Annotated in this window: 152 protein-coding genes, 1 tRNA gene and 4 pseudogenes; 100 read left to right on the top strand and 57 right to left on the bottom strand. The window is 62.1% G+C overall.

Annotation, left to right across the window (positions count from 1 at the left end; genetic code table 11):
- Nucleotides 1–139, bottom strand: a pseudogene (locus Q8K09_RS20150) (IS110 family transposase); the annotation flags it as partial.
- A gap of 140 nt (nt 140–279) precedes the next feature.
- Between Q8K09_RS20150 and Q8K09_RS20145 the strand changes: the two are divergent.
- The 3 genes from Q8K09_RS20145 (at nt 280) to Q8K09_RS20135 (ending at nt 1,646) form a co-directional block, all read left to right on the top strand.
- Nucleotides 280–924 carry a hypothetical protein gene (locus tag Q8K09_RS20145; protein WP_305256777.1) on the top strand — a complete coding sequence of 215 codons (645 nt, stop codon included), beginning with the start codon at nt 280–282 and terminating at the stop codon, nt 922–924.
- A 162-nt stretch (nt 925–1,086) separates the two neighbouring features.
- Nucleotides 1,087–1,359, top strand: a complete 273-nt coding sequence (locus Q8K09_RS20140) for a CopG family ribbon-helix-helix protein (protein ID WP_305256776.1) — start codon at nt 1,087–1,089, stop codon at nt 1,357–1,359.
- Entirely contained in the window at nt 1,356–1,646 is a 291-nt protein-coding gene (locus Q8K09_RS20135) for a type II toxin-antitoxin system RelE/ParE family toxin (protein WP_305256775.1), read from the top strand. Before Q8K09_RS20140 ends, Q8K09_RS20135 begins: the two co-directional genes overlap by 4 nt.
- 363 nt (nt 1,647–2,009) lie before the next feature.
- On the opposite strand, the gene Q8K09_RS20130 is transcribed toward Q8K09_RS20135, so the two are convergent.
- The 3 genes from Q8K09_RS20130 to Q8K09_RS20120 form a co-directional block, all read right to left on the bottom strand.
- On the bottom strand, nt 2,010–2,372 hold the full coding sequence (locus Q8K09_RS20130; RefSeq protein WP_305256774.1) for a hypothetical protein: 363 nt from the start codon (nt 2,370–2,372) through the stop codon (nt 2,010–2,012).
- 659 nt (nt 2,373–3,031) lie between these two features.
- Nucleotides 3,032–3,919, bottom strand: coding sequence for an ABC transporter substrate-binding protein (locus Q8K09_RS20125; RefSeq protein WP_305256773.1), 888 nt, complete (start codon nt 3,917–3,919; stop codon nt 3,032–3,034).
- Between the two features lie 186 nt (nt 3,920–4,105).
- A complete protein-coding gene (locus tag Q8K09_RS20120) occupies nt 4,106–5,026 on the bottom strand; it encodes a LysR family transcriptional regulator (protein WP_305256772.1) in 921 nt (306 codons plus the stop codon).
- Nucleotides 5,027–5,123: 97 nt separating this feature from the next.
- On the opposite strand from Q8K09_RS20120, the gene Q8K09_RS20115 reads away from it, so the two are divergent.
- Nucleotides 5,124–6,911, top strand: a complete 1,788-nt coding sequence (locus tag Q8K09_RS20115; RefSeq protein WP_305256771.1) for an alkyl/aryl-sulfatase — start codon at nt 5,124–5,126, stop codon at nt 6,909–6,911.
- Nucleotides 6,912–7,287: 376 nt separating this feature from the next.
- On the opposite strand, the gene Q8K09_RS20110 is transcribed toward Q8K09_RS20115, so the two are convergent.
- Nucleotides 7,288–7,713 carry a 3-isopropylmalate dehydratase gene (locus tag Q8K09_RS20110; protein WP_305256770.1) on the bottom strand — a complete coding sequence of 142 codons (426 nt, stop codon included), beginning with the start codon at nt 7,711–7,713 and terminating at the stop codon, nt 7,288–7,290.
- 466 nt (nt 7,714–8,179) lie between these two features.
- Between Q8K09_RS20110 and Q8K09_RS20105 the strand changes: the two genes are divergently transcribed.
- Nucleotides 8,180–8,560, top strand: a complete 381-nt coding sequence (locus Q8K09_RS20105) for a rhodanese-like domain-containing protein (RefSeq protein ID WP_305256769.1) — start codon at nt 8,180–8,182, stop codon at nt 8,558–8,560.
- A 339-nt stretch (nt 8,561–8,899) separates the two neighbouring features.
- Nucleotides 8,900–10,039 (top strand): glutaredoxin family protein, encoded by a 1,140-nt coding sequence (locus tag Q8K09_RS20100; protein ID WP_305256768.1) that lies wholly within the window; start codon nt 8,900–8,902, stop codon nt 10,037–10,039.
- Between the two features lie 89 nt (nt 10,040–10,128).
- Here the strand turns inward: Q8K09_RS20100 and Q8K09_RS20095 are convergent, their stop codons facing one another.
- A complete protein-coding gene (locus Q8K09_RS20095) occupies nt 10,129–10,773 on the bottom strand; it encodes a cyclopropane-fatty-acyl-phospholipid synthase family protein (RefSeq protein ID WP_305256767.1) in 645 nt (214 codons plus the stop codon).
- 229 nt (nt 10,774–11,002) lie between these two features.
- Between Q8K09_RS20095 and Q8K09_RS20090 the strand changes: the two genes are divergently transcribed.
- Nucleotides 11,003–11,995: a cytochrome-c peroxidase gene (locus tag Q8K09_RS20090; protein WP_305256766.1), complete on the top strand. Its 993-nt coding sequence runs from the start codon at nt 11,003–11,005 to the stop codon at nt 11,993–11,995.
- A 397-nt stretch (nt 11,996–12,392) separates the two neighbouring features.
- On the opposite strand, the gene Q8K09_RS20085 is transcribed toward Q8K09_RS20090, so the two are convergent.
- Together Q8K09_RS20085 and Q8K09_RS20080 are read right to left on the bottom strand one after the other, a co-directional pair.
- Nucleotides 12,393–14,171, bottom strand: coding sequence for an acyl-CoA dehydrogenase C-terminal domain-containing protein (locus tag Q8K09_RS20085; RefSeq protein ID WP_305256765.1), 1,779 nt, complete (start codon nt 14,169–14,171; stop codon nt 12,393–12,395).
- A gap of 215 nt (nt 14,172–14,386) precedes the next feature.
- Complete coding sequence (locus Q8K09_RS20080) at nt 14,387–15,340, bottom strand: MerR family transcriptional regulator (RefSeq protein WP_305256764.1); 954 nt, start codon at nt 15,338–15,340, stop codon at nt 14,387–14,389.
- Between the two features lie 90 nt (nt 15,341–15,430).
- Between Q8K09_RS20080 and Q8K09_RS20075 the strand changes: the two genes are divergently transcribed.
- Nucleotides 15,431–15,853, top strand: coding sequence for a thiol-disulfide oxidoreductase DCC family protein (locus Q8K09_RS20075; protein WP_305256763.1), 423 nt, complete (start codon nt 15,431–15,433; stop codon nt 15,851–15,853).
- A 192-nt stretch (nt 15,854–16,045) separates the two neighbouring features.
- On the opposite strand, the gene Q8K09_RS20070 is transcribed toward Q8K09_RS20075, so the two are convergent.
- The gene (locus Q8K09_RS20070; protein ID WP_305256762.1) at nt 16,046–16,339 is read right to left on the bottom strand and encodes a DUF6482 family protein; all 294 of its coding nucleotides are present in this window, start codon (nt 16,337–16,339) and stop codon (nt 16,046–16,048) included.
- Nucleotides 16,340–16,605: 266 nt separating this feature from the next.
- Between Q8K09_RS20070 and folM the strand changes: the two genes are divergently transcribed.
- The 5 genes from folM (at nt 16,606) to Q8K09_RS20045 (ending at nt 19,072) form a co-directional block, all read left to right on the top strand.
- A complete protein-coding gene (gene folM, locus Q8K09_RS20065) occupies nt 16,606–17,316 on the top strand; it encodes a dihydromonapterin reductase (RefSeq protein WP_305256761.1) in 711 nt (236 codons plus the stop codon).
- Between the two features lie 23 nt (nt 17,317–17,339).
- Nucleotides 17,340–17,900 carry a GTP cyclohydrolase I FolE gene (gene folE, locus Q8K09_RS20060; RefSeq protein ID WP_305256760.1) on the top strand — a complete coding sequence of 187 codons (561 nt, stop codon included), beginning with the start codon at nt 17,340–17,342 and terminating at the stop codon, nt 17,898–17,900.
- 2 nt (nt 17,901–17,902) lie between these two features.
- Nucleotides 17,903–18,274, top strand: a complete 372-nt coding sequence (gene folX / locus Q8K09_RS20055; RefSeq protein ID WP_305256759.1) for a dihydroneopterin triphosphate 2'-epimerase — start codon at nt 17,903–17,905, stop codon at nt 18,272–18,274.
- Between the two features lie 154 nt (nt 18,275–18,428).
- The gene (locus Q8K09_RS20050) at nt 18,429–18,734 is read left to right on the top strand and encodes a DUF1244 domain-containing protein (RefSeq protein WP_305256758.1); all 306 of its coding nucleotides are present in this window, start codon (nt 18,429–18,431) and stop codon (nt 18,732–18,734) included.
- The gene (locus Q8K09_RS20045) at nt 18,731–19,072 is read left to right on the top strand and encodes a HopJ type III effector protein (RefSeq protein WP_305256757.1); all 342 of its coding nucleotides are present in this window, start codon (nt 18,731–18,733) and stop codon (nt 19,070–19,072) included. Before Q8K09_RS20050 ends, Q8K09_RS20045 begins: the two co-directional genes overlap by 4 nt.
- Nucleotides 19,073–19,231: 159 nt before the next feature.
- Here the strand turns inward: Q8K09_RS20045 and trxB are convergent, their stop codons facing one another.
- Entirely contained in the window at nt 19,232–20,176 is a 945-nt protein-coding gene (trxB, locus tag Q8K09_RS20040) for a thioredoxin-disulfide reductase (RefSeq protein WP_305256756.1), read from the bottom strand.
- A 265-nt stretch (nt 20,177–20,441) separates the two neighbouring features.
- On the opposite strand from trxB, the gene cysZ reads away from it, so the two are divergent.
- The gene (cysZ, locus tag Q8K09_RS20035; protein ID WP_305256755.1) at nt 20,442–21,194 is read left to right on the top strand and encodes a sulfate transporter CysZ; all 753 of its coding nucleotides are present in this window, start codon (nt 20,442–20,444) and stop codon (nt 21,192–21,194) included.
- Nucleotides 21,195–21,546: 352 nt separating this feature from the next.
- Here the strand turns inward: cysZ and Q8K09_RS20030 are convergent, their stop codons facing one another.
- On the bottom strand, nt 21,547–23,061 hold the full coding sequence (locus Q8K09_RS20030; RefSeq protein ID WP_305256754.1) for a BCCT family transporter: 1,515 nt from the start codon (nt 23,059–23,061) through the stop codon (nt 21,547–21,549).
- A 437-nt stretch (nt 23,062–23,498) separates the two neighbouring features.
- Here Q8K09_RS20030 and Q8K09_RS20025 point away from each other — a divergent pair, with 437 nt between their 5' ends.
- The 8 genes from Q8K09_RS20025 (at nt 23,499) to Q8K09_RS19990 (ending at nt 30,304) form a co-directional block, all read left to right on the top strand.
- Nucleotides 23,499–24,089 carry an amino acid synthesis family protein gene (locus Q8K09_RS20025; protein ID WP_305256753.1) on the top strand — a complete coding sequence of 197 codons (591 nt, stop codon included), beginning with the start codon at nt 23,499–23,501 and terminating at the stop codon, nt 24,087–24,089.
- A gap of 25 nt (nt 24,090–24,114) precedes the next feature.
- Nucleotides 24,115–24,948, top strand: a complete 834-nt coding sequence (locus Q8K09_RS20020; RefSeq protein ID WP_305256752.1) for an alpha/beta fold hydrolase — start codon at nt 24,115–24,117, stop codon at nt 24,946–24,948.
- The gene (locus tag Q8K09_RS20015; RefSeq protein WP_305256751.1) at nt 24,945–26,426 is read left to right on the top strand and encodes an aldehyde dehydrogenase; all 1,482 of its coding nucleotides are present in this window, start codon (nt 24,945–24,947) and stop codon (nt 26,424–26,426) included. Before Q8K09_RS20020 ends, Q8K09_RS20015 begins: the two co-directional genes overlap by 4 nt.
- Before the next feature lie 34 nt (nt 26,427–26,460).
- Entirely contained in the window at nt 26,461–26,946 is a 486-nt protein-coding gene (locus tag Q8K09_RS20010; protein WP_305256750.1) for a flavin reductase family protein, read from the top strand.
- 78 nt (nt 26,947–27,024) lie between these two features.
- Nucleotides 27,025–28,476 (top strand): NAD-dependent succinate-semialdehyde dehydrogenase, encoded by a 1,452-nt coding sequence (locus Q8K09_RS20005; RefSeq protein WP_305256749.1) that lies wholly within the window; start codon nt 27,025–27,027, stop codon nt 28,474–28,476.
- A 24-nt stretch (nt 28,477–28,500) separates the two neighbouring features.
- A complete protein-coding gene (locus Q8K09_RS20000; protein WP_305256748.1) occupies nt 28,501–28,890 on the top strand; it encodes a carboxymuconolactone decarboxylase family protein in 390 nt (129 codons plus the stop codon).
- A 93-nt stretch (nt 28,891–28,983) separates the two neighbouring features.
- Entirely contained in the window at nt 28,984–29,736 is a 753-nt protein-coding gene (locus tag Q8K09_RS19995) for a GntR family transcriptional regulator (RefSeq protein ID WP_305256747.1), read from the top strand.
- Nucleotides 29,737–29,740: 4 nt separating this feature from the next.
- The gene (locus Q8K09_RS19990; RefSeq protein WP_305256746.1) at nt 29,741–30,304 is read left to right on the top strand and encodes an NUDIX hydrolase; all 564 of its coding nucleotides are present in this window, start codon (nt 29,741–29,743) and stop codon (nt 30,302–30,304) included.
- 34 nt (nt 30,305–30,338) lie between these two features.
- Here Q8K09_RS19990 and Q8K09_RS19985 read toward each other — a convergent pair whose 3' ends face one another.
- On the bottom strand, nt 30,339–30,632 hold the full coding sequence (locus Q8K09_RS19985) for a DUF1330 domain-containing protein (protein WP_305256784.1): 294 nt from the start codon (nt 30,630–30,632) through the stop codon (nt 30,339–30,341).
- Nucleotides 30,633–30,725: 93 nt separating this feature from the next.
- Here Q8K09_RS19985 and ribBA point away from each other — a divergent pair, with 93 nt between their 5' ends.
- The 5 genes from ribBA to Q8K09_RS19960 all read left to right on the top strand — a co-directional run bounded on the left by ribBA (nt 30,726) and on the right by Q8K09_RS19960 (nt 36,120).
- A complete protein-coding gene (gene ribBA / locus Q8K09_RS19980; RefSeq protein ID WP_305256745.1) occupies nt 30,726–31,835 on the top strand; it encodes a bifunctional 3,4-dihydroxy-2-butanone-4-phosphate synthase/GTP cyclohydrolase II in 1,110 nt (369 codons plus the stop codon).
- 355 nt (nt 31,836–32,190) lie between these two features.
- Nucleotides 32,191–33,216, top strand: a complete 1,026-nt coding sequence (locus tag Q8K09_RS19975; protein ID WP_305256743.1) for an ABC transporter substrate-binding protein — start codon at nt 32,191–32,193, stop codon at nt 33,214–33,216.
- A gap of 64 nt (nt 33,217–33,280) precedes the next feature.
- Entirely contained in the window at nt 33,281–34,132 is an 852-nt protein-coding gene (locus Q8K09_RS19970) for an ABC transporter permease (RefSeq protein ID WP_305256783.1), read from the top strand.
- Nucleotides 34,133–34,138: 6 nt separating this feature from the next.
- Complete coding sequence (locus Q8K09_RS19965) at nt 34,139–34,948, top strand: ABC transporter permease (protein ID WP_305256742.1); 810 nt, start codon at nt 34,139–34,141, stop codon at nt 34,946–34,948.
- A 17-nt stretch (nt 34,949–34,965) separates the two neighbouring features.
- Complete coding sequence (locus Q8K09_RS19960) at nt 34,966–36,120, top strand: ABC transporter ATP-binding protein (RefSeq protein WP_305256740.1); 1,155 nt, start codon at nt 34,966–34,968, stop codon at nt 36,118–36,120.
- A gap of 314 nt (nt 36,121–36,434) precedes the next feature.
- On the opposite strand, the gene Q8K09_RS21405 is transcribed toward Q8K09_RS19960, so the two are convergent.
- Both Q8K09_RS21405 and Q8K09_RS21400 read right to left on the bottom strand, forming a co-directional pair.
- Complete coding sequence (locus Q8K09_RS21405; RefSeq protein WP_370869588.1) at nt 36,435–37,301, bottom strand: methyl-accepting chemotaxis protein; 867 nt, start codon at nt 37,299–37,301, stop codon at nt 36,435–36,437.
- Nucleotides 37,299–38,291, bottom strand: a pseudogene (locus tag Q8K09_RS21400) (methyl-accepting chemotaxis protein); the annotation flags it as partial. The pseudogene Q8K09_RS21400 and the gene Q8K09_RS21405, both read right to left, overlap by 3 nt.
- A 279-nt stretch (nt 38,292–38,570) precedes the next feature.
- Here Q8K09_RS21400 and Q8K09_RS19950 point away from each other — a divergent pair.
- The 3 genes from Q8K09_RS19950 to Q8K09_RS19940 all read left to right on the top strand — a co-directional run bounded on the left by Q8K09_RS19950 (nt 38,571) and on the right by Q8K09_RS19940 (nt 41,609).
- Nucleotides 38,571–39,587 carry an ABC transporter substrate-binding protein gene (locus Q8K09_RS19950; RefSeq protein ID WP_305256738.1) on the top strand — a complete coding sequence of 339 codons (1,017 nt, stop codon included), beginning with the start codon at nt 38,571–38,573 and terminating at the stop codon, nt 39,585–39,587.
- A 123-nt stretch (nt 39,588–39,710) separates the two neighbouring features.
- A complete protein-coding gene (locus Q8K09_RS19945) occupies nt 39,711–40,196 on the top strand; it encodes a flavin reductase family protein (RefSeq protein WP_305256737.1) in 486 nt (161 codons plus the stop codon).
- Nucleotides 40,197–40,565: 369 nt separating this feature from the next.
- Nucleotides 40,566–41,609, top strand: a complete 1,044-nt coding sequence (locus tag Q8K09_RS19940; protein WP_305256736.1) for an LLM class flavin-dependent oxidoreductase — start codon at nt 40,566–40,568, stop codon at nt 41,607–41,609.
- Between the two features lie 438 nt (nt 41,610–42,047).
- Here Q8K09_RS19940 and Q8K09_RS19935 read toward each other — a convergent pair whose 3' ends face one another.
- On the bottom strand, nt 42,048–42,680 hold the full coding sequence (locus Q8K09_RS19935; RefSeq protein WP_305256735.1) for a TetR family transcriptional regulator: 633 nt from the start codon (nt 42,678–42,680) through the stop codon (nt 42,048–42,050).
- Nucleotides 42,681–42,912: 232 nt separating this feature from the next.
- Between Q8K09_RS19935 and Q8K09_RS19930 the strand changes: the two genes are divergently transcribed.
- The 3 genes from Q8K09_RS19930 to adeC are packed head-to-tail and all read left to right on the top strand — an operon-like array spanning nt 42,913 to nt 48,659.
- On the top strand, nt 42,913–44,061 hold the full coding sequence (locus Q8K09_RS19930; RefSeq protein WP_305256734.1) for an efflux RND transporter periplasmic adaptor subunit: 1,149 nt from the start codon (nt 42,913–42,915) through the stop codon (nt 44,059–44,061).
- Between the two features lie 3 nt (nt 44,062–44,064).
- Nucleotides 44,065–47,214, top strand: a complete 3,150-nt coding sequence (locus Q8K09_RS19925; RefSeq protein WP_305256733.1) for an efflux RND transporter permease subunit — start codon at nt 44,065–44,067, stop codon at nt 47,212–47,214.
- The gene (gene adeC, locus Q8K09_RS19920) at nt 47,211–48,659 is read left to right on the top strand and encodes an AdeC/AdeK/OprM family multidrug efflux complex outer membrane factor (RefSeq protein ID WP_305256732.1); all 1,449 of its coding nucleotides are present in this window, start codon (nt 47,211–47,213) and stop codon (nt 48,657–48,659) included. The genes Q8K09_RS19925 and adeC overlap by 4 nt, the downstream gene beginning before the upstream one ends.
- Nucleotides 48,660–48,897: 238 nt before the next feature.
- Here adeC and Q8K09_RS19915 read toward each other — a convergent pair whose 3' ends face one another.
- The 3 genes from Q8K09_RS19915 to Q8K09_RS19905 are packed head-to-tail and all read right to left on the bottom strand — an operon-like array spanning nt 48,898 to nt 51,448.
- Nucleotides 48,898–49,680 (bottom strand): PAS domain-containing protein, encoded by a 783-nt coding sequence (locus Q8K09_RS19915; RefSeq protein ID WP_305256731.1) that lies wholly within the window; start codon nt 49,678–49,680, stop codon nt 48,898–48,900.
- Nucleotides 49,677–50,345: a response regulator gene (locus Q8K09_RS19910; protein WP_305256730.1), complete on the bottom strand. Its 669-nt coding sequence runs from the start codon at nt 50,343–50,345 to the stop codon at nt 49,677–49,679. Before Q8K09_RS19910 ends, Q8K09_RS19915 begins: the two co-directional genes overlap by 4 nt.
- Nucleotides 50,342–51,448 carry an ATP-binding protein gene (locus tag Q8K09_RS19905; RefSeq protein WP_305256729.1) on the bottom strand — a complete coding sequence of 369 codons (1,107 nt, stop codon included), beginning with the start codon at nt 51,446–51,448 and terminating at the stop codon, nt 50,342–50,344. The genes Q8K09_RS19910 and Q8K09_RS19905 overlap by 4 nt, the downstream gene beginning before the upstream one ends.
- 345 nt (nt 51,449–51,793) lie before the next feature.
- Here Q8K09_RS19905 and Q8K09_RS19900 point away from each other — a divergent pair, with 345 nt between their 5' ends.
- From Q8K09_RS19900 to Q8K09_RS19870, 7 genes and pseudogenes are all read left to right on the top strand, one after another.
- Complete coding sequence (locus tag Q8K09_RS19900; RefSeq protein ID WP_305256728.1) at nt 51,794–53,176, top strand: NAD(P)-binding domain-containing protein; 1,383 nt, start codon at nt 51,794–51,796, stop codon at nt 53,174–53,176.
- A gap of 164 nt (nt 53,177–53,340) precedes the next feature.
- On the top strand, nt 53,341–55,686 hold the full coding sequence (locus Q8K09_RS19895; RefSeq protein ID WP_305256727.1) for a DUF1989 domain-containing protein: 2,346 nt from the start codon (nt 53,341–53,343) through the stop codon (nt 55,684–55,686).
- 90 nt (nt 55,687–55,776) lie between these two features.
- Nucleotides 55,777–56,505, top strand: a pseudogene (locus tag Q8K09_RS19890) (PAS domain-containing protein); the annotation flags it as partial.
- Nucleotides 56,488–56,757, top strand: a pseudogene (locus Q8K09_RS19885) (methyl-accepting chemotaxis protein); the annotation flags it as partial. The pseudogenes Q8K09_RS19890 and Q8K09_RS19885, both read left to right, overlap by 18 nt.
- Before the next feature lie 254 nt (nt 56,758–57,011).
- Nucleotides 57,012–58,388: an ammonium transporter gene (locus tag Q8K09_RS19880; RefSeq protein ID WP_305256726.1), complete on the top strand. Its 1,377-nt coding sequence runs from the start codon at nt 57,012–57,014 to the stop codon at nt 58,386–58,388.
- Nucleotides 58,389–58,442: 54 nt separating this feature from the next.
- Nucleotides 58,443–58,616, top strand: a complete 174-nt coding sequence (locus tag Q8K09_RS19875; RefSeq protein ID WP_305256725.1) for a hypothetical protein — start codon at nt 58,443–58,445, stop codon at nt 58,614–58,616.
- A 47-nt stretch (nt 58,617–58,663) separates the two neighbouring features.
- Nucleotides 58,664–59,317, top strand: a complete 654-nt coding sequence (locus Q8K09_RS19870) for a B3/4 domain-containing protein (RefSeq protein WP_305256724.1) — start codon at nt 58,664–58,666, stop codon at nt 59,315–59,317.
- 91 nt (nt 59,318–59,408) lie between these two features.
- Here Q8K09_RS19870 and Q8K09_RS19865 read toward each other — a convergent pair whose 3' ends face one another.
- From Q8K09_RS19865 to glnT, 11 genes are all read right to left on the bottom strand, one after another.
- Nucleotides 59,409–59,756: a multidrug efflux SMR transporter gene (locus Q8K09_RS19865; RefSeq protein WP_305256723.1), complete on the bottom strand. Its 348-nt coding sequence runs from the start codon at nt 59,754–59,756 to the stop codon at nt 59,409–59,411.
- A gap of 246 nt (nt 59,757–60,002) precedes the next feature.
- Complete coding sequence (locus Q8K09_RS19860; RefSeq protein ID WP_305256722.1) at nt 60,003–61,136, bottom strand: aminomethyltransferase family protein; 1,134 nt, start codon at nt 61,134–61,136, stop codon at nt 60,003–60,005.
- A gap of 57 nt (nt 61,137–61,193) precedes the next feature.
- Nucleotides 61,194–62,219, bottom strand: a complete 1,026-nt coding sequence (locus Q8K09_RS19855) for a DUF3445 domain-containing protein (RefSeq protein WP_305256721.1) — start codon at nt 62,217–62,219, stop codon at nt 61,194–61,196.
- Nucleotides 62,220–62,228: 9 nt separating this feature from the next.
- Nucleotides 62,229–63,173 carry a PDR/VanB family oxidoreductase gene (locus Q8K09_RS19850; RefSeq protein WP_305256720.1) on the bottom strand — a complete coding sequence of 315 codons (945 nt, stop codon included), beginning with the start codon at nt 63,171–63,173 and terminating at the stop codon, nt 62,229–62,231.
- Complete coding sequence (locus tag Q8K09_RS19845) at nt 63,170–63,730, bottom strand: dimethylamine monooxygenase subunit DmmA family protein (protein WP_305256719.1); 561 nt, start codon at nt 63,728–63,730, stop codon at nt 63,170–63,172. Before Q8K09_RS19845 ends, Q8K09_RS19850 begins: the two co-directional genes overlap by 4 nt.
- Nucleotides 63,731–64,309: 579 nt before the next feature.
- Nucleotides 64,310–65,626 carry an ammonium transporter gene (locus Q8K09_RS19840; protein WP_305256782.1) on the bottom strand — a complete coding sequence of 439 codons (1,317 nt, stop codon included), beginning with the start codon at nt 65,624–65,626 and terminating at the stop codon, nt 64,310–64,312.
- 39 nt (nt 65,627–65,665) lie between these two features.
- Nucleotides 65,666–66,565, bottom strand: coding sequence for a bifunctional methylenetetrahydrofolate dehydrogenase/methenyltetrahydrofolate cyclohydrolase FolD (gene folD, locus Q8K09_RS19835; protein ID WP_305256718.1), 900 nt, complete (start codon nt 66,563–66,565; stop codon nt 65,666–65,668).
- 1 nt (nt 66,566) lies between these two features.
- A complete protein-coding gene (locus Q8K09_RS19830) occupies nt 66,567–67,895 on the bottom strand; it encodes an FMN-binding glutamate synthase family protein (RefSeq protein ID WP_305256717.1) in 1,329 nt (442 codons plus the stop codon).
- Between the two features lie 10 nt (nt 67,896–67,905).
- Complete coding sequence (locus tag Q8K09_RS19825) at nt 67,906–68,589, bottom strand: protein glxC (RefSeq protein ID WP_305256716.1); 684 nt, start codon at nt 68,587–68,589, stop codon at nt 67,906–67,908.
- 12 nt (nt 68,590–68,601) lie between these two features.
- On the bottom strand, nt 68,602–69,507 hold the full coding sequence (locus tag Q8K09_RS19820) for a glutamine amidotransferase family protein (RefSeq protein WP_305256715.1): 906 nt from the start codon (nt 69,505–69,507) through the stop codon (nt 68,602–68,604).
- A gap of 161 nt (nt 69,508–69,668) precedes the next feature.
- On the bottom strand, nt 69,669–71,003 hold the full coding sequence (glnT, locus tag Q8K09_RS19815; protein ID WP_305256713.1) for a type III glutamate--ammonia ligase: 1,335 nt from the start codon (nt 71,001–71,003) through the stop codon (nt 69,669–69,671).
- Between the two features lie 238 nt (nt 71,004–71,241).
- Here glnT and Q8K09_RS19810 point away from each other — a divergent pair, with 238 nt between their 5' ends.
- Entirely contained in the window at nt 71,242–71,841 is a 600-nt protein-coding gene (locus Q8K09_RS19810) for a cupin domain-containing protein (RefSeq protein WP_305256712.1), read from the top strand.
- 132 nt (nt 71,842–71,973) lie between these two features.
- Here Q8K09_RS19810 and Q8K09_RS19805 read toward each other — a convergent pair whose 3' ends face one another.
- Nucleotides 71,974–72,735 carry an IclR family transcriptional regulator gene (locus Q8K09_RS19805; protein WP_305256711.1) on the bottom strand — a complete coding sequence of 254 codons (762 nt, stop codon included), beginning with the start codon at nt 72,733–72,735 and terminating at the stop codon, nt 71,974–71,976.
- A gap of 126 nt (nt 72,736–72,861) precedes the next feature.
- Here Q8K09_RS19805 and Q8K09_RS19800 point away from each other — a divergent pair, with 126 nt between their 5' ends.
- The 11 genes from Q8K09_RS19800 to Q8K09_RS19750 all read left to right on the top strand — a co-directional run bounded on the left by Q8K09_RS19800 (nt 72,862) and on the right by Q8K09_RS19750 (nt 85,242).
- Nucleotides 72,862–74,154: an FAD-binding oxidoreductase gene (locus tag Q8K09_RS19800; RefSeq protein WP_305256709.1), complete on the top strand. Its 1,293-nt coding sequence runs from the start codon at nt 72,862–72,864 to the stop codon at nt 74,152–74,154.
- A gap of 478 nt (nt 74,155–74,632) precedes the next feature.
- Nucleotides 74,633–75,499 carry a formyltetrahydrofolate deformylase gene (gene purU / locus Q8K09_RS19795; RefSeq protein WP_305256708.1) on the top strand — a complete coding sequence of 289 codons (867 nt, stop codon included), beginning with the start codon at nt 74,633–74,635 and terminating at the stop codon, nt 75,497–75,499.
- Nucleotides 75,496–76,419, top strand: coding sequence for a bifunctional methylenetetrahydrofolate dehydrogenase/methenyltetrahydrofolate cyclohydrolase FolD (gene folD, locus Q8K09_RS19790; protein ID WP_305256707.1), 924 nt, complete (start codon nt 75,496–75,498; stop codon nt 76,417–76,419). Before purU ends, folD (Q8K09_RS19790) begins: the two co-directional genes overlap by 4 nt.
- Nucleotides 76,401–77,642, top strand: a complete 1,242-nt coding sequence (locus tag Q8K09_RS19785) for an FAD-dependent oxidoreductase (RefSeq protein WP_305256706.1) — start codon at nt 76,401–76,403, stop codon at nt 77,640–77,642. The genes folD (Q8K09_RS19790) and Q8K09_RS19785 overlap by 19 nt, the downstream gene beginning before the upstream one ends.
- Before the next feature lie 10 nt (nt 77,643–77,652).
- Nucleotides 77,653–77,961, top strand: coding sequence for a sarcosine oxidase subunit delta (locus Q8K09_RS19780; protein ID WP_305256705.1), 309 nt, complete (start codon nt 77,653–77,655; stop codon nt 77,959–77,961).
- Complete coding sequence (locus Q8K09_RS19775; protein ID WP_305256704.1) at nt 77,958–80,864, top strand: 2Fe-2S iron-sulfur cluster-binding protein; 2,907 nt, start codon at nt 77,958–77,960, stop codon at nt 80,862–80,864. The genes Q8K09_RS19780 and Q8K09_RS19775 overlap by 4 nt, the downstream gene beginning before the upstream one ends.
- A 2-nt stretch (nt 80,865–80,866) precedes the next feature.
- On the top strand, nt 80,867–81,547 hold the full coding sequence (locus Q8K09_RS19770; RefSeq protein WP_305256703.1) for a sarcosine oxidase subunit gamma: 681 nt from the start codon (nt 80,867–80,869) through the stop codon (nt 81,545–81,547).
- 73 nt (nt 81,548–81,620) lie between these two features.
- Nucleotides 81,621–82,391, top strand: coding sequence for an IclR family transcriptional regulator (locus tag Q8K09_RS19765; protein WP_305256702.1), 771 nt, complete (start codon nt 81,621–81,623; stop codon nt 82,389–82,391).
- Nucleotides 82,392–82,812: 421 nt separating this feature from the next.
- Nucleotides 82,813–83,607 carry an outer membrane protein OmpK gene (locus Q8K09_RS19760; RefSeq protein ID WP_305256701.1) on the top strand — a complete coding sequence of 265 codons (795 nt, stop codon included), beginning with the start codon at nt 82,813–82,815 and terminating at the stop codon, nt 83,605–83,607.
- 202 nt (nt 83,608–83,809) lie between these two features.
- The gene (locus tag Q8K09_RS19755) at nt 83,810–84,649 is read left to right on the top strand and encodes an EamA family transporter (protein ID WP_305256699.1); all 840 of its coding nucleotides are present in this window, start codon (nt 83,810–83,812) and stop codon (nt 84,647–84,649) included.
- A gap of 92 nt (nt 84,650–84,741) precedes the next feature.
- Nucleotides 84,742–85,242 carry an LEA type 2 family protein gene (locus Q8K09_RS19750; RefSeq protein WP_305256697.1) on the top strand — a complete coding sequence of 167 codons (501 nt, stop codon included), beginning with the start codon at nt 84,742–84,744 and terminating at the stop codon, nt 85,240–85,242.
- A 126-nt stretch (nt 85,243–85,368) separates the two neighbouring features.
- Here the strand turns inward: Q8K09_RS19750 and Q8K09_RS19745 are convergent, their stop codons facing one another.
- Complete coding sequence (locus Q8K09_RS19745) at nt 85,369–87,093, bottom strand: GspE/PulE family protein (RefSeq protein ID WP_305256696.1); 1,725 nt, start codon at nt 87,091–87,093, stop codon at nt 85,369–85,371.
- A 352-nt stretch (nt 87,094–87,445) separates the two neighbouring features.
- Between Q8K09_RS19745 and Q8K09_RS19740 the strand changes: the two genes are divergently transcribed.
- Together Q8K09_RS19740 and Q8K09_RS19735 are read left to right on the top strand one after the other, a co-directional pair.
- Nucleotides 87,446–87,790, top strand: a complete 345-nt coding sequence (locus tag Q8K09_RS19740; protein ID WP_305256695.1) for a zinc ribbon domain-containing protein YjdM — start codon at nt 87,446–87,448, stop codon at nt 87,788–87,790.
- A gap of 227 nt (nt 87,791–88,017) precedes the next feature.
- Nucleotides 88,018–88,743 carry an endonuclease I family protein gene (locus tag Q8K09_RS19735; RefSeq protein WP_305256694.1) on the top strand — a complete coding sequence of 242 codons (726 nt, stop codon included), beginning with the start codon at nt 88,018–88,020 and terminating at the stop codon, nt 88,741–88,743.
- A 22-nt stretch (nt 88,744–88,765) separates the two neighbouring features.
- On the opposite strand, the gene Q8K09_RS19730 is transcribed toward Q8K09_RS19735, so the two are convergent.
- Entirely contained in the window at nt 88,766–89,320 is a 555-nt protein-coding gene (locus tag Q8K09_RS19730; RefSeq protein ID WP_305256693.1) for a DJ-1 family glyoxalase III, read from the bottom strand.
- A gap of 263 nt (nt 89,321–89,583) precedes the next feature.
- On the opposite strand from Q8K09_RS19730, the gene Q8K09_RS19725 reads away from it, so the two are divergent.
- Together Q8K09_RS19725 and trmA are read left to right on the top strand one after the other, a co-directional pair.
- On the top strand, nt 89,584–90,876 hold the full coding sequence (locus Q8K09_RS19725; RefSeq protein ID WP_305256692.1) for an NCS2 family permease: 1,293 nt from the start codon (nt 89,584–89,586) through the stop codon (nt 90,874–90,876).
- A 142-nt stretch (nt 90,877–91,018) separates the two neighbouring features.
- Complete coding sequence (gene trmA / locus Q8K09_RS19720; protein ID WP_305256691.1) at nt 91,019–92,107, top strand: tRNA (uridine(54)-C5)-methyltransferase TrmA; 1,089 nt, start codon at nt 91,019–91,021, stop codon at nt 92,105–92,107.
- 26 nt (nt 92,108–92,133) lie between these two features.
- On the opposite strand, the gene Q8K09_RS19715 is transcribed toward trmA, so the two are convergent.
- A complete protein-coding gene (locus Q8K09_RS19715) occupies nt 92,134–92,520 on the bottom strand; it encodes a DUF4345 domain-containing protein (protein ID WP_305256690.1) in 387 nt (128 codons plus the stop codon).
- Nucleotides 92,521–92,653: 133 nt separating this feature from the next.
- Here Q8K09_RS19715 and Q8K09_RS19710 point away from each other — a divergent pair, with 133 nt between their 5' ends.
- Nucleotides 92,654–93,088 carry a DUF411 domain-containing protein gene (locus tag Q8K09_RS19710; protein ID WP_305256689.1) on the top strand — a complete coding sequence of 145 codons (435 nt, stop codon included), beginning with the start codon at nt 92,654–92,656 and terminating at the stop codon, nt 93,086–93,088.
- Nucleotides 93,089–93,271: 183 nt separating this feature from the next.
- On the opposite strand, the gene Q8K09_RS19705 is transcribed toward Q8K09_RS19710, so the two are convergent.
- A complete protein-coding gene (locus Q8K09_RS19705) occupies nt 93,272–94,159 on the bottom strand; it encodes a PA4780 family RIO1-like protein kinase (protein ID WP_305256688.1) in 888 nt (295 codons plus the stop codon).
- Nucleotides 94,160–94,504: 345 nt separating this feature from the next.
- Between Q8K09_RS19705 and ada the strand changes: the two genes are divergently transcribed.
- From ada to Q8K09_RS19675, 6 genes are all read left to right on the top strand, one after another.
- Entirely contained in the window at nt 94,505–95,620 is a 1,116-nt protein-coding gene (gene ada / locus Q8K09_RS19700; RefSeq protein WP_305256687.1) for a bifunctional DNA-binding transcriptional regulator/O6-methylguanine-DNA methyltransferase Ada, read from the top strand.
- A complete protein-coding gene (locus Q8K09_RS19695) occupies nt 95,617–95,922 on the top strand; it encodes a nucleotide pyrophosphohydrolase (RefSeq protein WP_305256686.1) in 306 nt (101 codons plus the stop codon). The genes ada and Q8K09_RS19695 overlap by 4 nt, the downstream gene beginning before the upstream one ends.
- Nucleotides 95,919–96,668 carry a methyltransferase domain-containing protein gene (locus tag Q8K09_RS19690; protein ID WP_305256685.1) on the top strand — a complete coding sequence of 250 codons (750 nt, stop codon included), beginning with the start codon at nt 95,919–95,921 and terminating at the stop codon, nt 96,666–96,668. Before Q8K09_RS19695 ends, Q8K09_RS19690 begins: the two co-directional genes overlap by 4 nt.
- Before the next feature lie 12 nt (nt 96,669–96,680).
- The gene (locus Q8K09_RS19685) at nt 96,681–97,277 is read left to right on the top strand and encodes a DUF4136 domain-containing protein (RefSeq protein WP_305256684.1); all 597 of its coding nucleotides are present in this window, start codon (nt 96,681–96,683) and stop codon (nt 97,275–97,277) included.
- 70 nt (nt 97,278–97,347) lie between these two features.
- Entirely contained in the window at nt 97,348–97,911 is a 564-nt protein-coding gene (locus tag Q8K09_RS19680; protein WP_305256683.1) for a DUF4136 domain-containing protein, read from the top strand.
- Between the two features lie 8 nt (nt 97,912–97,919).
- Nucleotides 97,920–98,408, top strand: coding sequence for a GNAT family N-acetyltransferase (locus tag Q8K09_RS19675; RefSeq protein ID WP_305256682.1), 489 nt, complete (start codon nt 97,920–97,922; stop codon nt 98,406–98,408).
- 7 nt (nt 98,409–98,415) lie between these two features.
- On the opposite strand, the gene Q8K09_RS19670 is transcribed toward Q8K09_RS19675, so the two are convergent.
- Nucleotides 98,416–99,315 (bottom strand): LysR family transcriptional regulator, encoded by a 900-nt coding sequence (locus Q8K09_RS19670; RefSeq protein ID WP_305256681.1) that lies wholly within the window; start codon nt 99,313–99,315, stop codon nt 98,416–98,418.
- 99 nt (nt 99,316–99,414) lie between these two features.
- Here Q8K09_RS19670 and Q8K09_RS19665 point away from each other — a divergent pair, with 99 nt between their 5' ends.
- Nucleotides 99,415–100,287, top strand: a complete 873-nt coding sequence (locus Q8K09_RS19665; RefSeq protein ID WP_305256680.1) for an MBL fold metallo-hydrolase — start codon at nt 99,415–99,417, stop codon at nt 100,285–100,287.
- Nucleotides 100,288–100,447: 160 nt separating this feature from the next.
- The gene (locus tag Q8K09_RS19660) at nt 100,448–100,897 is read left to right on the top strand and encodes a DMT family transporter (RefSeq protein ID WP_305256679.1); all 450 of its coding nucleotides are present in this window, start codon (nt 100,448–100,450) and stop codon (nt 100,895–100,897) included.
- A 74-nt stretch (nt 100,898–100,971) separates the two neighbouring features.
- Here Q8K09_RS19660 and Q8K09_RS19655 read toward each other — a convergent pair whose 3' ends face one another.
- Entirely contained in the window at nt 100,972–101,904 is a 933-nt protein-coding gene (locus Q8K09_RS19655; protein ID WP_305256678.1) for an SdiA-regulated domain-containing protein, read from the bottom strand.
- A 469-nt stretch (nt 101,905–102,373) separates the two neighbouring features.
- On the opposite strand from Q8K09_RS19655, the gene Q8K09_RS19650 reads away from it, so the two are divergent.
- The 3 genes from Q8K09_RS19650 (at nt 102,374) to Q8K09_RS19640 (ending at nt 105,962) form a co-directional block, all read left to right on the top strand.
- Nucleotides 102,374–103,876: a SulP family inorganic anion transporter gene (locus Q8K09_RS19650; RefSeq protein ID WP_305256677.1), complete on the top strand. Its 1,503-nt coding sequence runs from the start codon at nt 102,374–102,376 to the stop codon at nt 103,874–103,876.
- A 12-nt stretch (nt 103,877–103,888) separates the two neighbouring features.
- On the top strand, nt 103,889–104,740 hold the full coding sequence (locus Q8K09_RS19645; protein ID WP_305256676.1) for a universal stress protein: 852 nt from the start codon (nt 103,889–103,891) through the stop codon (nt 104,738–104,740).
- Between the two features lie 100 nt (nt 104,741–104,840).
- Nucleotides 104,841–105,962 (top strand): diguanylate cyclase, encoded by a 1,122-nt coding sequence (locus tag Q8K09_RS19640; RefSeq protein ID WP_305256674.1) that lies wholly within the window; start codon nt 104,841–104,843, stop codon nt 105,960–105,962.
- A gap of 21 nt (nt 105,963–105,983) precedes the next feature.
- On the opposite strand, the gene Q8K09_RS19635 is transcribed toward Q8K09_RS19640, so the two are convergent.
- The 3 genes from Q8K09_RS19635 to pbpC all read right to left on the bottom strand — a co-directional run bounded on the left by Q8K09_RS19635 (nt 105,984) and on the right by pbpC (nt 110,423).
- Nucleotides 105,984–106,133: a hypothetical protein gene (locus tag Q8K09_RS19635; protein ID WP_305256785.1), complete on the bottom strand. Its 150-nt coding sequence runs from the start codon at nt 106,131–106,133 to the stop codon at nt 105,984–105,986.
- A gap of 79 nt (nt 106,134–106,212) precedes the next feature.
- Entirely contained in the window at nt 106,213–108,033 is a 1,821-nt protein-coding gene (locus Q8K09_RS19630) for a diguanylate cyclase (protein ID WP_305256673.1), read from the bottom strand.
- Nucleotides 108,034–108,107: 74 nt separating this feature from the next.
- Nucleotides 108,108–110,423 carry a peptidoglycan glycosyltransferase PbpC gene (gene pbpC / locus Q8K09_RS19625; RefSeq protein ID WP_305256781.1) on the bottom strand — a complete coding sequence of 772 codons (2,316 nt, stop codon included), beginning with the start codon at nt 110,421–110,423 and terminating at the stop codon, nt 108,108–108,110.
- A gap of 209 nt (nt 110,424–110,632) precedes the next feature.
- On the opposite strand from pbpC, the gene Q8K09_RS19620 reads away from it, so the two are divergent.
- Nucleotides 110,633–110,926, top strand: a complete 294-nt coding sequence (locus tag Q8K09_RS19620; RefSeq protein WP_305256672.1) for a hypothetical protein — start codon at nt 110,633–110,635, stop codon at nt 110,924–110,926.
- Nucleotides 110,927–111,006: 80 nt separating this feature from the next.
- Here Q8K09_RS19620 and Q8K09_RS19615 read toward each other — a convergent pair whose 3' ends face one another.
- The 3 genes from Q8K09_RS19615 to Q8K09_RS19605 all read right to left on the bottom strand — a co-directional run bounded on the left by Q8K09_RS19615 (nt 111,007) and on the right by Q8K09_RS19605 (nt 117,170).
- Nucleotides 111,007–111,459 carry a transposase gene (locus tag Q8K09_RS19615; protein WP_370869585.1) on the bottom strand — a complete coding sequence of 151 codons (453 nt, stop codon included), beginning with the start codon at nt 111,457–111,459 and terminating at the stop codon, nt 111,007–111,009.
- Nucleotides 111,460–111,646: 187 nt separating this feature from the next.
- Nucleotides 111,647–116,551 carry an alpha-2-macroglobulin gene (locus Q8K09_RS19610; protein ID WP_305256670.1) on the bottom strand — a complete coding sequence of 1,635 codons (4,905 nt, stop codon included), beginning with the start codon at nt 116,549–116,551 and terminating at the stop codon, nt 111,647–111,649.
- A 154-nt stretch (nt 116,552–116,705) separates the two neighbouring features.
- Nucleotides 116,706–117,170: an aminoacyl-tRNA deacylase gene (locus tag Q8K09_RS19605; RefSeq protein ID WP_305256669.1), complete on the bottom strand. Its 465-nt coding sequence runs from the start codon at nt 117,168–117,170 to the stop codon at nt 116,706–116,708.
- A gap of 181 nt (nt 117,171–117,351) precedes the next feature.
- Between Q8K09_RS19605 and Q8K09_RS19600 the strand changes: the two genes are divergently transcribed.
- Nucleotides 117,352–118,713, top strand: coding sequence for an MATE family efflux transporter (locus Q8K09_RS19600; RefSeq protein WP_305256668.1), 1,362 nt, complete (start codon nt 117,352–117,354; stop codon nt 118,711–118,713).
- 144 nt (nt 118,714–118,857) lie between these two features.
- Here the strand turns inward: Q8K09_RS19600 and speA are convergent, their stop codons facing one another.
- The 4 genes from speA to Q8K09_RS19580 all read right to left on the bottom strand — a co-directional run bounded on the left by speA (nt 118,858) and on the right by Q8K09_RS19580 (nt 123,295).
- Complete coding sequence (gene speA / locus Q8K09_RS19595) at nt 118,858–120,771, bottom strand: arginine decarboxylase (protein ID WP_305256667.1); 1,914 nt, start codon at nt 120,769–120,771, stop codon at nt 118,858–118,860.
- Nucleotides 120,772–120,896: 125 nt separating this feature from the next.
- Nucleotides 120,897–121,268, bottom strand: a complete 372-nt coding sequence (locus Q8K09_RS19590) for a translation initiation factor Sui1 (protein ID WP_305256666.1) — start codon at nt 121,266–121,268, stop codon at nt 120,897–120,899.
- A 419-nt stretch (nt 121,269–121,687) separates the two neighbouring features.
- Complete coding sequence (locus Q8K09_RS19585; RefSeq protein ID WP_305256665.1) at nt 121,688–122,203, bottom strand: NUDIX hydrolase; 516 nt, start codon at nt 122,201–122,203, stop codon at nt 121,688–121,690.
- A gap of 24 nt (nt 122,204–122,227) precedes the next feature.
- Entirely contained in the window at nt 122,228–123,295 is a 1,068-nt protein-coding gene (locus Q8K09_RS19580; RefSeq protein WP_305256664.1) for a DUF2333 family protein, read from the bottom strand.
- Between the two features lie 267 nt (nt 123,296–123,562).
- On the opposite strand from Q8K09_RS19580, the gene Q8K09_RS19575 reads away from it, so the two are divergent.
- The 24 genes from Q8K09_RS19575 to ureC all read left to right on the top strand — a co-directional run bounded on the left by Q8K09_RS19575 (nt 123,563) and on the right by ureC (nt 152,935).
- A complete protein-coding gene (locus Q8K09_RS19575) occupies nt 123,563–125,194 on the top strand; it encodes a PleD family two-component system response regulator (protein WP_305256780.1) in 1,632 nt (543 codons plus the stop codon).
- Nucleotides 125,195–125,381: 187 nt separating this feature from the next.
- Complete coding sequence (locus Q8K09_RS19570) at nt 125,382–127,355, top strand: methyl-accepting chemotaxis protein (protein WP_305256663.1); 1,974 nt, start codon at nt 125,382–125,384, stop codon at nt 127,353–127,355.
- Between the two features lie 294 nt (nt 127,356–127,649).
- On the top strand, nt 127,650–129,428 hold the full coding sequence (locus tag Q8K09_RS19565; protein WP_370869587.1) for a protein-disulfide reductase DsbD: 1,779 nt from the start codon (nt 127,650–127,652) through the stop codon (nt 129,426–129,428).
- Nucleotides 129,429–129,549: 121 nt separating this feature from the next.
- Complete coding sequence (aroQ, locus tag Q8K09_RS19560) at nt 129,550–129,993, top strand: type II 3-dehydroquinate dehydratase (protein ID WP_079203286.1); 444 nt, start codon at nt 129,550–129,552, stop codon at nt 129,991–129,993.
- Nucleotides 129,994–130,015: 22 nt separating this feature from the next.
- Entirely contained in the window at nt 130,016–130,471 is a 456-nt protein-coding gene (accB, locus tag Q8K09_RS19555) for an acetyl-CoA carboxylase biotin carboxyl carrier protein (RefSeq protein WP_305256661.1), read from the top strand.
- 17 nt (nt 130,472–130,488) lie between these two features.
- On the top strand, nt 130,489–131,838 hold the full coding sequence (gene accC, locus Q8K09_RS19550) for an acetyl-CoA carboxylase biotin carboxylase subunit (RefSeq protein WP_305256660.1): 1,350 nt from the start codon (nt 130,489–130,491) through the stop codon (nt 131,836–131,838).
- Nucleotides 131,839–131,982: 144 nt separating this feature from the next.
- Nucleotides 131,983–132,861 carry a 50S ribosomal protein L11 methyltransferase gene (gene prmA, locus Q8K09_RS19545; protein WP_305256659.1) on the top strand — a complete coding sequence of 293 codons (879 nt, stop codon included), beginning with the start codon at nt 131,983–131,985 and terminating at the stop codon, nt 132,859–132,861.
- 79 nt (nt 132,862–132,940) lie between these two features.
- Nucleotides 132,941–134,242: a DUF3426 domain-containing protein gene (locus Q8K09_RS19540; protein ID WP_305256658.1), complete on the top strand. Its 1,302-nt coding sequence runs from the start codon at nt 132,941–132,943 to the stop codon at nt 134,240–134,242.
- Between the two features lie 180 nt (nt 134,243–134,422).
- Entirely contained in the window at nt 134,423–135,421 is a 999-nt protein-coding gene (gene dusB, locus Q8K09_RS19535; RefSeq protein ID WP_305256657.1) for a tRNA dihydrouridine synthase DusB, read from the top strand.
- Nucleotides 135,418–135,738: a DNA-binding transcriptional regulator Fis gene (gene fis / locus Q8K09_RS19530; RefSeq protein WP_305256656.1), complete on the top strand. Its 321-nt coding sequence runs from the start codon at nt 135,418–135,420 to the stop codon at nt 135,736–135,738. The genes dusB and fis overlap by 4 nt, the downstream gene beginning before the upstream one ends.
- A 74-nt stretch (nt 135,739–135,812) precedes the next feature.
- Nucleotides 135,813–137,420: a bifunctional phosphoribosylaminoimidazolecarboxamide formyltransferase/IMP cyclohydrolase gene (gene purH, locus Q8K09_RS19525; protein WP_305256655.1), complete on the top strand. Its 1,608-nt coding sequence runs from the start codon at nt 135,813–135,815 to the stop codon at nt 137,418–137,420.
- Nucleotides 137,421–137,672: 252 nt separating this feature from the next.
- Nucleotides 137,673–138,962: a phosphoribosylamine--glycine ligase gene (purD, locus tag Q8K09_RS19520; RefSeq protein WP_305256654.1), complete on the top strand. Its 1,290-nt coding sequence runs from the start codon at nt 137,673–137,675 to the stop codon at nt 138,960–138,962.
- A gap of 217 nt (nt 138,963–139,179) precedes the next feature.
- Nucleotides 139,180–141,984, top strand: a complete 2,805-nt coding sequence (locus Q8K09_RS19515; protein ID WP_370869583.1) for a response regulator — start codon at nt 139,180–139,182, stop codon at nt 141,982–141,984.
- A 203-nt stretch (nt 141,985–142,187) separates the two neighbouring features.
- Complete coding sequence (locus tag Q8K09_RS19510) at nt 142,188–142,784, top strand: MarC family protein (protein WP_305256652.1); 597 nt, start codon at nt 142,188–142,190, stop codon at nt 142,782–142,784.
- A 197-nt stretch (nt 142,785–142,981) separates the two neighbouring features.
- Nucleotides 142,982–144,250: an urea ABC transporter substrate-binding protein gene (urtA, locus tag Q8K09_RS19505; RefSeq protein WP_305256651.1), complete on the top strand. Its 1,269-nt coding sequence runs from the start codon at nt 142,982–142,984 to the stop codon at nt 144,248–144,250.
- 131 nt (nt 144,251–144,381) lie between these two features.
- Nucleotides 144,382–145,953, top strand: a complete 1,572-nt coding sequence (urtB, locus tag Q8K09_RS19500) for an urea ABC transporter permease subunit UrtB (RefSeq protein WP_305256650.1) — start codon at nt 144,382–144,384, stop codon at nt 145,951–145,953.
- Between the two features lie 148 nt (nt 145,954–146,101).
- Nucleotides 146,102–147,190 (top strand): urea ABC transporter permease subunit UrtC, encoded by a 1,089-nt coding sequence (gene urtC, locus Q8K09_RS19495; RefSeq protein ID WP_305256649.1) that lies wholly within the window; start codon nt 146,102–146,104, stop codon nt 147,188–147,190.
- Nucleotides 147,191–147,394: 204 nt separating this feature from the next.
- On the top strand, nt 147,395–148,246 hold the full coding sequence (gene urtD / locus Q8K09_RS19490; protein ID WP_305256648.1) for an urea ABC transporter ATP-binding protein UrtD: 852 nt from the start codon (nt 147,395–147,397) through the stop codon (nt 148,244–148,246).
- 115 nt (nt 148,247–148,361) lie between these two features.
- Nucleotides 148,362–149,060 carry an urea ABC transporter ATP-binding subunit UrtE gene (gene urtE, locus Q8K09_RS19485; protein WP_305256647.1) on the top strand — a complete coding sequence of 233 codons (699 nt, stop codon included), beginning with the start codon at nt 148,362–148,364 and terminating at the stop codon, nt 149,058–149,060.
- A 79-nt stretch (nt 149,061–149,139) separates the two neighbouring features.
- Nucleotides 149,140–149,979 carry an urease accessory protein UreD gene (locus tag Q8K09_RS19480; RefSeq protein ID WP_305256646.1) on the top strand — a complete coding sequence of 280 codons (840 nt, stop codon included), beginning with the start codon at nt 149,140–149,142 and terminating at the stop codon, nt 149,977–149,979.
- 3 nt (nt 149,980–149,982) lie between these two features.
- On the top strand, nt 149,983–150,285 hold the full coding sequence (ureA, locus tag Q8K09_RS19475; protein ID WP_305256645.1) for an urease subunit gamma: 303 nt from the start codon (nt 149,983–149,985) through the stop codon (nt 150,283–150,285).
- Between the two features lie 2 nt (nt 150,286–150,287).
- Entirely contained in the window at nt 150,288–150,782 is a 495-nt protein-coding gene (locus Q8K09_RS19470; protein ID WP_370869581.1) for an N-acetyltransferase family protein, read from the top strand.
- Nucleotides 150,783–150,789: 7 nt separating this feature from the next.
- The gene (locus Q8K09_RS19465; protein WP_305256644.1) at nt 150,790–151,095 is read left to right on the top strand and encodes an urease subunit beta; all 306 of its coding nucleotides are present in this window, start codon (nt 150,790–150,792) and stop codon (nt 151,093–151,095) included.
- A 139-nt stretch (nt 151,096–151,234) separates the two neighbouring features.
- Nucleotides 151,235–152,935, top strand: coding sequence for an urease subunit alpha (gene ureC / locus Q8K09_RS19460; RefSeq protein ID WP_305256643.1), 1,701 nt, complete (start codon nt 151,235–151,237; stop codon nt 152,933–152,935).
- Nucleotides 152,936–153,029: 94 nt separating this feature from the next.
- Here ureC and Q8K09_RS19455 read toward each other — a convergent pair whose 3' ends face one another.
- Both Q8K09_RS19455 and Q8K09_RS19450 read right to left on the bottom strand, forming a co-directional pair.
- Nucleotides 153,030–153,296 carry a DksA/TraR family C4-type zinc finger protein gene (locus tag Q8K09_RS19455; protein WP_305256642.1) on the bottom strand — a complete coding sequence of 89 codons (267 nt, stop codon included), beginning with the start codon at nt 153,294–153,296 and terminating at the stop codon, nt 153,030–153,032.
- A 76-nt stretch (nt 153,297–153,372) separates the two neighbouring features.
- Complete coding sequence (locus Q8K09_RS19450) at nt 153,373–154,236, bottom strand: oxaloacetate decarboxylase (RefSeq protein WP_305256778.1); 864 nt, start codon at nt 154,234–154,236, stop codon at nt 153,373–153,375.
- A gap of 313 nt (nt 154,237–154,549) precedes the next feature.
- Here Q8K09_RS19450 and Q8K09_RS19445 point away from each other — a divergent pair, with 313 nt between their 5' ends.
- The 4 genes from Q8K09_RS19445 to Q8K09_RS19430 all read left to right on the top strand — a co-directional run bounded on the left by Q8K09_RS19445 (nt 154,550) and on the right by Q8K09_RS19430 (nt 158,175).
- Nucleotides 154,550–155,263 (top strand): VC0807 family protein, encoded by a 714-nt coding sequence (locus Q8K09_RS19445; RefSeq protein WP_305256641.1) that lies wholly within the window; start codon nt 154,550–154,552, stop codon nt 155,261–155,263.
- A 34-nt stretch (nt 155,264–155,297) separates the two neighbouring features.
- Nucleotides 155,298–155,735, top strand: a complete 438-nt coding sequence (locus Q8K09_RS19440; protein WP_305256640.1) for a YqaA family protein — start codon at nt 155,298–155,300, stop codon at nt 155,733–155,735.
- 154 nt (nt 155,736–155,889) lie between these two features.
- On the top strand, nt 155,890–156,690 hold the full coding sequence (locus Q8K09_RS19435) for an undecaprenyl-diphosphate phosphatase (protein WP_305256639.1): 801 nt from the start codon (nt 155,890–155,892) through the stop codon (nt 156,688–156,690).
- 213 nt (nt 156,691–156,903) lie between these two features.
- On the top strand, nt 156,904–158,175 hold the full coding sequence (locus Q8K09_RS19430) for an Hsp70 family protein (protein WP_305256638.1): 1,272 nt from the start codon (nt 156,904–156,906) through the stop codon (nt 158,173–158,175).
- 448 nt (nt 158,176–158,623) lie between these two features.
- On the opposite strand, the gene Q8K09_RS19425 is transcribed toward Q8K09_RS19430, so the two are convergent.
- Nucleotides 158,624–160,960, bottom strand: coding sequence for a YgiQ family radical SAM protein (locus Q8K09_RS19425; RefSeq protein WP_305256637.1), 2,337 nt, complete (start codon nt 160,958–160,960; stop codon nt 158,624–158,626).
- Nucleotides 160,961–161,163: 203 nt separating this feature from the next.
- On the opposite strand from Q8K09_RS19425, the gene Q8K09_RS19420 reads away from it, so the two are divergent.
- Complete coding sequence (locus Q8K09_RS19420) at nt 161,164–163,071, top strand: diguanylate cyclase (RefSeq protein ID WP_305256636.1); 1,908 nt, start codon at nt 161,164–161,166, stop codon at nt 163,069–163,071.
- A gap of 176 nt (nt 163,072–163,247) precedes the next feature.
- Here the strand turns inward: Q8K09_RS19420 and alr are convergent, their stop codons facing one another.
- The 8 genes from alr to rnr all read right to left on the bottom strand — a co-directional run bounded on the left by alr (nt 163,248) and on the right by rnr (nt 171,711).
- Nucleotides 163,248–164,330 carry an alanine racemase gene (gene alr / locus Q8K09_RS19415; protein ID WP_305256635.1) on the bottom strand — a complete coding sequence of 361 codons (1,083 nt, stop codon included), beginning with the start codon at nt 164,328–164,330 and terminating at the stop codon, nt 163,248–163,250.
- A gap of 104 nt (nt 164,331–164,434) precedes the next feature.
- Nucleotides 164,435–165,829, bottom strand: coding sequence for a replicative DNA helicase (gene dnaB / locus Q8K09_RS19410; RefSeq protein ID WP_305256634.1), 1,395 nt, complete (start codon nt 165,827–165,829; stop codon nt 164,435–164,437).
- A gap of 145 nt (nt 165,830–165,974) precedes the next feature.
- On the bottom strand, nt 165,975–166,424 hold the full coding sequence (rplI, locus tag Q8K09_RS19405; RefSeq protein ID WP_305256633.1) for a 50S ribosomal protein L9: 450 nt from the start codon (nt 166,422–166,424) through the stop codon (nt 165,975–165,977).
- Nucleotides 166,425–166,445: 21 nt separating this feature from the next.
- Nucleotides 166,446–167,339 (bottom strand): hypothetical protein, encoded by an 894-nt coding sequence (locus Q8K09_RS19400; RefSeq protein ID WP_305256632.1) that lies wholly within the window; start codon nt 167,337–167,339, stop codon nt 166,446–166,448.
- Between the two features lie 36 nt (nt 167,340–167,375).
- Nucleotides 167,376–167,606 (bottom strand): 30S ribosomal protein S18, encoded by a 231-nt coding sequence (gene rpsR / locus Q8K09_RS19395; RefSeq protein WP_069519637.1) that lies wholly within the window; start codon nt 167,604–167,606, stop codon nt 167,376–167,378.
- A 28-nt stretch (nt 167,607–167,634) separates the two neighbouring features.
- A complete protein-coding gene (rpsF, locus tag Q8K09_RS19390) occupies nt 167,635–168,060 on the bottom strand; it encodes a 30S ribosomal protein S6 (protein ID WP_289635841.1) in 426 nt (141 codons plus the stop codon).
- Between the two features lie 355 nt (nt 168,061–168,415).
- Nucleotides 168,416–169,168 carry a 23S rRNA (guanosine(2251)-2'-O)-methyltransferase RlmB gene (gene rlmB, locus Q8K09_RS19385; RefSeq protein WP_305256630.1) on the bottom strand — a complete coding sequence of 251 codons (753 nt, stop codon included), beginning with the start codon at nt 169,166–169,168 and terminating at the stop codon, nt 168,416–168,418.
- The gene (gene rnr, locus Q8K09_RS19380; RefSeq protein ID WP_305256629.1) at nt 169,165–171,711 is read right to left on the bottom strand and encodes a ribonuclease R; all 2,547 of its coding nucleotides are present in this window, start codon (nt 171,709–171,711) and stop codon (nt 169,165–169,167) included. Before rnr ends, rlmB begins: the two co-directional genes overlap by 4 nt.
- Nucleotides 171,712–171,925: 214 nt before the next feature.
- On the opposite strand from rnr, the gene Q8K09_RS19375 reads away from it, so the two are divergent.
- Nucleotides 171,926–172,012 (top strand) — tRNA-Leu (locus tag Q8K09_RS19375).
- The last annotated feature ends 110 nt before the right edge of the window (nt 172,013–172,122 follow it).

Here is a 172,122-nt window from a genome sequence, read left to right as displayed (position 1 = left end):
CCACACGACCCCAGTAGTGGGCCGTACCACAGGCCTCCATCACCCACTCGACCGGCTCGGCCTGCTCCTGTATATATCGCCTAAACGCCTCTCGGTTCAGCCGCTTACGCTGCACCACCTGGCCGGAACGGACACTCTCGGTATAGAACGGTGGCGCGGGGAGAGTCCATTACAGCATTCAAATCGTCCGCTGCGCTCACTGGGACGGGCTAAAGCCCGCCCCTTAACCAAACGTTAGGTTGCAAATCGAAAACTTATGCAAATTATGGAAATAAGGCAATGTCATTAAAGGAAAATATGCTAAATGAGTATGAGCGCTCACCTATTGCAACGATTACGGGGGTCTCTTGTGCAGTATTAGCCGCCCTAGGTCTATTACTCGCCTGGAGCCAATATCAAGGTGTCGCCTCTCCAGCCATAATGACAAACAACGAGAGCGCGTCTACTCAAGATCAAATACATCTAGGTAACCTGCTCTTAATTATTTGCTATTTTGTAGCACTAACTATTAGCACAGCATTTTTTGTTCGTGCACTTGCGCGAAAGCATGATATTGCTGCATTCGCCACCTCAATCCCCATAGCAGCACTAACGAATTTCTCAACACTATTAATAATGTACTTGGCACCGCCCAAAGAATTATCTCAAGAATCTTTTTCGTCGGCGCATGATTTATTACTTTACGCCTCAGCAACTGTATACGTTGCTTTTTGTGGCCTCCCTATTCTTCGCGATATTGCAACACCCAGCAAAAAAGAATCCGATAGCGCTACCAAAGAAGCACCAGGCGGATTAGCAGCCTTATTTTTTTGCTTCATAATATTAGCTGTTTGGTGCGGCCTCGTTTTTTCAGGCCAGGAGCGACTAACAAGAACTCTTCTTCCTGAAGTAGCGCACTATGTCGAATCCAATCCATCAAAGTAGCCACCTAACAACTGGCTCAAATCGTTCGCTCCGCTCACTGGGACGGGCTAAAGCCCGCCCCTTAACCAAACGTTAGATGCATTGCCCCACCGCGCGTCGCGCCCGCTTGCCCCCACGAATACCATGTAATACATTGCATTCATCAGTATGGAGGGCACCTCGATGAGCGTCACAACCGTCCGGCTCCAACCAGAGCTCGAAGAAAATCTTGCCGCCATGGCCGAGAAGCTGCACAGAAGTAAAAGCTGGCTTATTAATCAAGCGCTTAGAGAGTTTTTTGAGCGCCAGGAGCTAGAGCAGACTCGCTGGCAGGAAACACTGCAAGCTATGGAGTCAGTGGCACAAGGTAGGGTCGTCTCCGGCGAAGCAGTAAATGCTTGGCTGCAAAGCTGGGGCACAGCCAATGAGCTATCGCCACCGAAGGCTGGTCAATGAGGCTGGCCTACTCAGAAAACGCTGTGTCAGACCTAATTCGACTGCGCCAATTCATAGCAGAGAAAGATCCTCTTGCTGCTGCACGCGTTGCAGCAGAGCTCATTTCTCGCATCGAGAATCTTTGTCTATTTCCAGAAATGGGCCGCACTGTTGAGCTTGCTCCAACCCCAAACATTATTCGCGATGCAGTTTTCGGAAAATACATAATCCGTTATTCAGCCCACACAGAAACAGTCGTAATCCTTCGTATATGGCACCACAACGAAGACCGTACACAAAGCATCTAACAACTGGTATTCGAACCGTTCACCTCGCTCACTGGGACGGGCTAACGCCCACCCCATAACCCTACGTTAGGCCTATGCCTAAATATTAGGGCTCAGACCACGGTTATGGCCTGGCAAATAAAGAGTAATGAACCGCAATTAATCGTGCTCTGCCCCCTAATAGCTTTTTATCTATTTATGCCCGCCATTGAGTCGCTCACAAAAGCGTCGGCTTAGAAAAAACGGTGACTATTTATTGATTCATTCAGCAACACCGTCTCTCCCAGCAAAAATACGCCAACCATACATCCACCCTCTTTTCCTTCGACAATAAAAAACCCGCCTATCAGCAGTGCTGAAGGCGGGTTTTTTAATGACGCGATTTTAGCTGATGGCTTGGCGCAGGTTGAGGGCATTCATGCCCTTCACGATGCGCACGATGGTCCACACCATCCAGGCGAGCAGGACGAACCAGCCGATGATGATTACGCTGCTTGCCCAGCCAATCACGCACCACAGCAGACCCCAGTAGAACGTACGGATCTGATAGGAGAAGTGGCTGCGCAGTACAGGATCCTGAATGCTGGAGTTGCCGTGCGCAAGGCACACACCAATCAGGGCGGTGATGCCGGTGAAGAATCCGGCAATGTACAAAATGTATACGATGAACGCCATGTTGCTTTGGCTTACGACTGGCGCGCCAGGTTCAGCGGCAGCTACTTCTGCAGGGTTCGGGTTGTTGTTCATCACGCTAATTCCTTTTATTTAATGGACTGCACATGGGTGCGTTCTTCTGCGTTTGGGCTATCGATATTAACGATTTCCAGCGCTTTATGATCATCTCCGCTGCGGGCAACGGTCTCACTTGGTTCGCCAGGCATAACCGCTGCAGGCTGAACATGGCGCCGGTGAGTGGATCGATTGCCAGCATGCCGAGCAACCCACCGACCACAATATCCCCACTACCACCCGTACGTAGAACACCGGTACGACAGTGTGGTCATGCTTCATATATGTGGTGGTATAGGTCTCGCCAGCCGAGTAGCCAGCCGCCGCGCGGAGGGTAACATTTGAAGCAGAATAAAGCGGGTAGATTCTGATCAGCTATTGCCTTGGGTACTTGCACAGACGGCGACGTGCTTATTCCTGGAACGGGGTATGTGGAGCCTACGGTTAATTTCTGCCGATGCGCTGAACCTGTGGGAGCGGACTTGTCCGCGAAGCGTTTGATGGGTCCCGTTAACTGTGGCGAGGCGATACGCCGGGGTGCGTCGCCTGAGGGATAACGCGACAGAGGCCGACGGATATGCAGCGGCTTGTTGAGCTGCGCTCAACCTGCGCGGCCCTCGCCAACCTGCTCATTGCTGCGACGGCTAACAGACACAACGCCTGGTTTTATCTATTTGTCAGGGAGCCTGCTCTTGCGCGTTGAACCACAGCTCCGGGCGGTACAAGGGTGTGGCTTCCGGCAGCAGCGGGTTGTGCAGGTGGATAACGTGACGCTGGGCCAACCGGGCGCGCTGCAGGCTAGCGCCGAAGTGCTGGTGGAACAGCTGGTCGAATGAGCCATCTGCCAGGGCCGCCTCCATGCCCTCGCGCACCGTTTGTGCCAGCTCTGGCCGCTGCGGCGAGAAGAAGAAATACAGCGCGGTGGGATAACGCAGCAGTAGATGTTCGTCAGCAACAAGCTGCTCACTGCGCGGGTGATCCAGTTCATCCCATATTTCCATTACCGAACGCGGCAAGTAATCAAAGCGCTGCGCCTTGAGCATTTGAAACAGACCCGGGTAACTGGAGGAAGCCTTGACCGGCAGGCCGTTGCTGCTGAGGATCAGCTGATCCGGCCAGTCATGGCCCTGGCCGGCGGTGAACTGGCGTAGATCGTCGAGGCTGCGCACATCCTTCAGCAGGGTCGCGCGGTTGCCGGGTAACAGGGCAATACGCCAGCCCAGCAGGCCTTTATCCAGAGGGATGCGTACCGGCAGCAAGCGCGCTTCACGTTCGCGGCTGGTCATGCTCCAGACCACGTCGAGGTTTCGGCCACGTTCCAGATCAGCCAGGGCACGCCCCTGCTCCATGCCATAGCTCGAAGGCTGCAAGCGCAGCGTGCTGCCCGCCTTGTCCAGGGCCAGTTGTAACTGCTCCAGCACATAGCGGGAACGCTGTGCATCGCCATCTGCCCAGACTGGGTAGCGCAGCACATCTGCGTCATTGGCCTGCAGCGATGGCTGCAGGCTGAGTAGCAACAGGCTGATCAGCCAGCGCCAGAGACTGAGTAAAGGCGTCCGATGCATTTCGATATGATCCTTACCGGTAACGATGACTTGCCGGGCTATCTGCAGCAAAGTATGGCAGCCAGGCGCGCCGCCGTTATGCTTTATAGATCACCGATTGCCGCACCGCCCTGACTGTCGGCATGGCGCCGCGTAGAGACTCTCCGCAGCCGCGTGTGTGGGCCAGGTCTGGGGGCTTTGCGCGGGTTATTTGCTGTCGTAGGGGCTGGCGATTGGCAGTCGGTCTACGCTGAGTATTTCTTCGCGCATGGCCTCTGCTGCCGGTGACAGGCTGTGCCCGGCACGGCTGATCAGGGCGTAAGCCGATTGTTCGGTGAGCGCATCGGCCTGCAATGGCAAGCGGGCCAGGCGGCCTGCCTGAATGTCTTCGGCCACCACATCCCAAGGCGCCACGCTGAGCACGTCGCTGTCGGCCACCAGGGCTTTGAGCACCATAAAGTTGTCGCATTGAATGCTCAGCGGTTGTTCACGGCTGCTCAGCGTCCGCAGGTTTTGCTCCACGGCTTGCGGCAACTGGGTACCTGCCAGAGGATAGTCGAGCAACTCATTCAGGCGCAGCGAGGTGCGTTGCAACAGCGGATGGCCGGGACGGCAAAACAGCACGCCGGCATGACGCTGCAAAGGTTCGATGCACAGGTGTGGATCGTCCAGCAGCTCGCGGCTGTCAGCCACAAACAACTCCAGATTGTCATCCAGCAGGCGTTCGCGTAATTCCAGCCAGTTGCCAATGTGCAGGTTGATACGCACCCGCGGGTAGCGCTGCGCCATACGCCCGACCGCCCGAGGCACCAGACGGGCGGCGGGATAAGGACCGGTTCCGAGGCGCAAATCGCCGGTTTGCAGGTTGCCCAACTGACTCACTGCATTTTTTAACGCACGGCTGCCCGCCAGCAGGCGCTGGGCATGTTCGAGCACCAGTTGACCGTGGGTGGTCAGGCTGATGCCTCGGCTGTGACGGTCAATCAGGCGGCAATCGAGGCTGGCTTCAAGCGCCTGAATGCTGCGGCTCAGGGCCGGCTGGCTGAGGTGAATGGCCTCGGCCGCACGGGCGAAGTGGCCATGCTCGGCCAGGGCGACAAAATGACGGAGTTGGCGTAGGTCGTTCATGCGCGTTATGCATCGCTTTTTGGTTTGGAATGCATTGGAATTATTGGCCTTGCTTGGCCAATCTTCCAGTACTGCCAATAACAATGAGCGCCGCCCTATGTTTTTACTCAATCGAACGGCCGCTGTGCTGCTGAGCCTGGCGCTGCCTATGGCCAGCCAGGCGGCGCTGCCCAATGAGCAGATTGCCCCGTCCATCCACCCGGAACTGGCGGAACACACCAAGCACTTCGCCCAGCAGGTCTATCAGGTGGCGGGCAATGTGTACTCCGCCGTGGGTTGGCAGTTGGGCAACGTGGCGATGATTGAGGCGCCGGAGGGGCTGATCATCATCGATACCGGCGAGTCGGTGAGCGAGTCGCGCAAGATCATGGCCGAGTTCCGCAAGATCACCGACAAACCAGTCAAGGCAGTGGTCTACACCCACTTTCACCCGGATCACATCAATGGCGTAAAGGCCTTTGTCACGGAAGAGCAGGTGCGCAGCGGTGAGGTGCAGATCATCGCCCACGACACCCTGCTGGCCAATGTGGTCGCGCAAGGCGCGTTGGTGGGGCCGATTTTGTCGGTGCGCTCCGGCTACAGCTTTGGCGCGGCGTTGCCGGCCAGTGACCTGGAGCAGATGAATGCCGGCATCGGGCCGTTGGCAGTTGTGGAAGCCTCGACCTTTATCGCACCGACCCTGACCTTCAAGGACTCACTCAACACACGCATTGCCGGGCTCGACCTGCAGTTTTTGCACGTGCCCAGCGAAGCGCCGGACGAAATTATTGTCTACCTGCCGGACAACCGTGTGCTGATCAGTGCCGAGGTGGAGCAGGGCCCCACGCTGCCGAATATCCACACCCTGCGCGGCACCAAATTCCGCGACCCGGTGGTGTGGGTCGAGAGCCTCGACAAACTGCGCGCCTACAAGGCCGAACACATGGTGCCGCTGCACGGCCGGCCGGTCAGTGGGGCGGAGAATGTCGAGCAGGTGCTGCGCATGACCCGCGATGGCATTGCCTATATCCACGACCAAACCGTGCGCTGGATGAACAAGGGCCTGACCCCGGACGAGTTGGTCGAGAAGGTCAAACTGCCGCCGCACCTGGCCGGTTACACCCCGTACCTGCGTGAGTACTACGGCACGGTAAAACACAGCGTGCGGCAGATTTACAACGGCTACCTGGGCTGGTTCCAGGGCGATCCGGTGGCGCTTGATCCGCTACCGCCCAAGGACAAGGCCGAGCGGTTGATCGAGCTGATGGGCGGGCGCGAAAAGCTCCTGCTGGCGGCTGGCAATGCTTACCTGAAAGGTGATTTCCAGTGGGCGGCGGAACTGGCCACCTACGCCATTCAAGTCGACAAAGAAGACACACTGGCACGTGACATCAAAGCCCGCAGCTTTCGCAAGCTCGGTTACGCCAGCATGAACGTCAACTGGCGCAACTGGTACCTGACCAGCGCCATGGAGCTGGAAGGCAAGCTGGACGGTAAAGATGTGCAAGAGATGGCTTTGCAGATGCGCAGCGCCTTTCTCTCGCCCGACATGTTGAAAACCTTTCCGCCACGTATCTTCCTGCAGAACTGGATCACCCGTGTGGACCCGGAAAAAGCCAACGATGTACAGCTGACCCTGGGCTTTGAGTTCCCCGATATCGGCGAGCAGTGGGGACTGGAAGTGCGTCGCGGTGTGGTGCAGTTGCACCAGGGTATTCCCGAGGGCACCACGCTGAAATTGACCCTCGACAAGACCTATCTGGACACCGTGATGAGCGGTGAAAACGGTCTGCTCAAAGGCGTGCTGCTGGGTGATGTAAAGGTCGATGGCAACCTGTTGGACATCAAGACCTTCCTAGGCTGCTTTGACTTCAGCGAAGCGCCGATAGCCCTGACCCTGCGTTAGAGGCCTGCCGAGCGTGAGCCGCTGGATGCGTAAACCGGCGGGGCGCCACTCGCCACGCACGATAAATCAGCGCTGGAGTGGCGCTTCATCCTTGCAAGCGTGTTGCTCGGGTGGCAGGCATTGCACACTGCAGCGTCCATACCCGAGGACGCTGCACAATCCAGTGACTGCGCTTTGCCAAAAGCCCGCCAGCGCTGCAATGCTGTTCACTTAAGCCACGTGAGCAGCATTTATTTGTAGCCCAATGAAATCCGCGGGAGTTGTAGCCCGGATGAAATCCGCGGGAAGTTGGTGCCCGACAAACCGCTCCCGGATTGCATCCGGGCTAGCGCGGGGAACCTGGCTAACGACAAGCGCCCGTGTGAGGTCGAGATCATTATGGGTGGGCAAGCCGGAGATCGAAGCCACTCTTGGCCTCGCTGACAATGCGCAGGTGCTGGCTGGTGCCCTCCTCTACCCGCACGGCCAGCTCGCGGCGCAGCCGGCCCTTGCTGCAGAGGGTGTCGTCGGCCTTATCAATGCCGATGCCGACGATCCGGTTACCTGGCGGCACATGGAGGCGCACCTCTTCACCCATACCGATGCGCGCCGCCACCCGGCGGTCGATCAGCACCGCGACGTAGCAGCCACCGCCGAGCATGCCCAGATCGCGATTGACCACGATTTCCCCACTGCCCTCTGTCGGCTGCTGATACGCCAGTTGCCGTTCGCTGGGCACCGTGGTGACTTTTTCCGGGGCGGCCTGAAAAGATGAACAGCCGACCAGCGCCAGCAAGGGCAACACTGCACAAATCAATCGCATGGGAATCCTTCACCGGGTGGATTAGTAAAATAGTCAGCAGCAGCGCAACACACTCGCTCACTGCGGCTGCCGCTTTCAAGTAAAGCATCTCTGCAGTGACATCGGGCCGTGGTTTCACCACCGTGCGAAACACCATCTACCCCGTGCCGGCTGGATGACGTGGGTACTGCAGCAAGCTGGGGCTAATCGCACCTGCGGTCGGCTGGCATGTGCAGACGCGGCGTGAACTTGACTGCAGCGCGCATGCGGTCTCTGGCCTCCGCCGAGACGCTGGGCCGAGTCAATCCTGGGACGTAAATTATTCAGCCATGCTTGTGCCGCTTATACCCCACAGGGTATAGGTGACACAGGTAAGCCGCACGCGGCTCGGATGCCCAGGTTGATTGTTAATGCACTCCTGGCTTGCGACGCACTGCGCTAACCAATGGTCTTATCCCTTCGCAATCCACCCTGCAGGAAATCAACAGTGAAAAGTGCCCACGACCTGGTTACCGAAGCCAAAACCCGCATCACTGAAATTGACCTCGACACCGCCGAAGCGGCCATTCGTGAGGCTGACGTATTGCTCGACGTGCGCGAAGCCGACGAATTTCACGCTGGGCATATCCCCGGCGCGATCAACATCTCCCGCGGCCTGCTGGAGTTCAAGCTCAGCAACACCCCGGAGCTGTCGGCTCGCGATTTGAAGATTGTGCTGTATTGCAAGACCAGCGGCCGTGCAGCACTCGCCGCCTGCGCCCTGCAAGAGATGGGTTACCTGCAGGTGCAGTCGATCGAAGGCGGCTTCGATGCCTGGAGCGCGGCAGGCAAGCCGGTGGTCACGCCGAGCCTGCCGACCTTCGAGTAACAAGGTGACATGAGTGCATGTGGGGGGACGGCCGCACCCGACTCGCGCTAAGGCTGCGCTTGCCACACTCCCTCGCGGCATGGCCCTGCTGGCCAGCAGCGCTGCTTGTTGCGTGTGCTGATTTGCGCCTGGCACCTTCAAGGTGGCGGCTCGCAGCGGGCCGGTCTTCTAATACTGACTGGACTGGACTGGACTGGACTGGACTGGACGCTAGGGTGCTGTTGAGCGCTGCCGTGTCCATACTGATGATGCAAACCCTGTTTGCAGCGCTGCAGAGGCGCACTTGCGTATCCGGGTAGTCCGCAGGGCATGGACATCGAGCACAGGTAACACAGAGCGATGAGCTATCTCGACCGACTGCAAGCACCCTGCAGGCACCTGCTGTTGCTGATCCTGCTCGGCCTGGCGCCACTGCCGACGATGGCCCGCGACGCCGCGCCGGCACAAGTGATCGAGGTGTTCGTGCGTGATGGCTGTCCGCATTGCAGCGCAGCCAAGCAGTACCTGACCGAGCTGCAGCGCGAGCGACCCCACCTGAACATAATCCTGCGCCCTGTCGACCGTGATCCAAAGGCGCGTGACGCCTTGCTGCGCCTTTCCCGGCAGAGCGGACACTGGCCGCCGGGAGTGCCGACGTTCGTGGTCGGCGATCAGCTGATGGTTGGTTTCGCCGATGCCGAGCACAGCGGCGCGCAGCTGCTGGCGCTGCTCGACAAGCAGGCGATCCAGGCCACAACGCTGGAAAGTGGACTGTTCGGCACGCTCAGCGTCGAGCGCATCGGTCTGCCACTGTTCACCCTCGCCCTGGGCTTGCTCGATGGCTTCAATCCTTGCGCCATGTGGGTCCTGCTGTTTTTGCTCTCGCTGCTGGTCCACCTGCGTGATCGCCGACGCATGGCGCTGATCGCCGGCACCTTCGTATTAGTCAGCGGGGCGGTGTACTACGCCTTCATGGCGGCCTGGTTGAACCTGTTCCTGCTGGTCGGGCTATCTCCCCTGCTGATCTGGGGCCTGAGTGCGCTTGCCATCGCCATTGGCATAATCAACCTGTGCGACGGCCTGCGCCCGAACGGCGATTTCAGCCTGTCGATCCCGGCAGCCGCCAAGCCAAACCTTTACGCACGGATGCGCGCCATCCTCCAGGCCGAAAGCCTGCTGCCGGCGCTGACTGGCGTGGCGGTGCTGGCCGTGCTGGTCAACTTCATCGAGCTGCTATGCACTGCCGGGCTGCCCGCGATCTATACCGCGGTACTCACCCAGCAGGGATTGGCGCCGCTGGCTCACTACGCCTACCTGGGCCTGTACATCCTCGGCTACATCGCCGATGACGCGCTGATGGTTGCCATCGCCGTAGCCGCGCTGAGCAGTCGCAAACTGTCGGCGTCGGCAGGACGCACCCTGAAGACACTGAGCGGCGCAGTGATGCTGATTCTCGGGCTGGTCATGCTGCTGCAACCGCAATGGCTGTTGCAGGGCTGAGCATCCAGGCAGGCAGGGTTAAACAGCACGGCGGTGATGAATAACCACGCCCAGGATGTGATCGGCTTATTGCTGCTGCCGGACGATGATCAGCGGCTGGGAGGAGCGGCGCTAGGAGCCTCCGGCTTGCGTGCCCGCAGGTCGATCAACGCCGACATCCCGCTATGGCCGCTGCCCTCCTCGATATGCGCGTCGTACTCTGCCAGATGCAGAATCTCCAGATCGGCGAAGGCTTCGCCAAGCAACTCGGTGCTGTATAGATTCGCCGGATTCTTCGGCCCGCCAGTGCCATAACCCAACTGCCTGAGGCCGTAGCCCTCGATCAACAGAACGCCACCAGGCTTTAGCGCCCGCTGCATATTGGCGAACATCTGCGCCCGCTGCTCGGGGCCGACAAACTGAATGAAGATCGCCACTATGGCGTCGAAGCGTTCCTCGCCCCAGTCCCAGGTCAGCAGATCGACGCACGCATGACTGACTGTCACACCACGCTCGGCGGCCAACTGCCTGGCTTTTTCCACTGCACGCGGCACCGCCTCGACCGCCAGCACATCGGCGCCCTGTTGAGCCAACCAGACACTGTTGCGCCCCTCGCCATCAGCCACGGACAGCACCTGCATGCCGGGAGCAAAGCAGGCCTTCTGACTGACCAGAAAAGCATTGGGCTCCTTCCCGAACAGGTAACCCTCGCTATTGTCGTATCGCTCGGTCCAGCGTTCGATCTGTGCATCCATGTGATGTCGTCCTCTCAAATATCGGCTGACCAGCACCTGGCTAAGGTCCGCGCCAGAACAAGGGCCAATATACCCCCTGCAGTATTAATGACGGAATAGAACAAACCTATTAAGCCACCTGAATGCTTAGCCGGAATGTTACGGCGCCCCTACTGATCCATGGCAACGATTCAAACCACGCATGCCTGGATAATCAAAAGATAATCAGGAAGATAATCAAGGACGCGCCATGAAAAAGCTGTTGATACTGACCGCTAGTTTGCTCTGTACCGGCAATGCTTGGGCGATGACGCCCAGCAACGAACCGATCCAGCCGATTTTGCCAGCCAAGATTACCGCCCCGGAAAAGGTAGAACTGGGCAAAAAACTGTTCTTCGACCCACGCCTGTCACGCTCGGGGTTTATCTCCTGCAACTCTTGCCACAACCTGAGCATGGGCGGCAGTGACAACCTGCAGACCTCGATCGGCCACAACTGGCAGCAGGGCCCAATCAACTCGCCGACCGTGCTCAACTCGAGCATGAACTTGGCCCAATTCTGGGACGGCCGCGCGGCTACTCTCAAGGAGCAAGCGGCTGGGCCGATCTCCAATCCTGGTGAAATGGCATTCACCCACAACCTGGCGGTTGACACCCTGCGCTCAATTCCGCAATACCGTGAAGCCTTCAAGCAGGTCTACAAGGTCGACAAGATCACCATCGATGAAGTCACCGACGCTATCGCTGAGTTTGAAAACTCACTGGTGACCCCAAACTCGCGCTTCGACCGCTGGCTGCTAGGTGATCAAGACGCCATCACGCAGACCGAACTGCAGGGTTACAAGCTGTTCAAGGACATCGGATGCACCGCCTGCCACAACGGCCCGGCCGTAGGCGGCAACTCGTTTCAGAAGATGGGCCTCGTCGAAGCGTACAAGACCGATAACCCGGCAGAAGGTGTAGCCGGGCTAACGGGCAAGGATGCGGACCGCTTCAAGTTCAAGGTGCCAACGCTGCGTAACGTCGAGTTGACGTATCCCTACTTTCACGACGGTGCCTACTGGAAGCTTGAAGAGTCGGTTGATGTAATGGCACGCCTGCAACTAGGACGTCAGCTCAGCGGCGAGGACATCGACAAGATCACAGCCTTTCTCAAGACCCTCACCGGCGAGCAACCGAGCTTCACTTTGCCGATTCTTCCGCCGTCGAACAACGACACCCCGCGGCCAAAACCCTTCGGCTGATATTTGCCACTGCCTTGATGCGGATAGCCTTTTAGGAGGCTATCCGCAGCAGATTTGCGCCGCAGGAAGGTTGACGTACGCATGGCCTTTAGAAAGGCTATGTACCAGTTGCATGTTTTGCGCTGACAGCACCTCAGGAGAGATGACCAGTAAAAAGGCAGACGCGTCTGTAGAAGCCAGCTTGCTGGCGATCCGGGCCAGCACGCCCATGCAACAGCATCGCCAGCAAGCTGGCTCCTACAGGGCATTGCTGCATGCAACACATAACGGGTACATAGCCATAAAAAAAACCCGCCATAAGGCGGGTCAAGTTTTGCAGGGGCTGGCCCCTGTTACGGGATAAAAAAATCCGATAGCGAAGGTGTCGCAGGAAATTTGCTATCGGATTGCGCAGTCGTTAGGCAGCAAATTCCTCGTCACTGAACGCCATCAGCGTTGCTTTGCCTGCCCTAACCTCAGCCAACAGGCTGTCGGTTTCGGTGAGAATGCGGGCCATGAAAAAATCCGCAGATTTCAACTTGGCACCATAAAACTGGGTTTCCGGGCTGCCTTGGTCCAGTTTGTCCTGCGCCACCACCGCCATGCGCGCCCACATCCAGGAAAGGCTGGTGAGTGCAAACAAGCGCAGGTACGGCGTTGCAGCAGCAGCCGCTTGTTCCGCGTCCTTCATGCCTTCACTGGCGACCCATTGGGTGGCCTGCTGCAGTTGTACAAGTGCGTTTCGAACAGCGCCTACGTGGGCTGAGTCGGCATTGGCCTTTAGCCAGCCGTCGACCAGGGCAAAATAACTGCGCACCGCGCGTCCGCCACCCAGGCCTAGCTTGCGGCCAACCAGATCAAGCGCCTGAATGCCGTTGGTGCCTTCGTAAATCATGGTGATCCGCGAGTCGCGAACCAGCTGTTCGATGCCCCAATCTTCGGTGTAACCGGAACCACCCAGCACCTGCAGGCCACTGTTGGCGCAATTGAAACCTTCATCGGTGAGGAAGGCTTTAACCACCGGCGTCAGCAGCTGGACCAGGTCATCGGCCTGCTGACAAACCTCGGCGTCTGGATGATCGTGAGCCACGTCTTGGTGCAGCCCGGTGAAGTAGGCCAGTGCCCGGCAACCCTCGATCATGACCTTCTGACGCAGCAAGTTACGCCTTACATCAGGGTGCACGGTGATCGGGTCGGCTGGCTTGTCGGCAGCTTTCGGACCGGACAGGGAACGGCTTTGCAGACGCTCACGGGCAAAGCTGAGGCTGATCTGGTACGCGCTTTGCGCAATCCCCAGGCCCTGCATACCGACCATCAGTCGAGCTGAGTTCATCATGGTGAACATGCAGCGCAAACCTTGGTTTGCCTCACCAATCAGCCAGCCCTGAGCGCCTTCGAAGTTCATCACGCAGGTCGAGGAACCCTTGATGCCCATCTTGTGTTCGAGGCCGCCACAAAAGACCGGATTACGGCTGCCGTCATTAAGAACCTTGGGCACCAGGAACAGCGAAATACCCTTAACGCTATCCGGTGCATCGGGCAACTTGGCCAGCACCAGGTGCAGGATGTTGTCGACCAGATCGTGTTCACCACCGGTGATCCAGATCTTGGTGCCGCTGATGGCGTAACTGCCATCAGCCTGGCCCACTGCCCGGGTACGAATCAACCCAAGGTCGGTGCCGCACTGCGGTTCGGTCAAGCACATGGTGCCGGTCCACTCGCCGCTGATCAGCTTGGGCAAATACTGCTCTTGCAGTTCGCGAGTACCGTGGGCGGTTAGCGCATTGATCGCACCGTGAGTCAGGCCCGGGTACATACCGAGCGACAGGTTGGCCGAACAGAGCATCTCTTCAACCATCATGTTCAGCACATGGGGCAGCCCTTGACCACCAAACTCCGGCGAGCAGGCCAATGCGGTCCAGCCGCCTTCAGCAAACTGCTTATAAGCAGCGCGAAATCCATCCGGCGCCTTGACCGTCTTGGTCAGCGGGTCGTACTCGCAGCCTTGCTTATCACCAGAGCTGTTGAGCGGAGCAAATACATTCTCCGCAACTTTTGCGGCTTCTTCCAAAATGGCGCCACCGAGATCGTTGCCGAACTCGCGCTGACTAGGCAGCGACTGCAAGGTGGCATAAGCATCGAGCACTTCATCAAAGACGAACTGCATATCGCGAAGAGGAGCACGGTAATTGGCCATGGTACTCAATCCTTGAACGTGGCAAGCCGCTAGAAGCTATACCAACAGAAATAATGTACAGCCTTTGTACAACCAAAAAACCATGAGCACAACATTTTTCTGTACAGGCTGTACAAGAAATTCCTTCCCGTTTACAAATTGCAGCCACGACAAAGCCCCAGCGCCGCACCCAGGGTGCGGCAGCCGCTACAGATAATGATCAGACGGAGGGGTTATCAGGTATCCAGATGCCCGGTGAGGAACTGCTGCAAACGGCGCTGCATCAGACGACCCTCGTTGCCCAGGCAGGCTATCGGTGAGCCGCTCAGGCTGTCCTCGGCGAGCTCGGCGCCATCGCCGGCCAGCACCAGCGGACAATCCAGCGCCAGCGCCAGGCGCGCCAGCATGCGCGGCAAGTCGTCACTGGGCGGCAAGTTGGTAAACAACACCAACGCCTGCGGCTGCATGCGCTCGCACACCAGGGCCAGCTCTTCCAGCGGCTGCCCCACGCCAAGCACACTGACCGAGACCTCAGAACTGCTCAGCAGCAGGCCAGTGACCAGCAGCTCCAGCTCACGGCAGTGACCCGGCAACGCCGCCAACAAGACCCGCTCTTCTACCTGGGTACGGAAGACCTGCAGACGCTGCAAGGTGCGCGCCCGCAGGAACGTATCGAAGAACAACCATTCGCTGGTCTGGCCAAACTCGTCCTGGCGCAGCAACAGCTCCTGCCAGAGCGGCATCAGAATGTCCTGGAACACCACTGGCAGCGGGTAGCTGGAAAAAATCTGACCATAAAGACGGTCGAGCCGGACATCGTCAAACACGCTGATCGCACGACGCACTTGAGCCTGCCATTCCGCCCACTCGCCGGAGGTGACTTCCTCGTAGACCGGCGTACTGGCCGACCGGGTCGAAATATTCTTCGCCAGGATCTTGCCAACCTTGCTGACCGACACCCCGCGCTCGATCCACGCCAGAATGCTGCGCACCGACTCGATGTCGGCCAGGGAATAGAGACGATGCCCGCTGTCGGTGCGCGTCGGCCGGATCAATCCGTAACGTCGCTCCCAGGCCCGCAAGGTCACCGGGTTGACCCCGGTCAACCGCGACACCTCGCGAATAGGAAATAGCTCCTCCTGCTTGAGGGCACTCGAATCGAGGGACAAGGCACCAACGAGATCGGACATGGGAGAGGCATCACCGCAAAAATGTTGCGGGCATTGTAACTCAGCTGACACCGGCCTACATTGTACAAGACTTATACAGAGAACTTGACCATGACCAACTCTCCACAATGGCCGCTGACCCTCTATTACGATGGCGACTGCCCACTGTGCGCCCGGGAGATCCAGCTACTGAACCGGCATGCCAATGCTGAGCGCTTGTTACTCGTCGATATCAGCAGCGAAGCCTTCCACGCAGACAGCGTCGGTATCGACAAACACACCCTGGCCAACAGGCTGCACGCCCACTTCGCCGACGGCCAGTGGGTGACCGGCCTTGACGCAACACTCTGGAGCTGGCGAGCGGCAGGGCTTGGGCGCTGGGCGACGCCCCTGACCTGGAAACCACTTCGTCCGCTCTTCGAGCTGGGTTACTGGCTGTTTTGCGTACTGCGCCCGCACCTGACCTGGCTACCGCACCCAGACGCAGGCAAGCGCTGCCAGAACGGGCAATGCGACATCGACCGAAAACCTTGAAGCCGCTGTCTCGAAGCACCTGTAAAGATGGCAAGCAACGTCGCGATACTTTGCCCAGGCTTTAGCGACCTGCAGCAGCGCTGCACTGCCTGAGTCCATAGACGCCGCGCTGTGGCGCCTGGCACAACGCCGAGCGTGGCGGCTCAACATGAGTGGCCGCACAACGAGCACACCGGCGAGCGCAAAGACTGCTTACAACGGCATCGGCATTCCTGGATCAGCGGCGTGCAGGCTGGGCCGGCCGATAATTTCGTCATGGGTTTGCCGCTCTAGCAGCAAGATCCGACGCACCCCACAACCGCGTAAGCGCACCTTGAGCGCCGACAATGAAGGCCAAAGTCGACCGCCCGCTGTGGGCAGCAAAGCCTGTGCGCGACCATCCGCGGCGATCACCTGCACGGCATAGCCACTGCAACGCAGGGCCAACACCTCGACTCGATCAACCTGCTGCAACAGCAGGGCGGCACGCAATTGCCACGGACTCATAACCACCTCAAATAACTGTACGAACAAAATAGACTTGTACAGTATAAAATCAACTTTTCCGAGCATCCATATCCGTTAAATCAGCCACGCAGCCCAGCAGAACAGGTTAAAAACCATTTTAACAGCAGTAACCATACAGCCTACATGGTTGTACAAAATCGATAGCTGGTATAACTTTAACCCTGGTTCAGTCGGCGAAGCGTCTTACTGGTCAGGTATCCGGGCGCAACGTCGCTGAACCCACTATTTCATCTGCTGAGACCATCATGAGCGCTAGCGCATCTCCCGTTCTGATCACAGGCGCCAGTCAACGCGTCGGTCTGTATTGTGCCGAGCGCCTGCTTGATGACGGTCATCAGCTGTTTATCACCTATCGCAACGAACGCGAAGGGATCAAGCGCCTGGTCAAGCGCGGAGCAGTGGCCATCCAGGCTGATTTCTCCGGCGAATCCGGAATTCTGGCTTTTATTGATGAGCTGAAAAGCCACACCGAAAGCCTGCGCGCCATCGTCCACAACGCATCCGAGTGGCTGGTCGAAACACCCGGCGCCGAAGCACCGGTGTTCCAACAGCTGTTCAACGTACACATGCTCGCGCCCTACCTGATCAACCTGCATTGCGCCGATATGCTTCGTCGTTCGGCGCCTGCCGACATCATCCATATCAGCGACGACGTGGTGCGTAAAGGTAGCGCCAGGCACCCGGCCTACTGCGCCAGCAAAGCAGGCCTGGACAGTCTCACGCTATCGTTTGCCGCAACATTCGCACCACAGATCAAGGTCAATGGCATTTCCCCCGCGCTGATCATGTTCAACGCAGAGGATGACGCGGCCTACCGAGCAAAAACCCTGGAGAAGTCAGCACTGGGCATCGAGCCCGGCCCCCAGGTGATCTACCAAAGCTTGCGCTACCTGCTGGACAACCCTTACGTCACCGGCACCACCCTTACCGTAAACGGCGGCCGCCATATCAAATGAGGCGCGCCTCGAGGACTGCATCAATGAACGAACAACTGCCTGCCTACTACCGCGAAATCCTCTTGGGCGTAGGTGAAAACCCCGAACGAGAAGGCCTGCTGGACACACCCAAGCGCGCAGCAAAAGCCATGCAGTACCTGTGCAATGGCTACCACAAGAGCCTGGAAGAAGTGGTCAACGGCGCGCTGTTCGCGTCAGACAATGACGAGATGGTTATCGTCAAGGACGTGGAGCTTTATTCGCTGTGCGAGCACCATCTGCTGCCTTTTATCGGCAAGGCACATGTGGCCTACATTCCTACCGGCAAAGTTCTGGGGCTGTCGAAAGTCGCGCGCATCGTTGATATGTATGCGCGGCGCCTGCAAATCCAGGAAAACCTGACCCGTCAGATTGCCGAAGCCATTCAACAGGTCACCAACGCCGCGGGCGTTGCCGTGGTGATCGAAGCCAAGCACATGTGCATGATGATGCGCGGCGTCGAGAAGCAGAACTCGGTCATGAGCACCTCGGTGATGCTTGGCGCCTTCCGCGAGTCTTACAACACCCGCCACGAGTTCCTGCAACTGATTGGACGGAGCAACTAGCCATGCCACGACTGGAGCCTGGAATGGCGCGCATTCGGGTCAAGGATCTGCGCCTGCGAACGTTCATTGGCATCAAGGAAGAGGAGATCAACAACAAGCAGGATGTGTTGATCAACCTGACGATCCTCTACCCGGCCAGCGAAGCGGTGCGCGACAACGATATCGATCACGCGCTGAATTACCGCACCATCACCAAGGCAATCATTCAGCACGTCGAAGGCAATCGCTTCGCGCTGCTGGAACGCCTGACCCAGGAAATCCTCGATCTGGTGATGCAGCAGACGGCCGTGCGCTACGCAGAGGTTGAGGTGGATAAACCGCACGCCCTGCGCTTTGCCGAGTCGGTATCAATCACCCTCGCAGGCCATCGCTGAACAGCGAATCAGCCTGCAAAGGCTCGCCCGCCCAAGGGCGAGTCATTGCCGCAAGGCGGTGAGGGTTTTATCATCCCTACCGCCTTAGCCACTCCATCTGCCGAGACGCACCTCGCGCCCGGCTGAGGCCCTGCCCGCCTCCGAGAACATCACCATGACTGATCAAGAACGCCTGGAACTAGAAGCCGCAGCTTTCCGCAGCCTGCTGCAACACCTGCGCAGCCGCACCGATGTGCAGAACATCGACATGATGAACCTGACCGGCTTTTGCAGAAACTGCTTGTCCAAATGGTACAAGGCCGCAGCCGATGATATCGGCGTAGCGCTTACCCCGGATCAAGCGCGCGAAGAGGTCTACGGCATGCCGTACAGCGAGTGGAAAGCCACGTATCAGCAAGAAGCCAGCGCCGAGCAGCAGGCCGCCTTCAACCAGGCCAGCGAGAAGGGCAAGAACGCATGAGCGCCCTGAACGATTTCCGCGCACGCCTGCACAGCGAAGCCTTCGCCTTTAGCGAAACCCTGGCTTTTATCGCCGCGCACTACGATTACCAGCCGTGCGCCTTCAGCAATGGTGATGTGACAAATCCCGCCGGACAGAATGAAGGCTCCTGCAAGACCCTCGGCCTGGCCCTGCTCGAAGGCCTCACCCTTGAAGAAACCCTGCGCTGCTTCGGCGAACACTACCGCAGCGTGCTGGCCACCCCGGACGGCAACGACCACGGCAACATCCGCGCACTGATGGCCACCGGCCTGGCTGGCGTGCGCTTCGAGCAGCAGCCACTCACGCGCAAGGCCTGAGCGCCTACTGCGGCCGCCTGCGGCTCCGACCAATCACCTCGAGCAATCGGTGACCCGCAGGGTGTCACTCGCCGCAGGCAGTGCACCAATGGTTAATCGGCACGGCACAACGCTGGCGGGTTGTCGCTGCGCTCCGATCGGAACGCCGCCCGACCGCGCCTACGCGTCGAGAAAACGCTCAACATCCAGAGCCGCCATGCAGCCCGCACCGGCCGAGGTAATCGCCTGGCGGTAGACATGGTCGGCGACGTCGCCTGCGGCAAACACGCCGGCAATGCTGGTGGCGGTGGCATTGCCATCACGGCCGCCGTTGACCACCAGGTAGCCGTCCTTCAAGGCCAACTGGCCGTCGAACAGCGCGGTGTTGGGCGTATGACCGATAGCGACGAACAAGCCATCGACCTTCAGTTCGTCGCTGCTGCCGTCGTTGTTCCTCAGGCGCACGCCGGTAACACCCATGGCATCACCCAGCACCTCGTCGACCTCGGCATTAAGCTTGAGCACGATCTTGCCTTCGGCGATCCGCGCCTGCAGTTTGTCCTGCAGGATCTTCTCGGCGCGGAAGGTCTCACGGCGGTGCACCAGGGTCACCTTGCTGGCGATATTGGCTAGGTACAGCGCCTCTTCCACCGCGGTGTTGCCGCCGCCAACCACCGCCACGTCACGGTTGCGGTAGAAGAAACCGTCGCAGGTGGCGCACGCTGAAACGCCCTTGCCCATGAACGCCTCCTCGCTCGGCAGGCCGAGGTAACGAGCGCTGGCACCCGTGGCGATGATCAACGCATCACAACTGTAGGTGGCGCTGTCGCCGACCAGGGTGAATGACTTGCCGGCCAGGTCCACCGCATTGATATGGTCGAAGACAATCTCGGTCTCGAAGCGCTCGGCGTGCTCCTGCATGCGCTGCATCAGCGCCGGACCGGTCAGGCCGTGTACGTCACCCGGCCAGTTGTCGACTTCAGTGGTGGTGGTCAACTGGCCGCCAGCCTGCATGCCGGTAATCAGCAGCGGCTTGAGGTTAGCCCGCGCCGCATAGACGGCGGCACTGTAACCGGCAGGGCCGGAACCCAAGATAATCACTCGGGCATGGCGTGTTGCAGACATAAAAGACTCCTGCCAGGCACTGAGCCGGGCGCATAAAAAGAGGGACTGGCCAAGCACTTCAACAGTGCCGCGGGCAGCCAGCCCAAAACTTGATCAATCGTTGAACTGCTGAGCAGGCTACGCACCTGCGGGCAACCGAGGAAATACCCTTTACCAATTCCACGCATAGCCAATGCCTATGACACGTTGAGCGACAGCAACAGTCTTTCCCCGGCCTAACAAAGCCGTTAAGGTCGGCGCGACTTTTACCTCGTGGAGAACCTTAATGCCTGCTCCTGTGCTGTCCGGCCCGCAATACCTCAGCGAAGGCCTGAAACTGGTGCTTAGCCCTGGTTTGCGGCTATTCGTGCTGTTGCCATTGGCGATCAACCTGATTCTCTTCGTTGCTCTGGTCGGCTTTGCAATGCAGCAGTTCGGCGGCTGGGTCGATGCGTTCATGCCAAGCCTGCCGAACTGGCTGAGCTTTCTCGAATACATCCTCTGGCCACTGTTCGTGGTGCTAGTGCTGCTGATGGTGTTCTTCACCTTCACCATGCTGGCCAACATCATCGCGGCACCGTTCAACGGCTTTCTCGCCGAGAAGGTCGAGGTGGTGGTGCGCGGCGAAGACACGTTCCCGCCGTTCAGCTGGGCCGAATTAGCGGCCATGGTGCCGCGCACCCTGGGCCGCGAAATGCGCAAGCTGGGGTACTTCCTGCCGCGGGCCATTGGCTTGCTGATCCTGACCTTCATCCCGGTGGTCAACCTGATCGCCGCGCCGTTGTGGCTGCTATTCGGCGTATGGATGATGGCCATCCAATACATCGACTACCCCGCCGACAACAACAAGATGAGCTGGCAGGACATGCTTGCCTGGCTGCGTGAGAAACGCTGGCAGTCCCTGGGTTTCGGCGGCATCACCTATGCGGTACTGCTGATCCCCTTCGTCAACATCCTGATGATGCCGGCAGCGGTGGCCGGCGCCACGCTGTTCTGGGTGCGCGAAGGTGGCGATCGAGCCGTCACCACGCCACATTAATCGTCCAGACGCTGGATCGCGGCAGTCGGTACTACCGCGCTCAATCCGTAGCCCCATGCCAGCGTCATAAACCAAATCGCAAGACCAAAAAAGCCCCGACATGTAGCCATGCTGTTCACTTAAGCGGCCATCTCTGGGCGCCTGTCGTAGCCATGCACCCACCCGTAGCCCGGATGCAATCCGGGAGCGATTATCAAGCGCCAGACTTCCCCCGGATTTCATCCGGGCTACAAAAAAATGCTGCTCACTTGGCTTAAGTGAACAGCATTGCGGCAAAGCGGGGCGATATGATCAGCAAGTACCTACCTGCGCCATCCAGGATGGGCCACCTGACGGTAGATCACATAACTACTCAGACCCCCTGGGGAGCGCGAGCGGAGAGTGTCGCGCCCTCTTCCTGATGCAGTGCCTTCACCAGGCTGTAGCACATCACCAGCAGTACCACGGAGAACGGCAGCGCCGCGGCGATAGTGGCCGCCTGCAACCCCTGCAGTCCGCCAGCCAACAGCAACACACCGGCTAGAGCGCCCAGACCCAGGCCCCAGATGATGCGGAAGCGTTGCGGCGGATTCTGGTTGCCCATGGACAAAATAGTGCAGATCACCAGCGTCGCCGAGTCGGCCGACGTGACGAACCAACTAACTATCATCAGGGTCGCCAAACCGGCCATGGTCATAGTCGCCCACGACACATTCAGGCCTTCGATGGTCTTGTACAGCACCATAGTCACATCGGTGTTGGCAACGGCACTGAGGTCGATGCTGCCGGCTAACTGCAGATAAATACCCGTACCGCCCATGATCACGATCCACAGAAACGCGCCCAACGTTGCGGCGAGCATGCCGCCCAGTACTACTTGGCGCACAGTGCGGCCGCGCGAGATGCGCGCGATGAACATGCCCACGAACGGCCCCCAAGACAACCACCAGCCCCAATAAAAGATGGTCCACCAGCCCTGCCACTGCCGCTCAGGATTGGAGTCGGTCCACATGCCCATCGGGATGAAATTGGCAATGTAGTCGCCCAGGCTGGAGGCATATAGACCTAGAAGGAACACGGTCGGTCCGGCCAGCAGGAGAAACAGAAAGAGGATGCTGCTCAGGCGGATATTCCACTCACTGAGCCAGAGAATGCCCTTGCGCACCCCGGAGACCGCCGACAGGGTGGCGATCACTGCAGTTGCGGAGATCAGGATTAACTGGTTGGTGGTGGATACCTCGATACCAAACATGTAATTCAACCCGGCATTCATCTGCGCTACGCCCAGCCCGAGGGTGGTTGCAGTACCGAACAGGGTGCTGAAGATCGCCAGCAAGTCGACCGCATGGCCAATCGGGCCGTAGATGCGCTCACCGATCAGCGGATACAACGCTGAACGAACGGTCAGCGGCAGATCGTGCCTGTAGGCGAAATAGGCCAGGATCAGGCCAACAATGATGTAGATGCACCAGCCGTGCAGCCCCCAGTGAAACAGCGTCACGCGCAAGGCGATCTGCGCTGCTTCCGGGGTATTGGCGGCGACCCCGGCCATGTCCATGAAGGGGTTGCCCTGCATGTGCATCAATGGCTCGGCGATGCTCCAGAACAGCAGACCAGTACCAACCGCTGCGCTGAACAGCATGGCGAACCAGGAGAAATTGCTGAATTCCGGACGCTCGTCGTCGCGCCCCAGGCGCAAATTGCCGAAGCGACTCAGACCGACCCAGAAAGTGAAGAACAGCACGATGCTGACCACTGCAACGTAATACCAGCCCAGGGAACTCTCGATCCACTGCTTGATGCCGGTATAGAGACTATTAGCCAGCTCACCATAGATCACCGTGAACAGCACAAAGACCAGCACCATTGCCAGGGATGAGATGGCCATCGTTGGGTTTACGCCTGCAAATAGGCGATGGGGGTCTTGCATAGGATGTTCGCTCACGAGCGCCCTCCTCCTTATTTTTGTATGGGACATAGCTGAGTGTTTGTCGCGAACGCCGGAAACCCCGCTCCTGCCTGTCACGTGTGGCACTGCAACGACAACGCTCGTAAGCAGCCAATCGAGACCTAAAGCCGCGCACAGAACTTTAGAAGTGAGCAGGAGTGCTCGCTTGTATTACGGTATACCATAAACCTAAAATCGAAAGCAAAACTTGCTCGCTTCTGCCCCCGGGGAAACTGACCCAGGCCAACAACCATTGGCTGCGGGCTGATCAGCGGCACTATCTGAACGCTTGACTTGCAACAATCGTATTATGGTATACCATGATACGAGACCAGCACGATGCGCTTCAAACCGCCTCATTTATCCAGGAGAACCTCATGAGTTTCGAAATTCGTAAAATCGTCAGCTACGCAGAAGAAACCTTTATCGAAGGTGGCAAAGCGACTGATAAACCCGTGACCATGGTGGGCCTTGCCGTTGTAATGAAGAACCCTTGGCTTGGCCGTGGTTTTATCGAAGACCTGAAGCCGGAAATCAAGGCCAATTGCTCCGAGCTGGGCGAGTTGATGGTCAAGCGCCTGCTCGACAGCATTGGCGGTGCCGAAAAAATCGAAGCCTATGGCAAAGCCGCCGTAGTCGGCGCCGACGGTGAGATCGAACACGCATCGGCGGTTATCCACACCCTGCGCTTCGGCAACCACTACCGCCAGGCGGTGGATGCCAAAAGCTACTTGAGCTTCACCAACAAGCGCGGCGGCCCTGGCACCTCGATCCAGATTCCTATGATGCACAAGGATGACGAAGGCCTGCGCTCGCATTACATCACCCTGGAAATGCAGATCGAAGACGCTCCGCGGGCTGACGAAATCATCGTGGTCCTGGGCGCTGCTAACGGTGGCCGCCTGCATCCGCGTATCGGCAATCGCTACATCGATCTGGAAGAACTGGCCGCCGAGCAAGCGCAGTAAACCTGGGTCAGTGCAGGAGCAAGCCATGATGCTATTCACCGCTGAACGCACCCCCGCCGGCACCAGTTATCTGGCGACCGGGCAGGGCCAGCCTGTGGTCCTGATTCACGGCGTCGGCCTGAACAAAGAAATGTGGGGCGGCCAGATCGTCGGCCTTGCACCGCACTACCGGGTCATCGCCTACGACATGCTCGGCCACGGCGCCAGTCAGCGCCCAGCGCCGGGTACTGACTTGCTCGGCTATGCCGAGCAGTTACGCGAGCTGCTCGACCACTTGCAACTGCCGCAAGCCACTATTATCGGCTTCTCGATGGGTGGCCTGGTGGCGCGGGCATTCGCTCTGCGCTACCCCCAGCGCCTGCAAGGTCTGGTCGTGCTGAACAGCGTGTTCAACCGCAATCCCGAACAAAGTGCCGGGGTGATCGAACGGACCCGCCAGGTTGCCCAGTACGGCCCTAATGCCAATGCCGACGCAGCCCTCTCACGCTGGTTCAGCCGTGAATACCAGGCTGCCAACCCCGCACAGATCGCCGCGCTGCGCCAGACCCTGGCCAGCAACGATCCGCAAGGCTACTTGACCACCTATGAGTTGTTCGCCACCCAGGACATGTATCTGGCGGATGAACTGGGTAGCGTCCACGCGCCAACCCTGATCGCTACCGGCGAGCTGGACCCGGGCTCTACGCCACAGATGGCCAGAGAACTGGCCGCGCGAATTCCCGGCGCGCAAGTTGCGGTGCTCGCGGAACAGCGCCATATGATGCCCGTGGAGTCGCCGCGTCTGGTCAATCAGGTGCTGCTCGACTTCCTCAAGCAGACCCAGACCTCACAGAACCCAACACAGGGGATCGTTGCATGACACTCACCCGTTTTCAGATGTGCATCGACGGCCAGTGGGTCGATGCCCGATCCGGCAAGACCTTCCAAAGCCTCAACCCGGCACTCGCAGAGCCGTGGGCGGAATTGCCCGATGCCGACGAAGCCGACGTGGAGCAGGCAGTACAAGCGGCGCAGCATGCGTTCGAAGGTCCGGCCTGGCGCAACCTGACGGCCACCGCACGAGGCAAGTTGCTGCGCCGCCTGGGCGACCTGATCGCAGAGAACAAGGAACAACTGGCGCAACTGGAGAGCCGCGACAATGGCAAGCTGATCCGCGAAACCCGCGGCCAGGTCAGCTACCTGCCGGAGTTCTTCTATTACACCGCCGGCCTGGCCGACAAACTCGAAGGCGGCACCCTGCCGCTGGATAAGACGGACCTGTTTGGCTACACCGTGCATGAGCCGCTGGGCGTCGTGGCGGCGATCATTCCCTGGAACAGCCCGCTGTACCTCACCGCAATCAAGCTGGCACCCGCCTTGGCTGCCGGCAACACTATTGTCATCAAGCCTTCCGAGCACGCCTCGGCAACCATCCTCGAACTGGCTCGCTTGGCTCTGGAAGCTGGCATCCCGCCGGGCGTGGTCAACGTGATCACCGGTTACGGCGCCAGCACCGGCGCCGCCCTGACCCGCCACCCGCTGGTGCGCAAGATCGCCTTCACCGGCGGCGCTGCCACCGCCCGCCACGTGGTGCGCAGCAGCGCCGAGAACTTCGCCAAGCTGTCGCTGGAGCTGGGTGGCAAATCGCCGAACATCATCTTCGCTGATGCCGATCTGGACAGCGCGATCAATGGCGCGATCGCCGGCATCTATGCCGCATCGGGTCAGAGTTGCGTCTCCGGCTCGCGCCTCCTGGTGCAAGACGAAATCTATGACGAATTCGTCGAGCGCCTGGTCGAACGAGCCAAGCGCATCCGCATCGGCAACCCGCAAGATGACAGCAGCGAGATGGGCCCCATGGCCACCGCCCAGCAACTGGCCGTGGTCGAAGGCCTGGTCGCCGACGCCCTGGCCGAAGGGGCGAAATTGCGCCTGGGCGGCAAGCGTCCGGAAATCGACGGTAACGGCTGGTACTACGAGCCAACCCTGTTCGAGTGCGACAGCAACTCGATGAAAATCATGCAGGAAGAAGTCTTCGGCCCGGTCGCCTCGGTAATCCGTTTCAAGGATGAAGCCGACGCCCTGGCCATGGCCAACGACTCGCAGTTCGGCCTCGCCGCCGGCATCTGGACCCGCGATCTCGGTCGCGCCCATCGTCTGGCTCGCGATGTACGCTCGGGCATTATCTGGGTCAACACCTACCGGGCCGTCTCGGCCATGGCGCCTATCGGCGGCTTCAAGAACAGTGGCTACGGGCGCGAGAGCGGCATCGACTCAGTCCTCGCCTACACCGAACAGAAAACCGTGTGGATCAATCTGTCCCAAACGCCGATGGCCGACCCCTTCGTAATGCGTTGAGACGCTCACTACGAGAATTTCAGAGGTAGCAAAGATGATCGAACCAGGCATTTACAAAGAAGTGATGGGGTCATTTCCCTCGGGAGTCACGGTAATCACCTGCCTTGACGAAGCGGGCGGCATCGTTGGCATCACCGCTAGCGCATTCAGTGCACTGTCGATTGACCCGGCGCTGGTGCTGTTCTGCCCCAATTACGCCTCGGACTCATACCCGCTGCTCTGCGCCAGCAAGAAGTTCGCTATCCACCTGCTGTCAGCCGATCAAACGGCCGAAGCCTACGCCTTTGCCGGTAAAGGCAAGGACAAGGCCAAGGGCATCGACTGGCACCTCAGCGAGCTCGGTAACCCGCTGCTGAGCAAGGCCGCGGCGATCATCGAGTGTGAACTGTGGCGCGAATATGACGGTGGTGATCACGCGATCATCGTCGGCGCAGTGAAGAACCTGATTCTTCCCGAAACCGAAATGACGCCGATGGTCTATCACCGTGGCAAGTTGGGCGCTCTGCCCACTCTTGCCTGAGCACCAGCGCCACACAATCCTTTTGGGCCGTCTGCCATATATTTTGGAGGCGGCCTTTTTTTCTTCCCCGGAGCCTATATGACCCCAGCAGCCGTGCAACTGTTCCGCCAACAGGCCTTCATCGACGGCCAATGGTGTGAAGCCCTGAACGCAACTACCCAGGAAATTTTCAACCCGGCCAATGGCGACAGTATTGGCCGGGTGCCCAATATGGGCGCAGCGGAAACCCAGCGCGCCATTGCCGCTGCGACCGCTGCCTGGCCAGCCTGGCGTGCACGCACCGCCAAGGAGCGCAGCAACATCCTCAAGCGCTGGCATGCACTGATGCTGGAAAACGCCGATGCCCTGGCCGAGATACTGACCCTGGAACAAGGCAAACCGCTGAGCGAAGCAAAGGGCGAAATCCTCTACGCCGCCAGCTTTATCGAGTGGTTCGCCGAGGAAGCCAAACGTATCTATGGCGATACAATTCCCAGCCACAAAAGCGACGCCCGCATTATCGTGAGCAAGGAGCCGATTGGCGTGGTCGCGGCCATCACGCCGTGGAATTTCCCTGCGGCGATGATCACCCGCAAAGCTGGCCCGGCCCTCGCTGCCGGCTGCCCGTGCATCGTCAAGCCGGCCCCGGAAACGCCTTTCTCCGCCCTGGCCATGGCCGTGCTGGCCGAACAGGCGGGCATCCCGGCGGGCATTTTCAACGTGGTCACCGGTGATGCCGTGGCCATCGGCGGCGCACTGACCGACAGCGCAGATGTGCGCAAGCTGTCGTTCACCGGCTCTACCGCAATCGGCAAGCTGCTCATGGCGCAGTGCGCCAAGACCCTGAAGAAGGTGTCCCTGGAACTCGGTGGCAACGCACCGTTCATCGTTTTCGACGACGCAGATCTCGAACGGGCGGTCGAGGGTGCGCTAATCGCCAAATACCGCAACGCGGGTCAGACCTGTGTGTGCGTGAATCGCTTTCTGGTCCAGGACGGCATCTATGAGGCCTTCGTCAGCCGCCTCGCCGAACGCGTCAGCACGTTCCAGGTCGGCGATGGCTTCGCCGCCGGCGTGACCCAGGGTCCGCTGATCAACGAGCGCGCCGTAGCCAAGGTTGAAGACCATGTGCAAGACGCTCTAAGCAAAGGCGCCCGCCTGCTCTGTGGCGGCGAGCGCCATGCGCTTGGTCACGGTTTCTTCCAGCCGACTGTGCTGGCCGATCTGACCTTGGAGATGAAGGTCGCTCGCGAGGAAACCTTTGGTCCGCTGGCCGCAGTCTTCCGCTTCAGCAGTGAAGCCGAGGCCGTGCATCTGGCAAACGACACTGAGTACGGCCTCGCCGCCTACTGTTACACCCGCGACCTGGGCCGCGCCTGGCGCATGAGCGAAGCACTGGAATATGGCATGGTCGGGATCAACGAAGGACTGATCTCCACCGAGGTCGCGCCATTCGGCGGGATCAAATCCTCCGGTCTAGGCCGCGAAGGCTCCAAGTACGGCATCGAGGACTACCTCGAAATCAAATACACCCTGATGGGCGGCCTCTAGTTCGGGCAACCCGAGGAGAGCATTATGAGCAACGACAAGTACACCAAGGGCCTGGCGATCCGCACTCAGGTACTGGGCGAGGCCTACGTCAACCAATCGATCGAGAATGCCGACGACTTCAACCGGCCCCTGCAGGAGTTGGTCACCGAGTATTGCTGGGGCCATGTCTGGGGACGGGAGGGTTTGTCGCTGGCAGAACGCAGCATGATAAACTTGGCGATGATTTCAGCACTCAACCGACCGCATGAACTCAAGCTGCATATTCGTGGAGCCTTGCGCAACGGCCTCAGCCGTGAGCAGATACGCGAAATACTGCTGCAGGTCGGTATTTACTGTGGTGTGCCAGCGGCCGTGGACAGTTTTCGTATCGCCCGTGAAGCCTTCGCGGAAGCCGATGCTGAAAACCAACCTTAACAGCGGGCTTTACCAAGCATCTGCAGCGCCTTCGGTCGAATGACCAGGGGGCTGCGGTGCTTTTTTCGGACAGCCCCAACCAGAGCGGACCCCATGAAACGCTTGCCTCTCGACGACAGCTTCAAGGTCAATCGCAACCCCATTACCCTGCGCGAAATCGTGCTGGATAAACTGCGCAGCGCAATCATGAATTTCCAGCTAATGCCTGGAGACCGCTTGGTAGAGCGCGACCTCTGCGATCGCCTGGGCGTTAGCCGCACTTCAGTACGCGAGGCCTTGCGCCACCTTGAGTCCGAGGGGCTGGTTGAGTTCGCCGATGCCAAGGGGCCTCGGGTCGCTATCATCACACTCGAAGACGCCCGCGATATCTACGAGCTGCGCTGCGTACTCGAAGGCCTGATCGTGCAACTGTTCACCCTGAATGCCAAAGCCAAGGATATTCGCGCTCTGGAGCGTGCTCTCGAGCAGAACCGCAAGGTGCTCGAAGAGGGCGAGTTACAACAGGTTCTCGACTCGGTCCAGGGCTTCTATGACGTGCTGCTGGAGGGTTCCGGCAACCATATCGCTGCCACCCAGCTGCGGCAGCTGCAGGCACGTATCAGTTACTTGCGCGCCACCTCGGTGTCTCAAGCCAACCGGCGCGGCGCCAGCAATAACGAGATGGAACGTATCGTCGAGGCGATCAAGAGCGGCGATCCACTTGTCGCCCACCAGGCGTCGGTCGACCATGTACGCGCTGCCGCCAAGGTGGCTCTGGACTACCTGAAATCCAAACAGGAAGTGGCTGGTAGCGTACGTGAGATAGCCACACCGATCGCCCTAAAAGAGCCGCGCATAGGACGCTGAGAACATGACAACCCCGCGCTTCTGCCCAAACTGCGGTGCTGACCGCCTGAGCCGCCAGCAACCGCCTGGTGACACTCACCAGCGCTTGGTCTGCGCGGGGTGCGGCTACATCCACTACGAAAACCCGAAGATTATCGCTGGCTGCATCATCGAGCAGGACGGCAAGTACCTGCTCTGCCAACGCGCCATCGCGCCGCGCCCAGGCACTTGGACGCTGCCGGCCGGCTTCATGGAACGTGGCGAAACCACCGAGCAAGCCGCACTGCGCGAAGTTTGGGAAGAAAGCGGCGTGCGTGCTGACATCGTCTCGCCCTACTCGATCTTCAGCGTGCCGAAAATCAGCGAGGTGTACATCATCTTCCGCGCCGTGGTGCTCGAAGTGACCGGAAACTTCGGCCCGGAATCCCTCGACTACCGCTTTTTCGCCCCCGAGGAGATTCCTTGGGAGAGCATCTACTACCCGGCTATCCGACAGATTCTCGAGCGCTACATCGAGGAACGCCAGGCGGGGATCTACGGTCTCTACATCGGTAACGACGACAGCGGCAAGGTCCACTTCATCCGCTGAACCCGCCATCCCTGGCGGGGCACGTCGACAACTCTCAGGGCACGCAGCCCTCGACAATGATCACCTCTGCCAGGGCCGCTCCCTGGCGGTGAGCGCAGGCGTCCTGATATTCAGCCGAACGGTAGCAGGCCAGCGCCTGCTCGTAGGAGGCGAACTCGATCACCACATTACGTGGTGGCGTAGGACGCCCTTCCAGCGCCTCGGCGCGTCCGCCCCGAGCCAGAAAAACCCCGCCATACTTGAGAAAAGCTGCTGGTGCCAAGCGGGTATATTCCGTGTACTGCTCGGGGTCGATTACCTCGACATGGGCAATCCAATACGCCTTCATCATCACCTCGGTTGCTCTAGAACATTTCGTAATATGGTATACCATTAAAAGGACCAAGCAACCGCCCCCATTGCAAACCGTGAGAGCACTGCCATGCCGTTCAATAGCATCGAAGAAATCATCGAAGACTTTCGCCAGGGCAAGATGGTTCTCCTGGTCGACGACGAAGACCGCGAGAACGAAGGCGACCTGCTGCTGGCAGCAGAGGCCTGCACGCCGGCCGCAATCAACTTCATGGCCCGCGAGGCGCGCGGCCTGATTTGCCTGACCCTGACCGATGCTCACTGCCAGCGCCTGGGCCTGGAGCAGATGGTGCCGAGCAACGGCAGCGCCTTCTCCACCGCCTTTACCATCTCCATCGAAGCCGCCACTGGCGTGACCACCGGCATCTCCGCCGCCGACCGCTCACGTACCGTGCTAGCTGCCGTCGCGGCGCACGCCAAGGCCGAGGACCTGGTGCAACCCGGGCATATTTTTCCTTTGCGCGCCCGCGATGGCGGCGTATTGAACCGCGCAGGCCACACAGAAGCCGGTTGCGACCTGGCTCGCCTGGCCGGCTTCAGCCCCGCCGCAGTGATAGTCGAGGTGATGAACGAAGACGGCAGCATGGCCCGACGCCCCGAGCTGGAGTCGTTCGCCAACCTGCACGGGATAAAGATCGGCACCATCGCCGACCTGATCCACTATCGCTTGAGTACCGAGCACACCGTCCGCCGCATCGGTGAGCGCGAACTGCCCACTGTGCATGGCGATTTTCGCCTGATTACCTACGAAGACCATATCGAAGGCGGTGTGCACATGGCCATGGTCATGGGCGAGATCAAGCGTGATGAACCCACCTTGGTGCGCGTGCACGTGATTGATCCGCTGCGTGACCTGGTCGGGGCTGAGTACACCGGGCCGAAGAACTGGACACTGTGGGCCGCATTACAGAAAGTCGCCGAGGAAGGTCGCGGCGTGGTGGTAGTGCTGGCCAACAACGAGTCATCACAGGCGCTACTGGAGCGGGTCCCGCAACTAACCCAGGCGCGCCAGCAGTTCAGCCGTTCGCAATCGCGTATTTATTCAGAAGTCGGCACTGGCGCGCAGATTCTTCAGGATATCGGCGTTGGCAAGCTGCGCCATCTTGGCGCCCCACTGAAATACGCGGGCCTCACGGGTTACGACCTGGAAGTCGTGGAGACGCTCGCCTTCACTGAATAACGTCTGTCACCTGGAGGGGCAACACCCCTCCAGCGCTCGCCCCCGCCGCAATACCTGCTCAGCTCCTCAGCGAGCCGCCATCTTGATCCTGCGCATCCTAAACTCTAGCCATCGACATAGGCAGCGAGCCCCACGCACCTATCGATCACGGCCATCGATCGATTGAGTCCGCTCGACAGCCCCAGCAGAGACTCAGTGCTTGCAGAAATCTTGGAATACCATAATATGATATTCCATAGGCCGGACATCTAACGCGATCGACCTAGTAACGAATGCAAATTTGGAGCCACACCAAACCAAGCTTTACTTTCATGCATAGCAGCTCGACTAAAACCAAAAAATCGAGGAATACAGCATGTTGCAGAAAAACCCCGTTACCGCCACCCTCGCCGCTCTGGCCCTGGTGGTAAGCGCAAGTAATGCAGTCGCAGCCGAAAGTCTGAACTTCGTCAGCTGGGGCGGTACCACCCAGGATGCGCAAAAGCAGGCATGGGCCGAGCCCTTCACCGAAACCAGTGGTATTCGCGTGGTACAGGACGGTCCGACCGACTATGGCAAGCTCAAGGCCATGGTTGAAAGCGGCAATGTGCAGTGGGATGTAGTGGACGTCGAAGCCGACTTCGCCCTGCGTGCCGCCAGCGAAGGCCTGTTGGAACCGCTCGATTTTGGCGTAATCAACCGCGATGAAATAGACCCCCGCTTTGTCTCCGATCATGGCGTCGGTTCTTTCTACTTCTCCTTTGTACTCGGCTACAACCAAGGCAAGGTCGGCGCTAATAGCCCCCAGGACTGGAGCGCACTGTTCGACACCGCGACCTACCCTGGCAAGCGTGCACTCTACAAATGGGCCAGCCCAGGCGTACTCGAACTGGCCCTGCTTGCCGACGGCGTAGCTGCAAACCAGCTCTACCCGCTGGATCTTGCGCGCGCCTTCAAGAAACTCGACACCATCAAGAAAGATATCATCTGGTGGGGCGGTGGCGCGCAGTCGCAACAGATGCTTGCCTCTGGTGAAGTCAGCCTCGGTCAGTTCTGGAACGGCCGCATTTATGCCCTGCAACAAGATGGCGTTCCGGTCGGCGTGAGCTGGAAACAGAACCTGGTTATGGCTGACTTCCTGGTCATACCCAAGGGCGCAAAAAACAAGGATGCGGCCATGAAGTTCTTGGCCAACGCCAGCAGCGCCAAGGGTCAGGCCACATTCGCCAACCTGACGGCCTATGCCCCGGTCAACATCAACAGCGTCGAGCAATTGAACGCCGATCTTGCGCCGAACCTGCCGACCGCCCACGTCAAGGACCAGGTCAACCTCGACTACGCCTACTGGGCCAAGAATGGCGAAGCCATCTCCGCACAGTGGAACGAGTGGCTGGTCAAATAACATGACTACCGCCCAGTCCAACCAATCCTCCCAAGTAGCCGGCGGTGCCTCGCGCACTGCCGGCATGGCGAACAGTTCGATGACGCAGCGCTGGCGGGGTTTTTCCAACCTGCTGCCGGCGCTGCTGTTCCTCGGTCTGTTCTTCCTCGCACCCCTGATCGGCTTGCTGCTTCGCGGTGTATTGGAGCCCAGCCTCGGACTGAGCAACTACGAACAATTGTTTGCCAACTCGGCCTACACCCGGGTGCTACTCAATACCTTCTCGGTAGCTGGCCTGGTCACCGTGATCAGCCTGCTACTGGGCTTTCCGCTGGCCTGGGCGATCACCCTGGTGCCGCGCGGCTGGGGCCGCTGGCTACTGAGTATCGTACTGCTATCGATGTGGACCAGCCTGCTGGCGCGCACCTACTCCTGGCTGGTACTGCTGCAAGCCTCTGGGGTGATCAATAAAACCCTGATGGCCCTGGGGCTTATCGACCAGCCGCTGGAGATGGTGCACAACCTCACCGGCGTGGTGATTGGCATGAGCTACATCATGATCCCGTTCATCGTTTTACCGCTGCAGGCCACCATGCAGGCCATCGACCCGATGGTGCTGCAGGCAGGCTCCATCTGCGGCGCCAGCCCGTGGAACAACTTCTTTAGGGTGTTCCTGCCACTGTGCCGACCCGGCTTGTTCTCTGGCGGGCTGATGGTCTTTGTCATGTCCCTCGGCTACTACGTGACCCCGGCCCTGCTCGGTGGCGCACAGAACATGATGCTGCCGGAGTTCATCATTCAGCAGGTGCAGTCCTTCCTCAACTGGGGTATCGCCAGCGCAGCGGCAGCGCTGCTGATCGCGATCACCCTGCTGTTGTTCTACGTCTACCTGAAGCTCCAGCCGGAATCGCCGGTCGGCACCAGCAATGCGAGGTAATCCGACATGTTGCTGACACCCAACGCCATGGGGCCGCGCCTGCGCATCGGCCTCTATTTCACCACTGCGCTGATCGCCCTGTTCCTGATGCTGCCGATCGTATTCATCGTGCTGCTGTCGTTCGGCTCTTCGCAGTGGCTGGTGTTCCCGCCACCGGGCTGGACGCTGAAATGGTACGAGCAGTTTTTTTCCAACCCGGAGTGGATGGCCTCGGTACTGACCAGTTTGAAGGTCGCCGTGATCACCACGATTTGCGCTGTCGCCTTGGGCCTGCCAACCGCCTTCGCCCTGGTGCGCGGGCGCTTTCCCGGACGCGAGCTGCTCTATGCCCTGTTCACTTTACCGATGATCGTGCCGTTGGTGATTATCGCCGTGGCGGTGTATGCGCTTTTTCTCAAGCTGGGCTATACCGGCACGCTGTTTTCCTTCGTGGTCAGCCACGTGATAGTAGCGCTACCGTTCACCATCATCTCAATCATCAACTCGCTGAAGCTGTTCGACCAGTCGATTGAGGATGCCGCGGTAATCTGTGGTGCTTCGCGCATGCAGGCGGTCTATCTCGTGACATTTCCAGCGATACGACCAGGCATGGTCGCCGGTGCGCTATTTGCGTTTTTGGTTTCCTGGGACGAGGTGGTACTCAGCGTGATGATGGCCAGCCCGACCCTGCAGACCCTGCCGGTAAAAATGTGGACCACCCTACGCCAGGACCTGACCCCGGTGATCGCAGTCGCCTCGACGCTGCTGATCGGGCTGTCCATCCTAATAATGGTGATCGCCGCTGCTCTGCGTCGGCGCAATGAAGTCAGCGCCTGAGCGCCGAGGAGAACGACATGAGTGCCGTGATCAAAGAGTCCGCCCCAGCCGATCAACAACCCCTGGTCAGCCTGCGTAACCTGAACAAGCACTACGGCGACTTCACCGCAGTGGACAACATTTCACTGGATATCAAGGAAGGTGAGTTTCTAACCTTCCTCGGTTCCAGCGGCTCCGGCAAAAGCACGACCCTGTCGATGCTGGCCGGGTTCGAAACGCCTAGCTCTGGAGAGATCCAGGTAGAAGGCAAATCACTGATCAACGTGCCGTCACACAAGCGTGGTATCGGCATGGTATTCCAGCGTTACTCGCTATTCCCTCATCTCTCGGTACGCGACAACATCGCCTTCCCGTTGAGTATCCGCAAGCTGCCGGCCGCCGAACGCGAGCGCAAGGTCGACGCCATGCTCAAGCTGGTGCAACTAGAGCAGTTCGCCCATCGCCGGCCGGCCCAGCTATCCGGCGGTCAGCAACAGCGTGTAGCGATTGCCCGCGCACTGGTCTACGAGCCGCGCATCCTGCTGATGGACGAACCGCTCGGCGCGCTGGACAAGAAGCTGCGCGAAGAACTGCAGGATGAACTGCGTCATCTGCACCGCCGCCTCGGCATCACCATCGTCTACGTGACCCACGACCAGGAAGAAGCCATGCGCCTGTCACAACGCATCGCTATTTTCAGTCATGGCAAGATCGTCGGCCTGGGCAGCGGTTACGACCTCTATCAAAACCCACCGAATGCCTTCGTCGCCTCCTTCCTCGGCAACTCGAACTTCCTGAAAACCCAGGTGACGGGCAATGCCTCGGTGCAATTCGAGCAGCAGTCTCTGGCAATCCGACCTAGCGCCACAGTGCAGAACGGCCAGGAAGTATTGCTGATGGTGCGCCCCGAGAAGGCGTTGGTGCTGGTTCAGGAGCAAGCCGAACAAACTCCGCTACCCGCCGGCTGGAACGAGATTTCGGCCCAGGTCAGCGAAGTGGTCTTCCTTGGCGAAAGCCTGACTTGCAGCGTAGTCACTCCAGGCGGCTGCAACCTGACCCTCAAAGCCCTGTCCAACGACCTGCAGCCGCTTCAGCCAGGCACCCGGGTGCTGGTCCGCTGGGCGGCGGCCGATGCCTGCGTCTACAGCGAGTGGAACGAAAGTGACCTGAGCAAGAGCGCCGGAAGCCACTGACAGCAGCCCCAACCTTGCCCCAGCTTCGCGAGAGGCTGGGGCTTTTTTATGGCTATGTCCCAATCATGTGCTGCATGAGGCCGGTCCCGAACGCTGCTCGGCAGGGAGCAATGTGCAGGGTGCGCCGTGCGCACCGGTATTTGCAGCCTGCGTCGGTACACAGCAATGCAGGTGCAAAATTGCTGGGGCGCGTGGCGCTCCCTACGGTATCAGCGCTCCCGATATTGTCTGCAAAGAGCCTTGCCTGAACCAAGGAACTCAATTGCGTGGCCGGCCACGAACAGTGAGCCGTAGCGCTGCGCAAGCGCTGAGGCTCAAGACAGCTGGAAGCGACTAACCCGTACCTGCAGCTCCTGCCCCAGTTGCACCAGTTCGGCGCTGGCCGAGGCGGTCACATCACCGGCCTGTGAACCGTCCTCTGCCAACTCACGCACCTTGATCACACTGTTCTGAATCTGCTCGGCCACCAGGCTCTGCTCCTCAGCGGCGGTGGCGATCTGCAGGTTCATAGACTGTATGCTGGAGACCGACGCAGTGATCTGATTAAGCGACTCGCCAGCCCGGCGGATCAAGGCCACGCTGCTATCGGTCAGATCGCGACTGATGAGCATGCGCGCGGCAGCCTGGCGGGACAGCGCCTGCAAACCGGTAATCCGCAGCTCCGTTTCGCTGGCCGAACGCTGGGTGCGCTGCGCAAGGCTGCGAACCTCATCAGCCACCACGGCGAAACCGCGCCCAGCCTCGCCCGCACGCGCCGCCTCGATCGCAGCATTTAATGCCAACAGGTTAGTCTGCTCGGACAACCCCTTGATCACATCCATCACGCTGCCGACCTTAAGGCACTCCTGCAGCAACTCATCCATGGCCGCCCCAGCCTGGCTCATCTCGCCGGTCAGGTTGTCCATGTGCGCCACTGCTTCGCAGGTCAAGGCATCGCCGCGACGTGCATCCTTATCCGCCTGCTGCGACATACGCGATGCCTCCTCCGCATGCTGTGCGACACCTAGGGCGCAGCTTGCCATCTGGGTGACGGCGGTAGCCACCTGGGTGATCTCCAGATTCTGTTGGTGGGAGCCTGATCGGCTCTGCCGGGTGACCTCCGCTAGCCCCTTGGCGGCCCCGTCCAACTGCCCCACACCGTCGCGAATATGCCCAACGAGCTCCCCCAACCCTTGAGTCATGTCGCTGATGCTGGTCTGCAATTGACCGAGCTCATCGCGCCGACTGACCTTCGGTGCATGGCTAAGGTCGCCGCAGGCAATGCGCTGGGCAAGTGCAAGCGTTTGCCGCAAAGGTAAAACGATCTGCCGCGTGATCGCCCAGGCAGCAACCAGGCCGCAGCCAAGCGCGAGCACACTGGAGATAACCAACAACCCGTAAGCCTGCCTCGACTCACTGTCACGCAGCGCCACCTGATGCTCACTGAGCGTTCGGCTTGACGCCTGGATCGAATCGTCGAGCGCGCTCATATCACGAGCCGCATCCAGGGTGGCTGCATTAGCCTCCCGGTAATGAGCAATGGCTTGCTGATAACTGAGCAACGCCTCCTCGGCCGCCCGCATCAGCGGCGCATCGCTGGCCGCTGCACTGTTTAGGCGCCGCTGCAACTCAGTCAGCGTTTCGGCGATGGCCTTCACCGCCTGCTGCTCCATCTCCAGGTTCCCCGATTGCAGATAACCGCGCAGGGCATAGCGGACTTCACCGATCTTGCGTGCCAGCTCAACTATTGCCTTGAACTGCCCCATACGCTGTCCGGAGTACAGTTCTGGACTGGTGTTCCCGGCGATACGCTCCTCGACCTTACCTATCGCCGCCAGTGCCATCTCGGCGCTCTCGCCTAGCCGGCTCGCGGCTTCGGCACGCCGGGCGAACGCCGCAACCTGACGTTCGAAGGCCTGGCCGTATGCCGCTGAATCTTCTATCTGGCCGTTCAGCGACAGTTCCGTCTGGGCGCTTGGGATGTCGTCGCCAAGTCGATGCTGATGCTCTTGCAAGGCCCTGAGAGCCTGCGCCACTTGTTCGCCGTCGTCCTCGCGGCCACTGTGCTGGTAAGACACCTGCGCTCCGCGCAGATTTGTTGATAGCGGCACCAAGCGATCCAGGGCATTCAGGCGGTCGCTGCGCTCGAGCAGCGCGCTGATGCTCCACCAGCCAGTCCCGGCAGTGACCATAGTCAACACCAAGACCAAGCTGAAACCGCCAGCGAGCTTAATAGTGGTACTGAGGTTCTCCAATCGTCCGAACATTTCTTTCCCCTAGAAAACGGAACTGCACTGCGGATCGATGCTCTGGTATCCAACATTCGCCTCAGGCCACTCGCGACCGAGAGACAACGCACAGATCCCCCCGTTAAATCATCCAAAATGAATATTATGGTATACCAATAAGCGGAATACCATGTCAGGTTACCTGCCCGCCACCCAAAGTGACCGCAAGAGGAAACAGCGCATATGGGCAGGAAATTATTGACGATGGTGCTAGGCGCAACGCTGCTGTCCGCAAACCTATCTGTTCAGGCAGAACAGGCACTCACGTTTGTTAGCTGGGGTGGCTCGACTCAGGCCGCGCAGGAGGACACCTGGATCGCTCCCTTTACCCAGGAAACGGGTATCCAGGTGCGGTCGACAGGCCCCACTGACTACAACGCATTCCGAGCGATGGTGCTGAGCGGTAACGTCACATGGGACGTGGTCGACGTCGAGGCAGACTTTGCCCTGCGCGCTGGCCGCGAAGGGTTGCTTGAACCGCTGGATCTTAAACAGATCGCACAACGCGACATCGATCCACGCTTCGTCACCGTTTATGGTGTTGGCTCTTTCTACTTTTCCTTCGTGCTCGGTTACAACACCGCGCAACTGGCCCATGTACCAGAGGGCTGGGCAGCCCTGTTCGATACAGAAAAATACCCCGGTAAACGCTCACTTTATAAGTGGCCAAGCCCCGGTGTACTGGAGATGGCCTTGCTGGCTGATGGGGTTGCACCTGAGAGTCTTTACCCACTGGATCTGGATCGGGCCTTCCGTAAACTCGACACCATCAAGCAACACATCCTCTGGTGGGGCAGCGGCGACGAGTCCCAGGCCTTGCTCTCGTCTGGACAGGCAAACCTGGGCATGTTCTGGAACGGCCGCGTGCATGCCTTGAAACAGGGGGGCGCGACAGTTGATATCACTTGGCGGCAGAACCTGGTGACCGGTGATTTTCTGGTGATCCCCCGTGGCTCAAAAAATGTCGAGGCCGCCAAACAGTTTCTCGGCTACGCCAGCAAGCCCAAAGCCCAAGCGGCTTTCGCAAGCCTCACCGGTTATGCACCGGTCAGCCTGAGCAGCGAAGCGCTGATTCCACCAGAACTGTCCGGGAACCTACCCAGCGCTCATAAGGACAGTCAGATCACGCTGAACGTCAAATACTGGAGCAAGAATAGCGAAGCCATCAGCCAGCGCTGGAACGCCTGGCAGGCGCAGTAACCAGCCTCTCATCCTGAAATTTGACTGCCGATGGCGAGCGCTCCGATAAGCTTGCATAACTCATATTATGGTATACCATAAGATCATAATAATGGCGTGTACGAATAAAAGAGGCTGCACGAAATGATCAATCAAGTCGTCTACAAGCAGGTCATGGGCTCCTTTCCCTCGGGAGTCACTGTCATCACCACCCTGAATGACGAGGGCGAGATGGTCGGCCTGACCGCCAGCGCCTTCAGCTCGCTGTCCATGGAGCCGGCCCTGGTTCTATTCTGCCCAAACTACAACTCAGACTCCTATCCGATCCTGATCGCTCGCAAGCAGTTCGCCATTCACGTGCTGACCGCCGACCAGAAACATGAAGCTTATGCATTCGCCAGCAAGGGTAAAGACAAGACGCAGGGCATCGAATGGCGCCTGAGCGAACTCGGCAACCCGCTGCTGAGTAATGCCACGGCGATCATCGAGTGCGAGCTCTGGCGCGAGTACGAAGGTGGCGACCACGCCATCATGGTAGGCGCCATCAAGAACCTGATTGTGCCGCAGCAGCAGGTCGCCCCCATGATCTACTGCCACGGCAAGATGGGCGCCCTGCACGCCTTCGCCTGACAAGCCATCGCATGCAACGTGTTGCAGCGGTAATGCCCTGCTGCCGCCGTGGTCCGGGCAGCACTGAGTAGCAGTGCAAGAATGTGCACCCGACGACTAGTAAGCCCAGCCCGAACCGAGCGATCAGCGCAGCAGTCGCCGCTCATTTGCGCGCAAGGGTAGCCGCGCCACTTGTCTGAACCCGACACGTCAGGCAGAAATATCTTGCAGCCATTTCGTATTATGGTATACCAGAATTTAATGATCCGTCTTGCCTTGCTTGCAGCATCACCCTGACACGAGCGGAATCAGCAAAACACAAGCGCAGTGCACGCTTGACCGCAACCGGCCGATCACGGGCCGAACAAAAACAGATTCGAGGAACTCTTCATGAAATTTTCGTTGTTCGTCCATATGGAGCGCTACGATGAGCAAGTCAGCCACCGCCAGCTCTTCGAGAACCTTACCGAATTGACGCTGATGGCCGAAGCCGGTGGCTTCAGCACCGTCTGGATTGGCGAGCACCACTCGATGGAATACACCATCTCGCCAAGTCCGATGCCCCTATTGGCTTATCTGGCAGCAAAAACCACGACCATCCGCCTCGGTGCCGGCACCATCATCGCGCCGTTCTGGCACCCCATCCGGGTTGCAGGTGAATGCGCCCTGCTCGACGTGATCAGTAACGGTCGCATGGAAGTCGGCTTGGCCCGTGGCGCCTATCAGTATGAATTCGACCGATTGGCAGGCGGCATGCCGGCTTCTTCCGGCGGCCAGCATCTGCGCGAGATGGTTCCTGTGGTCAAGGCACTGTGGCAGGGCGACTACGCCCACGATGGCGAGATCTGGAAGTTCCCCCTATCCACCTCCTCGCCTCGGCCGATCCAGACGCCTACCCCGCCAATCTGGATCGCCGCGCGTGATCCGGACTCGCACAACTTCGCGGTGAAGAACGGCTGCAACGTGATGGTCACCCCTTTGATGAAGGGCGACGAGGAAGTGGTCGACCTGAAGAACAAGTTCGAAGCCGCCCTGGCAAACAACCCAGAAGTGCCACGTCCGCAACTGATGGTGCTTCGCCACACCCACGTCTACAGCCCTGAAGACAGCGAAGGCTGGAAGGTTGGCGCCGCTGCCATCTCGCGCTTCTACCGCACCTTCGATGCCTGGTTCGGCAATAAGCAAAGCCCGGTCAACGGCATCCTGCCACCGAGCCCAGAAGAAAAATTCGAGGGTCGCCCAGAGTTCGAGCTGGAGAACATCCGCAAGAACACCATGATCGGCACCCCCGAAGAAGTCATCGCGCGCATCCGTTATTACCAGGAACTGGGCGTCGACGAATTCAGCTTCTGGGCCGACAACAGCCTGCCCCATGCCGAGAAGAAGAAGTCGCTGGAGCTGTTCATCAAGCACGTGGTGCCGGCGTTTATCTGAGTCAGTAGAGGCTGTGGAAATATCAACCGTAGCGGCAAGACAGACTCAGAAGGAGTCAGGCTTGAAGACGGCCGTGCACGCAAGATTTTTCACTGCCCCTAGGTTAGCGTTGCCAGATCGGGCGATCTGGCAACGCGCCCAATGAGATGGTCGACAACGCCATGATCACCGCCACGATGCAACTGGAAAGCCTGCACGGCCCTGTTACGGACATGCAGAATAGCGCCTGGCAAATAGTTTCCGGAGCGCCTCTCACGGAACAATCGTGGCTACAGGCTCAATAAAAGTAGCTCCCTGTAGTGGTATCCGCGCTTCAACGGCGCCAGAGCAAGGCTTGTCTCTTGTTCGTGTCTCGGCATGAGTCTTCTGCTGCCTGCGCAAGATCCGCTAGGCGAGTGACTAACCACACAACGCCCGCAACCCCGAGCCACGGCCTGCCTACCGGCGCAACGCCTGGCTTTCGCGCAGCATGTCCAGGGCGCTATCGACCAGCATTTCGGCATCGTGTTGCAGCGAGAAACTTTCCGGCACCAGCAGCCACTGACTGAGCAGGCCATCGATGTAGGCATGCAGGCAGATCGCTGCGCGCGCGGTATCCAGGGTTGCCGGGAGTTGCCCGCGGAGGATCGCATTGCGCAGTGACTGATCAATGCGCCCGTTGCATTCCAGGCTGTCGGTTCTGCGCTGCTGGCGCAAGTCGCTCATCTCGTCGGTGAGTTCGCAGCGGTGAAAGAGGATTTCAGTGATCCTGCGGGTTTTTGCATCCAGCGCAACCCGCTGCAACAGCGTGATCAGCAGCTGACGCATGCAGCCCAGCGGGTCGGCCCCATCGGGGTTTTCGCCAGCCGTGGCCAGTTCGTCCAGAGGCTCATGCAAACTCTTCAGCATGGCCTGCAGCAGGCCGGCCTTGTCCTTGAAATGCCAGTAGATCGCGCCGCGCGTCACGCCGGCAATACCGGCAATTTCGGCCAGCGTGGTGCGCGATATACCGCGCTCATAGAAGGCTTTCTCAGCCGCTTCGAGTATCTGGCAGCGCGTCTGCTGAGCCTCCTCTTTGGTACGACGAACCATGGCAGTAACCCTCAATCAGGATGGCTTCACGCAGGACTCTATTTTTAGGCGCGGCTTTCTTTGAGCCTTCGGCCGTTTTTTTACACGTTGTTGCTTCTACGTATTAAAAACCACTTACAAACATTCTCGAACGTAAGTATATTGATTAGCACGCTACTTATCCAAGCCCTAATCCAAATTTGTCACTGGCATTTTGCTCAAGCGTCTTGCCACGCTCCTGACCGAGGCTCACATGCGATTCACTGGACTTTTCCCCGCGCTGGTAACCGCCGCCGCCTTGACCGCACTGCTCAGCGGCTGCCAACAGGAAGAAGCGGCGCCTGCCGCAGAACTGCCCAAGGTTGGCGTGGTTACCCTGCAAACGCAGGCCTTCACCCTGACCTCAGAGCTGCCGGGGCGCACCACCGCGTACCGCATTGCTGAAGTGCGCCCACAGGTCAACGGCATCATCCTCAAGCGCCTGTTCGCCGAGGGCCGCGAGGTCAAAGCCGGGCAGCAGCTGTATCAGATCGATCCCTCGATCTATGAAGCGACCCTGAAAAGTGCGCAGGCCTCGCTGCAGTCGAGCAAATCCCTGGCGGACCGCTACAAATTGCTGGTCGATGAGCAGGCCGTCAGCCGTCAGGAGTTCGATGAGGCGCAAGCCAAACGCCTGCAAGCCGAAGCCGTTGTGCAAAGCGCGCAGATCAATCTGCGCTACACCAAGGTGCTGGCGCCGATCTCCGGGCGCATCGGTCGCTCGGCGATAACCGAAGGCGCGCTGGTCAGTAGTGGCCAGAGCAACGCCATGGCGGTCATCCAGCAGCTGGATCCGATCTATGTCGACGTCACCCAGTCATCGGTTGAAATGCTCAAGCTACGCCGGGAACTGGCCAGCGGGCAGCTGCAGAAAGCCAGCGAGAATGCCGCCAGGGTCAAGCTGATCCTGGAGGATGGCAGCGAATACGCGGAGTCTGGCCAGCTGGAGTTTGCCGAAGTATCGGTCGATGAAGGCACCGGCTCGGTGACGCTGCGCGCAGTGTTTCCTAACCCGAATCAGCATCTGCTACCGGGCATGTTCGTTCATGCCCAGTTGCAGGCCGGGGTCAACAGCGAGGCAATCCTCGCCCCGCAACAAGGCGTAACCCGCAATATGAAAGGCCAACCCACGGCCTTGGTAGTCAATCAGGACAACAAGGTAGAACTGCGTGAACTCAAGGCCGACCGCACCATCGGCGATCAGTGGCTGATCAATGACGGTTTGCACAGCGGCGACCGCCTGATCACCGAAGGCCTGCAGTTCATCAAGCCCGGCGACGAAGTCAGCGTCAGCGAGGCGAGCAATGTAAAGGTCGCTAACCCGTCCCCTGACACCGCAAACACTAGCGCCCAAGGGGAGTAAGGCATGTCGAAATTCTTTATTGATCGGCCCATCTTCGCCTGGGTGATTGCCCTGGTCATCATGTTGGTCGGTGCGCTGTCGCTGCTCAAGCTGCCCATCAACCAATACCCGAGCATCGCGCCGCCGGCCATTGCCATCGCCGTGAGCTACCCGGGCGCGTCGGCACAGACGGTGCAGGACACAGTGGTGCAGGTTATCGAGCAGCAGCTCAACGGCATCGACAACTTGCGTTATGTGACCTCGGAAAGTAATTCCGACGGCAGCATGGCCATCACCGCCACCTTCAACCAGGGCACCAACCCGGACACCGCCCAGGTACAGGTACAGAACAAACTCAACCTGGCCACCCCGCTACTGCCGCAAGAAGTTCAGCAGCAGGGCATCCGTGTGACCAAGGCGGTAAAGAACTTCCTGATGGTGATCGGCCTGGTCTCCCAGGACGGCAGCATGAACAAGGACGACCTGGCCAACTACATCGTCTCCAACATGCAGGACCCGATCTCGCGCACTGCAGGCGTCGGTGACTTCCAGGTGTTCGGCGCCCAGTACGCCATGCGCATCTGGCTCGATCCGGCCAAGCTGAACAACTTCCAGCTGACGCCGATGGACGTAAAGAGCGCCATTACCGCGCAGAACGTCCAGGTCTCCTCGGGTCAACTCGGCGGTTTGCCGGCTGTGCAAGGCCAGCAATTGAACGCCACCATCATCGGCAAGACCCGCCTGCAGAGCGCCGAGCAATTCAAAGCCATCCTGCTCAAGGTCAACCCGGACGGCTCGCAAGTACGCCTGAGTGATGTAGCCGAGGTCGCCCTGGGCGGCGAAAACTATGGTGTCAGCGCCCAGTTCAACGGCAAGCCGGCCTCTGGCCTGGCCGTCAAGTTGGCGACCGGTGCCAACGCCCTGGAAACCGCCAAGGCCCTGCGCGCCACGATTGCCGAACTAGAACCCTTCTTCCCGCCAGGCATGGAAGTGGTGTTCCCGTACGACACCACACCGGTGGTGACCGAGTCGATTTCCGGCGTGGTGTACACCCTGCTCGAAGCCGTTGCCCTGGTGTTTCTGGTGATGTACCTGTTTCTGCAGAACTTCCGCGCCACGGTGATCACCACCATGACGGTGCCGGTGGTGCTGCTCGGCACCTTCGGCGTGCTCGCCGCCTTCGGTTTCAGCATCAATACCCTGACCATGTTCGGCATGGTGCTGGCGATCGGCCTGCTGGTCGACGATGCCATCGTGGTGGTGGAGAACGTCGAACGAGTGATGGCTGAAGAGGGCCTGTCACCGAAAGAAGCCACGCGCAAATCCATGGGTCAGATCCAGGGTGCGCTGGTCGGCATCGGCCTGGTCTTGACCGCCGTGCTGCTGCCGATGGCGTTCTTCAGCGGTTCGACCGGGGTGATCTACCAGCAGTTCTCGATCACCATCGTCTCGGCCATGGTGCTGTCGGTGCTGGTCGCGCTGATATTCACCCCAGCGCTGTGCGCGACCATGCTCAAGCCGATTGCCAAAGGCGAGCATGCGCCCAAGCGCGGTTTCTTCGGCTGGTTCAACCGTAGCTTCGACAGCGGCGTGCAACGCTATGAGCGCGGCGTCGCAAGCATGCTGCGGCACAAACTGCCGTACCTGCTGGCCTACCTGCTGATCGTCATTGGTATGGTCGTGCTATTTACCCGCATCCCCACGACCTTCCTCCCGGAAGAAGATCAGGGCGTATTGTTCGCCCAGGTGCAAACGCCGGCTGGCTCTACCGCAGAACGCACCCAGGTGGTGGTCGACGAGATGCGCAGCCACCTGCTCAGCGCCGAGGCGGATGCAGTCAACTCGGTATTCACCGTCACCGGTTTCAACTTCGCCGGTCGCGGCCAGAGCTCGGGCATGGCCTTCATCATGCTCAAGCCCTGGGGCGAACGCACGGCGGAGAACAGCGTGTTCAACGTGGCGCAACGCGCGCAACAGCACTTCTTCAGTTTGCGTGACGCCATGGTGTTCGCCTTCGTGCCGCCGGCAGTCATGGAATTGGGCAACGCCAGCGGCTTCGACGTATTCCTTCAGGATCGCGCCGGGCTTGGCCACGACAAACTGATGGAAGCGCGCAACCAGTTCCTCGGTATGGCCGCGAAAAGCAAGGTGCTGGCGGGCGTACGCCCCAACGGGCTGAACGACGAACCGCAGTACCAACTGAGCATCGACGACGAACGCGCCAGCGCCCTCGGGGTGACCCTGGCAAACATCAACCAGACCCTGTCGATTGCCCTGGGTGGCAGCTACGTCAACGATTTCATCGACCGCGGCCGGGTGAAGAAGGTGTACCTGCAGGGCCAACCCAGCTCGCGAATGAGCCCGGAAGACTTGGACAAGTGGTACGTGCGCAACGACAGCGGCGAGATGGTGCCCTTCTCGGCCTTCGCCAGTGGCGAGTGGATCTACGGCGCGCCCAAGCTGACCCGTTACAACGGTGTCGCGGCCATGGAAATCCTCGGTACCCCAGCACCTGGCTACAGCTCCGGTGAGGCCATGGCGGAAGTCGAAGCGCTGGCGAAAAAACTGCCGGCAGGCATCGGTTTTTCCTGGACCGGGCTGTCCTACGAGGAGCGCCTGTCCGGCTCGCAAGCTCCGGCCCTGTATGCGATCTCGCTGCTGATGGTGTTCCTCTGCCTGGCGGCCCTGTATGAGAGCTGGTCGATCCCGATTGCGGTGATGCTGGTGGTGCCCCTGGGTATCATTGGCGCCCTGGCGGCCACCAGCATGCGCGGGCTGTCCAACGATGTGTACTTCCAGGTCGGCTTGCTGACGACCATTGGCCTGGCGTCGAAAAACGCCATTCTGATCGTCGAGTTCGCCAAGGAGCTGCACGAACAAGGGCGAAGTCTGAGCGAAGCGGCGATCGAAGCCTGTCGCATGCGCTTGCGCCCGATCATCATGACCTCGCTGGCCTTCGGCCTCGGCGTGGTGCCACTGGCCATCTCCACCGGCGCCGGCTCGGGCAGCCAGCACGCCATCGGTACCGGGGTACTCGGCGGCATGACCAGCGCGACCATCCTGGCGATTTTCTGGGTTCCCCTGTTCTTCGTCGTCGTCTCTTCTCTGTTCCATGGCAAGGAAAGCAAGGAAAGCAAAAAGAGCGAAACACTGGGCGAGGAGCCAGCACAATGACCAAGACCCTCGTGTCCATCGCAGTCGCCACCCTGGTGCTCAGTGGCTGCTCGCTGATCCCCGACTACCAGCAACCGCCTGCGCCGATGGCCAGCCAATGGCCGCAGGGCCAGGCCTACGCGCCAAACGAGGCGGCCGACATCGCCGCCGCCGAACAAGGCTGGCGCGAATACTTCCGCGACCCGGCTTTGCAGCAGCTGATCGAAACGGCGCTGCTGAATAACCGCGACCTGCGTGTTGCTGCCTTGAATATCGAGGCCTACCGCGCGCAATACCGCATCCAGCGCGCCGACCTGCTGCCAGCGCTTAGCGCGGATGGCAGCGGCAGCCGGCAACGCCTGCCCGCCGACGTAGCGCCAAGCGGTAGCGCCGGAATCAGCAGCCAGTATTCGGCAACACTCGGCGTCAGCGCCTATGAACTGGACCTGTTCGGTCGCGTACGCAGCCTCAGCCAGCAGGCCCTGGAAACCTACCTGTCCAGCGAAGAGGCGCGGCGCTCGACGCAGATCAGCCTGGTTGCCAGTGTCGCCAATGCCTACCTGACCTGGCAGGCCGATCAAGCCCTGCTGCAACTGACCCAGGACACTCTCAAGACCTTCGAGGAAAGCTACCGGTTGACCCTGCGCAGCAGCGAGATCGGCGTGGCGTCGGCGCTCGACCTGAGCCAGTCACGTACCTCGGTCGAAGCTGCCCGGGTCAAACTGGCGCAATACCAGCGCCTGGTCGCGCAAGATCGCAACGGCCTTGCCCTGCTCCTGGGCAGCGGCCTGCCGGCTGATCTGCCCGCCGGCCAACCGCTCGACGCCGAGCTGCTCAGCCAACTGCCGGCCGGGCTGCCATCCGACCTGCTGCAACGGCGTCCGGACATTCTCGAAGCCGAGCACCTGCTCAAGGCAGCCAATGCCAACATCGGCGCGGCGCGCGCGGCGTTCTTCCCGCGCATCAGCCTGACCGCCAATGCCGGCAGTCTCAGCCCGGACCTCTCCGGGCTATTGGGCAACGGCTCGGGCACCTGGTTGTTCCAGCCGCAGATCAGCCTGCCGATCTTCAATGCCGGCAGCCTGCGGGCCAGCCTGGATTACTCGAAGATCCAGAAAGAAATCAGCGTCGCCCGCTACGAGAAGAGCATCCAGACCGCCTTCCAGGAAGTGGCCGATGGCTTGGCTGCGCGCCAGACCTACCAGCAGCAACTCCAGGCCCAGCGTGATCTGGTCGAAGCCAACCAGGACTACTACCGCCTGGCCGAGCGCCGCTACCGCATCGGCATCGACAGCAACCTGACCTTCCTCGATGCCCAGCGCTCGTTGTTCAGCGCGCAACAGGCACTGATCACTGATCGCCTGGCGCAACTGGCCAGCGAAGTGAACCTGTACAAAGCGCTCGGCGGTGGCTGGGTGGAACGCACCGATCAGACCGCGCGGGTAGCAGTACCAGCGGAGGGTTGATGGGCAGCGGCTGATCGCTCCGGAATGGCTGGGCCGGGCGCTCTTATAAAATAATAAATAACTCATTGTTTTATAAGTAGAAATTAAATCAGGAAATGAGCCCTGTAGGAGCGGGCCATGCCCGCGAAATGCATCGCGGGCATGGCCCGCTCCTACAGGTACCTACCAGCTGATAGACGCAGTTACCTCAGTTTTCTGCGCGGCAGCGCGTCGTCGAAGACGGTGCGCCGCAGCCGCACTAGCCGGCTTCCAGCACCACACCCTCCAAACCCAGCACCTCGCCGGCATCCGAATAGATGCCGCAACCGCGTTCGAGCACCGGGCGCTCGCTGCCATCGGCGCACACCAGGCGGTAGCGCATGACAAAGGCGCAACGCTCGCCGAGGCCTTGCTGCACCTCATGCCAGACCCGTTCGCGATCCGCCGGATGGATCAGGCTATTGAACGTCAGGCGGTTGCTGTCGATCAGTTGCTGCGGGGCATAGCCGGTCAGTTGCAGGCAGCCGGCGCTGACGTACTCCATGCTCCAGTGCCGGTTATTACGACAGCGGTAGATCATCAGCGGCAAGCCATCGAGCAGGTTGCTCAGGCTGCGGTGACGGGCCTGCAGTGCCTGACGCTGTGGCATCTGCTCGCTGATGTCGCCCAGGCTGGCGACAAAGCCCGCGCCCTGTCGGCGCACGCGCACCTCGGCCCAGCACAACTCCCCCGAGCGGCGCAGATAGCGCAGCAACAGCACCTGGACACCGCTGCTGGCGTCTTGCAGCGCCTGCTGCCACAGCGGCTGATCCTCGATATGCAGGAATTGCGCATGACTGAGCTGCAGGCAGTCTGCCACGGCATAACCGCTCAACTCTTCCCAGCTGCGGTTGAGCCGGAGCATCCGCCCGTGGCGATCCAGGCGCACCAGGGCCAGCGGCAGTGCATCGATGCAGTCATCCCAGCTGGCGTCGGGCGACTGCGCCGGTTCGCGGGCGGTCAGCCAAGCCCAACTCTGCTGCCAGGCGTGTATCAATTTCATGGCCGCTCTCCGCTACCAGTGCCGGGCAAGCCGTGGCGATGCACCCAGGCCGCCAGTTCCAGGCGCGAGTGCAGGTTGAGCTTGCCCAGCAGATGCTTGACGTGGATTTTCACCGTGCCGTCGCTGATCCCCAGTTGCCGGGCAATCAGCTTGTTGTTCATGCCCTCGGCAATCAGTGCCAGGGTCTGCTGCTCGCGCTCGGTCAGCTCTACCGCCGGTGCCGCCGTCAGCGGTGCGGCATCGCGCGGGGCATTGGCCAACAGCACCAGCAGCGCGGGGTCCAGCGGCGCACGGCCACTGCGGCAGGCTTGCAGGGTGGCCAGCAGCGCCTCCGGTTCGCGGTCCTTGAGCAGGTAGCCGTCGGCACCGGCATGCAGCGCGGCCAGCAGATCATCGCGCGCGGCCGAGGCGGTCAGCACCAGCACTGGACACTCCGGCAGCTCGCGCTTGAGTGCGCCGAGGGTGGCCAGGCCGCCAAGACCGGGCATATGCCAGTCGAGCAGGACCATATCCGGCTGCAGCTCGCAGGCCAGTTGCAACCCCGCCTGGCCCTCACTGGCCATGCCGACCACGATAAAATCGCCGCTGGCGTTCAACAGTTCGGCCAGCCCACGGCGCAGCAACGGGTGATCGTCGACCAGCAACAAACGCCAGGCTCCGCTCATACGCGCCTCCAGCACAGCTGGATACAGGTGCCGTGCGGCTGTTGCGGCAGGATCTGCAACTGCGCACCGATGGCGGCGGCGCGCTCACGCATGATGCGCAGGCCGAAATGACCATCGCTGGGCAGATCGCCGGGCATGCCGACGCCATCGTCGCGCACCTGCACCTCGATCCCGCCAGCCGCTTGCGCCCGCAGGCTGATCAGCACCCGCCGCGCATGGGAGTGGCGCACCACATTGGCCAGGGCTTCGCGGATGATCTGCAGGATCTGCAATTCGGCTTCGCTGCCCAGCGCATCGTCGGCCAGACGGTTATCCAGGGCGAACACACAACTGCTGCGCCGGGCGAACTCCTCCACCGTGGCCTCCAGCGCCTGGCGCAGGGTGCAGCCGTCCATGGTCAGGCGCGCGGTGCTGATCAGCTCGCGCACCTGACGGTGCATGAGCTGCAGGGTCTGGCGCAGATCGACCAGCATGGCGTCGACCTGTTCAGGCGCCGCCGGCTGCGCCAATACCGCCTGCAGACGGCAGGCGCGAATCTGCAGATAAGCCAGTTGCTGCGCCACACTGTCGTGCAGCTCGCGGGCCAGTACGCCGCGTTCGGCCGCCAGCTCGCGGCGGCGCAACTGGCGATCCTGGCTAAAGGCCCGCAGCACCTCGGCCAGTTGCACCGCGACTGCTGCCAGTTCGGCGCGCGCCGCGCGCCCCGGTAACCGCGGGTAAGCCAGCAGCAACAGCGCCTGACGCTCCTCGCCCAATTCCAGACCGCACACCAGGTGGTAGCGCCCGTTGGCCTGGCAGACCGAACACAGCTGCACGCCAGCCAGACCGGCCGGGCTCATGGCCGCGCCATGCAGCGGGCAATCCGACAGCTCGCCGCTAGCACCCAGCTGTCGCCAGCCGCCGGCATGGGGCAACAGTAGCGCGGCATGCCGCGCGCCCAACGCGGCCGGCAACAGCGCCAGCAGCTGTTGCAGCGGCGCATCGCTGCCCGGCTGCTGCAACAGGCGCAACGGCAGGTTGTGCAAGGCGCCCTGCCAGTCTTGCCGGCGCACGCGCCAACCGCTCCAGAGCGAGGCGCGGTTACGACTCAGTGATATCAGCATCCGCCCTCCTCCGCGCACAGCCGTTAGCGGGTCTGAGAGCAAGTTCCATGCCCCTTGCATGGCAGATCACCAAACACACCCAAAAGAAACTAAATTTCCCTACAGGAACTATTCGACAAGACTTTAGAAGGCGCAAAAGCGCACCAACAACAGGCAGCCTTGCCTGCTCATGGCGCATGCACGCTGGGCTTGGCCGCCCCGTGGCACACGCGGATTTACCAGCAACTACCCACAACAGGGTATCCCCAACAGGCGCGTTTCCTTGCAGGCTGACTCCACTGATTTATTTCCCACAGAGAAAGATTGTTTCTCAGAACCCCATCAAGACCTTCGAGGAGAACCACCATGACCACTCGTGTTGCCATCATCGGTGCCGGCCCCTGCGGCCTGGCCCAACTGCGTGCCTTTCAGTCCGCCGCCGCCAAAGGCGCGGAGATTCCCGAGCTGGTGTGCTTCGAAAAACAAGCGGACTGGGGCGGCATGTGGAACTACACCTGGCGCACCGGCCTGGACGAGCACGGCGAGCCGGTACACGGCAGCATGTACCGCTACCTGTGGTCCAACGGTCCCAAGGAGTGCCTGGAGTTCGCCGACTACACCTTTGACGAGCATTTCGGCCGCCCCATCGGCTCCTACCCGCCGCGCGAAGTGCTCTGGGACTACATTCAGGGCCGGGTGGAAAAGGCCGGCGTACGCCAGTACATCCGCTTCAATACCGCCGCGCGGATGGTCGAGTTCGACGAGGCCAGCGGCCTGTTCAGCGTCACCGTGCATGACCACGCCAGCGACCTGACCTACAGCGAAAACTTCGACTACGTGATCTGTGCCAGCGGCCATTTCTCCACGCCGAACGTGCCCTATTTCCAGGGTTTCGAGAGCTTCGGCGGGCGCGTGCTGCATGCCCATGACTTTCGCGATGCGCTGGAATTCAAAGGCAAGGATGTACTGGTGGTCGGCAGCAGCTACTCCGCCGAAGACATCGGTTCGCAGTGCTACAAGTACGGTGCGCGCTCGATCACCAGCTGCTACCGCAGTGCGCCCATGGGCTACAAATGGCCGGCCAACTGGGAAGAAAAACCGCTGCTGCAACGGGTCGAAGGCGACACCGCTTACTTCGCCGATGGCAGCCACAAGCACGTCGACGCGATCATCCTGTGCACCGGCTACCAGCACCATTTTTCCTTCCTGCCCGAGTCGCTCCGACTGAAGACCGACAACCGCCTGTGGCCGCTCAATCTGTACAAGGGCATCTTCTGGGAGAACAACCCCAAGCTGCTGTACCTCGGCATGCAGGACCAGTGGTACAGCTTCAACATGTTCGATGCCCAGGCCTGGTTCGCCCGCGACGTGATCCTCGGCCGTATCGCCCTGCCGGAACAGGCCGCACGCCTGGCCGATGACCAGGCCTGGCGGACTCGCGAGGACCAGTTGCAAAACGCCCAGGAAATGTTCGAGTTCCAGGGCGCCTATATCCAGCAACTGATCGACGCCACCGACTACCCGAGCTTCGACATCGGCGCCGTGAACCAGACCTTCCTGGAATGGAAGCACGACAAGTACGAAGACATCATGGGCTACCGCAACAAGTGCTACCGCTCGCTGATGACCGGCACCCAGGCGGCGCCCCATCACACCCCCTGGCTGGACGCGCTGGACGACTCGCTGGCGGCCTACCTGGGCGGCAGTCCGCTGACCGAAAGCCGGCCCGCGATAAAGGCGGTGGGCTAAGCCCTGCGTCTGCAGGAGCCAGCTTGCTGCGATCCCTGATTCCACCGACACGTAGGCATGATCGCCAGCAAGGACTAGGCGCCCCCCTGGCTCCGACAACAACCATGAGGCCGCCACCCGGGCGGCCCTCGCCCTGCACCAACTCAGCCTTGCGGAGCTATTTCATGCTGCAACCCGTGATCAGCCGGCCACTTGAGCCGGCGCTGTTCGCCCGTGCGCCGACACTCGAACGCCACCGCGTGGCCCCTGGCGGGCTGACCGTGGTCGCCCTGGAGCCAGGCGATTGCCTGGACGTGATCGACGTAGAGGGCGACCAACATGCCGAGCTGCTGGCCTTCGACAACCAGGGCCGCAGCGCCCTGGGCGCCCTCGGCCTGAGCGGCAATCCGGATGCGCGCTTCATTGCCGCGCTGCTGGCCAACGGCAGCAGCGCATCGGCGCACATGCGCCTGGGCCTGAGTCGCCAGGCCATTGATTGCCGCCACCTGCCGGATGCCGCCACGCTCTGGGCCGCCCAGTCACCCGCGGGATACAGCCGCAGACTCGACGCCAGTGCCGCCCTGGTGGTGCTGGTTGCCGCGCCCGGCGGCGCTAGCCCGGTGGACAGCCAGGCCCGCGCCAGTGAGTTGCAGCTGCTGATTCGGCGCGCCAACCCGCGCAGCGTGCTGGCGCCGCCACTGCCCGCGCCACTCGGCGAGGTGGTCGACGAATTTACCCTGCGGCCCGGCACCGCCCGCGACTACCTGGTCGGCGCTGGCCAATATATCCAAGTGCTCGACGTCGCCGGCCGCCAGTGTTCGGACTTCGTCGCCCTGGACCGTCGCGGTCTGGATAACGGGCGCGAGATCGACCTCGACCCGACTGTCACCCGCACCCTGAATGGCAGCGCCTATCCGGGACCGGGGCTGTTCAGCAAATTCTTCGACCGCAACCTGCAGCCGATGCTTGAGGTGGTGCGCGACACCGTCGGCCGCCACGACACCTTCGGCCTGGCCTGCGCCGCCCGCTATTACGAGAGCCAGGGCTACTTCGGCCACGCCAACTGCAGCGACAACCTCAGCCACGCCCTCGCCAGCCATGGGGTCGCCCCACGGCCCGGCTGGTCGGCGATCAACTTCTTCTTCAACAGCGCGGTGGACGCCCATCAGCAGTTGACCTTCGACGAGCCCTGGTCGCGCCCCGGCGACTACGTACTGCTGCGCGCCATGACCGACCTGGTCTGCGCCAGCAGCGCGTGCCCGGACGACATCGACCCGGCCAACGGCTGGCAACCCACCGACATCCACATCCGTGTGTACAGCGCAAAGGAGCGTTTCAGTATCGCCATGGCCACCCGAAAAACGCCCGATGCCGACCCGGTATTGACCCGCGAAAGCGCCTTTCATCCCGGTACCTCGGCCCTTACCAGCAATTTCATCGACTACCGCGGCTGGTGGACGCCCACCCATTACCACGGCTTCGGCGCCATCGAGGAGTACCACGGCTGCCGCGAACGCGTGGCGGTCATGGACCTCTGCGCGCTGCGCAAATTCGAGGTGCTTGGCCCGGACGCCGAGGCGCTGCTCAACTACTGCCTGACCCGCGATGTGCGCAAGCTGGCGGTCGGCCAGGTGGTCTACTCGGCAATGTGCTATGAGCACGGCGGCATGCTAGACGACGGCACCCTGTTGCGCCTCGGCCCGGATGCCTTCCGCTGGATCTGCGGCGAAGACTACGCCGGCGTCTGGCTGCGCGAGCAGGCGGAAAAACTCGGCATGAAGGTGTGGATCAAGTCGGCCTCCGAGCAGATCCACAACATCGCCGTGCAGGGGCCGAAAAGCCGCGAACTGCTGAGCCAGATGATCTGGACCCCGGCCACCCAGCCAGCACTGACCGAGCTGGGCTGGTTCCGCTTCCTCAACGGCCGCCTCGACGACTACAACGGCTGCCCGCTGATGGTCTCGCGCACCGGCTACACCGGCGAGCTGGGCTACGAGATCTGGTGCCACCCGGACGATGCGATGCAGGTCTGGAAGCGCCTCTGGCAACTGGGTGAGCCGCTCGGCCTGGTGCCGCTGGGGCTGGAGGCGCTGGACAGCCTGCGCATCGAAGCCGGGCTGATCTTCGCCGGCTACGAGTTCTGCGACCAGACCGATCCGTTCGAGGCCGGCATCGGCTTCTGCGTCCCGCTGAAATCCAAGCAGGATGACTTTATCGGCCGCGAGGCCCTGCTGCGGCGCAGCGCCAACCCGCAACGCAAACTGGTCAGCCTGCAGCTGGATGGCAACGAGCAGGCGCACCACGGCGATTGCGTGCGTGTCGGCCGGGCCCAGGTCGGGGTGATCACCAGCGCTACCCGCTCACCGCTGCTGGGCCGGAACATCGCCCTGTGCCGACTGGATATCGGCTACTGCGAGCCAGGCACCCGGGTGGAAATCGGCAAACTCGACGGTCAGCAGAAACGCCTCGGCGCGACGGTGGGCAGCAGCACCAGCGCCTACGACCCGGAGAAAACCCGGGTGCGCAGCTGAGCGCAGCAGCTGGCCGAATAATTGCTAGCCATCTGCTGTAGCGCCCAACGCTTGTGAAAAAAATCTCACCACAGCGAGGAGAAGTGGCCAATGTGGTTCAAAGACAAGTCCAAGGAGCTGGCCAGTGACCTCAGCGCGCTGTTGCGCCAACTGCTGGCCGAACAGCCGGCGCAGATCAGCAGTCATTCCAACCTGCAGCGCCACCCTGAGCTGCTCGGCTTCTTCGAGCAGTTGACGCAGCGCTGGCAGGAACAGCTGCATCTGCAGCGCAAGGCCCAGGCCACGCCAGCGCCGCCCTGCAGCCCTGCGGACTATCAACAACTGCTCCAGCAACTGGCCACGACCGAGCGGCAAACCCGGCAACTCGACGAACAACTGCAACAGTGCCACGCCGAACTGGCCAGCAACGCCGCTCGCCAGTTGAGCTGGCAGCAGGACGAACAGGCCTGGGAGCTGACCAAGCAAACCCTCACCGAAGGTTGCTGGGACCTGCGCGTGGTCAATGGCGACGCCGACCACCCAAAGAACCTGATCCGCTGGTCCGAGCAGTTTCGCCACCTGATCGGCTACAACCAGGCGGAGTTCGCCGATGGCTGGGACAGCTTCTTTACCGTGGTCAACCCCACCGACCTGAAGACTGTCATGCAGGTGTTCGGCGACTACATCGCCGACCCCAAGGGCCAACCGGCGTATGTCGTCGAGTACCGCATGCGCCACAAGACCCGCGGCGAAACCTGGTACCGCGAGCGCGGGCGCTGCCTGCGCGATGCCAATGGCGTGCTGGTGCGGGTGATCGGCGCAGTGCGCGACATCAGCGATGAGAAAGCCGCCGACGCCCTGCGCGAACGCGAGCAGAGCAGCATCCAGAACACCTACGGGCAGATCGCCAAAGTGGCCGGAGCGATCAAGGGCGTCGCCGACCAGACCAACCTGCTGGCACTGAATGCGGCAATCGAAGCGGCCCGTGCCGGCGAACAGGGTCGCGGTTTCGCCGTGGTCGCCGATGAGGTACGCAACCTGGCGCGGCGCACCCAGGAGTCGGTGCAGCAGATCCAGAACATGCTGCAGCAGCGCGACTGAGCCCCAAGATCAGGCGCACACGGGCGGCAACGAACAGAAACGGGGCAACGTTGCCGTAAGCATCTGCAGCAACCTTGCAATAAGCCGTTGTTACGCATGGAAAAGCATAGATGGCACAAGCTTTGCTAATTCTCAGTGAGAACTTTTTATAACTCACGGTAAATAAAAAAAGCCCTTAGGGCATGCCTTCACCTCTCGATCTGCCGAATAAAACGCATTCCTAAAATTGCATCGAGGACTTAGTAATGGAACAGGCAACTCCCACACTGGAAGAGCTAAACGCGCTCGTGCAGATGTCCGGCACCATCAATATGGAAATCTTCTATTGGTGGTGTATCGCGCTGATGATGATCATCCACGCCGGTTTTCTGTCCTATGAGATCGGCGCCTCGCGTCTGAAAAACGTGCTGACTGCCGGGGTGAAAAACATCCTCGCGTTCGCCTTTATCGTGCCCACCTTCTTCTTTTTCGGCTGGTTCATTTACAACGGCTTCTCCGCTGGCTTCACCCTCGACATGGAAGCCGCTGCGGCAAGCCTGCCGTGGAGCGGAGCTATGGGCCCGAACGTCGAGGACAACGCCACCGGGATCTTCTGGGGTGCGTTCGCGCTGTTCGCCGCCACGACAGCCTCGATCATGTCCGGGGCGCTTATCGAGCGCACACGCATGAGCGCCTTCATTATTCTGGCAATCATTCTCGGTTCCGGCGTGTGGATTCTCGGCGCAGCCTGGAGCTGGCACCCGAGCGGCTGGCTGACCACCCAATGGGGCTTCCATGACGTCGGCGCCGCCGGCTGCGTACACACCATCGCCGGTTTCTTCACCCTCGGCGTGGTCATCAACGTCGGCGCACGCATCGGCCGTTTCAACGCGAACGGCAGCGCCAACCCCATCGTCGGCCACAGCATGCCGATGAGCGTAATCGGCCTGATGCTGGTGATCGTCGGCTTCTTCGGCTTCCTCGGCGGCTGCATCATCTACAACGTCGGCGGTCAGTGGACCAACATCTACGGCCAGCCGACCAACCTCTCGGCCTTCGCCTTCAACACCCTGATGGGCTTCGCCGGTGGTTTGATCGGTGCCTACCTGACTACCCGCGAACCCTTCTGGATGATGTCCGGCGGGCTGATCGGCATCGTCTCGGTCGCACCGGGTCTCGACGTCTACTACCCGCCGCTGGCCTACGTGATCGGCATGGGCGTAGCCGCAGCCGCGCCACTGGTGCACAAGTTCCTGGTCAAGCAGCAGATCGACGACGCCGTCGGCGCCTTTGCGGTGCACGGCTTCGGTGGTTTCGCCGGTCTCGTGATCAGCGGGATCTTCCTGGCCGGCTACCCGAACATGGCTGAAGGCGTGCCGCCGGTGAACTTCCTCGGGCAGGCTGGCGGCGCCGTGGTGCTGGCTCTGCTGGGCTTCATCCCGGGCTACCTGATCTCCCTGGCAATGAAGAAAGCGGGCGTTCTGCGCGTCCCGGCACACGCCGAAGAACGCGGCCTGGATCTTACCGAAGTACCCGCCCAAGCCTACCCGGAGTGGGCGCTTACCGGCGCCAGCACGACTTACATCAGCGGCGATTCTGCCAGCAGTGCGACCGTGGTCGCCGCCACAGCAAAAGCCATCTGATGCCCTTTGTGCGCGGTGCTCAAGCCACCGCGCACGCTACCTAGGAGAAATGCCATGAGCAGTCCGATCAGCAGTTGGGAAGGTGCCAGCAGTATCTTCACCTTCGCCGACAAACCCGCCGTACTCGCCGTGATTATGCTGGTGGCAGTTGCCGTGACGGTAGTCGCCATCTGGGTCACCATCCGCCACGAGAAGCACAGCTACAACAGCCCCATGACCAAGAAGTAACCTCAACCGGCCGGCACCCGCGGGTGCCGGCCCGCCTGGAATTTGCCATGTTCAACCCCGTATTTCGTCTCAACACCCCAGCCAACCTGGGCTTGCAAGCCATCGCCTTCAGCCTGCACGCACTGGACAACCAACATTACAGCAGCGCACTGAAGAACAGCCTGACGCGCCTGCGCGGCCTCTTCGACATTCAGCACAGCCTGCGCCAGATGGAGGGTTTCAATGCTTTACGGGTGCGCATGGGCCGCTCACCCAAGCGCTTCCCCGCCTCGCCCCAGGCCCTGCTCGACCACTACCTGCGCAAGGGCGCGTTGCGTTCGATTGCGCCGATTGTCGAGCTCTACAACCAGTGGTCGCTGAACAGCGGCCTGTCGATCGGGGCGCATGACCTGCAACGCCTGCACCTGCCGGTAAGCCTGACCCTGACCCAGGGCAGCGAGCCATTTCATGGCCTTGGCAGCGCCACCAGCCAGATACTGCCCAACGGCGAATACGCCTACATCGATGCCCGCGGACAGGTGCTGTGTCGCATGGAATATCGCCAGTGCGCTGCCACCGCCCTGACCCCGGACAGCAGCACCGTACTGTTCATCGTCCAGGGCCACCCAGGCACCGAGCCTGAGTACCTGCAGCAGGTTGCCCGCGACCTCAAGGCCGACCTGATGCACTGCTGCGCCAGCAACCTCAGCCGCGTAGCCTGAACCACCGACATAATCAGCCACGCCGAAAGCGCCCGCGAAGGGCGCCTGGTTGCCACCTGTTGCGCGGCGATAAGCCTCAGGCTGGGCGCGCCTAGAGCGGCGTGCTGACACTCACCAATTTAAGACCAATGACCCCAGCGACGATCAGAGCCAGGCAGGCCAGCCGCGCCAGGTGCGCCGGTTCGTTGAGAACCGCGATGCCGTAGATCGCCGTCCCCACCGCGCCTATCCCCACCCACACCGCGTACGCGGTGCCCACCGGCAATGTGCGCATGGCCAGCGACAGCAGATACAGGCTGATGATGATGAACACCGCGCAATACAGGCTCGGCCACAGCCGGGTGAAACCTTGCGTGCGCGGAATGATCGCGGCATAGCAGATCTCGCTGATGCCGGCGCAAAGCAAAAAACCCCAACCACTGCTGAATCCACTGAACATATCGACTCCCGAGTAATCCGTGTGCGCGGCAATGCGCCGGCCATAACGGCAGCGCACCCATCGATTGAATGACCATCTCGGGGTGCTTGCCGTAAGCCAGGCTCCCCGCGCGTAGCCCGGAGGCAATCCGGGAGCGATTTTTCAGCCCGCCGACGTCCCCCGGATTTCCTCCGGGCTACAAAAAAACCGTCTGCCGCAAGCGCACGCCCAGAGGCGGCCGCCATCGGCGAGCGGTTTTTCCAGGCACTAACCCTTGGCGGTGCGTTTGGTTTTCTCTGGATCATCGAACGGCAGCGTGTGGGCAATCGCACCGACCTGCAGGCTGCCTTGCACCTGCAGCGCGCAACCCTGCTCGGCGTAGGTCACATCCAGGCGCGCGATGGCCATGGATTTACCGGTCAGACGCGAATACATGGCGCAGGTGATCACCCCCACCTGCTTGCCGTCGGCCCACAGGCTGTCGCCCTCGGCAGCGGCCTGATCGCCGTCGAGCAGGACGCCGAAAATCCTCAGGCGCTCCTTGCCCTTCAGCCGCGCATGCTCCAGGCCGCCGCGGAATTCGCTCTTGGTTGGCGATACGGTGAAGTCCAGGCCCAGCTCCCACAGGGTGTCGCCGGCTGGCTGGTCGGCGAAGGGGTACTTCTCCGAGTTGTCGTAGGGGAAGAACAGCAGCGAGCTTTCCACCCGCAGCCAGTCCAGCGCGGTGAACGGACAAGGGATGATGCCCAGCGCCTTGCCCTGGTCGAGAATGCTGTCCCAGATCAGCGGCGCATCGGCGGCCTTGCAGAAGATTTCATAGCCACGCTCGCCGGTATAACCGGTGCGCGAAATCATCACCGGGCAGCCGAACAGCTTGGTCTGCACATGATGAAAGTACGCCAGGTCGCGGATGCCCGGCACATGCTCGGCGAGGAAATCCACCGCCAGCGGGCCCTGCAGCGAGAGGTCGTGCAGGTCGTCGTCGAACAGGATCGCCACCTGCCGACCCTGGGCCCAGCGCACCAGCATCTCGTAGCCGTTGCCGGCACCGTGCACCACCATGAAAGCGTTCGGCCCGGTGCGGTAGATCACGCAGTCATCGACGAACTTACCGGCTTCGTTGAGCAGGGTGGCGTACACCGACTTGCCCGGATAGACCTTGGAAATATCGCGGCTGGTGGCGTACTCCAGCAGGGACTCGGCATGCGGGCCGACGTAATGCACCTTGCGCAGCCCGGACACGTCCATCAGGCCGGCGCGGGTGCGGATCGCTTCATGGGCATCGGCCAGGTCGACTGCGGTGTAGGTCCAGGCGGTGCCCATGCCGTTCCAGTCTTCAAGCGTGGAACCGAGTGCCCGATGCCGTTCGGCAAGGGCGGAAATGCGCCAGGAATTGGCCATGTAGTTCTCCTTTGACAGTGTGGAGGCGCGCCGCCCGTTGGCCGCGCGCCAGACGAATCAGGCGGCGACGACTTCGGGGTCGTACTGGCTGAGCCAGTCGACCACGGTCTGCCGGTAGAGGGTCAGGCCCTTGTAGTCGGCGATGGCGTCGGGCAGGTCGCGCAACACACGATGCAGGCGGCAGGCCCAGGCTGGATTGCTGGCCAACTGTTCGAGGCTGATCAGGTAGGTGCGGATGCCGAACAGCAACGCATTGCTGCGCGGCAGGCGCGGCATGAACTGCAGCTCGACGCGCAGATGAACCATGCTCGCGACATTTGCCGCGGTGACCTGGCTGCGCTCATGCCCCCACTCATGGAAGGTCTCGGCGGAGGTGTCCATGCGCGGGTTGATGGTCATGGTCCAGTTCAGGCGACGCACCGGGTGATCGACCTGGATGTTCAGCAGGTACTTCAGCGCCCGTTCGAACACGCCCAGCTGGTGGGCCATGGGCACCGGCGCATGCCACTGGGTAAAGCTCATGCCGGCGTCGAACTTGATCGACCAGTCGGCCGGGCAGGTGACCATGCCGGCGTCCATGAACAGGTTACCGTCGCGCTGATCGAGCAAAGCGAAATCACCCTGGGCCTGGCGGGTGATGTACTCCAGCGGTTCGCACGGCAAGGTGCTGGCGTCGCCAAAGGTGAAGCGCTGTTCAATGCCCAGCGGGCGGTTGATCCACAGCCACTGGTCGCCATCGCGCTGCAATTCGAAGTGCTCGGGGTAGTCGGCCGCCAGGTGGGTCATCAGCATTTCCAGGGTGTCCCAGGCGGCCGGCGCCATGTGCGGCATCACCAGGCAACGCTCGGGGTCCTTCTCCAGCACGATGCCACGCTCGGCCATCTCGGACAGGTAGTGCTCGTCGATGTCGAACCAGTGGGCGAAGATCGAGCCCGGCTCACGCGGCGTGGCCGGTTCGATATTCACCGAGTACATGTAGCTGTCTTCCGGGAACGGAAAGGGAAAGCGGCGAATCGCCTCCGCACTGTTGCGGTAGCTGAAATCGTCGCGGTAACTTTCCAGCGGCTTGAAAGTGACAGGCATGGTGAACTCCTAAAGGTCGAGCAACAGCGCGCTGCCGCAAAGGCCACGCGAGACACAAGGCATGAGGGTGGTGCTGCGCTCGGCAGCAGACAGGAAGGCGTCGCGGTGCTCCACGGCACCGTCCAGGTAGGCGGTTGCACATTGGCCGCAGACCCCGCCGCGACACAGGCTAGGCACCTCGACACCGGCCTGTTCGAGGGCTTCGAGCAGGCTGAAATCGCTGCCCACCTCTATTGCCCGGCCACTGCGCGCCAGCTGCGCGACAAATGGCTGGCCAGGCTCGGGCGAGGCGAACACCTCCCAGTGCACGCGGCTGGCCGGCCAGCCGAGTCTTGCTGCCTGCTCGCGCACAGCAGCGATCAGGCTCGCCGGGCCACACACGTAAACGTGGCTGCCCAACGGCTGGTCGCCGAGCAGCGCGGCGAGGTCGAGAAAGCTGCCGGCCTCGGCGTCATAGCTGTGCAGTCGTGCCCCCAGGCTGACTCGCAGGCTGTCCAGGTAGGCATCGGTGAGGCCGCCACGGAACGCGTAGTGCAGGCTGAAGCTGGCGGCGCGGCCCTGCAGTTCCGGCAAATAGGAGAGAAACGGGGTGATGCCGATACCGCCGGCAATCAGCAGGTGGTGACGCGCCAGCGAACTCGGTGCGAACAGGTTGGCCGGCGGCGACAGCTGCAAGCGATCGCCCGCCTTGACCTGCTCATGCATGAAGCGCGAGCCGCCGCGCGACTCGTCCTGCAGGCGCACGGCGATGCGGTAGCGCTGGCGGTCGGCTGGGTCACTGAGCAACGAATAGGCGTTGCGCAGGCTGCGCTCGCCGAGCGGCATGTGCACCACCACATGACTGCCGGAGGAGAACCCGGGCAACTGTCCCTGCACCGGTTCGAAGGTGAATTCACGCACCACCGGGGTCAGTTGGCGCACGGCGGCAACCCGCACTTCAATCGCTGCACTCATGGCCGGGCCTCCCCATGCAGGTTGTCTGGATCGACGCAAACGCCCATGTAGGCGCCGAGTCGCTGGGAAAAGTGCGCACGCACCAGCAAGTGCACGCCGCAGCACGCGCAGGCCACCTCGGCCTCGTCGGCGATGTCCTGCAGGGTGAAGCAATGCACGCAGTACAACCGGCGCCGCGCACCAAGGCGGAACAGCTCGACCTCCTCGCCTTGCAGCCCGGCCTGGCGCGCGATCGCGCAGCACTGCCAGATAAACGATTCATCGCCACACAGGTACAGGCGGGTGCCGACCGGTGCGGCGCGCAGCAGCGCCCGCAACTGGTGCTCGAGTGCCTCCTGCGCAGCGAACAGCTCACCGCCCTCGCCCGCCCCGCGGCTGTCGCCCAGCGCCAGCACCTGCAAGGGTTCGGCATGGGCCTGCAAGGCCGCGCGCAGCGCATCGACCTCGGCATGCTCGAGGGTCTGGCTGACCAGCAGCCGCCGGGTCGCCGGCAGCTCATGCGGCTGGCGTTGGTAGACCGGTGTACTGAACAGCGGTTGTACCGCTTGCGTACTCATGAAAAGCCTCCTGTGCAGCGCGCCTGTTCATCTATGGAGAAGCAATTCGCCTGCAGATTAATTCCCAGCAGGAACAATTTGTTCCTTAAAAGAAAGCATGGAATGTGCCATAAATTTTTAACTAGCTGATTTACAAGGGTTAGATTTTCAAGATTGCTGCACGGCGGGTCGCAGCGCCTACCACCATAGAAAAATCCTGCACAAAAGCCGGTCACAGCACTGCGCCCCGCGCCGTAACGGCGCAGCCGGAGGAATCGGCCAGGTGCCGCATACAACGCAAAACGCCGGGCAAAAGCCCGGCGTTGGTTGCCCGTCGCACTGCTTGCTAGTGCAGTGGTGCGTTGTTGATGAAACCTATGATCGCCACGAAGCCGCGGCCTACTTCGTTCGCGGTCGAGACCCCTCCCACAAAGATCGCGCCTGACGCAAAACCTGTGGGAGCGGCCTTGGCCGCGAATCCAGGCGACTCGGTGGCGAAGCCGAGCCAATGCAGCGGTGCATTCTTGATGATGCTTATGATCGCCACTAACCGCATATGGACACTGGCCTTGTGTGTTTCAAACAGCGTGAAACACCAGACTAGCTGTATGCCCGCTCGTTGTGCTCGGCCAGATCGAGCCCCATTTCCTCCTCCTCCGGGGTCACCCGTAGGCCTATGCTCAGGTCGAGCAGCTTGAGAATCAGCCAGCTGATACCGAAGCAGTAGACGAAAGTGAACAGCACGCTTTTGGTCTGCGCCCAGACCTGGGGCAGCATTTCGCTGCCTTCGACGTAACCACCCAGCGACGGCGAGCAGAACACCCCGGTAAGGATGGCGCCGACGATGCCGCCGATCCCGTGCAGGCCGAATACATCGATGCTGTCGTCGTAGCCCAGGCGTTGCTTGAGCTGGGTGACCGCGAAGAAGCACAGGATGCCGCTGATAAAGCCGATGGCCAGCGCACCGCCAGGGCCGACATAGGCGCAGGCCGGGGTGATCGCCACCAGGCCGGACAGCGCCCCGGACGCCAGGCCCAAGGCACTGGCGCGACCGGTCTTGATCACCTCGACCAGCATCCAGCCGACAATCCCGGCGCAGGCACCCAGCTGGGTGGCGAGCATGACCACGCCGGACAACTCGCCGACACCCGCCACCGAGCCGACGTTGAAGCCGAACCAGCCCACCCACAGCAACGCCGCACCGGTCAGCGCGAGCGGCAGGTTATGCGGCTTCATCGCCACGTGCGGGTAACCCTTGCGCTTGCCGAGCATGATGCAGGCCGCCAACGCAGCCACCCCGGCATTGATGTGCACCGCCGTGCCGCCAGCAAAGTCGAGCACGCCCCAGTTGTGCATCAGGGCGCCCGGCCCGCCCCAGACCATATGGGCCATAGGCGCGTAAACGAAGGTGAACCACAGCGCCATGAACAGCAGCGCCGCGGTGAACTTCATGCGTTCGGCAAACGCCCCGGCGATCAGCATCGGGGTGATGATCGCGAAGCTCAGTTGGAAGGTAATAAACACCCCCTCCGGCATGCCCAGCACCAGGCTGTCGGCCTGCAGGCCGGCGAGCATCGCCCGCTCCAAACCGCCGACAAAGCTGCTGACGTTGTACTCGCCCGCGACCATGCCGGTGGTGTCGATCACCAGGCTGTAGCCATACAGCACCCACAACACACCGATCACTCCGGCGGCGCCCAGGCATTGGGTGAACACCGACAGCATGTTCTTGGCCCGCAGCATGCCACCGTAAAACAACGCCAGACCGGGCAGGCACATACAGATCACCAGCACGGTGGCGGTCATCATCCAGGCAGTCACGCCGGTATCCAGCGCGGCCTCATCCGCCAGCGCCAGCGGGGCGCACAACATCAGGGCCAAGACACCGCCCCAGGCGCGCGCAACTCTATTGATCAACATCGGCAAGCTCCTTAATCTGTGGCCCGAACAAAGGCCCTAAACAGCGGCAAAGCAGCCGTTCTGCGCTGCTTCCAGGGTGTTTTCCAACAAGCAGGCAATGGTCATTGGGCCGACGCCACCGGGCACCGGGGTAATCCAGCTGGCGCGGGTGCGCGCCTCGGCAAAGCACACATCGCCGGTCAGCGTGCCGTCGGCCAGGCGGTTGATGCCGACATCCAGCACCACTGCGCCGGGCTTGATCCACTCGCCCTTGACCAACCCCGGCACCCCGGTGGCGACCACCAGGATGTCGGCCTGACGCACCAGATTCGGCAGATCGCGGGTGTTCTTGTGCGCCACCACCACGGTCGCCTCGGCGTGCAACAGCTCAAGCGCCATCGGCCGACCGACAATGGTCGAGGCACCGATCACCACCGCCAGCTTGCCGCGGCAGTCGATCTGCGCACTGCCGAGCAGACGCATACAGCCTTTCGGCGTACAGGGGCGCAATGCCGGGAAGCCGGCCGCCAGACGCCCGAGGTTTTCCGGGTGGAAACCGTCGACGTCCTTGCCCGGCTGAATCCGCGCCAGCACGCGCTGCACGTTGATCTGCGCGGGCAGCGGCAGCTGCACGAGAATCCCGTGCACCTGCGGATCGGCATTGAGCCGGTCGAGCAGTGCCAACAGCTCGGCTTCCGAGGTCTGTGCGCACAGACGATGGCTGAAGGAGCGAATACCCGCCTCCTCACAGGCCGTGATCTTGTGCTGCACATAAACCTGCGACGCCGGATCCGCACCGACCAGCACCACGGCCAGGCCGGGCACCTTGCCGCCATGGGCAATGTGCTCGGCGACCTCGGCGGCCACCCTGGCGCGCACCTGCAGCGCCAGGCCGCGACCATCGAGCAGGCGCGCACTGGTGTGTTCTACCGGACGCTCAACGCTGGTCGCTTGCATGCTAGTAACCCTGCCCCTGGCCCGGCACCCAGCGGGTACCGGCCAATGGCACGCGGGCCATGGCCGCGGACTCGACGGTCAGTGCCACCAGATCCTCGGGATCGAGGTTAAGCAGGTGCGACTTGCCGCAGGCACGGGCCATGGTCTGTGCCTCCAGCACCAGCACGCGCAGGTAGTTGGCCAGGCGACGGCCGCCCTCGATCGGATCCAGGCGCTTGGCCAGCTCCGGGTCCTGGGTGGTGATGCCGGCTGGGTCCTGGCCGTTCTGCCAGTCGTCGTAGAAGCCGGCAGCGGAACCGATTTTCTTCAGTTCTTCATCCAGGCGCGGGTGGTTGTCGCCGAGAGCAATCAGTGCCGCGGTGCCAATCGCCACCGCATCCGCGCCCATGGCCATGGCCTTGGCCACGTCGGCGCCGGTGCGGATACCACCGGAGACGATCAGTTGTACCTTGCGGTGCATGTCCATCTCCTGCAGCGCCTGCACGGCTTGCGGAATGGCGCAGAGAATCGGGATGCCGACGTGCTCGATAAACACTTCCTGGGTCGCCGCGGTGCCGCCCTGCATGCCGTCGAGCACGATCACATCGGCGCCCGCCTTGACCGCCAGCTTGACGTCGTAATACGGGCGACTGGCGCCGATCTTCACGTAGATCGGTTTTTCCCAGTCGGTGATCTCACGGATCTCGGCGATCTTGATCGCCAGGTCATCCGGGCCGGTCCAGTCCGGGTGACGGCAGGCGCTGCGCTGGTCGACGCCGACCGGCAGGGTGCGCATGCCGGCCACCCGCTCGGTAACCTTCATGCCCAGCAGCATGCCGCCACCGCCCGGTTTGGCGCCCTGACCGAGGACGATCTCGATGGCGTCGGCCTTGCGCAGGTCGTCCGGGTTCATGCCGTAACGCGACGGCAGGTATTGATAGACCAGATGCTGCGACTGACCGCGTTCCTCCGGGGTCATGCCGCCGTCGCCGGTGGTGGTGCTGGTGCCGGCGATGGTCGCGCCGCGGCCCAAGGCTTCCTTAGCGTTGGCCGAGAGTGCGCCGAAACTCATGCCGGCAATGGTCACCGGGATTTTCAGGTGGATCGGCTTCTTGGCGAAGCGATTGCCGAGGATCACATCGGTGCCGCACTTCTCGCGGTAGCCTTCCAGCGGGTAGCGCGACATGGAGGCGCCGAGCAGCAGCAAGTCATCGAAATGCGGCACCTTGCGCTTGGTGCCACCGCCGCGGATGTCGTAGATGCCGGTTTCCGCGGCGCGCTGGATTTCCTGAATGGTCAGACGGTCGAAGGTGGCGGATTCGCGCAGCACCGGTGGGGTTTTATCGCTCATGGTGTGATCCTCAGTACGCGGACGCGTTATCGACTTTGAAGTTGTACAACTGGCGGGCCGAGCCGTAGCGCTTGAAGCTCGCCGGATCGGCGTCGAAGCCGGCCAGGTCGAGCAACTCGGCAAGCTCCGTGAGGTGCTCGGCACGCATCTCCTTCTCGATGCAATCCGAACCCAGCGACTTGACCGTGCCCTTGACGTAGATGCGCGTCTCGTAGAGCGAATCGCCGAGGGCGTCGCCGGCATCGCCGCAGACCACCAGCCGGCCAGCCTGGCCCATGAAACAGCTCATGTGGCCGATGCTGCCGCCGACCACGATGTCGACGCCCTTCATCGAGATGCCGCAACGCGCGCCGGCATCGCCTTCGATTACCAGCAGGCCGCCATGGGCGGTGGCACCAGCGGCCTGGGAGGCGCTGCCCTTGATCCGTACGCTGCCGGACATCATGTTTTCCGCCACGCCGACCCCGACGTTGCCGTGCACGGTGATGGTGGCCTGCTGGTTCATCCCGGCGCAGTAATAGCCGGCGTGGCCCTGAATGACGATGTCGAGGGCCTGGTTCACGCCCACGGCCAGGTTGTGCTTGCCGGCGCTGTTGCTAACCAGCCACTCGCGCTCGTCGAGCTGCTTGGCCTGGTCGTGCAGCGCCTGATTGAAATCGCGCACGCTGGCGCTGGAAAGGTCGATGGTTTTCATTGTGTGCGCTCCTCAGGCGGACTTGCGTTCCCAGATGTACATGGTGGCCGGCTCCGGCTCCCAGACCCTGGCGTTCTCGATACCCGGCAGACTGGCCAGCGCCTGGTACTCGGACGCCATGGCCACGTAGTCGTCGGTTTCGGCCAGAATTGCCGGTTTGCAGGCGATCGGATCGCGGATCACCGCGAAGCCGTCACGGGTGCCGATGGCGAAGGTGAAGAAGCCATCGAGGTCTTCCAGGGCGTGGTCCAGCGCTTCCTTGAGGCTGTCACCTTCGCGCAGGCGCCAGGTCAGGTAGCCGGCGGCCACTTCGGTGTCGTTGTCGGTCTCGAACTCGATACCGTGGCGGCGCAGTTCCTGGCGCAGGCGGAAGTGGTTGGACAGCGAGCCGTTATGCACCAGGCACAGGTCCATGCCGGTGGAAAACGGGTGGCTGCCTTCCATGGTCACCGCGCTTTCGGTGGCCATGCGGGTGTGGCCGATGATGTGGCTGCCCTGCATCTTGGCCAGCGAGAAACGCTGGGAGATTTCTGCCGGCAGGCCCATGCCCTTGAGGATCTCGATGCTCTGGCCGACGCTCATCACCCGCACGCCAGGCGCCAGTTCAATCAGCGCGGCGCGCACCGCAACTTCGCCGGCATTGGTCTTCAGCACTGCGGCACTGGCGTTCTGGAACCAGTCCAGCGAGCAGCCCAGGCGACCTTCCAGCGCGCCCATCAGGGCTTTCCAGTCATAGTCGTTGCTGGCGCTCTGCAGGGTCAGCTTGATCCAGCCATCGCGCACTTCATCGCCGTAGATGGCGAAGCCGGCGCTGTCCGGACCGCGATCGGTCATGGCCAGCAGCATGGGTTCGAAGAGTTTGCCGAGCTGGGACTCCAGCGCCGGGTTCTTCAGGTACAGACCTACGATTCCACACATGTTTGCTACTCCTGCTTGTTCGTGTCGCCGCCATGCGGACGACATTCAACTCTGGTAGGAGCCAGGGAGACGCCCAGTCCCTGCTGGCGATGCGCCGGCAGCTTCCGGATGATCGCCAGCACACTGGCTCCTACGGGTTCGTGCGCCCACTGGCGCGGGGTTCAGAAAAACTCGGTGTAACGATCAATTTCCCAGTCGCTGACGTGGCGGCTGTACTCGACCCATTCCATGCGCTTGAGCTTGATGAACTCGTCGACGATCTGCGGGCCGAGCACCTCGCCAAACAGCGGATCGGCCTCCAGCGCATCGCACGCTTCCTTGAGGCTCTGCGGCAGGGTCTGAATGCCGCGCGCGGCGATCTCTTCCAGGCTCAGGCTGTAGAGGTTTTCGTTGCAGGCCTTGCCCGGATCGAGCTGGCGGTCGATGCCATCCAGGCCGGCAGCGATAATCGCGGCGCTGACCAGGTAAGGGTTGCAACCGGCATCCGGCAGGCGGAACTCGATACGCCCGTAGGGAATGCGCAGCATCGCCGAGCGGTTGTTGTCGCCATAGGCGATAAAGGCCGGTGCCCAGGTCGAGCCGGACAACGAGCGACCCACCACCAGGCGCTTGTAGGAGTTCACCGTCGGCGCGGCAAAGGCGCACAGCGCCGGACCGTGTGCGAGCAAACCGGCGAGGAAGTGATAGGCCATCTTCGACAGGCCCATGCCGCTCGGGTCGCTGGCATCAAAGAACAGGTTCTTGTTGGTGGCGCTGGCGATCGACAGGTGGAAATGCATGCCATTGCCGGCGCGCTTGGGGTCCGGCTTGGGCATGAACGAGCAGATCATGCCCAGGTCGTTGGCGATCTCGCCGGCAGCCATGCGGAAGAAGGTGAAACGGTCGGCCGACTCCAGCGCATCGCTGTAGGTGTAGTTGATCTCGAACTGGCCGCAAGCGTCCTCGTGATCGATCTGGTAGATGTCGAAGCCGACCGGTTGCAGAGACTCGGTCAGGCGTTCGAGAAATTCGCGAGAACGCGACAAACCCTTGTAGTCGTAGCAAGGCTTCTCCAGCTTGTCGCTGGCATCCACCGGCTTGAGCTTACCGTCGGCATCGCGGCGAAACAGGCTGAACTCAGGCTCCAGGCCGGTGTTCAGGGTCCAGCCGCGATCGCTCAGGCGCTGCACTTGTTGCTGCAGCACGTAACGACTGTCATACGGATGCGGCTGGCCATTCACATGCCCCACACACACCACCCGCCCGTAGCCCGGCTGCCAGGGCACCGGGATCAGGGTTGATAGATCGCCGCGGGCCATGAAGTCCGGCCCATGGGGCTGCATGCCCATGCCCCAGATGGCAAAACCGGCAAAGCCGGCGCCAGCCTCGGCCACCGCTTGCAGACCGCTGATCGGCACCGACTTGGTTTTGGCTGCACCATGAATGTCGACAAACTGGGCCAGCACATATTTGATAGCGTGCTGATCGATGATTCGCTGAGTTTCGCTAGGCAACATGGCCTGCCTCCTGTGGGTCGCTATATATTCCGCGTAGGAATTTTACTTTCCCCAAAAGAAATGCAAACAACTTGCCAACCTGACCCAAACAGGTCGCAACACCAGCAAAAACGTGGGTTACTTCTATTCACAGGGGAAAAATGTTTTCATGTGCGGAATATTTACGTATTCCGGGGAATGTTCTCGCACATTACTGGTGCGAATTTTTTATTCCTGAGCCCATAAGGTGCAACCCAACATGCGCAAGACTGACGAAGTGCATCCACGCCTCAAGCTCGAGCAGTATCTGGGCATGCAGATCCGTCGCCAGCGGCAGGCCCAGGAACTGAAGATTGCCGATGTGGCGCGCATCGCCAGCATCAGCCAGGGCATGCTCAGCAAAATCGAAAATGCCCAGGTGTCGACCAGCCTGGACACCCTGAGCCGCCTGTGCGATGTGCTCGGCATGCCGATGTCCAAGCTGTTCAGCCAGTACGACCAGCAAGGCAGTGGCGCGCTGCTGGTCAAGGCCGATGAAGGGTTGGAAGTGGTGCGCCGCGGCACCGAAAAAGGCCACACCTACCACCTGCTCAACCACACCCGTGGCCCGAAGAAGACCTTCGAGGCCTATATGGTGACCATGGATGACGCCAGCGAGGAATTCCCCACCTTCTCGCACCCCGGCACCGAGTTCCTGCACCTGCTCGAAGGCGAACTGGTTTACCGCCATGGCGATCAGCTCTACAGCATGACCCCCGGCGACAGCCTGACCTTCGACGGAGAAGTGCCGCATGGCCCGGAAAAACTGGTGCAGGTGCCGATTCGTTTGCTGTCGATCATGAACTACGGCAAGGAATAAGCGCCTCTCGTAGGGTGGGTTAGGCGCACGCTGCCGATGGCGATGAACCCGCAAGATCCGTTGCGCCGTAACCCACCATAGGCGCAACGCGCCCCATCCAATATCGAGTCGATCTGCCTGGTGGGTACGACCCTAGCCGGCCGCGCGGCGCATTAGCAGACTGCGCACTTCGTCCTGCATGGCTAAGGCCAGTGCGCGGCGCCGCGCCTCGGTCATACGCGGTCGCGCCAGGGCGCAACTGAATGCGCCGAGCACCTGTCCGCCGGCATCGACAATCGCCACCGCCAGGCCGGTATAGCCCGGCAGGCGGCGGTCGCCCAGACCGCTGGCAAACCCCAGCCGGCGCACGCTGTCCAGGCTCGCCGCGATCAACTCGGCATCCAGTCCGTAGTCCAGGCGCAATGCCGCCTGGTTGTGCTGCAGAATCTCGTTGCGCGCGGCGCGCGGCAGGTGCGCCAGCAGCACCTGCGAGGCCTGCCCCACGCCCATCGGAATGCGCCCGCCAACCGCCGCGCTGTAGCTCTGCACCGGCTGGTTGCCAGCCAGCAAGTCCAGGCACAGGACGTGGTAACCGTCCGGCACCAGCAGGAAGAAACTGTCGCCAAAGCGCTGCGCCAGGCGCAGCAACGCCGACCGTGCCAGCTCGCGCAGTCCGCCGGCATTAGCCGCCTGAGCCCCCAGGGCGAACAGTTCGTACCCCAGCTCATAACGCCCGCGCTGCGCCGCCGGGCGCACGAAGCCCTGTTTGCGTAGGTACTGCAGCAGGCGGTAGGCCGTGGCTTGCGAGCAACTCGCCGCCGTGCGCAGGTCGTCCAGGCTGGCGCCCTGCTGGCCGGCTGCGGCGATCATGCGCAATAGCAAAAACGCCCGATCCAGGCTCTGGGTCCCGCTCATGGCTTTTCTCACATGCTGATAAAAGATGGCGGATGAGTGCGATGCAAATTGCACGCCTTGCAGGCCAGGGCATGCTCGCCGCTAGGTTCTATCGGTGCGCACGGCGCACCCTACTGGAGGCTGGGCATGTACCCACAGATTGAACAGGTGGCGAGCGACCTGCTGCCCGCACAGAGCGAAGTCGCCATCATCGGCGGCGGCATCATCGGTGTGTGTACCGCCTACTGGCTGGCCGCTCGCGGCATCCCGGTCACCCTGCTGGAAAAGGGCGAGATCGCCGCCGAGCAGTCCTCGCGCAACTGGGGCTGGTGCCGCAGCATGGGCCGTGACCTGGCGGAAATCCCCCTGGCACTGGCCAGCCTGCAGATCTGGCAACGCTGGCAGGAGGAAATGGGCGAAGGCCTGGGTTTTCAGCGCAGCGGCATTCTCTACGCCTGTGAAAACCCGCGCCAACTGCAACAGCAGGCCGACTGGCTGGAGGGCGCGCGTCACTACGGCGCCCAAGCCCGCCTGCTGGAGCGGCGCGAACTGGCCGGCATGCTGCCAGACGCGGCCCGCGCCGGCTGGGCGGGCGCCTTGCACGCCGCGCTGGATGGCCGTGCCGAACCGCAACGCGCCAGCGCCGTGATTGCCCACGCCGCTCAGCGCCTGGGCGCCAAACTGATCACCCGCTGCGCGGTGCGCGGCCTGGACATCGAGGCGGGCCGGGTGACTGGGGTTGTCACCGAGCACGGTCGGCTGCGCTGCAGCCAGGTGGTACTGGCCGGCGGCGCCTGGTCCTCGCTGTTCTGCCGCAACCTGGGCATTCGCCTGCCGCAACTGAAGGTCGTGGCCTCGGTGCTGCGCAGCGAACCGATGCCTGGCGGCCCGGAGCTTGCCGTCGGAGCCAGCCGCTTCGCCGTGCGCAAACGCCAGGACGGCGGGTACACCATCGCCCAGCGCAGTGGCAACCTGGCGCCGATCACCCCGGACAGCCTGCGTTATTTCGCCGACTTCCTGCCGGCCCTGGGCAAGCAGTACCGCGAGCTGCGCCTGCGCCTGGATCGCTCCTTTATCGATGAATGGCGCCAACCCAGCCACTGGGCGCTGGATCGCCCCAGCCCCTTCGAACAGTGCCGGGTGCTCGACCCGCAACCGAATATGGCAATTCTCGCCGAGGCGCGCGAGGAGCTGGGCCGGGTCTTGCCCTTCTTCCGCACGCTGCGCGTGGCGCAGAGCTGGGCCGGGGTCATGGACGTCACCCCGGACGCCATCCCGGTGATCGGCCCGGTCGCGCAACTGCCCGGCCTGTTCCTGTCCACCGGTTATTCCGGCCACGGCTTCGGCATCGCGCCGGGCGCCGGGCGCCTGGCCACCGACCTGCTGCTCGGCGACACGCCGCTGGTCGATCCCACTCCTTTTCGTTTCAGCCGCCTGTAGCAGGCCAATAGTCATTGGCCATGTCGCAATCACGTGTTGCCAGCAGTGCTGGCGATCTGGCGATACCTGCAGATCAACGGCATCGCCAGCAAGCTGGCTCCTACAAGGTTTATGTTCAGATTTAATTTCTACATATAAAACAACGAGTTATTTATAGCTTGAGAAGAAGGGCGAGGACGCCTGGTTGGTGGCCGCGATGTGTTCTATTGGCCTCGATTCGCGGGCAAGCCCGCTCCTACAAAGGCTGAGCGTGTCGACAACAGCCAACTCAGACATCGCCAATAACCGTTGGCGGTTCGGCAACAGCCAAATATTCCCAGCAGGACAAAATAATTCTTAACAGGTATGGACGCGCAGCGTTCATTCGCTTATAAAAATCCCCACAAGAAATATATATTCCTTTTGGTTAATTTTATTCGCGGATGAATTTCTCTTTTGCCAGCGAGAAAAACCGCCCCAGATTCCTGACGAGGACGCCATGCACCACGCCCCGAACCAATACATCATCAAGATCAGTTGCCCGGCGACCTCGGGCATCGTTGCCGCGGTCAGTACCTTCCTGGCCGAACAGCAGTGCTACATCAGCGAGATGGCGCAATTCGACGACGAGTTCAGCGGGCGCTTCTTCATGCGCGCGGTGTTTCGCTTCAACTCGGGCGTGCACGGCGATATCACTGAAGTCGAACAGGGCCTTATACCGGTCGCCGAAAGTTTCGACATGGACTGGGAGCTGCACAGCACCGTCACGCCGATGCGCGTGCTGCTGATGGTGAGCAAATACGATCACTGCCTGTCCGACCTGCTCTACCGCTTCCAGAAAGGTGAAATGCACATGCAGATCACCGCCGTGGTGTCCAACCACCTGGACCTGCGCCCGATGGCCGAGCGCATGGGCATTCGCTTCATCTACCTGCCGGTGACCAAGGACACCAAGGCGCATCAGGAAGCCGAGCTGCTGCGCATCGTCGAGGAAACCGGCACCGAACTGGTGGTGTTGGCGCGCTACATGCAAATCCTCTCCGATGACCTGTGCAAGAAACTCTCGGGGCGCGCCATCAACATCCACCACTCTTTCCTGCCCGGCTTCAAGGGTGCCAAGCCTTATCACCAGGCCTACGAGCGCGGCGTCAAGCTGATCGGTGCGACGGCCCACTATGTGACCGGCGACCTCGACGAAGGCCCGATCATCGAGCAGGAAATCCAGCGCGTCGATCACAGCTACCTGCCGGATGACCTGGTCGCCATCGGTCGCGATACCGAAACCGTTGCCCTGTCCAAAGCGGTCAAGTACCACACCGAACACCGGGTGTTCCTCAACCACGACAAGACGGTGATCTTCCGATGAACAGCCCAGCCCATGGCTGCTTGATCGACGGCAAGGCGATCGCCGCCCAGGTCCTCGCCGAGGTGCGCGAGGACGTCGCCGAACTGCGCGCCCAGGGCCTGCAGCCGGCACTGGCGGTAGTGCTGGTCGGCGAAGACCCGGCCAGCCAGGTGTACGTGCGCAACAAAGTGCTGCGCGCTGAGGAGGCCGGGATCCGCTCTATCGAGCACCGCCTGCCGGCACAGACCGAGCAAGCGACCCTGCTCGCCCTGATCGAGCGGCTCAATGACGACGCCGAGGTGCACGGCATCCTGGTGCAGTTGCCGCTGCCGCCGCATATCGACGAAAACCCTGTGCTGCAGGCCATCGACCCGGCCAAGGACGTCGACGGCTTTCACAGCGACAACGTCGGCGGCCTCAGCCAGGGCCGCGCGGTGCTCATCCCCTGCACCCCGGCCGGCTGCCTGCGCCTGCTCAAGCAGACCTGCGGCGAGCTCGCCGGCAAGCACGCGGTGGTGATCGGTCGTTCCAACATCGTCGGCAAACCGATGGCCGCCCTGCTGCTGCAGGCCGACTGCACGGTGACCGTACTGCATTCGCGCAGCCACGATGCCGCGGCGCTGTGCCGTCAGGCCGACATCGTGGTGGCCGCCGTCGGCCGCCCGCGGATGATCGACGCCAGCTGGCTGAAACCCGGCGCGGTGGTGATCGACGTCGGCATCAACCGTATCGAGGAACACGGCCGCACACGCCTGGTCGGCGATGTCGACTTCGCCAGCGCGCTGCCGCTGGTTTCGGCCATCACCCCGGTGCCCGGCGGCGTCGGCCCGATGACCATCGCCATGCTGATGCATAACACCGTCAGCGCAGCGCGCCAGCAACGCACCAGCCATGCGGCCCAGGCGGCCGCCACGGAGACAGCATGCCCTACAACCTGCTGAAATACGGCCTGTCGTCCGACTACCCGGTGGAGGTCGATCTGCCCCCGCCGCGCGAGCTCAAGTCGAGTTATGACGTGGTCATCATCGGCGGTGGCGGCCATGGCCTGGCCACCGCTTACTACCTGGCCAAGTACCATGGCGTGACCAACGTCGCGGTGCTGGAGAAGTCCTACCTGGGCAGCGGCAACACCGCGCGCAACACTGCGGTGATCCGCTCCAACTACCTGACCTCGGAAGGGGTGCGCTTCTACGCCGAGTCGGTGAAGCTGTTCCAGAACCTGTCCAACGAATTCGATTTCAACATCATGTATTCCGAGCGCGGCCAGCTGACCCTGGCCCACACGGATGCCACGGTGCGCGCCTTCCGCCAGCGCGCCGAAGTCAACAAGCACTTCGGTGGGCGTACCGAGATGCTCGACCGCCAGCAGATCCGCGAGCTGGTGCCAAGCCTGAATCTCGACCCCGGCCACCTGCCGGTTATCGCCGGCCTCTGGCACATCGACGGCGCCACCGCGCGGCATGATGCCGTGGCCTGGGGTTACGCCAAGCAGGCTGCCAAGCTCGGCGTGGAAATCCATCAGCTCACCGACGTGCAGGACCTGGTGATCGAGCATGGCAAGATCGTCGCGGTGCAAACCAATCGCGGCACGATCAAATGCGGCTGCGCGGTGCAGGCCGTGTCCGGGCACAGCTCGCTGCTGATGGCCAAGGCCGGGATCCGTGCGCCGATCCACAGCTACCCGTTGCAGGCCATGGTCACCCAGCCATTCAAGCCGTTCCTCGACCCGCTGGTGAGCTCCAGCGCGCTGCATTGCTACGTGCAACAGACCAGCCGTGGCGAGATGGTTTTCGGTGGCGGCTCCGACCCCTACCCGCTGTACAACACCCGCTCGACCCTGGAACTCAAGGAAAGCCTGCTGGCCCACGCCATCGAGATGTTCCCCTTCCTGGCCAACGCGCGGCTGATGCGCCAGTGGGCCGGGATCACCGACATGACCCCGGACTACAGCCCGATCATGGGCCTGTCGCCAGTGGACAACTATTACCTCGACGCCGGCTGGGGCACCTGGGGCTTCAAGGCCACGCCGATCTGCGGCAAGACCATGGCCGAGCTGGTCGCCAGCGGCGGCAAGACCCCCGACCTGATCAAACCGTTCGCCCTGGACCGCTTCTCGACCTTCCAGCAGGTCAACGAGATGGGCGCCACGGCGGCCAGTCACTGAGGAACGCGCAATGAAGATCATGCCCTGCCCCCTGAACGGCCCCCGCAACATCAGCGAGTTCAGCTACGGCGGCGAGCTCAAGCAGATGCCCGCCCCGACCCTGTGCAGCGATGCCGAATGGGCCGCCTACGTATTCAACAGCGACAACCGCGCCGGCGTGGTCACCGAATGGTGGATGCATAACGCCTCCAGCTACTGGTTCCTCGCCGAACGCCACACGGTCACCGACGAAGTCATCCGCACCTTCGACCCCAAAGAACGCTTCAACCAGCGCGTCGATTTCGTCGCGCCGGCCACACTCGCAGAGGCCACCGTATGACTTCGCTCAGCCGCCTGCCAGCACCCATGGGTTTGCTGATCGAGCGCGACCAGCCGCTCACCTTCGAATTCGATGGCCAGTCCTACCAAGGCTTCCAGGGCGACAGCATCGCCAGTGCGCTGGTTGCCAACGGCCGCTGGTTGCTCTCGCGCTCGTTCAAGTACCACCGCCCGCGCGGCCCGCTGACCATGGCCGGGCAGGACGCCAACACCCTGGTGCAGTTGCCCAGCGAACCCAACGTGCTGGCCGACATGCACCCGCTCAGCCACGGCCTCACGGTCAGCGGGCAGAACTTTTCCGGCTCGCTGGACAATGACCGCGATGCAGTCCTCGGCCACTTCGCCAAGTTCATGCCGGTGGGTTTCTACTACCGCTCGTTCTACAAGCCCAAGGGCATGTGGAAAATCTGGGAGCCGCTGATTCGCAAGAAGGCTGGGCTCGGCGTGCTCGACCTGCACTTCCAGCCGCAGTACCACGACAAGGCGTTTCTGTTCACCGACCTCGCTGTCATCGGCGCCGGCCCGGCCGGCCTGCAAGCCGCACTGAGCGCGGCCAATGCCGGGGCCAAGGTGCTGCTGATCGAACAGCAGGCAGTGCTCGGCGGCTCGCTGACCTGGGCGCGCTTCGACATCGAAGGCGACCAGACGCAACAGCTGGGCCGCGAACTGCTCACGGCCGTCGAGGGCCACGCCAACATCCGCATCCTCAGCCAGGCCACCTGCAACGCCTGGTTCACCGACAACTTCCTGCCGGTGATCCAAGGCAATCGCCTGTACAAGGTGCGCGCCAAACAATGCATCGTCGCTGCCGGCGCCTTCGACCAGCCGGTGGTGTTCCGCAACAACGATTTGCCCGGGATCATGCTGACCAGCGCCGCTCAGCGCCTGATGAAACTCTACGCTGTCAAACCGGGTAAACGCGCAGTGGTGCTGACCGGTAACGATGACGGTTACCTGGCCGCCCTCGACCTGCATGAGCAAGGCGTGAGCGTCGCCGCCCTGGTCGATATGCGTGCGCAACCAAGCAACGGCGCACTGATCACCGCCCTGCAGAGCCGCGGCATCGCCTGCCACAGCGGCAGCACCGTGTATGAAGCGCTGCACGGCAAAGGCATGCGCCACATCAGCGGCGTGGATGTGCGCCGGATCAGCGGCCAGGGCCAGGTGGATGCCGCCAGCCTGCGGATCGACTGCGACCTGCTGTGCATGTCCTCCGGCTACATGCCGGTCTACCAGTTGCTGTGCCAGGCTGGTGGCAAGCTCAGCTATGACGACCAGGAAGCCGCCTTCACCCTGACCGGCCTGCCGGACAACCTCGGTGTGGCCGGTTCGGTGAATGGTCAGCACCTGCTCGCCAACGTCCTCAGCGACGCGCGTCAGGCGGCGGCCAGCGCCGTTACTCGTCTCGGCCTGGCGGCGGCTGAGGGCAGCAGCGAGCGACTCGCCGAGCCCCGGGTCAATTTCGACTGGCCGATTTTCGCCCACCCCAAAGGCAAGGAATTCGTCGACTTCGACGAAGACCTGCAGGTGCGCGACATCATCAACGCGACCCGACACGGCTACCGTGACGTGCAACTGGTCAAGCGCTTCTCCACGGTTGGCATGGGTCCGTCCCAAGGTCGCCACTCGGCGCTGCCGACCGCGCGCCTGGTAGCCCAGGCCACCGGCCGCAGTGTCAGCGAAACCGGGGTGACCACCGCCCGCCCGCCCTTCGTCGCGGAAAAACTCGCTCACGTCGCCGGCCGCGGTTTCGATCCGCTGCGGCAGACGCCCATGCACCAACGCCACCTCGAAGCCGGGGCCAAGATGATGCCCGCGGGCATCTGGCAGCGCCCGGCGTTCTACGGCAAGGCCGCAGAGCGTGACGCCTGCATGCAGGCCGAGGCGCGCCATGTGCGCGAGAAAGTCGGCCTGATCGACGTATCGACGCTTGGCGGTCTCGACGTGCGCGGCCCGGATGCGGCGGAACTGCTCAATCGCCTCTACACCTTCGCCTTCCTCAAGCAACCGGTAGGTCGCTCGCGCTACGCGCTGATGACCGGCGAAGACGGCGTGGTGATCGACGACGGGGTGTGCGCCCGCTTCGCCGACAACCATTTCTACGTCTCGGCCACCACCAGCGGCGTCGACCGCATCTACCAGCAGATGCTTAAGTGGAACGCGCAGTGGCGCCTCGACGTCGACATCACCAACGTCACCGCCGCCCTGGCCGCGGTCAACCTGGCCGGGCCGGACTCGCGTCAGGTGCTGGCCAAGCTGTGCAGCGATGTCGACCTGTCGGCCGAGGGTTTCCCTTACCTCGGCGTGCGCTTGGGTACGGTGGCCGGGATTCCGGCGCGCCTGCTGCGGGTCGGTTTCGTCGGCGAACTGGGCTACGAGATCCACGTTCCAGCACGCTACGGCGAGGCACTCTGGGATGCGCTGATGGACGCCGGCAAGCAGTTCGACATCCGTCCGTTCGGGGTGGAAACCCAGCGCCTGCTGCGCCTGGAAAAAGGCCACGTGATTATCAGCCAGGACACCGACGGCATGACCCACCCGGCGGAGATCGACATGGGCTGGGCGATTGCGCGCAGCAAGCCGTTTTTCGTCGGCAAGCGCTCGGTGGCCATCCTCGAAGCCCAGCCGCTCAAGCGCAAGCTGGTCGGCTTCAGCCTGCCGGCCAGCGCCAGCAAGCCGCTGGAAGGTCATCTAGTGCTCAAGGGCGCCGATATCAGCGGCAACGTGACCTCCTGCGAATACTCGCAGACCCTCGACCAGATCATCGGCCTGGCCTACTGCGCCGCCGATCAGGCCACGCCGGGCGGGCAGATCCCGATTCGCGTCGAAGGCGGCGAGATGGTCCACGCCACGGTGGTGCAGTTGCCGTTCTACGACCCAGAAACCACACGTCAGGAGCTTTGATCATGGCCACTCTGCAAGCCCGGGATTTTCGCGAACGCAGCCCGCTATCCCACCGCCACGCGGGGGCAACTCTCGGCGGGCTGGGTAACAGTGTGATAGTCGCCCGCTATGACGCGGATGACCAACGCGCGCAACTGCAGCGCTGCGCCCTGCTCGACCTGAGCAACCTGGCGCGCGTCGGCTTTCGCGGCGCCCAGAGCGCCGACTACCTGCGCCAGCGCGGCTACCAGTTGCCGGAGGCGCCCAACCAGGCGCTGACCCAGACCGATGGCAGCCGGGTCGCGCGGCTGTCGCAAAACGAATACCTGCTGCTCGGCAGCCTGCACGACGCTGGCGGCCGCATCGCCGAGGAAGAGCGGGCCTGGCAGTTCAGCGCGACGGCCAACTACCTGCTGCCGCGCCAGGACAGCCATGCCTGGCTGCTGCTGACCGGCGCCCACTGCGCCGAGGTGATGGCCAAACTCTGCGGCGTCGACCTGAGCGCGCAGGCCTTCGCACCTGGGGCGGTGGCGCAGACCTCGGCGGCGCGAATCAACGTCATCGTCATCAACCTGGCCGAAGGCGAGTTGCCGTGTTTACAGATTCTCTGCGACCGCGCCTCGGCCAACTACTTCTGGGACGCCCTGCTCGACGCCATGGCCGAGTTCGGCGGCAAACCGGCGGGGGTCGATGGGCTGCTGTGAACACCCCTGCACCTCCTCGAGTGGCGGACATGCCGCGCATTGTCCGCCCAACCCGTGACCAAGGAGCCCAAGCATGAGCAGCGCTGAACACGACTACATGGTCCCCGCCCTGCAGCGCGGCCTGAGCATCCTGCAGATGTTCGGCGCGCGGCAACGCACCCTGGGCATGAACGAGATCGCCGAGCAGCTCGACGTCAGCGTGTCGGCCATCTACCGCATCGTCCACACCCTGTGCGAGATGGGCTACCTGCGCAAACTCGGCAAGAACAGCTACGAACTGGGCCCGCAGGTGGTCAGCGACGGCTTCAGCTACCTGACCAGCCGCGACCTGGTCGACGTCGGCCTGCCCTACCTGAATGCCCTGCGCGACCGCACGTCGCTGTCCTGTCACCTGTCGATCCGCGAACAGACCGACAGCCTCTACTTGTACCGCGCCTTCGCCGCCCAGCGGCTGTCGGTGAACATCCCCATCGGCACGCGCATACCCTGCCACTGCACGGCCATGGGCCGGATGCTGCTCACCGGCCTGAACGAGGCGGAGCTGGACAGCCTCTACCAGCACGTGCGCCTCGACGACTATCCACCGCCCGCGCCCAAGACCCTGCCCGAGCTGCGCCAGCTGATCACTGGCGACCGTGAACGTGGCTGGGTACTGCACCGCTCGGACTACTCGACCGCCATCGCCTGCGCCATCCACAACCACCTCGGCGCGGTGGTAGCCGCCATCAACCTGTCCGGCCCGGAGGCGGTAATGGACAACAGCGCCGCCCGCGACAGCTACCGCGAGGCGCTGCAACAATGCGCCCTGGGCATCTCGCGCGAACTCGGCGCCGGCGTCCGCTAATCACGCTATGCCGACAAACAGCACGCAAGGGGCACCTTTGCACGGTCGACCAATGCCTGCATGGCTGGCATTGGTTGAATAGCACTGCCAAGCCTGCGCCATAGCAGCACCGGCTGGTGGGGATTACCCCATCGCCAGACGTGAACCGCACGTTGCATCGCCTCAACCGACCCAGGTCGCAGAATCACCTGCGCCCCAAGTTGAGGCGAAACTGTCTTACTGGTCAGAAAAATGTGCCATAAAGTGTCCGGCAGCCTTCCCTGCTCCTCGCAATTACCGCTTGAACACGCGCAGTTCACTGCATATCACCGCTTTAACACTGGCCGACCAAGGAGTTGGCTTCCTTTTTGCTCCTGACCCAGCAGCCTGACCATTCAGACAGGTTTAAAACGATAATTAGGCACACCAGGAGCACTACCCGATGAAACCTACCCTCTCTTCCCTGATTCTCGCCGGCGGGCTTCTGGCGGGCGGCCAGGCCGTTGCCGGAGACTTGATGCACTGGCAAAACAACAGCCTGAGCTACCTGTATGGGCAGAACTACAAGGTCGACCCGGAAATCCAGCAGACCGTGACCTTCGAGCATGTCAGCGGCTGGAACATCGGTGACGTGTTCTTTTTCGTCGACACCATCAAGTACAACACCGACGCCACCAATGGCGCGGGCGACGGCCACACCTTCTACGGCGAGTTCTCGCCGCGCCTGTCATTCGGCAAGCTGTTCGACAGCAAACTGGAATTTGGTCCGATCAAGGACGTGTTGCTGGCCATGACCTACGAGTTCGGCGAAGACGATGTCGAGTCTTACCTGATCGGTCCAGGCTTCGACCTGGCGATTCCCGGCTTCGATTACTTCTCGCTGAATTTCTACCACCGCGAAACCGACGGCGGCCGCGACGGTAGCGGCGTGTGGCAAATTACCCCGGCGTGGAGCTACACCGTTCCGGTGGGCAAATCCGACATCGTGATCGACGGATTCATGGACTGGGTGGTCGACAACGATGACAGCTACCACGCCAACCTGCACTTCAACCCACAGATCAAATACGACCTGGGCAAGGCGATGAGCTGGGGCGAGAAGCAGCTGTATGTGGGTATCGAATACGACTACTGGAAGGACAAGTACGGCATCGAGGACGGTGGTTATGTCAGCGAAAACTTCGTTGGCTCGACCGCTCAGAACACTGCCAGCCTGCTGGTTAAAGTGCACTTCTGATCCCCGCTATCAGCCCGGCAACGGCGCGGGTTGACCGCACTGCGCGCTTGCGCGAACCTCCCCAGCAACCGCGGTCGCCGCCAGGCGGCCGCGCATAAAGTCCTGCTCCATAGCACTTTTCGCCAATCCTCCTGGCCTGCTCACTGTGCTTAGATAGCTCGACCTGATTGCTTCACGCCAGACCGGCGCAAAAGGATGGTCGATGCCTGCTCGCACCCTGCTCCTGACCGCCTTGGCCATGCTCGCCTTTGCCGGTAACTCGCTGCTCTGCCGCCTGGCCCTGAAAGACACCGAGATCGATGCCGCCAGCTTCACCAGCCTGCGCCTCGCCTCCGGTGCCCTGACCCTGTGGTTGTTGCTGCGTCTGCGCCGCGGTGATGGCGCGCTGGCCGGCAGCTGGTCCGGGTCCGCCGCGCTGTTTGTCTATGCCGCGGCTTTTTCCTTCGCCTATATCAGCCTGGACGCCGGGGTCGGTGCGCTGTTGTTGTTCGGCGCGGTGCAGGTGAGCATGCTGCTGTGGGGCTTCTACCGAGGCGAGCGCTTCAGCCCATTGACGAGCGCAGGATTAATGCTGGCCCTGGGCGGTTTACTCGCGCTGTTGCTGCCTGGCGCCAGTGCCCCGGCACTCGGCGGCGCGCTGCTGATGCTGCTGGCCGGCACAGCTTGGGGCGTTTACTCGCTGCTCGGTCGTGGCGCCGGCGACCCGCTGGCGGTCACCGCCGGCAACTTCGCGCGGGCCACACCGCTGGCGCTACTGGCCAGTGCACTGCTGCTCAGCCACGCCAACTGGGATGGCCTCGGGCTGCTCTATGCCGTGCTCTCCGGCGCGCTGACCTCTGGCATCGGCTACGCCATTTGGTACACCGCCCTGCGCGGATTGAAAGCATTCCAGGCTGCCACCGTACAACTCAGCGTGCCGATCATCGCCGCCCTGGCCGGCAGCCTGCTGCTCGATGAAGCCTTGAGCCTGCGACTGATCCTGAGTTCGCTGGCCGTGCTCGGCGGCATCGCCGTGGTGCTGAGCGCCAAACAGCGCGGCTAGCCTGGCGAACACGACAATCTGCCCGCGCGTTGAGCAATAACCGCGACGACGTTGTCTTCTATAGCGCCCCGCCCCTAATCGGAAATCCCGCCATGCCGAGTCACCGTCCACTGTTTAGCCACCTGCTGCGCATCCTCGCCTGCGGCCTGCTGCTCGGCCTTAGCGCCTGCAGTACCCTGGGTCAGCGCGACCCGCTGCATATCGACCTGGTCGGCCTGGAGCCGCTGCCGGGCGAAGGACTGGAGATGCGCTTTGCGGTGAAACTGCGCATCCAGAACCCCAATGAAGGCGCCATCGACTACCACGGCGTAGCGCTGCAACTCGACATCAACCAGCAGCCGCTGGCCAGTGGGGTGAGCAACCAGAGCGGCCAGGTGCCGCGCTTCGGCGAAGCCGTGATCAGCGTGCCCGTGAGCATTTCCGCCTACTCGGTCATGCGTCAGGCCTGGGGCGTCAGCGGCTATAAACCGGGCCAGGAACTGCCCTATGCGCTGCGCGGCAAACTGGCCGGCGGCTTGTTCGGCACCCGGCGCTTTAGCGACTCGGGCAACTTGAACTGGCCCCAGCCTGTGGGTGCCCCAGTGAGGCCCTGAAACCTGCCCGCATAACGCAGAGGGCGTGAAAAAGCGCTCACATATCGGTAGTCCGTTCGCAGCGAAGCGGCAGCCCGCCAGCTTTTATGGCGCGCCGTCAGGCCAAAAGGACACCAGCCCTGGGGTTTATTCCAGGCGCACCCGATACACCTCGGCCAATGCGATCAGCTTGTCCCGCGCCAGGGCCAGGGCGCTCTGGGTCAGAGGCCGCATGCCGTCGACAATCGCCTGCGCCTCGATGGCCTGGGCCGCCACCGCCGGCTGGATCAGGGCGCGCAGGGCCGGCGTGACCTCGAGCAGCTCATAGGCGGCCACGCGCCCGGCAAAGCCCTTGCCGTGGCAATGGCTGCAACCACGACCGACATAAAAACGCTCCCGCGCATCCAGGCCCAGCGCCGTGCGCACATAGTCCGGCACGTGCTCCTCCTCAAGGCAATGCGGGCAGTTGCGCCGCACCAGGCGTTGGGCCAGCACCCCGAGCAGGCTGGCATTAAGCAGATACGGCGCGACGCCGATTTCCAGCAAGCGGGTCACCGTGGTCGCGGCGCTGTTGGTATGCAAGGTAGACAGGACCAAGTGGCCGGTCAGGGCACTTTCGGTGGCCATGATCGCAGTTTCCTGGTCACGGATCTCGCCGACCATGATCACGTCCGGGTCATGCCGCAGGATATGCCGCAGGGCGCGGGCGAAGGTGTAGCCGATCTGCGGCTTGACCTGGATCTGGCGAATCCCGTCGATCTGGTACTCCACCGGGTCCTCGACCGTAATGACATTCACCCCGGTATCCTTGATGCCATTGAGGGCGGCGTAGAGCGTGGTGCTTTTGCCTGAGCCGGTCGGGCCAGTCACCAGCAGAATGCCCTGACTGTGACTGGTCAGGTTACGAAAGCGCCGGGCGTCATCGCTGTTGAAGCCGATCTGATCGAGCGTCTTGAGGCTCTGCTGGGTATCCAGGATGCGGATCACCACGCTTTCGCCATGCACCGTCGGCATGATCGACAGACGCAGGTCGATCGTCCGCTCACTGACCCGCACCAGATGCCGACCATCCTGGGGCAGGCGCCGCTCGGCGATGTTCATGCCGCCGATGATCTTGATCCGACTGACAATCGCCGGCAGGTTGCCGAGCCTGATGCGGCGGACCTCCGTCAGCACGCCATCAATGCGGAACAGGATGGTTACCTCCCGCTCACCGGGCCGCAGATGGATGTCCGAAGCGCGCCGGCCAATCGCATCATCAAGCAGGCTATCGACAAAGCGCACTGTCGGCTTGTCCTCGGCCAACTGCTTGATTCGGTGCAGGCTCAACTCGGGTTCTTGGCTCTGGTGTTCGGGCAACTCCAGCGCAGTGGCCGCGCCGTAATGCAGATTGATCGCCACCTGCACCTCATCGGCTCGCGCATGGATGGCTTCAACCTGCTTACCGGTGACAAAACCGAGCAAGTGAAGCAGATCACAGTCCGATGGTGTGGGCGTGGCCACCGCCAACAACTCGCCCTCCAGCATCAATGCCAATACCTGATGCTCCCGAGCCAGGTGTTCGGGCAGCAGGAGCAACGCCTGCTGTTCAACCTGAAAGCCGTCCAGATTGACCCGTGCGATATCCAGTTGTTGCACCAGCGCCTCGGCTAACTGCTGCGGGCTGATCAGCTTGCGCCGCAGCAGGATATCGCCGATCCGACCGGAACCCGGCTCTTCCCTCTGCAGGTGCAGGGCCTGCTGCAAGCTCTGTGGGTCAAGGTGACCGCCCGCCACCAAGAGTTCACCCACCCACTGATGTGGCTGGCTGTTCTTGGCACGCAGACGCAGGTGCTCGATCAATTGCTGACGATTGGTTACAAGTAACGGCATGGAAAAAAGACCTCGACTGGGAGCATCTTTTCAGTCTAAGCGCCATTAATTAGCCAGTATTGTGCTGAGTCAATAAAGCCACCGACGCCGCTCCAGCCCTGTGCCTGCGGGGTTTGCGGCGGGTGATACTTGGCTAATCGGCGATTTTTTGTAAGCGCCGCGGAGGTGGTGGTGTCGAGCGCGTCACCACACACGCAGGGCCATGATCGCTGCCCACCAAGGCGAAAACCGCGAGCATTGCGCACTCGCGCCGCCACTCTTGACGCGGGCCCACGGAGGACCTTGCCTCCTCGTCGGTTCAAAACCCTATATAATTTGCGGCTTTCCATAATCCTGCCCCCAAGGACCCGCCGTGAGCACTCTGCCAGCCTGCCCAAAATGCAATTCCGAATTCACCTATGAAGACGGCCAACTGCTGATCTGCCCGGAGTGCGCCTACGAGTGGTCCGCCGATGCTGCAGCCGATGCCGCCACTGACGGCGACAAGGTGATCAAGGATTCGGTCGGCAACACACTGCAAGATGGCGACACCATCACCGTGATCAAAGACCTCAAGGTCAAAGGCTCCTCGCTGGTGGTCAAGGTCGGCACCAAGGTCAAGGGCATCCGCCTATGCGACGGCGACCATGACATTGATTGCAAGATCGACGGCATCGGCGCCATGAAGCTCAAGTCAGAGTTCGTGCGCAAGGTCTGACCGAGCGAGCGCTCCCACCGCCACGTGGGAGCGCTCGCCCAGGCGCGCCACCCAGCCGAGTTCAGCTCCCGTAGGGTGCGCCGTGCGCACCAATCACCCCGCGCAATCCCTGCGCCCCGGTCACCCTCGCCCTAAAAACCCCCAAAACCCCCGCCCTAGAGCGCTTTTAAAGCCCACAACCCTCTCGTCCCGCACTATCATGCGCAGCTTTTTGCACAGAGCCTTATATGCCGCGCCTGATTGCCCTGCTTTGCCTGCTGTTCGCTGTTTCCGTCCACGCCGAGGCACCGAAAAACTTCACCGCTGCCAAGAAAATCGCCTGGCAGCTCTACGCCGAACGCCCAAGCACCTTCTATTGCGGCTGCGCCTATAACGGCAAGCAGGTCGATCTGGCCAGCTGCGGCTATACGGTGCGCAAGCAACAGCGCCGCGCGCAACGCCTGGAGTGGGAGCATGTGGTGCCCGCATGGGTGATTGGTCATCAGCGCCAATGCTGGCAGCACGGTGGGCGCAAGAACTGCGCACGTAGCGACTCGGTATTCAAGGCCGCTGAAGCCGACCTGCACAACCTGGTGCCGAGCATCGGCGAGGTCAATGGTGACCGCTCAAACTACGCACTCGGCATGCTCAGTGAAAAACCGCAGCAATACGGCGCCTGCCCCATGGTGGTCAACTTCAAACAGAAAACCGCCATGCCGCCCGAACAGGTCCGCGGCGCTTCGGCGCGCATCTACCTGTACATGGCCGACCACTACACGCTGCGCCTGTCCAAGCTCGACCGACGCACCTACGAAGCCTGGAACCGCCAGTACCCGATTAGCGAGTGGGAACGCTGGCGCAACCAGAAGGTCGGCTGCGTGATGGGCCATGGCAACCCCTACATCGGCGCTGTCGACCAGGATCGCTGCCCGGCCCTGCGCCGGGCAGGCGACACACACCGCACCAGCGGCTGAGCCTGCCGGGCCGGCTGCGCGGTCAATGCACTAACAGCGCCTCGGCCACCTGCTTGCGCGTGCCCTTGCCGCGCAGCAACTCGACCAGAACCAGGGCAAATTCGAGTGCGCTGCCCGGCCCCTGACTGGTGATGCAGTTGCCATCGACCACCACGGGTTGGTCGACAAAGGTACAGCCGCTGAGACGCTCACTGAAGCTTGGATAGCAGGTCATGCGCCGCTGCTTGAGCACGCCATATTGTTGCAAGGCCAGCGCTGGCGCCGCGCAAATCCCCGCAAACAACTTGCCGGCCTTGGCCTGTTGGCGAACCCGCTCAGCCAGCGGCTCATGCTCGGCCAGGCGTTGCGCGCCAGGCATGCCGCCGGGCAGCACGATCAGGTCGAACGCCTGGGCCAGCACGTCGACCAGCATGGTATCGGCAGTCAGGCGGGTGCCGCGTGCGCAGGTAATCATGCGCCGGCCTTCAATGCTGGCGACCACCACCTCGACTTCGGAACGGCGCAGCACGTCAATCAAGGTCACACATTCGATGTCTTCGACACCATCGGCAACGGTGACAAGGGCACGTGAAGTCATGTTTGCCTCCTCGAAAAACATCACGAAAAGCCTGCGCAGGTCTTGCCTGCACGGCTTGCGGACGAGCTGTTATGATGCGCGCCTTTTTCCAGATCGCCAGCACAATCGTGCATATGTGCTTTGCTTTCGGTCTGTACATTGCAGGCGTAACGCAGAAGTCCTCAACGGCTGCGACTGCCTTCAAGCGTGCGCTGCCGAGGCTGCGCACACCGGGCGACCGCGCTCGATATTTCCACAACCTTTTACGCCACAGGGAGTCCTGCATGCTGGAACGAATCTTCCACCTTAAAGCACATCACACCACGGTGCGCACCGAGGTTCTCGCCGGCCTCACCACCTTCCTGACCATGGCCTACATCCTCTTCGTCAACCCCAACATGCTGGCCGAAACCGGCATGGACAAGGGTGCCGTGTTCGTCGCCACCTGCCTGGCCGCGGCCATCGGTTCGGCGATCATGGGCCTGGTGGCCAACTACCCGATTGCCCTGGCGCCGGGCATGGGCCTCAACGCCTTTTTCACCTACACCGTGGTGCTGACCATGGGCCACACCTGGCAGGTGGCATTGGGCGCGGTGTTTCTTTCCGGGGTGATATTTTTCCTGCTGTCGATCTTCAAGATCCGCGAGTGGATCATCAACAGCATCCCCATGGCCCTGCGCGCCGGCATAGCCGCGGGCATCGGCCTGTTCCTGGCGATCATCGCGCTGAAGAACGCCGGCATCGTGGTCGACCATCCGGCCACCCTGGTGACACTCGGCGACCTGAGCCAGGGCGGCGCGCTGCTGGCCTGCCTGGGCTTCTTCGTGATTGCCGCGCTGGCTTACCGGCGCGTCACTGGCGCGGTAATGATCGGCATCCTGCTGGTCACCGGCCTGTCGATCATGCTCGGTCTGTCGCAACTACAGGGCGTGGTATCGATGCCGCCGTCACTGATGCCCACGCTGATGCAACTGGACATCATGGGCGCGCTGGATATCGGCTTGCTCAGCGTGATCTTCGCCTTCCTGTTCGTCGACCTGTTCGACACGTCCGGCACCCTGGTTGGCGTGGCGCAAAAGGCCGACCTGCTGGACAAGGACGGTAAGATGCCGCGCCTAGGTCGTGCCCTGCTGGCTGACAGCACGGCGACCATGGCCGGCGCCGCACTGGGCACCAGCACCACCACCAGCTATATCGAATCCGCTGCAGGCATCAGTGCCGGTGGGCGCACCGGCCTGACCGCCTGCGTGGTCGCCCTGCTGTTTCTCCTCAGCCTGTTCTTCGCCCCGCTGGCCGGTGCGGTGCCGGCCTTCGCCACTGCGCCGGCGCTGCTGTTCGTCGCCGTGCTGATGATGAGCAGCCTGGCACAGATAGACTGGGACGACCTCACCGTCGCCGCGCCCGTGGTGGTCGCCGCGCTGGCCATGCCACTGACCTTCTCGATCGCCAACGGCATCGCCTTCGGCTTTATCGCCTGGACCCTGGTCAAGCTGCTGGCCGGCCGCTGGCGCGACCTCAATCCGGCGTTGGTGGTGTTGTCGCTGTTGTTCGTGATCAAGCTGGGCTGGTTCGCTTAGTAACGCAGCACACTGTAGGAGCCCGCTTGCTGGCGATCCGCTCGAATTGATCGCCAGCAAGGGCTAGATGTCCCCCTGGTTCCTACACCGACTGCATACATTTCAACGCTGGACACTTGTCCGCCCGCTTTCCGAGTCCCTCATGAGCCGTTCCCAATTCGATCCCGCCAGCTACGCCGCCCAACTCGCCGAGAAGCAAGCCCGCCTGGTCGAGCTGCTGGCGCCCTTCGCTGCTCCAGCACCGGAGGTATTCGAGTCGCCGCGCGAGCAGTACCGCCTGCGCGCCGAGTTCCGCCTGTGGCGTGAAGACGGCAAGCGCCATTACGCGATGTTCGAGGCCGGCGACAAGTTCACCCCGATCTTCTTCGACGACTTCCCCATCGCCAGCGCGCAGATCAATGCGCTGATGCCGCGCCTTAAAGCCGCCTGGCAGGCCAGTGAGGTGCTTTCTTTCAAGCTGTTCCAGGTCGAATTTCTCACCACCCTGAGTGGCGACGCGCTGATCACCCTGTGCTATCACCGCCCGCTGGATGCGGCCTGGCAAGTCGAGGCGGAGAAGCTCGCTGCCGACCTGCAGGTGAGTATCGTCGGCCGATCCAAGGGCAAGCGCATCGTTATCGGCAGGGATTTCGTCGAGGAAAAACTGCAGGTCGCCGGCCGCACCTTCAGCTACCGCCAGCCGGAAGGTGCCTTCACCCAGCCCAACGGCGAGGTCAATCAGAAGATGCTCGGCTGGGCCTACGAGGTACTGGGCGAACGCGCCGACGATTTGCTGGAACTCTACTGCGGCAACGGCAACTTCACCCTGCCGCTGGCCACCCGGGTGCGCAAGGTGCTGGCCACCGAGATCAGCAAAACCTCGGTCAATGCCGCACTGGCCAACCTGGCCGACAACAGCGTGGACAACGTGACCCTGGTGCGCCTGTCTGCCGAAGAGCTGACCGAGGCGCTGAATGAAGTGCGACCATTCCGCCGCCTGGCCGGCATCGACCTGAAAAGCTACGACTTCGGCAGCGTGTTCGTCGACCCGCCGCGCGCCGGCATGGACCCGGACACCTGCGAACTGACCCGGCGTTTCGAGCGCATCCTGTATATCTCCTGCAACCCGGAGACCCTGGCCGCCAATATCGCCCAGCTCAGCGATACCCATCGGGTGACCCGCTGCGCGCTGTTCGACCAGTTCCCCTACACCCACCACATGGAGTCGGGGGTGCTGCTGGAGCGGCGCTAGGCTGGCAGCGCAGCGCCAGCCTCCGTCTACGCGCGCCTCAACCCGCGCAAGGCCCAGAAGGCTAACCCGGCAAAGACCACCTCGATCAGCAATGCCAGCAGGTTAAACGTCTGCTGGGCGCCGCCGTCGAGCCACAGACCACCGATGCGCGCCAATCCCAGCGAGCTGTAGAGCAGCACCAGCAGGGTCAGCGCGGCGCGGGCCAGGTCGAGGCGACTGAGGGCCAAGGCCAGGAACGCCGCCAGACCGATCTGCAGGCCGCCGTAATAGGCGCGTACATCGGTCGCTGCGGCAGGCGCCATCAGCAACATCCCACTGAGATTGGCCATCTCGTGGGGACGAACGAAATAAGCCAGACCCAAACCGGCCAGCGACACCAACTGAATCAACAGAATCACCCGTGCAAACAACATCGCCAGCTCCCCTACCCCATAAATTGTCTGCGCAGCATAGGCTGCCCAAGGCATATCCGGATACAGCCGCTGATTTGGCCCCGGGGCAGGGACAGCGTTATGCTCGGCCAACGACCCACAATGGAGTTCCCGCATGCGCCCGTTAATCCTTATCGCCAGCCTCTTCGCCGGGTTCGTCCAGGCCGCGGAGCCGATCAGCATCGACGTGCACCGCGATGCAAATTGCGGCTGCTGCAAAGCCTGGATCAGCCACCTGCAAGACAATGGTTTCAAGGTCAATGACCACGTAGAAAGCGACATGAGCGCGGTCAAGCAGCGCCTTGGCGTCCCGCCACGCCTGGCCTCCTGTCACACCGGGGTGATCGACGGCAAGTTCGTCGAGGGCCACGTACCGGCTGTCGACATCCTCAAACTGCGCCAGCAGCCTGACCTGCTCGGTGTCGCGGTACCGGGCATGCCGACCGGCTCGCCGGGCATGGAGATGGGCGATCGCAAGCACGCCTACCAGGTCATCGGCCTCGACCAGCAGGGCAACGAGCGCGTGCTGACCGACTACCCGGGCAACTGAGCGCGTGTGCAAAACGCTCGCCTACCGCGGGCGCTGCACATTCGTCAGTCTGCCCGGGCGGCGATCCGTTAGCAGGTAGGGCGGCTGGCAACAACCCGACAGCGCTATGCCGCACCGCCGGGCCAAGGTGCACTGCCTGCGGCGAGTGACACCCTGATCGCCAAAAACGCTCTGGGCGGCGAACTACTGCGCCCAGGGCGGCGGCGGTTCTTCGCCGACGGGCGCGTCTTCGGCGTTCAGCAGTGCCTGACGGCGCGCTTCGTCGGCCAGGGTGGCCTTGATCTCGCGCATCACCGCGTCGATATCGGCGGCCTCTTCAGGATCATCAAATTCGCCGGTCAGCGGGCTATCGGGGGTCAACTCGCCCGCCTCGTACAGCGCCCACATTTCCTTGGCGTACTTGCTGAACTTGAGCTCCGGGGCGAACTGGCCGAAATAGGCCGACATATTGCCCACATCGCGCTCGAGCATGCTGAAGGCATGGCTGTTGGCGGCGGCATCGACGGCTTGCGGCAAGTCGATGATCACCGGGCCTTCAGGCCCCAGCAGCACGTTGAACTCGGACAAGTCACCGTGCACCAGACCGGCGCAGAGCATCTTGACCACTTCACCGATCATGAAGGCATGGAATTCGCGGGCGTCTTCCGGGTGCAGGTCAACGTCATTGAGGCGCGGCGCAACGTCGCCCTCATCGTCGAGCACCAGCTCCATCAGCAGCACACCCTCGAGAAAGTCGTAGGGCTTGGGCACGCGCACCCCGGCGCCAGCCAGATGGAACAGAGCGGCCACTTCGGCGTTCTGCCAGGCATCTTCCTGGCCTTTGCGGCCGTACTTGGTGCCCTTGGTCATGGCCCGCGTATCGCGGCTGCTGCGCACCTTGCGACCTTCCTGGTACTGCGCGGCCTGACGGAAACTACGCTTGTTGGCCTCTTTGTAGACCTTGGCGCAGCGCAATTCATCACCGCAGCGTACAACGTACACCGCAGCTTCCTTGCCACTCATCAGCGGGCGTATCACTTCGTCGACCAGACCAGCCTCGACCAGGGGTTCAATACGTTTTGGCGTCTTCATTAGCTTTAATCAGGGGTCCTGTGTTGCCCTATTCGCGTATGCCGCCCCGTTATACGGCAATCCTGCGACAGAACCCAGCCCATGGATCGCCATGTGTCTAATTGCCGACCAATAAATATTGCCGAAAATCGTCTTGGCCAGCGAAAAACAGCGCTCCATGCCCACCAGGCATTGCAAGTTGGCGTTGAGCGCAGCCTCGGCTTGGCTCGCGCAACAGTTAACCGGGACATCGCAAAAATCAGGTCGGCAACGGCGCCTGCGCGCAGCCTGTTTAAAAGCGCGATTCGCATTGGCGTGATCGGCGCAAGGGTCGACAATCAAGGCATCATTTCGTGGAGCTGCGCCATGCTCGACCCCGACCTCTGCTGGCAAGCCGTCTGCGCCCGCGATGCCATGCGCGATAACCAGTTCGTCTTCGCCGTACGCTCCACTGGCATCTACTGCCGGCCGAGCTGCCCGGCGCGCCGACCGCTGCGGCGCAATGTCAGCTTCCATGCCGATGCGCAGAGTGCAGAAGCCGCCGGTTTCCGTCCATGCCGACGCTGCTCGCCGCAGGGTGCCAGCCCGGCCGAACAGCTGGATGCACTGGTTACCGCCGCCTGCCGCCTGCTGGTCGAGCAGGACAAAACACCTAGCCTGGCCCAACTCGCCGCGCGCATTGGCCTGTCCGCCTCGCACCTGGCGCGTGCCTTCAAGGCGCGCACCGGGCTGACGCCCAAGGCCTGGGCCGACGCGAACCGCCGCACGCAACTGCAAGCCAGCCTGCCGCAGGCCGAGTCGGTACTCGATGCGGCGCTGGCAGCCGGCTATTGCGGCACCCGCGCGCTGTACGAACAGGACGACGGCTTGAGCCCGGCCCAACGACGCCGGCAAGGCGCCGGCGAAACCCTGCGTTATGCCATCGCCGCCTGCCCGCTCGGTCAGTTGCTGCTGGCGAGCAGCGCCAAGGGCGTCTGCGCCCTGTTGTTCGGCGACACCGCCGAAACGCTGCAAAGTGAGCTGCGCCAGCGCTTCGCCGCCGCCCAGCTGCAGCGCGACGACGCCGACCTCGGCAGCTGGCTGCAGCAGGTCATCGCGCAAATCGAAACCCCACAGCGGGCCGCGCAGTTACCCCTGGACTTGCGCGGCACGGTGTTTCAGCAGCAGGTATGGCGCGCGCTGCGGCAAATCCCGGTCGGCCAGACCCGCAGCTATGGCGAGCTGGCCGCCAGCATCGGCAGCCACCCGCGTGCAGTGGCGCGGGCCTGCGCGAGTAATCCACTGGGGTTGCTGGTGCCCTGCCATCGGGTGATCGGCGCCAATGGCGCGCTGAGCGGTTACCGCTGGGGGCTGGCGCGCAAGGTGGCGCTGCTCGAGGGCGAAACCCTGGCAGCAGATGGACGAGCGGGCGCATCTGGTAGCCAATCCGACCCCGTGAAACAATACGCGCCCACACCCGCGCAGCCCACCGGAGCCGCATGAACCTGACTGAACTCACCACCCGCTTGCACGCTATCCGCGACCGCAACGACTGGCAGCCATTCCACAGCCCGAAGAACCTGGCCATGGCCGCCAGTGTGGAGATGGCCGAACTGGTGGAAATCTTCCAGTGGCTGAGCGAGGCGCAATCACGCCAGCTTAGCGCCGAGCAGCTGGAGCATGCCGGCCAGGAAGTGGGCGATATCGTGCTTTATCTGCTGCTGCTGTGCAGCGAACTGGGCATCGACATGCAACAGGCGGTGCGCGCCAAGCTGGCCGATAGCGAACGGCGGTTCACCCCATGAGCGACCGGCATTTCGATGAACTGGCAACGCGCTTTGCCGAGAAGATCTATGGCGGCGCCAAGGGTGCGATTCGCCTGGCGGTACTCCAGGCCGACCTGGCCGAGGTCCTGCCGGATCGACCGCTACGGGTGCTGGATATAGGCGCAGGCCTGGGCCATATGGCGCTGTGGTTGGCCGAACGCGGCCATCAGGTGACCCTGGCCGAGCCGGCTGAACCGATGCTCAATGGCGCCCGCGAGCGCTTTGCCGCCGCCGGGCAACAGGCGACCTTTATCCAGGCGCCCTGGCAGGATCTGCTCGGCCAGCTTCAGCAACCCTACGACCTGGTGGTCTGCCACGCGGTGCTCGAGTGGCTGGCCGAACCGGCGGCCATACTGCCGGTGCTGCACCAGCTTTGCGCGCCCGGCGGCTGGCTGTCGCTGGCCTTCTACAACAAGGATGCGCTGATCTACCGTAACCTGCTCAAGGGCCATTTCCGCAAGCTGCGCAAGGCCGAGTTCGCCGGCGAGAAGCAGAGCCTGACCCCGCAGCAACCGATAGATCCGCGCGAGCTGGCGACGCAACTCGAGGCGTATTGGCAGGTCGAAAGCCAGAGTGGCATCCGGGTTTTCCATGACTATATGCCCCGTGAGTTCCAGGCCAAGGCCGAGCTGATCGACCTGCTGGAAATGGAGCTGGCCTACCGCCGCCACCCAAGTTTTGCCGGCCTGGGCCGCTATCTGCATTGGATCTGCCGCCCGCATTGACAGGAGGGGACAATGAACCGCATAGCACTGTTGTTATGCCTGACTCTGGCCGCCTGCCAGAGCCAGAACCCTTATACGGCGCAGTCCACTGCATTGCCGCCAGCCCCCGCGCATGCCGACAGCCAACTAGACCGCAGCGCCTACCCGGCGCCAGCGCGTGATTATGCGCGCTACCGCAACTGGGCCTGGCGCGACGGCCAACCACCAGCAGGCAGTGCTTGGGCCAGTTCAGCGCTGGTACAAGAGGCGCTGAGTAACGCCCTCGATCAGCGCGGCCTGCGCCCAGCCCAAACCGGTGTGGCCGCAGACCTCGAAGTCAGCAGCGCGGTCCACCTGGAGCGGCGCATTCGTCAGGTCGCCGATCACTATGGCGGCTATTACGGCCACAGCCGCTACTCGAACGACTATGGCCTGCGGGGCAGTACACCGCTGGTGCGCACCTATGAAGAAGAGGTATTGGTAGTGCGCATCGACCTGTTCGACGGCCAGGACGGCCAAGCCGTGTGGAGCGGCAGCGCCGAAATGCTCAGCGACGGCAGCCAGAGCGAACGCAACAAGGCACTGCGCTCAGCCCTGCAACGCGCCTTGGCCAATTACCCGCCAACCTGATACAGCGCAATCATCGGCCCTTGGCGCACGCACCGGCGTAAAACCAGCCAAGGACCCAGGAGGTTCTACCATGCGTTTGCACCTGCTGCTGATCCCCGCCCTGCTGTTGCTCGGCGCCTGCCAAACCACCCAGCTCAATCGGGACTTCGACCCTGGCCGCGACTTCGCCGCCTACCGCAGTTGGAGCTGGCAGGAGCCGGCCCTGCGCTACAAACCCGACGACCCGCGAATCAACAGCGACCTGACCGAGCAACGCATCCGCAGCGCAGTCGCCGAGCAACTCGACCAGCGCGGCCTACGCCTGGCGCCTGCGGGAAAGACCAGCGACCTCAAGGTGCAGGCCTGGTTAATCGTCGATAACCGCCAGCAGCAGGTCAGCACCCATGCTGGCGGCGCCTGGGGCAACCCGTGGGGCGGCGGTTTCTGGGGTGGCCCGACCTACGTCGAAACGCGCACGGTGGATTATCAGGTCGGCACCCTGCAAATCGACCTGTTCGACAGCAAGGACGGCAAGTTGGTCTGGCGCGGTAGCGCCGCGCAAACCCTGCGCAGCAACCAACCAGGTCCTGCCGAGCGCAGCGCGGCAATTCGTGAGGCGGTGGCCAAGGTACTCAGCCAATACCCACCCCGCTAGGACGCACCATGAAACCATCACCCGCATTAACCCATCGCCCGGCGATGGTCGCCGACCTGAGCGCCGTCGCCGCATTCCCACAGAATGCGCAAGAGCTGTTCTTCGCCTACCCGAAGGCCGAGTGGCCGTTGAGCGCCGATCAACTGGCCGCCGCCATGGCCGAGCGCCGCGACAGCACCGTGGTGCTGCTCGATGGCCGGGTCGCCGGCTTTGCCAACTTCTATCAGTGGCATTACGACGACCACTGCGCCCTGGGCAACCTGATGGTCGCACCCTGGGCCCGTGGCCATGGCGTGGCGCATTATCTGGTGGCGGTGATGGAGCAGCTGGCGCGCGAGCATTACCACGCCAAACGCATGCAGGTGTCGTGCTTCAACGCCAACAGCGCCGGCCTGCTGCTCTACCCCAAGCTTGGCTATGCACTCAGTGGAGTGGTCGAACGGCGTGACCCACAGGGACAGCGCGTGGCGTTGATCCAGTTCAGCAAACCGTTCTGAACCCCAGCTACATATCCCAATCCGGCGCATCCGCCAGCCGCTCGATCAGAAAATCCAGCAACGCCCGCAGCGCCGGTGGCATCTGCCGGCGCGTGCCGTACAGGGCGTAGATGCCCAACTGCTGCGGTTCGTAGTCCGGTAACAGCTGCACCAGCGCCCCGGCACGCAGATGCGCGCTGACCGAATAACGCGGCTGCAGGCTGATGCCGATATCGGCCAACACGGCCTCCAGCAACACCATGGATTCATTGGCACTGAGGTTGCCGCTCACCGCCACGGCATGCGGCTCACCGGCGCGGCTGAACTCCCAGATGCTGCGGCCGAAATAGGCGTAACTCAGGCAATTGTGCTGCGCCAGGTCCTCGGGCCGCAGTGGCGTGCCGTGCTTGGCCAGATACGCAGGAGTGGCGCACACCACCGAGCGACACACCACCAGCTGCCGGGCGATCAGGTTGGGGTCGAGCTGATTGGTAATGCGCAGGGCCAGGTCGATACGTGCCTCCACCAGATTGACCGCCTGGCTGCCCACCAACAGATCGACGCTGACCTGCGGATACAGGCGAATAAACTCATCCAGCGCATGCACCAGCCAGGCCTGGGCCAGCGACTGGCTGCAAGCGATGCGCAAGGTGCCACGCGGCGCGGCCTCATCGGTGCGGCTGACGCTCTGCATGGCGTCGGCCATGGCCAACATCTCGCGGCACTGGCCGAGCAACTGCTCGCCCGCACCGGTCAGGCTCAGCTTGCGCGTGGTGCGGTGCAGCAGGCGCGCACCAACCCAGGCTTCCAACTCGCCGAGGTAACGCGACACCATCGCCCGCGACATTTCCAGCGCTTCGGCCGCAGCAGTCTGGCTGCCGCGCTCCACCACTTCGACAAATACTCGCGTAGCCGTTAGCCGATCCATTATTAGCCCATTCAGCGCAACAAACATGCGCAGATTAAGGGGCTTTTTGATCGATTTAAAGCAACTAAGATCGCCTCACTTACTCAACAGGAGATCAGCATGTCGATCCTAAACCACTTGCGCAGCCTGCTCACCAGCGCCAGCCTGCTTACCCTTGCCACCACCGTCATTGCCCAACCGCTGGCCCTGGACGTCTACAACCCAGGCGACAAGGCGATTTTCCCAGTGACCTCGACGCTGATCAGCGGCGAGCGCGATGCCATTCTGGTCGATGCGCAGTTCTCCACCCGCGAAGCCCAGGAGCTGGTCGAGCGCATTCAAGCCAGCGGCAAAAACCTCACCACCATCTTTATCAGCCACGGCGACCCGGATTTCTACTTCGGCCTGGACACCCTGACCCGCGCCTTCCCCAACGCCAAGGTCCTGGCCACGCCGCAGACCATCGCCTATATCGAGAAAAGCCGTGAACCAAAGCTGGCCTACTGGGGCCCGATCCTCAAGGACACCGCGCCAGCCCGCACCCTGGTGCCGCAAGCGCTGCAAGGCGACCACCTGACGCTGGAAGGCCAGACCCTGCAACTGATCGGCCATGACCCCAAGCACACCAGCCTGTGGATTCCGAGCATCAAGGCAGTGGTCGGCGGCGTGCTGACCTACGCCAACATCCACCCCTGGATTGCCGACGCACAAACGCCGCAAGCGCGTCAGACCTGGCTGAAGTCTCTGTATGAGCTGGAAGCGCTGGGGCCGAAAACCCTGGTGCCGGGCCACTTTATGGGCCAGCCCAAGCTGAACCTGGATGACCTGCGCTTTACCCGCAACTACCTCAATGACCTGGAAGCCGCGCTGCCCAAAGCCAAGAACAGCCAGGCGCTGATTGAAGCGATGAAAGCCAAGTACCCGGATCTGCTGGACGCCAGCAGCCTGGAACTGAGCGCCAAGGTGCTCAAGGGTGAAATGCAGTGGCCGTAAGCCACAGCCGCTGATTAGCAGCGCATCACACGCAAAAGGCCTTGGTCAAAAGCCCAGGCTTTTGTGCATGCGCTAAGCGGCAATCTAGCCTTGTTGAGGCTGACGAGGTGGACAGCTTTTACGGCATACTCATCCGCCCTTGCTGCCCTGGAGATGCCCCATGCCTGCCCCGATCTGGTGGTTGATGGCCCTGCCCTTCCTCGCCGGCGCCTGCCTGCCGCTGCAAGCGGGGATCAACGGCCAATTGGCCAAGCACGTTTCCAGCACACTCAGCGCCGCCTTGATCTCCTTTCTGGTCGGCAGCCTGGCCCTGCTGCTAATGGTGCTGGTCCAGCGCGAAGCACCCAGCCTCAGCGCCCTCAAGGGGCTGACCTGGTGGCACTGGAGCGGCGGCCTGCTCGGCGCCTTCTTCATCTTCATCGCCGCCTTCGCCGGGCCGCGTATCGGCGCCCTGCTGCTAATGGCGCTGGTACTCGCTGGCCAGCTGGGCATGGCCCTGACCCTGGATCACTTCGGCTGGGCCGGCTTTCGCGAAGCGCCTATCAGCCCCGGCAAGATTGGCGGCTTGCTGCTGATAGTCGCAGGCATCTGGTTGATCAGGCGCGGCTAGGTGTGCGCGCGCACCGCCTAGGCGGCCCCGCAGCCCCTAGCGACTCAGGCATCGTGGGCCAGTCGCGGGCATGCTCAGTCGCGCTCGAATTTGTAGAACAGATTGGGTTCGCTGACCAGATACAGGTTGCCACGGTCGTCCAGGGTCATGCCTTCACCCTGCGGCACGCTGTCTTGCAGGCCGGCGAAACCACCGAGCAATGAGCGGAAGCTGATCAGCTTGCCCTCGCCATCCAGTTCCATCAGCACCTTGGATTCATCGCTGAGCAAGGCCAGATGGCCGGTCTGTTCGTCGTAGTGCACCGAGGACAGGTCGGTGGCGAAGACATTCTCGACCCACGCCTCGCGGTCGATGACTTCGAGGTTGAAGTCGCCTTCAATGCTCGCCTTCAACCCGCGGATTTCGTAGAGCTTGCGCGGTGAGTGCTCCTTGACCACGAACAGCCGGTCGCCAGCACGGTCGTAGCCAACGCCCTCGAAACCCTGATTACCGCCCAACTCGATACCCAGGGTCAGCGCCCGGTAATCCTCGCGAAACAAGGCGCCGGGCTGATCCGGCACCTCGACCACGACCAATGCATGCTGGCGTTCCTCGGCCAGCAACAACAGGTTGTCACCCAGGTAGGTGATGCCCTCTACATCCTCGAAACCGCTGAGCGGGTAGCGCGCCAGCACCTCGCCGTCCGTGCCCAGGGCGAGCAGTTCTTCCGGGTTGTTGACCACAGCCCAGAGCTGGTCGCGGTGCTCGTCATAGGTCAAGCCGGAGAGGTTGTCGCTGACCCCGGGCACGACCTTGGCGTCGATTCGCACCCGGTACTCCGGCAGCCACATACTGCGGTCTTGCCACTCGGTTTCATGCCAGGAGGTCTGGATCCAGAAGTACAAGCGGTCATCCAGGTGCAGGGTGCGCACTTGATACGCCAGGGTCAGCAGGACCAACACCAGCGCCCATATCCATGGACTCAAGACGGGCAGCCGTCCTAGCATCCCCTTGGCAATTGACATCATGATTGGTCACTCTCGCATACAGATGGGCAAAGGCAGTCTGCCCCGCGATTGTTGCAATCCGCGGAGCGCTGCACGCGAGCGCGCAAAACTGATGAAACCAGCGCCAGTTGGCGCGAAGGATGGGATCGTGCAACGCAGGTCAAGTTCCCCCGCCCCGCGCAGATCAACGCTACGAGGTGCGGCAAGCCTCCTGTAAATGTTAAGGTGCCCGCCCTTTTGCTTATATGGATAGAGACAGGTCGTCATGACACTGGCCCAACCATTGCACTGGCTGCCTAAGCCGCCTTAGCGTTACGCCCCTTCTGCATAGCCTCGCCGGACCACCCAGTCGCGCCGCTGTGCACCCTTGTGCAGCGTGCAGCCGAACGCCGTTCGGTCATGCGCCTGCTTTACTTGTAAACCTGCCATTCACCCAGTCCGCCGTGCGCTTTGCGCGCGACAGCGCAATACAGCCCTTTGGGAATACGCCATGCTGCAAAGCCTTAAAAACACCTGGTTCTTCAACATCCGCGGCGACGTGCTCGCTGGCATAGTGGTAGCGCTTGCGCTGATCCCGGAAGCCATTGCTTTCTCGATCATCGCCGGAGTCGACCCCAAGATCGGTCTCTATGCCTCGTTCTGCATCGCCGTGGTGATCGCCTTCGTCGGCGGCCGCCCGGGCATGATCTCCGCCGCCACGGGCGCCATGGCCCTGCTGATGGTGACCCTGGTGAAAAACCACGGCCTGGAATACCTGCTGGCCGCCACCCTGCTCACCGGGCTGCTGCAGATCGGCGCCGGCTACCTCAAGCTCGGCTCGCTGATGCGCTTCGTCTCACGCTCGGTGGTCACCGGTTTCGTCAATGCCCTGGCGATCCTGATCTTCATGGCCCAGCTGCCGGAGCTGACCAATGTCAGCTGGCACGTCTACGCCATGACTGCCGCCGGCCTGGGCATCATCTACCTGCTCCCCTATGTACCGAAGGTCGGCAAGATCATTCCCTCGCCGCTGGTGTGCATCCTCTCGATGACCGCTGTGGCCATGTATTTCGGCCTGGATATTCGCAGCGTCGGCGATATGGGCGAGCTGCCGGACACCCTGCCAATCTTCCTCTGGCCGGATGTACCGCTGACCTTCGAAACCCTGGCGATCATCTTCCCCTACGCCGCTGCACTGGCCGTGGTCGGCCTGCTGGAATCGATGATGACCGCCACCATCATTGATGACCTGACCGACACCAACAGCGACAAGAACCGCGAATGCAAGGGCCAGGGCGTGGCCAATATCGCCTCCGGCCTGCTCGGCGGCATGGCCGGTTGCGCGATGATCGGCCAGTCGGTGATCAACGTGAAGTCCGGCGGCCGCGGCCGTCTGTCATGCCTGACTGCGGGCGTGGTCTTGCTGCTGATGGTGGTGTTCCTCAGCGACTGGGTCAGTCAGATCCCCATGGCCGCGCTGGTCGCGGTGATGATCATGGTCTCGATCGGCACCTTCAGCTGGGACTCGCTGCGCAACCTCAAGCAGCACCCGCTGTCGACCAACATCGTGATGGTCGCCACCGTGGTGGTGGTGGTGTTCACCCACAACCTGGCCTATGGCGTGCTGGTCGGCGTGCTGCTGGCGGCGATGTTCTTCGCCAACAAGATCGGCCACTTCATGTACATCAGCTCGGAGGCCGACAACGACGGCACCCAGCGCCGCTACAACGTAGTCGGCCAGGTGTTCTTCAGCTCCGCCGACAAGTTCGTCGCTGCCTTTGACTTCAAGGAGGCGGTTGATAAGGTGATTATTGATCTGTCCCGCGCGCACTTCTGGGACATCACCGCCGTCGCCGCCCTGGACAAGGTGGTAATCAAGTTCCGCCGCGAAGGCACCGACGTCGAAGTGCTGGGCCTCAACGAAGCCAGCGCCACCATCGTCGACCGATTCGGCGTGCACGACAAATCGGGCCCCGCTGGGTCGGATGCCGTCGACCAACTGATGGGCCACTAAAAGGAGCACAACATGACCCACGTAATGGCTTGTATCGATGGTTCGCCCTCCACCACCGGCGTCTGTGACTACGCCGCCTGGGCCAGCCAGCGCCTCGGCGCAGCGCTGTGCTTCCTGCATGTCCTGGATCAGGTGCAGTACCCGCAGCCAAGCGACTTGTCCGGCACCATCGGCCTGGGCAGCCGCGAACACCTGCTGGAAGAACTGGCGGCGCTCGACGAAAAACGCAGCAAGCTGGCCCTGGAGCAGGGTCATCACCTGCTCGAAGCGGCCAAGGCCCGCGCCATCGCCGATGGCGTAGCCAACCCGCAACTGCGCCAACGGCATGGCGACCTGGTGGAAAGCCTGGTCGAACTGCAACAGGACATCCGCCTGCTGGTGATCGGCCGCCAAGGCGCAACCAGCGACAACCTCAGTCAACTGGTCGGCAGCCACCTGGAGAACGTAATCCGCACCGTGCAGCGGCCGATCCTGGTCAGCTGCGGCGAGTTCAAGGCGCCGCAGAGCTATATGTTCGCCTACGACGGCAGCGCCACCGCGCGCAAAAGCATCGAGATGATCGCTGCCAGCCCGCTGCTCAAGGGCCTGCCGTGCCACCTGCTGATGATCGGCGCCGACACCAGCGACGCCTGGGAGCAACTCAAGTCCGCCGAACGCGTGCTACAAGGTTCGGCCAGCGAGGTGCACCTGGCGATCCGCGCTGGCGAGGTCGAACCAACCCTCCACGCCTACCAGGCCGAGCACGGTATCGACCTGCTGGCCATGGGCGCCTATGGCCACTCACGGATTCGTCAGTTCCTGGTCGGCAGCACCACCAGCACCCTGCTGCGCACCAGCAACAGCGCGTTGTTGATTCTGCGCTAGGGCCAGAACGAGTCGCCCAACTCGTGATGATGGCAAAGTGGTACTCCCAGCGAGCCTGACGCACTATAGTCGGGCCCAGCCGTTTTTGTGATTACACACTATGAGCAACTCTGAAGTACCCCGTGACCCCCAGACCTTCGTACTCTGGCGCGAAGCCCAGGACACACGAATCCGCACCCGCCTGGGCGGCATCTATTACCTGCTGGCGTGGTTACTGACCTGGCTGTTCAGCGACAGCCCGACCGAGCTGCTGGCCTGGGGCCTCGCGGGGGCAGCCTTGTTCGCCCTGATGTTCGCGCTGCGCCTGCTTCATCGCCTGCCCGCAGAGGAGACGCCCCACACGCTGCGCAGCTGGCTCGATCGCCATTGGGCATTGGTCCTGCTGACCGCGCTGGCCTGGGGTCTGACCCATGCCTGGAGCCTCAGCGACCCGGCATTCACCAGCTCCTGGCTGATCGCCACCCTCAGCACCATCGCCTTCAGCACGGCGATGGCCTTCAACTTTTCGATGCGCAAGGGCCGCGCCATCGTCGCCCTGCTCCTGCTCTACCTGCCCGGACTGGTCATACTGGCCGTGGATTGGCGCGAGCAGCAGGCGACCCTGATCACCCTGGCCTTCTACCTGAGCTATCTGATCCTGGCACTCAAGCGCAGCCACCGCGAGTACCAAAACACCCTGGCGCTTGAGCTCGAGCTGCTGGAACAACAGCAACGCCTGGAACAACTCAGTCGCACCGACAGCCTGACCCAACTGGGCAATCGCTATCAGTTCAACAACCTGTTTTCGGTGATGGTCGCCAGCGCCCAGCACCAGAATGGTCCGATGTCGCTGATACTGCTGGATATCGACTTCTTCAAGCGGGTCAACGACCAACACGGCCATGCCTGCGGCGACGCCTGCCTCAGTGCCTTCGCCGAACGCATGCGCCAGGTATTCCGCCGCGACAGCGATGCCCTGCTGCGCCTGGGTGGCGAGGAGTTCGGCGTGCTGATGCCCAACACCACCCTGGAGCAGGCCTGCCTGCTGGCCGAGAGTTTTCGCCAGGAACTGACCCAACACGGCTTCAGCGTAAAGGGCAGCGACCTGCCACTGACCGCCAGCCTCGGCGTCGGCTGCTTCGACACGCAGCGCGACGACAGCGCCGAAGCATTCTACAAGCGCGTCGACGCTGCGCTTTATCAAGCCAAGGGTGCAGGGCGCAACTGCCTGGTGCAGGCCTGAAAGCCCCAATCTGCAACCGCCCTACACGCGAAAACTGCCCATCTGCCTGGCCAGATCATCGGCCAGCTCACTCAGGGTCTGGCAGTCCGCACGACAGCTTTGCACCTCACCGGCAGTGGCATGGGCCAGGTCGACGATACCCTGGACGTTGCGGTTAATTTCCTCGGTCACCGCCGCCACCACCAATTTCCACCAACGCACTGGTGACCCGGCGAATCGGCCGCACCAGGCCACGCGCCAACAGCACTACCTACGAATACAGCACCACCCCCTGCTTACCGCTGCGTTTACGCTGATACATCGCCTGATCAGCCTGGCGCATCAGGGTCTCGGTATCCGGCTCGATACCGTCGCTGAAACTGATGCCGATGCTCGCACCAACGCTGACACTCAGGTTATCCAGCGCCACAGGCAAACTGATCACATGCAACAGCCGCTCCGCCAGCAGCAGAACGTCCTGCCGCTCAAGAATGCCTTCAGTGAGCAGAATGAACTCATCACCACCCAGCCGGGCGACCAGGTCGCTACTGCGGGCAAACGCCTGTAACCGTGTGGCAATCTCGATCAATACCCGATCACCGACCGCATGCCCCCATTCGTCATTGATATTCTTGAAGCCGTCCAGATCGATCAACACCAGCGCCAGCAACTCGCCGCGGCGCTGGGTGCGCAACATGGCCTTTTGCATATGGCTGGCCAGGGCGGTTCGGTTAGCCATCCCGGTCAGCGGGTCCTGCATGGCCTGCACGGCCAGGCGGGCGTTGGCGTCGGCCAGCGCTTCAGTGCGCTCGGCAACCCGCTGCTCCAGCACCTTTTCTTGCTGCAGTGCGGCGGCCAGGGCCTGTTTCTGCGCCTCTTCCTGCAACCGTTTGAGCTGATTGAAGCGCGCCGCCAGACCCAGCGAGAGCAGCAACATCTCAATGGCCGAGCCAATCTGCATGGCGTTGACGGTGATGAAGTTGGACGGGATCATGCCGAAATTACGCAGCGCCAACAGGGTGCCGCCGATCAGCAGCACCAGCCAGGCCAGCACGAATATCTGCGCCCCCGGCACTCGCTTGGCCACACAAATCAACCCGCTGACCAACAGCACCACAGTGGTGATCAGGCCAACGATAGACATCAACTGCAGGGCCAGCTGCACCTCGATCAGCAACGTGCCGAGGGTCGCCAGCGCCGCCAGACTCGCCCACACGCGCAGGTAACGATCGAGCCTCGGCGTGCGCCGCGCAGTAGACAAAAACGCTTGGGCAAACAACACCCCGAGCGTGGCCGATAGACACAGGCCTAGGGGCAGCAGCCGATTGCCCAGCTCACCCAGATTGGGCCACAGGTATTGCGCACCAAGGCCGTTGATGGCCAGGACGCCCACCCCAAAGCTGGCGATAAAGCACACATACAAAATAAATGAGCGCTCACGCAGCACCGCGAACAGCAACAGGTTGTAGCTGCCCAATGCCAGCAAGGCGCCGAAATACAGCGCCAGCAACACATAGCCCTTTTGGCTGTGTTGCTGAAAGTCCGCCGCCGGCCATAACCGGCTAGCCAGGGTCAGGCTGCCCTCGGAGTGGACACGCATCAACAGCCTGCGCTGTTCCCCGGGGGCAAGACGCAGGGCGAACAGCGGATTGCGGTGACCGATGCTGCGCTCACCATAGGCCAGGGTGTCGCCGGCGTGCTGAATGTGTATCCCATCCGCACCGATGCTGTAGAGACTGACCTGGTCAAGCGAGGCGTAGCTCATCTCGATCAGCCAATCGCTAACCTCGTCTGCCGTGGAGACCAGCTCGAAGCTCAGCCAGAGATGATCATGGGTATAGCCGAAATTCAGATCGCGGCGCTCACTGGCCGGACGAAACTGCTCGACCTGCTGGCGCACCTGCTCGACCTGCAGGCTGCCCGACGGGTCACGCAGATAGCTGATGTAGGGCTGCAAATCGATGGCACCAAGACGGTCAGCAACTCTCAGCACCGGCGGCTCGGCAACCGCCACGGGGCTGACCAGCAGCAGCATGCAAGCCAACAAGCGCAGCAAGGCCAAAAGACCAACAATCGCGAACTTATTCGGCAAGGCCAACCCTCCTACACCACGTCTCTCTAGTAGCATCGTGCCACCCTCTTGGGCTTGAAGATAGCTCAGCACGCCTACTCACTCACACTGAAGTCCAGGCGTGCGGTCTGGCCACTCTGATCCAGCACGCTGAGCTGGTAACGACCGCTGCGGGTAAAGGCATGGTTGAAGCTGGCCTCGGCTGCAGTCTGACCCAACGGCTGGCCATTGACGAACCACCAGTGCTGGCCCGTGCCACCGAGTGCGGAAAGGCGCAGACGCAGCGGCTCGGTACTGCCCGCCGGGCGGCGCAGGCGGTCGCCCTGGCGCACCCCGACAATCGACAGCGGCGCGACCAGCGCGGTCCCGTGCGGCGGGCATGCCGGGTCGCTGGCCGGCAAGCGCGCGCTGCGCCGCTCGGCACGCGGCAGCCAGGGCTCCAGCTGCGCGGGCCACAGGGCAACGCTCTGCAGTTGGGCGCCAGGGCAGCCGGCAGCGACACGCAGACCGCCAGCGTTGAGCCAACGTTGTTCCTGCAGGCCCAAACCCAACGGCTGATCCAGTGCCTGCAGGGTCGGTGGCGTGGTGCCGGCCAGGGTCCAGGCGAAACGCTGGCGCCGGCAGTTGGGGTCGGCCTTGGCCAATGGCTGACCCAGCGGCCAGCAGATTGCCGCCACGCCAACCTCTGCCGGTTGTGGATCGGCCGGCACGCCAAGGCCGCGCTGGCTGTCGCGGTTGCTCAGCAGGTCGTGCACTTGCAGCAACAAGGGCGCCGCCGAGGCCAGGCCGAACTGACCGGGCACCGGGGTGCCGTCCGGGCGACCGATCCAGATGCCGATGACATGGCGCGGCGCCACGCCGATCGCCCAGGCATCGCGAAAGCCATAGCTGGTACCGGTTTTCCAGGCCAGGCTTGGCCGCTGCACCAACTGTGCGCGCGGATCACCGTCCGGCCGCGCCTGGCCACTGAGAATGCGCCGCACGATCCAGGCGCCACCGGGCGACAACAGGCGCCGCTCCAGCAGTGCATCCTGCGGCTGGAAACGCAGACGCGCCGCCTTGCCGCCACGGGCGAAGGCGCTGTAGCCGCCAACCAACTCTTCCAGACGGCTGCCGGCGCCGCCGAGAATCAGCGCCAGGTTCGGCTCGGCCAACGACGGCAAGGCCAGCGGCACCCCGACGCTGCGCAGCTCGCCGGCGAAACGCTTTGGCCCATAGGCTTCCAGCAACTGCACCGCTGGCAGGTTGAGCGACGTGGCCAAGGCCTCGCTGGCTGACACCGCGCCACTGAAACCGGCGCCGAAGTTGCCCGGACGGTAGTCGCCGTAACGCCGCGGCACGTCTTGCAACAAGGATTCGGAATGGATCAGCCCGGCGTCCAGCGCCATGCCATAAAGGAAGGGCTTGAGGGTCGAGCCGGGCGAACGCACAGCGCTGATCATGTCGACATGGCCGAAGCGTTTGCCATCACCGATATCCACCGAGCCGAGGTAAGCGCGCACCGCCATGCTCGGCTGTTCGACCACCAGAATCGCCGCCGACGTGCGCTCCGGCAGGCGTGCGCGCCAGCCCAGCAGCAGGTCCTCCAGGCGGCGTTGCAAGGCGGCATCGACAGTGGTGCGAATCAACGGCGGGCTGCCGGGGCGGTTCAGTCGCCGCGCCAGCAAGGGTGCCAAACGCGGCTCCTGGCGCGGCGCCAGCAGCACCGGTTCCTCCAGGGCATCCGCGATCGCCGCATGCGGCCACACCGCGAAACGGTCCAGGCGCTTGAGTACCTTGTCCCGTGCTGCCTGGGCCCGCTCGGGATGACGATCCGGACGCAGGCGGCTGGGGGCCTGCGGCAGCACTGCGAGCAACGCCGCTTCGGCGCGGGTCAGGTTGGCCGGGGCCTTGCCCAGATAGCTCCAACTGGCTGCGGCCACGCCTTGTAGGGTGCCGCCGAAAGGCGCGCGATTGAGGTAAAGGCCAAGAATCTCGTCCTTGGACAAATGCCACTCCAACTGCACGGTGCGCCACAGTTGCTTGAACTTGCCGGCGTAACTGCGCGCATGCGGATCGAGCAGCCGCGCCACCTGCATTGACAGGGTGCTGCCGCCGGAGAGCACACGCCCACCCCTGAGGTTTTGCCAGGCCGCGCGGCCCAGGGCCAACGGATTGACCCCGGGATGCTGGTAAAACCAGCGATCCTCGTAGGTCAGCAGCGCGTCCAGGTAATAGGGCGAAACCTCTTCAGGGCTGATCGGGTAGCGCCACACACCGTCATGATCGGCAAAACGCCACAGCGGCGTGCCGTCCTCAGCCAATACCACCCGCGCCATGTCGTCTTCCGGCAACGGCAGCGGGAACAGGCGATCGGCCGCTAGCAGCACCAGCATCAGGCACAGGGGCGCAGCCAGCCATGGGCGGCGCAGTACAGGCCATAGTCCGGCGACTCGGCCGGTCAGCTTAAGCACGCGAAACTCCTTGTATAGTGAATCCAGCGCCCGCGCCCACATGCAACCCGCACGTGGCAGGAACCCAGCGCCGCCGTCTGACGCCCAATAGCCCTGCGATAGCGCAAAATGACTGGCACACTGGCGTCCGCTAACAACTACACCAGACGAACTGGAACAGAAAAAATATGAGTGTTGAAGGTTTTTTTGAATCCCTCGGCCAGGCGTTCGGCGCGGTCATCCGCTTTATCGTCGAAGGCCTGAGCGGGTTCTTCCGCCTATTTGGCGATGCGTTCGGCGGCTTTATCGATGGTATGTCCAAGGCGCTGGGCATTACGCCGTCACTGCTCGGCATGCTCGTGCTGGTCATGGGTCTACTGCTGCTCTACGCCGCCGTGCGTGCCTTTCTGCGCCGCTCGATCATCGCCGGTTTGATCTGGCTGTTCTTCGGCCTGTGGCTACTCGGCGGGCTGATCAGTTAGCTACCTCTACTTGCATTTCCCCGGATTGCATCAGGACTACGGGTCGCTTTTGTAGCCCGGATGAAATCCGGGGAGCGATCTCACTCCCCGGCCCGGATCACCGCTTCTTCCGCACCGCCAGCCCAATCCACCGGCAATACTCCACGCTGCACATGGCGATGAAAGCTGGAGTGTGGCCAGTCTCGTACCCGTTCGACCAGGCCGTGCGTCAGCGGGTTGATATGAATGTAATCCACATGGGCGGCGAAATCGCGCTCATCGCGAATCAGGTGCTCCCAGAAGCGCCGCTGCCAAAGATTGGCTTCGCCTTTGCCGTTAAGCCTGACCGTGTTGTCCGGCAGGGCTCGCAACGCCGCCACGAATGTCGACTTGAACAGGCGGATACGCGAGGAAAAATCGGCATCGTCCTTGGGTAGGGTCATCAGCAGATGCAGGTGGTCCGGTAGTAACACGATGGCGGGTAAACGACAGGGCTTTTGCCGACACGCGAGGCGTAGGGCTTCGCCCAATTCGTGGTGATGTCGAACCAGCATGTCACTGCTGCGATCCTGCAACGTCAGTGTGAGGAAGTAGCAGGCTCCGGGCGTTCTTGCCCTGCGGTAATGCACCATGTTGCAAACCTCCGTGTCTGAAAGATTTCCCCGGATTGCATCCGGGCTACGAGAGCATGAACGCATGCTTTGGTAGCCTGGATAAAATCCGGGGAGGGCTATAGCCGACTCAACGTTCCTTGACCTCCAACCGCCCCGGCGTTTCGCCCAACGCCTGCCAGTTCGGCCGGTACATAGATTCCACCTGCGGTGGCGGTATGCGGTAGCTGCCGGGGGTGACGGCGCGGGCCAGGTAGAGCAGGTGGCTGGTGGCGTAGCCGCTGACGTCCAGGGCCGCGACATAACGATCGCCGCGAAACTCCTGATGCTTGATGCTGGCGTCGTGCATCGACTTTTGCCACTCCTGCACCGCGCTGCCGGCGTCTTGCAGGCTGGCGGTGCTTTGCGCGAGGTTCTGGTTTTCCAGTTCCAGACCGGCGGGCAGCAGGTCAACGACCAGGGCATCCGGCACCCGCTGCCTGGCCGTTACGGCCAGATGCACCAGCACCAGTTCGCCGCTTTTCAGGGCAGACAGATCCAGCGGCTCGCCGTCCATGCCGAGGTACTCGCGGTAGATGCTCAGGTTTTCGCCGCCTGCCGCCGGGGCCTTGAGCGGGTAGCCGGACAGAGTCAGCTGTTGATACAACGGTTCGCTGCCGGGATTGCCGATGGTCATCGGCGCGGCCAGTTGGCTGCCGTCCAGCTTGAGCGCCGACTGGCTATTGCTCAGTTCGAACTCGAACGCCCCGCTGTTTACACCGGCGCGCCAGGCGGGTTCCGGCTTGCCGAGCAGATTGCGCCCGGCCAGGTACAGTGCATTGCGCTCCTGGGTCGACAGCCACTGCTGGCCTGCAACCTCATCGGCCAAGGCGAACAGCCGCTCTTCGCGGTGGCCGGCGGCCAGGTCATGCTCCTCCAGCAACGCCAGGATCAGCGCCTGGTCGCGCAACGGGCTGCCATAGTCGGCCAACCAGTTGTCGCGCTCGCGGCTGCGCGCCAGGCCAGCGGCCAGGGCATCGTCGGCACGCGGCTGGTCGCCCATCTTCTGCAAGGCCACGGCCAGGTGCACCAGCGGCAGGCCGGACTGTGCATCGGCGCGGCGCTCATACAGGCTGCGCAAGGCGCCGAGCGGTGCCTGTTGGCTGCGCGCCAGCACATAAGCGGCATACGCCTGCACGGCGAAGCGGCTGTGGTTGGCGTTGTCGCTGTAGTTGACCTCGATCAGGTTGCGCTCCTGCACATAGCGCAGCAGCCGCTCGCTGGCCTTTTTCAACGCCTCGGGTGGCACGCCGAAACCCTGCTCGCGGGCACGCAGCAGGAAGTCGCTGACGTAAGCGCTCAGCCAGTATTCCTCGTCGCCGTCGGCGCCCCACAGGCCGAAACTGCCGTTATGCCGCTGCATGCTCAGCAGCCGCTCGATACCCAACTCGATGGCGCGTCGGCGTTGCTCATCCGGCTCGGCTTCCAGGCCCAGGCGCTTGAGGGTCGCCGCATCGGCATACAACGACGGGTACAGGCCGCTGGTGGTCTGCTCCAGACAACCGTAGGGATAAGCCTTGAGCGCGCGGATCTGTTCGCCGAGGTTGAGCGGCGGCCGACTGGAGATCGCCAGACGCGCCTCCAGCCCGGCTGGCTCGAAGGCCTCCAGGACGCCCGCAGGCAGGCTCCAGGGCTGATCCTTGAGTACCGCACGGAAGTGTTGCAGCTGCGCCGGATAGGCTGGGCGCACGCCCAGGGTCCACTCGCGATGCAGCGGTGGCAGGTCTTCACCGGGCAGCTGCAGCCCGTGCACCGTCACGGTGAAACGGCCTTGACCGTAACCGCCGAGGGCGCGCACTGGAATGCGCAGGATAGTGCGCTGGCCATCGGCCAAAGCGAACGTAGTCGCTGCAGCAGCCGGCTCGATCAAGCTCAACTGGTCCTCGGCAGCGACCTGTACCTGCAGTTGTTGGGCCTGACCGGACAGGTTGCTCAGGTCCAGGGCCAAGGTGGTTTCATCGCCACCGGCAAGGAAGCGCGGTGCCGACAGCTCGGCAATAAGAGGCGCAGCAACCAGCGTCTTGCCTTCACCCATGCCGTAGTGCTCGTCGCTCCAGGCTTGCGCCATCAAGCGCAGTTCGCCGTTGAAATCGGGGATATCCAGGCTGACTTCGCCCTCACCCTGCTCATCGAGCTGCAACGGCTGGCTCTGCAGGGCGACGATCAGCACGCTGGTATCCGGGCGTTTACCACCGCCCGCCAACGCCGCATCGCCACCGAAGGCCAGTTTGGCGACCCGCCCCTGGCCTGCTTCGATCAGCTGCCCGTAGATATCCAGCTGATCGGCGCCGTAGGCCTTGCGACCGAAGAAGCTGGCGAAGGGATCGGGCGTGGCGTAGTCAGTGATATTGAGGATGCCGACATCCACCGCCGCCACCAGCACCTGCGCCTGTTTCGGGATGCTGCCGTCGGCGTTGCGCGCCTGTACCTTGACGGTGAGCGGCTGATTGGGACGCAGCTTTTCCGCTGCGGTCAGGGTCAGTGCCAGCTTGCGCGGTGCACGCTGCAGCGGCAGATGGAGCAGGCCGACCGCACGTTTAGGCGTGGCATTGCTCTTGCGCTCGCCGGGACGGATCACCAGCGCGCTGACATACAGATCATGCCGCGCCCAATCCTTGGCAATCGGAATCGCGAAGGTCTTGCCCTCGGCCGGCACCTCCACTTCTTGCCACCACAGCGGCCCTTCGCTGGACTCCACCATCAGGTAGCCCTTGCCCGCAGCAGGCGGGGTGACGGTGACCTGAGCGGTGTCGCCATCGACATACGCCGGTTTATCCAGCGCCAGCTTGACCTGATCCGGGCGCACCGCGCCGCCGTCGGCGTTGTCCTGCCAGCGGTAACCGGCCCAGAAGCGCAGGCTACTGAGCAGGCCGGTCTGGGCGTCGATCACTTCAATCCGATACGGGCCCCACTCCACCGGGAAGCTGATCTTGGCGGTGCCGCCAGCGGCGACCTTGAGGGTTTCTTCGCCCGAGGTGAGGAATTTCTCGCTGTAGTTGTGGCTCCAGCCATCGCTTTCGGAGAAGTTCCAGAAGTAGTCACGGCGCTCACGGATCAGGCGCACGCTGAGCTGATCAGCTGCCAACTTGTTGCCCTCGGCATCGGCCACCAGCACTTCGAACTCGGCCAGACTGTCGGCGTCCACTTCTTCGCCATCGAACAGCCCGCGCACCCCTGGCAAACGCTCTGCCGGCCACACCGGCTGGACCAGGCGGCGGGTGATCGGCCGGCCGCCGGACTCCTGCAAACTGGCCTGCAGGATCAGCTTCAATGGCGACTTGGCCTCACGCCAGCGGCTGTCGGTACTCAGGCTGGTTTTGCCTTGCTGGTCCAGGCTGGTTTCATCCAGCTCGATGTCCTGACTCAATTCTTCCTCGGTGACCGAACCGAACTGGTAACCCGGCAAGCTGGCCACCGCTTCACGCAGCGGGCGCACGTAAAGCTGACCACTGAGGCGATTACCGGCAGCCGGCGCGCCGTACAGATAGCGCCCACTGACCTCGAAACGCGCGCTGTCGCCCGGTTTGAACGGCGCATCGCTGCCCTTCAGCTCCAGCGCCAGACGCTCGGGCAGGAAGTCTTCGACGGAGAATTCGTACAGCTGAGGCGTACCGTCGCCGAGGTCGAAGAGCAGTTGCCAGCGCCCGGTCGGCGCCTCCTCGGCCAAGTGCAGCTGGTACTGGTAGAGACCGGAGGCATCTGCCTGCCAGACGAACTTGCGACTGACCTGCTCGTCCGGCCGACGTACCTCGACATGCACCGGCTGAGCCTTGAGCGCGCGGCCGTCGGCATCGCGCAGCAGGCCGTTGAGCAGCACGGTTTCGCCGGGACGATAGAGGTCACGCGGGCCGAACACGAAAAATTGCAGCGGATGCGCCTGCGGGCCGGCGATGTCGAACTCGGCCAAGTCCAGCGCCGGACCGTTCAGGCGCAGCAAGCTGGTCTGCTCGCCCAGGTGCGCCAAAAGCACCTCGGCCTTGGCCGGCAGCACCAGTTCGGCATGCCCGGCGCTGTCGGTTTTACCCTCGCCCAGCAACTGGCCCTTGCCATCGAGCAACTCCAGCTCGACGTCGGCCAGCGCCGCGCCACCGGCCAGGGCCTGGGTGAAGACATCCAGGCGGTTGCTGTAGCGGCGAGCAGACAGGCCAATATCGCTCAGGGTGAACAGGGTGGCAGGCTGCGAGTAGCTATAGCTGCCCGCCGCGCGCATCACCGCCAGGTACACCCCGGGTTGCTTGAACGGCGGCAAATCGGCAATCGGCAGCAGCAGCGTCTCACGCGTGTTGCGCGGCGGATCGAGGTCGAAGCGGCCGCCGTAGACCAGCTCGGCCATCGGTAACAGCTGTTGCGCCTCCCAGGTGTCGAGGTTGCTGCTGCGTCCCCACTGTTCGAGAAAGCGCGGCAGCGCCTGCGGCTTGATGCGAAAGAACTCGACGTTGACCTTGTCTACATTCAGCGCAATCACCGGCAGACCTTCGGCCAGGCGCGTCGGCAGCAACGAGCCACGGCTGGCGAAGCCGACACTGGCCTGCAGATCGCGGGTCTGCAGGCGGCTGACATATTCGCCAGCCAGTTGCTTGCCGGTCAGTGCCTGCAGCCCGGCATCCACCGTCAGCACCAGTTTGCGCTTGGGTTGCAGGTGACGCAGGCGCAGCTCCATCAGGTTGTCGCTCAGCTCCCAGGCACCGTCGACCTTGCCGCTTTTAGTGTCGACCAGGTGCAGGCGTTCGGCGAACTGCTGCTCGGGCGCAAGCGGCACGGAAAAGCTCACCGACAGCGCACTGGCGCCATCCACCTGCACTTCGGAAACATCCACCACGCTCAGCGCGCGTCCGGCATAACGCTCACGCAGCGCCGCGCGATCAGCGTCCGAGGTGGCCGTAGCGCTATTGATCGCGGCGGTGCTCGGACTGACGTTGGCGGGTTCGGGCGTGGAGGAATCACAGGCGCTGAGCAGGCTCAGGACAAGTGCCAGAAGCAGTCCTTTGTTCGGCATTGCAGGCTCCAACAGAATGGTAGGTGCAGGAGCCAGTTACTATAGCCGAGCCGCACGGCAAAACTGCACATGACGCACGGGCAACCGGGCAACCGGGCAACCGGGACATGGGTTCACTATCGCCGTAGTAGGCGAGCGTTTTTTTCACCCGCGCTCAGGCGCAGAGGTCACAAACTTCGGCATGAGGCGCCAGTCTGAAAAACTCGTCGACCGACAGGTGCACCAGGCTTTCGTGATCTCCGGCTTCCAGGTAGATGTCCTGGTGACGCGCCAGCATCGGGTCGATCAGCATCTCGAGGCCATAGACCTCGCCCGCAGCCGGTATGGCGCCGCGCTCACAATCCTTGAACAGACGGACCAGCGCTTGCTCGCCACTGAGCTGCCAACGCAGTGTGCCCTTGCGTACCTTGCTCAGATCCAATTGCCGATTGGCCGGCAACACCGCCATCAGGTAATGCCCGCGACGATCATCAAGAATCACCGACTTGGCCATGCGCGCCGCGGGAATCCCGGCCTTGCGCGCCGACTCCAGGCTGGTCGCCGAAGGCTCGTGTTCGACCAGTTTGAACTGACAGTGCGCCCGCTGCAGGCTGCGTTCCAAGGTTTGTGCCATATGCATGAGCCACCTCCTCGACCGCTTGCTTAACGGTCATTACCGATTGCCTGCTGCAAGTCTAGTCAACCTGGTAATGCGCAACGACGAAGCCAAGAAACCCTTGCTGCTATAGCGCGGCAGGCTTAGTCGAAAAGGCACTATAGAGTTGCCGCGGGCCTATAATCGGCGTTTGCTCGGAGTCGCCATGACCACACTGCTCGCCGCCTGGCAGCACGCGCCCACCCACAAACGGGTCTGGGCCCTGGCTGCGCCGATGATCTTGTCCAACCTGTCGGTGCCGCTGGTGGCGCTGGTCGACAGCGCCGTGATCGGCCATCTGCCCCACGCCCATCAACTGGCGGCCGTGGCGATTGGCGGCAGCCTGTATACCTTGCTGACCTGGGCAGTCGGTTTCCTGCGCATGGGCACCACCGGTTTCGCCGCCCAGGCCGCCGGCCGGGAAGATGGCGGCGCGTTGCGCCAGGTGTTGCTGCAAGGCCTGCTGCTCGGCGGGCTGCTGGCGTTGGTCTTGATCCTGCTGGCGCTGCCGCTCAGTGGCGCAGCGCTGAGCCTGATGCAACCCTCGGCGGAGCTGGATGCGCTGGCCCGCAGCTACTTGCACATTCGCCTGCTCGGCCTGCCCGCGGTGCTGGCCACCTATGCCCTGATCGGCTGGCTGCTCGGCACCCAGAACGCCCGCGGGCCGCTGGCGATCCTGCTGACCACCAACCTGCTCAACGTGGCGCTGGATTTGCTGTTTGTACTCGGCCTGCACTGGGGCGTGGCCGGCGCGGCCTGGGCCTCGGTAATCGCCGAATGGAGCGGCGCGCTGCTCGGCCTGTGGCTGACACGCCGCGCGCTAAGCGGTTATGCCGGGCAAATCGACTGGCCGGCACTGCGCCGCTGGCTGAACTGGCGGCCGCTGCTGGCGGTCAATCGCGACATCTTTATCCGCACCCTGGCCCTGCAGTTGGTGTTTTTCCTGATTACCGTACAAGGTTCGCGCCTGGGCGATGCCACGGTGGCGGCCAATGCCTTGTTGCTCAACGGCTTGTTGCTTACTGCCCACGCCCTCGATGGCCTCGCCCACGCGGTGGAAGCGCTGTGCGGCCACGCCCTCGGGGCTCGTGATCGGCAGACCTTGCGCCGCAGCCTGATCGTCGCAGGCGGCTGGTCGCTACTGGCCAGCCTCGGCTTTGCCCTGTTGTTCCTGTTCGGCGGGCACTGGTTCATCGGCCTGCAAACCAATATCGTCCCGGTGCGTACCCTGGCCCTCGACTACCTGCCGTACCTGGCACTGCTGCCATTGCTGGCGGTGTGGAGTTACCTGCTCGACGGCCTGTTCATCGGCGCCACCCGGGCGCGGGAGATGCGCAACGCCATGCTCCTGGCCGTTGCGTTGAGCCTGCCGCTGGCCTGGTGGCTGCAAGCATTCGGCAATCACGGCCTGTGGCTGGCCTTTCTCTGCTTTATGCTGCTGCGCAGCCTTTGTCTTGGGGTCTACGCGTACCAGCTGACCCGCGATGACCGTTGGTTCAGCGCTGTGCCTGCACGTTCTGCCGACTGAGCGCCGTCCATGCGCGGTCCAAGCATCAGCGCCTAGGGTGCGCATGGCGCACCCTGGGGTCTGTGGGGCAGATTCGTAGCCCGGCTGCCCTACTCGCCGTGCTGCCGTGTGGTGCGCCGCGGGCAACACACGACAGGAGTCGCCTCAGGACGACAGGTAGGACGAGCGGGTCAGGCCTAGGCGCAGGGCATCGAGGAACTGGGTGCGCTCGCGGGGGCTGATCTTGGCGTTGGCGACCTTGTCGCGGTAGTGGGTCATCAACTCCTCCGGCGACAGGTGCACATAACGCAGCATGTCCTCGATGGTGTCGTGGGTCTCGATCCCGGCGTGGTAAACGCTGCCGTCATTGTTCTGGTAGATGTTTACCGAGTCGGTATCACCGAACAGGTTGTGCATGTCACCGAGAATTTCCTGGTAAGCGCCGACCAGGAAGATCCCCAGCAGGTAGTCCTCACCTTCGCGAACTTCGTGCACCGGCAGGCTGGTCTCGATGCTTTGCTCGTCGACGTACTGCTTGATCTTGCCGTCGGAGTCGCAGGTCAGGTCCTGCAGCACGGCCCGGCGCAGCGGCTCTTCATCGAGGCGATGCAACGGCAGAATCGGCAGCACCTGGCCAATCGCCCAGGTGTCCGGCAGGCTCTGGAACACCGAGAAGTTGCAGATGTACTTGTCGGCCAACTTGTCGTTGAGTTCGTCGAGCACCTGGCGATGCGAACGCTGACGGGCCTTCAGCGAGTTGTACAGGCGCCGGCATACGGCGAAGTAGCACTGCTCGGCCAGGGCCTTGTCGGTCAGGCCGATCTTGCCATCGGCGTACTGGCTGGCCACGTCGCTCATGTAGTGGGTGGCGCGCCAGTAGGTTTCGGTGACCATCTCGATATCGGTCGGGCCGAGCAGCTCGATCAGGTAACGCACGGTTTCCGGCAGGCTGGTGACATCTTCGATCTTGGGGATCTGGTCGTTGTGCTTCTCCACATCGGTGACCTGCACCACCAGCATGGCGTGGTGCGCGGTCAGCGCACGGCCGCTCTCGGAGAAGATGTGCGGGTGCGGCAGTTCCTGGGCATCGCAGAACTCTTTCAACATGCCAACTACCACACCGGCGTAGTCGTCCATGTCGTAGTTGATCGAGCTGGCGTTGCGCGAGTGAGTGCCGTCGTAGTCGACCCCAAGGCCGCCGCCGACATCAATATGATCGACCGGCAGACCCAGGCCACGCAGCTCGCCGTAATAGCGGATGGCTTCCTTGAAGCCGTGCTGGTAGTCGGCTAGGTTGGCGATCTGCGAACCCATGTGGAAGTGCAGCAGACGGATGCCCTGATCCAGCCCGGCAACCCGGAAGCGCTCGACCACCGACAACAGCTGCGCCGCCGACAGGCCGAACTTGGATTTCTCACCGCCGGTGTCGGCCCACTTCGAGGACGCCAGTGAGGACAGGCGCACACGCAAGCCGATCTGCGGAGCGACATTGAGTTCGGCCGCCTCCTCGATCACCAACTGCACCTCGGATTCTTTCTCGATCACGATGAACACGTTGTGGCCGAGCTTCTGTCCCATCAGCGCCAGCTTGATGAACTCGCGGTCCTTGTAGCCATTGCAGACGATGGTGCCGCCCTTCGGTGCCAAGGCCAGCACGGCCAGCAGCTCGGGCTTGGAGCCGGCTTCCAGGCCAATGGAGACATTCTGGGTGGCGATGATGTTCTCGATCACCGCTTCCTGCTGATTGACCTTGATCGGGTAGAGCGCGGTGTACTGGCTCTGGTAGTCCAGGCGCGCGATGTTGGCGTCGAAAGCACCTGTCAACTGGCGCACGCGATCCTGCAGGATGTCCGGAAACCGCACCAATAACGGCAGGCTGAGGCCGCTCTGGCGCAGCTCTTCGACCTGTTTGAACAGGTCGATCGGGGTACTCTCGGGCCCGTTCGGACGCACCTCGACGCAGCCTTGCTCATTGATCGCGAAATAACCCGCACCCCAATGGCGAATGCCATAAACGCTGCGACTGTCCGCTACTGTCCACTGGCTGCCGTCATCTTTGCGTGTGCGTCGTGCAGACATCGAGGTCTCCCTTACTGGCGATTGAGGCGCCGGATCAACCGGCGCCCATACAGATTAAACTCTGGAAATGACAATTGCCCGGCAATGGACTGGCCATGTGCCGAGTAAATTTAGAAATAGCAGGATTAGCCGCCTGATTTTTTGGCCTTGAAGCCGCGTTTGAGCAACTCTGCGAGCAATAGTTCGACGTGATCGCCCTGAATCTCGATCACCCCGTCCTTTAAAGAACCGCCACAACCGCAGCGCTTCTTCAGGGCGCCGACCAGATCCCGCAACGGCTCCTCGGCCAGCGGCACGCCACTGACTGTAGTGACCGTCTTGCCGCCACGGCCTTTGGTTTCGCGGCGCACGCGAGCAATGCCATCACCGGCAGGGATCAAGGTACTTTTGCAGGTGCAGGCATCCACTGGCTGACTGCAGTGCGGACAATGCCGACCGCTGTCGGTGGAATACACCAAGCCGCTCAGCGCGGCAAATGACGAAGCTTTCTTGACCACCGGCTTGTCCTCATCTGGGTCAGGGCTTGTGAAAAAAACCGAGCGCCGTAGCGAGAGCATCTCCAGGTGCTCCCTGCAAGGCGCGCTACGCCAACCGCAGGTACCTGGAGGCAGTCGCGGTAGACGGGCGTTTTTTTGCAAGCTCTCAGAATAGCGACTGGCCGATCTGCATCGACCGCGAGGCCCCACTCTGGCAGGGGCAGCGCACCCGAACTGGACGGTTCGGGCTTGAAAGCGGCGCAGTGTAACGGCAAAGCCCCTGGATGCTAAGTGGCAAAATGCGCCATTAATCGGTGGATTGGCGACGCTGTTCTGCATCTTGCACGGCAACGCTCGGAATGCTGTACGCCAGCCAGGGTGCGCTGTGCGCCGCACTTGCAACCCGCGCGCCCGCAGAAGGCTGGTGCGCATGGCGCACCCTACGATCGAGCCTCCAGATAACGCTGCAAGGCGGCCAGTGAATCGGGGCAATACGGCAGGTGTCGCGTTTCCGCCAGCGCCTCATCGATGGAGATAAACCGCGCCTCCAGCACTTCCTCCGGCTGCAGCACCAGCGGTGCATCGGACACCGCCGAGTAAGCCCGGCACCACAACCGGCTTTCAGGGGCGTCATAGAGAAAATGCGCGTGCTCGACCAGCAGCACATCCTCAATACCCAGCTCCTCGGCCAGCTCGCGAACAGCCGATTCGGCGTAGCTCTCACCCTCCAGCACCATGCCTCCTGCAGCCACATCCCAGTAGCCCGGATAGAGTGCCTTGCTCAGCGTTCGTCGGTGTACACACAGCTCACCGGCCGAGTTGAACAGCAGAATGTAAGTCCCACGACCCAGCAAGCGACGCTCGCGTAACTCGGCGCGCAACACACCACCGAGCGGCCGATCCTGCTCGTCGACCCAGGCGATCAGCTCCGCATCGGAGGCTGCGCGATGCGCCATCTCAGCGTCTGATATGGCCACCGGTTAACCCTGCGACAGCAATTGACGCAGATCGATGAGCCCGGCATTGGCGCGAGAAATATAGTTGGCCATGACCAACGAGTGGTTGGCCAGCAGACCGTAACCACTGCCGTTGAGGATCATCGGACTCCACAAGGTTTCCTGAGCGGCCTCCAGCTCACGGATGATCTGCCGCACACTTACGGTGGCATTCTTCTTCGCCAGCACATCTGCAAAATCCACTTCGATGGCACGCAGCAGATGCGACAACGCCCAGGCCTGGCCTCGGGCTTCGTAAAACACGTTGTCGATCTGCATCCACGGGGTCTCGTAACTGCCCTCGTTGACCTGTACCGCCTGACCTTCCACCACGTCTTTCAAATCGGTATCGGTGTTCAGGCGCACCTGGCCAACACTGGCCGACAGGCGTTGCGACAGCGACCCCAGGCGAGTGGCAGCATCGCCCAACCACGCATTGAGGTTATCGGCGCGGCTATGGAACTGTGCGGTCGACTGAGTTGGATCACCCAGACGTGTCATGTAACGGTCGAGTGACTTGATCGCTTCGCGGTATTCCGCCTCGGATGCCGGCAGTGCCCAACTTTTGTTGTCAAAGTGGAAGCGTGGCTCGGCCTTGGCCAGATCAGGGTCCTCGGTGGATTGCGACTGCGAGCGGGCGAAGTCCTTGCGCAGGGCACGCGCCATGTCGCGCACCTGCACCAGTACGCCGTATTCCCAGCTCGGCATGTTGTCCAGCCAAAGTCCCGGTGGCGCGAGATCGTTGGCCAAGTAACCGCCCGGCTTATCCAGCAGGGTGCTGGCGACATGCTTCAGGGTGACCACCGTGGTATAGCCATTGACCATCTGGTGTTGCGCACGTTGCGCCGCTGCCTCGGCATACTGCTGCACCGGAAACTGCTCGGGCTCCTGACTCCAGTACCAGCCGACCACCAGCGCCACCAGCAGATAAAGACCGAGCAAGCCGCCGATTGAGCGACTTAGCCAACCGCCACCCAGGTAGCTGCGCACGTTATCCACCGAGTCGTCGACGCTATCGCGCGCGCCTGCAGCGCTTTTTTTCCAATCCAGCATGGCAGTGTCCTTTCAGCTAAAGCATTTGGCTATTGAACCGCAAACCCAGACCCCAGGCTGCGCAATAGCCTTGCACTATAAATGAAGCATAGGCTGATGCGCAGCGCTGGCGAGCAACTTAGCACGCTGAAACACCAGGGCAGCGCCGCGCTCAATGTGACCGAAGGCTCACGCCGACGGATCGGTGGTATTACTGGCCAAACCAGCAGTGATAGCATCGAGCTACCACGGCAGACTGCCTCCGTCGCCTCACGCGAAATCAAGCCCATGACCGAGCACGAAGACCCTAGTCTAGACCGCCTGAAGCAGCACTTCGCCCAGCGCGTGACCCACCAGGCGCGACAGACCCTCGAAGCGTGGCAACGCCTGCAGCGCAGCGAATGGAACGAGCGCGGCATGCATGACCTCAGCGAAGCCACGCTGCTGCTGCAGCGCTACGCCGAGCGTTTCGAGCAGGCCGAGCACTTGCAGCTGGCGAAAGCTATCGGCGCTTGCCTGGAAGCGGTCGCAGGCAACCGCGGACGCCTCAACAGCGACCTGATAAGCCAACTCAACCAGCTCATGCAGCGCCTGTCGCGCACTGGACTGCGCCGCGGCGACCATTTCGAACAGACTGCACTGCCGCCGCTGCGCAAGCCGGTCTACCTGGCCTTGCAACACCTCGAGCGAGCCGAACACCTGGCCCAGCAGCTGGGGTACTTCGGCATGACCGCACAAGCGCTGGACACGGCCAATGCGTTCCGTTCGGCGATGCTCGAACGCCATCCGGCCGCGATCCTCATGGACGTCGACTTTTCCGGCCCCGGGGCCGGCTTGCAACTGGCCCAAGCGGTGCAGCAAAACCTCGAAGAGAAAATCCCCCTGCTGTTCTACAGCCACCAGGAAACCGGCACGCCGACACGCCTGGCGGCGGTGCGCGCTGGCGGCCAGGAGTTTTTCACCGGCACCCTGGACGCATCCAGCCTGCTCGAACGCATCGAAGTGCTGGCCCAAGTGGCGCAGTACGAGCCCTACAAAGTACTGATTATCGACGACTCGCGCGCCCAGGCCACCTACACCGCACGCACCCTGAACAGCGCCGGGATTCTCACCCGCACCCTGACCGAGCCGATTCAAGCCATGACCGAGCTGGCAGAATTCCAGCCAGATCTGATCATCCTCGACATGTACATGCCCGAGTGCAACGGCACCGAACTGGCCAAAGTGATCCGTCACAACGACCGCTATGTCAGCGTGCCGATCATTTACCTGTCCGCAGAAGACGACCTCGACAAGCAGCTCGACGCCATGAGCGAAGGTGGCGACGACTTCCTGACCAAACCGATCAAGCCACGCCACCTGATCGCCACTGTGCGCAACCGCGTCGCCCGCGCGCGCAACCTCAAGGCGCGCATGGTACGCGACAGCCTCACCGGCCTGTACAACCACACCCACTCCCTGCAATTGCTCGAAGATGCCCGCTTCCGCGCCGAACGCGACGGCCAGCCGCTGAGCTTCGCCATGCTCGATATCGACTTCTTCAAGAAGGTCAACGACAACTATGGCCACCCCATGGGCGACCGGGTGATCAAGAGCCTGGCGCTGTTCCTCAAGCAGCGCCTGCGCAAGAGCGACCACATCGGTCGCTACGGAGGCGAAGAGTTTGCCGTGGTTATGCCCAACACCGACGCCAAGGCGGCCCAGCAGGTGCTCGAGGAAATCCGCCGGCGTTTCGCCGAGATCCGCTACCCGGCGCAGCCGCAGGACCTGTCCTGCACCTTCAGTTGCGGCATCGCCCAACTACAGGACAATACAAGCAGCCAAACCCTGACCCAGCACGCCGACGAAGCGCTCTATGTGGCCAAGCATGGCGGGCGCAACCGGGTCGAGGTGTATCGCACGGAAATAGCCCCGAGCTAATCTGGCCCGACTCCGCGATACCGGACCTGCAGGAGCGGCAGCGGTGGCATTTAGACACTGCGCACCATTGCCGTCAGCCTTGAGCGTCATCAACCTGTCATGAAAACGCAATAACTTCAGCCGTATAGCGGTTGCGCCTGGCGTCATCGGGCGCACGCCAGCTCCCTTCCGTCTACGGTCGAGCCCTATGCGCCTGAAATCACTTACCAACCTCAATACCCTGCTGCTGGTTACCGTCTGCGTGGCCCTGGCTGCCACCCTCTGGTGGTCGCAGCGCGCCCTGGAGCGGCCCTACCTGCTGATGGAGCGCTACCTGAGCCTGTCCCAACAGTTTCAACGGGAGGCGGCGCGCAATATCCTCGACTACCTCGCCAGCGGCGATGCCTTGCAACACAGCGCAGCGATCCAGGCCCTGGACAACATGGCGCCCGCGATTGCCGAACTGCCGCCACAACTGGCCGCCGAGCTGCGCCCCAGTCTGGCAGCACTGCAGAGTTTCAGCGCCAACCAACTGCTCGCCGCCGGCAAGCTGGCGGGCGATCCTCAGGGTTTGCTGCTGCAGGCCGAGCGTGAGATGGGCGGCGCCTTGGAACAACTGGCGCGCTATGCCGACAGCGCGAGCGCCGATGCGGCGCACGCCTACCGCCTGCCCTTGTTTGTCGCGGCTCAGCATTTAACTCGCCTGGCCCACGCCCGCGACAAACTGGTCAGCAGCGGACGCAGCGAGCTGGTCCGCGACGTTGAGCGCGAGCTGGCTGCACTTGGCCTTCAGGCGCAAGCCCTGGAGGCCTTGCCCCTGCTGGGCGTAGCCGACGACAGCAGCTCCAGTAGCGATGATTTTTCCGCCCTGCTGGGCCTGGCCAGCGACAGTAGCAGCACGCCAGCAGAAGACCGCGGCATTGCCCTCAAGCGTGACTTTGCCAGCCTGATCAGCCGCTACCCTGACGAACTGCAACGCACCCGTAGCCTGGTTGAACAGCGCGTTACCCTGGCCAGTGCCACCCGCAGCCAGGTCGATGACGTGCAGCAAGCGCTCGCCACCCTGGAGCCTGCCGTACGTGCCGAGCATGGTCTAATTCAGGGCGAGGTGCGCCTGCTCCAAGGCCTGATGATCGGCCTGATCCTGCTGATCGCCCTAACCATCGACACGATTCAACGGCGCCTGACCCGGGTCCTCAACCATCTGGTGCCAGCCTTGTCGGCCTGGGCCCAAGGCGATTTCGCCGAGGACATCACGCTCGGCTCGCGCACCCGCGAGCTGTGTGACATCGAGGCTTCACTGAACCGCCTGCGCGTCTACCTGGTCGATCTGGTTGGCAGCATCCGCCTGCACGCCGAACAGGTTGCCAGCTCCAGTCGCACCCTGGCCGACCTCAGTGGTGGCCTGCATGCCGGCGCGGAACGCCAGGCGGGCGATACCGCACAGATTCGCGATGCCCTCGGCGAACTTGAAGCAACCATCCAGCAAGTCGCAGGGAACGCCAGCCAGGCCGCCGACGCCAGCCGTGATGCCGATCGCGCCCTGGAGCAGGGTCAGCAGGTGATCGGTCAGAGCCTCAGCGGGTTGCATGCCCTGGTCGGCGAAGTCCAGGACAATGCCCAGGCTATCGAACGCCTGGCCGAGGAAACCGCGACCATCGGCAACGTGCTGACGGTGATTCGCGGCATCGCCGAGCAAACCAACCTGCTGGCCCTCAACGCAGCCATCGAAGCGGCACGCGCCGGCGAGGCTGGACGCGGCTTTGCCGTGGTCGCCGACGAGGTGCGCTCGCTGTCGCAGCGCACCAGCGGCGCCACCTCGGAAATCCAGGCGCTGATCGGTCGCCTGCAACAGGCCGCCCGACAATCCGTCGACGCCATGCGCGCCCAGGTCGAACACGCCCAAGCCAGCGCCGGTCAGGCTGAAGCAGCCGATGGCGCACTCGATGAAATCATCGTAGCAATTCGCACCATCGCCAGCATGGCCGAGCGCATCGCCGACGCCACCGCCCAGCAAAGCGGCGCAGTCAGCGAGATTCGCGGTCACAGCGAGCGCATCCACCAACTTGGCGGCGACAACCTGGTGCGCATCGGCGAGGGGCGTCAGCAAGGCGATCGGCTGTTGCAGGTGGGCGACCAGCTACATACGGCGGTGCAGGCATTTCGCCTATCAGGCCGCTGAAAAACTACTGCGCTCGGCTATGCGGCGTTGAAATCAGTCTCGGAATGCTCATGTACAGCTCGTACACTCCGCTTCCTCGACTGATTTCGCCTTGCCTAGCCGTCGCTCGCTACATTTTTCAACGGCCTGCTGTAGCGCACTTACAGGTCAGGCGCGGCCATCTGTCGCGGGCGCGGCGTACGGGGCCGCCAACGGGTCATTGGTCCGTCTGACAAGCCCGCTTACAGCCTGCGCCCTGACGTTAGGCCACTGGCTTGGTTTATGATGCGGACACTTCCGACCCGCGAGACCGCCATGCGCCGTTTGCTCTGCCTGATCCTGCTGCTGGTTGCACTGCCTGCTGGCGCCGGCCTGTTCGACAACCGCCCAGCCTCGGCGCCACTCGGCGCGCCACTCAACAACAGTGCGGACTTCCTGCCGGTGCGCGAGGCGTTCAGCCTGAGCCTGGTCGACAGCTCTGCAGAGTCGGTCACGGTGCGCTTCGTCGCCGCCGAGGGCTACTACCTCTACAAGCACCGCTTCCAATTCAGCAGCGAGCCTGCTGACATCGGCCTGGGTACCGCGAAGATGCCGGCCGGCGAGGCGAAATTCGACGAGTATTTCGGCGATATCGAGGTCTACTACGGCATATTGGATGTCGAGTTGCCGCTGGAAAATCCGGACAACCGCCCGTTCAACCTCAGCGTCAGCTACCAGGGCTGCGCCGACAAGGGCTTGTGCTACCCACCGGAAACCGAACAGCTGAAGATTGGTGGCGGCCTGCCCGACGCCAGCCCCGCCAGCACGCCGGGTACCACCGCCAATAACTGGAGCTGGACCGACCTGGCGCTGTTCTTCCTCGCCGGCCTGGGCCTGACCTTTACCCCCTGCGTACTGCCAATGCTGCCGATCCTCTCCGGCGTGGTGCTGCGCGGCCAAGTTGGCGGCCTGCGCAGCTTCAGCCTGTCGCTGGCCTATGTGCTGCCGATGGCGCTCTGTTTCGCCGTGCTTGGCGCGCTGATGGGGGTGTTTGGTGCTGGCCTCAACCTGCAGGCACGCCTGCAGTCAGCGTGGGTACTGGTGCCTTTCGCCGCCTTCTTCGCGGTGTTCGCCCTGGCCATGTTCGGCGTCTACGAACTGCGCTTGCCACGCCTGCTCAGCGAACCGCTGGACCGCCTGGCAGGCAAGACCCGCGGTGGCTCCCACGCCAATGCGGCGGTACTTGGGGTGCTTTCCAGCCTGCTGGTTTCACCCTGCGTATCGGCCCCTCTGGCGGGCGCCTTGCTGTATATCAGTGCCAGTGGCGACGCCTTGGGCGGTGGCCTGAAACTGTTCGCGCTGGGTCTGGGCATGGGCGCACCATTGGTGCTGTTCGCCACCGGTGGCGGCGCCTTGCTGCCGAAGTCGGGGACCTGGATGATTGGTGTACGCAATGCCTTCGGCGTACTGCTGCTGGCAGTCTCTATATGGCTGGTGGAGCGCGTGCTGCCAGGTCAACTGACGCTGGCCCTGTGGGGCTTGCTCGCCGGTGGCGTCGCGCTGTTTCTCGGCGCCCTGGAGCTTGGCCCGAAAACCCACAAGCAGAAACTCAAGCAACTGGCCGGCCTGATGCTATTAGTCTATGCCCTGTCCGCCTGGACCGGTGCCCTGCAGGGCCACAACGATCCATTGCGCCCGTTCGGACACATGCCGCTGGCCGGCAGCACAGATAGGCAAATGCAATCGAACGACTGGCAAACCATCAGCACCCCCGCCGAGCTGGATGCCGCCTTCGTCGCTGCAAAAAACGCCGGCAAACCGCTGCTGCTCGACTGGTACGCTGATTGGTGCATCAGCTGCAAGGTGATCGAGCGCGAAGTGCTCAACGCCCCGCAAGTCGCTAGCCAGCTGGGCGATTACCGCCTGATACGCTTCGATATCACCGAGAGCAACCCGGCCCAGCGCGCCCTGCTTGATCGCTACCAGCTGTTTGGCCCACCGGCGATCCTGCTGTTTGATGCCAAGGGCGACGAATGGCAGGACCTGCGCGTGGTGGGCGAAATCGACGTAGCAGCCTTCGCTGCGCGCATGAGCCAGGCAAGCGAACGCTTCTAACGCTCACAGTCATATAAATGACGCAAACTACCGACATCGTGTTGGCTATTGCAGAGAACTGGACATCCTTGCGCCGCCTCCGGCATAGTCCTGCGGTGACAACAACAAGGAACAGCGCATCATGGCCACCTTACTGGTGCTGCACGGCCCCAACCTGAATTTGCTTGGCACTCGCGAGCCGGGCGTCTATGGCGCCACCACCCTGGAACAGATCAACCTCGACCTTGAGCGCCGCGCCCGCGAGGCAGGCCATCATCTGCTGTATCTGCAGAGCAATGCCGAGTACGAACTGATCGAACGCATTCACGCCGCAAAAGGTGAAGGTGTCGACTTTATCCTGATCAATCCCGCCGCTTTCACCCATACCAGCGTCGCATTACGTGACGCATTGCTGGCGGTGAGCATCCCATTCATCGAAGTGCACCTGTCAAACGTGCACAAACGCGAAGCTTTCCGCCATCACTCCTACTTTTCCGATGTAGCTGTAGGGGTGATCTGCGGTCTTGGCGCCAGCGGTTACCGGCTGGCCCTGGAGGCCGCACTCGAACAACTTGAACAACCCTGACCTCACTGGGAGTTGAGCCACTATGGATATACGTAAAGTCAAAAAACTGATCGAACTGCTGGAAGAATCCGGCATCGATGAGCTGGAAATTCGCGAAGGCGAAGAGTCTGTACGCATCAGCCGTCACGGCAAGCAACCGACCTACGCCCAGCAGCCCATGTACGCGCCACAGCCCGCACCAGCTGCGCCGGCACCCGTCGCTGCTGCCGTTGCCGAAGCCGCTCCGGCTGCTGCCAAGTTGAACGGCACCGTGGTGCGTTCGCCGATGGTTGGCACCTTCTTCCGCGCCGCTTCGCCGACCTCGGGCAACTTCGTTGAAGTCGGCACGGTCGTTAAAAAAGGTGACATCCTCTGCATCGTCGAGGCGATGAAGATGATGAACCACATTGAGGCCGAGAGCAGTGGCACCATCGAATCCATCCTGGGCGAGAACGGCCAGCCGGTGGAATACGATCAGCCTCTGTTCACCATCGTTTGAAACGCGGAGAGCCTGCGATGTTGGAAAAAGTTCTGATCGCCAACCGCGGCGAGATCGCCTTGCGCGTCTTGCGTGCGTGCAAAGAGCTGGGCATCAAGACCGTCGCGGTGCACTCCACCGCTGACCGTGACCTGATGCACCTGGGCCTGGCCGATGAGTCGGTGTGTATCGGCCCGGCGTCCGGCGCCCTGTCCTACCTGAACATTCCGGCGATCATCAGCGCCGCCGAAGTGACCGGCGCCACGGCGATCCACCCGGGCTACGGCTTCCTCGCGGAAAACGCCGATTTCGCCGAACAGGTGGAAAACTCAGGTTTCGCCTTTATCGGCCCGACCGCCGCCACCATTCGCCTGATGGGTGACAAGGTATCGGCCAAGGATGCCATGAAGCGCGCCGGTGTACCGGTGGTGCCCGGCTCCGACGGCCCACTGCCGGAAGACGAGGAAACTGCCCTGGCGATTGCCCGCGAAGTGGGCTACCCGGTGATCATCAAGGCCGCTGGCGGCGGCGGTGGTCGCGGCATGCGCGTGGTGCACAAGGAAGAAGACCTGATCAAATCGGCCAAGCTGACCCGCAGCGAAGCCGGTTCGGTGTTCGGCAACCCGATGGTTTATCTGGAGAAGTTCCTCGGTAACCCACGCCATGTGGAAGTCCAGGTACTGTCTGACGGCCAAGGCCAAGCCATCCACTTGGGTGATCGTGACTGCTCACTGCAGCGCCGCCACCAGAAAGTGCTGGAAGAAGCACCGGCCCCATTCATCAACGAGAAGTCGCGTGCCGAAGTGCTCAAGCGCTGCGTCGATGCCTGCATCGAAATCGGTTATCGCGGCGCCGGCACCTTCGAGTTCCTCTATGAAGACGGCAATTTCTACTTCATCGAAATGAACACGCGCGTACAGGTTGAGCACCCGGTTTCGGAAATGGTCACCGGTATCGACATCGTCAAGGAGATGCTCAGCATCGCCGCTGGCAACAAGCTGTCGTTCACCCAGGACGACGTGGTGATCCGTGGCCATTCCCTGGAATGCCGAATCAACGCCGAAGACCCGGACAACTTCATGCCCTGCCCCGGCAAGGTCAATCACTTCCATGCACCGGGCGGCAACGGCGTACGGGTCGATTCGCACCTGTACAGCGGCTACACCGTACCGCCGCACTACGACTCGCTGATCGGCAAGATCATCACCTACGGCGCTACCCGCGACGAAGCCATGGCGCGCATGCGCAATGCCCTGGATGAAATCGTGGTCGACGGCATCAAGACCAACGTACCGCTGCACCGCATGCTGGTCCGCGACAAGGGCTTCTGCAAAGGCGGCGTGAATATCCACTACCTGGAAAAGAAACTCGGTATGGATAAGCACTAAGCTTCGGCGAAGCGCACAGACAAGGGCCGCCATTGGGCGGCCCTTGTCGTTTCTGCCTGACGCGGCGGTGGCAGCCGGACCATCGCTTCAAGTAAGCTGCGCGCCAATTTGCACCATCCCGCCGCAGCGCTCACGAGGATTCCCATGCCCTGGTTACAAGTCCGTCTCGCCATCACCCCGGATCAGGCAGAAACCTACGAAGACGCCCTGCTGGAGGTGGGTGCGGTCTCGGTGACCTTTATGGACGCCGAAGACCAGCCGATTTTCGAGCCGGACCTGGGCACCACCCCGTTGTGGTCGCACACCCACCTGCTCGCCCTGTTCGAAGCCGACACCGAGGCCGACGCGGTGTTCGCCCACCTGCAACTGCTGACCGGTGCCGAACTGCCCGAGCACCAGGCTGAGGTAATTGCCGACCAGGACTGGGAACGCAGCTGGATGGACAACTTCCACCCCATGCGCTTCGGTCAACGTCTGTGGATAGTGCCCAGCTGGCATGCGGCGCCAGAGCCGGACGCGGTCAACCTGCTGCTCGATCCCGGCCTTGCATTCGGCACCGGCACCCACCCGACCACCGCACTGTGCCTGGAGTGGCTGGACAGCCAGGAGCTGACTGACTGCGACGTGCTAGACTTTGGCTGCGGCTCGGGCATCCTCGCGATTGCCGCCCTGCTCCTCGGCGCGCCACAGGCGGTGGGTACCGACATCGACCCACAAGCCCTGGAAGCGTCGCGCGACAACGCCGGGCGCAACGGCATCGACCCCGCCCGTTTCCCACTCTACCTGCCGGCCGACCTGCCACAGCAGCAGGCCGACGTGGTGGTCGCCAATATCCTCGCGGGCCCCTTGGTGTCGCTGGCCCCGCAGATTATCCGCCTGGTCAAAACAGGCGGACGTCTGGCCCTGTCAGGCATTCTCGCCGAGCAAGCCGAAGACGTTCGCACAGCGTATGCCGATGCCTTCGTGCTCGACCCGACTGCGCAGAAGGACGGCTGGGTTCGCATCAGCGGCATACGCCGCTAGCCTGCATTGCCGCCTGTTCAGGTACTTGCGTTAGACTAATCGCCTTGCTTCCCTTGAGCGCAGGCCGCCGGATCACCGCATGACCGAAAGTTTCGTCACCCAGTGCCCCAATTGTCGTACCAGCTTTCGCGTAAGCCTCGCGCAGCTGGGTGCCGCCCGTGGGGCCGTGCGCTGCGGAGCTTGCCTGCATGTATTCAATGCGGCGCAACAACTGCTCGAAGTGGGGCAACAGCTGCCTGATACAGCGGCGCCGGCACCGATCTACCCGACCGACGAACCCGCGCCTGCATCAAAACCCGATCAGGCTGCCGCGCACGGCAAAAGCACCAGTGACACGCTGTGGATTCATGACGACCTGGACCTCGACAGCCTCGACCTCGATGAGGAATTGGCTAAGCTGGAGGAACAGGAACAGCAGCTGTCGCAGCAGTTCCTCGCGCTGAAGCAGATGCCCGAGCACACCGACGCCTTTCGCGCAGTACCCGACACCGGGCCACAGCAACATGACGAAAGCTGGGCAGATGCGCTTCTGCATGCGGACGCGCCCCAGCCGACACTGAGCGCTCACAGCGCTGCAGCGCAGAAAATCGCCCCATTGAACGATGGACCGGAACCAGATACCGCGCACATCGCAGATAACGCGGCAGGTGATCTGCCGCCGCTCACGCTCCAGGCACTGCAACCGAACACCCAAGAACCCGGACCGGAAGAGTCAGGCCTGAATGCTCATCGCGACGACCCCAGCATTGGCACGGACCTCGACGAACAACATCCAGAGCCCACCAAGGCGCAGCCAGCCGACAAAAAAACGGCTCGCAGCGAGCCTGGTTTGCGCGACGAGCACCTGTTCGAGCTGGATGACGAACCGTTGCAACTTGACTGGCAGCCACCACGCAAACCCTGGGGCCGCTGGCTCGGCTGGGGGCTGCTGAACCTGCTGGCCGCAACCGCCTTAGCCGGACAGCACATCCATTACAACTTCGCCGAACTGGCCCGCCAGGATCAATACCGCCCCTGGTTCGAGCAGCTCTGCCCGCTGATTGGTTGCGCGCTGCCATCCAAGGTCGAAATCACCCAGATCAAGAGCAGCAACCTGGTGGTGCGCAGCCACCCCGAATTCAGCGGCGCCCTGGTCGTCGATGCCATCCTCTACAACCGCGCGCCCTTCGCCCAACCATTCCCCTTGCTGGAAATGCGTTTTGCCGACATCAATGGTCGACTACTGGCGAGCCGCCGTTTCAAACCCAGCGAATACCTCGCCGGCGAACTGGCAGGCCAGGCAGAAATGCCCCCGCAGACACCGATTCATGTGTCTCTGGACATTCTTGACCCCGGCACCCAGGCAGTGAATTACAGCCTGAGCTTCCACTCGCCGGAATAACCTGCACGCCACGGATTGTGTGGCAATCCGTGCGCGACATAACTGCGGGCAATAAGCCGAGAGCTGTTCAGAATTTGTTCAAAACAGCCTTTATCCAGTCATCCAGAGCGGGTATGATTCCCACCCTTTTTGCAGTCTCCTATTGGTCTCAGCAGCACGTCTGTTGCGCTCGGAAGCCCCATGTCGGCGTTATCCATCGGCCCTTACACATTGCCCAACTCGCTGATTCTCGCACCCATGGCGGGGGTTACCGATCGGCCGTTCCGTCAGCTCTGCCATCAATTGGGTGCGGGCATGGTGGTCTCGGAAATGGTCACCAGCGATGTGCGCCTGTGGAGTACCCGCAAATCGAGCCTGCGCCTGATTGATCAACACGATGCTGAACCACGCTCAGTACAGATTGCCGGTGGTGACCCGCAGATGCTCGCCGAGGCGGCTCAGCGTAACGTTGAATTGGGCGCACAGATTATCGACATCAACATGGGCTGCCCGGCCAAAAAGGTCTGCAACAAGGCTGCCGGTTCCGCTCTGCTGAAAGACGAGTGCCTGGTGCGCGAGATCTTGGAGGCCGTGGTCGCCGCAGTGGATGTACCCGTAACCCTGAAAATCCGCACCGGCTGGGACAGGCAGAACAAGAACGGCATCATCGTTGCGAAGATTGCCGAACAGGCGGGAATTGTTGCTTTGGCGGTGCACGGCCGCACTCGCGCCGACCTGTATATGGGCGAAGCCGAATACGACACCATCGCCGCAATCAAGCAGGCGGTGTCGATTCCGGTGCTGGCCAATGGCGATATCGATTCACCGGAAAAAGCCAAGGCAGTACTGGCTGCCACTGGCGCTGACGGCCTGTTGATCGGCCGGGCAGCCCAGGGGCGGCCATGGATTTTCCGCGAAATAGAACACTACCTGCGTACCGGACAGAAGCTGGCAGCACCCAGCCTGTTCGAGGTGGAACGTATTCTGCTAGAGCACATGGCCGCGCTGCATCTGTTCTATGGCGATGTGATGGGTGTACGTATTGCCCGCAAGCATGTCGGCTGGTACCTCGCAACCCTGCCGGGCGCCAGGGAGTTTCGCGCCCGATTCAATCGTCTGGAAAGTACGGACGCGCAGAGCACCAACGTTCGCGAGTTTTTCGGCGAACGGCATAACGATGGAGATGGGGTGGCCGCATGACGATGTTGACCGAGACTTTAGGAACTGGAATGGCTCCCTTGAGCGACAGCACAAGCTTGAAACAGCACCTCAATACGCCGAGTGAAGAAGGGCAAACCCTGCGCGGCAGCGTCGAGAAAGCATTGCACAACTACTTTGCCCACCTAGAAGGTGCGGATGTCACCGACGTTTACAACCTGGTGCTCAGCGAAGTGGAAGCGCCCTTGCTGGAAACGGTGATGAACTACGTCAAGGGCAACCAGACCAAGGCCTCCGAACTGCTCGGCCTGAATCGCGGCACCTTGCGCAAAAAACTCAAGCAATACGACTTGCTGTAACCCAAAACTCCCGAAAAGGGCGGCCCACATGAGCCGCCTTTTTTGCTGATACCTCTGCTCTGATGGACACTGAAATGACCGACCAGACCACTCTCCTCCCCGTTCGCCGTGCCTTGATCAGTGTTTCTGACAAGACCGGCATCCTCGAGTTTGCCCGCGAGCTCGTTGCCCTGAATGTGGAAATTCTCTCCACCGGCGGCACGTACAAGTTGCTCAAGGACAACGGCATTGCTGCCGTGGAAGTGGCCGACTACACCGGCTTCCCGGAAATGATGGACGGTCGGGTCAAGACCCTGCACCCGAAGATCCACGGTGGCATTCTTGGCCGTCGCGCACTCGACGCCGCGGTAATGGAGCAGCACGGCATCAAGCCGATCGACCTGGTCGCGGTCAATCTCTACCCCTTCGCGGCCACTGTAGCCAAGCCGGGTTGTGACCTGGCCGACGCCATCGAGAACATCGACATCGGCGGCCCGACCATGGTCCGCTCCGCAGCGAAGAATCACAAAGACGTGGCCATCGTGGTCAACGTCGGTGACTACGCCAGCATCGTCGAGTCGCTGAAAGCCGGTGGCCTGAGCTACGCCCAGCGCTTCGACCTGGCCCTGAAAGCCTTCGAGCACACCGCAGCCTACGACGGCATGATCGCCAACTACCTGGGCACCATCGACCAGAGCCGCGACACCCTTGCTACCTCCGACCGCGGTGCCTTCCCGCGCACCTTCAACAGCCAGTTCATCAAGGCCCAGGAAATGCGCTACGGCGAGAACCCGCACCAGAGCGCGGCGTTCTACGTGGAAGCGCAGAAAGGCGAGGCCAGCATCGCCAGCGCCATCCAGCTGCAAGGCAAGGAACTGTCGTTCAATAACGTGGCCGACACCGATGCGGCGCTGGAATGCGTGAAGAGCTTCGTCAAGCCGGCCTGCGTTATCGTCAAGCACGCCAACCCGTGCGGCGTCGCCGTGGCCCTCGACAGCGAAGGCGGCATCCGCCAGGCCTATGAGCTGGCCTACGCAACTGACACCGAGTCGGCCTTCGGCGGCATCATCGCCTTCAACCGCGAACTGGACGGCGCAACCGCCCAGGCCATCGTCGAGCGTCAGTTTGTCGAAGTGATCATCGCGCCGAAAATCAGCGCCGAAGCCCGCGCAATAGTGGCCGCCAAGGCCAATGTGCGCCTGCTCGAATGCGGCGAATGGCCGGCCGAACGCAGCACTGGCTGGGACTTCAAGCGGGTCAACGGCGGTTTGCTGGTACAGAGCCGCGACATCGGCATGATCAAGGCAGAAGACCTGAAGATCGTCACCCAGCGCGCGCCCAGCGAGCAGGAAGTGCATGACCTGATCTTCGCCTGGAAAGTAGCCAAGTTCGTCAAATCCAACGCCATCGTCTACGCGAAGAACCGCCAAACCATCGGCGTCGGCGCCGGCCAGATGTCGCGCGTGAACTCCGCACGCATCGCCGCAATCAAGGCCGAACACGCCGGCCTGCAGGTCGCCGGTTCGGTGATGGCGTCCGACGCCTTCTTCCCGTTCCGCGACGGCCTGGATAACGCGGCGGCCAATGGCATCACTGCGGTCATTCAGCCAGGTGGTTCGATGCGCGATGCGGAAGTTATCGCCGCCGCCGACGAAGCGGGCATTGCCATGGTGTTCACCTCTATGCGCCACTTTAGGCACTAAAATCGGCCGCACTGAAACCGGCATCTGCTGTGTTGCCCTGGATTCCGCCAATGCTCATTGCCACTAGGCAACTCCGCTTGTCGAAACCCAGGGCGCCTTGCATCTACCGGCTTCATTGCGACCTCGAATACAGCTTTTCGTAGGGTGGATAACGCTTTTCTTATCCACCAGCAGTCGTAGCCCGGATGAAATCCGGGAACACCCCACTTAAAAGCCCCGGATTGCATCCGGGCTACGGTCAGGAGATACCCCATGAACGTATTGATCATCGGCAGCGGCGGGCGTGAACACGCCCTGGCCTGGAAAGTCGCGCAAGACCCGCGCGTGCAAAAAGTCTTCGTCGCCCCGGGCAACGCTGGCACTGCCACAGAAGCCAAGTGCGAGAACGTCGCCATCGACGTACTGGCCCTGAAGCAACTGGCTGACTTCGCCGAGAACAACGTACAACTGACCATCGTCGGCCCGGAAGCGCCGCTGGTTGCGGGGGTGGTCGATCTGTTCCGCTCGCGCAAGCTGGATGTTTTCGGCCCCACCGCTGGCGCCGCCCAGCTGGAAGGCTCGAAAGCCTTTACCAAGGACTTCCTCGCCCGCCACAACATCCCCACCGCCGATTACCAGAACTTCACCGAAGTCGAGCCGGCCCTGGCCTACCTGCAACAGGTCGGTGCGCCTATCGTGATCAAGGCCGATGGCCTGGCCGCCGGCAAGGGCGTGATCGTCGCCATGACCCTGATTGAGGCCGAAGATGCGGTGCGCGATATGCTCGCCGGCAATGCCTTTGGTGAAGCCGGTTCGCGCGTGGTGATCGAGGAGTTCCTCGACGGCGAGGAAGCCAGCTTTATCGTCATGGTCGACGGCCATAACGTACTGCCTATGGCCACCAGCCAGGATCACAAACGCGTGGGTGATGGCGACAGCGGCCCGAATACCGGCGGCATGGGTGCCTACTCTCCTGCCCCGGTGGTCACCGCCGAGGTGCACCAGCGGGTGATGGACGAAGTCATTTGGCCGACCGTCAAAGGCATGGCCAGCGAGGGCAATGTCTACACCGGTTTCCTCTATGCCGGGCTGATGATCGACCAAGCCGGCAAGCCGAAGGTTATCGAGTTCAATTGCCGCTTCGGCGACCCGGAAACCCAGCCGATCATGGTGCGCCTGGAGTCGTCGCTGGTGCTGCTGATCGAAGCCGCGCTGGCGCAGGCGCTGGACAAGGTCGAGGCGCGCTGGGATCCACGCCCAACTGTCGGCGTAGTCCTGGCTGCTGGCGGCTACCCTGGCGATTACGCCAAGGGCATAGTGATCGAAGGGCTGGCGGATGCTGCCGCGCTGGAGGGCAAGGTGTTCCATGCCGGCACGGCGCTCAAGGACGGCCAGGTGGTTACGGCTGGCGGCCGGGTGCTCTGCGCCACGGCTATTGGCGCCAGCGTTGCCGACGCCCAGCAGCAGGCCTATCGCCTGGCAGAGAAAATTCGCTGGGATGGCTGCTTCTACCGTAAGGACATAGGCTATCGCGCGATTGCCCGCGAACGCGGCGAAGCATAGGAGAAACATAACGGCCGGCCCCGCAACACTCAGGCAGACGGCACGGCCCCTAAGGGTCGTGCCAAAAAGCGGCAAAAAACGCGAATGCGCCACGAAGCAGCTGGCGCCGCAGTGCCAGTGGTCGCTTTCAGTGTGTCTGGACTGGCCATCCTGGCCATATTCCGCTACACAACGGCTTGGCTATAATCTGGCCACCTACCATTAAAGGGAATTCAGCGTGCGCGGGCTCAGGATTGCCACAGGATTACTCGTCGGCTTGCTCATGGCCTGTCTATTGCCGACAGCCATGGCCGAGAACGTAGCAGGCGCAGCTAGCAGCCATCCCGCAAACTGGTCGTATTTACATGACCCGAGTGCCGCACTGACCCTTGTGGATGTTCAGGCACGCCGCCAACAGTTCCAGCCCCTCAGCAAACAGGCCTTCACCTTCCCCCTCAGCGAGCAGGCCGTTTGGCTGCACGTCGAATTGCCGCGTAACCAGCAGCCAGGCTGGCTATGGATTTTTGCACCGCGCGTGCAGTACCTCGACTACTACCTATTACGCAACGGCACACTCGAGCGCTCGATCCAGACCGGCGAATCCAGGCCGATGAGCACGCGACCGCTCGACTCGCGGGCCTACCTGATGGCGTTGCCGAACGATGACCAGCCGCGTGAAGCCTATGTCCGCATGACCTCGAATCACCCGCTGATGGCCTGGTTCAAGCTCATTGACGAGAAAGGATTAGTAGCGCAGGAAAAACCTGCCTATGTGTTTGGCGCCCTGCTCGGCGGCTTGCTGCTGCTGACCCTGTATAACCTCATCCGGTTTTTCTACAGCCGCACCACCAGCTGCCTTTGGCTGAGCGCCCTGCATGCCAGCCTGGCAGTCTGTGCTGCTGCCAATCTCGGCCTGTTCGCCGTCTGGATGCCCAGCCAGAGTTATAACCAGTCGCTGGTCGCCGACTTGTCGGCGCTGCTGGCGGCCGTCAGCCTACAGGCCTTTTGCCTCAGCTTCATGCTGCACACCCCGGCCCAGCCGGGCAGGCTCAAGCACCTGCTGCAAGGGAACGCCGTGCTGATCTTCGCCGTTGCCCTGGTGATCGCCAGCACCGGCCTGCTCTGGTACAGCACGCTGATCTACGTGTTGGTCCTGCTCAGTGCCTTGAGCGTGTTACTGGTGGCCAGCATGCTCTGGCATGCGGGTTATCAACCAGCACGTTTTATCGCCATAGGTATTCTGGCATTCATCCTCGGTTTCAGCGCCTGCATCCCGGTACTGCTCGGCCTCGACCAACTCAATCCGGGCTGGCTGGTAATCAGCGTCTTCAGCATTGCGACCCTCAGCGGCATCTTCATCAGCCTTTCGCTTGCCGAGCGGCAACGCCAGATCCAGCGCACCACCCTCAGCGAACGCACGGCAATGGCTGCCAGTGCGGCAGAGCTAAAAGCCAAGGCTGAATTCCTCGCCAAGATCAGTCACGAAATTCGCACACCAATGAACGGCGTACTGGGCATGACTGAGTTGCTGCTGGGCACACCGCTATCGGCAAAGCAGCGTGATTACGTGCAGACCATCCACAGTTCGGGCAACGAATTGCTGTCGCTGATCAACGAGATTCTCGACATCTCCAAGCTCGAATCCGGACAGATCGAGCTGGATGACGTGCAATTCGATCTCAATGCGCTGATCGAGGACTGCCTGGATATCTTTCGCGCCAAGGCCGAGCAGCAGAAGGTCGAGCTGATCAACTTCATGCAACCCCAGGTGCCGCGCGTGATCAGCGGCGACCCAACACGCTTGCGCCAGACCTTACTGAGCCTGCTCGACAACGCCTTCAAACAGACTGACGAAGGCGAAATCCTGCTGGTCGTGGCACTCGACACTGGCGGCGAGCGACCACGCTTGCGCATCGCCGTGCAGGACAGTGGTCGTCCGCTGCAGGCCAGCGAGCGCGATGCCCTGCTCAATGCCGAACTGCACAGCAAGGACTTCCTCGCGGCTACCGCACTCGGCGCCCGCCTCGGCCTGATCATCGCCCGCCAACTGGTGCGCCTGATGCACGGCGAATTTGGTATCCAGAGCGGCGGTGCCCAGGGCTCGACCCTGTGGCTGACGCTGCCGCTGGATAGCCAGCGCCTTGAACAGCCCACCGCCGACCTTGACGGGCCATTGCAGGGCGCGCGCCTGCTGGTGGTAGATGACAACGACACCTGCCGCAAAGTCCTGATGCAGCAGTGTAATGCCTGGGGTCTGCAGGTCAGCGCCGTCCCCTCCGGCAAGGAGGCGCTGGCGCTGCTGCGCACCAAGGCGCACATGCGCGAATACTTCGACGTGGTACTGCTCGACCAGGACATGCCCGGCATGAGCGGCATGCAGTTGGCCGCCAAGATCAAGGAAGACCCCAGCCTCAACCACGACATCCTGCTGATCATGCTCACCGGCATCAGCAATGCACCGAGCAAGATCATCGCGCGCAACGCCGGGATCAAGCGCATCCTGGCCAAACCGGTGGCCGGCTATACGTTGAAAACCACCCTGGCCGATGAGCTGTCCCAACGCGGCGGTGACAACTCGCCGGTATTTACACCGTCCCTGGTCAGCGCCCCACTGGAAGTACCCAACGACTTCCGCATTCTGGTCGCCGAAGACAACAGTATTTCGACCAAGGTGATCCGCGGCATGCTCGGCAAACTCAACCTAACGCCGGACACCGCCAGCAACGGTCAAGAAGCCCTCTACGCAATGAAGGCGCAGCACTATGACCTGGTGCTGATGGACTGCGAAATGCCGGTGCTCGACGGCTTCTCTGCCACCCAACAACTGCGCGCCTGGGAAGCGGCCGAGCAGCGCCCGCGCACGCCGGTAGTGGCGTTGACCGCGCACATTCTCAATGAGCACAAGGAACGGGCCCGTGAAGCCGGTATGGACGGCCACATGGCCAAGCCGGTAGAACTTTCGCAATTGCGCGAACTGCTCGAATACTGGATCGCCCAGCGCGAGATGAGCCAGCAACCCGCGGCCCAGCCACACGGAAACTGACCGCCTGCAGCGGGCCACGCCAACTGCCGCGACAGCATTGCCCGCGCGCAACGCTCTGCTCCTGTCACGGCAGAGCAGGCATTCGTTCGCTGCAGCGGGCCGCGCGCTGGAGATCGGCCCGATAATCCCGGATCATGCTGCCCCACGAAGGAGCAGTCGGCTCCCGCACTCAAGCCCATTTACCCAAGAGACGAGTCCAGCCCATGGCGTCCGAGTTGTTCAGTCTGTACCTGAAGTTACTGGTGCTCTACAGCCCATTTTTCGTGTTGTCCTGCTTCATCAGCCTGAGCCGCGGCTACACGGTCAAGGAGCGCAAGCGCCTGGCCTGGAAGGTCGCCGCTGGCGTGCTGATCTCCAGCGTGTTGCTGTACCTGTTTGGTAAGCACATCTTTACCCTGTTCGGCATCACCATCGACGCCTTCCGCATCGGCGCCGGCAGCGTGTTGTTTATCTCGGCCCTCGGCATGGCCCAGGGTAAGTCGGCGGTGCAGAGCGATAACGTGCAGCAGGATGTGACCATCGTGCCGCTGACTATTCCCCTGACTGTCGGCCCAGGCACCATCGGTGCGCTGCTGCTGATGGGCGCCAGTCAGCCGCACTGGGACGACAAGCTGGTGGCGGTAGTCGGCATCGCTCTGGCCAGCCTCACGGTCGGTGTAGTGCTGTACCTGTCCAACCAGTTCGAACGCCTGCTTGGCGACCAGGGCCTGCAGATCGTCAGCCGTCTGATGGGCCTGTTCGTCTGCGCACTGGCCGCGCAGATCATCTTCACCGGGGTGAAAAACTACCTCGAGCTCTAAATCGGTGCAGGACAGCCTGGGCGCCCATCCTGGCGCACCGTCGCGCACCAAAGTAGCGCGACAATGACCCGCAACAAAACCCTGAAACACCGCTGAAAGCCCTGGGGCACAAGGCTTTCAGCGCGTTGGCACGGATGCTGCCATTGGAATAGTGACCCTCTTGGTCCAACCCAACAGTTGCGCATGGAGCCATAACAATGAAACGCCGTCCCTTTCTGAAATCGACGATCGCCGCCAGCGCTCTGCTGCTCAGCGGCTTGTTCCCGTTCACCGTGCAGGCGGCCGAAACCATCAAGGTTGGCATCCTCCATTCGCTGTCCGGCACCATGGCTATTTCCGAGACCTCGCTCAAAGACATGGCGCTGATGACCATCGACGAGATCAACGCCAAGGGCGGCGTACTCGGCAAGCAGCTTGAAGCAGTAGTGGTCGACCCTGCGTCGAACTGGCCGCTGTTCGCCGAGCGCGGTCGCCAACTGCTGACCCAGGACAAAGTCGACGTGACCTTCGGTTGCTGGACCTCGGTGTCGCGCAAATCCGTGCTGCCGGTCTACGAAGAGCTCAATGGCCTGCTGTTCTATCCCGTGCAGTACGAAGGCGAAGAGCTGTCGCCGAACGTCTTCTACACCGGCGCGGCGCCTAACCAGCAGGCCATCCCGGCAGTCGAGTACCTGATGAGCGAAGACGGCGGCGCCGCCAAACGCTACTTCCTGCTCGGCACCGACTACGTCTACCCGCGTACCACCAACAAGATTCTGCGCGCCTTCCTGCACAGCAAGGGCGTGGCCGACAAGGACATCGAAGAGGTCTACACCCCGTTCGGTCACAGCGACTATCAAACCATCGTCGCCAACATCAAGAAGTTCTCCGCTGGTGGCAAAACTGCGGTGATCTCCACCGTCAATGGCGACTCCAACGTGCCGTTCTATAAAGAACTGGCCAACCAGGGCCTGGAAGCCACCGACGTGCCGGTGGTGGCGTTCTCCGTGGGCGAAGAAGAACTGCGCGGCATCGACACCAAGCCACTGGTCGGCCACCTGGCCGCCTGGAACTACTTCCAGTCGGTGGAGAACCCGGTCAACACCGAGTTCGTCAACAAATGGAAGGCTTACGCCAAGGCCAAGAACCTGCCAGGCGCGGACAAAGCCGTGACCAACGATCCAATGGAAGCCACCTACGTCGGCATCCACATGTGGGCTCAAGCGGTCGAAAAAGCCGGCACCACTGAGGTGGACAAGGTGCGTGACGCCCTCGCCGGCCAGACCTTCGCCGCACCAAGTGGTTACACCCTGACCATGGACGCAACCAACCACCACCTGCACAAGCCAGTGATGATCGGTGAAATCCAGGAAGACGGTCAGTTCTCGGTAGTCTGGGAAACCAGCAGCCCGATCCGCGCCCAGCCGTGGAGCCCGTATATCGAAGGCAACGACAAGAAGCCGGATTACGCGGTGAAGTCAAACTGATCGAGCGGAGCTTACCTCCCCTGTAGGAGCCAGCTTGCTGGCGATCATCTCGACCGTGATCGCCAGCAAGGACAAGGTGCCCCCTCGCGCCTACAGCACCCCGACATTACCGGGATACTTAGGACATACCCATGCCCACTGCCTTGTACCGCTTTCTGCTATTTCTGATTCTGTTGCTACCGCTCGCCAGCCATGCCGGCGACGCCAGCGACTTCGTTGCGGCCAACCCGGCCAAGCAGGCCAAGCTTCTGGAAAACTGGGCCGCCGCCCCCGATCCTGCGCGCCTGCAGCTACTGCAGGCCCTGCAACAAGGTCGCGTCGCCACCGATAGCGACAAGATGCCCTTTATCGAAAACGCCGGCAGCTACCAGGCCATCGAAGGCACCGCAGCACCTGTCGGCACCCCGCGCAAACTGCGCCTGAACAACCGTCTGCGCGGCCTGACCGCCACCGCCCTTGCCAGCCACCAATTGCTCGCCGAAGACCCGGCCCTGCGCCTGGATGCCGCCAAACACCTGCAGAAAAGCGCCAAACCGGCCCAGCTCGACATGCTCAGCGAACGCCTGGCCAGTGAAGACGACGACCATGTACGCGACGCCCTGACCCTGGCCTTGGCCAACCTGCAACTGGTCGACAGTGACCCGGCCATTCGCCTGGCCGCCGTGCGCCTGCTCGGCGAAACCGGCGACCCGCTGGCGCGTACCCGCCTGGAAACGCTGCTCGACCCGGCCGTGGAAAGCGATGCCGGGGTGCGCACCGCCGCCGAAACCAGCCTGGCCCAGGTCAAACGCAAACTGCTGATCGGCGAATTGCTCGGTCAGGCCTTTAGCGGCCTGTCACTCGGTTCGATCCTGCTGCTGGCCGCACTTGGCCTGGCCATCACCTTCGGCCTGCTCGGGGTGATCAACATGGCCCACGGTGAAATGCTGATGCTCGGCGCCTACTCCACCTACATGGTGCAGGTCATGTTCCAGCGTTTCGCCCCGGAAGCCTTGGCGCTTTACCCGCTGGTGGCGCTGCCGGTGGCGTTCTTCGTCACTGCGGCCATCGGCATGGCCCTGGAGCGCACGGTGATTCGCCACCTGTACGGTCGACCGCTGGAAACCCTGCTAGCCACCTGGGGCATCAGCCTGATTCTGATCCAGCTGGTGCGGGTGACCTTCGGCGCTCAGAACGTCGAAGTGGCTAACCCCTACTGGCTGTCCGGCGGACTACAGGTACTGCCGAACCTGGTGCTGCCGTATAACCGCATCGTGATCATCGGCTTCGCCCTGTTTGTGGTGGTGCTGACCTGGCTGCTGCTGAACAAGACCCGCCTCGGCCTCAACGTGCGCGCCGTCACCCAGAACCGCAATATGGCCGCCTGCTGCGGCGTGCCGACCGGCCGGGTGGACATGCTCGCCTTCGGTTTGGGCTCCGGTATCGCCGGCCTCGGCGGCGTGGCCCTGAGCCAGATCGGCAACGTCGGCCCGGACCTGGGCCAGAGCTACATCATCGACTCCTTCCTGGTGGTGGTGCTCGGCGGCGTCGGCCAACTCGCCGGTAGCGTGATGGCGGCCTTTGGCCTGGGTATCGCCAACAAGATTCTCGAACCGCAGATCGGCGCCGTACTGGGCAAGATCCTCATCCTCGCGCTGATCATTCTGTTTATTCAGAAACGCCCGCAAGGTCTGTTTGCGTTGAAGGGACGGGTGATCGATTGAGCCAGATTAGCTGCATTGAAACCGTTGGAGCTGGCCATGCCTGCGACCGCGTCGCCACGATTGTTCGCGCGCATGGCGCGCTCCTACAGGCTGACGAACTCAGCCCAAGCCAACAATCATTTGCCGCGACAGGATGGGTGATCGACTGATGACCATGCCACTCAATCAAACGCTATTGGCGCGCGCCAGCGCCAAGCTCGGTCCGCAGGTATCAATCGGCCTCGGCCTGCTGGTACTCGCCGTGCTGCTGGCCATGCCGCTGCTGCACCTGCTGCCGGCAGACAATGCCTGGCATGTATCAGCCTACACCCTGACCCTGGTCGGCAAAATCCTCTGCTACTGCATCGTCGCCCTGGCACTTGATCTGGTGTGGGGATACGCCGGGCTGCTGTCGCTCGGTCACGGTCTGTTCTTTGCGCTGGGCGGTTACGCCATGGGCATGTACCTGATGCGCGAAGCGGCGGGTGACGGCCTGCCGGCCTTTATGAGCTTCCTCGCCTGGACCGAGCTGCCCTGGTATTGGTACGGCACCGACAGTTTCCTCTGGGCCATGTGCCTGGTGGTGCTGGCGCCTGGCCTGCTGGCACTGGTGTTCGGCTTCTTCGCTTTCCGCTCGCGGATCAAGGGCGTGTATTTCTCGATCATGACCCAGGCCCTGACCTTCGCCGGCATGTTGCTGTTTTTCCGCAACGAAACCGGCTTTGGCGGCAACAATGGCTTTACCAACTTCAGGACGATTCTGGGCTTTGACATCACCTCGACCCACACCCGCGCCGCGCTGTTCCTCGCCACAGTGGTGCTCTTGGTCGCCAGCCTGTACCTGGGTTGGACGTTAGCCCGCAGCAAATTCGGCCGGGTGCTGACCGCGCTGCGCGACGCGGAAAACCGCCTGATGTTCTGCGGCTACGACCCGCGCGGCTACAAGCTGTTCATCTGGGTAGTGAGCGCGGTGCTTTGCGGCCTGGCCGGCGCGTTGTATGTGCCGCAGGTGGGCATCATCAACCCCAGCGAAATGTCGCCGACCAACTCCATCGAAGCCGCCGTCTGGGTCGCCCTCGGCGGGCGTGGCACGCTGATCGGCCCGCTGCTCGGCGCCGGTTTGGTCAACGGCATGAAAAGTTGGTTTACCGTGGCCTTCCCCGAGTACTGGCTGTTCGCCCTGGGCTTCCTGTTTATCGTCGTGACCTTGTTCCTGCCCAATGGCGTGATTGGCCTTCTTCGCAGGAAGTCATCATGACCGCTGCTGCGCATTCCATCTGCGGCGTTGCGTCTGCCATCCCTGGCAGACGCCCTGCGGGCCAGCTGAAGCTGTCCGGACTCGCTCCCGGCGAGTCCGTGACACGGTGCTCGCTCCTCGCCGTACACATTCGTACTGTCTCGTCGCTGCGCTCCGTGCGCCTTGTCGCGACGCGTTCATAACGACTTCCACAGGAGAGCAATGATGCGCGCCACTCCAGCCCCCGAAATAATGCTCGAACCCGCTTTTGATCCGGCCGGTAGCGGCCGCGATGCGATTGGCGCCAGCACCCTGGCCAACAAGGGCCTGAACGTGCGCCACGGCACCATCCTGACCCTGGAAGACATCAACGTCAGCTTCGATGGTTTCAAGGCCCTGACCAACCTGACCCTGTATATCGGCGTCGGTGAACTGCGCTGCATCATCGGCCCCAATGGCGCCGGCAAGACCACCATGATGGACGTGATCACCGGCAAGACCCGCCCCGACAACGGCGTTGCCTACTTCGGCGAAACCCTCGACCTGACGCAGATGAGCGAGGTGGAAATTGCCCAGTCCGGCATCGGCCGCAAGTTCCAGAAGCCCACGGTGTTCGAGGCGCTGAGCGTGTTCGAGAACCTCGAACTGGCGCAGAAAACCAACAAGTCGGTGTGGGCCAGCCTGCGTGCCAAACTCAGCGGCGAGCAGCAAGACCGTATCGACGAGGTGCTGCAGACCATCAAGCTCAACGCCTCGCGCCTGCGCCCGGCAGGGCTGCTGTCCCACGGCCAGAAGCAGTTCCTGGAGATCGGCATGCTGCTGGTGCAAGACCCGCAACTGTTGCTGCTCGATGAGCCGGTGGCGGGCATGACCGACGCCGAAACCGAGTTCACCGCCGAGCTGTTCAAATCGCTGGCACGCAAACACTCGCTGATGGTGGTCGAGCACGACATGGGCTTTGTCGGCGCCATCGCCGACCACGTCACCGTGCTGCACCAAGGCAGCGTGCTGGCCGAAGGCTCGCTGGAACAGGTGCAGAACGATGAGCGGGTGATCGAGGTTTATCTCGGTCGTTGAGGGCCAGTGCGCACAGCCTAGGCGGCCCTGCGCACCCTACGCACGCGGCACCACCCGTAGGGTGCGCCGCGCGCACCGAAACGATCGCGACAGCACAGAACAACGAGGTAAAAACATGCTGCAAGTCCAACAACTGCATCAATACTACGGCGGCAGCCATATCCTGCGTGGCCTGTCATTTGAGGCCAAGGTCGGCGAAGTCACCTGCCTGCTCGGCCGTAATGGCGTGGGCAAGACCACCCTGCTGAAATGCCTGATGGGCCTGATCCCGGCCAAAGAGGGCGCAGTGCAGTGGGAAGGCCAGCCCATCACCGCCTTCAAACCGCACCAGCGCGTACACGCCGGCATCGCCTACGTGCCCCAGGGCCGGGAAATCTTCGGCCGCCTGACCGTGGAAGAAAATCTGCTGATGGGCTTGTCACGCTTCCCCGGCAGCGAAGCCAAGGTGGTTCCGGAATTTATCTACGAACTGTTCCCGGTGCTGCGCGAGATGAAGCAACGCCGCGGCGGCGACCTCTCCGGTGGCCAGCAGCAACAGCTTGCGATAGGCCGCGCGCTGGCGAGCAAACCGCGCTTGCTGATCCTCGACGAGCCCACCGAAGGCATCCAGCCCTCGGTGATCAAGGAGATCGGCGTGGTGATCAAGAAACTCGCCGAACGCGGCGATATGGCCATTTTGCTGGTCGAGCAGTTCTATGACTTTGCCGCCGAGCTGGCCGACCAGTATCTGGTGATGAGCCGCGGCGAGATCGTCCAGCAGGGCCGGGGCGAGACCATGGAAACCGACGGCGTGCGCGGGCTGGTGGCCATATGAAACGCACTGTAGGGTGGATGACGCGCAGCTCATCCACCACGTAGCAAACCGCTGGTCATCCACCCTACGATAAGACCCTATGAACGCATCCGTACCCGTCTCCGTATTTACCCCCAGCTGGCACGCCGAGCTGGAGCTGGGCTATGGCCGCGACGGCGATTGCACGCGGCCGACTCTGCGCCGCCACAAAGGCCCGCTGCGGGTGCAGAAACATCTGTATGCCGAAGGCCCAGAGGTGTGCCAACACATCATCGTGCACCCACCCGGCGGCATCGCCGGCGGTGATCGCCTGGATATCTCGACCACCGTCGGTACTAACGCCTGGGCGCAGCTGACCAGCCCCGGCGCGGCCAAGTGGTACCGCGCCGCGGGCCCTGCCTATCAGAGCCTCAACCTGCGCGTCGAAGCCGGGGCCACTCTGGAATGGCTGCCCCAGGAGACTATCGTCTACTCGGGCGCCCAGGCCGAACTGCGCACCGATATCGAGTTGCTCGGTGACGCCAAGCTGCTCTACTGGGACGTGGTCGCGCTCGGCCGACCAGCCAGCGGCGAACGCTTCGATGCCGGGCATTTCCAGGCCGAGCTGAATATCCGCCGCGACGGCCAACTGCTCTGGCACGAGCGTCAGCGCGTGGTCGGCGACGACGGCCTGCTCGACTCGCCGATCGGCCTGGACGGCCAGCCAGTGTTTGCCACGCTGCTGATCAGCGGCGAAATCGACAGCGAACTACTGGAACAGTGTCGTACCCTCAGCACCCCGGTGCGCGGCGACCTGAGCCAATTACCCGGCCTGCTGGTCGCCCGCTGCCTGGCCAGCGAGACGCTGCACGCGCGCGCCTGGCTGATCCAACTCTGGCACTTGCTGCGCCCGGCCCTGCTCGGCCGCACTGCCGTCCCCCCAAGAATCTGGAGCACCTGACCGATGGATTTAACCCCTCGCGAAAAAGACAAACTGCTGATCTTTACCGCCGGCCTGGTGGCCGAACGGCGCCTGGCACGTGGGGTGAAACTCAACTACCCGGAAGCCATGGCCTACATCTCCGCTGCTCTGCTCGAAGGCGCCCGCGACGGCCGCACCGTGGCCGAGTTGATGCACTTCGGCACCACCCTGCTGAGCCGCGATCAGGTGATGGAAGGCATCCCGGAAATGATCCCGGATATCCAGGTCGAGGCCACCTTTCCCGACGGCACCAAGCTGGTCACCGTCCACCAACCTATTGCATAAACATGATTATCCAAGACGCCAGCGCCGCCGACCTACCCGCCATCCTGGCCATCTACAACGATGCGGTGCAGCACACCACGGCTATCTGGAACGAAACCCAGGTCGACCTGGCCAACCGCGAGGCCTGGTTGAACGAGCGCCATACGGCAGGTTTCCCCGTACTGGTGGCAAAAAATGACGCAGGCGAGCTGCTTGGCTACGCCAGCTACGGCACCTGGCGCAGCATCGAGGGCTTTCGCCACACCGTCGAGCACTCGGTGTATGTGCGCAGCGACCAACGCGGCCAGGGCCTCGGCCCCTTGCTGATGCAGGCCTTGATCGAACGTGCGCAAGCGGCCGGCCTGCACGTCATGGTCGCGGCCATCGAGAGCGGCAACAGCGCCTCGATCCGCCTGCATGAGCGCCTCGGCTTCGTCACCAGCGGTCAGATGCCACAGGTCGGTCGCAAGTTCGACCGTTGGCTGGACCTCACCTTTATGCAACTGAACCTGGAGTGAAACAGCGATGATCCCCGGCGAATACCAGATCCAGGACGGCGAAATCGAGCTGAATGCCGGCCGTCGTACCCACCGCTTGACCGTGGCCAACAGCGGCGACCGACCGATTCAGGTCGGCTCGCACTACCACTTCTTTGAAACCAATGATGCCCTGAGCTTTGACCGTGCCAGCACCCGCGGCATGCGCCTGAATATCCCGGCCGGCACCGCCGTGCGCTTCGAGCCAGGGCAAAGCCGCGAAGTGGAGTTGGTCGACCTGGCGGGTCATCGCCGCGTCTTCGGTTTCGCGGGCCGGGTGATGGGCGATCTGTAAATTTTTAGGCGTCTGCTATGGCCTTATCGCGGGCAAGCCCGCTCCTACAGTAATCGCATTCCCCTTGTAGGAGCGGGCTTGCCCGCGATAGTGAGCGCAGCGAACGGTTGCGAACCCAATTGAATTTGAAGGCGAACCCATGAAAATTTCCCGCCAAGCCTATGCCGACATGTTCGGCCCCACCGTCGGCGACAAGGTGCGCCTGGCCGACACCGAGCTGTGGATCGAGGTTGAGAAAGACTTCACCACCTATGGCGAAGAAGTGAAATTCGGCGGTGGCAAGGTGATTCGCGACGGCATGGGCCAGGGCCAATTGTGCGCCGCCGATGTGGTCGATACGCTGATCACCAACGCGCTGATCATCGACCACTGGGGCATCGTCAAAGCCGACGTTGGCCTCAAAGACGGTCGCATCGCCGCCATCGGCAAGGCCGGTAACCCGGACATTCAGCCAGACGTGACCATCGCCATCGGCGCCGGTACCGAAGTGATCGCCGGTGAAGGCATGATCCTCACCGCCGGCGGCATCGACAGCCATATCCACTTCATCTGCCCGCAGCAGATCGAAGAGGCCTTGATGAGCGGCGTCACGACCATGATCGGCGGCGGCACCGGGCCGGCCACCGGCACCAACGCCACCACCTGCACGCCAGGGCCGTGGCACATGGCGCGCATGCTGCAGGCCGCCGACGCCTTCCCGATGAACATGGGCTTTACCGGCAAGGGCAACGCCTCCTTGCCCGAGCCATTGATCGAGCAGGTCAAGGCCGGCGCCATCGGCCTCAAGCTGCACGAAGACTGGGGCACCACCCCGGCCGCCATCGACAACTGCCTGAGCGTGGCCGATCAGTACGATGTGCAGGTGGCCATCCACACCGACACGCTGAACGAATCCGGCTTCGTCGAAACCACCCTCGGCGCGTTCAAGGGCCGCACCATCCACACCTACCACACCGAGGGTGCCGGTGGCGGTCATGCGCCGGACATCATCAAGGCCTGCGGCTTCCCCAACGTGCTGCCCAGCTCGACCAACCCGACCCGGCCGTTCACCAAGAACACCATCGACGAACACCTGGACATGCTGATGGTCTGCCACCACCTTGACCCGAGTATCGCCGAGGACGTGGCCTTTGCCGAAAGCCGCATCCGCCGTGAAACCATCGCCGCCGAAGACATCCTGCATGACCTCGGCGCGTTAAGCATGATCAGCTCCGACAGCCAGGCCATGGGCCGTGTCGGCGAGGTGATCACCCGCACTTGGCAGACCGCCGACAAGATGCACAAGCAGCGCGGCCCGCTGGAAGGCGACGGCCCGGGCAACAGCAACTTCCGGGTTAAACGCTACATCGCCAAGTACACCATCAACCCGGCGATCACCCACGGTATCAGCCACGAAGTGGGTTCCATCGAAGTGGGTAAATGGGCCGATCTGGTGCTCTGGCGTCCGGCGTTCTTTGGGGTCAAACCGACGCTGATTCTCAAGGGCGGGGCGATTGCGGCCAGCCTGATGGGCGACGCCAACGCCTCGATCCCCACGCCGCAGCCGGTGCATTACCGACCGATGTTCGCCAGCTACGGCGGCAGCCGTCACGCCACCAGTTTCACCTTTATCAGCCAAGCGGCCTTCGAGGCCGGCGTGCCCGAGCAGTTGGGGCTGAAGAAGAAAATCGGCGTGGTCAAAGGCTGCCGCACCTTGCAAAAGAGCGACCTGATCCACAACGACTACCAACCCAACATCGAAGTGGACGCGCAAAACTATCAGGTCAAGGCCGATGGCCAGTTGCTCTGGTGCGAGCCGGCGGATGTATTGCCGATGGCGCAACGCTATTTTCTTTTCTGAAACAGCTGCTCTGAGGCATCGACGTCCGTAGGGTGCGCCGTGCGCACCGAAAACAGCGGTAACGAGCCAGGTGCGCGCAGCCCCGCACGGTAGCTCAACGCAGCTGACTGTCCTTGCTGCCACGGCGGTTATAGCCGCTGAACCTGGCTTGTTCCTTGTCGTGCTCGGTCTGGCAGGCCACGCACAGGCGCACACCGGGTATCGCCTTGCGTCGCGCCTCGGGAATGAGCGCATCGCATTCTTCGCAATCGCTCAGGCTCTCGCCACTGGGCAGCTGACTGCGGGCGCGCTGGATGGCGTCCTCGATGCTGCTGTCGATCTGCTCCTGTACTGCGCCGTCATTTGCCCAGCCACCAGCCATCTGCTTGCCCTCCCAGAGTTAGTCACCCCAGAGATATGCGCTCACGCGCGGCGAATCTCAAGTGCAGCCCGTCGTACTACTCCTGTACATCCATGAATTTCGCGGCCCAGGCCAGGTACTCCTCGGGCAGGGTGTACTTGTGGGTCAGCTCGGTGGCATTGAGGTCGCAGGCATCGATGCCGCGCTGTTCGCGCAGGCAATCGTAAGTGGCCTTGATCGCGGCAAAATAGGCCGCATGGCCGTTGACCACGATGCGCACGCCAAGTGCGGCCAGGCGGGCGTTGTCGCGCAACCTCGGGTTGCCGTAGGTGACCAGCATCAGCGGAATACTCAGCGGCTCGGCGATCTGTTCCAGGTGATCAAAATCCTCGACGCCGACGATACAGATGCCATCGGCGCCAGCGGCCTGGTAGGCGCAAGTACGGCGGATCACCTCGTCGACCTCAAGCACTCCGGCGTGGGTGCGGGCGATGATCGCCAATTGCGGATCAACCCGCGCCTGCAGCGCAGCGCGGATCTTGCCGACGCCCTCATCGATGCTGATCAGGTCGGTGGATTTTCGCCCGAACTGGGCGGGTAACAGGGTGTCCTCGATGGTCAGGGCAGCAATCCCGGCGCGCTCCAACTCGACCACGGTGCGCATCACATTGAGTGCATTACCGTAGCCGTGGTCGGCATCGGCAATTACTGGAAGGCGGCTGACCCGACCGATACGAGTGGCCTGTTCGACAAACTCGCTGAGCGTGATCAGGGCGAAGTCTGGCGCACCCAGCACCTGCAACGAGGCTACCGAGCCGCCGAGGATGCCGACCTCAAAGCCCAGATCGGCGGCAATTCGTGCCGACATCGGATCGAATACCGAAGCGCTGTGCTGACAGCTGTCGCCAGCTAATAGCGCACGGAAGGCGCTGCGTAGTTCGTGATGGGAAGCTCGCTGCATGATCGGCATATGACAGTGTCCAAACGACGGTTGAATCGAAGAATCAGGCGGTGACTCATCAGCCTGAAAGCGCAGGCATAACCTGCAGCAAGTATCCCGCCAACTCGACACTGCGTGGCGTAAGCGCCTGACAGGCCTCTAGACGTGGCGGATAGCCGCCAGATAATGGCCCGCATGGCGCATTTTCGCCACCCCGTGCGACCCGCTAGCGGCAATGCCCGGCACAACCTTGTCACAGTCCAACCGACAGTCGGACTGGCGGCCAAGGCTCAAGCAGGCGATGATCAGCACTCATTCCTGCGCCATGAACGACATGACCGATACCACACACCGCTCGACCGCCACACACAAGCCCCGCCCGTTTGTGGATTTGCTGATCAGCATCCTGATTCCTTCACTGATTCTCATGAAGCTCAGCGGTGAATCCAACCTCGGCGCCGATGGTGCGCTGATCCTCGCGCTGGCGTTCCCCCTCGGCTGGGGCACGTTCGAGCTGATCAAGTACCGCAAATTCAATTTCATCGCCCTGCTTGGCCTGATCAGCGTACTGCTGACCGGTGGCATCGGCCTGCTCAAGCTCGACAACCAGTGGCTGGCGATCAAGGAAGCGGCGATTCCCGGCTTGATCGGTATTGCCGTGCTGGTGTCGACCCGCACCCGCTACCCGCTGATCCGCACCCTGCTGTTCAACAAGAACGTGCTCAATGTCGACAAGATTCATGAGCGCCTGGAACAGGGCGGCCATACCCAGCACTTCGAAACCCGCCTGCTGACCGCCACCTACTGGCTGAGTGGCACCTTCTTCTTTTCCTCGGCGATGAACTATGTGCTGGCCAAGTGGATCGTGATCAGCCCATCCGGCAGCGAGGCCTTCAATGAGGAACTGGGGCGGATGAACCTGCTCAGCTATCCGATGATCGCCATCCCGTCGATGATCATGCTGATGGCGATCTTCTATTACCTGTGGCGCACCATTCATGGCCTGACCGGCTTGAAGCTGGAAGAGATCATGGCAGCGCAGTCCTGAGCGATCCGCTAAACACGCAGCGCGTGGCGGCTGCGTGCTGACACTCGCCGCCTACCTGGGCCTGTTTTTCTCCGCTTTCGGCGCTGCGACCTTGCTGCCGCTGGGCTCCGAAGTGGTGTTCGTCAGCTTGCTGCTTAGCGATGCGTACCTGGTGTGGCTGCTGGTGGCGGTCGCCAGCATCGGCAATGTCCTCGGCTCGCTGGTCAACTGGCTGCTGGGCCGCCACCTCGAGCGCTTTCGCCAGCGCACCTGGTTCCCGGTCAGCGAGCAACGGCTGCAACAGGCGCAGGGCTGGTATGCGCGCTACGGCCGCTGGTCGCTGCTGCTTAGCTGGGTACCGATCATCGGCGACCCATTGACCCTGGTCGCCGGAGTGATGCGTGAGCGCTGCTGGGTTTTTCTGTTGATCGTCAGCCTGGCCAAGACCGGTCGTTACCTGGTGCTGGCCGCACTGACCCTGGGTCTGATCTAGCCACTGCAAGCCCAATAGCCTCAAGGCACTAGCCTGGCTGGCTACCCTGACGCCATGCGCAAGCGGCTGGCCTTGCACCCCACAAACCCGGCAGAATGGCCGCCGTTTGTCTGGCCCGCTCCAGGCCCCACCCCGCGCACGTCAAGGAGCCCTTTTGAACCCCCTGGAAACCATTGCCCTGGCCCTGATACAAGGGCTGACCGAATTCCTGCCGATTTCCTCCTCCGCCCACCTGATCCTGCCGTCGCAGGTACTGGGCTGGGCCGACCAAGGTCTGGCCTTCGATGTGGCCGTGCACGTCGGCACCCTGCTGGCGGTGGTCTGTTACTTCCGTCACGAGGTCAAGCGCCTGCTGATCGCCTGGTGCCGCTCATTCGGCGGTGAGCATAACCAGGAGTCGCACCTGGCCTGGCAGATCGCCGTGGCGACCCTGCCGGCAATGGCCTTCGGCCTGCTGGCCAGCGAACATATTGCGCATTACGCCCGCTCCGCCTGGGTGATCGCCGCAACCACCATCCTCTTCGGCTTGCTGTTGTGGTGGGCGGATAGCCGCGCCCGACAAGCCAAGGATGAATACCAGGCCAGCTGGAAAGATGTCGTCATCATCGGCTTCGCCCAAGCGCTGGCCCTGATTCCCGGCACATCACGCTCAGGCATTACCATGACCGCCGCCCTGATGCTCGGCCTGAGCCGAACCGCCGCGGCGCGCTTCTCGTTTCTGATGTCGATCCCGATCATTGTCATGGCCGGCAGCTATGAAGGCCTCAAACTGGCAGAGGCAGGTGAGGCAGTGAACTGGGCGCAGATTGGCCTGGGCACCCTGGTGTCCTTCGTCAGCGCCCTGCTGTGCATCCACTGGTTTCTCAAGCTACTGGAACGCATCAGCATGCTGCCCTTCGTCATCTACCGGCTCTGTCTGGGCCTGGGTTTATTCGTCTTTCTCGGCCTGGGCTAGGGTCTGTCGCGCACCCAGGGCAGCAGCAATACTGTACGGCCAACAGAGTTCTTCGTCGGGCCTCCCGAAAAGGCACAAGCGCGAAGCGCGGCGCTGACATAGAATGCCCGGCCATTTTTTGTGGCCATGCCTTGCATGGCGGCCACCCTCCGGGCCGTCGCGACGCGACGTCAAGAAACTCTCCCGGTAATTTTTTCAGGAACAGCGCGCCGCATGACTTTATCCACTCCCGCCCGCGCCTGCGGCATCGACTTTGGCACCTCCAACTCCACCGTCGGCTGGCTTCGCCCTGACGCCGAGACACTTATCACGCTTGAAGACGGCAAAATCACCCTGCCTTCGGTGGTGTTCTTCAACCTTGAGGAGCGCCGCCCGGTGTACGGCCGACTGGCCCTGCAGGAATACCTCGAAGGCTATGAAGGTCGGCTGATGCGCTCGCTGAAGAGCCTGCTCGGCTCCAAGCTGCTGAAGAGCGAAACCACCATCCTGGGCAGCGCCCTGCCGTTCAAGGACCTGCTCGGCTTCTTTATCGGCGAGCTGAAAAAGCGCGCCGAAACCGAAGCCCAGCGGCCATTCGAGGAAGTGGTGCTTGGCCGCCCGGTGTTTTTCGTCGATGACGACCCGATCGCCGACCAGGACGCACAGAACACCCTGGTGGCCGTGGCGCATAAGCTCGGTTTCAAGGACGTGTCGTTCCAGTACGAACCGATTGCAGCGGCCTTCGACTACGAGTCAGGCATCACTCGCGAGGAGCTGGTGCTGATCGTCGACATCGGCGGCGGCACCTCGGACTTTTCCCTGGTACGCCTGTCGCCCGAACGACGCAGCGTCGCCGAGCGGCATGACGATATCCTCGCCACCGGCGGCGTGCATATAGGAGGCACCGACTTTGACAAGCAGCTCAGCCTGCAGGGTGTGATGCCGCTGTTTGGCTACGGCAGCCGGATGAAAAGCGCCGCACCAATGCCAACCAGCACCCACCTCAGCCTGGCCACCTGGCACACCATCAATGCGGTCTACTCGGCACAATCGCAACGCCAACTACAGAGCATGCGCTACGACATTCTTGACCCCACCGGCATTGACCGTCTGTTCAAGCTGATTGAGCGACGTGACGGGCACTGGTTGGCGATGCAGGTGGAAGACAGCAAGATCGCCCTGACCGAGCAGGCGGCACAGCCCATCGATCTGGGGCGTATCGAACCCGGCCTGGTTGCCGAGCTGACTCGCGAGCTGTTTGAAACCGCCATCGCGCCGTTGCTCGAGCGCGTGCGCGCCAGCGTGACGCAACTGCTCAGCGATGCTGGGGTGAGCGTCGAGCAGGTCGATACCGTGTTCTTTACTGGCGGCTCCAGCGGCATCCCGGCCCTGCGCCAGAGCGTCGCCGCCATGCTGCCCAATGCCCAGCATGTGGAAGGCAATACCTTCGGCAGCATCGGCAGCGGCCTGGCCATCGAGGCGCAGAAGCGTTACGGCAACGTCTAGCATTGCGACAGCCAGGCGCCGCTCTCCCGGGTATCACTGCGCTCAACCCGGGCTACCGGCAAACCCACGAATGAGCGGCATACGACGAACCCGTAGCCTGGGTTGAGCAACGCGATACCCAGGGCACATTTCAGGGGTAGTTTTTCAACGGCCTGCTAAGGCTTGCAGCCAAAGCCAAGGCGAGTTGAGTTGAGCTGGGTCGCAGAGGTTGAGAATCACGACAGCCAGGCGCCACTCTCCCGGGTATCGCTGCGCTCAACCCGGGCTACGCGCAAAACCACGAATAAGCGGCATACAACGAACCCGTAGCCTGGGTTGAGCAACGCGATACCCGGGGCACATTCCAGGGTATCGCTGCGTTCGGTCGCGGCGCCCGGAGACCGGTGCTTATCGAAGGCTGGTCCACCAGAAGGGCGGACCAGCCTTCGGCATGTCCGCCCTGCATCTATTAACGCGGTACGACCGGCTTCTTCGGCGGCTTCTTGCCTTTGCCCTTGGCGGCATCCGAACGCTCTTTGGCAGCCTGCTGGTTACGCACCTGAGCGGCAGCCTTGGCTTGCTCACGCTTGTCCCAGGGATTGCCAGCGCCTGCGCCGGTATCACGCGGCGGCAAGCCGGTGTGCTGGGTCAGCAACGGGCGAGTCTTTTCACCGGCACCACGAGCAGCCGCAGCCCCACCGACCTTCTTGCTGCCGACCGGGGTGGAGTTCTTGCGCCGCGCGCTCTGGTAGCTGTCGGTGGCCGGCTGATGCAACGGAATCAACTGGTTCTTGCCCGGCCCGATCAGATCGCTACGACCCATGCGCTCCAGCGCCTCGCGCAACATTGGCCAGCCTTTCGGGTCGTGGTAGCGCAAGAATGCCTTGTGCAAGCGACGCTGGGCCTCACTTTTGACGATGGCCACACCATCAGACTTGTAGGTGACCTTGCGCAGCGGATTCTTGCCTGAGTGGTACATGGCGGTGGCGGTGGCCATCGGCGAGGGGTAGAAGGCCTGCACCTGGTCGGCACGGAAACCGTTGCCCTTGAGCCACAGGGCCAGGTTCATCATGTCTTCGTCGCTGGTGCCCGGGTGTGCGGCGATAAAATAGGGGATCAGGTACTGTTCCTTGCCCGCCTCTTTCGAATACTTCTCGAACATGCGCTTGAACTTGTCGTAGCTGCCGATACCCGGCTTCATCATCTGGTTGAGCGGGCCTTCCTCGGTGTGCTCCGGGGCGATCTTCAGGTAGCCGCCAACGTGGTGGGTGACCAGTTCCTTGACGTACTCCGGCGATTCCACGGCCAGGTCGTAGCGCAGACCCGAAGCGATCAGAATCTTCTTCACCCCCGGCAAGGCGCGCGCCGAACGGTACAACTGGATCAGTGCCGAGTGGTCGGTGTTGAGGTTCTCGCAGATCCCGGGGAACACGCAGGACGGCTTGCGGCAGGCCGACTCGATCTCCGGGCTCTTGCAGGCGATGCGGTACATATTCGCAGTCGGCCCGCCAAGATCGGAAATCACCCCGGTAAAACCCGGCACTTTGTCGCGAATCTCTTCGATCTCACGAATGATCGATTCTTCCGAGCGGTTCTGGATGATTCGCCCTTCATGCTCAGTGATCGAGCAGAAGGTACAGCCGCCGAAACAACCACGCATGATATTCACCGAGAAACGGATCATATCGTAGGCCGGAATCTTCTCCTTGCCATACGCCGGATGCGGAATGCGCGCATAGGGCATACCGAACACGTAGTCCATCTCTTCGGTGGTCATGGGGATGGGTGGCGGGTTGAACCAGACATCCACCTCGCCATGCTTCTGCACCAGGGCGCGGGCGTTCCCTGGGTTGGTTTCCAGGTGCAGCACGCGGTTAGCGTGGGCGTACAACACCGAGTCAGCCCGCACCTTCTCGAACGAGGGCAGGCGGATCACCGTCTTGTCTCGCTCCAACCGCGGGTGCGCCAGCAGCTGCACCACCTTGGCCTCGTTGGGGTCTTCGACCGGAGCACCCTTTTCCTGCTCGATTGCACAGGCTTGGGTGTCCTGAGTGTTGACGTAGGGATTGATGATCTTGTCGACTTTGCCCGGACGGTCGATACGACTGGAGTCGATTTCCATCCAGTCAGCGGGCGTGTCACGGCGAATGAAAGCGGTGCCGCGAATATCGGTGATCTGTTCGATCTTGTGGCCGTAGGACAGGCGCTGGGCCACTTCGACGATGGCACGCTCGGCGTTGCCATAGAGCAGGATGTCGGCGCAGGCATCGATCAGGATCGAGTGGCGGACTTTGTCCTGCCAGTAATCGTAATGAGCAATGCGGCGCAGCGAGGCCTCGATGCCGCCGAGCACGATCGGCACATGCTTGTAGGCTTCCTTGCAGCGCTGGCTATAGACCAGGCTGGCACGATCCGGACGTTTGCCGGCCAGACCGCCGGGGGTATAGGCGTCGTCGGAACGGATTTTCTTGTCGGCGGTGTAACGGTTGATCATCGAATCCATGTTGCCGGCAGCGACGCCAAAGAACAGGTTCGGCTCGCCGAGCTTCATGAAATCGTCTTTACTGCTCCAGTCCGGCTGGGCAATGATGCCCACGCGAAAGCCTTGGGACTCAAGCAGGCGACCGATGATCGCCATGCCGAACGACGGATGGTCAACATAGGCATCACCGGTGACGATGATGATGTCGCAACTGTCCCAGCCGAGTTGATCCATCTCTTCCCGGCTCATCGGCAGGAAAGGCGCCGGGCCGAAGCACTCAGCCCAGTATTTTGGATAGTCGAATAACGGCTTGGCAGCGTGCATGAAAATGACCGAGATATCAGGATTAAACGGCCGTGGAATATAGCACAAAATTTGACCAAACCCGACCTTGGTACTGGGACAAACAATAAACCTTTTTCATCGGCCTAAGCAGCGCCACACGGCATTTGTGATCACATACCGAGTTATGGCTATACTCGGCCAATTGTTTCGCCAGTAACAGCGAAGCACAAGGAGTGCTTGCAGTGCAGCGAATCGCCTTATCACTCACGCTACTGCTGAGCCTGACCTGCCTCCCCGGCGTGACACATGCGACGATCATCCTGCTCGACAGCGCCAGCAGCGGAGACATACTCAACGCACAGATCGAGCTGTTGGAAGACACCGGCGCGCGCCTGACCATCGCCGACATGGCAGAACCAGCCGTGCAAGACCGTTTCCAGCCAGCCAATGGCCGGGCCACCGTCGGCCAGAGCCGCCATCCCTGGTGGCTCAAGGTCACCCTGCAACGCAGTCAGGACGCGCCTCGCCAGTGGTGGCTGGAAAATGCCGGCATCACCCTATTCAACCTGCAACTCTACCTGCCCGACGGCCAGGGCGGCTGGCACACGCGCGCAACGGGCACAGCAGTACCCTACGCCGAGGGCCGCGATTACACCTATAGGCGCATGGTCTTCAAGCTGCCCGAACTGGGCGAAGAACCTCTGACCCTGTACTTTCGCAGCCTCGACCCCGCCGGCAACTCCTTCCCCCTGACCATCTGGCAGCTCGGCGACCTCGAACAAAAGGCCAGCAATGAAAATATCGGCTTCGGCCTGATTTACGGAATGATCCTGGCACTGCTGCTCTACAACCTGTTCATCCTGATCGCCCTGCGCGACAAGGCCTACCTCTGGTACGTGCTGGCCACCGCCTGCGTGCTGGTATTCATCCTCAGCATGACCGGTCACGGCTTCCAGTACCTGTGGCCCGATAACGCCGTGCCCTTCTGGCTGGATCGCATCACCCTGCCCTCACTCTGGGGCATCTTCGTCATACGCTTCACCCAGGAGTTGCTCTACACCAAACGCGGCTTGCCCTGGCCGCATCGCCTACTGAATGCCGGCTGCGCCCTGTATGTCATCGCCATCGCGATCAATGCCTTCGGCTATCGCCGCGAAGGCGCCCTGCTGATCGCCCTGACACCCCTCGTCACGGTGCCTACCGCGCTGCTCAGTGCCGGCGTGCGCTGCTACCAGGGCTTCTTCCCGGCGCGCTTTTACCTGCTCGGCTACGGCGCCGTTCTCGGCAGCACCCTAGTGCTGGTGATGCGCGCGGCCGGGCTGATCGAGCCGCACAACTTCACCGCCTACCTGTTTCCGCTGTCGGTTGCCGCAGAAACCATCCTGTTTTCCTTTGCCTTGGCCTATCGCATTCAAATCCTCAAGCAAGAGAAGGCCGACGCGCAAAGGCAGGCTGACTGCGAGAAATCCGCACGCCTGGCGCTGGCCCAGAACACTGCCGACCAACTGCAGCACGCCGTGCAGCAGCGCACTGCAGAGCTGGCGGCAACCAACCAGCGGCTGTTGCAGCGCGAGCTGGAGCTGCAACACGCAGCGTTCCACGATCCGTTGACCGAACTGCCGAATCGCCGCTATCTGGTAGAGCGCACCGAAACCGCTCTGGCCAATGCCAAGCGCCATGGCGAGAGCGTGGCCTTGATGCTGATCGATCTCGATCATTTCAAACCGATCAATGACCGTTTCGGCCACGACGCCGGCGACCTGATGCTGCAAGCAGTCGCCAAGCGCCTGCGCGAACATGTGCGCAGCGGCGATAGCGTGGCGCGGCTGGGCGGCGATGAGTTCGCCGTACTGATCTGCGGCGACGAGGCTGAACGGCACGCCCGCGAGATCGCCTCGCGCCTGCTCACTGAACTGGCGCAGCCCGTTCTCTATGGCGCCGAACGCCTGAGCGTGACCATCAGTATCGGCGTGGCCCTGTACCCGCAGCACGCTGACCATTTCGCCAGCCTCTACAAGGCTGCCGATGAGGCGCTGTACAGGGTCAAGGCCCGCGGCCGCTCTGGTTCGTCGGTTTGCGGCGAAAACGGCGAACTGAGCAGCAGCGCACGCCTGCAGCTGGATGTAATCAAGGTAACCAGCGGCCTCTAGCAGCCTGTCGGACTTAACACTGCCCTACTGCGGAAAAGCCGGGACTGGTCATTTTTCGCGCGCTTTTTCGTTAAATAGAGCGACTATTAGCGGGGCGGCCTTTCGCCTCAAAAGCGCACAAAAACCGCCTCAACCCGGACTTTCCCTCGCTACGGGCGGTCAAGTCCGACAGGCTGCTAGCAGGCGCCTAGATAACGCCGCGGCACGCGTTGCGTGACCTTGCTCAGCAGCTCGTAGCCGAGGGTGCCAGCTGCCTGCGCGACCTCATCGACAGGCAGCTGCGCCCCCCACAGCTGCACTTCATCACCAACCCGGGCATCTGGCAGATCGGTAAGATCGATCGCCAGCATATCCATCGACACCCGGCCCGCCAGCGCCACCCGCTGCCCGCGGACCAACAACGGCGTGCCGCTCGGCGCATGGCGCGGATAACCATCGGCGTAACCGCAACTCACGGTGCCGATGCGCGACGGCCGCGCGGCTCGCCAACTGGCGCCATAGCCGACGCTTTCGCCTACAGCCACATCGCGGCAGGCAATCAGTTGCGCGGTCAGAGTCATCGCCGGCACCAGGCCCAGCTCGGCAGCGCCCAGCTCGGCAAACGGTGTCGCGCCATAAAGCATGATGCCCGGGCGCAACCAATCCATATGCGCCGCCGGAATGGTCAGAATGGCCGCCGAGTTGGCCAGCGAGCGCTGGGCGAAGTCCAGATCGAGCACATCGAGAAATGCCTCCAACTGCTGCTCGGTCAGCTCATGGCCACGCTCGTCGGCGCAGGCAAAGTGGCTGATCAGATTCAACTCGGCAACTTGCATTGCGCCCTGCAAGCGCCCGTGCCAGGCGCGCAGGGCGGGCGCACTGAAACCCAGACGATGCATGCCACTGTCCAGTTTCAGCCAGACCTTCAACGGCCGACTCAGTTTTGCGGCAAGAAAATCCGCCGCCTGCTGCTCGCCGTGCAACACCAGATCCAGGCCCAACTGCCCAGCCAATTGATATTCCGCCGCATCGAAACAGCCTTCCAGCAGCAAGATCCGCGTCTCGCTGCACAGCGATCGAACTTCGACCGCTTCCTCCAGGCAGGCAACGGCAAAACCATCGACCTGCTCGACCAGGGCCGTCACCACTTCGCGCACGCCATGCCCGTAGGCATTCGCCTTGACCACCGCAAAGGCCTGACGGCCCGGCGCACAGCGTTTGGCAACCGCATAGTTATGACGGATCGCGGCAAGATCGATGGTGGCGACTAGCGGGCGCATGAGCGGAATGTCCTGAAAACAAAACGGGCGACCAGTTTAACCACTGATCGCCCGTTATTATTGATCTGACTCGCTAAGCACACGTAGTGCGTCGCACCGCAGCCTTAGTCCTCGTCAAACTGATAGCTGCCCGGCGCCAGGTTCTCGAAGCGCGAATACTTGCCGAGAAAAGCCAGCCGCGTGGTACCGATAGGCCCGTTACGCTGCTTACCGATAATGATCTCGGCCACACCCTTGAACTCGGTCTCCGGGTGATAAACCTCATCACGGTAGACGAACATGATGATGTCGGCGTCCTGCTCGATCGCTCCCGACTCACGCAAGTCGGAGTTGATCGGGCGCTTGTTTGGTCGCTGTTCCAGGGAACGGTTGAGCTGCGACAGAGCGATCACCGGGCAATTGAATTCTTTGGCCAAAGCCTTGAGCGAACGGGAAATCTCGGAGATCTCGTTGACTCGGCTGTCGCTACTGGAACCCGGAATCTGCATCAGCTGCAGGTAATCGACCATGATCATGCCGATCTCGCCGTGCTCGCGGGCCAGGCGCCGGGTGCGCGCACGCATCTCCGACGGCGAGATACCCGCGGTGTCATCGATGAACAGCTTGCGGTCGTTGAGCAGGTTGACCGCCGAGGTCAGGCGCGGCCAATCGTCGTCATCCAGACGACCCGCGCGCACCTTGGTCTGGTCAATACGACCGAGCGAGGCAAGCATCCGCATGACGATGGAGTCAGACGGCATCTCCAGGGAATACACAACGATGGCCTTGTCGCTGCGCAGCACCGCGTTTTCCACCAGGTTCATGGCAAAGGTGGTCTTACCCATGGAGGGACGACCGGCGACGATGACCAGGTCGGCCGGCTGCAGGCCGCTGGTCTGCGCATCCAGATCGGTAAACCCAGTGGACAGCCCGGTGATCGCGTCGCCCGAGTTGAACAAGGTGTCGATGCGGTCGATGGCCTTGACCAGGATGTCATTGATGCCCACCGGGCCACCGCTTTTAGGCCGCGCCTCGGCAATCTGGAAGATCAGTCGCTCGGCCTCGTCGAGAATCTCCTCGCCCGTACGCCCCTGCGGCGAATAAGCACTGTCGGCAATTTCACCACTGATGCCGATCAACTGGCGCAAGGTGGCGCGCTCACGAATGATCTGCGCATAGGCCTTGATGTTGGCCACCGACGGAATGTTCTTCGCCAGCTCGCCCAGATAAGCCAAGCCGCCAACTTGGGACAGCTGCCCCTCCTTGTCCAACTGCTCGGACACGGTAACCACGTCGAACGGGTGGTTACGCTCGGCAAGCTTGAAGATGGCACGAAAGATCAGGCGATGGTCGTGGCGATAGAAATCGCCATCGGACACCGCATCGAGCACCCGCTCCCAGGCGTTGTTGTCGAGCATCAGACCACCCAACACGGCTTGCTCGGCCTCGATCGAGTGCGGCGGCACTTTCAAGGCGGAGGTTTGCAGATCATATTGCTCGGGAATACTGATGTCGTTCATAAGGCTCTGGGCAAAATCGGATGCACTAAATTTCGAGAGTTGAAAAACAAAGGGCACGGCATCGCTTTCGCAATGCCGTGCCCGATGTTAACGGGCTTGCACCTAAGCGCAAGCCCGTTGAGCGGCTAGCTTCAGAGCAAGGCTCTTAGACTGCTGCAACCACAACGACGCGTACGGTCGCTTCAACGTCGGAGTGCAGGTGCACAGCCACGTCGTATTCACCAATCTGGCGAATGGTACCGTTCGGCAGACGCACTTCAGCCTTGGCCACTTCCACGCCGGAGGCGGTCAGGGCATCAGCGATGTCGTGAGTGCCGATGGAGCCGAACAGCTTGCCTTCATCGCCCGCGGTGGCGGTGATGGTGACTTCCAGTTCAGCCAGCTGTGCGGCGCGAGTTTCAGCAGATGCTTTCTTATCGGCAGCCAGCTGTTCCAATTCGGCACGACGCGCTTCAAACGCAGCCACGTTGGCAGCAGTTGCAGCGGTAGCTTTGCCGAATGGCAGCAGGAAGTTACGACCGTAACCGGCCTTAACGTTCACTTTATCGCCCAGGTTGCCCAGGTTGGCGATTTTTTCCAGCAGGATCAGTTCCATTTGGTAATAACCTCTTAACTTTTAACCTTCACCGTTCGCAGGACCCGAGCCTTGCTTGCGCTCGAAGCGACCACGAAAATCAAACAGGCTGTCGACAATGGCCAAAACCACCAGTAACGGATAAGTCAGCTGCATAAACAGCAGCAGCGTGATGTACAACCCGACTAGCCAGAACTTGGCCAATCGCCCTTGCGCCACCAGCCCGTGCAACAGGGCAACGGCGGCGAACACCAGCGGCACACTGCACAGCGGGGTCAACATGGCCATCTGCGGCCCCAGATTGGGGCCCATTAGCATGCCAACCAGCAGCAACATAGCCGGTGCCAGCGGCAGTCGTAGCGCACGAAACTCGCGCCCAAAACCACCAGGGTTGTACAACAACGCCTGCCAATATCGCCCAACCAGCAGGCTCAACAGGCTGACAATCTGCAGCAAAGCCGCTAATAAACCGGTTAGTACCGGTGCAATCAGGCTGTCCAGGCGCGCTCGATCGTCCACCGACATCTGCTGGTGAACCCCATCGAGCATTTGCGGCAGGAGCTTTTGTAGCTCACCTGCCATCGCCGCGATGGGTTCGCGGAACACCGCGCCCAAAACCAACCCGTACACCAAGCCCAATGCCACGCTGCAAAGCAGCACACGATCCCAGGACAGACTGGCGCGTAACAACAACGCCAGCCCCAGTGCACCGAGCAACACCAACAGGGTGCGCGGCTCACCAAAATACCACCAGACTATCGCCGGTAGCATGGCCCAAGCGAGGATGCCCAGGGCATCACTCAAACCGCGCCGCAGGAGCACCAGGCAACCTGCGGCAGCACTTAACCAGAACAGCAACGGCAATGCCGCCGAAACGACCACCACAAGGATGGCCTGCATGCGGCCGCGCATAATGAATTCAGCTAAGGCGCGCATGCGTTTTATCCCTTACTTCTTGTCGAACACCCGGTATCAGCGGCCGTGGCTGTCGGTGTAGGGCAGCAGGGCCAGGAAGCGGGCGCGCTTGATAGCGGTAGCCAGCTGACGCTGATAACGAGCCTTAGTACCGGTGATACGGCTAGGAACGATCTTGCCGGTTTCCGAGATGTAAGCTTTCAGCGTGTTGAGATCTTTGAAATCGATCTCTTTCACTTCTTCTGCAGTAAAACGGCAGAATTTACGACGACGGAAGAAACGTGCCATGAGAGTGGCTCCTCAATAGATCCGTGGATTACTCGTCAGCGTTATCGCTGCTGTCACTGGAGTCGCTGTCATCGCCATCGGCGGAATCGGCACTGTCAGGACGGTCGCGACGCTCACGGCGCTCACTGCGGTTTTCTTCGGCCTTGAGCATCTCGGACTGGTCGATAACGGCCTCGTCGCGACGGATGACCAGGTTACGGATCACGGCATCGTTGTAACGGAAGTTGTCTTCCAGCTCGGCCAGGGCCTTGCCAGTGCACTCAACGTTGAGCATCACGTAGTGAGCTTTGTGGACGTTGTTGATGGCGTAAGCCAGCTGACGACGACCCCAATCTTCCAGGCGGTGAATCTTACCGCCGTCTTCTTCGATCAGCTTGGTGTAACGCTCAACCATGCCGCCGACTTGCTCGCTCTGATCCGGGTGAACCAGAAAGATGATTTCGTAATGACGCATAAATGCTCCTTACGGGTTGAAGCCTGCCGCCAAACGCGGTCAGGCAAGGAGTGAATATCACTGTGTGTCTTGCCGAAACAGAAGGGCGCAATAGCGCCTGCCGTCGCAGCAAGGGGCGCTATTCTAGAGAAGCGCCCAGGCACAAGCAAGGTGGATTGGTGATTATTTGAACAACTGACAGGTCAGGTCGGGACGCGCAGCCCGAGGAACGCAGCGACGAAGCCCAACAGCGAGCGCGTAGCGCTCCGCTCGACCGTCGACATCCACGCCAAACTCAGCCCAGCCCGGTCTGCGCGCCTGCTGGCGATCGACTCAAATGGAGAGCAGATCACCAGCAAGCTGACGCCTATGGGGATTAAGCTTTGCTCTTGCTGCTGCGCTGGCGCAGTGCTTCGAACAGACAGACCCCGGTCGCGACCGAGACATTGAGACTACTGACGCTGCCCGCCATTGGCAGCCTGACCAGGTAATCGCAATGCTCGCGAGTCAGACGGCGCATGCCTTTGCCTTCAGCCCCCATGACCAGCACCGTTGGCCCGGTCATGTCGTACTGATACAGCTCTTGCTCAGCTTCACCCGCAGTACCAACCACCCACAGACCACGCTGCCGGAGTTTCTCCAGACTGCGCGCCAGGTTAGTCACCGCCACCAGCGGAATCACCTCGGCGGCCCCGCAGGCCACCTTGCGTACCGTGGCATTGAGCGTGGCAGACTTGTCCTTCGGCACGATCACCGCCAACGCACCCGCGGCATCGGCGGTACGCAGACAGGCGCCGAGGTTGTGCGGATCGGTTACCCCGTCCAGCACCAGCAACAGCGGCGGACCTATGGCGCGATCAAGTAACTCCTCGAGCATCGCCTCCCCCCAGACCTGACTAGGACTGACATCGGCAACCACACCCTGATGCACGCCTTCGACCCAGACATCCATCTCCCGGCGCTCGCACTGGCCAACGGCAACCCGCGCCTCAGCCGCCAATGCAAGCAGGACTTGCACCCGAGGATCATTACGCCCTTCAGCGAGCCAGACCTGCTTGACCCGCTTGGGGTGATGACGCAGCAAGGCTTCCACGGCATGCACGCCGTAGATCTTTTCCAGCTGACTCATGACTTCGCCTTACGCTTGCGTGGAGCGCCACCAGCAGCCGGAGCCCCGCCTTTTGGCGGCCCCTTGCGGTGCTTGGCGGATTTGGCATCCGCGCTCGCTGGCCTGGTGGATTCGCTTTTAGCGCCGCGACCCTTGCCTTTGGACTCGGCCAACAGTGCCTTTTTCAGCTCGCGACTTTTGTCCACATCGGTACCAGCAGCAGCGGTAACTCGCCCGTCCCTGCGCTCAGTTTTACCTGCAGCTGACTCGAAACCACCGCGCCGGCGCCCGACTGGCGCATCCACGACGCTCTGGGCCATTTCGAAGTCGATCTTGCGCTCGTCCAGATCCACCCGCATGACCTTGACTTCGACCGTGTCACCGAGGCGGAAGTTACGCCCACTGCGCTCTCCGGCCAGGCGATGATGCACCGGATCAAAGTGGTAGTAGTCGGCCGGCAAGGCGGTGACATGCACCAAGCCTTCGACGTAGATATCGGTCAACTCGATGAACAGACCGAAGCCAGTCACCGCCGTAATAACCCCCGGGAATGTTTCGCCGACACGATCCTTCATGAACTCGCATTTCAGCCAGTTCACTACGTCACGGGTCGCCTCGTCGGCGCGGCGCTCGGACATCGAACACTGCTCGCCAAGCTGCTCCAGAATCGGCTCATCGTAAGGATAGATGCGCGCCTTGGGCATGCTCGCTGCGCCAGCTCGCTTGACGTGCGGGGTGTCGAGCTTGGAGCGAATCACACTGCGGATAGCCCGATGGATCAGCAGATCCGGGTAACGTCGGATCGGCGAGGTGAAGTGGGCATAGGCCTCGTAATTCAGGCCGAAGTGGCCCTGATTGTCGGCGCTGTACACCGCCTGACTGAGCGAACGCAGCATCACGGTCTGGATCAGGTGGTAATCCGGACGACCACGGATGCTTTCCAGCAGCGCCTGGTAGTCCTTGGGCGACGGCCCCTCTTTGGACTTGCCGCGATGCAGGGACAGGCCCAACTCGGTGAGGAAAGCCTTGAGTTTTTCCACCCGCTCGGGTGGCGGACCATCATGCACGCGATACAGCGCCGGGATTTCATGCTTCTGCATGAACGCGGCGGTGGCCACGTTGGCAGCCAGCATGCATTCCTCGATCAGCTTGTGCGCATCATTACGCTGGGTCGGACGGATTTCGGCGATCTTGCGATCGGCACCGAAGACAATCCGCGTCTCCTGGGTCTCGAAGTCGATGGCACCACGCTCATGGCGTGCCGCCAGCAATACCTGGTACAGCGAGTAGAGCTGCTTGAGATGCGGCAGCACTTCTTTGTACTCACTGCGCAAGGCCTTGCCTTCGCTGCCTTTCGGCTCTTCGAGCATGGCACTGACCTTGTTGTAGGTCAGGCGCGCATGGGAGTGGATCACCGCTTCGCAGAACTGGTAGTCGACCATCTTGCCGGTTTTCGAGATGCTCATCTCGCAGACCAGGGCCAAACGATCCACCTGCGGATTCAGCGAGCAGAGGCCGTTGGACAGCTCCTCCGGCAGCATCGGGATCACCCGCTCGGGGAAATACACCGAGTTGCCGCGTACCTGCGCCTCGGCATCCAGCGCCGAATCGACTTTCACATAGTGGGAAACATCGGCAATCGCCACATACAGTTTCCAGCCACCTGAGAACAGCCGCCAGTTGCTGCCATTCTTCTCGCAGTAGACCGCATCATCGAAATCGCGGGCATCTTCACCATCGATAGTGACGAAGGGCAGGTGGCGCAGATCGATGCGCTTTTCCTTGTCCTTGTCTTCTACTTCTGGCCTGAGCTTGCGCGCTTCCTTGACCACGGCTTCTGGCCAGACATGCGGAATGTCATAGCTGCGCAGCGCCACGTCGATTTCCATGCCAGGCGCCATGTAGTTGCCAACCACTTCCATCACGTCGCCCTGCGGCTGAAAGCGCGGGGTCGGCCAGTGGGTGATTTTCACCTCGACGAACTGCCCTTGCTTGGCACCGGCATTGCGCCCCGGAGTAACCAGCACTTCCTGCTGGATCTTCGGGTTGTCGGCGACCACAAAGCCGATGCCGCTTTCTTCGTAATAGCGACCCACGATAGTTTCGTGGGCACGGGTCAGCACTTCGACAATACCGCCTTCCCGGCGGCCGCGCCGATCCAGGCCGGTAACCCGTGCCAAGGCACGGTCGCCATCGAAGACCAGGCGCATTTGCGCCGGGCTCAAGAACAGGTCATCGCTGCCATCGTCCGGGATCAGGAAACCAAAGCCATCACGGTGACCGCTTACGCGCCCGAGAATCAGGTCCAGCTTGTCCACAGGCGCATAAGTGCCGCGACGGGTATAGATCAACTGACCGTCGCGCTCCATGGCGCGCAGTCGACGGCGCAGCGCCTCGATTTGCTCTTCTGTGGTCAAGCCGAACTCGTCGAGCAACTGCTCACGGTTAGCCGGGGAACCACGCTCAGCGAGGTGCTGCAGAATCAACTCGCGACTCGGGATGGGGTTTTCGTATTTTTCCGCTTCACGAGCGGCCTCAGGGTCGAGGGATTGCCAGTCGGCCATTAGAGAGAGTTCACCTTTTCTATATAAATTCGGTTTGCCATGTGCCTATTGAAGCGCGAAACCACTACTCGGGTCAGCCCAGCACAGATAATAAAATTTTTTCGCTTCAGGGGTTTACAAGTAAAAAGTCGATCCGTATTATGCGCGCCACAACAACGGGAAACGATGTTAACCGAGTTGTAGTTGATAGTAAAAAGTTACGTTAGCAACAAATGCCCAGGTGGTGAAATTGGTAGACACGCCAGCTTCAGGTGCTGGTGACCTTACGGTCGTGGAAGTTCGAGTCTTCTCCTGGGCACCACTCTTTTCTCGCGGCGGCCGCTGCCGCTGCCGCCCTTCGGGGCCAAGCGGAGCCGGAACATGGCGGTCACGCTGCACAGGGGCGATCTTCCCGAGGGGCTTTCCTTCGGC

Source organism: Pseudomonas sp. (assembly GCF_030683065.1).
GTDB lineage: Bacteria > Pseudomonadota > Gammaproteobacteria > Pseudomonadales > Pseudomonadaceae > Aquipseudomonas.
Note: the sequence above shows the minus strand (reverse complement) of the source record. Positions and strands in the feature narration are given on the sequence as shown.

Bases quoted from the DNA above. Each gene is read 5' to 3' on its own strand.
- Q8K09_RS20145 (WP_305256777.1), top strand. From the start codon at position 280: ATGTCATTAAAGGAAAATATGCTAAATGAGTATGAGCGCTCACCTATT.
- Q8K09_RS20140 (WP_305256776.1), top strand. From the start codon at position 1,087: ATGAGCGTCACAACCGTCCGGCTCCAACCAGAGCTCGAAGAAAATCTT.
- Q8K09_RS20135 (WP_305256775.1), top strand. From the start codon at position 1,356: ATGAGGCTGGCCTACTCAGAAAACGCTGTGTCAGACCTAATTCGACTG.
- Q8K09_RS20130 (WP_305256774.1), bottom strand. From the start codon at position 2,372: ATGAACAACAACCCGAACCCTGCAGAAGTAGCTGCCGCTGAACCTGGC.
- Q8K09_RS20125 (WP_305256773.1), bottom strand. From the start codon at position 3,919: ATGCATCGGACGCCTTTACTCAGTCTCTGGCGCTGGCTGATCAGCCTG.
- Q8K09_RS20120 (WP_305256772.1), bottom strand. From the start codon at position 5,026: ATGAACGACCTACGCCAACTCCGTCATTTTGTCGCCCTGGCCGAGCAT.
- Q8K09_RS20115 (WP_305256771.1), top strand. From the start codon at position 5,124: ATGTTTTTACTCAATCGAACGGCCGCTGTGCTGCTGAGCCTGGCGCTG.
- Q8K09_RS20110 (WP_305256770.1), bottom strand. From the start codon at position 7,713: ATGCGATTGATTTGTGCAGTGTTGCCCTTGCTGGCGCTGGTCGGCTGT.
- Q8K09_RS20100 (WP_305256768.1), top strand. From the start codon at position 8,900: ATGAGCTATCTCGACCGACTGCAAGCACCCTGCAGGCACCTGCTGTTG.
- Q8K09_RS20095 (WP_305256767.1), bottom strand. From the start codon at position 10,773: ATGGATGCACAGATCGAACGCTGGACCGAGCGATACGACAATAGCGAG.
- Q8K09_RS20090 (WP_305256766.1), top strand. From the start codon at position 11,003: ATGAAAAAGCTGTTGATACTGACCGCTAGTTTGCTCTGTACCGGCAAT.
- Q8K09_RS20085 (WP_305256765.1), bottom strand. From the start codon at position 14,171: ATGGCCAATTACCGTGCTCCTCTTCGCGATATGCAGTTCGTCTTTGAT.
- Q8K09_RS20080 (WP_305256764.1), bottom strand. From the start codon at position 15,340: ATGTCCGATCTCGTTGGTGCCTTGTCCCTCGATTCGAGTGCCCTCAAG.
- Q8K09_RS20075 (WP_305256763.1), top strand. From the start codon at position 15,431: ATGACCAACTCTCCACAATGGCCGCTGACCCTCTATTACGATGGCGAC.
- Q8K09_RS20070 (WP_305256762.1), bottom strand. From the start codon at position 16,339: ATGAGTCCGTGGCAATTGCGTGCCGCCCTGCTGTTGCAGCAGGTTGAT.
- folM (WP_305256761.1), top strand. From the start codon at position 16,606: ATGAGCGCTAGCGCATCTCCCGTTCTGATCACAGGCGCCAGTCAACGC.
- folE (WP_305256760.1), top strand. From the start codon at position 17,340: ATGAACGAACAACTGCCTGCCTACTACCGCGAAATCCTCTTGGGCGTA.
- folX (WP_305256759.1), top strand. From the start codon at position 17,903: ATGCCACGACTGGAGCCTGGAATGGCGCGCATTCGGGTCAAGGATCTG.
- Q8K09_RS20050 (WP_305256758.1), top strand. From the start codon at position 18,429: ATGACTGATCAAGAACGCCTGGAACTAGAAGCCGCAGCTTTCCGCAGC.
- Q8K09_RS20045 (WP_305256757.1), top strand. From the start codon at position 18,731: ATGAGCGCCCTGAACGATTTCCGCGCACGCCTGCACAGCGAAGCCTTC.
- trxB (WP_305256756.1), bottom strand. From the start codon at position 20,176: ATGTCTGCAACACGCCATGCCCGAGTGATTATCTTGGGTTCCGGCCCT.
- cysZ (WP_305256755.1), top strand. From the start codon at position 20,442: ATGCCTGCTCCTGTGCTGTCCGGCCCGCAATACCTCAGCGAAGGCCTG.
- Q8K09_RS20030 (WP_305256754.1), bottom strand. From the start codon at position 23,061: ATGGCCATCTCATCCCTGGCAATGGTGCTGGTCTTTGTGCTGTTCACG.
- Q8K09_RS20025 (WP_305256753.1), top strand. From the start codon at position 23,499: ATGAGTTTCGAAATTCGTAAAATCGTCAGCTACGCAGAAGAAACCTTT.
- Q8K09_RS20020 (WP_305256752.1), top strand. From the start codon at position 24,115: ATGATGCTATTCACCGCTGAACGCACCCCCGCCGGCACCAGTTATCTG.
- Q8K09_RS20015 (WP_305256751.1), top strand. From the start codon at position 24,945: ATGACACTCACCCGTTTTCAGATGTGCATCGACGGCCAGTGGGTCGAT.
- Q8K09_RS20010 (WP_305256750.1), top strand. From the start codon at position 26,461: ATGATCGAACCAGGCATTTACAAAGAAGTGATGGGGTCATTTCCCTCG.
- Q8K09_RS20005 (WP_305256749.1), top strand. From the start codon at position 27,025: ATGACCCCAGCAGCCGTGCAACTGTTCCGCCAACAGGCCTTCATCGAC.
- Q8K09_RS20000 (WP_305256748.1), top strand. From the start codon at position 28,501: ATGAGCAACGACAAGTACACCAAGGGCCTGGCGATCCGCACTCAGGTA.
- Q8K09_RS19995 (WP_305256747.1), top strand. From the start codon at position 28,984: ATGAAACGCTTGCCTCTCGACGACAGCTTCAAGGTCAATCGCAACCCC.
- Q8K09_RS19990 (WP_305256746.1), top strand. From the start codon at position 29,741: ATGACAACCCCGCGCTTCTGCCCAAACTGCGGTGCTGACCGCCTGAGC.
- Q8K09_RS19985 (WP_305256784.1), bottom strand. From the start codon at position 30,632: ATGAAGGCGTATTGGATTGCCCATGTCGAGGTAATCGACCCCGAGCAG.
- ribBA (WP_305256745.1), top strand. From the start codon at position 30,726: ATGCCGTTCAATAGCATCGAAGAAATCATCGAAGACTTTCGCCAGGGC.
- Q8K09_RS19975 (WP_305256743.1), top strand. From the start codon at position 32,191: ATGTTGCAGAAAAACCCCGTTACCGCCACCCTCGCCGCTCTGGCCCTG.
- Q8K09_RS19970 (WP_305256783.1), top strand. From the start codon at position 33,281: ATGGCGAACAGTTCGATGACGCAGCGCTGGCGGGGTTTTTCCAACCTG.
- Q8K09_RS19965 (WP_305256742.1), top strand. From the start codon at position 34,139: ATGTTGCTGACACCCAACGCCATGGGGCCGCGCCTGCGCATCGGCCTC.
- Q8K09_RS19960 (WP_305256740.1), top strand. From the start codon at position 34,966: ATGAGTGCCGTGATCAAAGAGTCCGCCCCAGCCGATCAACAACCCCTG.
- Q8K09_RS21405 (WP_370869588.1), bottom strand. From the start codon at position 37,301: ATGACTCAAGGGTTGGGGGAGCTCGTTGGGCATATTCGCGACGGTGTG.
- Q8K09_RS19950 (WP_305256738.1), top strand. From the start codon at position 38,571: ATGGGCAGGAAATTATTGACGATGGTGCTAGGCGCAACGCTGCTGTCC.
- Q8K09_RS19945 (WP_305256737.1), top strand. From the start codon at position 39,711: ATGATCAATCAAGTCGTCTACAAGCAGGTCATGGGCTCCTTTCCCTCG.
- Q8K09_RS19940 (WP_305256736.1), top strand. From the start codon at position 40,566: ATGAAATTTTCGTTGTTCGTCCATATGGAGCGCTACGATGAGCAAGTC.
- Q8K09_RS19935 (WP_305256735.1), bottom strand. From the start codon at position 42,680: ATGGTTCGTCGTACCAAAGAGGAGGCTCAGCAGACGCGCTGCCAGATA.
- Q8K09_RS19930 (WP_305256734.1), top strand. From the start codon at position 42,913: ATGCGATTCACTGGACTTTTCCCCGCGCTGGTAACCGCCGCCGCCTTG.
- Q8K09_RS19925 (WP_305256733.1), top strand. From the start codon at position 44,065: ATGTCGAAATTCTTTATTGATCGGCCCATCTTCGCCTGGGTGATTGCC.
- adeC (WP_305256732.1), top strand. From the start codon at position 47,211: ATGACCAAGACCCTCGTGTCCATCGCAGTCGCCACCCTGGTGCTCAGT.
- Q8K09_RS19915 (WP_305256731.1), bottom strand. From the start codon at position 49,680: ATGAAATTGATACACGCCTGGCAGCAGAGTTGGGCTTGGCTGACCGCC.
- Q8K09_RS19910 (WP_305256730.1), bottom strand. From the start codon at position 50,345: ATGAGCGGAGCCTGGCGTTTGTTGCTGGTCGACGATCACCCGTTGCTG.
- Q8K09_RS19905 (WP_305256729.1), bottom strand. From the start codon at position 51,448: ATGCTGATATCACTGAGTCGTAACCGCGCCTCGCTCTGGAGCGGTTGG.
- Q8K09_RS19900 (WP_305256728.1), top strand. From the start codon at position 51,794: ATGACCACTCGTGTTGCCATCATCGGTGCCGGCCCCTGCGGCCTGGCC.
- Q8K09_RS19895 (WP_305256727.1), top strand. From the start codon at position 53,341: ATGCTGCAACCCGTGATCAGCCGGCCACTTGAGCCGGCGCTGTTCGCC.
- Q8K09_RS19880 (WP_305256726.1), top strand. From the start codon at position 57,012: ATGGAACAGGCAACTCCCACACTGGAAGAGCTAAACGCGCTCGTGCAG.
- Q8K09_RS19875 (WP_305256725.1), top strand. From the start codon at position 58,443: ATGAGCAGTCCGATCAGCAGTTGGGAAGGTGCCAGCAGTATCTTCACC.
- Q8K09_RS19870 (WP_305256724.1), top strand. From the start codon at position 58,664: ATGTTCAACCCCGTATTTCGTCTCAACACCCCAGCCAACCTGGGCTTG.
- Q8K09_RS19865 (WP_305256723.1), bottom strand. From the start codon at position 59,756: ATGTTCAGTGGATTCAGCAGTGGTTGGGGTTTTTTGCTTTGCGCCGGC.
- Q8K09_RS19860 (WP_305256722.1), bottom strand. From the start codon at position 61,136: ATGGCCAATTCCTGGCGCATTTCCGCCCTTGCCGAACGGCATCGGGCA.
- Q8K09_RS19855 (WP_305256721.1), bottom strand. From the start codon at position 62,219: ATGCCTGTCACTTTCAAGCCGCTGGAAAGTTACCGCGACGATTTCAGC.
- Q8K09_RS19850 (WP_305256720.1), bottom strand. From the start codon at position 63,173: ATGAGTGCAGCGATTGAAGTGCGGGTTGCCGCCGTGCGCCAACTGACC.
- Q8K09_RS19845 (WP_305256719.1), bottom strand. From the start codon at position 63,730: ATGAGTACGCAAGCGGTACAACCGCTGTTCAGTACACCGGTCTACCAA.
- folD (WP_305256718.1), bottom strand. From the start codon at position 66,565: ATGCAAGCGACCAGCGTTGAGCGTCCGGTAGAACACACCAGTGCGCGC.
- Q8K09_RS19830 (WP_305256717.1), bottom strand. From the start codon at position 67,895: ATGAGCGATAAAACCCCACCGGTGCTGCGCGAATCCGCCACCTTCGAC.
- Q8K09_RS19825 (WP_305256716.1), bottom strand. From the start codon at position 68,589: ATGAAAACCATCGACCTTTCCAGCGCCAGCGTGCGCGATTTCAATCAG.
- Q8K09_RS19820 (WP_305256715.1), bottom strand. From the start codon at position 69,507: ATGTGTGGAATCGTAGGTCTGTACCTGAAGAACCCGGCGCTGGAGTCC.
- glnT (WP_305256713.1), bottom strand. From the start codon at position 71,003: ATGTTGCCTAGCGAAACTCAGCGAATCATCGATCAGCACGCTATCAAA.
- Q8K09_RS19810 (WP_305256712.1), top strand. From the start codon at position 71,242: ATGCGCAAGACTGACGAAGTGCATCCACGCCTCAAGCTCGAGCAGTAT.
- Q8K09_RS19805 (WP_305256711.1), bottom strand. From the start codon at position 72,735: ATGAGCGGGACCCAGAGCCTGGATCGGGCGTTTTTGCTATTGCGCATG.
- Q8K09_RS19800 (WP_305256709.1), top strand. From the start codon at position 72,862: ATGTACCCACAGATTGAACAGGTGGCGAGCGACCTGCTGCCCGCACAG.
- purU (WP_305256708.1), top strand. From the start codon at position 74,633: ATGCACCACGCCCCGAACCAATACATCATCAAGATCAGTTGCCCGGCG.
- folD (WP_305256707.1), top strand. From the start codon at position 75,496: ATGAACAGCCCAGCCCATGGCTGCTTGATCGACGGCAAGGCGATCGCC.
- Q8K09_RS19785 (WP_305256706.1), top strand. From the start codon at position 76,401: ATGCCCTACAACCTGCTGAAATACGGCCTGTCGTCCGACTACCCGGTG.
- Q8K09_RS19780 (WP_305256705.1), top strand. From the start codon at position 77,653: ATGAAGATCATGCCCTGCCCCCTGAACGGCCCCCGCAACATCAGCGAG.
- Q8K09_RS19775 (WP_305256704.1), top strand. From the start codon at position 77,958: ATGACTTCGCTCAGCCGCCTGCCAGCACCCATGGGTTTGCTGATCGAG.
- Q8K09_RS19770 (WP_305256703.1), top strand. From the start codon at position 80,867: ATGGCCACTCTGCAAGCCCGGGATTTTCGCGAACGCAGCCCGCTATCC.
- Q8K09_RS19765 (WP_305256702.1), top strand. From the start codon at position 81,621: ATGAGCAGCGCTGAACACGACTACATGGTCCCCGCCCTGCAGCGCGGC.
- Q8K09_RS19760 (WP_305256701.1), top strand. From the start codon at position 82,813: ATGAAACCTACCCTCTCTTCCCTGATTCTCGCCGGCGGGCTTCTGGCG.
- Q8K09_RS19755 (WP_305256699.1), top strand. From the start codon at position 83,810: ATGCCTGCTCGCACCCTGCTCCTGACCGCCTTGGCCATGCTCGCCTTT.
- Q8K09_RS19750 (WP_305256697.1), top strand. From the start codon at position 84,742: ATGCCGAGTCACCGTCCACTGTTTAGCCACCTGCTGCGCATCCTCGCC.
- Q8K09_RS19745 (WP_305256696.1), bottom strand. From the start codon at position 87,093: ATGCCGTTACTTGTAACCAATCGTCAGCAATTGATCGAGCACCTGCGT.
- Q8K09_RS19735 (WP_305256694.1), top strand. From the start codon at position 88,018: ATGCCGCGCCTGATTGCCCTGCTTTGCCTGCTGTTCGCTGTTTCCGTC.
- Q8K09_RS19730 (WP_305256693.1), bottom strand. From the start codon at position 89,320: ATGACTTCACGTGCCCTTGTCACCGTTGCCGATGGTGTCGAAGACATC.
- Q8K09_RS19725 (WP_305256692.1), top strand. From the start codon at position 89,584: ATGCTGGAACGAATCTTCCACCTTAAAGCACATCACACCACGGTGCGC.
- trmA (WP_305256691.1), top strand. From the start codon at position 91,019: ATGAGCCGTTCCCAATTCGATCCCGCCAGCTACGCCGCCCAACTCGCC.
- Q8K09_RS19715 (WP_305256690.1), bottom strand. From the start codon at position 92,520: ATGTTGTTTGCACGGGTGATTCTGTTGATTCAGTTGGTGTCGCTGGCC.
- Q8K09_RS19710 (WP_305256689.1), top strand. From the start codon at position 92,654: ATGCGCCCGTTAATCCTTATCGCCAGCCTCTTCGCCGGGTTCGTCCAG.
- Q8K09_RS19705 (WP_305256688.1), bottom strand. From the start codon at position 94,159: ATGAAGACGCCAAAACGTATTGAACCCCTGGTCGAGGCTGGTCTGGTC.
- ada (WP_305256687.1), top strand. From the start codon at position 94,505: ATGCTCGACCCCGACCTCTGCTGGCAAGCCGTCTGCGCCCGCGATGCC.
- Q8K09_RS19695 (WP_305256686.1), top strand. From the start codon at position 95,617: ATGAACCTGACTGAACTCACCACCCGCTTGCACGCTATCCGCGACCGC.
- Q8K09_RS19690 (WP_305256685.1), top strand. From the start codon at position 95,919: ATGAGCGACCGGCATTTCGATGAACTGGCAACGCGCTTTGCCGAGAAG.
- Q8K09_RS19685 (WP_305256684.1), top strand. From the start codon at position 96,681: ATGAACCGCATAGCACTGTTGTTATGCCTGACTCTGGCCGCCTGCCAG.
- Q8K09_RS19680 (WP_305256683.1), top strand. From the start codon at position 97,348: ATGCGTTTGCACCTGCTGCTGATCCCCGCCCTGCTGTTGCTCGGCGCC.
- Q8K09_RS19675 (WP_305256682.1), top strand. From the start codon at position 97,920: ATGAAACCATCACCCGCATTAACCCATCGCCCGGCGATGGTCGCCGAC.
- Q8K09_RS19670 (WP_305256681.1), bottom strand. From the start codon at position 99,315: ATGGATCGGCTAACGGCTACGCGAGTATTTGTCGAAGTGGTGGAGCGC.
- Q8K09_RS19665 (WP_305256680.1), top strand. From the start codon at position 99,415: ATGTCGATCCTAAACCACTTGCGCAGCCTGCTCACCAGCGCCAGCCTG.
- Q8K09_RS19660 (WP_305256679.1), top strand. From the start codon at position 100,448: ATGCCTGCCCCGATCTGGTGGTTGATGGCCCTGCCCTTCCTCGCCGGC.
- Q8K09_RS19655 (WP_305256678.1), bottom strand. From the start codon at position 101,904: ATGATGTCAATTGCCAAGGGGATGCTAGGACGGCTGCCCGTCTTGAGT.
- Q8K09_RS19650 (WP_305256677.1), top strand. From the start codon at position 102,374: ATGCTGCAAAGCCTTAAAAACACCTGGTTCTTCAACATCCGCGGCGAC.
- Q8K09_RS19645 (WP_305256676.1), top strand. From the start codon at position 103,889: ATGACCCACGTAATGGCTTGTATCGATGGTTCGCCCTCCACCACCGGC.
- Q8K09_RS19640 (WP_305256674.1), top strand. From the start codon at position 104,841: ATGAGCAACTCTGAAGTACCCCGTGACCCCCAGACCTTCGTACTCTGG.
- Q8K09_RS19620 (WP_305256672.1), top strand. From the start codon at position 110,633: ATGAGTGTTGAAGGTTTTTTTGAATCCCTCGGCCAGGCGTTCGGCGCG.
- Q8K09_RS19615 (WP_370869585.1), bottom strand. From the start codon at position 111,459: ATGCTGGTTCGACATCACCACGAATTGGGCGAAGCCCTACGCCTCGCG.
- Q8K09_RS19610 (WP_305256670.1), bottom strand. From the start codon at position 116,551: ATGCCGAACAAAGGACTGCTTCTGGCACTTGTCCTGAGCCTGCTCAGC.
- Q8K09_RS19605 (WP_305256669.1), bottom strand. From the start codon at position 117,170: ATGCATATGGCACAAACCTTGGAACGCAGCCTGCAGCGGGCGCACTGT.
- Q8K09_RS19600 (WP_305256668.1), top strand. From the start codon at position 117,352: ATGACCACACTGCTCGCCGCCTGGCAGCACGCGCCCACCCACAAACGG.
- speA (WP_305256667.1), bottom strand. From the start codon at position 120,771: ATGTCTGCACGACGCACACGCAAAGATGACGGCAGCCAGTGGACAGTA.
- Q8K09_RS19585 (WP_305256665.1), bottom strand. From the start codon at position 122,203: ATGGCGCATCGCGCAGCCTCCGATGCGGAGCTGATCGCCTGGGTCGAC.
- Q8K09_RS19580 (WP_305256664.1), bottom strand. From the start codon at position 123,295: ATGCTGGATTGGAAAAAAAGCGCTGCAGGCGCGCGCGATAGCGTCGAC.
- Q8K09_RS19575 (WP_305256780.1), top strand. From the start codon at position 123,563: ATGACCGAGCACGAAGACCCTAGTCTAGACCGCCTGAAGCAGCACTTC.
- Q8K09_RS19570 (WP_305256663.1), top strand. From the start codon at position 125,382: ATGCGCCTGAAATCACTTACCAACCTCAATACCCTGCTGCTGGTTACC.
- Q8K09_RS19565 (WP_370869587.1), top strand. From the start codon at position 127,650: ATGCGCCGTTTGCTCTGCCTGATCCTGCTGCTGGTTGCACTGCCTGCT.
- aroQ (WP_079203286.1), top strand. From the start codon at position 129,550: ATGGCCACCTTACTGGTGCTGCACGGCCCCAACCTGAATTTGCTTGGC.
- accB (WP_305256661.1), top strand. From the start codon at position 130,016: ATGGATATACGTAAAGTCAAAAAACTGATCGAACTGCTGGAAGAATCC.
- accC (WP_305256660.1), top strand. From the start codon at position 130,489: ATGTTGGAAAAAGTTCTGATCGCCAACCGCGGCGAGATCGCCTTGCGC.
- prmA (WP_305256659.1), top strand. From the start codon at position 131,983: ATGCCCTGGTTACAAGTCCGTCTCGCCATCACCCCGGATCAGGCAGAA.
- Q8K09_RS19540 (WP_305256658.1), top strand. From the start codon at position 132,941: ATGACCGAAAGTTTCGTCACCCAGTGCCCCAATTGTCGTACCAGCTTT.
- dusB (WP_305256657.1), top strand. From the start codon at position 134,423: ATGTCGGCGTTATCCATCGGCCCTTACACATTGCCCAACTCGCTGATT.
- fis (WP_305256656.1), top strand. From the start codon at position 135,418: ATGACGATGTTGACCGAGACTTTAGGAACTGGAATGGCTCCCTTGAGC.
- purH (WP_305256655.1), top strand. From the start codon at position 135,813: ATGACCGACCAGACCACTCTCCTCCCCGTTCGCCGTGCCTTGATCAGT.
- purD (WP_305256654.1), top strand. From the start codon at position 137,673: ATGAACGTATTGATCATCGGCAGCGGCGGGCGTGAACACGCCCTGGCC.
- Q8K09_RS19510 (WP_305256652.1), top strand. From the start codon at position 142,188: ATGGCGTCCGAGTTGTTCAGTCTGTACCTGAAGTTACTGGTGCTCTAC.
- urtA (WP_305256651.1), top strand. From the start codon at position 142,982: ATGAAACGCCGTCCCTTTCTGAAATCGACGATCGCCGCCAGCGCTCTG.
- urtB (WP_305256650.1), top strand. From the start codon at position 144,382: ATGCCCACTGCCTTGTACCGCTTTCTGCTATTTCTGATTCTGTTGCTA.
- urtC (WP_305256649.1), top strand. From the start codon at position 146,102: ATGACCATGCCACTCAATCAAACGCTATTGGCGCGCGCCAGCGCCAAG.
- urtD (WP_305256648.1), top strand. From the start codon at position 147,395: ATGCGCGCCACTCCAGCCCCCGAAATAATGCTCGAACCCGCTTTTGAT.
- urtE (WP_305256647.1), top strand. From the start codon at position 148,362: ATGCTGCAAGTCCAACAACTGCATCAATACTACGGCGGCAGCCATATC.
- Q8K09_RS19480 (WP_305256646.1), top strand. From the start codon at position 149,140: ATGAACGCATCCGTACCCGTCTCCGTATTTACCCCCAGCTGGCACGCC.
- ureA (WP_305256645.1), top strand. From the start codon at position 149,983: ATGGATTTAACCCCTCGCGAAAAAGACAAACTGCTGATCTTTACCGCC.
- Q8K09_RS19470 (WP_370869581.1), top strand. From the start codon at position 150,288: ATGATTATCCAAGACGCCAGCGCCGCCGACCTACCCGCCATCCTGGCC.
- Q8K09_RS19465 (WP_305256644.1), top strand. From the start codon at position 150,790: ATGATCCCCGGCGAATACCAGATCCAGGACGGCGAAATCGAGCTGAAT.
- ureC (WP_305256643.1), top strand. From the start codon at position 151,235: ATGAAAATTTCCCGCCAAGCCTATGCCGACATGTTCGGCCCCACCGTC.
- Q8K09_RS19455 (WP_305256642.1), bottom strand. From the start codon at position 153,296: ATGGCTGGTGGCTGGGCAAATGACGGCGCAGTACAGGAGCAGATCGAC.
- Q8K09_RS19450 (WP_305256778.1), bottom strand. From the start codon at position 154,236: ATGCAGCGAGCTTCCCATCACGAACTACGCAGCGCCTTCCGTGCGCTA.
- Q8K09_RS19445 (WP_305256641.1), top strand. From the start codon at position 154,550: ATGACCGATACCACACACCGCTCGACCGCCACACACAAGCCCCGCCCG.
- Q8K09_RS19430 (WP_305256638.1), top strand. From the start codon at position 156,904: ATGACTTTATCCACTCCCGCCCGCGCCTGCGGCATCGACTTTGGCACC.
- Q8K09_RS19425 (WP_305256637.1), bottom strand. From the start codon at position 160,960: ATGCACGCTGCCAAGCCGTTATTCGACTATCCAAAATACTGGGCTGAG.
- alr (WP_305256635.1), bottom strand. From the start codon at position 164,330: ATGCGCCCGCTAGTCGCCACCATCGATCTTGCCGCGATCCGTCATAAC.
- dnaB (WP_305256634.1), bottom strand. From the start codon at position 165,829: ATGAACGACATCAGTATTCCCGAGCAATATGATCTGCAAACCTCCGCC.
- rplI (WP_305256633.1), bottom strand. From the start codon at position 166,424: ATGGAACTGATCCTGCTGGAAAAAATCGCCAACCTGGGCAACCTGGGC.
- Q8K09_RS19400 (WP_305256632.1), bottom strand. From the start codon at position 167,339: ATGCGCGCCTTAGCTGAATTCATTATGCGCGGCCGCATGCAGGCCATC.
- rpsR (WP_069519637.1), bottom strand. From the start codon at position 167,606: ATGGCACGTTTCTTCCGTCGTCGTAAATTCTGCCGTTTTACTGCAGAA.
- rpsF (WP_289635841.1), bottom strand. From the start codon at position 168,060: ATGCGTCATTACGAAATCATCTTTCTGGTTCACCCGGATCAGAGCGAG.
- rlmB (WP_305256630.1), bottom strand. From the start codon at position 169,168: ATGAGTCAGCTGGAAAAGATCTACGGCGTGCATGCCGTGGAAGCCTTG.
- rnr (WP_305256629.1), bottom strand. From the start codon at position 171,711: ATGGCCGACTGGCAATCCCTCGACCCTGAGGCCGCTCGTGAAGCGGAA.